The sequence below is a fragment of the Enterobacteriaceae bacterium Kacie_13 genome (assembly GCA_013457415.1).
GTDB lineage: Bacteria > Pseudomonadota > Gammaproteobacteria > Enterobacterales > Enterobacteriaceae > Rahnella.
This window is the reverse complement of record CP045665.1, coordinates 288,358-519,043: the sequence shown is the minus strand read 5'-3', so window position 1 is coordinate 519,043 and position 230,686 is coordinate 288,358. Positions and strand designations below refer to the sequence as shown.

At 53.3% G+C, this 230,686-nt stretch carries 201 protein-coding genes, 1 tRNA gene, 3 rRNA genes and 1 pseudogene (1 of these 206 cut by a window edge); 81 read left to right on the top strand and 125 right to left on the bottom strand.

Features of this window, described 5'->3' with window-relative positions; translation table 11 throughout:
• Positions 1-602: 602 nt before the first annotated feature.
• Entirely contained in the window at positions 603-2,942 is a 2,340-nt protein-coding gene (gene arcB, locus GE278_02360; protein ID QLK59696.1) for an aerobic respiration two-component sensor histidine kinase ArcB, read from the bottom strand.
• 869 nt (positions 2,943-3,811) lie between these two features.
• On the opposite strand from arcB, the gene gltB reads away from it, so the two are divergent.
• Together gltB and GE278_02350 are read left to right on the top strand one after the other, a co-directional pair.
• A complete protein-coding gene (gene gltB, locus GE278_02355; GenBank protein QLK59695.1) occupies positions 3,812-8,269 on the top strand; it encodes a glutamate synthase large subunit in 4,458 nt (1,485 codons plus the stop codon).
• A 9-nt stretch (positions 8,270-8,278) separates the two neighbouring features.
• Positions 8,279-9,697 (top strand): NAD(P)-binding protein, encoded by a 1,419-nt coding sequence (locus tag GE278_02350; GenBank protein ID QLK59694.1) that lies wholly within the window; start codon positions 8,279-8,281, stop codon positions 9,695-9,697.
• 64 nt (positions 9,698-9,761) lie between these two features.
• Here GE278_02350 and GE278_02345 read toward each other — a convergent pair whose 3' ends face one another.
• The 10 genes from GE278_02345 to zapE form a co-directional block, all read right to left on the bottom strand.
• Positions 9,762-10,637, bottom strand: a complete 876-nt coding sequence (locus GE278_02345; GenBank protein ID QLK59693.1) for an ROK family protein — start codon at positions 10,635-10,637, stop codon at positions 9,762-9,764.
• A gap of 18 nt (positions 10,638-10,655) precedes the next feature.
• The gene (locus GE278_02340) at positions 10,656-12,146 is read right to left on the bottom strand and encodes an MFS transporter (GenBank protein ID QLK59692.1); all 1,491 of its coding nucleotides are present in this window, start codon (positions 12,144-12,146) and stop codon (positions 10,656-10,658) included.
• 103 nt (positions 12,147-12,249) lie between these two features.
• Complete coding sequence (nanA, locus tag GE278_02335) at positions 12,250-13,149, bottom strand: N-acetylneuraminate lyase (protein QLK59691.1); 900 nt, start codon at positions 13,147-13,149, stop codon at positions 12,250-12,252.
• Between the two features lie 170 nt (positions 13,150-13,319).
• Complete coding sequence (gene nanR, locus GE278_02330) at positions 13,320-14,111, bottom strand: transcriptional regulator NanR (protein QLK59690.1); 792 nt, start codon at positions 14,109-14,111, stop codon at positions 13,320-13,322.
• Positions 14,112-14,289: 178 nt separating this feature from the next.
• Positions 14,290-14,784 (bottom strand): ClpXP protease specificity-enhancing factor, encoded by a 495-nt coding sequence (sspB, locus tag GE278_02325; protein ID QLK59689.1) that lies wholly within the window; start codon positions 14,782-14,784, stop codon positions 14,290-14,292.
• A 3-nt stretch (positions 14,785-14,787) separates the two neighbouring features.
• Complete coding sequence (gene sspA, locus GE278_02320; protein QLK59688.1) at positions 14,788-15,429, bottom strand: stringent starvation protein A; 642 nt, start codon at positions 15,427-15,429, stop codon at positions 14,788-14,790.
• Between the two features lie 379 nt (positions 15,430-15,808).
• Entirely contained in the window at positions 15,809-16,201 is a 393-nt protein-coding gene (gene rpsI, locus GE278_02315; protein QLK59687.1) for a 30S ribosomal protein S9, read from the bottom strand.
• A 16-nt stretch (positions 16,202-16,217) separates the two neighbouring features.
• Positions 16,218-16,646, bottom strand: coding sequence for a 50S ribosomal protein L13 (rplM, locus tag GE278_02310; protein QLK59686.1), 429 nt, complete (start codon positions 16,644-16,646; stop codon positions 16,218-16,220).
• A gap of 21 nt (positions 16,647-16,667) precedes the next feature.
• The gene (locus GE278_02305; GenBank protein QLK59685.1) at positions 16,668-16,874 is read right to left on the bottom strand and encodes a hypothetical protein; all 207 of its coding nucleotides are present in this window, start codon (positions 16,872-16,874) and stop codon (positions 16,668-16,670) included.
• A gap of 89 nt (positions 16,875-16,963) precedes the next feature.
• Positions 16,964-18,100: a cell division protein ZapE gene (zapE, locus tag GE278_02300; protein ID QLK59684.1), complete on the bottom strand. Its 1,137-nt coding sequence runs from the start codon at positions 18,098-18,100 to the stop codon at positions 16,964-16,966.
• A gap of 285 nt (positions 18,101-18,385) precedes the next feature.
• Here zapE and GE278_02295 point away from each other — a divergent pair, with 285 nt between their 5' ends.
• The 3 genes from GE278_02295 to degS all read left to right on the top strand — a co-directional run bounded on the left by GE278_02295 (position 18,386) and on the right by degS (position 21,472).
• Positions 18,386-18,787: a DUF1043 family protein gene (locus GE278_02295; GenBank protein ID QLK59683.1), complete on the top strand. Its 402-nt coding sequence runs from the start codon at positions 18,386-18,388 to the stop codon at positions 18,785-18,787.
• Positions 18,788-18,949: 162 nt separating this feature from the next.
• On the top strand, positions 18,950-20,317 hold the full coding sequence (locus GE278_02290) for a Do family serine endopeptidase (protein QLK59682.1): 1,368 nt from the start codon (positions 18,950-18,952) through the stop codon (positions 20,315-20,317).
• 87 nt (positions 20,318-20,404) lie between these two features.
• Entirely contained in the window at positions 20,405-21,472 is a 1,068-nt protein-coding gene (degS, locus tag GE278_02285) for an outer membrane-stress sensor serine endopeptidase DegS (GenBank protein QLK59681.1), read from the top strand.
• A 72-nt stretch (positions 21,473-21,544) separates the two neighbouring features.
• Here degS and murA read toward each other — a convergent pair whose 3' ends face one another.
• From murA to mlaF, 7 genes are all read right to left on the bottom strand, one after another.
• The gene (murA, locus tag GE278_02280; protein ID QLK59680.1) at positions 21,545-22,804 is read right to left on the bottom strand and encodes a UDP-N-acetylglucosamine 1-carboxyvinyltransferase; all 1,260 of its coding nucleotides are present in this window, start codon (positions 22,802-22,804) and stop codon (positions 21,545-21,547) included.
• A 70-nt stretch (positions 22,805-22,874) separates the two neighbouring features.
• Positions 22,875-23,129 (bottom strand): BolA family iron metabolism protein IbaG, encoded by a 255-nt coding sequence (gene ibaG / locus GE278_02275; GenBank protein QLK59679.1) that lies wholly within the window; start codon positions 23,127-23,129, stop codon positions 22,875-22,877.
• Positions 23,130-23,303: 174 nt separating this feature from the next.
• Positions 23,304-23,621 carry a lipid asymmetry maintenance protein MlaB gene (mlaB, locus tag GE278_02270; GenBank protein ID QLK59678.1) on the bottom strand — a complete coding sequence of 106 codons (318 nt, stop codon included), beginning with the start codon at positions 23,619-23,621 and terminating at the stop codon, positions 23,304-23,306.
• The gene (gene mlaC / locus GE278_02265; GenBank protein QLK59677.1) at positions 23,618-24,250 is read right to left on the bottom strand and encodes a phospholipid-binding protein MlaC; all 633 of its coding nucleotides are present in this window, start codon (positions 24,248-24,250) and stop codon (positions 23,618-23,620) included. The genes mlaB and mlaC overlap by 4 nt, the downstream gene beginning before the upstream one ends.
• 41 nt (positions 24,251-24,291) lie before the next feature.
• Positions 24,292-24,849, bottom strand: a complete 558-nt coding sequence (gene mlaD / locus GE278_02260) for an outer membrane lipid asymmetry maintenance protein MlaD (GenBank protein ID QLK59676.1) — start codon at positions 24,847-24,849, stop codon at positions 24,292-24,294.
• A 4-nt stretch (positions 24,850-24,853) separates the two neighbouring features.
• Positions 24,854-25,636 (bottom strand): lipid asymmetry maintenance ABC transporter permease subunit MlaE, encoded by a 783-nt coding sequence (gene mlaE, locus GE278_02255; GenBank protein ID QLK59675.1) that lies wholly within the window; start codon positions 25,634-25,636, stop codon positions 24,854-24,856.
• A gap of 15 nt (positions 25,637-25,651) precedes the next feature.
• Positions 25,652-26,455: a phospholipid ABC transporter ATP-binding protein MlaF gene (mlaF, locus tag GE278_02250; protein ID QLK59674.1), complete on the bottom strand. Its 804-nt coding sequence runs from the start codon at positions 26,453-26,455 to the stop codon at positions 25,652-25,654.
• Positions 26,456-26,792: 337 nt separating this feature from the next.
• Between mlaF and GE278_02245 the strand changes: the two genes are divergently transcribed.
• The 11 genes from GE278_02245 to npr all read left to right on the top strand — a co-directional run bounded on the left by GE278_02245 (position 26,793) and on the right by npr (position 34,811).
• Positions 26,793-27,770, top strand: coding sequence for a calcium/sodium antiporter (locus GE278_02245; protein QLK59673.1), 978 nt, complete (start codon positions 26,793-26,795; stop codon positions 27,768-27,770).
• Positions 27,771-27,789: 19 nt separating this feature from the next.
• Positions 27,790-28,776 (top strand): arabinose-5-phosphate isomerase KdsD, encoded by a 987-nt coding sequence (gene kdsD / locus GE278_02240; GenBank protein QLK59672.1) that lies wholly within the window; start codon positions 27,790-27,792, stop codon positions 28,774-28,776.
• A 16-nt stretch (positions 28,777-28,792) separates the two neighbouring features.
• Entirely contained in the window at positions 28,793-29,359 is a 567-nt protein-coding gene (gene kdsC, locus GE278_02235) for a 3-deoxy-manno-octulosonate-8-phosphatase KdsC (GenBank protein ID QLK59671.1), read from the top strand.
• Positions 29,356-29,925 carry an LPS export ABC transporter periplasmic protein LptC gene (gene lptC, locus GE278_02230; protein ID QLK59670.1) on the top strand — a complete coding sequence of 190 codons (570 nt, stop codon included), beginning with the start codon at positions 29,356-29,358 and terminating at the stop codon, positions 29,923-29,925. Before kdsC ends, lptC begins: the two co-directional genes overlap by 4 nt.
• A complete protein-coding gene (gene lptA, locus GE278_02225) occupies positions 29,903-30,460 on the top strand; it encodes a lipopolysaccharide ABC transporter substrate-binding protein LptA (GenBank protein ID QLK59669.1) in 558 nt (185 codons plus the stop codon). Before lptC ends, lptA begins: the two co-directional genes overlap by 23 nt.
• Before the next feature lie 6 nt (positions 30,461-30,466).
• Positions 30,467-31,192 (top strand): LPS export ABC transporter ATP-binding protein, encoded by a 726-nt coding sequence (gene lptB / locus GE278_02220; GenBank protein QLK59668.1) that lies wholly within the window; start codon positions 30,467-30,469, stop codon positions 31,190-31,192.
• A gap of 103 nt (positions 31,193-31,295) precedes the next feature.
• Positions 31,296-32,729, top strand: a complete 1,434-nt coding sequence (rpoN, locus tag GE278_02215; GenBank protein ID QLK59667.1) for an RNA polymerase factor sigma-54 — start codon at positions 31,296-31,298, stop codon at positions 32,727-32,729.
• A 23-nt stretch (positions 32,730-32,752) separates the two neighbouring features.
• The gene (locus GE278_02210; protein ID QLK59666.1) at positions 32,753-33,040 is read left to right on the top strand and encodes a ribosome hibernation promoting factor; all 288 of its coding nucleotides are present in this window, start codon (positions 32,753-32,755) and stop codon (positions 33,038-33,040) included.
• A 109-nt stretch (positions 33,041-33,149) separates the two neighbouring features.
• Positions 33,150-33,620, top strand: coding sequence for a PTS IIA-like nitrogen regulatory protein PtsN (gene ptsN, locus GE278_02205; protein QLK59665.1), 471 nt, complete (start codon positions 33,150-33,152; stop codon positions 33,618-33,620).
• A 67-nt stretch (positions 33,621-33,687) separates the two neighbouring features.
• On the top strand, positions 33,688-34,542 hold the full coding sequence (rapZ, locus tag GE278_02200; protein ID QLK59664.1) for an RNase adapter RapZ: 855 nt from the start codon (positions 33,688-33,690) through the stop codon (positions 34,540-34,542).
• The gene (npr, locus tag GE278_02195; GenBank protein ID QLK59663.1) at positions 34,539-34,811 is read left to right on the top strand and encodes a PTS phosphocarrier protein NPr; all 273 of its coding nucleotides are present in this window, start codon (positions 34,539-34,541) and stop codon (positions 34,809-34,811) included. The genes rapZ and npr overlap by 4 nt, the downstream gene beginning before the upstream one ends.
• 25 nt (positions 34,812-34,836) lie before the next feature.
• Here the strand turns inward: npr and GE278_02190 are convergent, their stop codons facing one another.
• From GE278_02190 to GE278_02145, 10 genes are all read right to left on the bottom strand, one after another.
• Positions 34,837-36,756 carry a PRD domain-containing protein gene (locus GE278_02190; protein QLK59662.1) on the bottom strand — a complete coding sequence of 640 codons (1,920 nt, stop codon included), beginning with the start codon at positions 36,754-36,756 and terminating at the stop codon, positions 34,837-34,839.
• 72 nt (positions 36,757-36,828) lie between these two features.
• On the bottom strand, positions 36,829-38,019 hold the full coding sequence (locus tag GE278_02185) for a beta-propeller fold lactonase family protein (GenBank protein ID QLK59661.1): 1,191 nt from the start codon (positions 38,017-38,019) through the stop codon (positions 36,829-36,831).
• A 117-nt stretch (positions 38,020-38,136) separates the two neighbouring features.
• Positions 38,137-38,877 carry an oxo-acid lyase gene (locus GE278_02180; GenBank protein QLK59660.1) on the bottom strand — a complete coding sequence of 247 codons (741 nt, stop codon included), beginning with the start codon at positions 38,875-38,877 and terminating at the stop codon, positions 38,137-38,139.
• Complete coding sequence (locus tag GE278_02175) at positions 38,874-40,001, bottom strand: DgaE family pyridoxal phosphate-dependent ammonia lyase (protein QLK59659.1); 1,128 nt, start codon at positions 39,999-40,001, stop codon at positions 38,874-38,876. The genes GE278_02180 and GE278_02175 overlap by 4 nt, the downstream gene beginning before the upstream one ends.
• Positions 39,991-41,121, bottom strand: a complete 1,131-nt coding sequence (locus GE278_02170) for an amidohydrolase/deacetylase family metallohydrolase (protein ID QLK59658.1) — start codon at positions 41,119-41,121, stop codon at positions 39,991-39,993. The genes GE278_02175 and GE278_02170 overlap by 11 nt, the downstream gene beginning before the upstream one ends.
• 84 nt (positions 41,122-41,205) lie before the next feature.
• Entirely contained in the window at positions 41,206-41,853 is a 648-nt protein-coding gene (locus GE278_02165; protein QLK59657.1) for a DUF4310 family protein, read from the bottom strand.
• Between the two features lie 12 nt (positions 41,854-41,865).
• Positions 41,866-42,642, bottom strand: coding sequence for a DUF4311 domain-containing protein (locus GE278_02160; protein QLK59656.1), 777 nt, complete (start codon positions 42,640-42,642; stop codon positions 41,866-41,868).
• Positions 42,643-42,674: 32 nt separating this feature from the next.
• Positions 42,675-42,974 carry a DUF4312 family protein gene (locus GE278_02155; GenBank protein ID QLK59655.1) on the bottom strand — a complete coding sequence of 100 codons (300 nt, stop codon included), beginning with the start codon at positions 42,972-42,974 and terminating at the stop codon, positions 42,675-42,677.
• Positions 42,974-43,339, bottom strand: coding sequence for a hypothetical protein (locus GE278_02150; protein QLK59654.1), 366 nt, complete (start codon positions 43,337-43,339; stop codon positions 42,974-42,976). Before GE278_02150 ends, GE278_02155 begins: the two co-directional genes overlap by 1 nt.
• Positions 43,340-43,384: 45 nt before the next feature.
• Entirely contained in the window at positions 43,385-43,735 is a 351-nt protein-coding gene (locus tag GE278_02145) for a PRD domain-containing protein (GenBank protein ID QLK59653.1), read from the bottom strand.
• Positions 43,736-44,134: 399 nt separating this feature from the next.
• On the opposite strand from GE278_02145, the gene GE278_02140 reads away from it, so the two are divergent.
• From GE278_02140 to GE278_02130, 3 genes and pseudogenes are all read left to right on the top strand, one after another.
• The gene (locus tag GE278_02140; protein ID QLK59652.1) at positions 44,135-44,545 is read left to right on the top strand and encodes a nucleoside diphosphate kinase regulator; all 411 of its coding nucleotides are present in this window, start codon (positions 44,135-44,137) and stop codon (positions 44,543-44,545) included.
• Between the two features lie 600 nt (positions 44,546-45,145).
• Positions 45,146-45,232 (top strand): annotated as a pseudogene (locus GE278_02135) (hypothetical protein).
• Between the two features lie 48 nt (positions 45,233-45,280).
• Positions 45,281-45,661 (top strand): hypothetical protein, encoded by a 381-nt coding sequence (locus GE278_02130; GenBank protein ID QLK63161.1) that lies wholly within the window; start codon positions 45,281-45,283, stop codon positions 45,659-45,661.
• A gap of 350 nt (positions 45,662-46,011) precedes the next feature.
• On the opposite strand, the gene cybC is transcribed toward GE278_02130, so the two are convergent.
• A complete protein-coding gene (gene cybC, locus GE278_02125; protein QLK59651.1) occupies positions 46,012-46,398 on the bottom strand; it encodes a cytochrome b562 in 387 nt (128 codons plus the stop codon).
• 171 nt (positions 46,399-46,569) lie between these two features.
• Positions 46,570-47,910, bottom strand: a complete 1,341-nt coding sequence (gene pmbA / locus GE278_02120) for a metalloprotease PmbA (GenBank protein ID QLK59650.1) — start codon at positions 47,908-47,910, stop codon at positions 46,570-46,572.
• Positions 47,911-48,127: 217 nt separating this feature from the next.
• On the opposite strand from pmbA, the gene GE278_02115 reads away from it, so the two are divergent.
• Complete coding sequence (locus tag GE278_02115) at positions 48,128-48,679, top strand: ribosome-associated protein (protein ID QLK59649.1); 552 nt, start codon at positions 48,128-48,130, stop codon at positions 48,677-48,679.
• A 49-nt stretch (positions 48,680-48,728) separates the two neighbouring features.
• Here GE278_02115 and GE278_02110 read toward each other — a convergent pair whose 3' ends face one another.
• The 3 genes from GE278_02110 to GE278_02100 all read right to left on the bottom strand — a co-directional run bounded on the left by GE278_02110 (position 48,729) and on the right by GE278_02100 (position 51,015).
• Positions 48,729-49,022, bottom strand: a complete 294-nt coding sequence (locus GE278_02110) for a hypothetical protein (protein ID QLK59648.1) — start codon at positions 49,020-49,022, stop codon at positions 48,729-48,731.
• A 5-nt stretch (positions 49,023-49,027) separates the two neighbouring features.
• Complete coding sequence (locus GE278_02105; GenBank protein ID QLK59647.1) at positions 49,028-49,477, bottom strand: ribonuclease; 450 nt, start codon at positions 49,475-49,477, stop codon at positions 49,028-49,030.
• 77 nt (positions 49,478-49,554) lie between these two features.
• Positions 49,555-51,015: a succinate-semialdehyde dehydrogenase gene (locus GE278_02100; protein QLK59646.1), complete on the bottom strand. Its 1,461-nt coding sequence runs from the start codon at positions 51,013-51,015 to the stop codon at positions 49,555-49,557.
• Between the two features lie 182 nt (positions 51,016-51,197).
• On the opposite strand from GE278_02100, the gene lacA reads away from it, so the two are divergent.
• Positions 51,198-51,779 (top strand): galactoside O-acetyltransferase, encoded by a 582-nt coding sequence (gene lacA, locus GE278_02095; GenBank protein ID QLK59645.1) that lies wholly within the window; start codon positions 51,198-51,200, stop codon positions 51,777-51,779.
• Between the two features lie 51 nt (positions 51,780-51,830).
• Here lacA and aaeB read toward each other — a convergent pair whose 3' ends face one another.
• The 3 genes from aaeB to GE278_02080 are packed head-to-tail and all read right to left on the bottom strand — an operon-like array spanning position 51,831 to position 54,945.
• Complete coding sequence (gene aaeB / locus GE278_02090) at positions 51,831-53,789, bottom strand: p-hydroxybenzoic acid efflux pump subunit AaeB (GenBank protein QLK59644.1); 1,959 nt, start codon at positions 53,787-53,789, stop codon at positions 51,831-51,833.
• Positions 53,790-53,798: 9 nt separating this feature from the next.
• Entirely contained in the window at positions 53,799-54,734 is a 936-nt protein-coding gene (aaeA, locus tag GE278_02085; protein ID QLK59643.1) for a p-hydroxybenzoic acid efflux pump subunit AaeA, read from the bottom strand.
• Positions 54,735-54,741: 7 nt separating this feature from the next.
• Entirely contained in the window at positions 54,742-54,945 is a 204-nt protein-coding gene (locus GE278_02080; protein QLK59642.1) for a DUF1656 domain-containing protein, read from the bottom strand.
• Positions 54,946-55,225: 280 nt separating this feature from the next.
• Here GE278_02080 and aaeR point away from each other — a divergent pair, with 280 nt between their 5' ends.
• Positions 55,226-56,164, top strand: coding sequence for an HTH-type transcriptional activator AaeR (gene aaeR, locus GE278_02075; GenBank protein QLK59641.1), 939 nt, complete (start codon positions 55,226-55,228; stop codon positions 56,162-56,164).
• 53 nt (positions 56,165-56,217) lie between these two features.
• On the opposite strand, the gene tldD is transcribed toward aaeR, so the two are convergent.
• The 8 genes from tldD to csrD form a co-directional block, all read right to left on the bottom strand.
• Complete coding sequence (tldD, locus tag GE278_02070; GenBank protein ID QLK59640.1) at positions 56,218-57,663, bottom strand: metalloprotease TldD; 1,446 nt, start codon at positions 57,661-57,663, stop codon at positions 56,218-56,220.
• A 141-nt stretch (positions 57,664-57,804) separates the two neighbouring features.
• Positions 57,805-61,644, bottom strand: coding sequence for an AsmA2 domain-containing protein (locus tag GE278_02065; GenBank protein ID QLK59639.1), 3,840 nt, complete (start codon positions 61,642-61,644; stop codon positions 57,805-57,807).
• 98 nt (positions 61,645-61,742) lie between these two features.
• The gene (locus GE278_02060) at positions 61,743-63,212 is read right to left on the bottom strand and encodes a ribonuclease G (GenBank protein ID QLK59638.1); all 1,470 of its coding nucleotides are present in this window, start codon (positions 63,210-63,212) and stop codon (positions 61,743-61,745) included.
• Positions 63,202-63,795, bottom strand: coding sequence for a septum formation inhibitor Maf (locus GE278_02055; protein ID QLK59637.1), 594 nt, complete (start codon positions 63,793-63,795; stop codon positions 63,202-63,204). Before GE278_02055 ends, GE278_02060 begins: the two co-directional genes overlap by 11 nt.
• Before the next feature lie 7 nt (positions 63,796-63,802).
• Positions 63,803-64,291, bottom strand: a complete 489-nt coding sequence (gene mreD, locus GE278_02050) for a rod shape-determining protein MreD (GenBank protein ID QLK59636.1) — start codon at positions 64,289-64,291, stop codon at positions 63,803-63,805.
• Entirely contained in the window at positions 64,288-65,295 is a 1,008-nt protein-coding gene (mreC, locus tag GE278_02045; GenBank protein ID QLK59635.1) for a rod shape-determining protein MreC, read from the bottom strand. The genes mreD and mreC overlap by 4 nt, the downstream gene beginning before the upstream one ends.
• A 270-nt stretch (positions 65,296-65,565) precedes the next feature.
• Entirely contained in the window at positions 65,566-66,609 is a 1,044-nt protein-coding gene (locus tag GE278_02040) for an MreB/Mrl family cell shape determining protein (GenBank protein ID QLK59634.1), read from the bottom strand.
• A 354-nt stretch (positions 66,610-66,963) separates the two neighbouring features.
• Entirely contained in the window at positions 66,964-68,898 is a 1,935-nt protein-coding gene (gene csrD / locus GE278_02035) for an RNase E specificity factor CsrD (protein ID QLK59633.1), read from the bottom strand.
• A 279-nt stretch (positions 68,899-69,177) separates the two neighbouring features.
• On the opposite strand from csrD, the gene msrP reads away from it, so the two are divergent.
• The 18 genes from msrP to GE278_01945 all read left to right on the top strand — a co-directional run bounded on the left by msrP (position 69,178) and on the right by GE278_01945 (position 85,487).
• Positions 69,178-70,179 carry a protein-methionine-sulfoxide reductase catalytic subunit MsrP gene (gene msrP, locus GE278_02030; GenBank protein QLK59632.1) on the top strand — a complete coding sequence of 334 codons (1,002 nt, stop codon included), beginning with the start codon at positions 69,178-69,180 and terminating at the stop codon, positions 70,177-70,179.
• An 18-nt stretch (positions 70,180-70,197) separates the two neighbouring features.
• Positions 70,198-70,800: a protein-methionine-sulfoxide reductase heme-binding subunit MsrQ gene (gene msrQ / locus GE278_02025; GenBank protein QLK59631.1), complete on the top strand. Its 603-nt coding sequence runs from the start codon at positions 70,198-70,200 to the stop codon at positions 70,798-70,800.
• A gap of 241 nt (positions 70,801-71,041) precedes the next feature.
• Complete coding sequence (aroQ, locus tag GE278_02020) at positions 71,042-71,494, top strand: type II 3-dehydroquinate dehydratase (GenBank protein QLK59630.1); 453 nt, start codon at positions 71,042-71,044, stop codon at positions 71,492-71,494.
• Positions 71,495-71,526: 32 nt separating this feature from the next.
• Complete coding sequence (gene accB / locus GE278_02015; GenBank protein QLK59629.1) at positions 71,527-71,991, top strand: acetyl-CoA carboxylase biotin carboxyl carrier protein; 465 nt, start codon at positions 71,527-71,529, stop codon at positions 71,989-71,991.
• Positions 71,992-72,003: 12 nt separating this feature from the next.
• Positions 72,004-73,353 carry an acetyl-CoA carboxylase biotin carboxylase subunit gene (gene accC, locus GE278_02010; protein ID QLK59628.1) on the top strand — a complete coding sequence of 450 codons (1,350 nt, stop codon included), beginning with the start codon at positions 72,004-72,006 and terminating at the stop codon, positions 73,351-73,353.
• Positions 73,354-73,428: 75 nt separating this feature from the next.
• Complete coding sequence (locus tag GE278_02005) at positions 73,429-73,677, top strand: DUF997 family protein (GenBank protein ID QLK59627.1); 249 nt, start codon at positions 73,429-73,431, stop codon at positions 73,675-73,677.
• Entirely contained in the window at positions 73,667-75,112 is a 1,446-nt protein-coding gene (gene panF, locus GE278_02000; GenBank protein ID QLK59626.1) for a sodium/pantothenate symporter, read from the top strand. Before GE278_02005 ends, panF begins: the two co-directional genes overlap by 11 nt.
• Positions 75,113-75,155: 43 nt before the next feature.
• Positions 75,156-76,040 (top strand): 50S ribosomal protein L11 methyltransferase, encoded by an 885-nt coding sequence (gene prmA, locus GE278_01995; GenBank protein QLK59625.1) that lies wholly within the window; start codon positions 75,156-75,158, stop codon positions 76,038-76,040.
• A gap of 178 nt (positions 76,041-76,218) precedes the next feature.
• Positions 76,219-76,956 carry a carbonic anhydrase gene (locus GE278_01990; GenBank protein ID QLK59624.1) on the top strand — a complete coding sequence of 246 codons (738 nt, stop codon included), beginning with the start codon at positions 76,219-76,221 and terminating at the stop codon, positions 76,954-76,956.
• Between the two features lie 398 nt (positions 76,957-77,354).
• Positions 77,355-78,320 carry a tRNA dihydrouridine synthase DusB gene (dusB, locus tag GE278_01985; protein QLK59623.1) on the top strand — a complete coding sequence of 322 codons (966 nt, stop codon included), beginning with the start codon at positions 77,355-77,357 and terminating at the stop codon, positions 78,318-78,320.
• 21 nt (positions 78,321-78,341) lie between these two features.
• Positions 78,342-78,638 (top strand): DNA-binding transcriptional regulator Fis, encoded by a 297-nt coding sequence (gene fis / locus GE278_01980; GenBank protein QLK59622.1) that lies wholly within the window; start codon positions 78,342-78,344, stop codon positions 78,636-78,638.
• A gap of 200 nt (positions 78,639-78,838) precedes the next feature.
• Positions 78,839-79,267: a DoxX family membrane protein gene (locus GE278_01975; GenBank protein ID QLK59621.1), complete on the top strand. Its 429-nt coding sequence runs from the start codon at positions 78,839-78,841 to the stop codon at positions 79,265-79,267.
• 420 nt (positions 79,268-79,687) lie between these two features.
• Positions 79,688-80,608 (top strand): kdo(2)-lipid IV(A) palmitoleoyltransferase, encoded by a 921-nt coding sequence (gene lpxP, locus GE278_01970; GenBank protein QLK59620.1) that lies wholly within the window; start codon positions 79,688-79,690, stop codon positions 80,606-80,608.
• Positions 80,609-80,689: 81 nt separating this feature from the next.
• Complete coding sequence (locus GE278_01965; protein ID QLK59619.1) at positions 80,690-80,875, top strand: hypothetical protein; 186 nt, start codon at positions 80,690-80,692, stop codon at positions 80,873-80,875.
• A 415-nt stretch (positions 80,876-81,290) separates the two neighbouring features.
• Positions 81,291-82,316 (top strand): transporter substrate-binding domain-containing protein, encoded by a 1,026-nt coding sequence (locus GE278_01960; GenBank protein QLK59618.1) that lies wholly within the window; start codon positions 81,291-81,293, stop codon positions 82,314-82,316.
• A 103-nt stretch (positions 82,317-82,419) separates the two neighbouring features.
• A complete protein-coding gene (locus GE278_01955; GenBank protein ID QLK59617.1) occupies positions 82,420-83,598 on the top strand; it encodes an ABC transporter permease subunit in 1,179 nt (392 codons plus the stop codon).
• A gap of 9 nt (positions 83,599-83,607) precedes the next feature.
• Complete coding sequence (locus GE278_01950; GenBank protein ID QLK59616.1) at positions 83,608-84,717, top strand: ABC transporter permease subunit; 1,110 nt, start codon at positions 83,608-83,610, stop codon at positions 84,715-84,717.
• Between the two features lie 8 nt (positions 84,718-84,725).
• Positions 84,726-85,487, top strand: a complete 762-nt coding sequence (locus GE278_01945; GenBank protein QLK59615.1) for an ATP-binding cassette domain-containing protein — start codon at positions 84,726-84,728, stop codon at positions 85,485-85,487.
• Positions 85,488-86,093: 606 nt separating this feature from the next.
• Here GE278_01945 and GE278_01940 read toward each other — a convergent pair.
• Positions 86,094-86,783: an LrgB family protein gene (locus GE278_01940; GenBank protein ID QLK59614.1), complete on the bottom strand. Its 690-nt coding sequence runs from the start codon at positions 86,781-86,783 to the stop codon at positions 86,094-86,096.
• Positions 86,776-87,198, bottom strand: coding sequence for a CidA/LrgA family protein (locus tag GE278_01935; GenBank protein ID QLK59613.1), 423 nt, complete (start codon positions 87,196-87,198; stop codon positions 86,776-86,778). The genes GE278_01940 and GE278_01935 overlap by 8 nt, the downstream gene beginning before the upstream one ends.
• A 113-nt stretch (positions 87,199-87,311) precedes the next feature.
• Between GE278_01935 and GE278_01930 the strand changes: the two genes are divergently transcribed.
• Positions 87,312-88,202: a LysR family transcriptional regulator gene (locus tag GE278_01930; GenBank protein QLK59612.1), complete on the top strand. Its 891-nt coding sequence runs from the start codon at positions 87,312-87,314 to the stop codon at positions 88,200-88,202.
• Between the two features lie 62 nt (positions 88,203-88,264).
• Here GE278_01930 and GE278_01925 read toward each other — a convergent pair whose 3' ends face one another.
• Complete coding sequence (locus GE278_01925) at positions 88,265-89,914, bottom strand: Na+/H+ antiporter (protein ID QLK59611.1); 1,650 nt, start codon at positions 89,912-89,914, stop codon at positions 88,265-88,267.
• 99 nt (positions 89,915-90,013) lie between these two features.
• On the opposite strand from GE278_01925, the gene GE278_01920 reads away from it, so the two are divergent.
• Positions 90,014-90,523 carry a hypothetical protein gene (locus tag GE278_01920; GenBank protein ID QLK59610.1) on the top strand — a complete coding sequence of 170 codons (510 nt, stop codon included), beginning with the start codon at positions 90,014-90,016 and terminating at the stop codon, positions 90,521-90,523.
• Positions 90,524-90,609: 86 nt separating this feature from the next.
• Here the strand turns inward: GE278_01920 and GE278_01915 are convergent, their stop codons facing one another.
• Together GE278_01915 and GE278_01910 are read right to left on the bottom strand one after the other, a co-directional pair.
• A complete protein-coding gene (locus tag GE278_01915) occupies positions 90,610-91,977 on the bottom strand; it encodes a permease (GenBank protein QLK59609.1) in 1,368 nt (455 codons plus the stop codon).
• A gap of 543 nt (positions 91,978-92,520) precedes the next feature.
• On the bottom strand, positions 92,521-93,189 hold the full coding sequence (locus GE278_01910) for a glutathione S-transferase (protein QLK59608.1): 669 nt from the start codon (positions 93,187-93,189) through the stop codon (positions 92,521-92,523).
• 268 nt (positions 93,190-93,457) lie between these two features.
• Between GE278_01910 and GE278_01905 the strand changes: the two genes are divergently transcribed.
• On the top strand, positions 93,458-95,545 hold the full coding sequence (locus GE278_01905) for an EAL domain-containing protein (GenBank protein QLK59607.1): 2,088 nt from the start codon (positions 93,458-93,460) through the stop codon (positions 95,543-95,545).
• 340 nt (positions 95,546-95,885) lie between these two features.
• Here GE278_01905 and GE278_01900 read toward each other — a convergent pair whose 3' ends face one another.
• Positions 95,886-96,686 (bottom strand): myo-inositol-1-monophosphatase, encoded by an 801-nt coding sequence (locus GE278_01900; protein QLK63160.1) that lies wholly within the window; start codon positions 96,684-96,686, stop codon positions 95,886-95,888.
• Between the two features lie 182 nt (positions 96,687-96,868).
• Between GE278_01900 and GE278_01895 the strand changes: the two genes are divergently transcribed.
• From GE278_01895 to modA, 3 genes are all read left to right on the top strand, one after another.
• Positions 96,869-97,501, top strand: coding sequence for a LysE family translocator (locus tag GE278_01895; protein ID QLK59606.1), 633 nt, complete (start codon positions 96,869-96,871; stop codon positions 97,499-97,501).
• Positions 97,502-97,613: 112 nt separating this feature from the next.
• Positions 97,614-98,687: an ABC transporter substrate-binding protein gene (locus GE278_01890; protein ID QLK59605.1), complete on the top strand. Its 1,074-nt coding sequence runs from the start codon at positions 97,614-97,616 to the stop codon at positions 98,685-98,687.
• Between the two features lie 52 nt (positions 98,688-98,739).
• Entirely contained in the window at positions 98,740-99,480 is a 741-nt protein-coding gene (modA, locus tag GE278_01885) for a molybdate ABC transporter substrate-binding protein (protein ID QLK59604.1), read from the top strand.
• Positions 99,481-99,485: 5 nt separating this feature from the next.
• On the opposite strand, the gene GE278_01880 is transcribed toward modA, so the two are convergent.
• Positions 99,486-100,340 (bottom strand): serine protein kinase RIO, encoded by an 855-nt coding sequence (locus tag GE278_01880; protein QLK59603.1) that lies wholly within the window; start codon positions 100,338-100,340, stop codon positions 99,486-99,488.
• Between the two features lie 473 nt (positions 100,341-100,813).
• Between GE278_01880 and GE278_01875 the strand changes: the two genes are divergently transcribed.
• Complete coding sequence (locus GE278_01875; protein QLK59602.1) at positions 100,814-101,929, top strand: NAD-dependent epimerase/dehydratase family protein; 1,116 nt, start codon at positions 100,814-100,816, stop codon at positions 101,927-101,929.
• Positions 101,930-102,029: 100 nt separating this feature from the next.
• On the opposite strand, the gene GE278_01870 is transcribed toward GE278_01875, so the two are convergent.
• From GE278_01870 to GE278_01860, 3 genes are all read right to left on the bottom strand, one after another.
• Positions 102,030-102,653: a glutathione S-transferase gene (locus tag GE278_01870; GenBank protein ID QLK59601.1), complete on the bottom strand. Its 624-nt coding sequence runs from the start codon at positions 102,651-102,653 to the stop codon at positions 102,030-102,032.
• 42 nt (positions 102,654-102,695) lie between these two features.
• Positions 102,696-103,229, bottom strand: a complete 534-nt coding sequence (locus GE278_01865) for a GNAT family N-acetyltransferase (protein ID QLK59600.1) — start codon at positions 103,227-103,229, stop codon at positions 102,696-102,698.
• 97 nt (positions 103,230-103,326) lie between these two features.
• Entirely contained in the window at positions 103,327-104,205 is an 879-nt protein-coding gene (locus tag GE278_01860) for a helix-turn-helix domain-containing protein (GenBank protein ID QLK59599.1), read from the bottom strand.
• A 187-nt stretch (positions 104,206-104,392) separates the two neighbouring features.
• Between GE278_01860 and GE278_01855 the strand changes: the two genes are divergently transcribed.
• Complete coding sequence (locus GE278_01855; protein QLK59598.1) at positions 104,393-105,298, top strand: EamA family transporter; 906 nt, start codon at positions 104,393-104,395, stop codon at positions 105,296-105,298.
• Positions 105,299-105,414: 116 nt separating this feature from the next.
• Complete coding sequence (locus tag GE278_01850; GenBank protein ID QLK59597.1) at positions 105,415-105,795, top strand: tautomerase family protein; 381 nt, start codon at positions 105,415-105,417, stop codon at positions 105,793-105,795.
• 15 nt (positions 105,796-105,810) lie between these two features.
• On the opposite strand, the gene GE278_01845 is transcribed toward GE278_01850, so the two are convergent.
• A complete protein-coding gene (locus GE278_01845; GenBank protein ID QLK59596.1) occupies positions 105,811-106,554 on the bottom strand; it encodes an SDR family oxidoreductase in 744 nt (247 codons plus the stop codon).
• A gap of 113 nt (positions 106,555-106,667) precedes the next feature.
• On the opposite strand from GE278_01845, the gene GE278_01840 reads away from it, so the two are divergent.
• Both GE278_01840 and GE278_01835 read left to right on the top strand, forming a co-directional pair.
• Positions 106,668-107,573 (top strand): LysR family transcriptional regulator, encoded by a 906-nt coding sequence (locus GE278_01840; protein ID QLK59595.1) that lies wholly within the window; start codon positions 106,668-106,670, stop codon positions 107,571-107,573.
• A gap of 55 nt (positions 107,574-107,628) precedes the next feature.
• Complete coding sequence (locus GE278_01835; GenBank protein ID QLK59594.1) at positions 107,629-108,117, top strand: hypothetical protein; 489 nt, start codon at positions 107,629-107,631, stop codon at positions 108,115-108,117.
• Between the two features lie 41 nt (positions 108,118-108,158).
• On the opposite strand, the gene GE278_01830 is transcribed toward GE278_01835, so the two are convergent.
• Both GE278_01830 and hpxO read right to left on the bottom strand, forming a co-directional pair.
• Positions 108,159-109,754, bottom strand: coding sequence for a hypothetical protein (locus GE278_01830; GenBank protein ID QLK59593.1), 1,596 nt, complete (start codon positions 109,752-109,754; stop codon positions 108,159-108,161).
• Positions 109,755-109,902: 148 nt separating this feature from the next.
• Complete coding sequence (hpxO, locus tag GE278_01825; GenBank protein ID QLK59592.1) at positions 109,903-111,060, bottom strand: FAD-dependent urate hydroxylase HpxO; 1,158 nt, start codon at positions 111,058-111,060, stop codon at positions 109,903-109,905.
• 245 nt (positions 111,061-111,305) lie between these two features.
• Here hpxO and GE278_01820 point away from each other — a divergent pair, with 245 nt between their 5' ends.
• The 6 genes from GE278_01820 to GE278_01795 all read left to right on the top strand — a co-directional run bounded on the left by GE278_01820 (position 111,306) and on the right by GE278_01795 (position 119,684).
• Positions 111,306-112,160, top strand: coding sequence for a LysR family transcriptional regulator (locus tag GE278_01820; protein QLK59591.1), 855 nt, complete (start codon positions 111,306-111,308; stop codon positions 112,158-112,160).
• 96 nt (positions 112,161-112,256) lie between these two features.
• A complete protein-coding gene (locus GE278_01815; protein ID QLK59590.1) occupies positions 112,257-113,675 on the top strand; it encodes a deaminase in 1,419 nt (472 codons plus the stop codon).
• Between the two features lie 436 nt (positions 113,676-114,111).
• Positions 114,112-117,255, top strand: a complete 3,144-nt coding sequence (locus tag GE278_01810; protein ID QLK59589.1) for a hypothetical protein — start codon at positions 114,112-114,114, stop codon at positions 117,253-117,255.
• Positions 117,256-117,261: 6 nt separating this feature from the next.
• Entirely contained in the window at positions 117,262-118,047 is a 786-nt protein-coding gene (locus GE278_01805) for a hypothetical protein (protein ID QLK59588.1), read from the top strand.
• 28 nt (positions 118,048-118,075) lie between these two features.
• Positions 118,076-118,870 carry a hypothetical protein gene (locus GE278_01800; protein QLK59587.1) on the top strand — a complete coding sequence of 265 codons (795 nt, stop codon included), beginning with the start codon at positions 118,076-118,078 and terminating at the stop codon, positions 118,868-118,870.
• Between the two features lie 19 nt (positions 118,871-118,889).
• The gene (locus GE278_01795) at positions 118,890-119,684 is read left to right on the top strand and encodes a hypothetical protein (GenBank protein ID QLK59586.1); all 795 of its coding nucleotides are present in this window, start codon (positions 118,890-118,892) and stop codon (positions 119,682-119,684) included.
• Here GE278_01795 and GE278_01790 read toward each other — a convergent pair.
• Both GE278_01790 and ssb read right to left on the bottom strand, forming a co-directional pair.
• Positions 119,617-120,435, bottom strand: a complete 819-nt coding sequence (locus GE278_01790) for a hypothetical protein (protein ID QLK59585.1) — start codon at positions 120,433-120,435, stop codon at positions 119,617-119,619. The two genes, GE278_01795 and GE278_01790, sit on opposite strands and share 68 nt — an antisense overlap.
• Before the next feature lie 159 nt (positions 120,436-120,594).
• Complete coding sequence (gene ssb / locus GE278_01785) at positions 120,595-121,140, bottom strand: single-stranded DNA-binding protein (protein ID QLK59584.1); 546 nt, start codon at positions 121,138-121,140, stop codon at positions 120,595-120,597.
• Positions 121,141-121,466: 326 nt separating this feature from the next.
• On the opposite strand from ssb, the gene uvrA reads away from it, so the two are divergent.
• Positions 121,467-124,322, top strand: a complete 2,856-nt coding sequence (gene uvrA / locus GE278_01780) for an excinuclease ABC subunit UvrA (GenBank protein ID QLK59583.1) — start codon at positions 121,467-121,469, stop codon at positions 124,320-124,322.
• Between the two features lie 79 nt (positions 124,323-124,401).
• Here uvrA and GE278_01775 read toward each other — a convergent pair whose 3' ends face one another.
• The 4 genes from GE278_01775 to GE278_01760 all read right to left on the bottom strand — a co-directional run bounded on the left by GE278_01775 (position 124,402) and on the right by GE278_01760 (position 128,519).
• Positions 124,402-125,157 carry a hypothetical protein gene (locus tag GE278_01775; GenBank protein ID QLK59582.1) on the bottom strand — a complete coding sequence of 252 codons (756 nt, stop codon included), beginning with the start codon at positions 125,155-125,157 and terminating at the stop codon, positions 124,402-124,404.
• Entirely contained in the window at positions 125,136-126,164 is a 1,029-nt protein-coding gene (locus tag GE278_01770) for a hypothetical protein (protein ID QLK59581.1), read from the bottom strand. Before GE278_01770 ends, GE278_01775 begins: the two co-directional genes overlap by 22 nt.
• 140 nt (positions 126,165-126,304) lie before the next feature.
• Positions 126,305-127,486, bottom strand: coding sequence for an esterase family protein (locus GE278_01765; protein QLK63159.1), 1,182 nt, complete (start codon positions 127,484-127,486; stop codon positions 126,305-126,307).
• Positions 127,487-127,601: 115 nt separating this feature from the next.
• On the bottom strand, positions 127,602-128,519 hold the full coding sequence (locus GE278_01760) for a LysR family transcriptional regulator (GenBank protein QLK59580.1): 918 nt from the start codon (positions 128,517-128,519) through the stop codon (positions 127,602-127,604).
• A 100-nt stretch (positions 128,520-128,619) separates the two neighbouring features.
• Between GE278_01760 and GE278_01755 the strand changes: the two genes are divergently transcribed.
• Positions 128,620-129,240 (top strand): glutathione S-transferase, encoded by a 621-nt coding sequence (locus tag GE278_01755; protein ID QLK59579.1) that lies wholly within the window; start codon positions 128,620-128,622, stop codon positions 129,238-129,240.
• Between the two features lie 5 nt (positions 129,241-129,245).
• Positions 129,246-130,160, top strand: coding sequence for a pyridoxamine 5'-phosphate oxidase (locus GE278_01750; GenBank protein QLK59578.1), 915 nt, complete (start codon positions 129,246-129,248; stop codon positions 130,158-130,160).
• On the opposite strand, the gene GE278_01745 is transcribed toward GE278_01750, so the two are convergent.
• From GE278_01745 to GE278_01725, 5 genes are all read right to left on the bottom strand, one after another.
• Complete coding sequence (locus GE278_01745) at positions 130,149-130,502, bottom strand: MmcQ/YjbR family DNA-binding protein (GenBank protein ID QLK59577.1); 354 nt, start codon at positions 130,500-130,502, stop codon at positions 130,149-130,151. The genes GE278_01750 and GE278_01745 overlap by 12 nt on opposite strands.
• Complete coding sequence (locus tag GE278_01740; protein ID QLK59576.1) at positions 130,499-130,924, bottom strand: YjbQ family protein; 426 nt, start codon at positions 130,922-130,924, stop codon at positions 130,499-130,501. Before GE278_01740 ends, GE278_01745 begins: the two co-directional genes overlap by 4 nt.
• A gap of 151 nt (positions 130,925-131,075) precedes the next feature.
• A complete protein-coding gene (locus GE278_01735; protein QLK59575.1) occupies positions 131,076-132,269 on the bottom strand; it encodes an aminotransferase class I/II-fold pyridoxal phosphate-dependent enzyme in 1,194 nt (397 codons plus the stop codon).
• 144 nt (positions 132,270-132,413) lie between these two features.
• On the bottom strand, positions 132,414-133,046 hold the full coding sequence (locus tag GE278_01730) for a YitT family protein (protein QLK59574.1): 633 nt from the start codon (positions 133,044-133,046) through the stop codon (positions 132,414-132,416).
• A gap of 244 nt (positions 133,047-133,290) precedes the next feature.
• On the bottom strand, positions 133,291-133,755 hold the full coding sequence (locus GE278_01725) for an AsnC family transcriptional regulator (protein QLK59573.1): 465 nt from the start codon (positions 133,753-133,755) through the stop codon (positions 133,291-133,293).
• 153 nt (positions 133,756-133,908) lie between these two features.
• Between GE278_01725 and GE278_01720 the strand changes: the two genes are divergently transcribed.
• Positions 133,909-134,688 (top strand): transporter substrate-binding domain-containing protein, encoded by a 780-nt coding sequence (locus GE278_01720; GenBank protein ID QLK59572.1) that lies wholly within the window; start codon positions 133,909-133,911, stop codon positions 134,686-134,688.
• A gap of 5 nt (positions 134,689-134,693) precedes the next feature.
• On the opposite strand, the gene alr is transcribed toward GE278_01720, so the two are convergent.
• On the bottom strand, positions 134,694-135,773 hold the full coding sequence (alr, locus tag GE278_01715; protein QLK59571.1) for an alanine racemase: 1,080 nt from the start codon (positions 135,771-135,773) through the stop codon (positions 134,694-134,696).
• A 106-nt stretch (positions 135,774-135,879) separates the two neighbouring features.
• Entirely contained in the window at positions 135,880-137,286 is a 1,407-nt protein-coding gene (gene dnaB, locus GE278_01710) for a replicative DNA helicase (GenBank protein QLK59570.1), read from the bottom strand.
• A 193-nt stretch (positions 137,287-137,479) separates the two neighbouring features.
• On the opposite strand from dnaB, the gene GE278_01705 reads away from it, so the two are divergent.
• Entirely contained in the window at positions 137,480-138,469 is a 990-nt protein-coding gene (locus GE278_01705) for an NADPH:quinone reductase (protein ID QLK59569.1), read from the top strand.
• A 395-nt stretch (positions 138,470-138,864) separates the two neighbouring features.
• Here GE278_01705 and pspG read toward each other — a convergent pair whose 3' ends face one another.
• The 5 genes from pspG to GE278_01680 form a co-directional block, all read right to left on the bottom strand.
• A complete protein-coding gene (gene pspG / locus GE278_01700; protein QLK59568.1) occupies positions 138,865-139,101 on the bottom strand; it encodes an envelope stress response protein PspG in 237 nt (78 codons plus the stop codon).
• Positions 139,102-139,289: 188 nt separating this feature from the next.
• A complete protein-coding gene (gene dusA, locus GE278_01695) occupies positions 139,290-140,297 on the bottom strand; it encodes a tRNA dihydrouridine(20/20a) synthase DusA (GenBank protein ID QLK59567.1) in 1,008 nt (335 codons plus the stop codon).
• A 131-nt stretch (positions 140,298-140,428) separates the two neighbouring features.
• Positions 140,429-141,868 carry a sugar porter family MFS transporter gene (locus tag GE278_01690; protein QLK59566.1) on the bottom strand — a complete coding sequence of 480 codons (1,440 nt, stop codon included), beginning with the start codon at positions 141,866-141,868 and terminating at the stop codon, positions 140,429-140,431.
• A gap of 3 nt (positions 141,869-141,871) precedes the next feature.
• Positions 141,872-142,771, bottom strand: coding sequence for an aldose 1-epimerase (locus GE278_01685; protein QLK59565.1), 900 nt, complete (start codon positions 142,769-142,771; stop codon positions 141,872-141,874).
• 18 nt (positions 142,772-142,789) lie between these two features.
• Entirely contained in the window at positions 142,790-146,044 is a 3,255-nt protein-coding gene (locus tag GE278_01680) for a DUF5107 domain-containing protein (protein QLK59564.1), read from the bottom strand.
• A gap of 109 nt (positions 146,045-146,153) precedes the next feature.
• Between GE278_01680 and GE278_01675 the strand changes: the two genes are divergently transcribed.
• Positions 146,154-147,350 (top strand): ROK family protein, encoded by a 1,197-nt coding sequence (locus GE278_01675; GenBank protein QLK59563.1) that lies wholly within the window; start codon positions 146,154-146,156, stop codon positions 147,348-147,350.
• 99 nt (positions 147,351-147,449) lie between these two features.
• Positions 147,450-147,959 (top strand): zinc uptake transcriptional repressor Zur, encoded by a 510-nt coding sequence (gene zur / locus GE278_01670; GenBank protein ID QLK59562.1) that lies wholly within the window; start codon positions 147,450-147,452, stop codon positions 147,957-147,959.
• A 182-nt stretch (positions 147,960-148,141) separates the two neighbouring features.
• Here the strand turns inward: zur and GE278_01665 are convergent, their stop codons facing one another.
• The 4 genes from GE278_01665 to GE278_01650 form a co-directional block, all read right to left on the bottom strand.
• Positions 148,142-148,351: a CsbD family protein gene (locus GE278_01665; protein QLK59561.1), complete on the bottom strand. Its 210-nt coding sequence runs from the start codon at positions 148,349-148,351 to the stop codon at positions 148,142-148,144.
• A 192-nt stretch (positions 148,352-148,543) separates the two neighbouring features.
• Entirely contained in the window at positions 148,544-149,908 is a 1,365-nt protein-coding gene (gene dinF, locus GE278_01660; GenBank protein ID QLK59560.1) for an MATE family efflux transporter DinF, read from the bottom strand.
• A 262-nt stretch (positions 149,909-150,170) separates the two neighbouring features.
• Positions 150,171-150,779, bottom strand: a complete 609-nt coding sequence (gene lexA / locus GE278_01655) for a repressor LexA (GenBank protein QLK59559.1) — start codon at positions 150,777-150,779, stop codon at positions 150,171-150,173.
• 119 nt (positions 150,780-150,898) lie between these two features.
• On the bottom strand, positions 150,899-151,267 hold the full coding sequence (locus GE278_01650) for a diacylglycerol kinase (GenBank protein ID QLK59558.1): 369 nt from the start codon (positions 151,265-151,267) through the stop codon (positions 150,899-150,901).
• Positions 151,268-151,407: 140 nt separating this feature from the next.
• Between GE278_01650 and plsB the strand changes: the two genes are divergently transcribed.
• Positions 151,408-153,888, top strand: coding sequence for a glycerol-3-phosphate 1-O-acyltransferase PlsB (plsB, locus tag GE278_01645; GenBank protein ID QLK59557.1), 2,481 nt, complete (start codon positions 151,408-151,410; stop codon positions 153,886-153,888).
• A 100-nt stretch (positions 153,889-153,988) separates the two neighbouring features.
• Here plsB and GE278_01640 read toward each other — a convergent pair whose 3' ends face one another.
• The 4 genes from GE278_01640 to GE278_01625 all read right to left on the bottom strand — a co-directional run bounded on the left by GE278_01640 (position 153,989) and on the right by GE278_01625 (position 157,722).
• The gene (locus GE278_01640) at positions 153,989-154,900 is read right to left on the bottom strand and encodes a 4-hydroxybenzoate octaprenyltransferase (GenBank protein ID QLK59556.1); all 912 of its coding nucleotides are present in this window, start codon (positions 154,898-154,900) and stop codon (positions 153,989-153,991) included.
• The gene (gene ubiC / locus GE278_01635; protein QLK59555.1) at positions 154,897-155,436 is read right to left on the bottom strand and encodes a chorismate lyase; all 540 of its coding nucleotides are present in this window, start codon (positions 155,434-155,436) and stop codon (positions 154,897-154,899) included. The genes GE278_01640 and ubiC overlap by 4 nt, the downstream gene beginning before the upstream one ends.
• A gap of 90 nt (positions 155,437-155,526) precedes the next feature.
• On the bottom strand, positions 155,527-155,934 hold the full coding sequence (gene psiE / locus GE278_01630) for a phosphate-starvation-inducible protein PsiE (protein QLK59554.1): 408 nt from the start codon (positions 155,932-155,934) through the stop codon (positions 155,527-155,529).
• A 138-nt stretch (positions 155,935-156,072) separates the two neighbouring features.
• Positions 156,073-157,722, bottom strand: coding sequence for a glucose-6-phosphate isomerase (locus tag GE278_01625; GenBank protein QLK59553.1), 1,650 nt, complete (start codon positions 157,720-157,722; stop codon positions 156,073-156,075).
• Between the two features lie 539 nt (positions 157,723-158,261).
• On the opposite strand from GE278_01625, the gene lysC reads away from it, so the two are divergent.
• Positions 158,262-159,653: a lysine-sensitive aspartokinase 3 gene (lysC, locus tag GE278_01620; protein QLK59552.1), complete on the top strand. Its 1,392-nt coding sequence runs from the start codon at positions 158,262-158,264 to the stop codon at positions 159,651-159,653.
• A gap of 90 nt (positions 159,654-159,743) precedes the next feature.
• On the top strand, positions 159,744-160,661 hold the full coding sequence (gene panS / locus GE278_01615; GenBank protein ID QLK59551.1) for a ketopantoate/pantoate/pantothenate transporter PanS: 918 nt from the start codon (positions 159,744-159,746) through the stop codon (positions 160,659-160,661).
• A gap of 64 nt (positions 160,662-160,725) precedes the next feature.
• On the opposite strand, the gene GE278_01610 is transcribed toward panS, so the two are convergent.
• Positions 160,726-162,378, bottom strand: a complete 1,653-nt coding sequence (locus tag GE278_01610; GenBank protein QLK59550.1) for a Na/Pi cotransporter family protein — start codon at positions 162,376-162,378, stop codon at positions 160,726-160,728.
• Between the two features lie 496 nt (positions 162,379-162,874).
• On the opposite strand from GE278_01610, the gene GE278_01605 reads away from it, so the two are divergent.
• Positions 162,875-166,717 carry an autotransporter outer membrane beta-barrel domain-containing protein gene (locus tag GE278_01605; protein ID QLK59549.1) on the top strand — a complete coding sequence of 1,281 codons (3,843 nt, stop codon included), beginning with the start codon at positions 162,875-162,877 and terminating at the stop codon, positions 166,715-166,717.
• 61 nt (positions 166,718-166,778) lie between these two features.
• On the opposite strand, the gene GE278_01600 is transcribed toward GE278_01605, so the two are convergent.
• The 6 genes from GE278_01600 to GE278_01575 form a co-directional block, all read right to left on the bottom strand.
• Positions 166,779-167,435 carry an HAD-IB family hydrolase gene (locus GE278_01600; protein QLK59548.1) on the bottom strand — a complete coding sequence of 219 codons (657 nt, stop codon included), beginning with the start codon at positions 167,433-167,435 and terminating at the stop codon, positions 166,779-166,781.
• Positions 167,432-168,424 (bottom strand): ATP-binding cassette domain-containing protein, encoded by a 993-nt coding sequence (locus GE278_01595; protein QLK59547.1) that lies wholly within the window; start codon positions 168,422-168,424, stop codon positions 167,432-167,434. The genes GE278_01600 and GE278_01595 overlap by 4 nt, the downstream gene beginning before the upstream one ends.
• A 1-nt stretch (position 168,425) precedes the next feature.
• Complete coding sequence (locus tag GE278_01590) at positions 168,426-169,211, bottom strand: ABC transporter permease subunit (protein QLK59546.1); 786 nt, start codon at positions 169,209-169,211, stop codon at positions 168,426-168,428.
• A 23-nt stretch (positions 169,212-169,234) separates the two neighbouring features.
• A complete protein-coding gene (locus GE278_01585; protein QLK59545.1) occupies positions 169,235-170,077 on the bottom strand; it encodes an ABC transporter permease subunit in 843 nt (280 codons plus the stop codon).
• Between the two features lie 26 nt (positions 170,078-170,103).
• Positions 170,104-170,901, bottom strand: a complete 798-nt coding sequence (locus GE278_01580; protein ID QLK59544.1) for an alkaline phosphatase family protein — start codon at positions 170,899-170,901, stop codon at positions 170,104-170,106.
• Between the two features lie 94 nt (positions 170,902-170,995).
• On the bottom strand, positions 170,996-172,054 hold the full coding sequence (locus tag GE278_01575; GenBank protein ID QLK59543.1) for an extracellular solute-binding protein: 1,059 nt from the start codon (positions 172,052-172,054) through the stop codon (positions 170,996-170,998).
• Between the two features lie 202 nt (positions 172,055-172,256).
• On the opposite strand from GE278_01575, the gene GE278_01570 reads away from it, so the two are divergent.
• Complete coding sequence (locus GE278_01570) at positions 172,257-172,967, top strand: UTRA domain-containing protein (GenBank protein ID QLK59542.1); 711 nt, start codon at positions 172,257-172,259, stop codon at positions 172,965-172,967.
• A gap of 104 nt (positions 172,968-173,071) precedes the next feature.
• Here GE278_01570 and metH read toward each other — a convergent pair whose 3' ends face one another.
• Positions 173,072-176,773: a methionine synthase gene (metH, locus tag GE278_01565; GenBank protein ID QLK63158.1), complete on the bottom strand. Its 3,702-nt coding sequence runs from the start codon at positions 176,771-176,773 to the stop codon at positions 173,072-173,074.
• A 248-nt stretch (positions 176,774-177,021) separates the two neighbouring features.
• Between metH and iclR the strand changes: the two genes are divergently transcribed.
• On the top strand, positions 177,022-177,864 hold the full coding sequence (iclR, locus tag GE278_01560) for a glyoxylate bypass operon transcriptional repressor IclR (GenBank protein ID QLK59541.1): 843 nt from the start codon (positions 177,022-177,024) through the stop codon (positions 177,862-177,864).
• A gap of 32 nt (positions 177,865-177,896) precedes the next feature.
• Here the strand turns inward: iclR and aceK are convergent, their stop codons facing one another.
• From aceK to pepQ, 12 genes are all read right to left on the bottom strand, one after another.
• Positions 177,897-179,609 (bottom strand): bifunctional isocitrate dehydrogenase kinase/phosphatase, encoded by a 1,713-nt coding sequence (gene aceK, locus GE278_01555; protein ID QLK59540.1) that lies wholly within the window; start codon positions 179,607-179,609, stop codon positions 177,897-177,899.
• 51 nt (positions 179,610-179,660) lie between these two features.
• Positions 179,661-180,983 carry an isocitrate lyase gene (gene aceA / locus GE278_01550; GenBank protein QLK59539.1) on the bottom strand — a complete coding sequence of 441 codons (1,323 nt, stop codon included), beginning with the start codon at positions 180,981-180,983 and terminating at the stop codon, positions 179,661-179,663.
• Between the two features lie 40 nt (positions 180,984-181,023).
• Positions 181,024-182,622 carry a malate synthase A gene (aceB, locus tag GE278_01545; protein ID QLK59538.1) on the bottom strand — a complete coding sequence of 533 codons (1,599 nt, stop codon included), beginning with the start codon at positions 182,620-182,622 and terminating at the stop codon, positions 181,024-181,026.
• Between the two features lie 380 nt (positions 182,623-183,002).
• Complete coding sequence (gene metA, locus GE278_01540) at positions 183,003-183,932, bottom strand: homoserine O-succinyltransferase (GenBank protein ID QLK59537.1); 930 nt, start codon at positions 183,930-183,932, stop codon at positions 183,003-183,005.
• Between the two features lie 316 nt (positions 183,933-184,248).
• A 5S ribosomal RNA gene (rrf, locus tag GE278_01535) occupies positions 184,249-184,364 on the bottom strand.
• Positions 184,365-184,481: 117 nt separating this feature from the next.
• Positions 184,482-187,417, bottom strand: a 23S ribosomal RNA gene (locus GE278_01530).
• 215 nt (positions 187,418-187,632) lie between these two features.
• A tRNA-Glu gene (locus tag GE278_01525) sits at positions 187,633-187,708 on the bottom strand.
• Between the two features lie 135 nt (positions 187,709-187,843).
• A 16S ribosomal RNA gene (locus tag GE278_01520) occupies positions 187,844-189,395 on the bottom strand.
• Together the 16S, 23S and 5S rRNA genes with 1 tRNA gene alongside form the textbook arrangement of a ribosomal RNA operon.
• 413 nt (positions 189,396-189,808) lie before the next feature.
• Positions 189,809-190,348 (bottom strand): menaquinone-dependent protoporphyrinogen IX dehydrogenase, encoded by a 540-nt coding sequence (gene hemG, locus GE278_01515; GenBank protein QLK59536.1) that lies wholly within the window; start codon positions 190,346-190,348, stop codon positions 189,809-189,811.
• Positions 190,349-190,369: 21 nt separating this feature from the next.
• Complete coding sequence (gene trkH, locus GE278_01510) at positions 190,370-191,821, bottom strand: Trk system potassium transporter TrkH (protein QLK59535.1); 1,452 nt, start codon at positions 191,819-191,821, stop codon at positions 190,370-190,372.
• A gap of 38 nt (positions 191,822-191,859) precedes the next feature.
• Positions 191,860-192,471, bottom strand: a complete 612-nt coding sequence (locus GE278_01505; protein QLK59534.1) for an IMPACT family protein — start codon at positions 192,469-192,471, stop codon at positions 191,860-191,862.
• Positions 192,471-193,802 carry a Xaa-Pro dipeptidase gene (gene pepQ / locus GE278_01500; GenBank protein ID QLK59533.1) on the bottom strand — a complete coding sequence of 444 codons (1,332 nt, stop codon included), beginning with the start codon at positions 193,800-193,802 and terminating at the stop codon, positions 192,471-192,473. The genes GE278_01505 and pepQ overlap by 1 nt, the downstream gene beginning before the upstream one ends.
• Positions 193,803-193,991: 189 nt before the next feature.
• Between pepQ and fadB the strand changes: the two genes are divergently transcribed.
• Both fadB and fadA read left to right on the top strand, forming a co-directional pair.
• Entirely contained in the window at positions 193,992-196,184 is a 2,193-nt protein-coding gene (gene fadB, locus GE278_01495; GenBank protein ID QLK59532.1) for a fatty acid oxidation complex subunit alpha FadB, read from the top strand.
• An 11-nt stretch (positions 196,185-196,195) separates the two neighbouring features.
• Positions 196,196-197,359, top strand: coding sequence for an acetyl-CoA C-acyltransferase FadA (gene fadA, locus GE278_01490; GenBank protein ID QLK59531.1), 1,164 nt, complete (start codon positions 196,196-196,198; stop codon positions 197,357-197,359).
• Positions 197,360-197,492: 133 nt separating this feature from the next.
• On the opposite strand, the gene GE278_01485 is transcribed toward fadA, so the two are convergent.
• From GE278_01485 to pepE, 3 genes are all read right to left on the bottom strand, one after another.
• Positions 197,493-198,194, bottom strand: coding sequence for an NAD(P)H-flavin reductase (locus GE278_01485; protein ID QLK59530.1), 702 nt, complete (start codon positions 198,192-198,194; stop codon positions 197,493-197,495).
• A 48-nt stretch (positions 198,195-198,242) separates the two neighbouring features.
• Complete coding sequence (ubiD, locus tag GE278_01480) at positions 198,243-199,733, bottom strand: 4-hydroxy-3-polyprenylbenzoate decarboxylase (GenBank protein ID QLK59529.1); 1,491 nt, start codon at positions 199,731-199,733, stop codon at positions 198,243-198,245.
• Positions 199,734-199,901: 168 nt separating this feature from the next.
• Positions 199,902-200,627, bottom strand: a complete 726-nt coding sequence (gene pepE / locus GE278_01475; protein ID QLK59528.1) for a dipeptidase PepE — start codon at positions 200,625-200,627, stop codon at positions 199,902-199,904.
• Between the two features lie 174 nt (positions 200,628-200,801).
• On the opposite strand from pepE, the gene rfaH reads away from it, so the two are divergent.
• Positions 200,802-201,290, top strand: coding sequence for a transcription/translation regulatory transformer protein RfaH (gene rfaH, locus GE278_01470; GenBank protein ID QLK59527.1), 489 nt, complete (start codon positions 200,802-200,804; stop codon positions 201,288-201,290).
• A gap of 85 nt (positions 201,291-201,375) precedes the next feature.
• On the opposite strand, the gene tatD is transcribed toward rfaH, so the two are convergent.
• The 11 genes from tatD to katE form a co-directional block, all read right to left on the bottom strand.
• Complete coding sequence (gene tatD, locus GE278_01465) at positions 201,376-202,164, bottom strand: 3'-5' ssDNA/RNA exonuclease TatD (protein ID QLK59526.1); 789 nt, start codon at positions 202,162-202,164, stop codon at positions 201,376-201,378.
• A 73-nt stretch (positions 202,165-202,237) separates the two neighbouring features.
• The gene (gene tatC, locus GE278_01460; GenBank protein QLK59525.1) at positions 202,238-203,005 is read right to left on the bottom strand and encodes a Sec-independent protein translocase subunit TatC; all 768 of its coding nucleotides are present in this window, start codon (positions 203,003-203,005) and stop codon (positions 202,238-202,240) included.
• Between the two features lie 2 nt (positions 203,006-203,007).
• A complete protein-coding gene (tatB, locus tag GE278_01455; GenBank protein ID QLK59524.1) occupies positions 203,008-203,670 on the bottom strand; it encodes a Sec-independent protein translocase subunit TatB in 663 nt (220 codons plus the stop codon).
• 3 nt (positions 203,671-203,673) lie between these two features.
• Positions 203,674-203,943 (bottom strand): twin-arginine translocase subunit TatE, encoded by a 270-nt coding sequence (gene tatE, locus GE278_01450; protein ID QLK59523.1) that lies wholly within the window; start codon positions 203,941-203,943, stop codon positions 203,674-203,676.
• Positions 203,944-204,030: 87 nt separating this feature from the next.
• A complete protein-coding gene (gene ubiB / locus GE278_01445; GenBank protein ID QLK59522.1) occupies positions 204,031-205,662 on the bottom strand; it encodes a ubiquinone biosynthesis regulatory protein kinase UbiB in 1,632 nt (543 codons plus the stop codon).
• On the bottom strand, positions 205,659-206,267 hold the full coding sequence (locus tag GE278_01440) for a hypothetical protein (protein ID QLK63157.1): 609 nt from the start codon (positions 206,265-206,267) through the stop codon (positions 205,659-205,661). Before GE278_01440 ends, ubiB begins: the two co-directional genes overlap by 4 nt.
• A gap of 13 nt (positions 206,268-206,280) precedes the next feature.
• Positions 206,281-207,036 (bottom strand): bifunctional demethylmenaquinone methyltransferase/2-methoxy-6-polyprenyl-1,4-benzoquinol methylase UbiE, encoded by a 756-nt coding sequence (gene ubiE, locus GE278_01435; protein ID QLK59521.1) that lies wholly within the window; start codon positions 207,034-207,036, stop codon positions 206,281-206,283.
• A 150-nt stretch (positions 207,037-207,186) separates the two neighbouring features.
• Positions 207,187-208,710 carry a DNA recombination protein RmuC gene (gene rmuC, locus GE278_01430; protein QLK59520.1) on the bottom strand — a complete coding sequence of 508 codons (1,524 nt, stop codon included), beginning with the start codon at positions 208,708-208,710 and terminating at the stop codon, positions 207,187-207,189.
• A gap of 157 nt (positions 208,711-208,867) precedes the next feature.
• Positions 208,868-209,395 carry a DedA family protein gene (locus GE278_01425; protein ID QLK59519.1) on the bottom strand — a complete coding sequence of 176 codons (528 nt, stop codon included), beginning with the start codon at positions 209,393-209,395 and terminating at the stop codon, positions 208,868-208,870.
• 156 nt (positions 209,396-209,551) lie between these two features.
• Positions 209,552-210,313 (bottom strand): uridine phosphorylase, encoded by a 762-nt coding sequence (locus GE278_01420; protein ID QLK59518.1) that lies wholly within the window; start codon positions 210,311-210,313, stop codon positions 209,552-209,554.
• 256 nt (positions 210,314-210,569) lie between these two features.
• Entirely contained in the window at positions 210,570-212,852 is a 2,283-nt protein-coding gene (gene katE / locus GE278_01415; GenBank protein QLK59517.1) for a catalase HPII, read from the bottom strand.
• A 158-nt stretch (positions 212,853-213,010) separates the two neighbouring features.
• Between katE and GE278_01410 the strand changes: the two genes are divergently transcribed.
• Positions 213,011-213,838 carry a carboxymethylenebutenolidase gene (locus tag GE278_01410; protein ID QLK59516.1) on the top strand — a complete coding sequence of 276 codons (828 nt, stop codon included), beginning with the start codon at positions 213,011-213,013 and terminating at the stop codon, positions 213,836-213,838.
• A gap of 152 nt (positions 213,839-213,990) precedes the next feature.
• Here GE278_01410 and fsa read toward each other — a convergent pair whose 3' ends face one another.
• Together fsa and ptsP are read right to left on the bottom strand one after the other, a co-directional pair.
• Entirely contained in the window at positions 213,991-214,653 is a 663-nt protein-coding gene (fsa, locus tag GE278_01405) for a fructose-6-phosphate aldolase (protein QLK59515.1), read from the bottom strand.
• An 11-nt stretch (positions 214,654-214,664) separates the two neighbouring features.
• Entirely contained in the window at positions 214,665-217,169 is a 2,505-nt protein-coding gene (gene ptsP, locus GE278_01400; GenBank protein ID QLK59514.1) for a phosphoenolpyruvate--protein phosphotransferase, read from the bottom strand.
• 370 nt (positions 217,170-217,539) lie between these two features.
• Here ptsP and GE278_01395 point away from each other — a divergent pair, with 370 nt between their 5' ends.
• The 5 genes from GE278_01395 to GE278_01375 are packed head-to-tail and all read left to right on the top strand — an operon-like array spanning position 217,540 to position 222,537.
• Positions 217,540-218,619: a PTS fructose transporter subunit EIIC gene (locus GE278_01395; protein QLK59513.1), complete on the top strand. Its 1,080-nt coding sequence runs from the start codon at positions 217,540-217,542 to the stop codon at positions 218,617-218,619.
• A gap of 16 nt (positions 218,620-218,635) precedes the next feature.
• Positions 218,636-218,965 carry a PTS fructose-like transporter subunit IIB gene (locus GE278_01390; protein QLK59512.1) on the top strand — a complete coding sequence of 110 codons (330 nt, stop codon included), beginning with the start codon at positions 218,636-218,638 and terminating at the stop codon, positions 218,963-218,965.
• 16 nt (positions 218,966-218,981) lie between these two features.
• Entirely contained in the window at positions 218,982-221,279 is a 2,298-nt protein-coding gene (locus GE278_01385; protein QLK59511.1) for a formate C-acetyltransferase, read from the top strand.
• Positions 221,245-222,147 carry a [formate-C-acetyltransferase]-activating enzyme gene (locus GE278_01380; protein QLK59510.1) on the top strand — a complete coding sequence of 301 codons (903 nt, stop codon included), beginning with the start codon at positions 221,245-221,247 and terminating at the stop codon, positions 222,145-222,147. Before GE278_01385 ends, GE278_01380 begins: the two co-directional genes overlap by 35 nt.
• Before the next feature lie 45 nt (positions 222,148-222,192).
• The gene (locus GE278_01375; protein ID QLK59509.1) at positions 222,193-222,537 is read left to right on the top strand and encodes a PTS fructose-like transporter subunit IIB; all 345 of its coding nucleotides are present in this window, start codon (positions 222,193-222,195) and stop codon (positions 222,535-222,537) included.
• A gap of 8 nt (positions 222,538-222,545) precedes the next feature.
• On the opposite strand, the gene GE278_01370 is transcribed toward GE278_01375, so the two are convergent.
• From GE278_01370 to metE, 3 genes are all read right to left on the bottom strand, one after another.
• Entirely contained in the window at positions 222,546-223,406 is an 861-nt protein-coding gene (locus tag GE278_01370) for a helix-turn-helix domain-containing protein (GenBank protein ID QLK59508.1), read from the bottom strand.
• A gap of 145 nt (positions 223,407-223,551) precedes the next feature.
• A complete protein-coding gene (locus tag GE278_01365) occupies positions 223,552-224,316 on the bottom strand; it encodes an SDR family oxidoreductase (protein ID QLK59507.1) in 765 nt (254 codons plus the stop codon).
• A 246-nt stretch (positions 224,317-224,562) separates the two neighbouring features.
• Positions 224,563-226,842 carry a 5-methyltetrahydropteroyltriglutamate--homocysteine S-methyltransferase gene (metE, locus tag GE278_01360; GenBank protein ID QLK59506.1) on the bottom strand — a complete coding sequence of 760 codons (2,280 nt, stop codon included), beginning with the start codon at positions 226,840-226,842 and terminating at the stop codon, positions 224,563-224,565.
• A 104-nt stretch (positions 226,843-226,946) separates the two neighbouring features.
• Between metE and metR the strand changes: the two genes are divergently transcribed.
• Complete coding sequence (gene metR / locus GE278_01355) at positions 226,947-227,882, top strand: HTH-type transcriptional regulator MetR (protein ID QLK59505.1); 936 nt, start codon at positions 226,947-226,949, stop codon at positions 227,880-227,882.
• On the opposite strand, the gene GE278_01350 is transcribed toward metR, so the two are convergent.
• A complete protein-coding gene (locus tag GE278_01350) occupies positions 227,788-228,687 on the bottom strand; it encodes an EamA family transporter (GenBank protein QLK59504.1) in 900 nt (299 codons plus the stop codon). The two genes, metR and GE278_01350, sit on opposite strands and share 95 nt — an antisense overlap.
• Positions 228,688-228,889: 202 nt before the next feature.
• On the opposite strand from GE278_01350, the gene GE278_01345 reads away from it, so the two are divergent.
• Positions 228,890-229,192, top strand: a complete 303-nt coding sequence (locus GE278_01345) for a DUF2756 domain-containing protein (protein ID QLK59503.1) — start codon at positions 228,890-228,892, stop codon at positions 229,190-229,192.
• Positions 229,193-229,246: 54 nt separating this feature from the next.
• Here the strand turns inward: GE278_01345 and ugpQ are convergent, their stop codons facing one another.
• Complete coding sequence (gene ugpQ, locus GE278_01340) at positions 229,247-229,987, bottom strand: glycerophosphodiester phosphodiesterase (protein ID QLK59502.1); 741 nt, start codon at positions 229,985-229,987, stop codon at positions 229,247-229,249.
• A gap of 2 nt (positions 229,988-229,989) precedes the next feature.
• A protein-coding gene (gene ugpC, locus GE278_01335) for a sn-glycerol-3-phosphate ABC transporter ATP-binding protein UgpC (GenBank protein QLK59501.1) crosses the window boundary here: on the bottom strand, positions 229,990-230,686 show its 3' portion. Its footprint extends 377 nt past the window's final position; only the last 697 of its 1,074 coding nucleotides appear in the window; the start codon falls outside the window, past its right edge — the gene reads right to left on this strand; the stop codon is at positions 229,990-229,992.

The window sequence follows — 230,686 nt, the reverse complement described above, 5'->3', positions numbered from 1 at the left end:
CTGAACGAACCCTCATCAATTCATCTCTGAAATTTCTTGCCACTAAGTCAAATCTGTAACGCGAATAACCTAAAATTCAGGGGCAAATTTATGCTTTTACCCGGCATTATACTTTCCAACCTAAGTGAAATTTTTTCATTACACTTACGATAGAGAAAACCGCTGGCCATTTTGATCAATATATGATCACTTAATAACTATAAACCATCAATTACAGAGAGTTATCACTATGCCGTACAATTTCACGGTGATTAAAGACACTAAAATTCTGTTGGAAAAATCAGCAAATCAGTGTCTTTATTTTCATGAACATAAGTAAAACTGCATGCCTTTGTGAAGACATCAGCAACCTTCATTTGTAATCTCTCAAAAATCCTGCGATAAAGACTTGATGTTTTGTATAGACAAAGACTAATCTACATCACAGTTTTTAATGAATGTTGTAACAGTTCGGCTTATATTTGTTATGTTGATTGCTACAGGATGTATTAGACTTAACGCTGAATTCCAAGACCTGCGAAATCCAAACCCTAACAACTATCGTGGGTTACCTCTTTCCCTGGTGTTGGCGCAGTATTCGCGCACCCCGGCCTCGGCTGGGGTTATTTTTTTTCAGCGTTTGCCGTCCATTCGCGCAGTACCTGTATATCATTTCGCCACTCGGCCTTCAGTTCATCAATCCATTCCTGCACGTTATCCCACCATGCCGGTAACGTCGGCGTCTGAATCTGCTGTGCCAGTTGTTGCAAATGCTTGAGACCGACCGAACCTGCCGCGCCTTTAATTTTGTGCCCTTCTTCTGCAATCCCTTTCTGGTCACGCGCTGTCATATTGGAATCCAATACCGCGAGATAACCCGGCATCATTTTTTCAAACATGTCTGCGCTCTGATAAATCAACTGCGGGCCAACCAGATCGATGTACTGCTCCAGCATGGCGGTATCGAGTAAAGTTTCGCTGTCTTTCATCACTACGGGCTCCTTCTGCACAAGGGAAACATCGGGCTGATGATCCCAGAACTGCTGGATCATCGCGGTCAGCGCAGGAACGGACAGCGGCTTGCTCAGCACATCGTCCATTCCGGCGTCGAGATACTCTTTTTTGTCTTTCAGTACGTTGGCCGTCAGCGCGATCAGCGGCGGTAAATGCTGACCGGCGTAATCAGTGCGCAATTTGCGGGCGATATCCAGCCCGGTCATGTCCGGCAGCTGAATATCCAGAAGCACCAGATCAAACTCCTGGGGATCGAACATCTCCAGCGCATCATGGCCGTTCATCGCCACTTCCACGCTGTTACCGAGTTTCTCCAGCACCGAGCGCGCTACAATGACGTTCAGCTCGATATCTTCCACCAGCAGCACGTGCAATGCCGGTAGCGGCATATCTTCTTCTTCATCAGTCTGTGCGACCGGTGCATCCAGCGTCGGCGCGCGTACGGTTAAGGTGAAGCTTGATCCCTGCCCCGGCACGCTGCTGACGGTGATATCGCCCCCCATCGCCTGCGCCAGACGCTTCGACACGGCAAGACCGATCCCGGTGCCGGTCGCCGGTTTGCCGCCGTTGCGATCTTTCACCTGATAATACATGGCGAAGATTTTGTCCTGCTCGTCCTGCGGGATCCCCATTCCCGAATCACGCACCACGAAACGCAGCATGTCGTTAGCTTCGTAATGCACGCTCAGCACAATTTCCCCTTCACGGGTGAATTTCACGGCGTTACCAATCAGGTTCCACAGGATCTGGCGTAAACGCGTGCCGTCAGTGGTGATGCTGCGCGGCAAAGGTAAATCCGGATCCATGATGAACTTCAGCCCTTTCGGCTGCACCAGCAGGCCGGAGAGGTTTTCGAGATCGGACAGGAACTCAGTGAAATCCACCGGTTGGTTATCGAGCTGCACTTTGCGGCGCTCAATTTTGTCCATTTCGATAATGTCGTTGAAAATGTTGCCAAGAGTGATGGCGCTGACGTGAATAGTTTTCAGGTAGCTGTGCTGTTCTTTGTCGAGTTCGGTATCGAGCAGAATGCGGCTAAGCCCGACAATGCCGTTGAGCGGTGTACGCAGCTCATGGCTGATGGTGGAGATAAAGGTGGTCTTTTCGCGGCTGGCGTTCTCCAGTGCGTCCTGATAGCGCTTACGCTCGGTAATATCGCGTCCGAAGCCCATCAGGCCATGGCGTTTGCCGATTCGGTCGTAGAACGGTACTTTGCGCAGCTCGAAGCAGGCTTTGCGGCCATCCGGATACACCAGCCATTGTTCATAAGTCAGGGAAACGTTGTGACGGAACACTTTCTCATCGGTTTCCACCACTTTCTCGGCGATATCCGGGGTATACACATCGTCCGGCGTCAGGCCTATCAGCTGTTTTTCGCTTTTGCCTGTCAGCAATTCCATCGCGCGGTTACAGCCGGAGAATTCTTTGTCTTCGTTGCGGTAATACACCAAATCCGGGGATGCATCGAGGAATGAGCGTAATAACGCCGATTGCTGGCTCAGTTCTATTTGCGCCTGCTCGCGATGATGCATTTCGAGCTTTAGCTTATCAACAACTGCCAGACGCGCTTCTTCCGCTTTCACGCGGTCAGCAATTTCCTGATTCAGTTGGGTGATATTGTCTTTCAGTTGCTGGTTCAGCTCGAGATCGCGATGGCGCATCTCTTCAAGCTTATCAACCAGACGCGTTAACCGCTGGCGCGATTCTTCAAGCTGCTCGACCACCACGGAGAGGAAATACACGGCCCAGGGCGTGATCAGCAAACCAAAGAAGATGGACCGAACAACATCGATACTTTCCACCTGGCCACGCAGAAGCATGGTCACCGCCATCTGGACAATCATCGCCAGTACCACCAGCGCAGAGGCCAACAGCAGTGAGAATCTCACCAGCCCCAGTTTGACCATCAGATCGACATAATACTGCGCTAAAACCCGGATTTGCTTCATAACGGTTCCCTTAAAACGAAGTCGCGTGAATCATACCGCAAAACCTCACCGGGGTGAGTCTGAGGGCGGATATTGAGCAGAAGTTTGTGAGCTGCACCTTGCAGGGGCTTGCTGTGGTGCAATGCGGGAAATAAGTGCAGAGTTATTGACTAATTTTTGCCGCGATATTATTAATATTGGCCGGCCACATTCTGCCCGTTGCCCGGCCAAATGCCCTCCGGCTAACGTTTTTCTCGTTTATCCCTCTAAACCTTTCTCTGAAGGCGCTGCCCGCGCAGGCATAACTATTCATTATTACTGCAAATAAAGTCATTCATGGTAGTATGAATAATTTTTATTACTACCGTCGCATTAGTACATTATTACGACCCGGTTAAAAACAGTGACAAACCGCATCACCACAGTGTTTTGCAGTATAAAATACTGGTAATTACGTCCGTGCCAGCATGGTGCGGAGATCTGAAGCTTTCCCCATAGTGAGTCAGCTCACACTTTGCAGGCATGACCCCACCGAAAATACGTCATTCAAAATGCCATAATTTATATATATTTCAATCAATTAAATCTCTTTATATCACTTTTAATATAACTTAATTCGCCATTTGACCTGTCAGTGCTTTCTCGCTAAGTTGGGAGTCCGCTGGAAGCAATCTCGACGGGTGAGCAACTCGTCATATTTATGCAGTAATTGAAGACTCCCTCATTAAAACAAGTCAACCACCACTTGTGAGCACCATCACGAGAGGCCTTTGACGGAGATGCCCGGGCATTCAACGCACCGCAAGAGTGCGCGAAAATGCGAGCAATCTCTGTCTATAGTGCCCTCGCGGTTGGTGTGAGAGTCTCGCAGAGCCTGGGGGGTTCACGATATGTTGTACGATAAATCCCAAGAGAGGGACAACTGTGGTTTCGGCCTGATCGCCCATATTGAAGGCGAACCTAGCCATAAGGTCGTGCGTACGGCAATTCACGCACTGGCCCGTATGCAGCACCGTGGCGCGATCCTTGCTGACGGCAAGACCGGCGACGGCTGTGGCCTGCATTTACAGAAGCCTGATCGTTTCTTCAGGATGATCGCCGAAGAGCGCAGCTGGCGTCTGGCGAAGAATTATGCCGTCGGTATGCTATTCCTCAGCAAAGACGAAACAGAAGCGGCTGAAAGCCGTCGCATTGTTGAAGAAGAGCTGCAAAATGAGACGCTGTCCGTGGTGGGCTGGCGTGACGTTCCGACCAATCCGGACGTTCTCGGTGAAATCGCGCTTTCCTCCCTGCCCCGCATCGAACAAATTTTTGTCAACGCGCCTGCCGGCTGGCGTCCGCGTGATATGGAGCGTCGCCTGTATATGGCGCGTCGCCGCATCGAGAAACGCGTTCAGGATAAAGACTTCTACGTGTGCAGTTTCTCCAACGTGGTCACAATCTATAAAGGCCTGTGCATGCCTGCGGATCTGCCACGCTTTTATTTAGATCTGGCCGACCTGCGTCTTGAATCGGCTATCTGCCTGTTTCACCAGCGCTTCTCGACCAACACCGTGCCACGCTGGCAGCTGGCTCAGCCTTTCCGCTATCTGGCGCACAACGGCGAAATCAACACCATCACCGGTAACCGCCAGTGGGCACGCGCCCGTGCGTACAAATTCAAAACGCCGCTGATCCCTGATCTGCAAGATGCTGCACCTTTTGTTAATGAAACCGGTTCGGACTCCAGCTCGCTGGATAACATGCTGGAATTGTTCCTCGCGGGCGGTATGGACCTGTTACGCGCCATGCGTTTACTGGTACCGCCAGCCTGGCAGCAGAACCCGGATATGGACGACGATTTGCGCGCGTTCTTCGACTTTAACTCCATGCACATGGAGCCGTGGGACGGCCCGGCCGGTATCGTGATGTCAGATGGCCGCTACGCCGCCTGTAACCTTGACCGAAACGGCCTGCGCCCCGCGCGCTACGTCATCACTAAAGACAAGCTAATCACTTGTGCGTCTGAAGTGGGAATCTGGGATTACCAGCCGGATGAAGTGGTCGAAAAAGGCCGCGTCGGTCCGGGTGAGCTGATGGTGATCGACACCCGCAGCGGGAAGATCCACCACTCAGCTGAAACCGATAACGATCTGAAAGGTCGCCATCCGTATAAAGAGTGGATGGAGAAAAACGTTCAGCGTCTGGTGCCGTTTGAAGACCTTCCGGAAGATCAGGTCGGCAGCCGCGAGCTTGACGACACAACGCTGGAGACGTTCCAGAAGCAATTCGGCTACAGCAGCGAAGAATTAGATCAAATCATCCGCGTGCTCGGTGAGAACGGTCAGGAAGCCGTCGGCTCGATGGGCGATGACACGCCGTTTGCCGTGCTCTCCAGCCGTCCGCGTATTATTTATGATTACTTCCGCCAGCAGTTTGCGCAGGTGACTAACCCGCCAATCGATCCGCTGCGTGAAGCGCACGTCATGTCTCTGGCGACCAGTATTGGCCGTGAGATGAACGTGTTCTGCGAAGCCGAAGGTCAGGCACATCGCCTGAGTTTCAAATCGCCAATCCTGTTGTGGTCTGACTTTAAACAGCTCACCACGCTCGACAGCAAGCACTACCGCGCAGAGACGCTGGATCTGACCTACGATCCGAGCGAGCAAAATATGGAGCAGTTCGTCCAGAAACTCTGTGACGAAGGCGAAGAGAAAGTGCGTAACGGCGCGGTGCTGCTGGTGCTGTCGGATCGTAACATCTCCGCAAATCGCCTGCCGCTGCCTGCGCCAATGGCCGTCGGTGCGCTGCAGCTGCGTCTGGTTGAGAAAAGCCTGCGCTGCGACGCTAACATTATTGTTGAAACCGCCAGCGCCCGTGACCCGCATCATTTCGCCGTGCTGATAGGCTTCGGTGCGACCGCCGTTTATCCATACCTCGCCTATGAAACGCTGGCCAGACTGGTGGATTCGCAGGTTATCGAGAAGAAATACCGTGAAGTGATGCTGAACTACCGTAACGGCATCAACAAAGGTCTGTACAAGATCATGTCCAAAATGGGCATCTCTACCGTCGCCTCTTACCGTTGTTCCAAACTGTTTGAAGCGGTCGGTCTGGCGAAAGATCTGTGTAACACCTGCTTCAACGGTGTGGTCAGCCGTATCGGCGGTGCCGGTTACACTGACTTTGAACAGGATCTGCTGAACCTGTCCAAACGCGCGTGGCTGAAACGTAAAACGCTGGATCAGGGCGGATTACTGAAATTCGTCCACGGCGGTGAATATCATTCTTACAACCCGGATGTGGTCACCACGCTGCAAGCCGCAGTAAACAGCGGTGATTACGACGACTATAAAAAATACGCCAAACTGGTTAACGAGCGTCCGGTCGCCACATTGCGCGACTTGCTGAAAGTGACACCAAAAGGCCAGCCGATCCCGGTGGATCAGGTGGAACCGGCGGAAGGTCTGTTCACCCGTTTCGATACCGCAGCGATGTCTATCGGTGCGTTAAGCCCGGAAGCACATGAGTCTCTGGCCGAAGCGATGAACAGCATTGGCGGACGTTCTAACTCCGGCGAAGGCGGCGAAGATCCGGCGCGCTACGGCACCAATAAAGTGTCCCGTATCAAGCAGGTGGCTTCCGGCCGCTTCGGCGTAACACCAGCATATCTGGTGAACGCAGACGTTATACAGATCAAAGTGGCGCAGGGTGCAAAACCGGGCGAAGGCGGTCAGCTGCCGGGTGACAAAGTGACGCCGTACATCGCGAAACTGCGTTATTCCGTGCCAGGCGTTACCCTGATTTCTCCACCGCCGCACCACGACATCTATTCCATCGAAGATCTGGCACAGCTGATTTTCGACCTGAAACAGGTCAACCCGAAAGCCATGATTTCGGTGAAACTGGTTTCTGAACCGGGCGTCGGCACCATCGCAGTCGGTGTGGCAAAAGCCTATGCCGATTTGATCACCATCGCAGGCTACGACGGCGGCACCGGCGCAAGCCCGCTGTCTTCGGTGAAATACGCAGGCTGTCCGTGGGAACTGGGTCTGGTGGAAACACAGCAGGCTCTGGTCGCCAACGGCCTGCGTCACAAAATTCGTCTGCAAGTGGATGGCGGCCTGAAAACCGGCCTAGATATCATCAAAGCGGCCATTCTTGGCGCGGAAAGCTTCGGTTTCGGTACCGGCCCGATGGTCGCGCTGGGTTGTAAATACCTGCGTATCTGTCACCTGAACAACTGTGCCACCGGCGTGGCAACGCAGGATGACAAACTGCGTCGCAACCATTACCACGGCCTTCCAGAGCGTGTAGTGAACTACTTCAAGTTCATCACGCAGGAAACCCGTGAAATTATGGCCGAGCTTGGCGTGAGCCAGCTGGTGGATCTGATCGGGCGTACCGATCTGCTGACCGAGCTGGACGGCTTCACCGCTAAGCAAAACAGTCTGGATCTTTCTGCAATGCTGGCGACTGCCACGCCGCACGAAGGCAAAGCGGTCTACTGTACCGAAGGCAACCCGGCCTTCGACAAAGGTCAGTTGAACAAAGATATTCTGGAGCAGGCGTCGCCGCATATCGATTCCAAACAGAGCAAAGCGTTCTACTTCGATATCCGTAACACTGACCGCTCCGTCGGCGCGATGTTGTCAGGTGCGATTGCCGAGAAACATGGCGATCAGGGCATGGCGGCCGACCCGGTGCGCATTAACTTCAACGGTACCGCAGGCCAGAGCTTCGGCGTCTGGAACGCAGGCGGCGTCGATTTGATGCTGACCGGCGACGCGAACGACTACGTGGGCAAGGGCATGGCCGGTGGCCGCATTGCCATCCGTCCACCAATCGGTTCAGCGTTCCGCAGCCACGAAGCCAGCATCATCGGTAACACCTGTCTGTATGGCGCTACCGGCGGCAAAATGTTTGCAGCGGGCCGTGCGGGTGAACGTTTCGCCGTGCGTAACTCCGGGGCAATTACCGTGGTAGAAGGCATCGGCGACAACGGCTGTGAATACATGACCGGCGGTATTGTCTGTGTGCTTGGCCGTACCGGGGTCAACTTCGGCGCAGGCATGACCGGCGGCTTCGCTTATGTGCTTGATGAAGATGGCGAATTCCGTAAACGCGTCAACCCTGAACTGGTGGAAGTGCTGGAAGTGGCCGATCTGGCCATCCATGAAGAGCATCTGCGCGGTTTGATTATCGAACACGTCCAGTTGACCGCATCAGCCCGTGGTGAAGAGATTTTAGCGAACTGGCCTGAATGGGCATCGAAATTTGCCCTGGTTAAACCTAAGTCCAGTGATGTCAAAGCATTGTTGGGTCACCGTAGCCGTTCCGCAGCTGAGCTGCGGGTACAAGCGCAGTAAGAGGTTAAGATGAGTCAAAACGTTTATCAATTTGTCGACTTACAGCGTGTTGATCCGCCTAAGAAAGCGCTGAAGATCCGTAAAATTGAGTTTGTGGAAATTTACGAGCCTTTCTCAGCAACTCAGGCTGCATCGCAGGCAGACCGCTGTCTGTCCTGTGGTAACCCTTATTGCGAATGGAAATGTCCGGTACACAACTACATTCCGAACTGGCTGAAGCTGGCAAACGAAGGTCGCATCATGGAAGCCGCCGACCTCGCACACCAGACCAACAGCCTGCCGGAAGTCTGCGGGCGCGTCTGCCCGCAGGATCGTCTTTGCGAAGGTTCCTGCACATTGAACGATGAGTTCGGCGCGGTGACCATTGGTAACATCGAACGCTACATCAGCGACAAAGCCATCGAGATGGGCTGGCGTCCGGATATGTCTCACGTTCATCCGACAGGCAAACGTGTGGCGATTATCGGCGCGGGTCCTGCCGGGCTGGCGTGTGCCGACGTACTGACCCGTAACGGCGTCAAAGCAGTGGTATATGACCGTCATCCGGAAATCGGCGGCCTGCTGACCTTCGGTATTCCGGCCTTTAAGCTGGAAAAATCGGTGATGACCAAGCGTCGTGAAATCTTCACGGAGATGGGGATCGAATTTCAGCTCAATACTGAAGTCGGCAAAGACATCACCATCGACGCCCTGCTGGCAGAATACGATTCTGTGTTCCTCGGCGTCGGGACTTATCAGTCCATGCGCGGTGGTCTGGCGAACGAGGATGCACCGGGCGTGTACGATGCCCTGCCGTTCCTCATCGCCAACACCAAGCAGCTGATGGGCTACGATGACAGTCAGGAAGAACCTTACGTCACCATGGACAAGAAACGCGTGGTGGTGCTGGGCGGCGGTGACACCGCGATGGACTGCGTACGTACCTCGATCCGTCAGGGAGCGACTCACGTGACCTGTGCGTACCGTCGTGACGAAGAGAACATGCCGGGCTCACGCCGCGAAGTGAAGAACGCGCGTGAAGAAGGCGTAGAGTTCAAGTTCAACCTGCAACCTCTTAGCATTGAACTCAATGACTCTGGTCGTGTCTGCGGCGTGCGTATGGCGCGTACCGAACTGGGTGCACCGGATGCGCATGGCCGCCGCCGCGCTGAGATTGTTGCCGGTTCCGAGCATGTGATGGAAGCAGACGCCGTGGTGATGGCCTTCGGTTTCCGCCCTCACAAAATGGAATGGCTGGCTGCACACGATGTCGAACTGGATACTCAGGGTCGCATCGTGGCACCGGAAGGCAGTGATAACGCTTTCCAGACCAGCAACCCGAAAATCTTCGCCGGTGGCGATGCGGTTCGCGGTTCCGATTTGGTGGTCACGGCAATTGCCGAAGGGCGTAAAGCCGCTGAAGGCATTATGAATTTCCTCGAAGTCTGATCCATCAGGTCATTAAAAAGGGGCTGCCAGCGATGACAGCCCCTTTTTTTTCAAGCGGAATCAATCAACACGTCATTTCCCGCGCCAGTAAAGCGGCCCCCCGCAAACCGGCGTCATGCTGATGTTTCGCTCGGGATAGTGGCACGCGACACACCTCAGGCTCTTCATCAAGACAGGTTTTCACCTGCCCTAAATAGCCTTCGGCCAGACCAATACTTCCGCCAATAATGACACACTGGCAATCCGTCACCACTTTGATATCTGCAATCAGACGTGCCAGCACTCGGGCCGAACGCAAGATCAGTGCTTGCGCGTGCAAATTTCCCGCAGCTGCATGGGCAAAAATCTGTTTTGCCGTACTGCCGGCTAAATCGCCTCGTGCAGCGTTGGCCATTCCACGCCCTGAGGCCATTACCTCCACGCACCCTATCCGGCCGCAACCACAGCGTGGCCCCAGAGGATCCGCCAGCGTATGGCCAAAATGTCCCGCCAGTCCTTCGGCGCCTGTGAGTAACTTTCCATTACTGATAATTCCGCCGCCTACGCCGGTCGAGACAGTGAGAAACACCATATCCCGGATATCCGTTGTAAGTGAATGATACTCGGCCCAGGTGGCAGCCTGAGCGTCATTTATCGCTATACAGGGAAGTTGGGTTAGCCGGGAAATCGCCTCCACCAGCGGAAAATGGCTGAGACCGCCGAGATTATCCGGATTCAGCGCCGTCAGAACACCCTGCTTAATGATGCCGGTAGAAGCGATCGCGACCCGCTGTGCCTGTGAAACCAGCGGTGCAATCAGTTCAGCCAGTGCAGTATGCAAAGCATCTGCTGTCCTGCTGGCGGGTGTCGGGATTTCCCGGCGCCGGGTGAGATGCAAGCCGCTGTCTGCTAACGCAGCCGCAAGTTTAGTGCCACCGATATCAATCACCAGTGTCGTCATTTGGAAACCCTCAAAAATTCAGTTTCTGATCAACCCGGTTTTTGTACTTTCCGGCTTCACTTTCACTGCGCCGCTGAAAGGTTTGCCATCAATCGCATCATGCGTACGTAATGCTTCAGGATGGATCCAGCGCTGAATGCGTGAGGGCATATCCAGCCCGATCAGCAGGATCACCACAAAAGTCAGCCCGAAGGACAACGATGCGAGTGCAGTACCAAGATCCAAACGCTGTGCAATTGTCACCCCAATCACCGGTGCCAGAGCGCCACCCAGCGCGCCGACGTTATAGGTAAAGCCCAGGCCTGCTGCGCGCTGTTCGGTATCGAAATACCCCCCGATCAGTTTAGGCAGAATGCCCGAGATGCCCTGCCCCAGCATTTGTTGCAGGAACAACAGTAATCCCAATACCCATATATTTCCGCCGCCAATGGCAAATACCGGAATGATCAATAACTGAGAGGCCAGCAGGCTGTACACATAGGCTTTACGCGTTCCCAGCCAGTCGCCAAGGAAGCCGCCCACGCAGCAACCTACCGCGGCACCAAAGCCACTGAAGAACAGCACATGAGCCACCAGCGTGGGTGAATAAGCCAGTTCGGTTTTTAAGTATGTCGGTAATAGCGCCTGAATCGGCCATGAGTACAGAAAGGCAAAGAAGACGACGACCATCAGCGATACACCCGTCGGCCAGCGTTTGCCGCTGCCTTGTACCATAAAGCTAACGAAAATCGCCGCACACAGGAGTCCCAGTATCGTAATCACTACCGCACTGCCCACGTTTCCCGCGAAACAAAAATACAACGCGATAGCGGCGACGACCGTCATACCCACGTTGGTGACCCGATACTTGCCGCGATAGAGAATATCCACCATGGTTTTGGCCGGTTTCTTATGAGCGAATCTCACCTTCCAGTCTTCTGCTTCCGGTATATTCTTACGCAGCCAGAGGGCGAAAATAATCGGTAAGATGCCGATGAAAAATAACGCGCGCCACCCACAGACCGGGACCACCACGCTGTAAACCTGCGCGGCAACCACCGCGCCCACCGAGAACCCGGATATCAGAAACCCGCTCGCTTTGTTGCGCAAATGTCTCGGCCAGCTTTCAATGACATATGTGGCACTCGAACCGTATTCGCCTGCCATGCCTATACCGATAATCAGACGGGCGAAAAACATCATCGTGAAACCAGAAGCGAAGCCGCAGGCCAATGTCCCGATAGAAAACAGCACGATACTGGTGATCATCGCCAGCTTTCTACCGTAACGATCGCCCATTGCACCGAGCAGTAATCCACCAAACCAGCGGGATATAAACGCCGCAGAAATCAGACTCGCCGCCTGCACGCCCGTCAGGTCGAACTCGCTTTTAATTTCTGTCAGCACTAATGCGATAAGGACAAAATCAAAACCATCCAAAAGGTAGCCAATCCATGCGGCCGAAAATGCTTTCCATTGCGGTTTAGTCAAAAGGCGAAACCATGAGATCTGTCGGGCATTGTTACGCATAAATCACCCCCGGGACGGATTAGTATTAACCCGCCCTTTGGTTAGGACTGATAGAGTATTGTTGATTCCGGACAAACCGGCATCAGGGAGCAGGGAGCAGGGATCAGAACGAGGTACGTTCTGCCTGAAGCTGCGCAGCCAGTGCCTTAAGCGCGGGCAGATAATGTTCATCCACCGGCCCAAAAGGTTTGCGACACAGCGGCTCGGCAACGATATCCATATAATGCAAAATCGTTTTCAGCCCGCGGAAGACACCCGCTTTAATCAGCAGATCGATGACCTTGTTGCACTCACTTTGCAGATGCATTGCGCGTCGCACATCCCCTTCCTGCACGGCTTGTTTGATAGCCATGTATCGCCAGCCCATCACGTTGTATGTGCTGCCAATTCCGCCATCCGCCCCCGCCAGCAGGCCGGAGGCAAAGATTTCGTCATAACCGTTATAGAGGACCAGATCTGGATGCGCACGGCGGATTTTCTCCATTTCGTACAGGTCACCGGAAGTTTGTTTGAGCGCACCAACGCCGGGCAGTGTGATCAGCGTATTAATTTGCTCCAGTGTCAGTTTCACGCCGCTGAGTGCGGGAATGTTATAGACCACCATAGGCAGGCCTTCGGCAGAATCCGTCACGGCACGGTAGTGATCACAATGTTCATTGAAGCTAAAAGGGTAGTAAAAAGGCGTGACTGCGGAGACAGCATCAAAGCCGTAACGGCAGGCGGCGGCAGCCAGAGTCTGACTTTCACGGGTGCTGATTGCACCGACATGCGCGATTAATGTCACCTTCCCTTTTGCTTCTTCCGCTACGATTTCCAGCACCTGTTCGCGCTCTTGTGAGCTTTGAAGGAAAGCTTCGCCCGTGGAGCCGCCGACATACAGGCCATCGATCCCCTGTTCGATATTGAAACGCACCAGACGGCGCAGGCTGTCGGTATCTACTTGCTGTTGCTGATTAAAAGGAGTGAGTAATGCCGGCATCACGCCCCGCAGATTCTGTTTCATAAACGCCTCATGGTTGTTGGTTTACAGGCACATCGATATACCTTTATACCTGTTATACCAGACCAAAAAACAAACACAATACAACTGAAGGCTCAGAATGTGATCTCTGCCATATGAAATAATTATGGTTGATCAGCGGTGATCAAGAAGAATGCGGGGAAGATCTCAGTTCAGACCAGTTTTGTCTTCAAGCCGTGCTTACGCGGTGCTGCGTAATAGGCCGCAAATACGCTTTTAAGATGCGCTTTAAGCGCAGCATCCGCAGCATCAGGATCACGCGAACGGATAGCGTTGAAGATTTCGATGTGCTGCTGATAGCTGACATTATTATGCGCATGCAATTCTTCCTGCGCTACAGCAGGACGCGCTGCAATCAGCCAGTCCAGCAAGGCTACATGCACGACCATGAAGATCGGGTTCGCCGGGATTTCAGCCAGTTCACGGTGGAATTCAATATCTGAGCGAATGAAAAGCTCGTTGTCATCAAGCGACTGGCTATTCATTTCCAGCGCTTTGCCCAGACGTTCAATCTGCTCGTCGGTAGCGCATTCAGCGGCGTACCGCACAAGGCTGGATTCGAAAAACATCCGCAGCTGTTCGAAATGGGCAATCCCTTCAGGACGCGCCAGAAAGTCTGTCGCCACACCTGAGAGCTCGCTGATGATGGTTTCAGCCGAAGGACGTGAAACGCGGGCGCGTTCACCGTTACTAATCTGCACCAACCCTTTGCGTTTAAGTGCAGCCAGTGCTTCACGCACGGAGGGACGTCCAACATTGAAAAAGGTCATCAGCTCACGTTCTGACGGCAGTTGTTCACCTTCAGCAAATTCGCGCCTGCGGATCATTTGCTCCAGTTCTTCTTCCACCATCTCTGAAAGCTTCTTGCGCGCGAGCGGACGGCGGCGCATTGCATGCCCGAAGGTGTCACTGGTTTCTGGCGGTTGTTCGTCGAATGTGCTCATAGCGTCGGGATCAGACCATTATTAATGGAACGTTTGCGAATGACTTTTTGAATGATAACACAGCAAATCTGCACTGGCGAAAGGAGAGCCCCGTGGGGTCTGGGCAATAAAAAACCCCGCGAACAACGCAGGGTTTCAGTCAGGCAGTAGTGCAAACCAGAATCAATCTGACGAACGATTACTTCACGACGCGTAATGCCGGGCGGCCACCGCGTGGCGGCGTTGGCGGCTCGTCATCCGGGCCTTCTTCACTCACATCAGGCAAATCACCGTCAATGACTGACATGGTCGGCTCAGAAGTCTCATCGTTGCTCAGGTTACCCGCAAAGGCACCTTCAGCTTCGTAAGCAGGCTCAGGCTCGAACATGGTACCGGCACCGTTCTCACGGGCGTAAATCGCCAGTACGGCAGCGATCGGCACGAATACGTTACGCGGCACACCGCCAAAACGGGCGTTGAAACGTACATCGTCATTACCCAGTTCAAGATTACCGACGGCGCGAGGTGCCACGTTCAGGACAATTTGTCCATCACGTGCAAACTCCATCGGAACCATGACGCCGGGCATCGTCACATCAACCACCAGGTGCGGGGTGAGCTGGTTATCGAGTAACCACTCATAAAAAGCCCGCAACAGGTAAGGCCGGCGCGGAGACATGTCGTTCATCTCCATACCTTAACCCCGTGTGTGCAAACGCATTTCGCGCTCGGGTTCGGTCAGGGAAGCCAGGAATGCATCACGTTCAAAGACGCGTGTCATATAGCCTTTCAGCTCTTTAGAGCCGGTGCCAGACAGCTCAATGCCCATCTCTGGCAAACGCCATAACAGCGGAGCTAGATAACAATCGACCAGGCTGAATTCTTCACTCTTGAAGTAAGGCATGTAAGAGAAGATCGGTGCGATGGCCAGCAACTCTTCGCGCAATTGCTTACGCGCTGCGTCGGCTTCGGCGGCGGTACCGTTCTCAATCTGACGCATCAGAGAATACCAGTCGTTTTCGATGCGGTGCATCATCAGACGGCTCTCGCCACGCGCTACCGGATAGACCGGCATCAATGGTGGATGCGGGAAACGCTCATCAAGATATTCCATGATGATACGGGATTCGAACAGCGTCAGCTCACGATCGACCAGCGTTGGGACGGTGCGATAAGGGTTGAGGTCAATAAGATCCTGGGGCAGGTGATCCATCTCAACCTGCTCAATCTCGACACTGACACCTTTTTCGGCCAGTACGATACGTACCTGATGGCTAAAAATGTCGGTCGGGCCGGAAAACAGCGTCATTACCGAACGTTTGTTGGCAGCGACAGCCATGAAAACCTCCAAGTTATCTAGAATTATACAGCGAATAGCCAACTGTCAGGCTGCTATCCTGAACAATCATTTTATCGCCAGCCTGCAGTTTTTGTTCCGTAGTTTCATAGACAACCGTTGGCAAGGCGAACCTAGCCAGGAAGCGCGGCAACGTCAACTGCTCGGCGAATAGGCACAAAAGTGTGTGATAGTTTACCAGATTTTACGCGTGCTGTGGGAACGGCGAGATGAATTCGTGGTGAATTGTGTATCTGAAAATCATTTAAGCCTGTTTTTGCAAGCCATAGCGGAATGACAGGCATAAAAAAACCCGGTATAGCACCGGGTTTTTGACGTTGATTTTCGTGCCGTAGCACTGTGCTGCATAAGCAGCAGAAAATTAACGCTTGGAGAACTGAGGACGACGACGTGCTTTACGCAGACCGACTTTCTTACGTTCAACCTGACGAGCATCGCGAGTAACGAAGCCTGCTTTACGCAGTTCGCCACGCAGATTTTCGTCATATTCCATCAGTGCACGGGTGATACCGTGACGGATAGCGCCAGCCTGACCAGAGATACCACCACCTTTAACAGTGATGTACAGGTCAAATTTAGTAACCATGTCGACCAGTTCCAGAGGTTGACGAACTACCATGCGGGCAGTTTCACGACCAAAGTACTGTTCCAGGCTACGCTGGTTGATTACGATGTTACCACTACCCGGTTTGATGAAAACACGAGCGGCGGAGCTTTTGCGGCGACCAGTGCCGTAGTATTGATTTTCAGCCATTGCCTATAATCCCGAATTAAATGTCAAGAACTTGCGGTTGTTGCGCCGCATGAGTGTGCTCGTTACCCGCGTAAACTTTCATTTTACGGTACATTGCACGACCCAACGGGCCCTTTGGCAACATGCCTTTAACCGCGAGCTCGATCACGCGTTCAGGACGGCGAGCGATCATCTCTTCAAAGGTCGCTTGCTTGATACCACCGATGTGGCCGGTGTGATGGTAATAGATCTTGTCGTTACGCTTGTTGCCGGTAACAGCAACTTTTTCTGCGTTCAGAACGATGATGTAATCACCAGTATCAACGTGCGGAGTGTATTCCGCTTTATGTTTGCCACGCAGACGGCGGGCCAGTTCAGTGGCCAGGCGACCTAAGGTCTTGCCGGTAGCGTCAACTACGAACCAGTCACGTTGTACGGTTTCCGGTTTAGCTGTAAAAGTTTTCATTAAAAGCTTACCCAATTAAAGTTACACGTTGGCGAACACCCGAACGCTTACTTGTTTATAAAATAAGTATTTGAGGTTCACACGACCATCGTCCAGCAAACCTACCCCTTCGAATAGCCAATGCTGGCACTTATAAAGTTTCGGGAAAAAAACTTTGTAGTAACGTGGGGTCGCAAGATTATAGAGAAGTCTCCCGCAAAGAGCGAACCCTTTTTGACGAAAAATCATAATTCCCTGAAGTCAGTCTGCCAGCCACCTTAACAGGATGCACCGTTTCTTTTTTATGCGATTTATCGCCTGTCTTTTAATCAACAGGATCAAGGAAGATGCGGTCGTTTCAGATATTCCTCGCTCTGCATCTCCTGCAGGCGCGAGAGGCAGCGCTGATATTCGAATTTCAGCCGCTCGCCCTGATATATTTCAAACATGGGCACCGCGGCAGAGATCACCAGCTTCACGTGACGTTCATAGAACTCATCCACCAGCGCCAGAAAACGCCGTGCTGCATTCTCGCTGTCCGCGCCCATTACCGGCACATTATGCAGCAACACACTGTGATAGATTTTCGACAGCGCGATGTAGTCGAGCTGGCTGCGCGCTTCTTCGCAAAGGGTATGAAATTCTACCGCCAGCACGCCGTCAACAGCGGCAATTGCCTGCATCGGGCGATGATTAACTTCCAGCACCGGTTTTGTATCGGCTGAGCCGCTGTGATTGCCGGTCAACTTGCCTAGCATTGAATACATGGCATCGGTCGTTTCCGCACCCGACGGTGAAAGCCACAGATTGGCCTGTGTGAGTGTGCGCAGTCGATAGTCAATACCCGCATCAACATTCAGCACGTCGCAGTATTCTTTAATCAGATCGATTGCCGGCAGGAAGCGCGCGCGTTGCAGCCCGTTGCGGTACAGCAGATCCGGCGGAATGTTAGACGTAGCGATAAGCGTGATACCACGGGCAAACAGCGCCTGTAACAATGTCGCCAGCAGCATGGCATCAGTGATATCAGAAACAAAGAACTCGTCGAAACACAGGACGTCGGTTTCGGCCTTGAAGCGATCGGCGATCACCTCCAGCGGATCTTCCTGCCCCTGTAACTGCGTCAGCTCTTCATGCACACGCAGCATAAAACGGTGAAAATGCAGGCGCAGCTTACGTTCACCCGGCAGACTGTGGAAAAACAAATCCATCAGCCAGGTCTTGCCTCGCCCTACTCCGCCCCACATATATAATCCCTGAACCGGACGCTGCGAGGTTTTTACCGGTGCTTTACTGAACAGGCGTCCGAACAGGCCGCCGCGGCTGGCGGGTTGAACAGGGGGTGCTGTGCTGGCACTCAGCGCCTGATAAATGGCATCAAGCTGGGCCACAGCCTGCTTCTGAACGGCGTCCGGCTGGAACTCTCCGGCATCAACAGCGTTCTGATAAAGGATAAGGGGTGATTTGGGTTGCATGTTAGTTAACGTCCCTGAGAAAAAATTTTAATGTTTTTCACGTCGTTTAGCCGCTTTTTTGCCGTCGGTTCGCTGCTTTTACCCTCAGTCTGCACGCGAAAAAAGCGCTGGACTGCGGTGATTGTGACGGCAGGATTCCACTCAGACAAGGTTAACGGTTATAGTGGAGCTATTGCATGACGAATGCGTGTGACAATAACGTTAAAACCATTGTGTAAAAAAGTTAAGTCATAAAAGTTACGTGAAAAAGCCCTGCGGGACAACGAAGTCAAAATAGGAGTCATTATGACCTGGGAGTATGCACTCATTGGATTAGTGGTCGGTATCGCAATTGGTGCGGTGGCGATGCGCTTTGGCAATCGTCAATTACGCGATCAGCAAGTGATGAAAAATGAGCTGGAGAAAAGCAAAGCAGAACTCGACGAATACCGTCAAGAACTGACCGGCCACTTTGCGCGCAGCGCCGAACTGCTCGATAACATGGCGACGGATTACCGCCAGCTTTATCAGCACATGGCGAAGAGCTCCAACAACCTGTTGCCGGACATGCCTGCACAGGATAATCCGTTTAACTACCGTCTGACCGGTTCTGAAGCCGACAATGATCAGGCACCGGTTCAGATGCCACGCGATTACTCTGATGGTGCATCGGGTCTGCTGCGCGGCGAACGTCCTGTCCGTAAATAACAGACGCGACATTGCCCGGCATCGGTGTTCATTGGCGCCGGGACAACTACGGGGCATGCCCTGCGCATGCACCGTCTCCAGGCCTGCCCCTTCCCGTGCTGTGAATCATCGTTCGATTGTCGATAAAAGACACCCATTACAGAAAGCGAGAGAGTTATCCTGATGAAGAAAAAGTCTTTTTTGCTCAGTGTCTTAGCTGTTAGTCTTGGATTAACCTTCGCTTCTACGCCAATGGCAAGTGCTGCTTTGCCGATGGCCGTTCAAGGGCAACCTCTGCCTAGTCTGGCGCCAATGCTTGAAAAAGTATTGCCCGCCGTGGTTAGCGTTCAGGTTTCAGGCACACAGCCGCCAAGTACGGACGTACCTCCCGAATTCAAATTTTTCTTTGGTCAGCAAGACCCGGAACCTAATCAGGGTGCGCAGCCGTTCGAAGGGCTGGGCTCAGGCGTCATCATTGATGCCGCCAAAGGCTATGTCCTCACCAACAACCATGTGGTGAACAATGCCGACAAAATTACCGTCCAGCTCAACGATGGTCGTGAATATAAAGCCAAACTGATTGGCAAAGACGACCAGTCAGACATTGCTGTGATCCAGCTGATTGACGCGAAAAACCTGACGCAAATCGCGATGGCTGATTCAGATGCCTTGCAGGTGGGTGATTTCGCCGTCGCGGTCGGAAATCCCTTCGGACTGGGGCAGACCGTCACGTCGGGGATTATTTCCGCACTCGGACGCAGCGGGCTGAATCTCGAAGGGCTGGAAAACTTTATTCAGACGGATGCTTCCATCAACCGTGGCAACTCCGGTGGCGCACTGCTGAATCTGAGAGGCGAGCTCATCGGGATCAACACCGCGATCCTCTCGTCTCAGGGTGGCAGCATCGGGATTGGTTTTGCTATCCCCGTAAACATGGCGAAAAACCTGAGCCACCAGTTGATTGAGTTCGGCGAAGTTAAACGTGGCCTGCTCGGGATCCGCGGAAGCGAAATGACCCCCGAACTGGCACAGGCGTTTAAACTGGACAGTCAGCGCGGCGCATTCGTCAATGAAGTGCTGCCCGACTCAGCGGCGGCCAAAGCGGGAATAAAATCCGGCGACGTATTAATTACGTTGCAGGGCAAAACTCTCAGCAGCTTCGCAGAGCTGCGCGCCAAAGTCGGTACTGCCGGACCTGGCGTGGTAATGCAAATTGGTTTACTGCGCGAAGGAAAGCCGATAACCATCAATGTCACGCTGGCCCAAAGCCCGGCGGTGGAAGTCAGCCTTGAGAAGATCAATCCGGCACTGCAAGGCGTGACGCTCAGCGATGTGGATGCAAAAACCGGTAAAGGTGTGAAGGTGGAAGACGTCAAAAAAGGCACACCGGCTGAACAGGTGGGTCTGGAGAAAGACGATGTGATCATCGGCATAAACCGTGAATCCACCGACAATCTGGCGGCGTTCCGCAAAATCCTTGAAACCAAACCGGACCTGATCGCTCTGAGCATTATGCGCAAAGGGCAAAATATGTACCTGCTGATGCCGTAAAGCGTTGAAAATCGGACGCAGGTGCTGCTGCGTCCGATTAACTCGTGCTATTCTTCAATCACTTTTCCTCTCGTACCCCATACACTCATGTTTGTTAAGCTATTGAGATCCGCTGTTATTGGTCTGATTGTTGCCGGTATTTTGCTGGCGGCGGTGCCTATGCTGCGTAAAAACATCACAGAACCGCTGTTTACACGTGATTTTACCCAAACCAGCGAAGAACCGGTCAGCTATAACTCAGGCGTACGCCACGCCGCGCCGGCGGTAGTTAACGTATATAACCGCAACATGGGTAACAGCTCGCAAAACGAATTACAGATCCGCACGCTGGGTTCCGGCGTGATCATGAATGACAACGGCTATATCCTCACCAACAAGCACGTGATCAACAATGCTGACCAGATTATTGTCGCGTTGCAGGATGGCCGGGTATTCGAAGCGCTGCTGGTCGGCTCCGATAGCCTGACCGATCTGGCCGTGCTGAAAATCAACGCCGGGAATTTGCCAGTCATCCCGATTAACCCGAACCGCAATCCGCACGTCGGCGACATCGTGATGGCGATCGGCAACCCGTACAATCTCGGGCAGACGGTGACACAAGGTATTATCAGCGCCACAGGCCGTATCGGCCTCAGCCCGTCCGGTCGTCAGAACTTCCTGCAAACCGATGCCTCGATCAACCAGGGTAACTCCGGCGGCGCGCTGGTCAATTCGCTCGGCGAGTTGGTAGGCATCAATACGTTGTCCTTTGACCAGAGCAACGACGGCGCGACGCCGGAGGGGATCGGCTTTGCCATCCCTACCGCACTGGCGACAAAAGTGATGGGTAAACTGATCCGCGACGGGCGCGTTATTCGTGGTTATATCGGGATCAGCGGCCGCGAAGTGTCACCACTGCACGGGCCGAACAGCGGGTTGGATCGCATTCAGGGTATCGTCGTGAACGAAGTGACAGCCAACGGTCCGGCCGCCAATGCCGGTATGCGGGTCAGCGACGTCATTGTTAACGTGAATAACAAACCAGCAGTTTCCGCTATCGAAACAATGGATCAGGTCGCTGAAGTGCGCCCCGGCACCGTCATCCCGGTGGAAATCATGCGCAACGGTGACAAACTGACATTGCAGGTCACCGTGCAGGAATATCCCGACCACTGATTCTAAACCGCACAAACGAAAAAGCCGGAAAGGTTTCCCCTTCCGGCTTTTTTATTGCGTCAGGCTTAAGAATTACTCGCCTTTGAAACGCTCAATTTTCGCACCCAGCTGACGCAGTTTATCTTCGATACGCTCATAGCCACGATCGATATGATAAATACGGTCAACCACGGTGACGCCTTCTGCGATACAACCCGCCAGAACCAGGCTGGCTGATGCGCGTAAATCGGTCGCCATCACCTGCGCGCCAGACAGCTTTTCAACGCCATGACAAATCAGCGTGCTGCCTTCGATTTCCGCGTGAGCACCCATACGAATAAGCTCAGGAATATGCATGAAGCGGTTTTCGAAGATAGTTTCGGTGATAACACCGGTGCCTTCTGCCACCAGATTCAGCAGGCTGAACTGCGCCTGCATATCGGTCGGGAAACCCGGATGAGGCGCAGTGCGGAAGGTGACCGCTTTAGCCCGTTTGCCGTGCATATCCAGGCTGACCCAGTCCTCGCCGACTTCCACGTCGCCGCCGGCTTCACGCAGTTTAGCCAACACGGCATCCAGCGTGTCAGGGCGCGCTTCGCGGCAGGTCACTTTGCCACCGGAAATCGCCGCCGCCACCAGGAAAGTCCCTGTTTCGATGCGGTCAGGGACCACGCGGTACACACCGCCACCCAGACGTGCAACGCCTTCGATGGTGATTTTATCCGTACCCGCGCCGGTAATTTTTGCGCCCAGCGTGTTGAGGAAATTGGCGGTATCAACAATTTCCGGCTCACGTGCGGCGTTTTCAATGATGGTAGTACCTTCAGCCAGTGTGGCAGCACTCATGATGGTAACGGTCGCGCCCACGCTGACTTTATCCATCACGATGTGCGCGCCTTTCAGGCGGCCATCGACAGAGGCTTTCACGTAGCCTTCTTCCAACACGATCGTCGCGCCCAACTGCTCCAGCCCGGTAATGTGCAGGTCCACAGGACGCGCGCCAATCGCACAGCCGCCCGGCAGGGAAACCTGACCACGCCCAAAACGCGCGACCAGAGGACCGAGTGCCCAGATCGAGGCACGCATGGTTTTCACCAGATCGTATGGCGCGCAAAATTCGTTCACACCGCTGGCATCCACGAACACAGAACCGTTGCGTTCAATTTTGGTGCCAAGCTGACCGAGCAGCTTGATGGTGGTATCAATATCTTTCAGGTGAGGAACGTTCTGAAGTTCAACCGGCTCCTCTGCGAGCAGTGCGGCAAACAAAATAGGAAGTGCGGCATTTTTTGCACCAGAGATGATGACTTCGCCGTTTAAGCGCGTCCCACCCTGTACACGGAATTTATCCATTATGACTGCTCTCTTGTATGAGGTTCAAATACGAGTCAAAGACGAGGAAGCTGCCGGAAGCCCGACAGTCTTATAACCCACTCAGTTTACGGTCACGCGCCCATTCTTCTGGGGTATACGCCTTGATAGACAGTGCGTGAATTCGATTGTCGGCGATGTATTCCATCAGCGGGGCGTAAACGGTCTGCTGTTTTTTCACGCGGCTCATGCCATCAAACATCGCACCAACGACAATGGCCTGAAAATGACTGCCATCGCCAGTAATGTGGGCTTCATCCAGTGCCAAAGCGTTCATCAGCACTTCTTTAATTTCATTCGTTTCCATAGGGATCTATTCTTCTGAAGGATCATAACAGCCCGGTATCTTATAGGGATCGGGGCAAATCTTAAACCACGAAAAAGCCCCTGAGGAAGAGTTTCGCACAGGGGCTTTGAGGTCTTTACGTTCGCAGTTCACGGCAAATTGGCTAACTTACCGTAACCACTCACTATTCTTTATTCACTGACCGGCCGCGTGAGCGAAGGAACCAGCAGGAATAATGTCCTGAAGGTTATACAGCGCAATCAGCGTACTCAACCGGTCGGTAACACCTTCAAGGGTCAGGGACCCTCCTTGCTGACTGGCTTCCTGACGCAAATGAACCAGCAACGCCAGACCGGAAGAATCCACACGAACCAGCCCGGAGACATCCAGACGCGTGACGCCGGCCAGCAGCGATTTACGCGCATCCCAGACCGGCAACAGCGTTTCGCGATCCAGGCAGCCCTGCAACGTCAGCAGCGGCGGCTGGCATTCCCAGCGCAGGGCATCACTCATTTTTGATCCAGAGTAATCGGTTGTGCAGCAGCCTGTTTCAAACGTGCAGTCAGACCATCAATCCCTTTCTGACGCAGGATATCCGCCCATTCATTTTGCTTGGTGGAAATCATGCTGACGCCTTCGGCAATCATGTCATATGCCTGCCACTCACCGGTACGGCTGTTTTTACGCCACTGGAAGTCCAGACGAACCGGAGGACGGCCGTTTGGATCGGTGATGGTCACGCGGATAGCTATGATGTCTTTGTCGGCGTAAGACTGTTCAGGCTGAACCTGATAGCTCTGACCGTTGTACAGCGCCAGCGCCTGGCCATAAGCCTGCTGCAGGTAATCGCTGAACGCCGCGAAGTAGGCTTCACGCTGCGCAGGAGTAGCCTGCTGGTAATAACGACCTAACACCAGCGCACCGGCATATTTGATTTGCACATACGGCAGAAGCTCGTCGCGCACGACCTGACGCAGATAGTTGGGATCCTGCTTAATTTTCGGCTGCTCGTTTTTAAGACGGGTGAAAGTCCTGTTCGCTGCTTCATTCATCACGCTGTAGGGATTGGTTTTATCCACAGCGGCATTGGCTATCGGAGCCATCACCACCAGCAGCGCAGCAATTACTAAACGTTTAAACATTCTAACTTCCTCTTTATTGGAGAATCCACGATGCCAAATGCTTACTGCGCAGCCGGTTGTGGCGCGGTATTAGCATCAGGTGCAGGTGTGGCATTTGCAGCAGGTGCCTCGCCCACATCAGGGTCGGCCTTTCCATCACCGCTCTTGTAAAGGAACTGACCTATCAGGTCTTCAAGAACCAGCGCTGATTTGGTGTCCTGAATGACGCCTCCCTCTTTAAGGATAGTCGTTCCCATCTCAGGATCTTCAAAACCAATGTTCAGTGCCAGGAATTGTTCGCCCAGTAAACCGGAGGTACGGATCGCCAGCGTACTGGTGCTTGGGATCTGGTTGTACTTCTGGTCAATATTCATTTCGACACGCGGAGAATAATTTTTATCCAACGTGATGCTACTGACACGACCGATCACTACGCCGCCCACTTTCACCGGTGAACCGCTTTTAAGGCCACCGATATTGTCGAAGTCCGCAGAAATACGGTAAGTGGGTTCCGAACCGATGGAGCGGATATCAGCGACTTTCAGACACAGGAAGACCACCGCAATCAATGCGATAATCATAAATGCGCCAACCCAGATTTCACTCTTTTTCGTTTGCATGGTTTTAATTTCCAAACATCAGTGCTGTCAGCACAAAATCTAATCCCAGCACCGCCAGTGACGAATGCACCACAGTACGTGTCGTTGCCCGGCTGATCCCTTCGGACGTCGGGATCGCATCATAGCCATTGAACAGCGCAATCCAGGTCACAGTGATCGCGAAAACAAGGCTTTTAATCAGGCAGTTAAGCAAGTCAGTCCGCCAGTCTACCGCGGTTTGCATCGCTGACCAGAAGAAACCGCTGTCGATACCTTTCCAGTCCACGCCGACCAGCGATCCGCCCCAGATCCCAACAGCGACAAATATTGCCGTCAGCAAAGGCATGGAAATCAGACCGGCCCAGAAACGCGGTGCCACAACGCGGCGCAGCGGATCGATCGCCATCATTTCCAGACTGGAGATTTGCTCCGTCGCTTTCATCAGGCCCAGCTCTGCGGTTAAGGCAGAACCGGCACGACCGGCAAACAGTAAGGCGGTCACCACAGGGCCAAGCTCGCGCAGCAAAGAAAGCGCGACCATCATGCCCAGGCTGGCTTCAGCACTGTAGGTGGTTAAAATCAGATAGCCCTGTAGCCCTAGCACCATGCCAATAAACAGGCCGGACACCAGGATGATCAACAGGGAAAGTACGCCAACGCTGTAGAGTTGCTTGATGAGCAACGGCCACTGCTTGGCGAATTGTGGCTTACCGACCAGTGCCCGAAAGAGCATCAGACCCGCACGGCCAAAAGAGACGCAGGTTTGTATCCCGCGACGCCCAACTGAGGCTAGCGCCTTAGTAAACATAAATAGGAAACTCCATTATCCGAGCAACTCGGCTTTGTAATCACCGGCCGGGAAACGGAAAGGCACCGGTCCATCGGCAATGCCGTCAAGGAACTGACGAACGCGCGGATCAGGATTGTTTTGTAGCTCCTCAGGCGTTCCTTCAGCAATGACATGTTGTGCAGCCACGATATAGGCGTAATCCGCAATGCTCAGTACTTCGGGCACGTCGTGAGACACCACGATACAGGTGACGCCAAGCGCATGGTTCAGCTCATCAATCAGTTTAACCAGCACGCCCATAGTGATGGGATCTTGCCCGACGAACGGCTCATCGAACATGATAAGTTCCGGGTCAAGCGCAATAGCACGCGCCAGTGCGACGCGTCTGGCCATTCCGCCGGATAATTCAGCAGGCATCAGTTCACCAGCACCGCGCAAACCCACCGCTTCCAGCTTCATGGTCACCGTGCTGCGCAGTAAGGCTTCGGGCAATTTACTGTGTTCGCGCAGCGGAAACGCCACATTCTCGAACACATTGAGGTCAGTAAACAATGCACCGGACTGAAACAACATGCTCATTTTCTTACGGGACTCATACAGCTTGCGGCGCGAAAGAGTCGGAATGTTGTCCCCGTCGAACCAGATTTCACCGCTGTCCGGCGTCAGCTGACCGCCAATCAGGCGCAGCAACGTCGTTTTACCGATCCCTGAAGGCCCCATAATGGCGGTGATTTTGCCTCGCGGCACCGTCATGTTTATCTCTTCGAAAATGGGACGATCGCCGCGCACGAAGCTCATGCCCTTGATCTCAACCAGATTCGACTCGCTTTGACTCATTCGTTTATCCCTTCGGAATGCCTTTGCTAAAGACGACTTCCGCTTAAATTACTTTCGCTAAGAATACGTCTGGCCCGCAAGCCGTGTTGTATAACGTTGGTATTTTTACAAAAACTTACCCCAGTTTCGTTACCAAAGTTGCCATCGATTTACTTTTCCGCCACAGACGGTCAAAATCAACCAATTACCAGTTTAAGATAAAAGCCTTCATCGTCTAACATACCGGGAACTGCTGGCGCACTTTTCAGACAAAATATTGCACCTGCTTATGTTGACGAAGGAATCGCCTGCCCGTTTGGGCAACGAACCTCGCATTATACCCAAGAAAGGATGTTTCATGCTTCTCGCTATCGTACTGATGATTGTCGGCCTCTTACTTCTTGTGTATGCCGCCGATCGTCTGGTGTACGGAGCCGCAGTATTAGCACGTTCGATGGGTATGCCACCGCTTATCATCGGGATGACCGTCGTCGGCGTCGGGATTTCCCTTCCTGAACTGGTCGTTTCCACTACTGCCGCCATGAATGATCAAATGGATTTGGCGGTCGGAAACGCAATTGGTTCCAATATCATTAATATTCTTCTGATTTTGGGCGGTGCGGCCCTGATTCATCCACTTTCCGTGCGTTCTGATATATTACGCCGCGAACTCCCTCTATTGTTACTGGTCACAGGGCTCTGCGGTTTTCTGCTCAGTGACGGAGAACTCAGCCGCGTTGATGGTGTTTTGCTGCTGGCCAGCGCCGCAGCCTTTATGATGCTGGTGATTAAAATCGCCCGCGCGGCCGAAAAAGAAGGGCTCGATACGCTGACCTATGAGCAGATGTCCGAACTGCCCTCCGACAGCAGTAACACCGTGGCGTTTTTGTGGCTGGCACTGGGCTTTATCATTATGCCGCTGGCATCAGGAATGATTGTCGATAACAGTACCGTAATTGCCCGTTATTTTGGCGTCAGCGAGCTGGTGATTGGCCTGACGGTGATTGCCATCGGAACCAGCCTGCCGGAACTGGCGACGTTTATTGCCGGTGCTCTCAAAGGTGAAGACGACATTGCGCTGGGTAACATTATCGGCGCGAATATCTTTAATACCTGTCTGGTGCTGGGATTACCCGCGCTGGTGGCACCAGGCTCGTTCAACCCGGATGCGTTTCATCGCGATTACTGGGTCATGCTGGCGGTCAGTATAGTACTTACCGGGCTGTGCCTGATGCGAAAACACCGTATCGGTCATTTAGCCGGTGCACTGTTACTCTGTGGATTTATCGCCTATATGGCAGTGCTGTTCCTTCAACCGGACGGCATTGGCCTCTGAACTCTGTCAGGAATTGACTATGGCTAACGATATCCTCGCCTCCGACTTTGATTTCCAGGCTGTCGGACGTGAAGTGCTGAAAACAGAACGTGAAGGACTTGAGCAGTTAGATCAATACATCAACGGGGATTTCACCCGTGCCTGTGAGAAGATTTTCGCCTGCACCGGTAAAGTCGTGGTGATGGGAATGGGTAAATCAGGCCATATCGGACGTAAGATGGCTGCCACCTTCGCCAGTACGGGTACCCCGGCATTCTTTGTCCATCCGGGGGAAGCCAGCCACGGCGATCTCGGTATGGTGTCCAAACAGGACGTCGTGATCCTGATTTCCAACTCCGGCGAAGCGAATGAAATTCTCTCGCTAATCCCGGTATTAAAGCGTTTAGCTATTACGCTTATCTGCATGACCGCGAACCCCGAAAGTACCATGGGGAAAGCAGCCGACGTGCATCTTTGCGTGCGGGTGCCTAAAGAGGCCTGCCCGCTCGGCTTAGCGCCAACCAGCAGCACCACGGCAGTATTGGTGATGGGCGATGCCCTTGCCGTTGCGCTGCTTGAAGCACGCGGTTTTACGCCGGAAGATTTCGCCCTGTCGCATCCCGGCGGAGCACTGGGTCGCAAACTCCTGCTGCGCGTCAGCGATATCATGCACTCAGGTGATGAAATTCCGCACGTCAGCCGCGATGCGTCTTTACGTGATGCCCTGCTGGAAATCACCCGTAAGAATCTGGGAATGACTGTCATCTGTGACGACCTGATGAAAATTCAGGGTATCTTCACCGACGGTGATTTACGCCGGATTTTCGACATGGGCGTCAATATCAACACGGCGTCCATTGCGGATGTGATGACCACCGGCGGCGTTCGCGTGCGTCCTTCCCTGCTGGCTGTCGATGCGCTGAATTTAATGCAGGAAAAACACATTACCTGTGTGATGGTTGCTGATGGTGACCAGTTGTTGGGTGTGTTACATATGCACGACATGCTACGCGCTGGCGTAGTTTAATTGAGGAATGCCCTGAATGAGTAATCACGCAGCCCTGGTGGATACCTGCTACGGTCCGGTCAGCACCGACGTGCTTGAACGGGCGAAAGCGGTTCGCCTGCTGATTTGCGATGTGGACGGCGTCATGTCTGATGGCCTGATCTACATGGGAAATCAGGGAGAAGAGCTGAAAAGTTTCAACGTTCGCGACGGCTATGGTATCCGTTGCCTGCTAACTTCTGACATTGAGGTCGCCATTATTACAGGCCGCAATGCAAAATTATTGGAAGATCGCGCTAAAACCCTCGGGATCCGTCACTTGTATCAGGGGCAGTCAGATAAGCTTTTGGCCTTCCGCGAACTGTTAGATACACTGTCGCTTCGGGCAGAGGAAGTCGCCTACATCGGTGATGACCTGATTGACTGGCCGGTGATGGCCGAAGTGGGTCTGTCCGTCGCGGTTCAGGACGCACATCCTATCCTGTTGCCAAAGGCACATTACGTGACCCGCATTGCCGGGGGTCGTGGCGCAGTTCGCGAATTATGTGATTTGATTCTGCTGGCGCAGGGCAAGCTGGAGGACGCCAAAGGGCTGTCGATATGAATAAAACAAGACTTTGGATCATTCTGGTTCTGACAGCCATTGTTCTGGTGCTGATTGGCTGGTCACTGTCGGACAACTCCGATGACGCACCGCAGGCGGTTAACGATCAGGATCCGACCTATCAAAGCTCCCACACGGTTACAATGGTGTATGACCCGCTGGGTAGTCTGACGTACAAACTGGTCTCCGATCAGGTCAAATACTACACCACCGATCAGGTAACCTGGTTTACCAACCCGGTGGCGACCATGTATGACAAAAATAAAGTTCCAACCTGGGTGCTGCGTTCTGATAAAGCCAAGATGACTCAGGATAAAATGCTCTATCTTTATGGGCATGTTCAGGCAGATAGCCTGACGCCGGAAACATCACAGCTGCAAAGAATCAAAACGGACAATGCACAGGTTAACCTGACGACACAAGACGTTGCCTCAGACGATGAAGTGACGCTTTACGGTACAGGTTTTACATCTAACGGCATGAAAATGCGTGGTAATCTGCGTGATAAAACAGCAGAGCTGATCGAAAAGGTAACGACCTCTTATGAAATTCAAAGTAAAAAATAAAATCCGTAATCTTCTGATCACAGGCTCCTTGCTGGCCGTCAGCATTCCGGCGTTCGCGCTCAAAGATGACACGACGAAACCGATCACCATTGATTCCGCCAATCAGGCACTGGATGTGAACACCAACACGGCGACCTTTACCGGTAACGTAGTGGTGAATCAGGGGTCGATTCAGGTCAAAGCCGATAAAGTGGTCGTGATCCGTCCGCAAGGCGTGTCCGGCAAAGAAGTGGTCGAAGGCTACGGCAATCCGGTGACTTTCTACCAGTTGCAGGACAACGGCAAGCCGATCAAAGGCCACGCGCAGAAAGTCCGTTATGAAGTGGAAACCGATCTGGTGACCCTCACCGGCAACGCGTACCTGGAACAGCTCGACAGTAACGTGAAAGGCGATCGCATTACTTATCTGGTGCAGAAGCAGCAGATGGAAGCTTTCAGTGATAAAGGCAAACGTGTCACGACCGTCCTGGTCCCGACGCAGTTGCAGGAAAAGACCCCGGCAGCAGCCGGTGGCCAGACCAAAAAGAGTAACTGATAATTTATGGCAAAATTAATCGCAGAAAATCTGGCGAAGGCATACAAAGGCCGCAAGGTCGTTGAAGATGTCAGCCTGAACGTTAATTCGGGCGAAATCGTCGGATTACTCGGCCCGAATGGTGCCGGTAAAACCACTACGTTCTACATGGTTGTCGGTATCGTGCAGCGTGATGCGGGACGTATTATCGTCGACGACGAAGATATCAGTCTTCTGCCATTGCACACCCGCGCACGTCGCGGCATTGGTTACCTGCCTCAGGAAGCGTCCATTTTCCGTCGCCTCAGCGTGTTTGATAATCTGATGGCAGTTTTGCAGATTCGTGACGACCTGAACAAAGATCAGCGAAACGATCGCGCCAACGAGCTGATGGAAGAGTTCCATATTTCCCATTTGCGCGATAACCTCGGCCAGTCACTGTCCGGTGGTGAACGCCGTCGTGTGGAAATTGCCCGTGCGCTGGCGGCGAATCCTAAGTTTATCTTGCTGGATGAACCTTTCGCTGGTGTTGACCCGATTTCCGTTATCGACATCAAAAAAATCATTGAGCATTTACGTGACAGCGGCCTCGGCGTGCTGATTACCGACCATAACGTTCGTGAAACACTCGACGTGTGTGAACGCGCCTATATCGTCAGTCAGGGCAAACTGATCGCCCACGGCACGCCAGCCGACATTCTTGCTGATGAACAAGTAAAACGTGTTTATCTGGGTGAAGAATTCCGTCTGTGATCTGCGCCGCCTGAACCGGGCCTGTTTCGCTTTACAATGAAACGGGCCCGGTTCTGATCGACGTGTTGCCGTTTGAACTCATCTACGGATATAAAGCCAAGATATGAAGCAAGGTTTGCAACTCAGATTCAGCCAACAACTGGCCATGACTCCTCAATTACAACAGGCGATCCGTCTGTTGCAATTGTCCACGCTTGAGCTCCAACAGGAGATCCAACTCGCGCTGGAGAGCAACCCTCTGCTGGAACAAACTGATCTGCACGATGAAATCGATGCAGTCGAAACCCCTGACAGTGAAGGTCTGGATACCCGCGAAGCCCTCGAGCAGAAAGACATGCCCGAAGAGTTGCCGCTCGACGCCACCTGGGATGAGATTTACACCGCAGGCACACCGTCCGGGACAGGCAATGATTACAGCGACGATGAACTGCCGGTGTATCAGGGGGAAACCACCCAGACCCTTCAGGATTACCTGATGTGGCAGGTTGAGCTGACGCCGTTTTCTGATACCGACGCCGCCATAGCGACCTCCATTGTCGATGCCGTGGATGACACCGGTTATCTGACGATTTCCCTCGAGGACATTCTCGAAAGTATCGGCGATGAAAATGTATCGATGGATGAAGTTGAAGCCGTCTTAAAGCGCGTTCAGCGTTTTGACCCGGTGGGTGTGGCGGCGCGCGATCTGCGCGACTGTCTGCTGATTCAGCTTTCCCAGTTCGTCCCGGAAACGCCTTTCATTGCAGAAGCCAGACTTATCATCAGCGAACATCTGGATCTGCTGGCGAACCATGATTTCCGCGCACTTATGCGATCAACCCGTCTAAAAGAAGATACACTGAAAGGAGCGATGCTCCTGATCCAGTCTCTTGATCCGCGTCCGGGCCAGTCGATCAATACCGGCGAATCCGAATACGTAATTCCGGACGTTTTGGTACGCAAAGTGTCCGGTGTCTGGACCGTCGAACTGAACTCAGACAGCATTCCGCGATTGAAGATAAACCAGCAGTACGCCGCGATGGGCAATTCCACCCGCAGCGACAGCGACGGGCAGTTTATCCGCAGCAATCTGCAGGAAGCCAAGTGGCTGATCAAAAGTCTGGAAAGCCGTAACGATACACTTCTGAAGGTGACGCGCTGTATTGTCGAACAGCAGCAGGCGTTCTTTGAGATGGGTGACGAATACATGAAACCGATGGTGCTGGCCGATATCGCCAGCGCCGTTGAAATGCACGAATCGACGATTTCGCGCGTGACGACGCAAAAGTTCCTGCACAGCCCGCGCGGCATTTTCGAACTGAAGTATTTCTTCTCCAGCCATGTCAGTACTGACAGCGGCGGCGAGGCATCGTCCACTGCGATCCGGGCGCTGGTGAAGAAATTAATTGCAGCGGAGAATCCTGTAAAACCGCTGAGCGACAGTAAGTTAGCAACCCTGCTTTCCGATCAGGGCATCATGGTTGCACGACGTACCGTTGCAAAATACCGAGAGTCTTTGTCCATCCCGCCCTCAAACCAGCGTAAACAGTTAGTTTGACCTCAACAGAGAAGGAAGACATTATGCAGCTCAACATTACCGGACATCACATTGAGATCACCGATCCCCTGAGAGAATTCATCTCGTTGAAACTGGCGAAATTAGAACAGTATTTCGACAGAATTAATCAGGTGTATGTGGTATTAAGCGTTGAAAAAGTGCAAAAAGTCGCGGAAGCGACGCTGCATGTGAACGGAGGCGAGTTGCATGCCACCTCGGAACATCAGGATATGTACGCAGCGATTGACGGCCTGGTTGATAAACTGGCCCGTCAGTTGAACAAACATAAAGACAAACTGAAACAGCACTGACATTCATGTAGCCAACCCTGTGCTACAAACCTTCGGGCATCGGCTTGTGACCTTCGGGGAACGAGCCGATATAGCTTTAAGGGTGAATCAGCGCAAAAGTGAAGATGACATGATCAACGATATAGCAATGCAATTAACGTCGGTGCTCAATGCCGAATGCACCAAAAGCGGCGTTCATTGCGCCAGTAAAAAACGCGCCCTGGAAATCATCAGTGAGCTGGCGGCCAAACAACTGAATTTGTCGCCACAGGTGATTTTTGACGCCATTTTGACCCGTGAGCGGATGGGCAGCACCGGGATCGGTGCCGGGATCGCCATCCCGCACGGCAAGCTGGAAGAAGACACGTTACGCGCCGTGGGCGTGTTCATTCAGCTTGAACAACCGATCGCGTTTGACGCTATCGACAATCAGCCGGTGGATCTGCTTTTTGCCTTGCTGGTTCCTGCAGATCAATGTAAAACCCACTTACATACCTTGTCTTTAGTGGCCAAGAAATTGGCAGATAAAACAGTGTGTCGCCGTCTGCGCGGAGCGCAAAGCGACGAAGAACTGTTCAAGATAATGACAGAAAACGAATAATTTTAAGATTCCCGGCAGTACGCCGGGAAAGTGAATTCTGAACACTGAATGCCAGGGGAGTGACACCATGGTGCTGATGATAGTCAGCGGCCGTTCCGGTTCCGGGAAGTCGGTTGCCCTAAGGGCATTAGAAGACATGGGATTTTACTGTGTGGACAATCTGCCGGTGGTGTTACTACCGCAGCTCGCCCAGACGCTTGTCGAACGCAATACATCTGCCGCCGTCAGCATTGACGTGCGCAACATGCCAGAAACACCGGAAGTTTATGAGCATGCGATGGCACAACTGCCCGAGAGTTTCTCGCCGCAGCTGCTGTTCCTCGACGCCGACCGCAATACCCTGATCCGCCGTTACAGCGATACCCGTCGTCTTCACCCGCTTTCCAGCAAAAATCTGTCCCTCGAAAGTGCCATCGATGAAGAAGCCGATCTGCTCGAACCGCTGCGTTCCGCCGCTGATCTGATCATCGATACTTCCGAGATGTCGGTTCATGAGCTGGCAGAAATGCTGCGTACCCGCCTTTTAGGCAAACGTGAACGCGAACTGACGATGGTCTTCGAATCCTTTGGTTTCAAACACGGCCTGCCGATTGATGCCGATTACGTCTTTGACGTGCGTTTCCTGCCGAACCCGCACTGGGATCCAAAACTGCGCCCGATGACCGGCCTCGATAAACCTGTGGCTGCGTTCCTCGATCGTCATACCGAAGTACACAACTTTATCTACCAGACCCGCAGCTATCTCGAACAATGGTTGCCCGCGCTGGAGACCAACAACCGCAGCTATCTGACCGTCGCCATTGGCTGTACTGGCGGTAAACACCGTTCGGTGTATATCGCGGAACAACTGGCCGACTATTTCCGTTCCCGTGGGAAGAATGTTCAGTCCCGCCATCGCACGCTGGAAAAACGCAAATCATGACGGTGAAACAAACGGTAGAAATCAAAAACCGGTTAGGGATGCACGCCCGTCCGGCGATGAAGTTGTTTGAACTGGTGCAAAGCTTTGAATCAGAAGTCATGCTGCGTAACGGCACTGGCATTGAAGCGGAAGCCAGCAGCGTGATAGCCCTGCTGATGCTCGATTCCCCAAAAGGTCAGCAAATAGAAATCGAAGCCACTGGCCCCGATGAAGCCGAAGCGCTGAGCGCCGTGGTGAATCTGATTAATTCGGGTTTTGACGAAGACTGAGAATTAACGGACTGTTTAAGCCGTATTAAATGCGGCTTAAACAGTCGATAGCAATGGCCTTAAAGCTTTCAAAATTCTCACTGCTCAGTAAACGGCTCATCGAGCGCTCCCGCACGAATGTCACGAACAAATCGTAAATCGCCATCGCCTCTTCGTAATCCGCCTTGCTGATCGCCAGCAGGAAGATCACATGCGCCGTCTCCCCTTCGCCCCACGCAATGCCCTGCGGCGACAGTAAGGTGATCACCACGGTTTTCTTCGCCAGCAAGCCTAACGAATGCGGTAGTGCAATGCCTTCGCCCAGCATGGTCGAAACAATCTCCTCGCGCTCCACCACCGACGGGTAAAATGCCTGATCGACGTACCCTTCTTCTTCCAGTTGCGAACACACATGATGGAACAGCTCCGCCTGCGTCATCGGTTCATTGATGATCATGAAGTGTTTTTCGTCGAAGAATTTCTCCAGCATATAAGGCCGGGTGCGGTCCACCAGCACCAGTTTGCCGAGCTGCTCCATCTGGTATTCCGTCGGGAACGGTGACAGCACCACCACCGGCTTATTCTTCTCGCTAATACGAGCATTCGAAATAATAAAATCTTCGTCGATATGCTCCAGCTTCTCGTAATCACGCAGCGACACGATCTGCTTCATCACCAGTTGGGGATACTTACGACTAATTTGCGCCTGAATCATACGGATGGTGGAGTTACCGGTATCACACACCATCATCACCTGCGGATGGCGCTGATAACCGATGTCGTAATGCCGCTCCAGCCCGACGCCGATGTGCAGCACCAGAAAGCCTATCTCATTTTCGCTCAGCGTGTACGGCGTGTACTTGCCCCAGCTGGAGACCGCCGCCAGCGTGACGTCATACGCCATCGGATAATGCTGTTTAATGTTGCTCAGCAGCGGGTTTGGAATATTGATCTGATATTTCACCCGCGTAATCATGGTCTTGATATGCGTTAGCAGGTCAGCACGCAGCTGCTTATCACCCTGCAAATCATAGTTATAGTGTGCGTTGATGTACGAAAGAATGTAATCAACCAGCGATTCATCGTCGTCGGCATTAATGTCGGTCGGCAGAATGCTCTGCACGCGCCGCGCCGCGATATTCACCCGCAGATACGCTTCTTCTGACGCGGGGATTTCCTTACCTACCAGACGTTTCAGTTCTTCCGCCAGCCGCAGAGAGACCTGCTTCACTGCCGGATCGCCCTCTTCCGCATCGAAATCCGTCAGCGGATAACCGCCGGTAATGCGCTTAATCGCCACCGCGCAGTAAAGAATCAGATACTGCTCACCCGCATCGGTCAGCTGAATAGACGACTGCGTCAGCAACTGATGCATAAACCGCGTCAGCGGCACCAGCGCTTCGGGCTCCAGACTCTCAGCCTTCAGCAGCGGATTGGCCTGCTCTTCGGCATCGAGCTGGAACAGCAGGTCGGTCAGGCAGGCGCGGATCGCCAGCTCTGCACCAAAAAGCTTCATGCCATAACGCGGTTTGGTTTCGATATTCAGGTGGTAGCGCGTCAGATGCTCCCTCACCTCAGCCATATCATTTTGCAGGGTTCCCCGGCTGACAAACCATTCATCAGCCAGATCTTCCAGCTTCAGTGAAAAAGCTGAGGTCAAAAAGCGGATCAGCAACGTCTTCACCCGCTCGGCGGCGGTGCGCGGCGTTGGATTCGGCTTACGTTGTGTCGAGTGCTGCAACGACGAAAACAGTGCCTGATCGTCGATACGTAGCTGATAACCGCTGCCACGGCTGTGAACAAAGGTCGCGCCGTAGCCGGCAATAATTTCATTCAGCGATGTGATGTCCGCACGCACGGTGCGCGTTGACACCTCCAGACGCCTGGCCAGCTCATCCTGAGGCAAAGTTTCGGTCTGCAACGCATCAAACAGTTGCGCCAGCCGTTGATTCGGAAATCTCACCATTGTTGTTCCATATTGTTGCCGCTATACCCCATCCGCTTACACGAATGGGGTTTGGTTCTCAGGTTGTGTCAGTCAGGGTGCGATGACCATTTGCGACGGACTACCCACCGCCACGTAGCTGTCGACGAAAGTCAGTTTGCCGCTGTCGGGCGATACCTTGAATGTAGTGATGTTATCGCTTCGTTGATTCATTGCGTAAATATATTTTCCGTCCGGTGACAAGGTCAGCGTGCGCGGGTAATCACCACGCGTCCAGGTTTCCTCGCGCCACTGCATTGCGCCGTCGCCAGTCACCGCGAGCTGCGCGATGCTGTTGTGCAGACGGTTCGCAACGTACAGACTTTTGCCGTCCTTGCTCAGCACAATACCTGCTGCAAAGTTGGTGCCTTTGAAACCGGCAGGCAGCGACGACAGGCTGTGCAGTTCAGTCAGCGTGCCTTTAGTGGCGTCAAAGCGGTAGCTGGTCAGCGTCGAGGCTTCTTCGTTGATCAGGAAAACCACTTTCCCGTTGGGATGGAATACAAAATGGCGCGGCCCGGCACCTTCGGAAGAGGCCTTGATGAACGGCGGCTCGTTAGCTTCCAGTACGCCGGTGTCGGCGTTAAGCTTCCACTGATAAATCCGGTCCAGCCCGAGATCGGTGGAGAACGCAAATTTGCCGGAAGGATCGGTGGCGATCATATGCGCGTGCGGCCCGTTGTGGTCGCTTATCGCGAAGCTGCCCTCGGCCGCTGCCGCCGGTTTGCCTGCGCCCGCCGGTCCGGTATCCTGCTGGCTGTTACTGGCGTCGCTGAGTTTACCGTCAGCCGCCACCGGGAATACAGCCACGATACCGCTGATGTAATTGGCAACCAGCAGATGATCGCCTTTTGGCGTGAGCGACAGATACACCGGCCCCGCGCCTGCGGAATCCACCTGATTAATCAGCGTCAGGCTGCCGTCTTCCGGCGCGATGCGGTACGCGGCAATGGCGCCGTGTTTCCCGCCGTTGTAATTATCCGTTTCGCTGCCGACGAACAGCGTTTTGCCGTCGTGACTGAGCACCATCTGCGCCTGATTAGGCAGCTGGCTGGCGAGGGTCTTCTCGCTGAGCGCACCGGTTTTAGGATCGAATTTAAAGCGATAGACACCTTCCCCGTTCGGGTTATAGGTGCCGACATAAGCAAAGTGTGGCGTCATGGTTTTTTCGGCTGCGTAAAGCGGCATAGCGGATACGGCCAGCATCGCGGAGGTTAAACCTGAAATCAGAAACCAGTTTCTCATACATTTCCTCGAACGGGGTTGTCAGACAAACGAGAGACTCTGCGCCCGCCCGTAACCGGGAGAACGCAGAGTGTTTAACCGCGCAGACGGCTTACCGCGCAGGAAAGGTCAGAATCTTTAACCCACCAGCTTTTTGACGCTGGCCAGCAGGGTTTTCACATCTTCAGGACGGGTATTACCGGTCGCGCTGTCGATGATTGAGCTGTAAATGTGCGGAATGATTTTTGTGACACCCGCCGCCAGCGCGATTTCCATAATCGCCTCGAAGTTCTCCAGATCGATACCGCCCGTCGGCTCAAGCCAGAAATCCTGTTCCGCACAGGCACGCGCGACGGCTGCGAATTCGTCACGGGTTTTCAGGCCGCCCATCGGGAAATATTTCACCGAACTGCCGCCCATGTCTTTGAGCAGCGCAATCGCTGTTTCCACCGGCACAATCGCGTCGCTGGCGGCTGAGCTTAATGGCCCGGTGCTGATCTTCACAAAGCCTGCTTTGCCGGTCGGTGAAATCAGACCGTTAACTACGCTATCGTTCTGGCCGAGCAGCGCGCGGCTGGTGCCGACGCCGGTAAAGACCTGATTGACATGCTGCGGCTGCACCTGCGCTGAAATCTCGCTTACCATCAGCGACTGACGCGGATCACCCGCGCCGAGTCCGACAGACAATGCGTTTTCAATCAGCGCCGCGTATTCCTTCATGTCCGCCACGGCACTCGTCACATCCGGATAATTTTTGGAAAGCACACCAACCAGCACATGACCTTCCGCCGCCTCATAGATATCGCGGGCATTGTCTTTCGAGCCTGCCAGCACGTTCAGGCAGACGCGGTCACGGTAGAAATTAGGGGTCAGCTTCATGCTTTCTCTCCACTGAAAAGGTGTTTAAAACGGTCGGCGACGATGGCAAGCTGCGGCGGCGTCACGCTGCGCACGTCCACCTCAATCTTGCCTTCGTTGGCGCGGTAGCCACGGAAATAAATGGCGATATCACCGTTTTTCATCGCCTCCACAATGGCTTTGGTTTTCCAGCCCAGCACCGCTTCATCGAAGGTAATTTCGGTGCGGGCGATGTCGCGCCCTGCGCTGTCCCAGACCACACGGCCTGTGACGCCGTTGATTTCATTCAGGCTGGCAATAAATGGCGTCATTTTATCAACCATTTCCTGCCCGGTGGTTTTCGGCAAGGTGATGTAGCTTTCAATCGCCTGCGTCAGGCCGAGAATGCCCTCTTTACCGACTTTCATCGCACGCCCAATGCCGCCGGATTGCAGTTTCACCCATTCGACATACTGTTTTTTGCCCAGTACCAGACCGCTGGTTGGCCCCTCGATGGCTTTCGCCCCGCTGTAAATCACCAGATCTGCGCCCATTTCGTAGTAACAGGTCAGGTCTTCTTCTGCGGCCGCATCGACGATCAGTGGCAGGTTATGTTCCTGCGCTACTTCAGCCGCCTCTTCCACGGAGAGAATACTTTTCTGAACGGAGTGATGCGATTTGATGTACATGATGGCCGCCGTACGCGGCGTGATGCAGGCCGCCAGCTGTGCCGCCGAGCATTCGTTGGCGTAACCGGCTTCAACAACTTTCCCGCCGCCCATTGTCACCATGGTGGCAACCGGCGCACCGAAATTGACGTTGTGGCCTTTGGGCAACACGATATCGTGCGGAACGTCCAGCGGCGCGGCGTGCAGGTTTTCCAGCAGCCACGCGTTATCTTTGACGATCACCGCCGCGACCGACTGCGCGATCCCGGCAGACGCACAGGACACCACGACCGCGCTTTCGACATTCAGCAGTCTGGCGATATACGCACCGGTTTTATTGACCAGATCTTTCATCTCGAAGAAATGGTTCAGGCCGGTATTCACCACGGCCGCCACTTCTTCACGCGGCGTCGACACGCCGAGAATGGTCATGCGGCCAGAGGCGTTAATGACCTGTTTTAACTGATACTTTTCATATAATGATTGTTCAGAAGACATGAGCAGATTTCCCTTCTTCGGTTAACAGAGTGACGCCCGCGACCACGGCGGCCAGAGGCACCAGCAAACTTTCGCCCTTCACGGACTGACCTTCGGAATCGACGAATACCTGCGGTGCGTGGCGCAGCTCAAACAGAGTCAGATCGGCGTCTGCCCCTGCTTCCAGACGCCCTTTGGCAGGCAGACGAAGCGCATCGGCGGCGTGCAAGGTGACGCAATCAATCACCTGCGGCAACGTCATGCCGACGCTAAAGAATTTGGACATCACCGTCGCCAGGCTGTGAACCGGCCCGCTGATGCGGTTGCGGCAGTAAATATCGGAGCTGATGGTGTGCGGCAAAATGCCCTGTTGAATGGCCAGTTCCGCCACCTCAAAGCTGAAACTCGCGCTACCGTGGCCGACATCCAGTCGCACGCCTCGGCTCAGCGCGCGTTTCACCGAGTCGCGCAACACACCTTCCGGCGACAAAATACGGTTTGGCTTGCCGTTATAGCAGTGAGTGATGATGTCGCCGGAAGTCAGCAAATCAGCAATCTCATCGAGGTTCGGCGGGTTATTGCCGATATGAACCATCAGCGGCAAATCATCATTTTCTTGCTGAATTTCTTTGGCGCGCACCAGTGGCTGAATGCCATTCTGGCCGACCACGCTGCTGCTCATGCGGGCTTTAATACCGATGATAAAACCGGGATTTTTTTCGATAGCCGTACGTACAGCGGCTTTATCAATCTGCGCCATATCGGCCAGTTCGTTCTGCGTAACAATGCCGGTACGGGCGATATTCACAAACGCGTAGACGTTGGTTTTCGCCGCACGGGTGATTTGATAGAAATCATCGACATCATTCGCGCCGGTACTTCCGGCATCGGCCACGGTGGTGACGCCGCTGGCGACGCCAATCAGATCAGCTTCATCATGATAAATCGGTGATTTGGGGTAACAGTGAACATGGGAGTCGATCCAGCCCGCGCTGGCGTAAACCTTGCCGTGCAGATCGAGAACGTGGCGGGCGGATGCATCCGCCGGGACGCCAAGGGCGGCGATTTTTCCGTCGCGGATGGCGATGTCCATCAGGCTGCCGTCGGTGCTCTTTGCCTGCCGGATAATCAGATCATACATACTTTCTTCTCCGTCTATTTCTCCGTAAAACCGGGTGTCAGAAATGCGTCCTGACGCCCGGTTACGGCTTTCTTACTGCCGCTCCTACAGGGATACCGGGAAAATCGCGCCCAGTACCATCGCACCAAGAATAGCGCCGCCGGTAATAGGCTTCTGCCACAGGTAAAAACCTAACGCACCCAGCAGTGAGCCCAGACCGATAGGAATCGAGGCAGCCATCGCAGACAGGATGATCAACGGCCCGAGGAAGCGGCCCGAGGCATTACCCGCGCCCATCATCACATCCGCCCCGTAGGTCGAATTGCTCTGATTGATGGTGAATTTACGCGCCAGAATGATGATGTAACCCACGGCTAAGCCGAGGATCAGGCCGGTCACCAGCGAGGCGGCGAAGTTCGCCACCGGGAAGATGATCCCGGCACCCAACAGCATCGCCGGAACGCCAAGGCCGATACCGGTCTGGATAGCACCGCCGATATCTAAAATCCCGACCAGGGAGCCTTCAATAATGCGGGCGAACAAGAAGCTGGCGCCGAAGGCTGCCACTGCGCCATATACGCCGGTATCCATGCCTGAACGCAGCATTGACACAAATGCCACTTCGTTAAACGCCCCGATGCCATACAAGTAATACATGTGCGTCCCGGCGAATACGCCGGAGGACAGCAATCCAACAAAGATCGGGAACGACCATTCGGCGTACCAGAAACCACGTTTGGCTTGTTCTTCCATTGTCATTTCCTCTTACTTGCCGCTGATGGAGTTGTGAATGCCGTTCAGCCATGTCGGAACGTCCAGCATGAATGACTGCAACAGTTTGACGTCGAAACCACGGAAGAAGCCGCTGAGGACAAACAGCGCGATAATCGCCGCCATCATCACTTTGGTGACGTGGTTCCAGCCGCTTTCTTCGACGCCTTTACCGATCAGGATACCCAGCACCAGACCCGGTACGGCGTTACCCATGATCATCTGCGCCAGACCGCCAAAAATGGTGGCCCAGAAGCCTGAACGACGTCCGGCATCAATTGCGGCCAGCCAGAAAATCACAGGCATGACGGTATTCACCAGCAAGTTTGCCGCAGGCACCAGCACCTTGATCGCCGTGACCTGCAATGCAGCCGGTACCGCCGAGGCCGTGGTGTTGAGGAAAGCCACGACAATCATGCCGATGATGCCGCCCGCAATCGCCATCTTGCGCGGGTCATGCATGGTTTCAGCGACGTTGCGGTTTTTGAACATCAATGCCGCTGTCGCCCAGTGAGGGATGATGCGGTGGTCGACGTCCTGTGTGAAAGACCCCGCCGCAACGGAAGATGCCCAGGCGTTAAAGAAGAAGCCCAGGCCGAATGAGAAATGCGAAGCCGGATCGCCTTCACAGGAATTTAATTCCCCAAGAGTACGAAAAGCCCCCATTCCTTGCACGGTAGGCGCGTGAAACATACGTGCGGCACCCGCACCTACGCCTACCCCGACCAATCCGCCGATAATAAGTGACTTAAATAAAATAATTAAAAACATCAGTATATCCTTGTCATTTATAGCTAACGTTTTTATTTCGTGACAAAAACTACCTGTTCCGTATCAATAACAGTCAGGTTGACGGTAATGTCTAACGCCACGTAATAACTCTTTTTTTCCCTGGCCAGAAAAAAGAACAGAAACTTTTCTCTTTTAATGGACTCTTCGGCTTTTATTACCTTGACGTCCTGCGGTTCAATGCGCAGCAAGACATTATTCGCCGAAGCTTTGAGAACGGTTCGCTGAACCTGACTCAGTGCGGAAGAAAAGGCGGCAGCCTTATTTTCGCCTTTTCCCTCAACCCGAACTGTCGTGGTTGATTGTTGTTTCATTACGCCTGACCATACTTTTTGTTATAAGCTTCCACCAGACGCTGACCCAGTTCTTCTTTATCCATAAATCCAAACCCTAATACCAAACAGCCTTCGTTAATTGCGGTAACACCTTCATCCACTGAGCGCATCCCGTATTTGGCTTTATATCCGTATTTGTTTTGTGCGGTAATCGCACCCGCGCCGCCACTGCCGCAGAAAGAAATCCCAAAGGTCGCGCCTTCTGCTTTCATCACGTCGCCGAGTTTCATATCTGCTGCCATACCTGGGACAACAATGGCTTTTCCGCCAGCCGCTTCAACGCCTGCCGCAACTTTCTGACCTTTACCTAAACGGTCGCCGATCACTACTAATACTTGTCCCATGATTTATCTCTCCCATTAATGAATTCACTGTACTGCTGATAAAATTTATTTTGGCTCGTTGTCGCGTGCGACTTCGAAATGCACCGAGAGCAAATACGCTTCTTCGATCGGTAAATTTCCGAACCAGCCGATCACTTCTTTCGCCATATTCATAGAGTCGTCAGAGATTTCATCAAATAATTCTTTCTCGACTTCAGGCAACGGCTCACCGGTAATAGATCGCAATACCATGGCTTTAACGTGTGACGTTAACATCTGCAACTGAACATCTGTGGTGTAGATATTTTTGGTGCTTTGCATGGCCTGAATATCTTTTAAAACTTGCTCTGTGGTCGATGCGGCGTCTTTCAATTCAATTTGCCCGGCCCCATTCACAGATGCGCTTGCGTTATTCACTCGCGGTTACCTCTCTCCTTGCCTGACTCACTAATTTCAGCCGTTTATTTCGTCTGTCTTTACCCTAACCCTAAGGAGATTTCCTGTGTAGACGGTCTTTTTCCAGTTCGAAGTGGAAATACGATGAGCTGAGCAGATCCAATTCGCAAAACGAAAAGTTAAGCCGTCATATCACTGAGTATTACCGTCTGTAGCAGCGTATTTCACTGGTTATCGGAATTTTAGCAATGCGGAATAATTGCATCACATCCCTTTCATTTCCGCGTAAGAGTGCCTAGTATCAAAGAACACCCGCAAATTACTGACACCCCTGCGCTTATCCGCGGGGGTGTTATTTTTTGCCTACTGGCAACCCATCCGCACGAAGCGGGTGATGCAAAAGGAACCCTGGAGAATGTTATGAGCAAACCGACACTGACCATCAGCGAACTTGACGCAGAACGCCTGGATACCCTGCTGGCGCAGCCGGCCTATGCCAACAGCCCGGTCGCCGATGCCCTGAATGAAGAGTTGGATCGCGCAGAGATTTTGCCGCCGGAAGAGATGCCTGCCGACGTGGTCACGATGAACAGCAAGGTTCGCTTTACAGAAGGTAAAGAGGGCGAAGAACATATCCGCACGCTGGTGTATCCGGCGGCGCTCAAAGACAGCAACGAGCAGTTATCAGTGATGGCGCCGCTTGGGGCCGCATTGCTGGGTTTACGTGTGGGTGGAAGCATCACATGGAAAATGCCAAACGGAGAAGACAGCCGGATCGAGGTGCTGGAGTTGTTGTTTCAGCCAGAGGCAGCGGGAGACCTGCGGCGCTAAACGTTTGTGATGCAGATGGCCGCTGCATAGGCGGCTATCTAATTCGTAATGGTGCAAGTTTCGGTTTCTTACGTGGCGTAGTCACTCAGCCGCTGGCGTCTAAACCGAGCAGAGGGGAAAAGCTTTTCCCTCTGCTCGCCAGTCGATTTTTTACTACGCGCTGCCGCTGGCGGCTATGTTTCAGGTAACGCGGAGACAGGCTGGAAATCTTGCCGCTTTGCGGTGCCTTCTCTCGGTCTTCGAGCCATAGGTCTCGAAGCCGCTCCGTTCAGCAAGATTTCTGAATCGCCCGCAACTTCTAAAATTCAAATGCGTTTCTGAATCGCCCGTGGCATTTTAAATTCAAAATTTATCTGTTTTTTCTGATTCGGCTCAGGGAAATGCAACGCTTTGCAAATCTCGAAACTCTCTGGAAGCAGTATCTCAACAATGGCATTTGCCCATTTAAATGACCGGGATATTTCCACTATCATTTTGTTGTTGCGGCAAAATCCGCAACCGGGTTTCGCACCCCGTAATCTTCAAGTCGGTACTCGTTATTCGTGCCGCAGTCTTTGCACATCTGCTGTAAATGTGGCTAATATGCCTCGCTTATAGTCAATGGTGGCTCAGGCAGGGCAACCTTTTGGTTGGCCGGTAATCTTGAAGACCGGTAGTGCGAACCCAGCCTGGGCTGCCACCAATGAGTTCGCACCTCTTGTGGTAGCAAAACCTTACTTCAAGAAGGCTTGCATAATGACTACCTGCCACAATGCCAACGTTATCCCTGATTCATATTTGCTGACAGACAGTTGCCGTCTGATGGCGAATGCATTGGTGAATCCGAAGAATAAAGATTCTCAGTATCGGCTTTCCCTGATTATGAAAAATCAGCTCGCAAGTCTGGAGCGCACTTTATTGCAGCCTGTTCCAGAAAATTGGAAGGATTTGAACAAACCCGCCAACGACGATTTATTTGATTTCGCCGAACTGGAGTCAGATGAACTTTGTGATCAGTGCATCGCGCTGAACTTCGCCTTACTGACGCTGCATGATGAGAAGATCAAAGATATCCTCGCGTTTATCTTATGGGAACGAATTGAAAAGTTGCGCTGGTCTCTGAACGCCCCTTGGTGAAAGCAGAAGTGATCTGGCCAAGCCGGTATCTGACATAACAAACCGGTTTTGAATTTAAGATCCCACGGGCGATTCAGAAATCTTGCTGAGTGAGAGGTTGCAGACCTTAGGCTGCAATCCCGAAAGGAAGGCACCGCGCAGCGGCAAGATTTCCAGCCTGTCGCGGTGGTATCTGAAACATAGCCAGCAAGCGGAGCGCGCAGTTTAAGACGTGGAGATTCCAAAGAGGGCTCGTCTTAGCCCTCTTTGGTCGGTTTAGGCGCGAGAGGCCGTGTGATCACCGCGATTGAGAAACCGAAATTTTCAACGCCCTCAGCATTGAGAATGCCGCTCAAACACCGGCCCTCTGCTTACTTAAACTTCTTATGGTTCTCATTCCTTGTTGCCTTAAACCCTTCAGCTTCTTTCTTCGCTTCATCCACTTTGCCTGCTTTAGCTAAAGCGGCAGCAGAATCAATCTGTCCGATTAGCGTATCCAGCCCTTTGTGGTAGTCCTTCATCTCGGGGCTGTCCGGCGCTTTGCCTTTCAGCTTCGGTGGGGTCGCTTTCTTAGCATCTTCCGCTGCGGCTTTCATGTTCGCCAGACCGGTAGTCAGTTCCGCCTGATCGTTGGTTTTCAATACTTTGCCGTAGTTATCGGCAATCGTGTCCATGTCTGTTTCTAAATCCGCCGCCAGTGCGACCGTACTGCTTCCTAATAAGGCTACGACCGCTAACGCCATCAGATGTTTACGCATGAGGGATTCTCTCTATTGTTATAGGTTTGTTATTTAAAACGACATTGCTTGTAAGGCTTTATAAAAATAGGCCGAGAGAGGGCAAAGTGGAACGACTTTTTTTGTAAAGAATAGTGGAGTGGGAGTTGAGGAATAAGAAAGCAGCGATCGGAAGATCGCTGCCTGAGGGGATTACTCTCCGGCGATTTTCATCGAAGGCAACAGTACCGAGCCGCACTGGATGTTACTGCGGGTTTCAATATCACTGCCGATGGCGACCATATCGCGCCACATATCCTTCAGGTTGCCAGCGATGGTGATTTCACTCACCGGATACTGAATTTCACCGTTCTCGACCCAGAAACCGGCCGCACCGCGGGAGTAGTCGCCGGTAACGCCGCTGACGCCCTGCCCCATCAGTTCCGTCACCACCAGACCTTTGTCCAGCTTACGCAGCATACCGGCGAAGTCGTCACCCTGACCGGCGATGCGCCAGTTGTGGATGCCGCCTGCGTGCCCGGTGGTTTGCAGACCGAGCTTACGCGCGGAATAGCAGGTCATCAGCCAGGTTTGCAGCACACCCGCTTTGACGATGTCACGACGTTGAGTACGTACACCTTCACTGTCGAACGGCGTGGATGCCAAGCCCTGCAACAGATGCGGATGCTCTTCAATCGTCAGCCACTCAGGCAGGATCTGCTCACCTAAGCTGTCGAGCAGGAAGGACGATTTACGGTAGATGCTGCCGCCGCTAATAGCCCCGACCAGATGCCCGAACAGGCCGGTCGCCACTTCAGCAGCGAACAGCACGGGTGCGTGCATGGTTGGCAATTTACGCGGTGCCAGACGCGACAATGTGCGGCGTGCGCACTCCGCACCGACCCATTCCGGGTCTTTCAGATCGCTCATTTTACGGGCGATAGAATAGGCGTAATCACGTTCCATATCGCCTTCGTGCTCGGCGATAACTGACGCGGAAATCGAGTGGCGCGTCGAGCAGTAGCTTTGCAGCATGCCGTGGCTGTTGCCGAAGACCCGGATGCCGTAATGGCTGTTGAAGCTTCCGCCTTCAGTGTTGGTAATGCGTTTATCGGCTTTCAGCGCGGCCTGTTCAGCACGTGCCGCCAGCTCAATACTGCGATCCGGATCCAGCTCTTCCGGATGGAATAAATCCAGATCCGGCGCGTCGAATGCCAGCATCTCTTTATCCGCTACACCTGCAAACGGATCCGGCGAGGTGTAACGGGCGATGTCCAGCGCGGCCTGTACGGTGCGGGAGATCGCGTCCGGGCTTAAATCGGTGGAAGACGCGCTGCCTTTGCGGTTTTGATAGTAAACGGTGATGCCCAGTGCGCCGTCGCTGTTGAATTCAACGTTCTCGACTTCACCAAAACGTGTACTGACGCCGATACCGGTGGTTTTGCTGACCGCCACTTCCGCGGCGTCTGAACCGACTTTCGCCAGTTCTAATGCCTGAGATACGGCCTGTTCGAGGGTTTTACGCTGCTGCGCAACTTGATTCACTACGTTCATCGGCATGCCATCGCTTATGAGATAAAAGGGATTGTTCTACACTGAAACACAGATACTTATCCTTTTGAGTCTAACAGAGACTCGCCATAATTTCGCATCGCGTGCGGCGTTGTTAAGACCGAAGTTGCAACAGAATAGCCATCTCTGTGGCATAATGCCGCCGAAGCAATAAAGCACAATCAAACTGACAGGATTACCTCGATAAGAGGAAGCGCCCATGACAAAGAAAATTGACGACTGGCTCGATGACGTTCCCGAGAATAATGAGAACGAAGAAGATGATGAGATCATCTGGGTCAGTAAAAGTGAAATCAAACGTGACGCCGAGGCGCTGAAAGATCTCGGTGCAGAAATGGTGGATCTGGGTAAGAACTCACTCGATAAACTGCCGCTGGATGAAGATCTGCGTGCGGCCATCGATTTGGCTCAGAAAATCAAAAAAGAAGGCCGTCGCCGCCAATTACAGCTGATCGGTAAAATGCTGCGTTCACGTGACGTAGAGCCGATTGAAACCGCGCTCGACAAGCTGAAAAACCGCCACAACCAGCAGGTTTCGCTTTTCCATAAACTGGAAATGCTGCGCGACCGTCTGGTCGAAGAAGGCGATGAAGCGGTGCCAACGGTGCTGGAACTGTATCCGGAAGCCGACCGCCAGCAGCTGCGTGCATTAATCCGCAACGCACAGAAAGAGAAAGCGACCAACAAGCCGCCGAAATCTTACCGCCAGATCTTCCAGTATCTGCGTGAACTGGCGCAGGCCCAGGAATAAAAAACAAAACCCGCCCTTTTGCTTAATAGAAAATAGCGGGTTTTTTATTTCAGCCTTTCACTTTCGCGACAGGTTTCTCCAGCAGGTTTAGGCGCAACTCACCTTCCAGCTCTTCCTCTGCCTCTTCAAACAGCAAAATCAGCGCGCCGAAACGCCGCTTACGGCTGGCATTCAGATTGATAAAATCTATCTCCACCGGCAGTGCAATCCCGCCAGTGACTTCATCCCACAATGCATCCAGATTTGCGCCGAAGCTTTCGGTCAGTGAAAACTGACGGGCGAACTCAGCGTAGAATGCAGGTAAATCCGGGATGTGATTAAAATCGAAGCTCACTTTATTCATCGACATTACTCCACCCGAACAAAATTCTGATAATGGTCACGGCTGATATAAATCAGCCCGTCACTGGCGAACAGCACGCGATCGGCGCCGCGACGTCCGCAGCGGTAGTTAATATCCGCCTCGCGCCAGACCCTTTTGTACGCCGTCGGTAAACGCCCTTCCCGGTTTGAGAAACGGTCGCCGCCAATGGCTTTTCCCGGCAGCACGTCGCAGAGATTGCCGGAACGTGCATCCCAGCCCGCTTCACGCGCTTTTTTCTTGGTGATGTAGTTATCAGGCAACCGGTGATTCTGGCGCAAATAGCTGACTACCGTTTTCTCATCCGAGCCCGATACGATGGTGCCAGAGTTGTATGTCGTTTTCGCGACAACCTGCCCGGCGACGCCGGACAGCCCCAGGACCACGGCGGTGACCATCATTAGCGTGCGCGAACGCAGCCCGTTAAATACCTTCATTGACGTCCTTTGTGCATAGCCGGAAATGATGTGTTCCTCTTTATTGTTTCCTAAAATCCGCTTTCTGAAAAGGCGGCTTATAGATTTCCTAAATGTAACGTTTTTACCTGCAAATACTCTTCCAGCCCCAGCACCGACCCTTCACGTCCCAGACCGGACTCTTTCACCCCGCCAAACGGCGCAGCTTCGTTAGAAATCGCACATTCGTTCACGCCGATCATGCCGCTTTCAATCGCATCCGCGACGCGGAAAACGCGTTGCAGATTCTGGCTGTAGAAATAGGCCGCCAGCCCGAACGGAGTATTATTGGCGCGCTGAATAACTTCCTCTTCCGTTTTGAAACGGAAGCAGGCCGCCAGCGGGCCGAAGGTTTCTTCGTGGGCGACTTTCATATCGTCGGTGGCATCGGCAATCACCGTCGGCTGGAAGAAGTTGCCGCCGAGCTTGTGACGCTCGCCGCCCTCCATCAGTCGTCCGCCTTTCTCCAGCGCGTCTTTGACGTGATCTTCTACTTTCTCCAGCCCTTTAATGTCGATCAGCGGCCCGACAATCACGCCGTCGTCCATGCCATTACCGACTTTCAGCTTGCGCACTTCCTCCACCAGACGGGAAACGAACGCATCGTAAACACCGTCCTGCACGTAGATACGGTTGATGCACACGCAGACCTGTCCGGTGTTACGGAATTTACAGGTGATCGCACCTTTGACGGCGGCGTCAAGATCGGCATCGTCAAACACGATATACGGCGCGTTGCCGCCCAGCTCCATTGACACTTTTTTCATGGTATCGGCACTGTTACGCACCAGCGTTTTGCCGACCTCCGTCGAACCCGTGAAGGAAACTTTGCGCACGTTGTCGCTTGCCATGATCGCGTCGCTGATGGCATGGGTATCCCCCGCCACGCCGTTGATCACACCATCCGGCACACCCGCATCCTTCGCCAGTTGCAACAGCGCGAAAGCTGAAAGCGGCGTGTTATTGGCGGGTTTGATGAGGCCGGTGCAGCCGGCAGCCAGTGCCGGGCCGAGTTTGCGGGTCAGCATCGCCAGCGGGAAATTCCACGGTGTGATTGCCGCGACCACGCCGACGGGTTCACGGGTGGCGAAAATACGGGAACCCGCTTTCGCAGGGGGAATAATTTCGCCATTCGCACGCTTGGCTTCTTCACTGAACCATTGCAGATAGCTGGCGGCGTAATCGACTTCACCCAGCGCTTCTTTCAGCGGCTTGCCCTGCTCCGCCACCATCAGCTCGCCGAGAAACTGTTTGTTCTCCAGCATCAGCTCATACCAGCGGTGCAAAATTTCCGAACGCGCTTTAGCGGTGGTTTTGCGCCATGCAGGAAAGGCGTCGCTGGCCGCTTTGATCGCCGCCTCGGTTTCAGCTTTCCCCGCTTTAGCGACTTTCGCCACCACATCGCCGGTGGCCGGATCCAGCACATCAAAGGTGGTTTTGGCTTCATGCCATTTTCCGCCGGTGAAATAGCCGGTTTTAAATAAAGGATGTTCGGACAGTTTTTTGAATTGGGCAGACATGTAAATCCTCCTGACGTATGCCGTTTAACGCAGTGATTAAGAATAAGTATAGCGGCTTGAGGGGAAGCGTCTCTCAGACAGCACTGAGAGACACAGCTCGCAAAGTGGAATGTCACACGTTCACAATCGCATAACCGGTGAGTAGACTGAGCCATCACTGGCTTAATAATTAAGGAAGAGGGATGTCGGCACGCGTAAAAATGAATATCGGCGAACTGTATACGGACATGGGCGAAGGGCTGCCGGAAGAGCGTCGGGCAGGGAAAGAGCGGGTGTACGATTACAACCTGACCCGCCCTTCGGAAGAAGAAAAGCGCCAGCGGATGCTGAAAGACATGATGGGCAGCATCGGCGAGAACGGCTGGATTGAACCGCCGCTGCGTGTCGCTTATGGCACGCATACCCACATCGGCAAGAACTTCTACGCCAACTTCAATCTCACTCTGGTGGATGACGCCACGGTAACCATCGGCGATAACGTGATGATTGCGCCGAACGTGACCCTCGCCACCGCCGGACACCCGATCGATGCGGGGATCCGCATCACCGGACAGCAGTTCTCCCTGCCAATCGTGATTGAAGATAACGTCTGGCTGGGCGCGGGCGTGATTGTGAATCCGGGCGTGACCATTGGCCGCAACAGCGTCATTGGTGCAGGCAGCGTGGTCACAAAATCTATACCGGCGAACGTGGTCGCGGCGGGCGTACCGTGCCGCGTCATGCGGGCAATAGGGCCGGAAGACCGCGCAGCTTTCCCGACGTAAAAGAGAAAGAAAAAGGCCGGTGCTTTTCAGCATCGGCCCTGTTTTCTTCCCTTACGCCACAAAGGAATGCTGATAACGGTGCAGCATATCAGTCAGACGGCGCACCGGTTCGGTGACTTTCAGCGGCGCGTCGTATTCCACCAGTTTTTTCTGGTACTCCTCAAGCTCGCTCAACAGACGCTGATAGTAATACGTCCGTTTTCCTTCGCCCGAGGCTGACACCACGTGGTCAGCCGTATTACGGATTTTCTTATGAAACGCCGACAGTTCGTCGTTCACCGGTACTTCCGCCAGCTTCATCCGCTGGTGCGCGATAATCAGCATCAGCGCCAGACGGTATTTACCGATGTCATTCGGAAACATCACCAGCAACTGATTCAGTTGATGGTATAACGCAGGCAGATGGTTCTCGCGGCGGCGATAGGCTTTGGTGGTCAGCGCGGAAACGGCGCTACTCATAAAGCGGTTAAGCAGCGTGCGGCCGGTTTTCTCTCGCGATTTATCACGCACCACCAGCAGCACTACCATCGCAATCACCGTACCGATCGCCTGACCGGTGACGTTATCCAGAAAAGACGTCACGTTGAATTTCATCGGGTTACTGAGAACCAGAATATTGATGGTCCCCGCCAGCAGTCCAAGCATACCGAGACGGCGCTTGGTCACTTCAATTCCAATGAAGAAGGTGAAAATCCCCAGTGACAGACAGAGCAGGAACAAACTTTGCTGCGTCGCGGGCATGATCAGCATAAACATCATCGAACCCACTGGGATCGCCAGCAACATACCGACGATAAAGTCCATCGCCATGCCTTTTGGGTTCGGTGTGCGCATCGCCAGCGAGGTCACGACGGCGATAATGACCACGCAGCCACTGCCTGACGTCCAGCCAGTCCACAGCCACATCAGGCACCCGATGGTGGTGGCGGTAAAGGTACGCAGGCCATTGATCAGCGCATGATGGCGTTCCGCCGAGGCCGGACGTACCACCACTTCACTGTCCAGTACACCGCTTTCAATACTGCTGATGCTGCTGTTGGTGTGTACGCCTTTGATCAGCAACAGCGCGCGGGTACCCGCCCCGGCCCAGGCGCTGATCGTCATCAGGACGTTATCACTGTGCGAACCGGTAATGGTCTGCCGCAGCAACTTCAGGCGACGATGAACGTCCGCGACAGTTCCCGCGGGTTCATCGAACATGGCTTTAAGTTCAGGAGACAATCTTTCCGGTGTGGTTTGCAGGATCAGATAGGTTTCGCAGGCCTGCGTTATCATGCTCAGTGAGGTGCTGTGCAGCGCTTTCAAACGCCGGTTGCAGCGCTGCCAGCGTGACGATTCCATCATCAGGCTGCTGCGCATGCCGTTCAGCGCCGTGGTACTTTTCACCAGATTATTCCACGATTTATCAATGTCTTCCTTCGATGCGTTATTCACACAAATTCGCATCAGCGCGAACTGATCGAGCATCAGCTGACTGACGGCGCGGTCGATATCTTTTTTGATAGAACGGGGAGAAAACAACAGGTCAGCGACGATCGCACAACAAATCCCGAGGACGATTTCACTGCAACGCTCTACCGCAAACTGCGGCGTTTGCAGCGGCGTGGCGGCGGAGGTCACGACGATAATCAGCGCCGTGTAACCCGCCAGACCGAGCGCATAGGAGTTCTCGATGCGAACCAGTGAAGACCACCAGGTGCAGACGCCCGCCCAGATACAGCACAGGAGCAGCATCACCACCGGCGCACGCGCCGTGGCGATCACAATCACCAGCGCGGCCAGACAGCCGATAAATGTGCCGATAACGCGCAGAAAACCACGGTGGCGGATGGCACCGGCAAACGGCTCGCCACCGGCCGCCAGCGCAGGGCCGGAGGTGACAATGGCGGCGGTCATAGCCGACCAGCGCGGGGTTTCGAGTTGCAAATAGAACCCGAGCACCAGCGCGCCGAGGATCGCGAACGTCAGCTTAAATGCAAAACGGACGCGGGGGATAAGTACGTTATTCATCTTCCGGCCTTAGCCAAATTCTCTCAGGCGGTGTAACAGACGACGGAACGGAGAACCGTCGGTCTGCTGACGATCGTGACTGCCGGTAATAACGACGGTCGCCGTGGTGCCTGCCGGATACGGATGCTGCTGATCGGCATCATCAAGGACAATTTTGACCGGTACACGCTGAGCCAGACGTACCCATTCGAGGTTACTGTCGATGGTCGCCAGACCGTTGGTTGCCGCAGAAGAAGAACTATTGGTCACCGCTGCCGCGACGCTGTCGACCGTGCCGTGCATGATGCGATTGCTGCCGAGCGGCGTGATTTCCACGCGGTCGCCTTTGCTCAGGCCGGACAGTTTAGTTTCTTCAAGATAGGCAAGAATATAGAAGGAGTTTTTCTTCACCAGCGCAACGGCGGTCGAGCCGCGGTTGATATAGTTACCCGGATGCACGGTGAGGTTAGTTACCCAGCCATCGGCAGGGGCGACAACTACGGTGCGCTGGAGGTCAAGCACCGCCAGGTCACGCGCGGCCTGTGCTTTCGCCAGCTGATGTTGCGCGGTTTGCAGCACGTTATTGGCCTGGTCGATCTCTTCCTGCGACATCGCCTGCACGCCCAGCTTCACGCGACGTCCGGCTTCGCGTCTTTTCTCGGCGGCCAGCGCCTGATAGTACGCGACGTCTGCATTTGCCTCGTCCAGCGCCTGCTGATAACGCGGCTGGTCGATTTTGAACAGAACCTGCCCCTTCGACACCAGCTGGTTGTCGATCACTGGCACGTCGGTGATAAGACCGGTCACGTCGGGTGCGATAGACACTACGTCAGCGGTAAATTTAGCATCACGGGTCCACGGTGATTCGGTGTAGAACGCCCAGGCTTTGAAGATTGCGATGACGGCCAGAACGACAAGAATCAGCGTAATTAGATAACGTATTATTTTTATGGAGAAATTTTTCACAACGCCCTCAGACGAACATGCAGGAGATCAGGTAGAAAAGACAGCAATACAAAGCTGTGTTGAACAACGCCGGGTGCCAGACAAAGTCGTAAATTCCCGTAGGCTGCAAGACGCGCCGCAGCAGGAAAAACACCACCAGCGCCAGCAGTATTTCAAAGAACACCGGGGGAAACGACAATCCGAAAATCACCATTACCGGAAGCAAACTCATCAAAAATTCCTTACATTATGACGACGGGCAGTATGACGGCAGAAACGCTGGTTAATCCCGCGCGCACATTATTCTTTATTTTAGGCAACAGCTCATAAACCCGGTGAAATAATTCACGAGAGGTGAAGATGGACACTGTGGGGTTGCCAGGGAAGTGTGCGAAGGTAAACAGTCGGGAAAACTGAACCTGAGGTTTATCGCCCGGAGGGGTATATTAGCCTGCTTATTATCAAGTGATCAACGTTATGTGATCTAAATCACTTTTAAGCCAGAGTTAACAATGGACCGATTAAAACGCATGTCGATTTTCGCTCAGGTTGTGGAGAGCGGCTCATTTACCGCCGCGGCGCGGCGCCTCGACATGAGCGTTTCTGCCATCAGCCAGACGATTTCAAAGCTTGAAAATGATCTACAAATCAAATTATTAAACCGAAGCACCCGCAGTATCGGCCTGACAGAAGCCGGAAAGATTTACTATCAGGGTTGCCGGAAAATGCTGCATGACGTGCGTGAAGTGCATGAGCAATTATACGCCTTTAACAACACACCTACCGGGACGTTACGCATCGGCAGCTCATCAACAATGGCACAAAATGTTCTTGCTGCAATGACCGCCGAAATGCTTAGCGAATATCCCGGCCTGACCGTCAATCTGGTCACCGGCATCCCGGCGCCGGATCTTATCGCCGACGGCTTAGACGTGGTCATCCGCGTCGGAGCGTTGCAGGATTCCAGCCTGTTCTCCACGCGGCTCGGATCGATGCCGATGGTGGTCTGCGCCGCCCGCAGTTATCTGGCGCAGCACGGCACGCCGGAAAAACCAGCGGATATGGTGAATTTCTCATGGCTGGAGTACAGCGTCCGTCCGGACAGTGAATTCGAACTGATCGCCCCCGAAGGCATCACTACCCGCATCAATCCGCAGGGGCGCTTTGTCACCAACGATTCCCAGACGATGATCCGCTGGCTGAAAGCGGGTGTCGGTATCGCCTACGTGCCGCTGATGTGGATCATTGAAGAGATAAACGCCGGAGAAGTGGAGATTCTGTTTCGCAGCTACCAGTCGGATCCGCGTCCGGTGTACGCGCTGTACACTGAAAAAGACAAACTGCCGCTGAAAGTGCAGGTCTGCATTAACTATCTGACGGAATACTTCAAACGAGTCGGCAAGGTGTATCAGGGCTACCGTCAGGGAAAGAAAGGGATGCCGTGGGAGTGATTCAATAAAAAAGCCCTTTCACAGAAAGGGCTTTCGAGACTCAGGGCGATGAGTTAAGCCGTGCCGCCCACCGTCAGATTATCCAGCTTCAGGGTCGGCTGGCCGACGCCGACCGGCAGGCTCTGGCCTTCTTTACCGCATACGCCAACGCCTTTATCGAGCGCCAGATCGTTACCGACCATGGAAATCTGCTGCATTGCTTCGATGCCGGAGCCAATCAGCGTCGCGCCTTTCACCGGTTTGGTGATGCGACCTTTTTCGATCAGATAGGCCTCGGACGTGGAGAACACGAATTTGCCGGAGGTGATATCCACCTGACCGCCGCCGAAGTTAGGGGCGTACAGACCGTATTCGACGCTGCTGATAATGTCTTCCGGGGTGGATTTCCCTCCCAGCAGGTAGGTGTTAGTCATGCGCGGCATAGGCAGATGCGCATAAGACTCGCGACGGCCATTACCGGTCGGTGCAACACCCATCAGGCGCGCATTCAGTTTGTCCTGCATGTAGCCTTTCAGCACACCGTTTTCGATCAGCACGTTGTACTGGCCCGGCACGCCTTCATCATCAATCGCCAGCGAGCCACGCAGGCCGTGCATCGTGCCGTCATCGACTACGGTACACAGTTCAGATGCCACCAGTTTACCCATCTGACCGCTAAATACCGACGTGCCGCGACGGTTGAAATCGCCTTCCAGCCCGTGACCGACCGCTTCGTGCAGCAAAACGCCAGGCCAGCCCGCGCCGAGCACAACCGGCATACCGCCAGCCGGAGCCGCAACCGCCGTCAGGTTCAGCAGCGCCATACGTACGGCGTCGCGCGCGAACGCTTCGGCGCGCACTTCACCGTTCACAGTTTCGAGGAAGTAATCGTACCCGACGCGCGCACCACCGCCGCTGGAGCCGCGCTCACGACGACCATCCTGCTCGACCAGTACGCTGACGGACAGACGTACCAGCGGACGGATATCCGCCGCCAGCGTGCCATCTGTCGCTGCGACCAGCACGGTTTCATACACGCCTGTAATACTGGCGCTGACTTCTTGCACGCGCTTATCGGCCGCGCGGGCAATTTTATCGACGCGATGCAGGAGGTCAATTTTCGCTTCGCGCGACAAGCTTTGCAGCGGATCCAGCGCAGAGTACATGGATTTGTAGGCTACTTCGCCCAGCGTGCGCGTTTTGCCGTTGCCCTGCTCGCGGACAATACTGCGCGCCGCCGTGGCACTTTGGTTCAGCGCATTAAGCGTTATCTGATCTGCATAAGCAAAACCGGTTTTCTCACCGCTGATGGCACGCACACCGACGCCCTGATCGATATTGTAGGACCCATCTTTAATGATGCTGTCTTCGATCACCCAGGCTTCATGGAAGCTTGACTGGAAAAAGAGATCGGCGTAATCGAGGCGACGTTCTGACAACTGGCCCAAAACGGAAAACAGATCCTGATGACTCAGATTATTGGCAGTTAGTAACTGCTCACTGACTAAGGCCAGACTCATAGATGTTCACTCTCTTTTAGACGAAAATCCGGCGTGCTGAGATTTCGTGATCACCTCAACCCACCGGACAATCCATTGTTACAAGGTTATTAACAGCCTAACACAGCCCGAACGAGGTTGCCTGCCGCCATCCGCATGGCATTACTGCGCGGCGGCCTTAGGCGCGACGACAGGTTTACGCAGAATTTCATTAATGTGCGGCTCCGCGATAGTTCCGGTGATCTGATACCGGATCAGCGAAATTTTATTCCACAGCGGGGCGAGCACTTTACTGGCGGCAAACACCGCTACGCCGACTACCGGATTGATCACAAAGGCGGTGGCCACACCAACGGTAGCGGAAATTTCCGGTGCGATGACGGCCTGGAGATCTAACTGCTGATTCACGAAGTTCACTTTGCCGGTGATGGCGATGTCCGCAGCCAGCCCGTCGACCAGCAGGTCGTCGGTGTGCAGCGTACCGTCTTTAATCCACGCGGTCGATTTGATCGAGTCGAAGTAGAAGCCCTCGCCAAAGGTGTCACTGAAATCGAGACGCAGCTTACGCAGCAAGGCGTCGAAGCTCACCAGGCGCAATAACTGACCCGCGCGGCCCCCGCCGACGTCGGCGATTTCACCTTTGCCCAGCTGGTTTTTCAGCGTGCCGTTGAGCGTACTGACGTCCGGTTTCCATGGCACGGATTTCCAGTGCAGGTCGAAATTGATATCAAACGGCGCGCCTTTCAGTGGTGTAGTGACGCCAAAGAAAGACATCGCCTGATCGATATTTTTTCCGCTCAGCTTGCCCTTCAGGCCGGTATTTTCGCCCTGACCATTCTGTTTCCAGTCACCCTGCACGTCCAGACGCGCGACGCCGGTGTCGATCAGGCCGTTACGCAGCATCAGCTGATCGCCCTGCGGTGTCACATCGGCGTTCACCTTACGGAAATTCTGACCGAGGAACCAACAGGCTTCGCAACGCAGTTGCACCGCAGGCCAGCTGGCGAAAGAGACTTTTTCACTGGCAAACGGATTTGACGCCGGTTTACCGCTGCCAGCGACATCAGCCACCGTCCACTGCGGGTTGAAATAGAGATAGCTGAGGTTCGCCAGCCACGGACCGTTGTCGTTCATGTTCAGCGTGCCGTCAATCTCTTTGCCTTTCGCCTTGATCTCCATGCCCTGACGACCCTGTGTGGAGCTTATCGTCAGGTCATTCCATACCTGCCCGCCAAGCGTCAGCGCCGGTGTCGTCAGGATGATTTCATGCGGGAAGCTGAATCCGGCTATTTTCCCGTTACCGCTTTTACTATTACTGCTGCTCTGCGCGGCTTTATCCGGCGACAGCAGACCGAGCCAGCTTTCACCATCGAGCGGCGGCAGGTTCAGCGTCAGGCTGCTGTCGGCAGGCAGCGGCGGTGTTTTCCTGGTATTGGCCTGCCAGGAAGCGCGGTCAAGTTTCAGCTGTTTACCCAGCAACCAGCGGCTGTTGAAATGGTCTTTACCCGCCAGCACGCCTTCGAGATTGAAGCTGTGCAGATCGCCTTTCACCTTCACCTGCAACGGCATAGCATGCCCGGCTTTCTTACCCAGTGGATCAGGTAAGTGGCTGCTTACATCTTTTAGATCTGCGTTAACATCGACGGTGTAGTTTGGTGTGCCTTTATGCGGAAGGGAGATATTAACGTCGCCCTTCCACGGCGTTCCGCCGGAAATTTTGCTTGCTGCAGCCGCGGGCAGACCTGGCAGTTTAGACAGTTGCCAGTTCGCATCCAGCCCGACCTGAATTTTGAAGTCATCCGCCAGTTCCTGCGTGCTGAACATCACGTTGATCGGCTGTCCGAACCAGCTACCGGTTAACTGATTGCTTTGCAGGTTGCCGTTGTCATAGCTGAACTGTCCGCTGAGATGGCTGATGGTACTTTCCAGCGGTTTGATAAGCAGGCTGTTGTCTTTGAGTGTCACCCCCCCGGTCGCGCGAACTTCCTTGCCGTCCAGCGGGATATCCAGATGTAAGCGGCCATTCACTTCACCGCTAATTTGCAACTCCTGTAACGCGCCGCCCAGCGTGTCGTGCAGCGGCGTATCCATGAAGTAATCGCCGATATCTTTGCCAGAACCGCGCAGGTCGGCATCGACAAACAGCTTTTCTTTCAGATAGTCAGGAATATTGGCGACAACATTATTGCCATCAACGTTGCCCAGTTTGGTATGCGCGGCCTTCATGAACAGGCCGTCATTAAGGAAATCGAGATCGATATCCAGATCGGTCAGCGCAGGCCATTTCGGCTGGAATTCGAAAGTGGAATGACGTAACGGCACCCAGACCTGGAACTGCCCTTCGTTCTTTTTGAACGGGAAGTGATGTGGATTGCCGTTGAAGGTCAGCGTAGCGTTATCCACCTGACCGCCTTTAATGGCGCCGGTAAGATAATCCACCAGATGTTTACCCATCAGATGTTCAGGGAAGTAACGCCACGCCTGCCCGGCGTCGTACAGACGGATACCGGCCAGAATATTCAGCCACGGCTCACCTTTTGTCGGCTGGGCGTAGTGGAAATCGCCCTTCGCCCACAGCGCATCGGCTTTGACATCAACGTCTTTACCGGACAACGTCCAGCCATCTCGATCGTTCGTCCAGCTGAATGACCCGGTTGCCGCACTCACATCCAGCGGCGCGCGGAACATGTCTGCGTAAGGCAGCAGGCTGTCTTGCAGTTTGACGTCCAGCTGACCGCTGGCCACGCTGCCTTTCATACTGCCGTTAAAATGATTAATGCCCGGCAGCAATTCCCAGCGTTGCCAGCTGACGTCGTGCCAGTCGGCGATAAAACGGGTGTGCTCAGGTTGTTTAAGCGGAATGTCCAGCGCGAGGTGACCGATATTGCCCGCCGGTTTCAGATCCTGCCAGCGTTCTAACAGCGCTGGCGTGAGGAATGAAATTGTCGGGATGACCGGCCCAAGACGTTCCAGTTGTAAATTAGTGCCACGAATGCGCAGTTCTTCACCCTGCGAGGGGCCAAGAAAGTCGTTATTTTCCGGCAGGTACAGCGCCTGAAGCGTGCCTTTCGGCCAGGCGACGCCGTCAGTTTTGATATTCAGCTGTTGAGTACCGAGCTGCCAGCCATTGCCCTGACGGTTTCCATGTAGCGTCAGGTTATCGACATCCAGACGGTGGACATCATCGCCGGTTTTCCACGTCGCGGAACCGGCCTTCAACAGTGCATCACCGGCATACACATCGCCATTGCGTACGGTCAGCCATGCCGCCAGACTGAAGTTAGCCGTTTCGAGACCGGTGTTGCTGCGCAGCCAGCGGCTAAACCACGGCTTCATGTCGATATCGTCGGCCTGAAGATAAATCTTGCCGTTATTCAGCAGGCCGTTGGAATCGTTAAGATCCATACGCAGCTGCACCACGCCATGCTGGCCGGTGAAACTCGACAGGCTCAGTTGCCCCTCGGCGCGGTGGCGGTTGTGCGTGTTCAGCCAGGTCAGCTGCGGGATATCGAACTCGGCGCGCGGGCCGGATGGGGTCATGAAGGAAATACGACTGTTGCGCAGGTCGAAGTGGTCCACCTGCCGCAGGAAAATATCGCTGATGCGGTTGGGCTTGAGACCGTTGCCTTTATCATCTCCGCCCAACGTGCTGTTCAGATCCAACTGCATGTTGTAAAAGGTGAGATCGCGAAACTGCCAGCGAAAATGCAGCATCGACTGCCAGACATCCAGCGCCATGGTGATGCGCTGAACCTTCAGGTTAGCATCCGGTAACGTGACCTGCAGGCCGCGGATCTCCATGATCGGGCCAAAGGTTTTCCAGCTGGCACTGATCTGTGACAGTTCGATCGGCACGCCCGTGACGGATTCGACTTTTTCGATCAGCTGATTCTGGAAACGGCTCAACTGAGGCAACGCCAGACGTAAGCCACTGATCACCAAAGCCACTATCACGACAAGGGTTGCGCTGGTGGTTAATAATATACCGGGCAGTCGCCTCAAACTTCTCTCCTTGTTTCCCATTCCATACCGGTCTTCACCCGTACAGACGGCAATGGAAACCTGTTACTTCCTGATGCATCTGGCACATTGCCTTCAGATCACATCATCACGACGTCAAACTGCTCCTGACTGTAGAGCGGCTCCACTTGCACTTTAACCTGCTTGCCGACGAAGATTTCGACTTCAGCCAGTGCATGGGATTCTTCGCCCTTCAGCGCTTCGCCTACGGCCGCAGAGGCGTAAACCAGGAAGCGGTCAGAATCATACGCATGGTGCACGCGCACGATTTCACGCAGAATTTCGTAGCATACCGTTTCGACAGTTTTTACCGTGCCACGCGCATGACAGGTCGGGCAATCACTGCACAAGACATGTTCGACGCTTTCGCGGGTACGTTTACGGGTCATTTCCACCAGACCGAGCGCAGAGAAACCGTGAATGCCGGTTTTCACGCGGTCTTTCGACAGCGCCTGCTCAAGACTGTGCAATACGCGACGGCGATGATCTTCATTCGACATATCAATGAAGTCGATGATGATGATGCCGCCGAGATTACGTAATCGCAGCTGGCGGGCAATGGCCTGCGTCGCTTCGGTGTTGGTATTGAAAATGGTGTCTTCCAAATTACGATGGCCGACGAACGCACCGGTATTGATATCCACGGTGGTCATGGCTTCAGTCTGATCGATGATCAGATAGCCGCCGGACTTGAGCTCAACCTTGCGCTCAAGTGCACGCTGGATTTCATTTTCCACATCGTACAAATCGAAAATTGGCTGCTTGCCGTTGTAATGCTCCAGCTTGCTGGTCATTTCCGGCATGTACTCGCTGGTAAATTCCACCAGCAGTTCATAGGTCAGACGGGAATCAACTCGAATGCGATCCAGCGCTTCCCCGGCGAAATCACGCAGCACGCGATGCGCCAGTGCCAGCTCGCCGTATAATTTGTACTTGGTTTTGTTGCGACGCTTACGCTCCATCACCTTAGTCCACAGGCGCTTCAGATAGGCTGCATCCTGCTTAAGTTCTTCTTCGCCCACGCCTTCGGCGGCGGTACGAATAATGTAGCCACCGTGCTCGTCACAATATTCAGAAACGATACGTTTCAGGCGATCGCGCTCGGCTTCACTTTCAATACGCTGTGAAACGCCCACGTGCGACGCACCCGGCATAAACACCAGATAACGTGAAGGCAACGTGATGTCGGTGGTCAGACGCGCGCCTTTGGTACCGAGCGGGTCTTTCACCACCTGCACCATCAGATCCTGGCCCTGATGCACCAGCTCTGCGATGTCGCGCACGTTGAAATTTTTCTGCTCATCACGCGCGACACATTCTGTATGCGGCATAATGTCAGACGCGTGTAAAAACGCGGCTTTCTCAAGTCCGATATCAACAAAAGCGGCCTGCATTCCAGGTAACACGCGGCTGATACGTCCTTTATAAATGTTGCCGGCAATCCCGCGCTTGGTTTCGCGCTCAATATGGATTTCCTGCAGAATGCCACCGTCAATGTAGGCCACGCGGGTTTCAGACGGCGTGACATTGACCAGTAATTCAGCTGTCATGTTTTCTCCTAAGCTCGCGTAAGGCAGCAAATTCATTGAGCAGCTCCTGGGTCTCCACCAGCGGAAGCCCCACGACTGCATAGTAACTGCCGCGAATTTCACGGACGAAACAACCGCCCTTTCCCTGAATACCATAAGCGCCCGCTTTATCCATGGGCTCACCGCTCAGAATATAGTGTGCAATATCATCGGCGGATAGCGAACGAAAGGTGACATCGGTCACAACCAGCGTACTGAGACAATCGCGCCTGTCAGCGAAGGCGACTGCGGTCATCACCTGATGCTGCCTGCCAGACAATGCATTAAGCATAACAGCGGCTTGCGATTCATCACGCGGCTTTTCCAACACTTTACCGTCGAGGACTACAATGGTGTCCGCGCCCAGCACGGGCAGATCCTCCGTCGCGACCGCAACACCGGCCCGCGCTTTATCTTTCGCCAGACGCAAAACGTATGCGTCCGGTGCTTCATCCTGCTGGCGTTCTTCCGCCACGTCAGTTACCAGACGCTCAAAAGACAGATCCAGTAACGCCAGCAATTCACGACGGCGAGGGGATCCTGAAGCGAGATAAAGTTCGGTCATAACATCCTCATTGAACAGCAAACTGACGGCGAATTTTGCGCATCAGTAAGAACAGCCACGGCCACAGAATGCCGTCAACCACGCTGCTCCAGAAAACCTCAGGGCGAAACGACACGTTCACCACCATGAACTGGCCCCAGAACACCATCACGTCTACCGCCAGCGACAGCACCATAACAATAAGTGCCTGCTGCCAGAGTGCCAGATTGCGGAATAACTGGAATTTGAACGCGACAAGATAAGCGGTGATAGCAAAAGCCAGCGCACGGATACCCAGCGTTGAACCGAGGATCAAATCCATGATGAAACCGACAATAAAACCGGTGCCAACGTTGACGCGGTGCGGTAATGCCATCACCCAGTAAATCAAGATCAGCAACAACCAGGAGGGCCGGAACATGTAGATCTGTTCAGGCCACGGCATGACCTGCAACAACATGGCTATGATAAAGGATAGCCAAATAATCCAGCGTCCGTGGCTCCGGTAGCTGTTCATCGTGTCGCCCTCGGTGTCACGGATGTGCTAACCGGTGCGGTTACAGTGCCGGTTGCCGGTGCCGGAAGTGGTGCCGGAGGCCCCATATCACCCGGCGGCGGCAGCACCTGAGGCATCATTTGCATCAGGCGTTCATTGGCAACACGATGGACTTCATCAGGTGGCAACGGATGATCACCGTTTCGATCCGAGCCCCACAGCAGCAGCAGATAACGCAGACGTTGCAGACCTGCAGTCGGACGCGCCTGAATCACCGTATAAGCGCGCTGGTTGTCGACTTTGACAGAAGACACCACACCCACCGGATAACCTTCAGGGAAACGACCACCGAGGCCAGAGGTGACAAGTACGTCACCAACGCGAATATCGGTATTGCTTGGCAAATGTTCGAGTTGCAGATCGTCCGCACAGCCACTGCCGGCGGCGATGACACGAATATCGTTACGCAGCACCTGGATTGGCAGGGCATGGGACGCATCGCAAATCAACAGCACACGGCTGGTGAGTGCACCGACAGCAACAATCTGACCGACAACACCCTTATCGCTAATCACCGGCTGGCCGACGTAAACGCCGCTATTGCTGCCTTTATCAATGACGACCTGATCACTGTACGGATCGTCGCTGGTTGACAGAACCTGCGCCACCATTTTGTGCTCGTCCTGACGCAACGGCGACCCAAGCAGTTCTCGCAAACGGGCGTTCTCTTGTTTGTATTGACCAAGCAACATCAGGTCGCTGTTTTTCAGCAAGAGTTCCTGGCGCAAAGCACGGTTTTCCAGCTCGAGCTGACCGCGCGTGGCGAACGTCGAGGAAACCTGATCTAAGAATTCACGCGGGGCGTTTGAAAGAAAATAGAAGGGACTGACGGCAGTATCCATATAGGTGCGGATTTTAACAAACGTACCTATTTTACTGTCGGCAACAATCAGGACAATGGCCGTAAGAATAGCCAAAAAAAGTCGCAGTTGCAGGGAAGGCCCCCTGCTAAAAATTGGCTTCATAAAATATGCGAGTTCCTCAGCAACAGAAGGTTCCAGTCAGACGAAGTCAATGCTTCCCCCTGACAGAAAAGGCGGCAATCTCATGGGATAGCCGAAAACACCGCCTAAACATTCTCAGTTTAGACAGTGTTTGCGCGGATCCACACTGAACACTGCACACTTCACGTTGCAGGTTTTACCTGACGGACAACCACCTTCCCGGGCAGACAATTTTTTGAGAGGAATAAAGGAAAAACCTTTATTCCATCATCAATCAAATCGTTGCTGAGATCACTCTTCGCTGAATAAGTCGCCGCCGTGCATGTCGATCATTTCTAATGCTTTACCGCCGCCGCGAGCAACGCAGGTCAGCGGATCTTCTGCGACAACCACCGGAATACCGGTTTCTTCCATCAGCAGACGATCGAGGTTACGCAGTAACGCGCCACCGCCGGTCAGCACCATGCCGCGCTCAGAAATATCGGAAGCCAGTTCTGGCGGGCACTGTTCCAGTGCAACCATCACAGCGCTAACAATACCGGTCAGCGGCTCTTGCAGCGCTTCCAGGATTTCGTTGGAGTTCAGCGTGAAACCACGCGGAACGCCTTCAGCCAGGTTACGGCCGCGCACTTCAATTTCGTGCACTTCATCGCCCGGATACGCCGAACCGATGCTGTGTTTGATACGTTCTGCCGTGGCTTCACCAATCAGGGAACCGTAATTACGACGCACGTAGTTAATGATGGCTTCATCGAAGCGGTCACCACCGATACGTACAGAAGAGGAATACACGACGCCGTTCAGGGAAATCACAGCAACTTCAGTAGTACCACCGCCGATATCCACCACCATTGAACCGGTAGCTTCTGAGACTGGCAGACCTGCACCGATCGCCGCAGCCATCGGTTCTTCAATCAGGAACACTTCACGCGCACCAGCACCTTGTGCGGATTCACGGATAGCACGGCGTTCAACTTGCGTTGCGCCGACCGGCACACAAACCAGCACGCGCGGACTTGGGCGCATGAAGCTGTTGCTGTGAACTTGCTTAATGAAGTGTTGCAGCATTTTCTCAGTCACGAAGAAGTCAGCGATGACGCCGTCTTTCATTGGACGAATAGCTGCGATATTGCCGGGGGTACGACCCAGCATCTGTTTTGCGTCGTGACCAACAGCAGCAACGCTTTTAGGTGAACCAGCACGATCCTGACGAATTGCCACAACTGATGGCTCATTCAGCACGATGCCTTGTCCTTTTACATAGATAAGGGTATTGGCGGTACCCAGGTCGATGGACAAGTCGTTGGAAAACATGCCACGAAATTTCTTAAACATAACGAAAGGATAATCCTGCTAGCTGGGGGCGGAAAATAAAATCCGCCTACTTTACCAACCACGCGAAGCAGCGACAAGGCGCAAAAACGTCCTGCTTACGTGAAAATTGTCCGCGATGTCGCCATTTACAAGAGGTGACTTTTGAGGCTGATGGCACTGCGATAAAATTCTGTATCGCAGGCTCGATTTACCTCGGGCAGGCACCCAGGCGAAGTAGCAACACCGCACATAAATTCTTACACTTTCACCAGGATTCTCCGTCAACCTGCGGCCAGATGATAAGCACCGGATGCCAGGCAAGGGAGTCGGTCGAAAGCTGGGTCATTCTACGTTAAATAATCGGTTTACGGTCACTTAAACATCGCTGTTATGTGAATATTTTTTACCAACCGGTTCAACTGGCTCCGGTCCGGCAAAAAAATCACCCTGGCCGCCGTGGATCCCCTTACTCAGCAGGATCGCCCACTCCTCTTTTGTTCGCACGCCGGAGGCAAAGACCAGAGCCTGAGTACCTTCACACGCGCTCAGCAGACTTTGTACAAACAGCTGATTCTCTATCCTTTTATCTATATCACGCACCAGTCCCGGATGAAGTTTGACTCTTTCCACCGGGAAAGTTTTGAGATATGAAGTGCTGACCACTGTCAGACCGGCCTGAGAAACGGCCAGACGACAGCCTAAACCCTGTAATAATCGAATCGCAGGACGCAGGCGGTCGGTATGTTGACAGAGATCTGCCTCTGCAAGTTCAATCAAAATCCGATTTCGTTGTTTTCTCTCACACTGAAGTAAGGTATCGCGCAGCCAGCGAACAAATGAGCGCTGCAATAATGAATCAACCGTCAGGTGAAATGCCAACGTTTCGTCCGGCCAGTGGTTAAGTAAAGGAATAATCTGACTTATCATGATGCGGTCGTAGCTTTGTGACAGACCGAACTGCACCACCAGCGGTACAAACTCGGCGGCCAGCAATTCGTGTTCGCCATCAAAGACCCGCCGCTGTAGTTCGCGGTGATCAAGTTTGCCGTTTCTGGAGAACGCCGGTTTCTGATACAAACGCGGCCCGCCACGCGCCAGTGTATTCTCCAGCAAGGTTCGCCAGCGCACGCTACCGCGTCCTTTCTCCGGCACATTATTGTCGAAGATAAACCAGCTGTTGCTGCCCTGAAACGCCGCATGCCGCGTGGCCTGCTGCACCATATCCATTACCTGATCCGGCGTCTGACCAAAGCGATAGGCGCTGATACCGATGTACATCAGGGCATCACGATCAATAAGCGACGACGTCGGTAATACACCGAGCGCATTTACCAGCTGTGCCGCCATTACTTCAGCTTCTTTGAGCGTCCGGTGCGGCAGGAGCACCGCAAAATCACTGTGGAAATAACGCGCCAGGAGTGCATCAACGTGGCGCATCACAAAGGTTGAGAGCAGATTAACCATCGCGGAGCGTAACTCATCGACCATCGCCTGCCCGTGAGTTTCGCGCATCAGGTCGAAATCAGGCAGGCGCAGCAGCATGATCACACCGTGTGTGCCCTCTTCTTCCAGCTGCGTCGCCAGCTGATTATCAAAGAACAGCCTGTTGCTGAGGCCGGTCTGTGAATCCTGCTGGGCGTAGGCGCGGATCAGTGTATCGACACGGCTGCGCTGTTCGCGGGCTTCATTGAGGTCGGTCAGCAGGAGATCGATGGCGCTGCTGGCGGAATGCGGCCATTCGCCCAGATTTCCGGTCAGTCCATCGCGCTCACCGCGTAAAATACGTACCGCGCGATCTTCCAGTTTCTCAACGCCATCGGTTTCCTGTCGCAGCCAACGGAAACTGAGCAACAGCATCCCCAGCATAATCAGGATCGCCACGCTGATGAACAGCGTCGAGCGCATGGATCGGATGTAACTGCTGACGGGGTCAATATAAGAGACGTGCAGCGACATATCCGGGTGCTGCATAAGCGGGTAAACGGCGGTGTTGTATTCTGGCATCGCGCTATCCCATGAGCGGTGTAAATCCGGACGCTCGTGGTATTCGTATACGGTAGAGCTATTAAGTTTCACCACGATATCAGTGACGTCCAGCATTCGCATGGCCTGCGGCAGCCAGCGCTGAGCCTCTTCGGGGGATTGTCTCAGTAATGCCTGATCGTAGGTGGTGGTCAGCGCCTGAAGGTGCTGCTCTGTATTTTGCTTATTAAGATAGATAAAACTAAAGGTCACGCCCAGCAACATCAGCAACATTGCCAGCGCAACTAACATCGAAATCAGTGCGGATAGTCGGGTGGTAAATCGCATCCCTGTGCCTTACTCGCTACGGTGAAGTGAAAACAGGACCGTTCTGTACGCCTGCCATAAAAAACGCGGTTATATTACCTTAGTAAGACGAACTGGATTTGACATACATTCATAGCATAGCAATTGAAAATTCCAATAATTCAGAATTCTTATATTCCCGCTCATTTTTGAAATTCGTTTTTACTTTTCATACCTCGCAAAAGCCTGAATTTCACGCCATGCTGTCTGAATAATTATAAAAATCATGAATGCGATTGATGTCCGAAACTGGAGACTGCTATGTACAAACCCCGCAAACTCACCGAGGCGGATGTCACGCCCGAAAGCATTTTTTACGATCGCCGTAAAGTATTGCAGGCACTGGGGATTAGCGCAGCTGCGCTGGCGCTGCCGCAGACTGCCCAGGCGGATATTCTCTCCTGGTTTAAAGGCCACGACCGCCCACCGGCACCTTCCGGTAAACCACTGGACTTTAGCAAACCGGCTGCCTATCAGAATGACCTGCCGCTGACGCCGGAAGATAAAGTCACTGGTTACAATAATTTCTATGAATTTGGTCTGGATAAGGCCGATCCGGCCGCCAACGCAGGACAACTGATCACGTCGCCGTGGAAAATCACCATTGATGGCGAAGTCGGTAAACCGATGACGCTGGATATGGATGACATTATGAAGCGCTTTCCGCTCGAGCAACGCATCTACCGTATGCGCTGCGTCGAGGCGTGGTCGATGGTGGTACCGTGGGTCGGTTTCCAGCTGAGTAATATTCTCAAACTCGCCGAACCCACCAGTAATGCACGTTATGTGGCTTTCACCACGCTGTATGACCCGGAGCACATGCCCGGCCAAAAAGACCGGTTTATTGGCGGCGGGCTGGATTACCCCTACGTGGAAGGATTGCGTATAGATGAAGCGATGAATCCGCTGACCATGCTAACCGTCGGCGTTTACGGCAAAGCATTACCGCCACAAAACGGTGCACCAATCCGCCTGACGGTACCGTGGAAATACGGCTTCAAAGGTATCAAGTCGATCGTTAACATCAAATTCACCAAAGATGAACCGCCAACCACGTGGAACCAGATAGCCACCAACGAATACGGCTTTTATGCCAACGTGAACCCGCATGTGGATCATCCGCGCTGGTCGCAGGCAACAGAACGCTTTATCGGTGCAGGCGGTTTACTCGACGTGAAACGCCAGCCAACGCTGTTGTTCAACGGTTATGCCGAACAGGTGGCGTCGATGTATCACGGCATGGATCTTCGTAAGTTCTATTAAGGAAAGGAAGTCAAACTTATGCGCCGTCTGAGTCCTGCAAACATGACCTGGCTGAAAGTAATCATCTGGCTTGCCGCAATCCTGCCCTTTTTGTGGCTGCTGCTTTCTGTCGATCAGGGCTGGTTCAGCGCCGATCCGGCGAAAGATATTCAGCATTTTACTGGTCGGATGACTCTGAAATTTTTACTGGTGACGCTGCTGGTCACCCCGGTAGCGCGCTATGGTAAGCAACCACTGCTGATCCGTACCCGCCGCCTGCTGGGACTGTGGTGTTTTGCGTGGGGGACGCTGCATCTTCTTAGTTATTCCTTCCTCGAACTGGGAGTCAGTAACCTGCGACTGTTAGGCAGTGAACTCATTTCGCGCCCCTATCTCACGCTGGGGATTATCAGCTGGGTACTGCTACTGGCACTGGCCTGCACTTCGACGCTGTGGGCGCAGCGTAAAATGGGTGCTGCGTGGCAGAAGTTGCATAATTTTATCTATCTGATCGCCATTCTTGCGCCGATCCACTATCTTTGGTCGGTGAAAGTGTTATCGCCGCAACCGGTGATCTATGCCGCGATCGCCGCCATTTTGTTGGCACTTCGTTATAAGAAATTCCGCCAGTGGCTGCGATAAGCTAAGGAACTTTTCTGTGTTCTGCCCCTCATAATTCCTGTAAATCAACCCTCTTGTACCGGACGAGGGTTGATTATCTTCGCTGATAAGACCAGTATTTAGCTGCTAATTGCCACGATATCATTATAATGCCCGACCTCATGTTGAGGAGACAGGACGATTTGCCCCGAAACAGGTGACAAATCGGTGACATCAGGGTATTTTCTACAATCTTTGTCTAATTGCCGGAGATAGGCTCACAATGGCGCATAAGTTTGACATTTTGCTACTGAACGGTCCTAACCTGAATTTGTTAGGTACCCGTGAGCCTGAAACGTACGGACACACCACGCTCAACGATATTGTTAAAGGTTTGGAAACGCAGGCTGCTGCCGCTGATGTGGCACTGAGCCATCTGCAATCGAACGCAGAACATGTCCTGATTGAACGCATTCATCAGGCACGCGGAAACGTCGATTTTATTCTGATCAATCCCGCGGCCTTTACCCATACCAGCGTGGCGCTACGCGATGCATTACTGGGGGTTTCGATTCCGTTTATCGAAATCCATCTGTCAAATGTACATGCCCGCGAAGCGTTCCGGCATCATTCCTATCTTTCCGACATCGCAGTGGGCGTCATTTGCGGACTTGGCGCAGATGGCTACCACTTTGCTTTACAGGCAGCAGTTAATCGCTTGTCTAAAACCCACTAATTTCTACGCAAAAAGAGTACGGAATCACACCCATGGATATTCGTAAAATTAAAAAACTGATCGAACTGGTTGAAGAATCAGGTATTTCTGAACTGGAAATTTCTGAAGGTGAAGAGTCAGTTCGTATCAGCCGTGCTGCACCTGCGCAGGCTTATCCTATGATGCAACAGGCGTACGCCATGCCTGTTCAACAGCAGCCGGGTCTGGCTGCTGCGGTTGCTCCAGCAGCACCTGCTGAAGCCGCTGCTCCGGCTGCAATCAGTGGTCACATCGTTCGCTCCCCGATGGTAGGTACTTTCTACCGCACGCCAAGCCCGGACGCGAAAGCCTTTATCGAAGTGGGCCAGAAAGTGAATGCTGGCGATACTCTTTGCATCGTTGAAGCGATGAAAATGATGAACCAAATCGAAGCGGACAAATCCGGTGTTGTTAAAGCAATTCTGGTAGAAAGCGGCCAACCGGTTGAATTCGACGAGCCGCTGGTCGTCATCGAATAAACGAGGCGTACCATGGTAGATAAAATTGTTATCGCGAACCGCGGCGAAATTGCCCTGCGTATTTTGCGTGCCTGTAAAGAAATGGGCATCAAAACCGTTGCTGTGCACTCCACCGCTGACCGTGACCTGAAACACGTGCTGCTGGCAGACGAAACCGTCTGTATCGGCCCTGCACCTTCAGTCAAAAGCTATCTGAACATCCCTGCAATTATCGCTGCAGCAGAAATCACCGGCGCGGTGGCTATTCACCCTGGCTATGGTTTCCTGTCTGAGAATGCGGATTTCGCAGAGCAGGTTGAGCGTTCTGGCTTCATCTTCATCGGCCCGAAAGCGGAAACTATCCGCCTGATGGGTGATAAAGTGTCTGCAATCCACGCGATGAAAGCCGCTGGCGTTCCATGCGTACCGGGTTCTGACGGCCCGCTGGGCGACGACATGGATCTTAACCGTGGCTTCGCAAAACGCATCGGCTATCCGGTCATCATCAAAGCCTCTGGCGGCGGCGGTGGTCGTGGTATGCGCGTTGTACGCAGCGACAAAGATCTCGAGCAGTCCATCAACATGACCCGTGCTGAAGCCAAAGCGGCTTTCAACAACGACATGGTGTACATGGAGAAATACCTCGAAAATCCACGTCACGTGGAAATTCAGGTACTGGCCGATGGTCAGGGCAATGCGGTGTATCTGGCTGAACGTGACTGCTCCATGCAGCGTCGTCACCAGAAAGTCGTAGAAGAAGCGCCAGCACCAGGCATTACGGAAGAACTGCGTCGTTTCATCGGCGAACGTTGTTCCAAAGCCTGTGTGGATATTGGCTACCGCGGTGCGGGTACTTTCGAGTTCCTGTACGAGAACGGTGAGTTCTTCTTCATCGAAATGAACACCCGTATTCAGGTTGAACATCCGGTTACCGAGATGATCACCGGTGTGGACTTGATCAAAGAGCAGCTGCGGATCGCATCCGGCCAGCCTCTGTCGATCAAACAAGACGAAGTGCGTGTCAAAGGCCATGCGGTGGAATGCCGTATTAACGCGGAAGACCCAAATACCTTCCTGCCAAGCCCGGGCAAAATCACTCGTTTCCACGCGCCTGGCGGTTTCGGTGTTCGTTGGGAATCGCACATTTACGCAGGCTACACCGTGCCTCCGTACTACGATTCCATGATTGGTAAACTGATCACTTACGGCGAAACCCGTGAAGTGGCCATCGCCCGCATGAAAAATGCACTGGCGGAACTGATCATCGACGGCATCAAGACCAACATTGAACTGCAACAACGCATCATGAATGACGAGAACTTCCAGGTCGGTGGGACTAACATCCACTATCTGGAGAAAAAACTCGGTTTGCAGGAAAAATAAAAAGACCGTACCGTTGCGTACTCTCTTATCAAGGCCGGATATTCCGGCCTTTTTTACGTTTAGGGGGAGAAGAAAATGACATTGGATAAACGTTTTCTGCAAGCTAACCGGGAAGCCCGGTGGGCATTCGGGCTTACCATTGCTTATCTGCTGGCGTGGTGTTGTGCTGCCTATATTCCTGATGATAAACAGGGGATTACCGGTCTTCCGCACTGGTTTGAGATGGCCTGCCTTCTGGTTCCACTGATTTTTATTCTTTTGAGCTGGCTGATGGTTCGCGTCATCTATCGCGACATTCCGCTGGAGGACAGTCATGCAGACTGAAGTCTTATTGCCGCTGATCGCCTATTTGCTGCTGGTTTTCGGATTGTCGGTGTACGCCTATACGCGCCGTCAGCAAGGCAGCTTCCTCACCGAGTACTTCCTCGGTAATCGTTCGATGGGCGGCTTCGTACTGGCGATGACCCTCACTGCGACGTACATCAGCGCCAGCTCCTTTATCGGCGGCCCCGGTGCGGCGTATAAATTCGGCCTTGGTTGGGTACTGTTGGCGATGATCCAGTTGCCGGCCGTCTGGCTGTCGCTCGGCGTGCTGGGCAAAAAATTCGCTATTCTGGCGCGGCGCTACAATGCTGTTACCCTCAACGATATGTTGTTCGCACGCTATAAGAGCCGTCTTTTGGTCTGGCTGGCGAGCCTGAGTCTGCTGGTGGCGTTCCTCGGCGCGATGACCGTGCAGTTCATCGGCGGCGCGCGTTTGCTGGAAACGGCGGCCGGGATCCCTTATGACACCGGTCTGCTAATTTTTGGTGTGAGTATCGCACTGTACACTGCTTTTGGCGGTTTCCGTGCCAGCGTGCTTAACGATGCGATGCAGGGACTGGTGATGCTGCTGGGCACGATTTTGCTGCTGGTGGCGGTGATCCATGCAGCGGGTGGCCTGCACAGTGCGGTCGATAAGCTGCAACAGATTGACCCAAAACTGGTATCCGTCCACGGTGGTGGTGACGTCCTTTCGCTGCCGTTTATGGCATCCTTCTGGATTTTAGTGTGCTTTGGAGTGATCGGCCTGCCGCACACCGCTGTGCGCTGTATCTCGTACAAAGACAGTAAAGCAGTACATCGCGGTATTGTGCTCGGCACCGTGGTGGTCGCTATCCTTATGTTTGGGATGCATCTGGCCGGGGCGCTCGGTCGCGCTATTCTGCCAGACCTGAAAATTCCCGATCAGGTAATCCCTACATTGATGATTACCGTGCTGCCGCCTTATGCCGCCGGGATTTTCCTCGCAGCGCCGATGGCGGCGATTATGTCGACTATCAACGCGCAGCTTTTACAGTCGTCCGCCACAATTGTTAAAGACCTGTACCTTGGCGTAAAACCTGAGCAAATCACTAACGAGCGCCGTTTAAAACGCTTCTCCAGCTGGGCGACATTTATCCTCGGTTTGCTGGTGGTACTGGCTGCATGGCGGCCGCCTGAAATGATCATCTGGCTTAATCTTTTGGCCTTTGGCGGGCTGGAAGCGGTGTTCCTTTGGCCGCTGGTGCTCGGTCTTTACTGGGAGCGAGCGAACGCCACTGGTGCGCTGAGCTCAATGATTGTTGGCGCAGTTTGTTATACCCTGCTCGCCAGTATCGACCTGCACATTGCCGGTCTGCATCCGATTGTGCCGTCGCTGTCGCTGGGGTTGCTGGCGTTTTACATCGGCAATAAATTTGGCGTACAGCCGCGCGAAACCGTATTCAAGCCGTCCTGACCGGGCGGCACTGATTTAACAGATTGCTAAGAAGAGAATCGCTATGCCTTGGATCCAACTGAAAATTAACACTACCGGTAATGACGCGGAAACGCTGAGCGACGCGCTTATCGAAAGTGGTGCAGTGTCCGTCACTTTCCAGGACACCCATGATAATCCGGTATTTGAACCGCTGCCGGGCGAAACCCTGCTGTGGGGCGATACCGACGCTATCGGCCTGTATGACGCTGAAACCGACATGAACGAAGTCGTTGCCATGCTGGAGAACGAACCGCTGCTGGGCAAAGGTTTCGTGCACAAAATTGAGCAACTGGAAGACAAAGACTGGGAACGTGAGTGGATGGACAACTTCCACCCGATGCGGTTTGGCAAGCGTCTGTGGATTTGCCCGAGCTGGCGCGACGTACCGGACCCAACCGCCGTCAACGTGATGCTGGATCCGGGTCTGGCATTCGGTACCGGGACTCACCCGACCACGGCAATGTGTCTGCAATGGCTCGACAGCCTGGATCTGACCGACAAAACCGTGATCGACTTCGGCTGTGGCTCCGGCATTTTGGCGATCGCCGCGCTGAAGTTGGGCGCGAAACACGTTGTCGGGATCGACATCGATCCGCAGGCGATCCAGGCCAGTCGCGATAATGCCGAACGCAACGGCGTATCCGAGCGTCTGTCGCTGTATCTGCCAAAAGATCAGCCAGAAAATCTGTCAGCAGACGTGGTGGTGGCCAATATTCTGGCTGGCCCGCTGCGTGAACTGGCGCCGCTGATTGGCGTGTTACCGGTGGCGGGCGGTAGTCTGGGGCTTTCCGGTATTCTGGCGAGTCAGGCGCAAAGCGTGGCCGATGCGTATAAAGATAAGTTCGAGCTGGATGCGATAGCCGAGAAAGAAGAATGGTGCCGGATAACCGGCGTTAAAAAAGCCTGATCCCGGCAATTTCATGCCCGTTCCCCTCAGGAACGGGCTATTTTCTGCGCATTAAGCGCGATTTTATCTGAAAAGTCATTCCTGCCACTTTCTGCTCTGTTTACCTTTCCATAAAGTCCTTACAATTCACATGGTTTTTATCCATATGTTTTAACCGACTTTAGCAAAGGGATGTTTCATGAAATTCAAATTACTGGCCATTGTGCTGGCTGCTTGCAGTATTTCTGCCTTTGCCAGCGAACAAACACACTGGTCTTATGAAGGCGACGGCGCTCCGCAAAACTGGTCCAAAATCAGTCCGGAATTCAGCGAATGTACCAACGGCAAGAACCAGTCCCCCGTGGATATTCATAACTCTTTCACGGTTCACGCCACGCCATTGTCTGTCAGCTATCCGACTGCGCCTGAAAGCGTTGTGAACAACGGCCACAGTGTGCAGGTCAACGTTCCTAAGGGCGATACCCTGTTTGTGGATGGTGAAACCTTCACGCTGCAACAGTTCCATTTCCATTCGCCAAGCGAAAATACCATCGATGGAAAATCCTTCCCGATGGAAGCTCACTTTGTGCATACCAATGCAGCCGGTGAAATCGCCGTGGTCGCGGTGATGTTTAACGTGGGTGATGAGAATAAAGAACTGGCGAAAATCTGGGACAAGATGCCGTCCGAACAAGCCAAACCGGCAAATATCACCGAAAAGGTGAATCTGGCAAAATTGCTGCCTGCCGAACAAAGTCACTACCGCTTTAGTGGTTCGCTGACCACGCCACCGTGCACCGAGGGCGTTCGCTGGCTGGTGATGAAACAGCCTCAGACGCTGTCAAAAGCGCAGCTGGAGAAATTCCAGCATGCGATGCATCATGCTAATAATCGCCCTGTGCAGGAGCTGCACGGCCGCGTCATCGTTGCTGAATAATAACGTCCGCCAAATGAGGCACAGAGCTCACCTCTGCTGCCTCTCTTTTCACGGATATACCCTTTCTACATTTCCTTAAAAGAAGTTACTTTCTGACCAGATAGCGATCTACATCACGGAATTTTGTGGTTGTTGATGCTTAAAACGGCGATCAAGCCCTTAGAATCACCTGTTATAACAGGGTGATTTAGAGAGATATTAGGAATTTCTTCAAGCGCACAATTTGACCAATAGCACTTAACTCGATGTTAATGTTAGATAAAAAATAAAATGGCGCTCAACATTCGCCGCTGCCAGACATTTTCTTATCAAATTGCTCAAAGTTTGGCCTTTCATCTCACATCAAAAATGCGTAATATACGCGCCCTTGCGGACATCAGTATGGTCATTCTAAGTCTATGCGCATCGGACACCACCAGCTTACAAATTGCCTGATTGCGGCCCCAATGGCCGGTATAACAGACCGACCGTTTCGTGCCTTATGTCATGCGATGGGTGCTGGGATGGCTGTATCCGAAATGCTCTCTTCCAATCCGGAAGTGTGGCGGACGGACAAGTCCCGATTGCGTATGGTGCATAACGATGAACCGGGAATCCGCGCCGTGCAAATTGCCGGTTGCGATCCCGAAGATATGGCGGCTGCCGCCCGAATTAATGTGGCGAGCGGTGCGCAGATCATTGACATCAATATGGGCTGCCCGGCCAAGAAAGTGAACCGCAAACTGGCAGGATCTGCGCTGTTGCAGTATCCGGATTTGGTCAAACAAATCCTCACTGCCGTGGTTAACGCGGTAGATGTGCCAGTCACGTTGAAAATTCGTACTGGTTGGGCACCGGAACACCGTAACTGTGTACAAATTGCCCAATTGGCTGAAGACTGTGGAATTCAGGCCCTGACAATTCATGGCCGAACCCGTGCCTGCCTTTTCAATGGAAATGCAGAGTACGACAGTATTCGGACAGTTAAGCAGAGTGTTTCCATTCCGATTATCGCGAATGGCGACATAACTGACCCGCATAAAGCCAGAGCGGTGCTCGACTACACCGGAGCTGATGCTCTGATGATAGGACGTGCCGCTCAGGGGAGACCCTGGATCTTCCGGGAAATCCAGCACTATCTGGACACTGGGGAACTGTTACCGCCACCGCCTTTGGGTGAGGTACAGCGCTTGTTAATAGGGCACGTACGGGAATTGCACGACTTTTATGGTCAAGGCAAGGGATTCCGTATCGCCCGTAAGCATGTTTCATGGTATCTCCAGGAACATGCCCCGAGTGATCAGTTTCGGCGCTCCTTCAACGCCATAGAGGATGCCAGCGAACAGCTGGAGGCGTTGGAAGCATATTTCGAAAATCTTGCGTAACAAAAAAGAGCTGACAGAACTATGTTCGAACAACGCGTGAATTCTGACGTACTGACCGTTTCAACCGTAAACTCACAAGACCAGGTGACTCAAAAACCTCTGCGTGACTCGGTAAAACAAGCACTTAAGGGCTATTTTGCTCAACTGAACGGTCAGGACGTGAATGACCTGTATGAGTTGGTTTTGGCTGAAGTTGAACAGCCACTGTTGGACATGGTGATGCAGTATACCCGTGGCAACCAGACTCGTGCGGCCCTGATGATGGGTATCAACCGCGGTACGCTGCGTAAGAAACTGAAAAAATACGGCATGAACTGATACTAATCAGTCGTTGTCTTGAAAAGGCGCTTTTCCGCAAGGGGAGCGCCTTTTTTGTTTCTATCCGCGCAAGACCTTTGCTTGTCATTTCCGCTCAAAACTTAACCCAGATCAACCGCAATGAGAATAATTCTCTCCTGCATTTAAGGATTAGGAATTACTTTAGAAGAACAAAAAATATCTCTGGGGAGTGGCAATCAATGAAGCAACTTTATACACGGTTTACTGCCGCGCTGAATAAGCCGGATCTGGCAATTCTGCTGTTACGTATTACCTACGGGCTGCTGATTTTTCACGGGTGGCATAAGCTGCATGACGGGCTGGGCGGGATCCAGGGGATGCTGGCGGGTTATGGCATTCCTGCGTTCGTGGCATATGGCGTGATCATCGGCGAAGTGATTGCCCCGATCATGATGATACTGGGGATTTTCACCCGTCTGGCGGCGCTTTCGGCTGCTGCCACGATGGTCGTCGCCTGGCTGATGGTTGGGATCCATCATACCTTCGCGTTGTCCCCGGTCGGTGCATGGGCGATTGAGGATATTGTGTACTACTTTATGGCAGCCATTGTTATTGCGCTATACGGCAGTGGCCGTTATTCGGTGATGAGCAATCCGCTATATCGATAAGCCGGTTTGCGACATACTTTTTCACTGAAGTATGTCGCTCTTCCACCCTGGTTCGAGCGCTTTATCAAAGTTAAAGCCCTGCTTTCCGAGGTGTTTTAAAATGGCCATTCAAATCATCCTAAATTGGATACAAATTCGCGTAATTATCAGAAAATTACCCTCTCCGGAACGGTGATAGAACATGTTATACTTTCCGTAAGAGTCGTATTCGCCCGCTCAACGCCTACGGACAGCCCTTCAGCTTCGCGATCCCGTCTTCTCAATGTACCGTCTGTTAATGTAAAAATTGCGTCAATTGGCGTCTTTAATAAAACATTGTCAGACACGTGTTGTCCCACTCTTTGCAGGATAATCCGTACCGCGCCGCACTATTTGTCCCCCGCGTTACACCGGTTTCTTTATGCAGATGATTAGGCATTTATGACATCTCCACGATTTCGCGCTTCGTTTTTACATCCACGCTACTGGCTGACCTGGTTCGGTCTCGGCGTCTTGTTCCTTCTGGTTCAGCTTCCTTATCCGGTTTTATACCGTCTGGGTGTCTGGCTGGGTCGCACATCCATGCGTTTTCTGAAACGCCGCGTGTCGATTACCCGCCGCAATCTGCAATTATGTTTCCCTGACCTCACTCCGGACCAGGTTGAAGCCAGAATTGTCAGCAATTTTGAATCTCTCGGCATGGGCTTACTGGAAACCGGCATGGCCTGGTTCTGGTCAGACGCCCGTGTTAAACGCTGGTTTGACGTCAGCGGCCTGCACAACCTGAAAAAGGCGCAGGAAAATAATCAGGGCGTATTGGTTATTGGCGTACATTTCATGTCACTGGAACTGGGTGGCCGTGCGATGGGGTTATGTCAGCCAATGATGGCGATGTACCGTCCGCACAATAATAAAGCGATGGAATTCGTACAGACCTGGGGTCGGATGCGTTCTAACAAAGCGATGCTGGATCGCAAAGATTTACGCGGCATGGTTCATGCGCTGAAAAAAGGCGAAGCCGTCTGGTTTGCACCAGATCAGGACTACGGTCCGCGCGGAAGCGTATTTGCCCCACTGTTTGCCGTCGATGAAGCGGCGACTACCAGCGGTACCTACATGCTGGCACGTCTGGCAAAACCCGCGTTGATCACCGTGGTACTGGTGCGTAAACCGGCCGGTAAAGGTTATGACCTGGTGATTCAGCCGGCGTTGCAGGATTACCCAATAGATGACGAACTGGCCGCAGCGGCCTACATGAACCGCGTCATTGAAACCGAAATTATGCGCGCGCCAGACCAGTATCTCTGGCTCCATCGCCGCTTTAAAACCCGCCCGGCGGGCACGCCTTCTCTCTACCTGTAGACGTGATAAACACATCAAGCCCGATGCTAACGCGTCGGGCTTTTTATTTGAACAACATCTGATAAGAGACCGGTAACCCTTATGCCTAAAAAATCCGACGCTGCGCCTTCCATTTTTGATCACCTTAAAGATGACGACAGCTTTGACCTCTGGGGACGTTCGAGCCTCAGTACCGCGCTCAACAAAGCTAAACCTAAAGCGCCGGATAATGACCAGATTGCCGCCGCCCGTAAACTGATCCAGGGCAGCAAAGGTCAGGCGGAATAATATCCGGAACGACTTATGAAAGCCCACATCACGTGGGTTTTTTATTGCCTGTTTAACCGTAACGCGCAGCACTGATCAACGCACTGCTATAAATAAACTCCTCCTCCCGCTCCTTAATCATACGAAATACTTCTGTTTTCGAATGATTAGGGGGCAACGAGATCTGCACTCCAAATAATAAATTCTCCGCACCGTTTTACGGCAGCCGCATTGACCGCGCACCTAATCAGGGCAATACATTTCATAACGTACATCAATGTTACTGAGCAATTCCTCACTGTAACTAGATTGATGGCCGTTTTTCGATGTTGGCACTCCCCTTGCAATGACAGGAGCAGAGGGCGACGCCCCAAACAGACAGGGTGCCCCGGCACTCACACAATAATAATTCTCAGTTTGTCTCACAGGACGCTTTATGAAAAAAATATTGCTCTCAACGCTGATTGCCGCAGCAAGCTTCGTGACACTGGCTGGCCAGGCGCATGCCGGTGCTACTCTGGATGCAGTCAAAAAGAAAGGTTTCGTACAGTGTGGTATCAGCGATGGTCTGCCGGGCTTCTCCTACGCTGACTCCAAAGGCAAATTCACCGGTATTGATGTGGATCTTTGCCGCGCAGTCGCCGCTGCCGTATTCGGTGACGCTGAGAAAGTGAAATACACTCCGCTGACCGCCAAAGAACGTTTCACCGCGCTGCAGTCTGGCGAAGTAGACATCCTGTCCCGTAACACCACCTGGACTTCCTCACGCGACGCGGGCATGGGCATGATCTTCGCGGGCGTCAACTACTACGACGGCATCGGCTTCCTGACGCACCAGAAAGCGGGCCTGAAAAGCGCCAAAGAGCTCGACGGCGCGACAGTCTGTCTGCAAGCCGGTACAGATACCGAGCTGAACGTCGCTGACTACTTCAAAGCCAACAAAATGACCTACACCCCGGTGACCTTCGACCGTTCTGATGAAAGTGCTAAAGCGCTGGATTCAGGCCGCTGCGACACCCTCGCTTCAGACCAGTCTCAGCTGTACGCGCTGCGTATCAAACTGGGCAAACCGGATGATTTCATCGTTCTGCCGGAAGTCATTTCGAAAGAACCTCTGGGCCCGGTCGTTCGTCGTGGCGATGAAGACTGGCTGGCGGTTGTACGCTGGTCTCTGTACGCCATGCTGAATGCCGAAGAAATGGGCGTGACCTCTGCCAACGTGGATCAGCTGGCCGCTAACCCGACGACGCCGGACATGAGCAACCTGCTTGGCAAAACAGGGACTTACGGTTCTGATCTGAAAGTGCCTAACGACTGGGTGGTAAAAATCGTCAAACAAGTGGGTAACTACGGCGAAAGCTTTGAGCGCAATGTCGGTCAGGGCAGTGAGCTGAAAATCAAACGTGGTCAGAACGCGCTATGGAATAAAGGCGGAATTCAGTACGCACCACCGGTTCGCTAAATATCCTTCGTTCTTGAAGTTGCAAAGTGTTTAAGGATGTTGATGCACCGGTCGTTCCCCGGTGCATCACTTCCACGGTTTTACCCGCAGGTCGAGGTTAATAATGTCGCAACGCCCAACCGTAAAGGCTTCGTTCTCGCTGACCAACCCGGCAGTCCGCGCCTGGATTTACCAAATTTTCGCGGTGGTGTTGCTGGTAGCCTGTCTCGGTTACCTTCTTCACAACACCATTACCAATCTGACTACACGAGGGATCACCTCGGGATTTGCGTTTCTTGAGAAAGGTGCCGGTTTCGGCATTGTTCAGCATCTGATTGATTACCAGGAAGGCGACACCTACGCCCGCGTCTTTGTTATCGGCCTGCTTAATACCCTGTTGGTTTCTGCACTGTGCATCGTGTTCGCATCGATTCTGGGTTTCATTATCGGGTTAGGACGCCTTTCCGATAACTGGCTGATTCGTAAAGTCTCGACGGTCTATATCGAGACGTTCCGTAACATTCCTCCGCTGTTGCAAATCTTCTTCTGGTACTTCGCGGTACTGCGTAACTTGCCAGGCCCGCGTCAAAGCCTCAAAGCGTTTGATCTGGCCTTCGTCAGCAACCGGGGTTTATACCTGCCCTCACCGGAGTTATCGCCGGGCAGTCTGGCCGGTTTCATCGCCCTGCTGCTGGCCGTGTTCGGGATTTTCGCCCTCAGGCGTTACAACTATTTTCGTCAGATCCACACCGGTCGCGTCTGGCGTATCTGGCCGTGGGCAATTCTGATGCTGGTAGTGTTCCCGGCGCTCGCACACGTATTCTTCGGGCCAGCGGTTCATTGGGACGTTCCTGCCCTGCGAGGATTTAACTTCCGTGGCGGCATGGTGCTGATACCGGAACTGGCGGCATTAACGCTGGCGCTGTCGGTCTACACCTCAACGTTTATCGCCGAAGTGATCCGCTCCGGTATTCAGTCGGTCTCGCACGGTCAGCATGAAGCCGCGCGATCGCTCGGCTTGCCGAATCCGGTCACGCTGCGTCAGGTGATTTTACCGCAGGCGATGCGGGTCATCATTCCGCCGTTGACCAGCCAATACCTGAACATCGTCAAAAACTCTTCGCTGGCCGCAGCGATTGGTTATCCGGATATGGTGTCGCTGTTTGCCGGTACGGTGCTGAATCAGACCGGTCAGGCGATTGAAACCATCGCCATCACCATGTCGGTTTACCTGATCATCAGCCTGCTGATCTCGTTCCTGATGAACATTTATAACCGGCGCATTGCGCTGGTCGAGCGTTAAGGGAAACCCATGACGATGACAACACTTCCTCCAGGAGTCAGAGCCGTGAAGCCCGGCACACCGCTAGGGACTGCCGTACTGTGGGCGCGCAAGAACCTGTTCTCAAGCTGGTTCAACAGTCTGCTGACGGTGTTTTGTTTGTGGCTGATGTGGCTGGTGATCCCTCCGATGCTCAACTGGATTGTCTTTCAGGCGAACTGGGTGGGTACCACGCGCGCAGACTGCACCAAAGCCGGTGCCTGCTGGGTGTTTATCCACGCGCGCTTCGGGCAGTTTATGTATGGCTTATATCCGTTTGATCAACGCTGGCGCATCAACGTCACGCTGATTGTCGGGCTGCTGACTCTTGCACCCATCTTCTTTAAAGCGATGCCGCGCCGCGGACGTTATATCGCGGTGTGGATCGTTCTTTTCCCGATCTTCACCTGGTTCATGCTGTACGGCGGATTCTTTGGTCTGAGCCGCGTGGAAACCCGCCAGTGGGGTGGCCTGACGCTGACGCTTATCATCGCCGCCGTCGGTATTGCAGGGGCGTTACCTCTGGGGATTTTACTGGCGTTGGCGCGACGTTCGCGTCTGCCTATCGTGCGCATACTGTCGGTAATTTTCATTGAGTTCTGGCGAGGCGTTCCGCTCATCACCGTGCTGTTCATGTCCTCTGTGATGCTGCCGCTGTTCATGACCGAAGGAACCAACATCGACAAACTGGTGCGTGCGCTGGTTGGGGTGGTGCTGTTCCAGTCTGCCTATGTCGCAGAAGTGGTGCGTGGTGGCTTACAGGCGTTGCCGAAAGGTCAGACCGAAGCAGCCGAATCGCTGGCGCTGGGCTACTGGAGAACGCAGGGATTAGTTATTCTGCCGCAGGCGTTGAAAATGGTGATACCGGGCCTGGTCAACACCATTATCGCGCTGTTTAAAGACACCAGTCTGGTGATCATCATCGGCCTGTTTGATTTGTTCAGCAGCGTACAGCAAGCCACCGTTGACCCGGAATGGCTCGGTATGTCGACCGAAGGCTATGTCTTCGCCGCCGCCGTTTACTGGATTTTCTGTTTTAGCATGTCGCGTTATAGCCAGCATTTGGAAAGACGCTTTCACACCGGACGTTCCGCACACTGAGGTAAACCATGAGCGACCATCAAGTCACTGAAAACCAAAATATGATGATCACGCTGGAAAACGTGAATAAGTGGTACGGACAGTTCCACGTATTGAAAGACATTAATCTGAGCGTCAAACCGCGCGAGCGCATCGTGTTGTGTGGTCCGTCTGGCTCCGGTAAATCAACGACCATTCGTTGCATCAACCATCTCGAAGAGCATCAGCAAGGCCGCATTATCGTTGATGGCACCGAACTGAACGACGACCTGCGTAATATCGAACGCGTCCGCACGGAAGTTGGCATGGTGTTCCAGCACTTCAATCTGTTCCCGCACCTGACCGTGTTGCAGAACTGTACGCTGGCGCCGTGCTGGGTGCGTAAGATGCCGAAAAAAGAGGCGGAAGAGCTGGCAATGCACTATCTAAAACGCGTGCGCATCGCCGAACACGCCCACAAATTCCCCGGCCAGCTTTCCGGCGGCCAGCAACAGCGCGTTGCCATCGCTCGTTCGCTGTGCATGAAGCCGAAGATCATGTTGTTCGACGAACCGACGTCCGCACTGGATCCGGAAATGGTGAAAGAAGTCTTAGACACCATGATCGGTTTAGCAGAAGAAGGCATGACGATGTTATGCGTGACGCATGAGATGGGATTTGCGCGGACGGTGGCCGACCGGGTGATCTTTATGGATCGCGGTGAGATCGTGGAAGAAGCGCCGCCGCTGGAATTCTTTGCAAATCCTAAATCGGCGAGGACAAGAGAGTTTCTGTCACAGGTGATTCATTAAGCTGAGGCCGCAGCTTGACCGGCATCTAAACGGCATAGTGAACGTTTCGGTTTCTCAATAGCGGTGAGCACTTATCGCGCTGCGCCGAAACCGCCCAAAAGGGGAAAGTGCTTTTCCCCTTTTGGATTTCCCCTCGCTTTTTCAACACGCGCTATTGCTCGCTGGCCATGTTTCAGCCACCACAGTGACAGGCTGGAAATCTTGCCGCTGCGCGGTTCCTTCTCTCGGTCCTGGAGCCTTTGGTCTCCAGGCCGCTCCGTTCAGCAAGATGTCTGAATCGCCCTCAGAAAAGAAGGTTGTGAGGTTGCGAAGTATAGGCCTGAAGCCGCGTTCAAAAATCACGCCGGAGGAGAGGTGGAAAACCGCGCGTCTTTTTGCGCGGGTTGTAACCCGAACGGAGGGCACCGCGCAGCGGCGGGATTTTGCGGCTGTAGTTGCGGTACCTGAAACATAGCTTGCGAGCGGAGCGCGCAGTTAAAAAAGCGCGGAGTCCAGAGGCCCGCGCGTTACCGGGTCTCTGGTCGGTGTGGGCCGACGCCCACGACCTTGAATTTGAATTTGAATTTGAATTTGAACTTAAAGTTTCAGATCTTTTTCAAAAGATCATCACCACATCACTACCCCGATCATCGGCGCAATCACCACCGTCACAACCCCCGCCAACATCATCACGAGACTCGAGACTACGCCTTCTTCCGCGCCCAGTTCATAGGCTCTGGCCGTGCCTGCACCATGCGATGCGGCCCCGAATCCGGCGCCTTTAGCGAGACCGCTTTTCACCGCCAGACGAAGAAATAACATATCGCCGACGGCCATGCCGAATACACCGGTAATCACCACAAACAGCGCCACCAGATCCGGCTGTCCGCCCATTTGTTTTGCCGCGGCCAGTGCGAACGGCGTGGTAATCGAACGCACCGCCAGACTGCGCTGGATTTCTTCCGGCAGCGTCAACATTCTCGCCAGCCAGACGGAGCTGCTAACCGCTACAACGATAGCCGTCAACACGCCCGCGCTGAGAGACATCCAGTGGCGGCGGATCACCGCCATGTTTTCATACACCGGCACCGCGAAGGCAATAGTTGACGGCCCAAGCAGCCACAGCAGCCAGTGGGTTTCGCCGATATAATCCTGATAGGACGTGCGTGTCGCCACCAGCAACACCACCAGCACAATTGGCGTGAATACCAACGGCATCAGAAGTAATGTGCGGCGGTGGCGGTAAAGTTTTTTGTTGGCGTAATACAGGCCAAGCGTGATGACAAAACACAAAATACTGATGAGCAAATCAGTCACGGGATGCCTTCCTCGCCGCCAGACGCTGTTCCAACCGGTAAACCCGTTCCACGACTAACGCCGTTGCGCCAAGCGTCAGCACAGTGCTGATACCAATCACCAGAAAAATCTTCCAGCCTTCGATCATCAGCAACTGCGCGTAATTCACTACCGCGACTACGGCGGGGACGAAGAACAGCAGCATTTCAGCCAGCAACCACCGTGACCCGGCCTTCACCCATTTCAGTGGTAACACGCGAAACATAATCAGCAGCAAAAGCATCAGCATCCCGACAATGTTAGCGGGTAGCGGCAGATGCAGCGCGGTAACCAGGCGATCGGCAATCACGAATAACACCGCATATAAAACCACCTGAACGGGGATTTGGCAGCGGATCAACAGGGACGGCGCTTTAGTGCGCAACGCCAACAACATGGGGACGACCTCGGAAGGCGAAAAAAGAGAAGAAATGAAGTATACGCTGGCAGGAAACCGGTAAAGAAATGAATTAAAATCATAAAAATGATTCCCAAACGGAATACTTAAAAATGGACGTCCGTACGCTACGTTATTTCGTCGAAGTAGTCCGCCAGCAGAGCTTCACCCGCGCGGCGGAAAAGCTGTTCGTCACCCAGCCGACCATCAGCAAAATGCTACGGCATCTGGAAGAGGAGCTCGAATGCACACTGATTGTCCGCGAAGGACGGCGCTTACGGCTGACTGACAGCGGCCAGGCGCTCTATCAGCGCGGGCTGAATATCCTCGAAGAGTTTCGCCAGCTGGAAGCCGAACTCGAAGACATCAATTCTTTGAAATCAGGCCACCTGCGGCTGGGCATTCCGCCGATGGTCGGTACGCAGATTGCGCCGCTGATCGGCAGTTTCCGTCAACAATATCCGGGTATCGAACTGGTCATCTCTGAATTTGGCGGGCTAACCGTGCAACAGGCGGTCATCTCCGGCGAACTGGATCTGGCGCTCACCGCACTGCCCGCCGACGCCGTGCCTTCTATCGCGTCGCTTCTCCTCTTCAGTCATCCGCTGTGCGTGGTGGTACCGCGCACACCACACTGGCAGAACCGTACCCGCATCGCCCTCAGCGAGCTGGCGGATGAAAGCATCCTGATTTACAACGAAGATTTCGCACTGTACCGGCAACTGATGGACGCGTTTACTGCGCAAGGTTTCATCCCAAAAATCGCCGCCCGCAGCGGACAATGGGACTTTTTAGCCGCGATGGTGCAAACCGGTATGGGCGTGGCGATACTGCCCGAACCTATCTGTCAGCGACTGGATAAAAACGCGCTGATGTGGCTGCCGCTGGAGCCACTGATGCCTTGGCAGCTCGGCCTTATCTGGCACGACGGCAGTTACCTTTCTAACAGCGCGCAGGCGTGGATTACGCTTTGTCGGGATTACTGGAAACCGGCGCCACGCTGATATAAAAAAACCGCCTACACCTTGCAGCGCACGCGGTTTTTTCAACCCATCGGATGGATGGGTTACACTTCTTTTTCCACCAGCAACGCTTCCAGCAAATCGAGATCATGCAGCAGTTTTTGCAGCGTCTCGTTGCTGATTTTCTGGGTGGCGCGCAGGTGATACAGCTCGCCACGTTCAGCGCGCAGCGCGGTCAGGCGGAAACGACGCTCGAGGTTTTCCAGCTTCAGTGCGGTTTCCATGTCATCACGGTTTGCCGTCCTTCGCCTCAGCGTCCCGATCACCCGCGAACTGATTTCCTTCAACGTCTGTTCATCGATGTTCTCTTCGGTATCGGCCGCCAGACGTTCTTCCATCTTGTGCAGGCTTTCGATCGCCACTTCCGCCGCGATAGATTTCGCCATACGCTCTTCTTCTCGATACGCCGAGCCATCGGCGACAACCACGCCTTTGAGCAGGAATGGCAAGGCAATCACACCGGCAATTAACGAGAACAGAATGACGCCGGTCGCCAGAAAGACCAGCTGATAACGCGACGGGAAGGCAGAACCATCGGCCAGGAATAGCGGAATCGAGAGCACACCGGCGAGGGTAATTGCCCCGCGCACACCAGCAAACGACGCCACCCACAGCTCACGCGTGCTGTAGCTGCCGAACAGCAGCGGTTTCTTTTTCAGGAAGCGGTTGCTGAAGTTCTTCATCACCCACAGCCAGACGAAACGCAGGATCAGCAGCGCAAAGTAGATAATCCCGACATCGGCAAACAGGTGCCAGGTCACGATTGACGGATCATGCGTTGCCTGATCGATCGAGTTTTCCAAAATGCCCGGCAGTTGCAGGCCCAGCATGATGAACACCATGCCGTTGAACACAAACTCGAGCATCGCCCAGACGCTGTTCGCACGCAGACGCATCGCCAGCGGCGCGTTGCGGATAATGCCTGACTGGCTGATGGTCATACCGGCAGCTACGGCGGCCAGAATGCCCGATACGCCGATGTGTTCAGCGATCAGATAAGACGCGAACGGTAGCAGCAACAGGAACACGATTTGCGTCGCCGGATCATCACCACTCCAGCGGCTCATGATGCGCAGCGATTTACTGTACAGCCACGTCACCGCGACACCCGCCATCAGGCCGCCGATGGCGACTTTCAGGAACTCGACGCTCGCGCCGCCGACGGTGAAAATCATCGTGCCCATCGCGACGGCGATGGCGAATTTCAGCGACACCAGACCGGACGCATCATTCATCAGCGCTTCACCTTCCAGCACGCTCATGATCGACTTCGGAATGCGGCCTTTACCGACAATTCCGCCCAACGCCACGGCATCGGTCGGTGACAGCACAGCAGCCAGCGCAAACGCTGCGACCAGCGGAATATCCGGCACCATCATATAAATCAGATAGCCGATACCGACGACGGTGAGCAGCACCAGCACCAGCGCCAGCCCAAGTATTTCGCGACCGTGGTGGAGGAATTCACGGGTCGGGGTTTTCCAGCCATCCGCGAACAGCAGAGGCGGAATGAAGAGGACTAAAAACAGTTCCGGGTCGAAATCCACGTGCAGACCAAAATTCGGCCAGGCCAGCAAGGCACCGACGGCGATCTGCATTAATGGAAGAGGAATTTGAAACGGCAACATTCTGGTTACGACACCGGAGAGCGACACCACCAGAATCAAAATCAGAATGGTAAAGAATATTTCCATGCTTTCCTTAGACTCTTGTTTTTATGATTTTAATCAGACAGGGTCTGACACATACAGGGGGAATAGTAGATCAAAAAAAGCGTACTTTTAAATCAGAGCGTGCTTAAAGCCGCTTTTAAACCCAAGTTCAAGGTCAACACCGTGGGCTCGCCGCCCACACGGGCCCAAAGGGTTTTAAACGAAACCCTTTGGAATCCTGCGTTTTTAAACGGCGCGCTATCGCAGGTACGATGGACATGTCTCGGTACATTAGTGTGTGGCGCAAAATATTGCCGCTGCGCGGTTCCTTCTCTCGGTCTTCGAGCCACAGGTCTCGAAGCCGCTCCGTTCAGCAAAATTTTTAATCACGCCATTTCACTCTCTGAAAAGCAGATCGGTTTTGAATTTAAGATTGTGCGGGCGATTCAGAAATCTTGCCGAACGGAGCGGCCTGAAGACCCAGGGCTTCAGGACCGAGAGAGGGAACCGCGCAGCGGCAAGATTTCCAGCCTGTCGCAGCGGTTGCTGAAACATAGCCAGCGAGCGACAGCGCGAAGTAAAAAAGCGAGGAGGAATCCAAAGGAGGAAAAGCACTTTCCTCCTTTGGGCGGTTTGGGCGCAGCGCGTTAAGCGATCACCGCATGTAAGAAACCGAAATTTTCTCAGTCAGCCCGCCGGTGCAACCGGCCAAAGCCGCCAAATGCCCGGCCAGGCATTTATATCGCCCACCCACCTGCATAAAACACCACCAACGCTACCGCGATGATCACCGTCCCAACGTTAAGCTTGCGCCATTCGCCCGAGAAGATACGGCCAATCACCAGCGCGCTGAAGCCCAGCATGATGCCGGTGACGATGTTACAGGTCAGCACGATAAATACCGCGCATAACAAACCCGCCATGGCATCGACAAAATCAGTGAAATCCAGTTTGTTGACGTTGCTCAGCATCAGCAGGCCGACGTACATCAGCGCTGGGGCGGTGGCGTAAGCTGGCACCAGATAGGAGAGCGGAGAGAGGAACAACATCAGCAGGAATAACACGCCGACGACGGTGGCGGTCAGGCCGGTTTTACCGCCCGCCGCCGTGCCTGCGGCTGACTCGATGTAAACCGCAGCCGGAGACGCGCCAACCAGGGAGGCAAAAATGCTGCTGACGGAGTCGGCTGTCAGGGCTTTACCGCCGCTGATGATCTGACCCTTTTCGTCCAGCAGATTAGCCTGCCCGGCCACCGCACGGATGGTGCCGGTGGCGTCAAAGACCGCCGTCATCACCAGCGCCAGAACGCTTGGCAAGACTGCCGCTTTCATCGCGCCCATGATGTCGAGATCGAAAATCACTGATTTACCATCCGCGCCCGCCAGAGAAGGCATCGCGAATAAGCCCTGATATTTCACTGCCGGATCGAAAATCAGGCCGATAATCGAAATCGCGATGATCACCAGAAGAATGCCGCCCGGCACGCGCAGTTTTTCAAGGCCGAAAATCACCGCCAGACCCAGCAACGTCATGACCACAGGGAAAGAGGTGAAAGCACCCAGCGCGACAGGCAAACCGTCTAACGGGTTTTTGACCACCAGCCCGACACCGTTGGCGGCGATCAGCAGCAGGAACAAACCGATACCGATGCCGGTACCGTGCGCAACACCCATCGGCAGATTGCGCAATATCCACGAACGGATCCCGGTGACCGAGATAATTGTGAACAACACGCCCATCAGGAAGACCGCGCCCAGCGCAACCGGCACGCTGATGTGCTGACCGAGTACCAGACTAAATGCAGTAAACGCCGTCAGGGAGATGGCACAGCCAATCGCCAGTGGCAGATTTGCCCATAGCCCCATCAGCAGGGAACCGAAACCGGCGACCAGACAGGTCGCGACAAACACCGCGGTCGGCGAGAAGCCCGCTTTACCGAGCATAGACGGCACCACAATCACCGAATACACCATGGCCAGGAACGTCGTTAACCCGGCGATCACTTCCTGACGCACGTTACTGCCACGCGCACTGATTTTGAAATAAGCATCAAGCGGGCCCTTTGGCGCAATCGCGCGGCCCGTTTGAGGTTGTTGACTCGACATGGAAAATCCTCTGGATGTCTTTACGAAATAGCCTGCGTGGTCATTATGAAACCGTTTCTTCACGTTCGCTTCCCTACCGGCTGCGATGAACACCGGCGAAACCGGCATTAACACCTCAGGGCAAACGTTTAACTCACATCGCGTATGGCGGGACTAAAATTTGGCGCAAACGATTATCCGGTCTCTTATACCCTCTTTTCAACTCCGTTTGACGACAATTTACCTTTGTCCGGTCAATAAAAATGCGAATTTGCTGCAAATTCACTCCTGTGGCGATTTACTGAACGGTATCGGTTGCGCACACGATGACGGCCACGTGGAAATCGTGGATGTATAAAAAGAAAAGGAAAGTGACGTCAGAATTAAAAAAGACCCTGAAAAAGAAGAGAGAAAACCAAAACAGTGATCGAAGAAATGAAAAGCAAAATAGCATGACTGTTTTTAAGGGTTATTTTTAAAAGCGTTCATTAAGTAAAATATTTCACTGATGAACGCCCGAAATAAAATAACACCGGCGTCAGAACTCAGCGGTGTTTAAAAAAGCTAGCGCATTATCGTAAATGGCCCTCCTGTTTCCAGGGCCTTTTGATAAGCCGGGCGCGCCGTGACATTTGATAGCCACGCATTCAGATGAGGGTATTTTCCCAACCCGGCACGCGCATTAATGGCTTCAACCGGGAAGCTCATCTGAATGTCAGCCGCGCTGAACTGATAACCAGCGAAATAAGGATGCGTGGCGAGATGCTGTTCGAGGTAATCCATATGGGTGACCAGCTGCTTGTCGATGTATTTTTTCTGCACTCCCTGGCCGATCGCTCCGGCAATCGGACGGATTAACCACGGCATCGGCGGTTTACCTAAACGCCCAAATATCAGTTTCATCACCAGCAGCGGCATCAGCGAACCTTCAGCATAATGCATCCAATAACGGTATTGCTGGCGCTCGGCAAAAGCGGCCGGTTTGAGCAGCCCTTCGGTATCATAAACTTCCTGCAAGTATTCAATGATAGCGCCGGATTCAGCGAGGATTAGCCCGTTATCCTCCAGCACCGGTGATTTTCCCAGAGGATGCACCTTTTTGAGGGAGGCAGGCGCCAGCATAGTGGATTTATCCCGCTGATAACGCTCAATTTCATAAGGGACGTTCACTTCTTCCAGCATCCACAGAATTCGCTGTGAACGTGAATTATCCAGATGATGTACTTTAATCATAATTCTGTTCCATCCCGTGACGTTTAATTATTTGTTAACTATAGACAACAGTTTCATTCTCTGTTTATCACGCCTTTAAAAACCTTGTTTTTCGCAAGTGTAATTGTATGGCTCTATTTTTTTATTTGATTAAATTCACTTACAGATTAATCTTAATAACACGAAAAACTCTCTCGTGACTTCATTCGCGTTTAATAACTCTACTGCGATTATTGCCGAATATAAAAATAGCCCGTCGTTTTTGACCCCTGCTTGTGTGGAGCCTTACATGTTTTCCAGTAATTACAACAATGTGCTGGTGATGTTTTCATTCATTGTTGCAATGCTTGCCTCTTATACCGCGCTGGATATGGCCGGTCGGGTCGCGACCACTCAGGGAAAGGCTTCCCGTCTCTGGTTAACCGGTGGCGCTATTGCCATGGGGATCGGTGTCTGGTCGATGCACTTCATCGGAATGCTGGCATTCAATTCAACAGTATCAATGGGTTACGACCCTCTGATCACTTTACTCTCTATGCTCATCGCTATTATTTCTTCCGCCTTTGCGCTGTGGCTGGTATGTCTGCCGCAGTTGCCGGTGATGCGCTTACTGGCCGGTTCATTGCTGATGGGCGGTGGCATTGCCGCGATGCATTACACCGGCATGGCGGCGATGCGCATGATGCCTGCGATCGTCTATAACATGCCGTGGGTGATGGTTTCTGTGCTGGTGGCCGTGGTGGCCTCGGGCGCGGCGCTGTGGATGGCATTCCATTTGCGCCAGCAGTCGCCGAATGTGCGTTTGTTGCGCATCAGCGCGGCGGTGATCATGGGCACTGCGATTGTCGGTATGCACTACATCGGCATGGCCGCGGCTAATTTCCCGCCAATGAGTCACAGCATGGCGGCGTACAGCGGCGTGGATAATAACTGGCTGGCATTGCTGGTGATTGTGGTGACGCTGGCAATTCTGGCGATTACGCTGATTATCTCGGTGCTCGACGGCCGTATGCAGGCGCGCACCTCGGTGCTGGCCTCTTCGCTGGCACAGGCTAACCGGGAACTGACGCAGCTTGCGCTGCACGACAATCTGACCAAACTGCCAAACCGTTTGCTGCTCGAAGATCGCCTTGGTCAGGCGGTGCAGAAAGCCACGCGCGGGGAATCCGAATTTGCCGTGCTGTTTATCGATCTTGATGGTTTTAAAGCAGTGAACGATGCCTTCGGCCATCATATCGGCGATCAGTTGCTGGTCTCAGTAACAGAACGCCTGCTGTCGCATGTCCGCGCGTCGGATACGCTGGCGCGTCTGGGCGGTGATGAATTTGTCCTGCTGACCGAAATCACCGAACCCCACGATGCCTCGCAACTGGCAGATAAACTGGTGCATCTGATTGCGCGTCCGTTCTACGTTTCCCGCTATGAACTGCTGGTCTCAGCCAGTATTGGTATCGCGGTCTATCCGGGCGACGGCGAGAACGAACGCGAGCTGATGCTCAATGCCGATGCGGCGATGTACCACACCAAAAACTCGGGGCGCAACGGCCACAGCTTCTTCCAGCCGTCGATGAACGCCAATGCTCAGAATCAGCTACAGATGCTTAACGATCTGCGTCTGGCAATCGAGCATCATGAACTGCGTCTGCATTATCAGCCGAAATTTATCGCACCTTACGGCCCGGTAAGCGGTTTCGAAGCCCTGCTGCGCTGGGAGCGCGAGGGTAAAACCCTCAGCCCGGACGTGTTCCTGCCGCTGGCGGAAAAAACCGGTCTCATTATTCCCATCGGCGAATGGGTCCTGAACGAAGCCTGCCGCCAGCTACGTGAATGGCACCTCGACGGGCACACTACCTGGACGGTGGCGGTGAATCTTTCCGCCCTGCAATTTGAGCAGGCCAATCTGGTGGAGATGGTGATCGATACCGTGGAGCGTCACCATATTCCGCCTGAGATGCTGACGCTGGAAGTCACTGAAACTACCGCGATGCGCAACCCGGACGTCAGCGTGGCGATCCTCGAGCGCCTCACGCAGTACGGCGTGAAGGCGTCGATTGATGATTTCGGCACCGGCTATTCCAGCCTGCTGTACCTGAAACGTTTACCGGCCAGCGAGCTGAAAATAGACGGCGCCTTTATTAACGATCTGATTGCCGGAAGCGAAGACGCCAGCATTGTCTCGGCGATTATCGCTCTCGGCCAGACGCTGAATCTGAAAGTGGTGGCAGAAGGTGTGGAAACCACCCAGCAACAGGATTTTCTCACCCAACTGGGCTGTGACACGCTACAGGGCTACCTGCTCGGACGTCCGATGACACCTGAGCAAATCGCCCGACACCCGGAGTCTGCATGGGAGCCGCAGAATTCCATCACGCAGTAACCCTGAAGTGTCTCTGAATTAACTCGCCGCTGTGCGGAAAAACGCACAGCGTTGCGCAATTCGAGACTCTGCTCCGTCAGTGATTACTCCGCCGCCTGTTCCACCAGCGCGGTAGTCTTCAATCTGCTGATTACTATTCTTTAGCTGCCAGGCGAAGGGGAACTTCATGGTGAAGTGAAACAACATTTCATTTTGTTCAATGGGATTATTTATCCTGTAATCAGTCGGTTGCCGGACAAATTCAGGATGTTACTTAACGGGGGAAATTATGAGGAGAACGGCATTTTTCCGCTGTACCCCCGGCAATGTCCGGGAGCACGGTCTGGCATAGAACGAGGTCTTAGTGTGGCTCGAAACCCGGCCATAAGGACTCTGCTGTGGCCATCAGTGAAGGCGTTCCGGTGGCGACCGCCATATGGCGATAATTCTCGTTTCCGGCTGTGCCGGTAAAGCGGACGACAGTTTGCAACCCGGCTTCCTGACACAAAACCGCCCCCCCGGCGATATCCCACAGCGTGGTGCGGCGTTGCAGGTGACCGTCAATAATCCCTTTAGCGGCGAAAACCATGCCGATGGTAGTACAGCGATAGCAATGCACCGACCACTCAGCCGCCCGCAGGCCGCGATAAAACGCCGAGGCTTCATCCAGCTTGTCGTCAGAACTGTCGCCCAGCGAGACAATCTGCACATCGCCAAAACGGTCATCACGGCGGAAAGGTTTGCCGTTATGGAAGATGCCTTTACCGGATTCTGCGGCGAACACCTCATTTAACACCGGCAGCGCAACCACGCCGATCACCGGCTTCTTGTTCTCCACCAGCCCGAGCGATATGCCCCACAGCGGCGAACCGCGCAGAAAATTCGACGTGCCGTCAATCGGGTCGATCACCCAACAGGCCGCGTCCGTCAGCACGCCGCCCATCTCCTCGCCAATGATGGCATCCTGCGGAAAATGCTCAGCCAGCTGCGCGCGGATAAACTGCTCCACGGCCACATCGGCCTCTGACACGAAATCCTGCGGACGTTTACTGCTGACTTCTATGCTGTCACGGCGGTTAAAAAATCCCAGCGCCAGTTCAGCGGCCTGTGCCGTAATCTGGCTGGCTTTCGCCAGACGCACGGACATCGTGGTATTGGTCATCATCAATCCTGATTTATAGTCTGAAGGGAAAATCCCTCTCATAGAATGTACATGATTTTATCTGGTGACGATGAAGGCAGGATGACAACCGGCGTGATAATCATTTTCTAAAGGCTTGCCAAAACAGCCTGAAAACCACTATATCTTTATGCTCGACGTTTTTGATTTCACCGGAGAATGCCATGCCCGATGCCGCCCATTTGCTGCCCTTTTTATTGATTTGCGTCGGACTGGTGCTCACACCCGGCCCGAACATGATTTATCTGATCTCGCGTTCACTGTGTCAGGGCCCGAAAGCGGGGCTTATCTCGCTCGGCGGCGTAGTGGTCGGTTTTCTGTTTTATATGGTGTTTTCAGCGCTGGGCATCACCGCATTGCTGATGGCAGTGCCGTTTGCCTATGATGCGCTGCGCATTTGTGGCGCGGCCTACCTGCTGTATATGGCGTGGAATGCGGTGAAACCCGGCGGGCGCTCACCGTTTCAGGTGAAGGATTTACCGCAAGACAGCAACAAAAAGCTGTTCACCATGGGACTGGTGACCAATTTGCTGAATCCGAAAGCGGCCGTGCTCTACCTTTCTTTGCTGCCACAATTTATTGTACCGTCGCAGGGGCATGTGCTGATGCAGTCACTGGTGCTGGGCGGTTCGCAAATCATGATAAGCTTTACGTTTAATGCGCTGATCGCGGTTTCGGCAGGCTATATCGCGGCATTTCTGGCAGGTCGTCCTTTGTGGATGGTCATTCAGCGCTGGCTGATGGGCGCAGTGCTCGGCGGGCTGGCGGTGAAAATGCTCACCGAAGGCCGTAAGTAACGCTTCTCTTTGGCGACAGTGCTGTTTCTAGAAGCGGCATTGTCGCCAGTCATATTCATCACGTTATTAACGCTATATAATTCTCTGCATAACGAAACCAGAGGATTTCTCCGTGCGCACTTTTTCATCCACCGTTTTACTCGGACTCGTTCTGAGCTTTGCTTCGCATTCCGCTCTCGCTTCCCGCCAGATTACCGACCAGCTGGGCCGTCAGGTCACGATCCCTGATGAAGTTGATCGCGTGGTCGTGCTGCAACATCAAACCCTGAATCTGCTGGTACAGCTGGACGCCACTAAAGACATCGTCGGCGTACTCAATAACTGGCAGCAGCAGCTCGGCAGCGGCTACGTGCGTCTCGCGCCGTCGCTGGTGAAAACGCCGGTGGTGGGCGATCTGACCAGCGTGAATCTGGAAAGCGTGGTGGCACTGCATCCACAGGTGGTGTTCGTCACCAACTATGCACCACAGGAAATGATCGACCAGATTAGTCAGACCGGCATCGCCGTGGTGGCAGTTTCCCTGCGTGACGACCCGAAGGGCGAAGAACACAAGATGAACCCGGCGCTGCCGGATGAGGACAAAGCCTATACCGAAGGATTGAAAAAAGGCATTCAGTTGATTGGTGAGGTGGTGAACCGCCAGAAACAGGCGCAGGCATTGATCGACTATACTTTTTCACAGCGCCAGTTAACGGGCGACCGGCTGAAAACCATTCCAGCTGACCAGCGTATCCGCACGTATATGGCCAATCCTGACCTGACCACCTACGGTTCCGGTAAATATACCGGTCTGATGATGGCCCGCGCGGGGGCAATGAACGTGGCCGCTGCGACGGTGAAAGGTTACAAGCAGGTATCGCTTGAACAGGTGATCGCCTGGAACCCGCAGGTGATCTTCGTGCAGGACAGGTATCCGGAAGTGGTCGGACAGATCACCCAGGATCCGAACTGGCAGAGTATCGACGCAGTGAAAAATCACCGTGTCTACCTGATGCCGGAATACGCCAAAGCCTGGGGCTACCCGATGCCTGAAGCGATGGCGATCGGTGAATTATGGATGGCGAAAAAATTGTATCCGCAAAAATTCACCGACATCGATATGCAAAAACAGGCCGATGCCTACTATCAACGCTTCTACCGGACGGATTTCAAACCCGCCGCAAAAGCCCCGCACGCCGGGAAATAATTTTCTTCTCCGGCGTCGCGCATATTTTGAAGCAATGTGACAAGGAGATCTGATGACCAAAGCGATCAAAGTGCTCGCCGCAGGCAGCCTGCGACGAGCGTGGGCGCCTCTGTGTGAGGCGTTTCTGGCACAAACTGGCACCAAAGTGGTGACGGAATTCGGCCCCGCCGGGCTGCTGCGTGAGCGCATCGAAAAAGGGGAGAAAACGGATTTGTTTGCCTCGGCGAACACTACGCATCCGCTGGCACTGCAACAGCACGGCAAGGCGCTAAGCGTGGAAACGTTCTGCGGCAACAGCCTGTGCGTGACGGCGCGCAAAGGGCCGGATCTGGAGAAGCTGAACTGGCTGAGTGTTCTGCTCGATCCGCGTTTTCGCCTGGCGACCTCAACGCCGCTGAGCGATCCGTCCGGAGATTACACCTGGAAGATGTTCGAGCAGATCGAGCGTCGCCATCCGGATGCCGGTGCGATACTGCGCAATAAAGCGCTGCGACTGGTGGGCGGTGAGAACTCGGCGAAGGTGCCGGAGGGGAAACTGGCGGCAGAATGGCTGATTTGTACCGGGCAGGCCGACGTGTTTATCGGCTACACCAGTTACGCCACCCTGCTGCGGGAAAACGATGAGCTGGAGGTCTTTAATATTCCTGCTGATTACAACGTGCGCGCCAGCTATGCGCTCGCCACCTGTACCGAAAAAGCGAAACCGCTGGCGGACTTCATCCTTTCAGAAACCGGCCAGCATATTTTGCAGAACGCCGGTTTTTGCGGGAAACATGCGGTGATGCCTGACTGAGCAACTCAGTCGAAATCTCGTTCCTTCATTGCCCGCTGACGATCGTAAAACTCATCTTCGGCGGCAATGATTTCATCGAGCAGTGAATCTACATCGGCTTTATGCGTATCTTCTGCGAACTCACCGGTCAGAATGGTTTCCGGCGTCAGTTTGCCATCTTCATACAATGCCCAGATTTCTTTCGCATAACGCGTGGTTTCCAGTTGCGGTGCAAAGCGGCTGTAGTATTCGGTCATGTTATTCACATCGCGCTCAAACATGGATTCGGCATGATTATTAGCTGCCGCATCCACTGCCTGAGGCAGATCGATAATCACCGGTCCTTCGGCATCCATCAGCACGTTAAATTCTGACAAATCACCGTGAACGATACCGGCGCAAAGCATCCGCACGATATTGCGGATCATCGTCTCGAAATCGGCGACGGCTTCTTCTTCCGTGAGGATCACATCGCTCAGACGCGGCGCAACCACGCCATCACCGTCGGTGATGAGTTCCATCAGCAGTACACCGTCGAGGCAAATATAGGGCTGCGGTACGCGCACACCGGCATTTGCCAGACGAAACAGCGCATCGACTTCCGCCGTCTGCCAGGATTCTTCCTGCTGTTTACGGCCAAACTTCGAGCCTTTTTGCATCGCACGTGCGTTGCGGCTGTTACGGACTTTTCGGCCTTCCTGATACTGCACGGCCTGCTTGAAGCTACGCTGCGTCGCTTCCTTGTAAACCTTGGCGCAACGGATCTCTTCACCGCATAAAACAGTGTAAACGTCGGCTTCTTTGCCACTTTTCAGTCGACGGACCACATCGTCTATCAGGCCGTCATCCACCAGAGGTTGGATTCTATTTGGGATTTTCATGCAGCCTTGTACCTTATTTCAGCGCGTGAGGGAATGACCTGCGCGATATTCCCTGCATTACACACCAGACACGCCGTTCGCGTCATCCTCGTTATCGCTATAGACCGGTCAAAAGACAGACCCCCTAAACATCACTAGTTTAACGTAGTGACAGCATGGTGGATACTTTCTGCACGTATCTTCTCGCTTTTACCTGCAAAAAATGTCACCTGCACGTCGGCGTTCCTCCCCGGCAGATTACGGCATAATTTGACTTAAATGATGCTTTATTACTTCCCACGGGTTTTATAAAGTTGTTTCCCGGTGTAAGTAATAAATGCCAGTTATTTAATTTTGGATAAGAATGAACTTTTCAAAATTTTTAAGCTTTTCGTGCTGTTGAGCTACCGTTTAATAAGCGCAAAAAACGGTATACGTTTCGTTTATCATGCCGGTGGTACTGTCGCATCACTTTCCCGTTGCAGGTCTTAATGATGAACAGTATTTTAATTACCGGAGCCACCGGTTTTGTCGGCGGCGCAGTTGTTGAATATTTCTTACGCCAGAAATTAACGGAAAAAAACCAAATATTATTATTAGTCAGGGCCGACGATAATGCGACGGGACTCGCCAGAATCATCGATAATTTAAAAAAATTTGAATTAAGCGACAAATTACTTTCCACGCTAACGGAACAATCTATTTTGACCGGCGACCTTGCCGAGCCAGAAAGTTTTATTCACGATGCGCGTTTAGATGACGTCACCCACGTGATCAATTGCGCTGCGATTGCCTCGTTCGGTAACAATCCGGCGATGTGGCGGGTGAACGTCGAGGGTTCTCTGGTATTCGCCAAACGTATGGCGCAGGTGAAAGGACTGCAGCGTTTTGTCCACGTCGGTACGGCAATGGCCTCGATGCCGGACAAAGACAGCGTGTTCTACGAAGGAATGCCGGACAACGAACACAACGAAGATCTGGTTCAGTACACCATTTCCAAACGCGCTATCGAGAATCTGGTGCGTTCAGAATGCCCGACGCTGCCGTTTGTGGTGGCGCGTCCATCGATTATCGTTGGTCACACTCAGTATGGCTGCCAGCCTTCCAGCAGCATTTTCTGGGTGTTCATGATGGCGATTAAACTGAAAAAATTCACCTGTAATCTCGATGATGAAGTGGATGTTATTCCGGTAGATTACTGCGCCATGGTACTGGTGAAACTCTGCCTGGCCGATGAACTGAGCCACAGTTTCTACCATATTTCCTCCGGCGCAGAGATGTGTACGCCTTTCCATGAAATTGATACGTCAGTAGCAAAAGCCAATAATACGTCGCGCATTATTAGCGAGTATGAGCAGATCAGTTATCAGGAATTTACCGGCATCCGTAAACAGTTTAAAGATGTGCTCGGCCCTTGTAATGACAAGATTATTTTACGCGCCATTAAACTGTACGGCGGTTTCGCACAATTAAACGTGAAATTTGATAATTCCCGGCTGATGGATATGGGCATTCCCAAACCTGCGGCGTTTAAAAGTTATATTGATAAATGCGTTTACTCGACGCATGGCCAGACCATCCCCGAGCTCATGAGAGTCGATTTTAAATAAACCGATACGTTTATTAGACAAAAAGAAAAATATAATGACGCAGCGCCGGACAGTGCTGCGTCATTTTTTATTACATCGCTTGTAAATCAGCAAGGACGACTCATACCATGCCGTTTCGGCCAAACAGCCGGTAACCTTCGCGCTGATTCAACCGGTCATAATAGGCCGAGACCGCAGGCAGTGTCGGGCGTGGCATTGGCGTCATCGACCAGCGGTTTACAGAAAGTCCGAGAGGAATATCAGCCAGCGAAAAATTATCGCCCAGCACGTAATCGCCGCTGCGCCGGAGTTGTTCTTCCAGCATCTGCATATGGCGGTTCCATTCGCTGACACCGGCATCAATCAATGCAGGATCGGTATGCTGCGGACTGTTACGCGCCAGCGCCGGAAACGCATAGCGCCAGGAATTGTTCAGTTCGCCCGCCTGCCAGTCCATCCATTGTTCGGCCAGCGCACGGCGTTTCGGCTCCGTCGACAGCAAATCCTCCCGCCCTTCCCTCGCCGCCAGATAGCGGCAAATTACATTGGACTCCCACAGCACAAACTCATCGTCGAGCAGCACAGGGACCATCGCATTCGGGTTCAGCGCCTTAAATTCCGGCGTCTGTGTGGACTGAAAACCCGAACCATATTGCTCCTGTTCAACCTCAAGCCCCAGCTCATGACAGGTCCACAACACCTTACGTACATTGATCGACGTCGATTTACCCAGAATTTTCAGCATGATTTCCCCTGCAAAATGGAACAACCGCCATGACGGGTGAGATTACCGGCGGCGGAGAAAAATCCGCGTCGCCGAGCCGTGATAAGTGGTGTCGGTTTCCGCGACAAATCCGCACTTTTCCGCCAGCCGGATTGACGCCTGATGCTCCGGGTCAATAATGCAGCATAGCTGACGATCGAGATGTGTATCGGCCCATTTCAGCACCGCCTGCGCAGCTTCGAAGGCGTAACCTTTTCCGTGAAATGCAGGCGCAATCACCCAACCCATTTCCGCCATGCCGTCGAGCGAGGGCGCGATTTCACGCTGGTAATCCGCCAGCCCTATCTCTCCGGCAAATGCCCCTTCTGCACCATTATGCTTTTCGTACACAATCCAGTAGCCAAAGCCCAGCATCTGCCAGTGGCCGGGATAACGCAGCAAGCGGCTCCAGCTGGCTTCGTGGCTCGACGGGGTTCCGCCAATGAATTTCACCACGGCGGGATCGGCCCACTGCGCGGCAATCGCTTCAAAATCATCAACGCGATGACCGCGTAAAATCAGGCGTTCGGTTTCAATAACGGGGACCTGGGTGTGCATAGTTTTCCCTGAGATTTTCTCTGATAGTTTGGACAGCCGTTAAATTAGCACCAGAACTGAGGGGACAGGAAGAGAGCAGAACAGAAGGGAAAAAATTTCAAACGATAATGCCGCTGCGCAGCGCCGTCGGCGTCATGCCGCGCACGGATTTAAAGCGGTTGCTGAAATGGCTGGTGGAACTGAACCCGCATTCCAGCGCAATAGTAGTGATCTCCATGCCGGTGGATTTCAGTAGTTGTTCCGCGCGGATCAGTCGTGCATTCATCACGTACTGATGCGGTGCCATGCCCATACTTTGTTTGAACATACGCGCAAAATGGAACTCGCTGAGCTCCGCCAGCAATGCAAGTTCAGGCAGCATCAGGGGCTGTGCAAGATTGGCATGAATATAGTCTTTCACGCGGTTGAGAATATGCGGAGCCAGTCCGCCGCGCACCGTCGGCAACGCCCATTGCAGATGGGTGTAATTCTTCACCAGATGCGCCATCAGCAGGTTTGCTGCGCTGCTGAGCATCAGCTGATTGCTGTTTTCCTGCCATTGGCTGCTGAGCAAAAAGTGTCGATACAGCAGAGTGATCTGTGGATCTTCCTCGAACGTGCGCTCTTCCATCTGAATCGAGGCGGGGCTGCGGTCCCATGTTTGCTCCACCAGATGCCGCAGATGCCCGTCGGTGCAATACAGATGTACGAACGACAAATCATCACGCACATCCCAGCTGGACATGCTGTTTTTCGGCATGATGCAAAACCGGTCTGGCCCGCCGCCGTTGCGCCAGCCGCCACGTGTTTTGTGATAGCACTCATAACCGTCAGCGACGTAAAGGCTCAGCGTATGGTGATCGGAGCTTTCCTGCGTCACGGTGTCATTTTTATTCGACCAGGCTGCCAGCTGAATGCCGGAACCCAGTTCCACACTGTCGTGCAGAACCGCTTTGTGCTTACGCAGCGTGTCGAAAGCCTGATAAACCTTAGTCATGGCATGCACCGGTGGAAGGAAGAATACGTCCAGTTTACGGGTTTTGGCAGCATCAGAGCCAGATTTAGCTGCTTTGGCGCAGAAAAAAATGCGCAAGAATCTGCAACTCACCGCAATCCGCTGCAAGCCAACGCCACCGACTTTCCGCACACTTCTCTCAGACCATTATTTTCGATGAGAGAAGTACATGAATGCACTGCTTTATATCTCCGTGATTATTATCTGGGGCACGACCTGGTTTGCAATTTATCTGCAACAGGGCGATGTGCCTGTGACGGTATCGATTTTTTACCGCTTCCTGCTGGCGGCGGTGATCATGCTGGTGGCGCTGCTGGCCGCCCGTCGTCTGCGTCGTCTGGCTCTGAAAGACCACCTGTTCTGCATGGTGCAGGGCTGCTGTGTCTTCGCCTTCAACTTTTACTGTTTCTATCACGCCGCGTCTTACATCACCAGCGGGCTGGAATCAGTGATTTTTTCGATGGCGGTGCTGTTTAACGCCTTTAACGGCATGCTTTTTTTCCGTCAAAAACTGGCACCGGCGGTGATCCCGGCATCCCTTCTCGGGCTGGCGGGGATCGTCACGCTGTTCTGGCATGATTTGAGTGCCGCACACATCGCGCCTGAATTGCTGAAAGGCATCGGCCTTAGCCTGCTTGGCACTTACGGTTTCTCGCTGGGCAATATGATCAGCGCCCGCCATCAGCGCCGCGGTCTGGACGTGCTCTCGACCAACACCTACGCAATGTTCTACGGCACCGCAGTGATGGGTGCACTGAGCCTGTTTCAGGGCGCATCATTTGCCATCGATCTGACTCCGCAGTATCTCGGCTCGCTGGTCTATCTTTCGGTATTCGGCTCGGTACTCGCTTTCGGGATTTACTTCACGCTGGTAGGCCGCATCGGTGCCAGTCAGGCCGCCTACAGCACCCTGCTGTTCCCACTGGTCGCCCTGACGGTTTCCACCTTCTACGAAGGCTATCAATGGCACACCAACGCCGTCATCGGGCTGGCGCTGATCCTGCTCGGTAATCTGGTGATGTTCTGCCGCCCGGGTTGGCTGGAAATGTTCAGGCGGAAGGTAGCGGTAGTTTGAGACGAATAACCTCCTTACATAAAAATTAGCTCGACAGAATCACTCCTCATCATGCATACCTGAAAGGCCGCATCCAGCGAGATGCGTGCCCTGCAAATAAAAATGAGGATATAAAGATGCCATTTGTTCGTATTGATATGGTCGAAGGAAAACCCGAAACCTACCGCAAAACCGTGGGCGATACCGTTTACGAGGCATTGCGTGCCCAGATGAACGTACCGGAAAACGACCGGTTTATTGTCATCGCCGAACACTCTCCGGAAGAAATGATGATTTCTCCGGACTATCTGGATATCCAGCGTAGCCCAAACTGTATCGTCATTCAGATCACGCTAAATACTGGCCGTACAGTGGAAATGAAAAAAGCCTTCTATCACGCCGTTGCTTATGGCCTGCATGAAAGAGTGGGTTTGCGTCTGGAAGATGTGTTTATCAGTCTGGTGGAAGTGCCGAAAGAGAACTGGTCCTTCGGCAATGGTGAAGCACAGTACGCGTGATTTACAGTTATGCCCTCAAATAATCCCCCCGTTCGCCTTCAGCGTTTGCCCGTTAATCCACGCACCGTCGGGACCCGCGAGGAAGGCGACGACGGAGGCGATGTCTTCGGGCTGTCCGAGGCGTTGGAGCGGCGCGATTTTAGCGATATTTTCAATCAACTGCTCAGATTTGCCGTTTAGGAATAAATCCGTTGCCGTCGGACCGGGCGCTACCGTGTTCACGGTAATATTGCGGCCACGCATTTCTTTAGTCAGGACACGGCTCAGCGCTTCCACTGCGGCTTTCGTCGCGGCGTAGACGCCATACGTCGGCTGATATAAACCCACCACGCTGGATGAGAAATTGATAATGCGGCCCCCGTCGTGCAGGTTTTTTGCCGCTTCGCGCAGAGTGTTAAAAGTGCCTTTCAAATTGATGTCGATGAGGCGGTCAAACGCTGCGTCGTCGGTGTCTGCAATCGCGGAGAGCGTCATGATCCCGGCGTTATTGACCAGCACATCCACGCCGCCAAACGCCTGTTCTGCGCGGGCAAACATCATGCGGACAGCGACTGCATCGCTGACATCAGCCGGTATGCTGACCGCTTTTCCGCCCGCTTTTTCGATCTTACTCACCACCGCATCCGCCTCTGCCGCGCCGCGGGCATAGTTCACGATGACCGTGAAGCCGTCCTGCGCGAGCCGCTCTGCGATTGCTGCACCAATGCCGCGCGATGCGCCGGTCACCAGCGCCACCTTGTTTTGAGTCGAAGAGGTCATGGGGTGTTTCCTTAAGGATAATTATCGTTCAGTGAACCAAGCATAGCGGATTGACGCTGCCGGATAATTACCCGATATTCGATATCACTATCCGGTAAAGGCGAACAATCATTATGGATAAACTCGAGAGCATGCGGCTGTTTACCCGCGTGGTGGAACTGCGCAGTTTTACGCAGGCCGCAGAGGATCTGAGTCTCAAACGCTCAACGGTGACTGATGCCATCAAGCAGCTGGAGGCCAGGCTTAACGTACGTTTGCTACAACGAACGACGCGCCACGTCAGTCCGACGCTGGATGGTGAAGCTTATTATCAGCGCTGCCTGCGCATTCTGGCCGACGTGGAAGATGCAGAGATGGCTTTCGCCGGTGCGCAACCGAAAGGGCTGCTGCGGGTGGATGCGCACGGGACGCTGGCGCGACATTTTTTGTTGCCCGGCCTGCCGGATTTTCTGGCGCAGTATCCTGATATCGAGTTTTATCTGAGCGAAGGTGACCGGCTGGTGGATTTAGTCCGCGAAGGTATCGACTGCGTGATCCGCGCCGGTGAGCTGAAAGACAGCGATATGGTGGCCCGCCCGCTGGGAACGCTCGCTGAAATCACCTGCGCCAGCCCGAACTATCTGCAACGTTTCGGTATCCCCAACTCGCCTGATGATCTCAGCACTCACCGGATGATTGGTTACCGCTCAAGCGCGACCGGTGGCCTGTTGCCGCTGGTGTTTCAGATGCAGGGAAAATCGCGTGACGTGATGCTGCCGGCCAGCCTGTCGGTCAGCGGCGCAGAAAGCATGAAAGAAGCGGCACGGCGAGGGATGGGGATCATTCAGGTACCTAAGTACGGCCTGGAGGAGGATCTGGCTCAGGGAAAACTGGTGCACATTCTGGCGAATTTCCCGGTGGGTTCAATGCCAGTTTCCCTGCTTTATCCGCGCAACCGGCAGCTTTCGCCCCGCGTGCGGGTGTTTATCGACTGGATGGTCAAAGAGTTTGCCAGGCGTAATGCACTGCTGGCGGGATAGACCGTTCGGGTGTATTCAGAGTAAGTTAGAAAATACACGTTTGGGAGAATCGCTGATGACTACACCTGCTGTACTGCTGCATATCGGCAGCGAAGAAACGCTGATTACCATCAGAAATACTGACGGCAAAGACAAAACCCTGCCAATGACGCTCGGCTCGCAGCTGACTTCCGTCGGTTATTTTCGTCACTCACCGCCAACCCCGGATGAAATGGAAACTGCGATCATGGTGGTCGAAGATGAGATCAGTCGCATCCGTCATGACATCCCGCACGGCGCACAGTTATTTAGCAGTGACAACGATATCCGCGCACTGGCCCGGATTGCCGGTGTGGCAGAAAATGAAGTGATGACGCTCTCCGTCGAGGCCGTCGAACGCACATTCGACCGGCTGGCTTTGGTGATTAATGGCCGACCTGCACACTTTGAAGGTTTACCCGACGGCAATGATTTCGCTGCCACTTTGCTGATTCTGCGAGAGTTTATGCATCATCTGCAATTTTCAGACATTGTGCTGAAAGGCACGAAGTTTGAGATGGTATGAGGAGGGTTTACAGCCTCTCGCGAGGCTGTTTTGAAACGCTATCAGAACGTCGTTGAACTTTTTTGTAGCTGATCAGGATCAGCTTCCAGCAACACGAGACTGCTCAGATCCGGCAACGAGTGCTTTGTCAGGTAATCCTGAAATGACATCCGGGATTTATCATTTTCCCAGGCTGATTGCAGCTTACCGAGCAAATCGGTGGTTTTCGACGTTTCCACCGGCGTGGTGGTGTCTGACTCGAGCCATCCCTTCACATACTTTTGGATATGCGTGGACGTACTGGCGGTCTGATCCACCGATGCACTCACCAAGGCTCCCTTCTGATACTGGATATTCGTGGCGCTCTCTGCTTTATCATTAATCTGATAATACAGGTAATTCTGCGAATTACGGTCAGTCGTCAGGTTGAGCTTTAAGCCTGGTGTCAGCGATTTGTGGTAGCTGGCAACCAGATGAGACTGCTGTTTCTGCGAGATGTTGCGATCCTGCGTGCCGGTTCCTGTAATGCTGCTCGACTGCGAAACCTGATAGGAGAAGGTGTCCACTTCGTCAGGACGCATCGGGTTGGTTTTATCCCCCGGCGTCTGTGAGATTGACGCTGTGAAATCTGCCAGCCCGGAGACCATGTTTTTATCAGTCTTCGTCAGTGAGAAATATACCGGCTCTTTACCGCTGCTTTTGTGCGTCGTCGACGTCTCACCATAATTGCTGTTCAGCGCCGTGAAGGCATCTTTGAACATCGACATCAGCGAATCATTGGCGTTGCCGCGCACACCCGCACTGTCGAACTGCTTCAGATACTGATTCAGCGCCTGCGTCTGCTGGCTGTCGGTGCCCAGAAGTGCGCGCTTACTCATGTCCACGCTGATATCTACAGTGCCGTCAATCCCGGAAGATTTCGCCGAACGGGTACTGGCATCAGCGTGGAAATCCAGCGTCTGCGTATTGTCCGTGCCCAAGCTGGCGTGCAGATCAACAAACGTCAGCACCGAGGTATCAAACTTCGTCAGGCCGCTCAGATCGAGCTTCGGCGGCTGCGCCGTCAGCCCATCAATAGCTTTCTGAAAACCGTCGGCCATCTTCGCCAGCGCTTGCCTGTCGGTATCACTCAGCGTGCCTTTGCTGACGTTGACCTGCACACCAAGGCCGTCATCATCACTCCCGAGTGTGATCTCCACCAGCGCGCCGCTGGCGGTTTTGATGCTCAGGCTGATCTGATTGTCAGCTTTAGTGTGCAGTTGCGATTGCTTAGAAACGGTCGCCAGCGACGAGGCAGAATCCGCCTGCGATGCAGATGTCTGTCTGATGACGGACTGCGAATAATTTCCGCCATTTTGTGCAAAGCGCTCCATCAGCGCCGAACCGAGACCGGCAAAACGCGCCGCATTCCCGGAGGCACTGAAGTTACCTGCGAGTTTTGAAGAAAGAAGATCACCTGAAGCACTTTCCCAGACCAAAGCCGGCCGGGTGATGGTGTAAACCGGCGTACTGGTTGTCGTCTGACCGAGGGTAACAGCGGTCGACTGCGGAGTAGCAGCCGGCTGTTGAACCACAGCGGAGGACACCGTCGCCGTTGTTTTTATTGCGGTTACCAGTGGCATAACCGACTGATTTCCTGCCAGAGAATTGATTGTCATGCCGATAAGTCCCTATGTTTTCTGCGCATAGCGCCAGTGGATATCATGATCCTACTGATGCTATTTTCGGCAAAAACGCAGAGAACTTTACGGTTGATGAAAGGGGAATACGGGGGACACGCCTCTTCAGATCACAAATTAAGAGAGATTATTCCAGCGGCCCGCCCAAAATAGTTTCGCACATGCCGGAGAGAATACGTTCGCCCGTTTCCTGTTTCAGGTCTTCGTACCATTGTTCGGTCACCGCCATTTCTTTGCCGTGGGTAACGTCGCAACGCTTGCGCGCCTTCAGCACCAGGTCCTTCACGCGATACGCGCGTTTTTCCTGATAGCGTAGTAGTGCATCTTCAATCCCCAACGAATTAGTTTGCAGCATGTTCGCCAGCACGACGGCATCTTCCATCGCCGCGCAGCCGCCCTGCCCGATGTCCGGCGTGGTGCTATGGCCGGAATCCCCCAGCAGTGCAATGCGCCCCTTCACCAGTTGCATAAACGGGTCGATGTCGTGGATTTCCACGCGGTTGGTGGTTTGCGGATTGATCATCCCGATGAGTTTCTGCACCGGCGCAGCCCATCCGGCAAAATAACGCTGTAAATCGTCGCGCAATGTGTCGCGGTCTTCCGGCAAACCTTTGGGCAGCGGCACGTCGAAGAAGAAGTAGAAACGGTTGCCGCTCACCGGCATCAGGGAAACGCGTTTCCCTTCACCAACAAACGTCGTCCACTGATCGGCGGGCGCGATGCTTTCGTCGATTTCCACCAGCCCGTTCCAGTTAACGTAACCGGCATAGCGGCGCTCAGTGGCGTAGCCAAGCACGCGCTGACGGATCACAGAATGAGTGCCGTCGGCGGCGATCAGTAAATCGCCGGTGGCGGAAGTACCGTCGTCAAACCAGGCGGTGACGCTGTCGGCTGACTCTTCAATGTGCGTCACGCGCTTGCCGAACTGCACCTTGTCGCGCCCATAAGTATCGAGCAACATCGACTGTAGCTCGGCACGCGACACCGGATAAGGCTGTTCGCCGACGCTCTGGATTAGCGGATCCATACTGAATCGCGTCATGGTCTGGCCTTGCTGATATTCTTTGTACGCCATGAAGCGCATTTGCCCGCCGAGCGCCCGCAGCGCGTCTTTCATGCCAAGATAATTCAGGCATTTCACACCGTTTGGCCAGATTGAAATGGCCGCGCCGACCGGTTTGATCTCTTTCACCGCCTCGTATACAGCGGTCTCGATACCAAAACGCTTCAGCGCAATCGCCGCACACGTACCGCCAATACCGCCACCAATCACGATCGCTTTCATGTTTTTCTCCTTGAAGTCTCACAAGGAAAAAGCAATTTCTGTACCACAACGGCGATTGGCCACAAATGGCTTGTATACAATCTTAAGTCCAATCGCCGGACGTGTAAGGAGTACAGCTTGCGCTACAACGAGGCGCAATGGTGGCGCAAAATCGTTGCAATGAACCAGTCTGGTGCGCGAGGGCGAAGGTTGATACTCTCCAATCTATTCATATTTTAAATACCGTAACCAGAAGTAGTGATGAAATGAATCGCTATCCGATGTTCAGCCCTCAGCAGTTACTCAGTTTTGTCGCCGTCTGCGAGACAGGCAGCTTTACCCGTGCCGCCGATCGCGTCTATTTATCGCAATCGACGGTCAGCCAGCAAATCCGCCGCCTGGAAGAGGCGCTCGGTAAACCGTTATTAGAGCGCACGTCGCATCAGGTACAACTCACCGAAGAAGGTGAACGGCTGCTTGGCTACGCGCGCCGTATTATCGCGCTCAACGGCGAGGCACATGATGCCCTGAGCGATCAGTGGCGTGACGGCGTAGTCCGCCTCGGCGTGCCAGAAGATTTTGCCGCTGCTACCACTTCACTGCTGGCGCAATTTTGCCGCGAGCATCCGCATATCCGGCTCGACGTCACCAGCGGGCTGAGCCACGAGCTGAGGCGCGCGTGGCAGCAGGACATGCTGGATATCATTCTGGTGAAGCAACTGACCGGCGAGAAAGCCAACGCGTCGCGCCCCGAGCCGATGCTGTGGCTCGACAGCGCAGAGTTTCCGGCGTTTGAGCGCGATCCGGTGCCGTTGGTGCTGTTTCCGCTCAATGCGCTGTATCGCGACGAACTGTGTCAGGCGCTGGACGCCATCGGGCGCAGCTGGCGAATAAGCTACAGCAGCGCCAGCCTTGCTGCGCTGGTCGCCGCAAGCGCCGCCGGACTGGGTGTTACGCTATTGCCCGCCAGCTGCCGCCTGCCGGAGCATCGAATTTTGGGTGCTGAGAACGGATTGCCGCCAATCGATAACGTCGAACTGGCGCTGTTTTATCGCCCCGACGCCACCCCTGCACAGATAGCGCTTGCCGAAAAATTACGGATATTTTGCCAGCTCAGCTAGCCATTGCGTTTTCCACTGGCTGGCAGTGGCAAATATCGCAGCCGGAACCGGCGGGATATTTTAGGGTGATGGGAAAAGCAGCATCCTCTGAGCATCATGATTAAGGAATTCGACGTGCAAAATCCTCAGCAACAAAGTCGCAGAAACTTTCTCTCTCACAGCGCCAAAATCACCGCCACCAGCGCGCTGCTGGCCACCGGTATGGCCTCGGCGTCTACTCTCGGCGCGGGTGAAAAACAAGAAAAATGCGAAAACACCGGCCAGATAACCACAATATCCACGCCTCACTACCTGCTGCGTAATGTCAGGCTGGAAGAAGGGTTTGAGCGCGAAGGCGATATGATCATCGGCACGCGGACCGGGCTGTACAATTTGGAGATCAATAACGGCAAGATCGTTGCTATTCAGCCCACCAACGGCGCATCGCCCGGCATGTTGCCAGCCTTTGATGCCAAAGGATTACTTCTGCTTCCCGCCACGCGCGACATGCATATTCACCTCGATAAAACGTTTTACGGCGGCAAATGGGAAGCGCCGCGCCCGCGCAAGGGCAAAACGATCATGGATATGATTGCCCGCGAGCAAGTGCTGATCCCAAAACTGTTGCCGACGTCGGTCGAACACGCCGAGGCGATCATCGGCCTGTTGCATTCCAAAGGCACCACTGTGGCGCGCAGCCACTGCAATATCGATCCGGTTAGCGGTCTGAAAAGCCTCGAACATCTGAAAATAGCGCTGGAAAAACATCAGCAAGATTTCAGCTGTGAAATCGTGGCATTTCCACAGCACGGTTTACTGCATTCCAAAGTCGATGGCCTGATGCGCGAAGCAATGCAGATGGGCGTGCAGTACGTTGGCGGTCTGGATCCGACCAACGTCGACGGTGCGATGGAAAAATCGCTGGACGCGATGTTCCAGATTGCGCTCGATACCCAGAAAGGTGTGGATATTCATCTGCATGAAACCACACCAGCTGGGATCGCTGCGGTCAAATACATGATTCAGACCGTGGAGAAAAACCCGCAACTGAAAGGCAAAGTGACGCTCAGCCACGGTTTCGCGCTGGCGATGATGCAGGGCAAAGAACTTGAAGAAGTGATCGCGGGGCTTTCCGAACAGCAGTTCACCGTCGCCTCCACCATCCCGCTTGGAAAACTGAACATGCCGCTGCCACAGCTGAGCCAAAAAGGTGTCTTCGTTATGACTGGCACCGACAGCGTGATCGACCACTGGTCACCGTTCGGCACCGGCAGCATGTTGGAAAAAGCCAGCCTGTACGCCCAGCTCTACGGCAACTCCGACGAATTTGGCCTTACGCGCTCTCTCGCCATCGCCACCGGCAACGTTCTGCCACTCGACGACGCCGGTCAGCGCCAGTGGCCTGCCATCAACGATAGCGCCGAAATGATCCTGGTCGACGCCAGCTGCTCAGCGGAAGCCGTTGCGCGGGTGTCAGAGGTTAAAGCAACGTTCCATCAGGGCAGGCTGGTCTTTGGGGCTGTTGGGAAAGTTTGATATTCAGAAAGAAGTAAACCCAGAAACTAAAAAGCCCCTCGCGGGTGGACTGACCCCATAAAGTTGGACAGTTCATGTTAAGCCCCTTTAAGAGCTTATAATTGTGTTGCCGGATTGCGGCAACAAAAACCAGATACGTCACCTCTGAGGGGAGCGGGTATCTGGTGAAATCGGTTATCGCAACTTATTCTGGCACTGACGTGCCTCTTATGCACAGTGCTTTCAGGTAGGCAATAAATATCCATTTTTTAACTTTCTGCATTCCACCATGCGTTAATTGCGTATTCCGATGTTTTCGGCCAGTGATCCCGGTATTCACCGGCGGCCACGGCCCGGCCGTGCGGTAACCTATTGCGGCAATTGAGGAAATTTTAGTTAAGTCCCGGACGGTGTATGATGTGGCAATAAACAGCATAAAGAGTAAGGGATATTCTGAATGGACACAGAAGCACAGGCCATGAAAGCGCTGGCCATGGAAATTGCGGCGGCGGCTCAGCAGGCGGCGGCCGGACCATCGGGCTGCAAAGCGTGCGAGCGAAAGGGCGTGCCCATTCTGCCACTGCGAGTGGCTGTGATGCTGAATCATACGGTGAGAACCGACTGGCATCCCGCTGTTCCGAAGCAGGATGTTGAACTGACCGGCGGTGCATTCAAATACGGCCTGCGCACCCTGCGCATGGGCTATCTGTACGTCCTGCTCGATAACAGCGTCTGGGAAGGTTATGAAGTGACGGCGGATGGCTGTCTGCGTTATTTCAATGCGAATGAAATGCCTGAAGGCGGTACGGTAATTCCGTTGTCAGCGCGCTGCCGGCAGGCTCATCATGATATCAAATGCAGCTTCCTGCATATCGACAACTACAAGGACAGAACGGTCTGGCTGGCGTTCAGCAGTGATGCCTGGAGTCCTGAGGTGCTGAAGGGATACCAGAGCGGCGACCGTCCGGCCAGTCGCTTTACCAGACTCACCGTCAGTAAAGAGGGCAAGGTAACGGCGGAAGGCGCTCTGGTGGTGGACACCTCCCTGTCGGCGCTGACCCAAAATGTGGCGGAGTATGCGACGGAATTTTTCCCCAATACGGCGACGGTCGGGGGTAACGTCAAAGGCGGCGCGCACGGTTTTTATTCCCGCAAGCACCCCATCAAACTCCACGCCCTGAGCAACTACGTCAACCAGCTCACTGACCAGTACAAATGTCCGGTGACGGCCGTGCCGGTGGATGATGTGGTGGGGGTGGTGCAGGAGCTGAATGTCGGGCGACTGATGTTGCTGGAAGAAGCGAACGAATATATCGAAGAACCCTGCGTATTCCATAAGCACGCGATATCGAAGGCCATCACCTGGTATCTCGGGGTGATAAAAAAAGGCATTGAGGAAAGCAGCCAGCCGCGGAATGAATCTGCCGGGCCGGCAATAGGAGGCTATGGTCCGGTCACCATTCCTAAAACGCAGGTGGCAGAGGAGACCTTTGCCCGCCAGTATGCCCGGCTCCTGGAGAGCTATGATGAACCGGCCAGAGCGGCATTTGCGCAGGATTTCGACAGCCATTTCACCACACCGATGAAACTCTTTACGGCAATAGATAAAGACCTGGCGGCCTGGTATCAGCATGAATTATGGCGAAGGGTGATAGAGCAGGATTATGCCCCGGAGAGCTGTGCTTCTGGCTGGGCCTGGCAGATGCTGACCGTGGCGGCCTGTGTGCAGGGGGGAGCGATGAGTGAGGCGACCGATAAGGTCTGGCGTGAGCAGTGGCTGAATACCGCCACGTCGCCGGCGTACCTCGGTTTTACCGGGATGCAGACCTCGCTGATGGGAACTCTGTTCAGTGGTGCCAACGTTTACGGCGACTTAAAAACGGGCACCACCGCGGATGAGTTCGGCAGTATCCTGAAAAACTCCGCTATTCAGCGAGGGTTTGCCACCCGCCTGGTGGCGCTGAGCGGCTCGCTCAGCCGGCCGGGAATGACAGTGTCAGCTGCCACCCGCAAAGGTTATATGGCCATGACACAGGGCGCGATGCTGACGGCCGGGGAGTCCACAGTGGTGGTGACGTGGCATACCACGCTGCGGAAGCTGAAGCGCCGGCTGAAATATGATGCGGTCCTGCGTCAGATGGTGTCGAAAAATAACGCCACCTTTGAGGTAATCAGCGAGCAGCTCGACCTGAAGGCGCCTGCACGGGGCGGTAGCGGCCTGTTGGTGGATGAGCTGATGGGAATACACGGAAAAATGCAGGATACCCCGGTCCGGGTGGAGTTCAGCATCCCGGGAACAACGGATGAAATCCAGAGGGTCTTCCCGCAGCTGAACCACGCCGGCACCACGTCCGGGAACCTGCCGGTGCTGAATGAACTCGATGACGTCTTTATTTCGGATATGTCGCTGCAGGGCAAGGAGCTGAAAGATCCGATATTCCGTGCCAGCTATGCGCAGATAGCAAAGCTGAATGAACGGACCATGCGCATGCTCAGCGGGGACGGTTTTGGTCTGATTATGGGGGCGGGGCTGATGGCGCTGCAGGTGGGAAATATGCAGCATCTGGGGGAGGAGTTACGGCAGTCTGTCGGGACCAGCGTAGACGCAGCGGCGGATACCGCCATTACTACGCTGTTGTTCATTGAGGGGATGTCTGAAGTGTCCGGGTTTGCCTCAAAGCTGGCGGTGAAACTGAACTGGGTGGTGCTAAGTGAAGCACAGCAGGTGCCGCCGCTGGTGAGATTTGGCGGAGTGCTGGGAGGGATAGCGGCGGTCATTGATGGTGTTAGAAATATTTATCATGGGGTGAATTCCTGGGGACAAGGGGATAAAGCAGCAGCTATTGCCTACGACCTGGCTGGGGGGGCAATGGGCGTTGGTGGCGTTATTTCCGTTGTTTATGGTATTCGAGGGATTTTTGCCTTACTGGGAACGGAAAGTTTCAGTTTTATGGGGCTGGGTCCGGTGGGCCTAGCGACCCTGCTGCTGCTGTCGGGCATGGCGCTGGCGTATGAGGCCAGCGAGTTGCGGAGTACAGCGTTTGAAATCTGGCTGCGGCGGACCTGTTTTGGTATCCCTAACGGGGCAGTCGATGCCCTGCCGGTGTGGCATACCGACAGCCTGGAAGATATGGGCGAGGCTTTGATGGAAATTCGGGCGATAGCCGGCGGGATGGTGGCCGATGTGGCCTTTGCGTCAGACGTGGATATCCTGACCGGGAACCCGACAGTGAAGGGGATGGATTACCGGCGGGTGGACTTCCGGGTGAGTATGCCGGGCTGGGTGGACGGAAGCGGCGGCTGGTCGGTACAGCTTACCGGGAATGGAAAGACACTGTTCTCTGAATCAGATAATGCGCCGGGGACCGGGGATCATTATCAGCACAGTGGCCCGGAAGGATATTACAGACACGAATGGCGGCGTGACGGTGTGATGGGCGATGATGGTGAGGAAAAAGGCCCCTGGTGCCTGAGTCTGATGGTCAGCGTCTGGGTTCCAGCCGGCAGTACCCCTGAGGTCACACTGAGTACGGCATACTGGCCGGACAGCCAGGACCCGGACAACAAACTGGGCATGACGATCAGCGCGACACAGGGATGACAGATTATGGGCAAGATTAAACGGCGGCTCGAGAAACAGACAGAACGCGAAGCGCGGTATCGTCCGCGCTTAACCCCCCCGGTGAAGAACTGGAGTGGCGATTTACCTGAGCGTGCGGAAGACTGCGGTTTTCCGCCGAAACTGATTTGGCGGAATGAGCTCAACGATGTATGGATGGAGATCCCGCGTTATGTGAATTTTGGTTGGGGAGGGATGTGGCCAGCGTCATTTTTACCATTCATCGTTCCGATTTCTTTAATTATCTGCATATTACAGCCTGGTATGATTACCTACCCTCCCGGATTATTAGCGTTAAGCATTGGCATATTGATTTCATCGTCCTTTGCCATATACCAATTAAAATCTCTTCTTTTTGAACCTCGTGGCGCACCTGTCCGTTTCAATCGTAAGCGGCAGAAAGTCTATGTTTACGAATTCAAGAAAAGCTTCTTACCCTGGAAGCGCTGGCATCCTGTGATTAAGGTGTTTGACTGGGCCGACATTCACGGCGAGTGGGTGATGATGCGGGGGCATGCTGACTGGGGACACCGTATCTACTGCGCGGTCTGCAAACCCGGCACACTGGAGGTGGTGGATCGCTTTATTCTGACCTGGACCGTTGGCGGAACGGATACCGCGGGGGGCTTATGGAGTTTCTGCCGTCACTACATGGAGAAAAAACCGGTACCGACTGCGCCGGTGTATCCTGACAAGCCCCGCGACTGGACGCCGTTTAAAACGGTTCAGTGGCCTGCGGATGTGGATAGCGAATCCAGTACAGCACCGGAATGATCTTGTTGATAACGAGGGATGACAGATTATGGGCAAGATTAAACGGCGGCTCGAGAAACAGACAGAACGCGAAGCGCGGTATCGTCCGCGCTTAACCCCCCCGGTGAAGAACTGGAGTGGCGATTTACCTGAGCGTGCAGAAGACTGCGGTTTTCCGCCGAAACTGATTTGGCGGAATGAGCTTAACGATGTATGGATGGAGATCCCGCGTTATGTGAATTTTGGTTGGGGAGGGATGTGGCCATTATCGCTTTTACCCGCCATCGTCCCGATCTTTTTTCTTTTTTTTGTATTCCAACCTGGAGTTGCTTCTTATACAGCAGCATTATTTTTATTTGGCATTGGTATTGCTGTCTCATTATCATTTTTCATCTATACCCTCAAATCAGTTCTGTTTGAACCTCGTGGCGCACCTGTCCGTTTCAATCGTAAGCGGCAGAAAGTCTATGTTTACGAATTCAAGAAAAGCTTCTTACCCTGGAAGCGCTGGCATCCTGTGATTAAGGTGTTTGACTGGGCCGACATTCACGGCGAGTGGGTGATGATGCGGGGGCATGCTGACTGGGGACACCGTATCTACTGCGCGGTCTGCAAACCCGGCACACTGGAGGTGGTGGATCGCTTTATTCTGACCTGGACCGTTGGCGGAACGGATACCGCGGGGGGCTTATGGAGTTTCTGCCGTCACTACATGGAGAAAAAACCGGTACCGACTGCGCCGGTGTATCCTGACAAGCCCCGCGACTGGACGCCGTTTAAAACGGTTCAGTGGCCTGCGGATGTGGATCGCGAATCCAGTACAGCACCGGAAGGATCTTGTTGATAACGAGGGATGACAGATTATGGGCAAGATTAAACGGCGGCTGGAGAAACAGACAGAACGCGAAGCGCGGTATCGTCCGCGCTTAACCCCCCCGGTGAAGAACTGGAGTGGCGATTTACCTGATCGTGCGGAAGACTGCGGTTTTCCGCCGAAACTGATTTGGCGGAATGAGCTTAACGATGTCTGGATGGAGATCCCGCGTTATGTGAATTTTGGCTGGGGAGGGATGTGGCCAATGATAATTTTATCCGCCCTACCGCTATTTATTAGTGTTTATTTTCTTACTTTGCCGGGTGTTATATCAGACATGCGAGGATGGCTTGTTTTTGGTACTAGTACATTCTTTTCATTGTCGTTTTTTACATACTTCCTAAAAATGATTTTATTTGAACCTCGTGGCGCACCTGTCCGTTTCAATCGTAAGCGGCAGAAAGTCTATGTTTACGAATTCAAGAAAAGCTTCTTACCCTGGAAGCGCTGGCATCCTGTGATTAAGGTGTTTGACTGGGCCGACATTCACGGCGAGTGGGTGATGATGCGGGGGCATGCTGACTGGGGACACCGTATCTACTGCGCGGTCTGCAAACCCGGCACACTGGAGGTGGTGGATCGCTTTATTCTGACCTGGACCGTTGGCGGAACGGATACCGCGGGGGGCTTATGGAGTTTCTGCCGTCACTACATGGAGAAAAAACCGGTACCGACTGCGCCGGTGTATCCTGACAAGCCCCGCGACTGGACGCCGTTTAAAACGGTTCAGTGGCCTGCGGATGTGGATCGCGAATCCAGTACAGCACCGGAAGGATCTTCCTGAGATCCTTTTTGCTCTGCGAGTAATTTCTTGCTCTGTAAACGAAAAAACCGCCAGAAGGCGGGTTGGTTCGGTAATCCCCCCGAAAAACCTGAGCTAAATAGTTTTCGGATAATGATCGATAGTCGTCATTATATTCGTTATTTTCAAGAGGAATTTTTGTACTGTGCTTATCCAAAAGATCGACCACTTTCACTGCATGGTTATCAATAAGGTTTATTCTTTCCTTGCGTTTCGGCCTCAGCACCATAAAAATATGTTTTGTATCAGCCTGCTTTGAATGGAATAGCATGTTTGCAAGCCATCCAATATAATTAGAAAATGTAGTCAACCGGTTATAAGATGTTTTGGATGATACTAAATTCTCTTTATTAATGACGGGAGAAAATCTTGCTCCTTCTGTTTTACCTGACGATGGCATTTTCTTTCTCAGAGAATTAAGAAGAAATGTAAAATTCACTTCTTTTAATATTGCACTACGATACTTAGCCAGTCCAGTTATTCCCTCCACCTCATTCCTCTCGAGAAATGCTCCCCGCTTACATCTATCCTCGATGTTGATATCAAGAATATCCATAATTTCATAAAAGAGTTTAATATGTTCAAATTCTTTATAACAGGTGTTAGCAGTATCAGAGCGATTACAATGATAAAGGGTTACAAACAGATTGGGATAATACATGGGCAATAAATCATCACCAAAAAAAATGGAGTAGTTTTCACCTGAATTAAACGGGAATCGTTTAATATTCATCTGAACCCCCTTAACAATCTTACAAGGTAGTTCATAACCGGATTTAAAGACAAAAAAAACTTACGAATATTTATAATATCTATTCGTAAGTTTCAATTAATGTTCTAATTTTAAATGAGTATTTTGTAATTTTTTACAAAATCTACTCTCTGGTAAACGCTAGAACGGGATATCGTCGTCGAAATCCATTGGTGGTTCGTTGTTCTGTGCTGGCGCGTTGTTTTGCGCAGCCGGACGAGCCTGCTGGCCGCCGCTGAACTGGTTACCGCCTTGTGGCTGCTGAGGCTGACCCCAACCGCCCTGCTGGCCGCCGCCTGCTGCCTGACCGCCACCTGCTGGCGCGCCGCCGCCGCTTGCACGACCGCCGAGCATCTGCATGGTGCCGCCTACGTTAACGACGACTTCGGTGGTGTATTTTTCAACGCCAGCCTGATCGGTCCATTTGCGGGTTTGCAGTGCACCTTCGATGTAAACCTGAGAACCTTTCTTCAGATATTCACCGGCAACTTCGGCCAATTTGCCGAACAACACTACGCGGTGCCATTCCGTTTTTTCTTTCTGCTCGCCGGTGGCTTTGTCACGCCAGCTTTCGGAAGTCGCCAGTGTCATGTTAGCCACTGCGCCGCCGTTTGGCATGTAGCGGATTTCTGGATCTTGTCCGAGATTACCGACGAGAATAACTTTGTTTACGCCTCTGCTGGCCATGTGGATTCTCCTGATGATGTATGTCGTGGTTGAAACCACAATCCGAGGTGTGGAAGGTCACACTTTGCAGCATTATAACCATAAAACGATACCTTCGTACCATGGATGTCTAAGGTTGCGGCATTCTTTCCAGATTGTTCAGCAAACGTTCCGCTGTTACATCGAGTACTGGATATACATTCAGGTTTCGGGGTGGCATAGACTGTGATTTGTGTCATAATTGCGCGTTACGTTCTTCTCTGTGCCCGATTCGCTGACCGGCGCGATGCAACATTTTCCGACGGTCACCGGCACGGTGAGCTATCAAGTTAATCCGGGAATGATGAATGGATAAGATCGAAGTTCGGGGCGCACGCACCCATAATCTCAAGAATATCAACCTGATTATCCCGCGCGACAAACTGATTGTTGTCACCGGCTTATCGGGATCTGGCAAGTCCTCTCTGGCGTTCGATACACTGTATGCCGAAGGCCAGCGCCGCTACGTTGAGTCGCTGTCTGCCTATGCACGCCAGTTTTTATCCTTAATGGAAAAACCGGACGTCGACCACATTGAAGGTCTGTCTCCGGCGATTTCGATTGAGCAAAAATCCACATCGCACAACCCGCGTTCAACCGTCGGGACCATCACGGAAATCCACGACTACCTGCGTCTGCTGTTTGCCCGAGTGGGAGAACCGCGCTGCCCGGATCATAATGTTCCGCTGTCAGCTCAGACCGTAAGCCAGATGGTGGACAACGTGCTGGCGCAGCCGGAAGGCCAGCGTCTGATGCTGCTTGCCACGATCATCAAAGACCGTAAAGGTGAGCACACCAAAACGCTGGAAAATCTGGCCTCGCAGGGCTATATCCGTGCGCGTATCGACGGCGAGGTCTGCGATCTGTCTGATCCGCCGAAGCTGGAACTGCAGAAAAAACACACCATCGAAGTCGTGGTTGACCGCTTTAAAGTACGCGAGGATTTACAACAGCGCCTGGCGGAGTCCTTCGAAACCGCACTGGAGCTCTCCGGCGGTACCGCCGTGGTCGCCGATATGGATGACCCGAAAGCACCGGAAATGTTGTTCTCGGCGAACTTCGCCTGCCCGATTTGTGGCTACAGTATGAGCGAGCTCGAACCACGCATGTTCTCGTTCAACAACCCGGCCGGTGCCTGCCAGACCTGTGACGGTCTGGGCGTGCAGCAGTTCTTCGATCCGGAACGCGTAGTACAGAACCCGGAGCTTTCACTGGCCGGTGGCGCAATCCGGGGCTGGGATCGCCGTAACTTCTATTATTTCCAGATGTTGCGCTCTCTCGGCGAGCATTATGATTTTGATGTGGAAGCGCCTTACAACGAACTGAGCAGTGACGTGAAAAACGCCATCCTGCACGGTTCCGGCAAAACCACCATAGAATTCAAATACATTAACGATCGTGGTGATACGTCGATTCGACGTCATCCGTTCGAAGGCGTGCTGCACAATATGGAGCGCCGTTATAAAGAGACGGAATCCAGCGCGGTGCGTGAAGAGCTGTCGAAATACATCAGCAACCGTTCGTGCGCATCTTGTAAAGGCACACGTCTGCGGGAAGAAGCGCGTAACGTATTTGTTGAAGAAACCACGCTGCCGGAAATCTCTGATTTCAGCATCGGCCATGCGATGGATTTCTTCCGCAATATGAAACTCAGCGGTCAGCGCGCGCAAATCGCCGAGAAAGTGCTAAAGGAGATCGGCGATCGTCTGAAATTCCTGGTGAACGTCGGCCTGAATTATCTTTCGCTTTCCCGTTCAGCAGAAACGCTTTCCGGCGGCGAAGCACAGCGTATCCGTCTGGCGAGCCAGATCGGCGCCGGGCTGGTGGGCGTCATGTACGTACTGGATGAGCCATCTATCGGCCTGCATCAGCGCGACAACGAACGTCTGCTTGAAACGCTCATCCACCTGCGTGATCTCGGGAATACCGTGATCGTGGTGGAACATGATGAAGACGCGATCCGCGCCGCTGACCATATCATTGATATCGGTCCGGGCGCGGGGGTTCACGGTGGCCGTGTGGTTGCCGAAGGTACAGCCGACGATATCATGGCGCAGGAAGATTCCCTGACCGGCCAGTTCCTCAGCGGCAAACGTGAGATCTCAGTGCCCGCCCAGCGCGTGCCTGCCGATGCCACCAAAGTGCTGAAACTCTCCGGTGCCAAGGGCAACAACCTGAAAGACGTGACGCTGACGCTGCCGGTAGGGCTGTTCACCTGCATCACCGGTGTGTCCGGTTCAGGCAAATCAACGCTTATCAACGACACGCTGTTCCCGCTGGCTCAGCGCGAACTGAACGGCGCAACGCTGGCCGAAGCGGCGCCATACCGTGAAATTGAAGGTCTGGGGCATTTCGATAAAGTTATCGATATCGACCAGAGCCCGATTGGCCGTACGCCGCGATCTAACCCGGCGACCTACACCGGCATTTTCACGCCGGTTCGTGAACTGTTTGCCGGCGTGCCGGAATCTCGTTCACGCGGCTATACGCCTGGGCGTTTCAGCTTCAACGTCAAAGGTGGCCGCTGCGAAGCCTGTCAGGGCGACGGCGTGATCAAAGTGGAAATGCACTTCCTGCCGGACATTTATGTGCCATGCGACCAGTGCCGTGGTAAACGCTATAACCGCGAAACGCTGGAAGTAAAATATAAAGGCAAGAGCATTCACGAAGTGCTGGAAATGACCATCGAAGAAGCCCGTGAATTCTTCGATGCGGTGCCTGCACTGGCGCGTAAACTGCAGACGCTGATCGACGTTGGCCTGACCTATATCTGCCTCGGCCAGTCAGCGACCACGCTGTCCGGCGGTGAAGCCCAGCGTGTGAAACTGGCGCGAGAGCTTTCCAAACGCGGCACCGGTCAGACACTGTATATTCTTGACGAACCGACCACCGGCCTGCACTTTGCTGATATTCAGCAATTGCTGGAAGTGCTGCATCAGCTGCGCGATCAGGGCAACACCATTGTGGTGATTGAACACAATCTGGACGTGATTAAAACCGCGGACTGGATTGTCGATCTCGGGCCGGAAGGCGGCGCGGGCGGCGGGCAAATTCTGGTCGCCGGTACGCCGGAAACCGTGGCGGAGTGCAAAGAATCGTACACCGCCCGCTTCCTGAAACCGCTGCTGAAACGCCATCGTCAGCAGGCGAAGAAAACCGCTTAATCACTACGCAAAAGGCCTTCCCGATTGGGAGGGCCTTTTAGTTTTCAGTGGAATATCTGCCGCATTTTATTTTCCGGTCTTACAGCCCAAAACCGGTTCTGATTCGGGTGATCACATTCTCCAAAGAACCGCGCATATTCAGCGATTTCAAGTCGATGTTCTCATCAGGCAATCGCTTGAGAAAACGCTCCATGTCTGCACGAATACTTTCGGGAATGGCGACCGTGCGTCCTGTCAACTGACCTGATAAGCGGATAACATCATTGCGATGCTTACTCACCACCCTTGAATCAATTTGTTCTCCTGCTTCCTTACGGCCTGAAAGATCCAGCCACGCATTCATTTTAAAAGGAATTAAACGATCTGCACCGATATACGAGAGTAACTCCGTACGCTGAAGCCCTGCCCTGAGGAATGCATAATAGTCTTCATCGAGCAGAATCGCGGAGAGGCTGGAGACACCTTCATCGTTTGGTATCCGGGTAATCTGCGCGTCTTCCGGATGTTGAATTCCTTCAGGAGAGCGTGAGAAGAGTTCAATCTGGACGGGGAAACTGGCGTTTGCCGGCTTCTGAAATCGATAGAAAATAGGTTTTCCTTCACCCGTCTGACGGATCTCGTAGTTGCCAGACTTGATAAATTCCCAAAACAGACCCACAAAAGCTGGGGTAAGGGTCTCGATGATAAGAACGATATCAAGATCTTTTGTCACCCGGAAATCTTCACCTGCCTCATCCATGGTGATCCAGGACGCGACGCCACCTATGAGAACATATTGATCCTGATGGTCTTTAAAATGCTCGCCAAATAATTTTAATCCCCTAATGTCATCCATGAGTATTTTTCCTTAAATTCACTCAGAGCCAGTTGGACGCGTTCGTCCTGATTATCTTTCAAAGTCAGATAAAGCGATATTTCATCAACGATATGCGAAGACGCTTTAGGGCTCTGATAGGTCCAGATCTCAACCATCGCCATGGCTTCATCCACATGAGTCACTTCCTCAATTTTTCCATTTTTTAGCAGCGCGGAAAATACTTTTTGAGTCATCGCAAACACCGGCCTGGCAACACCTGCCAGCATTGTATATTCAGCCAAAGCGCTATCTCCGGCGAGGCAAATCCCCTCCTCCAGTGGCGGTATTTTATTAATCCAAACGGTCTTTTTGACCGGGCTACGCATCTTCGCCAATGCTCTTTGAAAGATTTCCGTTCGAGACATATTCAGCGAATAGAAACGGGTCGAAAAATCTCGCTTTTCTGTTAAGGTCAGAAGCCCAGATCCGGTAAGTTCAGAAATAGCTTTGGAAAGCGTCACTCGGCTGTACTTGTATTTACCCATCAACTTTTCTGCCGTGTAAATGGCATCAGGTTCATCAAGAGATTTATCAAATAAAAACTGGATTAGCATGGCCTGGGTGGCCGGTGAGAAATCGTTGTCTTCACCGATACTTTTTTTCCTGCTACGAAACGCTTCACGCAAATCCATTGCCAGTTCAGGAACAAAGAACTGTTTCCTGATAGCAATAAAATTGATGTGATGAGCAATCAGGCTGCGGCGTTCAGCCAGACTCAGACTTTCACTAACGTAGACGACGACCTGACCGGTGGTTTTTTCAATGACAGAAAGGCGTTTTCGAAGCGCGACAATCCCCGGATACTCGTCATCACGCTGCACAGCTGCCAGCAAGGTTAGAGGCTCTTCACCGGGGACTTGGATTCCCAATTCGTAGAAACGAAATGCTTCCTGCAAGTTAAAGGAAACATTAAGTTTAATTTCTATAAATGTGGTGCTAAAACCGAAGATAGATTCAAGGTATGCGACGAGCTGGGTGGTTTTCACTTTCTTTACCGCCAATCGTGTAAAGCAACTTACATCAGTGTAAATCTGATAAGTTATCATGTCAAAAAATGACTTTACACTATAACCTTTCTTCGATGAATACTGTCAACAACACCACCCCCGTGGCGTTGTTGATCACCTTACTTAAAAATCTTCTGCACAAATTCAATATAAGCCGGGCGCCAGACGTCCATTTCGTGGCCAAGATTCGGGTATTCGTGGTAATAGAATTTAATCTTTTTCTCTTCAAGCTCAGATTTCAGCCCCGCAATATCTTTGCCCGTCACTACATCTTTTTCCCCAACGACGACGGTGAAGTTTTTCAGCTGCGCGTTGATTTTCTCCGGTTCAGCGAAGCGTTTTGCCACGTCCGCATTCGGGACCGTCGTCGTGCTGACACCGCTGAACGTCGCCAGCCAGCCAAACTTGTCAAGGTGTGTCATCCCGCTGACCAGCGTCTGATATCCTCCCTGCGAAAGCCCGGCAAGCGCGCGTCCGGGGGCATCATCACGCACGCGGAAGGTGTTGGAAATCAGCGGAATAATATCACCGGTCAGTTCTTGGTCCGCTGCAGCGGCATTGCGCGGATAGAACTCTTTACGGCGATCTTTGGTAACGTACTCCTCGGGGACAATGCCTTTGGCATCGGTTTCGGTGTCAGGGATGACCACTAACATTGGCGCGATTTTTTTCTCCGCCAGCAGGTTATCCATGATTTGCGCAATGCGCCCCTGATCCAGTGCCGAGCGGCCGGTATCGCCAAAGCCGTGATAGAAATAGAGCACCGGCAGCGGTTGCGACGCATCGGTATAGCCCGGCGGTGTCCAGACGGCGACCTGACGTTCTGAGTTCAGCGCCGCCGAATGGTAGGTCAGCGTGCGCACTTCGCCGTGCGGGACGTTTTTCACATCCAGAATGCTGCCCGGCACCAGAATCAGGCTGGTGTTCACCTGACGCTGCGGTTTGGGCATCGCGCTGCCCGGATCAGCGATACGCAGGCCATCCACGTTAAAGAAATATTCATAAAGATCAGGTTTTTGAGCCTCCGATGTCCAGCTCCAGACGCCTTTATCGTCCTTGACCATCTGATGCGGAATGTAGGTCACCGGCGTCGAACCGGTCACCACGTCCACATGCTCCGCCGTCGGGGCGTAAAGGCGGTATGTGATGGTGAGATCAGGATTCACGGCGGTGATGTAAGTCTTCGCAGGAGACGATGCGTCAGGATCCTGCGGCAGGCTTTGCGCGAACGCGGTCAGGGGGAGCGGCGCGCTGAGCGCCAGAATCAAAAGCGTGGCAAGATTCAGCCGGTTACGGGTCATCATCCTTTCCTTCTGGGTTGGCGTGAGCAGGCGGACAACCTGTCCTGAAGTAACTCACTGTTTTTGCACAACTCTCAGAGTAGGTTATTTTTACCGCAGGTGAGCGTGATCGACGTCACTGTTTAGAGGATACCGCTAAGGAATGCAGCTGTGGAAGCGCGCTGAGCCGCTCAAAAGCAAAATCCCAGAAGGTGCGGACTTTACGCGGCATCTGTTGCACCTGCTGCGCCACCAGCTGAACGGGCAGTGGCAGCGGTTCGAACTCCGTTAACAGCCGTACCATGTTGCCGGCCTGCAAATCGTCCATCACCTGATACGACAGCAGCCGCGCAATACCCTGACCGCTGCGTACAGCCAGCAACTGAGACTCCACATCATTGGATAACAGACGGGGCGTAAGGCGCACGCGCAGGTCGTCCTCGTGCGGCCCGAACCGCCATTCGCTGATCTGCGTTCGCAGCGTGCCCATAATGGTCTGATGCCTGGCCAGTTCCGACGGGTGCTGTGGCAGACCGTACTCAGCCAGATAATCCGGGCTGGCGACCAGCACGCGGGTCACTTCCGCCACCTTGCGCGCTACTTTGCCCGAATCCTCCTGATGCCCGATGCGCACCGCCAGATCCAGCCCTTCGTCGATCAAATCCAGATTGCGGTCGTTGAGCATCATCTCAACCTGTATGTCCGGGTTCTGCGCCAGAAACGCCATCACCAGCGGCGCAACGTGTTTACGGCCGAACTGCACTGGCGCGGTTAACCGCAACAGGCCGCTGAGCTGGGTTTCAGCGGTATCTTCGACGGCGTCCTGATACTGGCTGAGCAGCGCCCGCGCTTTTTCAGCCAGACGTGCGCCCGCTTCGGTCGGCGCGAGGCTGCGCGTAGTACGCTCGATCAGCCTCGCGCCAAAGCGATGTTCCAGCGAGGAGATGGCACGGGTGATCGCCGGAGGGGAACGGTGAAGTTTACGGGCGGCTTCTGCCAGGCTGCCATACTGAAGTACAGCGACAAAAATCGCCATTTCGTCCAAACGATCCATAGATTCTTCCACAAAGTGAAACACTCAATTTCAATCTTCGTGGATCACAATCATTTAACGCAAGAGTAATCTGCAATGACTGCCACAGAGGAGAAAATTTATGTCCGCCATTCAGCTCTACAGCACGCCGTTTTCAGGCCACTGCCATCGCGTTACCCTGCTGCTCGACATGCTCAGTTTGCCATTTGAGGTAAAAGAAGCGCAGGCCGATGTGCGGAAATCCGCCGAATTTTTGCACCTCAACCCGCTGGGGCAAATTCCGGTGCTGATCGACGATGAACATGTGATCACCGACAGCAATGCGATTCTGGTGTACCTGGTCAAGCGTTACGCACCGGACAGCCACTGGCTGCCGGAAGATCCGCTGAAAGCGGCGGAAGTACAGAAATGGTTGTCCCGCGCCGCCGGTGAAGTGCGCTTTGGTCCAGCCTCTGCGCGCATGGTGAAACAGTTCTCTGCACCGGAATCGCTGGAGAGTGCGCTGGCAGTCACCGCAAAATTCCTGCCGCAGCTGGAAAAACACGTTGAGACGCATGAGTTTCTGGCCACCGAGCGCGCTACCATCGCCGATCTGGCCTGCTACGCGTATGTGGCCACTGCGCCGGAAGGCGGTATTTCGCTGGCACAGTATCCTGCGATTCAACGCTGGCTGACGCGCATTGAGAGCCTGCCAGGCTTCACGCCGCTGCCCGCTCTGCCGCTGCCAGAAAACGAGAAGTAAGCGCCATGAAAAATCCGTTCCATGCCGGCGAACGTCAGGCGCAGGCGCTGGCCGGTTTCGACGTTGTCGCGCATGGGATACGCGAGGCAATGCCGGAGCAGCATCAGCTGTTTTTCGCCGCGCTGCCATACCTGTTTATCTCAACGCTGGATGAAAACGGCTGGCCGACGGCTACATTGCTGAGCGGCCCCGCCGGTTTTATCCGTGTGCCAGACGACGGTCATTTGCGGGTGAACGCACCACGACGGGAAGACGATCCCACGCTGGCTGTATTGCAGCCGGGAAAACAGATCGGTGCGCTGGGGATCGATTTTTCCAACCGGCGGCGCAATCGCGTCAACGGCAGGATCGGACGAATGGACAAAAACCGGATCGAGATCATCGTCGATCAGAGTTTTGGTAACTGTCCGCAGTATATTCAGATCCGCAAACTGACCGACGTACCGGTCAGCAAACCGCTGGCACTGCGGGAAGATATGACCGGGCCCGATGATGACGCCCGTGCGCTGATTGCGCGTGCCGACACGTTTTTCATCGCCAGCCACGCGCCCGATGGCGCAGATGTGTCGCATCGCGGCGGTCAGCCGGGCTTTGCTCATCTGGTGGGCAACCGGCTATGGGTTCCGGATTATCGTGGCAATAAGTACATGAACACGCTGGGGAATCTGCTGGCGGAACCCCGCGCCGCGCTGCTGTTTATCGATTTCGACAACGGCGACATTTTGCATATTCAGGGTACGACGCAGATCCACTGGCAGCCAGATGAGATACCCGTTCCGGCAGGCACTGAACGCTACTGGATGCTGGATATCACCCGCCTGTGGCGTTTTCGCTCCGCGCTGCCGTGGCGCGCAGGCACTGTGGAGTACTCATCCGCTACGCTGAACACCGGTCACTGGCCGCGTGAATCAAAGTCCTAACTCGTGACGCACCGTCTCCGGCAGGCCGGAGACCACCAGCTGATAGGAACCGTCAATCAGATAATAAAACTGGGAGTCCGCAAGCGCCCCGTCCAGATACACGGTATTCCAGTGCGCTTTATTGAGATGGTCGCCAGGTACAATTTCAGGGTGTTTGGCGCGCAACTGCTCCGCCAGCTCCGGGCTGGTTTTCAGTGAAATCGCTTCTCGCCCGTCGACGTCACACACCATGGCGAACATTGCGTCGCCCACTTTGACCTGATTTGCACCGCGCTGATTTTCAACACTTTGCTCCGCACCGGGTTTTCCCATGCAGTAAGTCAGCAGTTCCGAAATAGTCATGTTTGGGTTTCTCCTTGTAACGTGATAACGATTCGGCGCTGTCCACCGTCGATCCGGTGTTCGCCGAGCCAGATCCCTTGCCAGGTGCCGAGCAGCAACCTTCCTCTGGAAACGGGCAGAACTAATGATGCACCGAGTAAGGATGATTTAATGTGACCCGGCATGTCATCGCAGCCTTCGTAATCATGCTCGTAGGGCGCATTCTCCGGCACGCTTCGCATGAAGTGTTGCTCCATGTCGAACCGCACCGTCGGATCACAGTTTTCATTGAGCGTCAGCGAGGCCGACGTATGCTGAATGAACAGATGCAGCAGGCCGGTTTGCACCTCGCCGAGCCGCGAAATTTTGCCGACCACTTCGTCAGTGATCAGGTGAAAGCCCCGCGATTTCGCGCCGAGCGTAATAATTTGCTGATGCCACATAGGATTTCCCAACACTTTGCCTGCGTAAAATTCAACTGTAGTAAGTGTGCAGCAACATGACGAAAAATAAAGGCGGAAGGCGTAAAGAGCGGTAAAGACAAAAAAAGGGCTGACATTATTGTCAGCCCTTTGAAGGAATTTCTGCCGGGAATCATTGAACGGCGGCGAAGGCTTCAGCCACCTGTTTCACGTTGTGGTGATTGAGGCCAGCCATGCAGACGCGGCCGCTGGCTATCAGATAAACGCCGAACTCTTCACGCAGACGAATCACCTGTGCTTCGCTGAAACCGGTGTAGCTGAACATCCCGCGTTGTTGCAACAGGTAGTCAAAGTTACGGCCCGGCAAGGCGGTTTTCAGGGTATCGACCAGCGTGTGGCGCATTTCCAGAATACGGGTGCGCATCTTCTCGACTTCGGCTTTCCACTGGGCATTCAGCGCGCTGTCGCTCAGGACTTTGGCGACCACTTTCGCCCCAAAATTCGGCGGGCTGGAGTAGTTGCGCCGCACGGTCGCTTTCAGCTGACCCAGCACGCGGCCTGCTGCTTCGCTGTCTTCACAGACCACGGATAACCCGCCGACGCGCTCGCCGTACAGGGAGAAAATTTTCGAGAACGAGTTGCTGACGAAGCAGTTCACGCCAGCCGACGCCATCGCGCGGATGGCGTAAGCATCTTCATCAATGCCTGCACCAAAGCCCTGATAGGCAATGTCGAGGAACGGGATCAGCTCGCGCTGTTTGGTCACGTCTATCACCTGATCCCACTGCGCTGGCGTCAGGTCAGAACCGGTCGGGTTGTGACAGCACGGATGCAACAGCACGATGCTTTGGGCTGGCAGAGTTTTCAGGCGGTCAATCATCGCCGCGAAATTCACGCCCAGTGTTTCCGGGTCATAGTAAGGATATGTGTGAACTTTAAAGCCCGCGCCACCAAAGATAGCTACGTGGTTTTCCCATGTTGGGTCACTCACGTAAACCTCTGAATTCGGGAAGTAAAACTTCAGGAAGTCTGCACCCACTTTCAGTGCGCCGGAACCGCCGACGGTCTGAATGGTCGCGATACGCTGTTGCGTCAGTGCCGGATGCTCAGCGCCAAACAACAGTTCCTGAATGCCAGCGCGGTAAGCGGTGAGCCCTTCCATTGGCAGATACACTGACGCGGCCTGCGGCCCGGCGTTCAGCTGATTCTCTGCGCTTTCGACCGCCGCCAGCTGTGGAATAATACCCTGCTCGTCGTAATACAGACCGATGCTCAGGTTCACTTTGTCTTGTCTTGGATCGGTTTTAAAGCTTTCCATCAGCGACAAAATCGGGTCACCGGCATAGGCATCGACATGTTGGAACACGGTATACATCTCCTTGGTTTGATTAAGTAGCGCGGCGATCGCCCCCTTTCGGCAGCGGATCGACACTGTTTCACAGACTATCAAAGTTCGTTAAAAAAGATGAGAACTATGTTGTCATTTTTCGGGCACCGCATGGCAGCGGCGTCAGACGCTGTAACGCCCCGGACGGTGGTTCATCGCGATAATCAGGTTCACAATCACCGCACCCAGAATAGAGGCGATCAGCATTTCATAGCTGACCACAAACAGCGACGCCAGCACGATGCAGCAGTCCACGCCCATCTGCAATTTGCCCGCGCGGATGCCGTATTTATCCTGCAGAAACAGCGCCAGAATATTCACACCGCCGAGGCTGGCTTTGTGTCGAAACAACACGATGAAGCCGATGCCCATAATGACGTTACCGAACAACGTGGCGTAAAACGGCTGGAGATGATCAAAGTGAACGAACAGCGGATGCAGATCGGAAAACACTGACACCAGTGCCACGGCGCTGAAGGTTTTCAGCGTGAACTGCCAGCCCATGCGACGGATAGAAAGATAGTAGAATGGTAAGTTGATGATAAAGAAGGCCGTACCGAAAGAGACCTGCGTCAGATAGTGCGCCAGAAACGCCATGCCAGCCGTGCCGCCGGTCAGCGCGCCAACCTGACGCAGCATCACTACTCCAAAAGAGACCATCAGCGTACCGATCACTATCGCCAGCACGTCTTCGAGAGCCGAATGCGCGGTACGCGGCTGTGCCACCGGTTTTTCAAAATTATCAACACTTGCCATAAATTCACATTTCCCCGAAAAATAACCACCAAAACAGTTTTAGTGATAATTCATGAGATATGAATTCAAGGCAATAATGACGCACGGAATTTGCATTAAAAATCGAAAATAAGATTTTTAGTGGCGTTAATTATTCTTTACATGCACAAAATGCGCATTTTAATTAATATTTATGCACCCTAAGAGTGAGTTTGCACCAAAATAAATCACCATAATAGTGCGTAAAAATAACAGTCATAAAAATTCAGGAAACCGTTAATAAGCCGTTTTCTTTTAACCGGTTAAGCACAACCGATGTTTTTACATGAGCCACACTTTTATGCACTGAAAGGATTTGGCTTATCAACGTACTTAAACCGGCTAAATCTTTCACCGCAACTTTTAATAAATAATCGGCGTCGCCCGTGGTTTTGTAGGCATCAATGATGGCATCGACTTCTCCAAGCATACTGTGGAAGGAATCCACCTGCGCAGGCAAATGATTGATTAATCGAACTTCAATCAGTCCAATCATTCCCAGGCCGACGGCTTCAGGGGCCAGACGGGCGTGATAACCGAGGATCAACTGCGCCTGTTCCAGCCCGATACGGCGGCGGGAGCATTGGGAGGCGGATAAGCCGACCAACTCGCTAAGTTCCTGATTGGTAAGTCTTCCGTTCGCTTGTAATAACGTCAAAATCTTCAGGTCGTAATCATCAATGCTATACATGGTACTTTTCCTGTCGTTTTATTTTTTGTTTATCGTTATTAACACTGCAAGAACTATTCCTGTTGCAGAGGCTAAATACTTATCGGCTGTTTTTTCTTATACTTGCGCAGATCAATAGCAAAAACAAAATGATTTCACCGCAAGGAAAGAATAATGAAAAAGATCTTCACCTCTCTCGCCGTGCTTACCCTGTTCCCCACTCTGGCTCTGGCAGACTCAACGTCTTCACGTCTGGAACGGGTTATTCAGAAAGGCTCTCTGAATGTCTGCACCACCGGCGACTACAAACCTTACACATTTTTGAAAGAACCGGGCCAATACGAGGGCATTGATATTGCGATGGCCGAGTCGCTGGCGGCAAGTCTGGACGTGAAAGTCAATTGGGTGCCGGTGACGTGGAAATCGCTGATGGATGAGATGTCCGCCGGGCATTGCGATATCGCGATGGGCGGGATTTCGGTCACGTTGAAGCGCCAGCAAAAAGCCTGGTTCGCCAACGTATTGGATCAGGACGGGAAAATCCCTCTGGTGCGCTGCGAAGACGTGCGTAAATACCAGACTGTTGAACAGCTGAACAAACCCAACGTGCGTCTGATCGAACCGGCGGGCGGCACCAATGAAGCCTTTGTTCACAGCCATCTGCCAAAAGGCGCGCTGACGCTGAGCGATAACGTGACCATCTTCCAGAAACTGGCGGATAAGGAAGCGGACGTGATGATTACCGATGCGTCCGAAGCGCTGTATCAGCAGAAACGCTATCCGAAACTGTGTGCAGTAAATCCGAAAAAGCCGCTGCAATATGGTGAGAAAGCCTACATGCTGCCGCGTGATGATCTGAGCTGGAAGATGTACGTCGACCAGTGGCTTCATCTGAGTAAAGCCACCGGTGAGTATCAGCAGGTGGTCAGTAAATGGCTGGCGGTGAAGAAGTAAGGCGGTCAGTCGCCAATATAATCACGGCTGACTCGCTCGCTTAACTGCGTGATCAGCTCGTAAGCACTGATGCCGGTAACCGCCGCAACGCGTTCTGCCGGTAAATCCTTGCCCCAGAAAATGACTTCATCGCCGACGTTGTCCGTCGCGTCCGGCCCTAAATCTACGGTAATCATGTCCATCGATACCCGCCCGGCAATCGGCACAATGCGGCCATTCACCAGCACCGGCGTACCGTTTGGTGCGCTGCGCGGATAACCGTCCCCATAGCCCATGGCCACCACGCCGAGGCGCGTATCGCGATCGCTGGTCCAGGTGCTGCCGTAACCGACCGGCTCACCGGCGGCATGTTCGCGCACGGCAATCAGGCTGGAAGTAAGCGTCATCACCGGTTGCAGCCCAAAATCACTGGCGTCACCGGTTTCCATCGGCGAGACGCCGTAGAGAATGATGCCCGGGCGCACGAGATCAAAATGTGATTCCGGCCATAGCAGGATGCCACCGGAGGCCGCTATGGATTTCAGTCCTGCTTTGCCTTCGGATACCTCATGGAAACAATGCATCTGTTTTGGCGTGGCGTCGCTTTGTGGCTCATCTGCACGGCAGAAATGGCTCATCATATTGACCGGCTGAACCACGTTCGGACAGGCACTCAGGCGCTGATAAAACGCGTCGGCCTGCGCAGGCTGAACACCCAGACGGTGCATGCCGGTATCGATTTTCAGCCACACGTTCAGCGGCTGCGCCAGCTGCACATTTTCCAGCGCCTCTAGCTGTTCGACACTGTGGACGGCGGTATGCAGCTGATGTTCCACCAGCAGCGGTAATTCGCTGGCGGAGAAGAAGCCTTCAAGCAGGAGAACCGGTTTAACTATCCCGGCTTGGCGCAGCGACAGCGCTTCGCTAAGGCGGGAGACGCCGTAAAAATCAGCGTCTTGTAAGCTGTGCACCGTCTCTAAGAAGCCATGCCCATAAGCGTTTGCTTTCACTACTGCAACCAGACGACTTTGTGGTGCCAGTTGACGTACCCGTTGCAGATTGTGTCGCAGAGCGCGGCGATCAATGACAGCCGTAGCCGCTTTCATTTTTAGTCCTTTGAATGAAATTAAGAGTTTCTGATAGCGGGGTTGAGAACCCAACCCCGCCAGGCCTCCCCTTCTGAAAGGGGGGATAACGTCAAAAACAGGGAGGTTAATCCTCGTCGTATTGCGGGCCGCCGTAGTTATCGAAACGCGAGAACTGGCCGTTGAATGTCAGTCTTACCGTCCCGATTGGGCCGTTACGCTGCTTACCGAGGATGATTTGCGCGATGCCTTTCTCTTCACTGTTATCGTGATAAACCTCGTCACGATAAATGAACATGATTAAGTCGGCATCCTGCTCGATGGAGCCGGATTCACGCAAGTCGGAGTTGACCGGGCGCTTATCTGCACGTTGCTCCAGGCTTCGGTTCAACTGCGACAGCGCCACCACTGGTACCTGCAATTCTTTCGCCAGCGCTTTCAGCGAGCGGGAGATTTCGGCAATTTCAAGCGTACGGTTATCGGACAGGGCCGGAACGCGCATCAGCTGGAGGTAGTCGATCATGATAAGGCTCAGGCCGCCGTGCTCACGGAAAATTCGGCGCGCGCGCGAACGAACCTCCGTCGGCGTCAGGCCTGAGGAGTCATCGATATACATGTTCCGTTTTTCAAGCAGAATCCCCATGGTGCTGGAAATACGCGCCCAGTCCTCGTCATCAAGCTGACCGGTACGGATTTTGGTCTGATCGACGCGGGAAAGCGACGCCAGCATACGCATCATGATCTGGTCACCGGGCATTTCAAGACTGAAAATTAAGACCGGTTTATCCTGCATCATCGCGGCGTTTTCGGCGAGGTTCATCGCAAATGTGGTTTTACCCATCGACGGCCGCGCCGCCACGATGATTAAGTCAGATTTCTGCAAACCAGCAGTTTTCTTATCAAGATCAGCATAACCGGTTGAGACGCCCGTCACGCCATCGTGCGGACGCTGGAACAGTTCTTCGATACGGGAAACGGTGCTTTCCAGAATGCGGTCAATACTTTTCGGGCCTTCATCTTTGCTGGCGCGGCTTTCGGCAATCTGGAATACGCGGGATTCGGCTAAATCCAGCAGATCTTCGCTGCTGCGGCCCTGCGGATCATAACCGGCATCGGCAATTTCATTGGCGACGGAGATCATTTCACGCACTACAGCGCGTTCGCGTACGATGTCAGCATAGGCGCCGATGTTAGCCGCACTTGGTGTATTTTTTGAGAGTTCTGCCAGATAGGCAAAACCGCCGACCGAATCCAGATCCCCTTTCTGTTCCAGAGATTCAGACAGCGTAATCAGGTCGATCGGTTTGCTCATTTCCAGCAAACGCTGCATTTCGGTGAAAATCAGGCGATGTGGCCGGCTGAAGAAGTCATTGCTGACCACGCGCTCGGCGACGTTATCCCAGCGTTCGTTGTCCAGCATCAGCCCGCCCAGAACGGATTGCTCGGCTTCCAGCGAGTGCGGCGGCAGCTTGAGGCCTTCCATCTGGCGATCGCGGGTTTCGTTCTGTTGAAAGGTCGGTTTTTTTGCTGCCATCTGTGGATTACTTCCTGCTCTAAGCGCCTGTTTTGTGAGCGTCGGGCTTCTTAAAAACCAAAGCCAGACTAGCGCGTTAGTATAGGTTGTCATGTCTCATTTCAAAAGGGTATTAACCGGCTGTGCCTAAAATCTGGATTGTCGCGGGCATTTAGCCTAGGGTTGAAAACAGACTCCATCACGAGGGAAAAGCATGGCCAAGCGCATCCAGTTTTCTGAAACAGGTACACCTGACGTTCTGCAATACGTTGATTATCAGCCACAAGATCCACAGGCCGGTGAAGTTCAGGTCGAAAACAAAGCTGTCGGCATTAATTATATTGATACCTACGTCCGCAGCGGCCTGTATCCGCCTGCCAGCTTCCCCGCGGGTTTAGGCACCGAAGCGGCTGGCGTGGTCACCAAAGTCGGCAGTGCCGTCACCGGCATCAAACCGGGGGACCGCGTGGTGTACGCCCAGTCAGCCCTTGGCGCTTACAGCGAAATTCATAACGTGCCTCAGGAAAAAATCGCCATTCTGCCGGACGCCATTAGTTTCGAGCAGGCGGCGGCGTCCTTTCTGAAAGGGCTGACGGTGTATTATCTGCTGCGTCTGACCCACAAAGTACAGCCGGGCGAAACGATTTTGTTCCATGCCGCAGCTGGCGGAGTAGGTTTGATTGCCTGTCAGTGGGCAAAAGCGCTGGGCGTGAAACTGATCGGGACCGTGGGTTCTGACGAAAAGGCGGAACGCGCGAAACAGGCCGGTGCCTGGGCAACTATCAATTATCATAAAGAGGATATCGCTACCCGCGTGGCAGAGTTGACGAATGGCGAGAAGGTCGGCGTGGTCTACGACTCCGTCGGCAAAGACACGTTTGAGAAGTCGCTGAACAGCCTTAAACGTCGCGGCTTGCTGGTAAGTTTCGGTAATGCGTCCGGGCCGGTAAAGGGCGTGGATTTGGCAATTCTCAATCAGAAAGGCTCACTGTTCGTGACGCGCCCCTCCCTCAATGGGTATGTGACTAACCGCGAGGAGCTGGAGGAAGCAAGTAGCGAATTGTTCTCACTGATCGCCAGCGGCGCAATTGAGGTAGAAGTCAGCGATGCACAGAAATTCCCGCTCTCCGAAGCCAAACGCGCGCACGAAACGCTGGAAAGCCGCGTGACGCAAGGTTCGAGCTTACTGATTCCGGGTAAATAATCAGTCCACTGAATGGTAGACGCAAAAAAGGCTTCCACTGGGAAGCCTTTCTTACTGTCTGATCCAGACGACCTCTGATTTCAGACGGGTACTGCCGTAGGGTACTGCAAGGTAAATCCGAAGGGCGGTGTCACTTATGCGACTATTGTATGCCTCATCGGACTTGATGAATTCAGTTCGTGGTCTGCTGACCATGTATGAATCTTATCCTAACAGTCACCCATGTTAAAAAATATGATTTATAACCGTTGACCGCACATTCTGATCCAGCTTGTGATCGCTAGCACATAAGTAAAAGTTATCTTTGTAACGATTACATTTTTATGTGCACAGCATTGCGTTATTAATCGTCGTAATTTCATGATGTTATAGAGGCCACTTATTGACTTCAAAAATCATGGTAAACGGCGGTGACGGTATTTAGTGGCGTCCGGCCTGATATAAGCGCGATAAATCCAGACGGCGATCACGGCCAAAACCAACCATGGCAACATTTTGATAACAATCGCCAGGAATCCCCCCAGCATCATCAGAGCAAACGCCACGATCAGTGCAACCGCCATGCCCAGCAGAGAGACGCCGGTCAGCATCAGCATAAAGAAAAAGCCAAGCACAAAAAGAATTTCCAGCATCGGGTGCTCCTTAATAAGCGAATTGCATTAGGACTTGATGTCATAACACCTGTTCACTATTACAAGAAACGTGCCAATAAGAGGCATGAGTTATTACATTGAATATTAAGAAGAAAATAATTCGCAGGCACGAACGGCCTGCGAAGACATAGTGGATTTGACTAACAGATAGCCAATTTACTCACGACTTAAGCCTGCGCAGTGGCTTCCTGGGATTGATTCACCATTGAAAGTGCCTGCTCGACCACATCAATGCCCGCGCCCGCTTTATGCGCATTTTCACTAAGATGACGACGGAACTGACGCGCCCCCGGCACGCCCTGGAACAAACCAAGAATGTGGCGGGAAATATGGCCGAGATAGGTACCTTTGCTCAGCTCCGCTTCAATGTAGGGATACAGCGCGCGGATAATGTCCGGGCCGGTTTTCAACGGCACTTCTGAGCCAAACAGTTCGCGATCCACGTTCAGTAACATGCCCGGATTCTGATAGGCTTCGCGACCCACCATGACGCCATCCATAAATTGCAGATGCGTTTTAGCCTCTTCCAGCGTCTTGATGCCGCCGTTAATCGCCATCGTGAGATGGGGGAAATCACGCTTAAGCTGATACACCCTCGGGTAATCCAGCGGCGGGATTTCACGGTTTTCTTTCGGGCTCAGACCGGAAAGCCACGCTTTGCGAGCATGAATGATAAACGTATCGCATCCGCCGTTTTCAGAGACCTGACGGATGAAATCACACAGGAATTCATAGCTGTCCTGATCGTCGATGCCGATGCGGGTTTTGACGGTGACCGGGATCGACACCACGTCGCGCATCGCTTTGATGCAGTCAGCTACCAGCGACGCCTGCCCCATCAGACAGGCACCGAACATGCCATTCTGCACACGATCCGACGGGCAGCCGACATTGAGGTTTATTTCGTCATACCCGCGCGCTTCGGCGAGTTTCGCGCAATGCGCCAGATCGGCCGGGTTGCTGCCACCGAGTTGTAGCGACACCGGATGTTCTTCCTCGCCAAAGCCGAGATAATCGCCTTTACCATGAATGATCGCGCCGGTGGTCACCATTTCGGTGTACAGCAGCGTCTGGCCGGTCATCAGACGATGGAAATGGCGACAGTGACGATCGGTCCAGTCAAGCATTGGCGCAACGGAAAAACGCTGAGCGGAATACGGCATGGTTTGAGGCATTGCGTGTTGAGTTTCTGACATCGACCTGACATTCGCTGAAGGAGTTCGTGGCGCTCCCTCCGGCGCAGAGGCCAGAGGGAATGTAATCGCTGATTATACCACAGAACAAAGATTCGGCATCCGATGCGGTTTTAGCGGGGTTGGGCCGCCGCTTCTGCCTTGCGCTCCGCATCCGTTCTGCTGAGCTGTTGTTCGAGCACTTCCAGTGTGACGCCGCGCGTTTCCGGAACGTTGCACTGAATGAAAATCCAGCCTGCCAGACAAATCACCGCGTAGATAAAGAAACTGCCAGCGGCGCCCAACGCGGCGTTCATCAGCGGGAAGGTATAAGTCAGGAAAAAACAGGCAATCCACAGCGCCAGTGTGCCGACCGCCATCGCATTGCCGCGCACGCGGTTGGGGAAGATTTCAGACAATAGCACCCAGGTCACTGGCGCGAGCGTCATGGCATATATCGCAATAGCGACCAGCACCAGCAGCAACACAGGTAAGCCCATCACGCCGAAGGTATAAGCCAGCCCGATCAGAACATAAATTACCGTCAGGCCCGCCGAACCTAACTGCATCAGCCGACGTCGGCCAATTTTGTCCACCAGCGGCAGCGCCAGTAAGGTGAAAATCAGGTTGATAAGACCGGTGGCGACAATGAATTTCAGCGTGTCGTTGATATCAAACCCGGCAGACGCAAAAATCTCCTGCGCATAATTGAAAATCACGTTAATTCCGCACCATTGCTGGAAAACCGCCAGCACGATCCCCATCAGCACTATCGGCCTGATGCGCGGTTCCCACAGCGCCGAGAACGGTACTTTCTGGTTTTCAGAACCCAGCGAGCGGCGGATATCCGCCAGTGTCGCACGGGCATAACCGGCAGAACCGATACGGCTCAGCACCTTTTCCGCCTGCACGTATCGGTTGGCTTTCGCCAGCCAGCGCGGGGATTCTGGCACCACAAACATCAGCGCCAGAAAGGCTGCGGCGGGGATCGCTTCCGCGCCAAACATATAGCGCCAGCCGGTCTGCCCGTTCCAGCTTTGCAGAATGTCAGCCTGGGCGGCAGCGGATGCCACGGGTTCGGCAATCATCAGGTTGATCAATTGCGCCGCCAGAACACCGAGGACGATGGTCAGTTGGTTGACGGCAACAAAGCGTCCGCGTTTTTCAGCCGGGCTGATTTCAGCGATGTAAACCGGTGCCAGCGCGGAGGCCAGACCTATCCCAACACCGCCCGCAATGCGCCAGAACACAAACGCATTGAAGCTGAAAGCCAGCGCCGTACCGATCCCTGACGCGGTAAATAACACAGCGGCGATTATCAGCGGCAGGCGGCGGCCAAACCGGTCAGACAGCGAGCCTGAAATGGCCGCACCGAGCACGCAGCCCAGCAGCGCGGAGCTCATCGCCCAGCCTGACATTGCGGCATCGGTGATACCAAAATAGGCCTCGTAAAAGGGTTTCGCTCCGCCGATCACCACCCAGTCATAACCAAATAGCAGTCCGCCACAGGCTGCGACCAGACAAATCATCCATACGTAGGGCATATTCAAAGCATGAGAGTCAGACATCATCATTCCTCATTCAGGCATGTTGATCGCCGCGCTGTGCAGCGACATTTGCTGTGTCAGGTGATCGCCGGAGGATAAAACCGTCAGCGAACCACCGCCCGGCAAATGATGGTCATTTGCCGCATGGGTCATGGGTTCAATGCAGAAAAAATCGTGCTGATAATCAGGATCGAAACGGCTATCGGAGAGAAAAAGGAAAAATACTGGGCATGCAGGATCGGTGGTCAGGTGCAACCGCCGACCGGCGTCCGGCCAGACGATATCCGCTTTACCGTCCCAGCCGGAAAATCCGTTATTTACCCAGTGGTGAGGAAGTGGCTGAGGCGTACAAAAATCCAGACCGACGGGCAAAGCCGGATGATATTGCCCCGCCACGAACTGCGCCTCTTCCTGCCAGTGGCCCGAGGCCGTGGCGCGCAAAAGCACAGAGTCCGTCAGTGGGAAAAACGGATGCCAGCCCAGCCCGAACGGCAGTGCGTAAGAAGCGAGATTGGTGACCCGCAGCGTGACGTCCAGCCGGTGGCCGACGAGCGCGAAGTGCTGTCTGGCGCGATAGCAGTAGCTGTCGCTATGGTGTTCAAACTGCAGCGTCAGCGCATTGTCGCTATGGAGAAGACATTCCCACTCCGCCAGCCAGCCGTCGCCATGCAGGTAATGCGCATCGCCGCTGTTGGGCGGCAGCGAATAACTGCGCCCTTCAAAGCAGAAGACGTTACCCTTCAGACGATTACCAAACGGCACCAGAGGGAAACACCCGGCCAGTGCAGCCGGAGTCTCTTCACTCAACACCGCCGGACGCAGCAGAGGGAAATCACCATCAGGGCATTTAGCCACCAGTCGTAAAATCGTGCCGCCCGAAGGCGACACGGTCAGTGCCAGATGACGATTTTCCAGAGACAAGAGCGGCATGTTCTTCTCCAAATCCGGTTAACAGGCGGGAAGCTGTGAGATGAGATATGCTTTGGAACAGGACGGATCCAGCGCAAAAATCTGTTGCAATACATCGTCAAAACCGTCGTCATTCAGCCCGCGCAGTGCCAGCGCTTTTACCAGCAAACAGTGGACAAGATGGTCTTTCTGGCGATCGCCGGTCAGTACCACCAGATCCGGCAGTGAAACGGCAAAGAAATCAGCGGTGACGGGCTGCGTTTCGGCTTCATCTGCCCATTCAAGCATCTGCGCGAAGAGCTGAAGGCTCTGCGCTACATCATTTAGCTGGCGCAACGCCATGCCCTGATAGAACAGGTAATCCACCGGCTGATCGTTGTAATAACGCCGCTCACCCATGCTTTTATCACCGGCTGCGGCGCGCTCAAACCACGCCTGCGCCTGTTTATGCTGTTGCAGTTTTTGCGCGCAAACGCCGAGCCAGAAACAAATATCATTGTCTGTCTGTCCGACCAGCCGCCCTTCACTGAGGTTGTGCGGATATTCCAGCGCAGAAAGTAACTGCGTCTGTGCGGCGACGGCGTTACCGGCATTCAGCGCTTCAAATGCCAGCAGCTGTTTGTTCATCAGATATTGCCCGGTAATACGCCCTTCGCCGCCCTCCCAGGGATGGAACTGCCGGTCAGCCAGCAGCGCTTTCGCCGCCTGAAGATTGCCGGAAAGGTTGTACAGGCCAAGCAGTTCGGCAGTCAGGTCGTCGCGCTGCGTGGCGACCGGTAAAAATTTTTCCAGCCGCGCCAGACGGATTTGCGGCGGCACGCCGGTAAGGCGGTTAAGCAGGTCGGATTCAAACAGCAGACGAGCGTCCTGTGGCTGCAAACGACAGGCTTCTTCCAGACAATGGCGCGCTTCGGTAGCATCATGCTGATGATTCCACGCGTAGATTCCGAGTCCACGCCAGGCATCGACAAAGTCCGGCTCCCGGGCCAGGCAGCGCTGCCAGCAGGTGACGGCCGCGTCGGTATTGCCTTTGCTGTAGTGGAATGAGGCCAGAAGATGCAGGGCAAAGGCATCGTCGGGGAAGGCTTCCAGCAGGTGCACTTCCGCCAGCCATTGCGGAAAACGCACGTGTTGCGGGAAAACATCGCGCGCTTTCTGACATAAGGCTTCGCGCCCCTCATCCTCAAGATACGCCCGCAAATACAGTGGCAGCGTTTCCTGACTATCGAGCAAGCGCAGCGCTTCCCGCGCCAGTAAATTCTGCCCACACTCCATCAGCTGCATGGCGATATTCATGGCATTTTCGCCCCGGCAGCCGGTGATTCGGCGCACTTCAGTCGCCGCTGCTGCATCGGGCGCGAGGTGATAATGCAGGAAATGAAGAAGGTAATGCAGCGGATATTTCTGCAGATGCGTATCAATAAACGGCTGCGCTTCTTGTTTCGTCAGGCATAAAAGCAGCGCTTTCAGGCCGATCAGCCCGTAGTGATTAGCCTGAGACGCCAGTCCCTGTTCACAGAAATTTATCGCAGGTTCATACTGCCCGCGACGTGTCGCAATCTGCGCCAGTCCGAAATAACCGGCCGGTTTGGTATTGCCGCTCCATACGGCGCGATAATAGCCATCAAACGCAGCATCGTAATCGCCGTTCTGCGCCAGCGCACTGGCACGGACCAGGCTCGCAAGACCGCATTGCGGATTTTTATTCAGCCGGTGGGCGCGGGTCAGCGCCACATCGGCAAACGAGACAGACTGCGCAAAATTCGCCCGGTTGTATTCGAGCGTCGCCAGCGCCAGATTGCAGCGATAGTCCAGCGCATCGAGTGCCACACCGCGTTGGTAGTAACTCGCCGCCCCCTGACTCGCATGGTTGTATTGTTCGAGGTGCTGGCCGATAAACCAGGCTTCGTCCACAGAGTTAATATCCTCCGCAGGCAATGGTGCGGTTGCAGGGATCGGCAGTGGCGTTTCTTCGGCCTGATGCTCCAGATAGGTCAGAAGCTCGTTGCCCTGCGCATCCAGCAAGCGCAACCGCAAACGCGTTTTGCATTGCCCCGTCCACTCCCCCTGAACCACCTCGCCCGGTTGCAGGTTTATCACTTCTTCCAGCAGGAGTTCTGCACCCTGTGCGCCGGCGATTTCCAGCCTTGCTGACAGCAAAGGACTGACCGCGTAAACACCCCAGATCAATGTTTGTCCCTGACGTTCAAGCTTAATCACCGCGTGCTCCGATGCATTTTGCACCGTGCCCAACCCGCTGTAAGGTAAGAAGTTTTGTACAAACGATTTCTCCTCCCAGGCATCCAGCCAGGTAAAATCGGGCTGATTATCGGTGAACACGCCGGTCATTAACTCAATGTAGGGCCCATTGTTGTCGGTGAGATTGCGGTCCCACGCGCGGCCAAAATCGCAGTTTCCCCACGTCCATTGTTTTTTGCCCGGCGACACATGGTGGTCAGCAAGATGCAGCAATCCACCCTGCTGATCGTGGTCATACGCGCCGACAAAGTCGTAGTCAGATTTGTCGGCCATGTAAGAGGTCGGCACAGGAATATTTTTGTAGCGCGAGATATCGACGCCTGCTGAGTAGTCCACTTTGTAATAGGTGCCGGTGGCGATGGGGAATGACGAAACGTCGCGCTTACCGTGATCAAAAACGGCTGTGACATCCGGCGGGAAGACGCTCTGATGCGCGTCGCCACCGGTCACCGCCGGATTGGCCCACCACAGGAAATGGCGCGGCGTCGGATTGCCGTTGTAAATTTTCGCGCGAATTTCCAGCAGTGCTTTGTCCGGATACAATGTGAAACCGGTCATTACCTGTAAACCGCGCATCGGTTCGACTTCCCCCATCCACACGGTTTTTGCGCCGTTCTCCTGCTCAGTGATGGTGAAATCTACCGGCATAAAGGTGGTTGGGCGATGGTGCTGTGGCCAGTTAAATTCGATGCCGCCGGAAATCCACGGCCCCAGCAAACCGACCAGTGCTGGCTTTACTACTTCGTTGTAATAGACAAAATCGCGCTGTTTTATTTTGTCCCAGGCGCGGTGAACACGTCCGCCTAGCTCTGGTAACAGCATGATTTTGATATAATCATTTTCCAGATACAGCGCCTGATACGTTTTCATCACTTTTTCGCCGGTCAGTGTATCGGTTACACCGTAGGGATATACCGCGCCGGACGAGCCCTGGTAGACCCGGTGTGCCAGAAACATCGGGTGCGTGTCCTGTTTTCCGGTCAGCCAGGTCGGTAAATCTATCGCTTCCTGCCAGACTTTTACTGTTCCGCTCATAACTTGCCCTCAGTACGTCAACTCTAATTATCAATTTCGAGAGTCTACGCAACGTACCAAAGGCGCGGATCCGTTACGGTCACGCAATACAGTAAACGGGGTTTAGTAAATGCCGATGGATGGATTGAACAATCTTCGGGTACGCCAGTTCAATAAACAGGTGCTGATGACGCTGCTGTATCGCGAGAAAAACACTAGTAAATCGACGTTATCGCGGCTGTCACATTTGTCGATCCCGGCGATTAGCAAGATACTTGATGATCTGCAAAGTGACGGGCTGATCACTCACCATGCGGTCAATTTGCATACGCGCGGGCTGGGTGGCGGCAGCTATCAGGTCGCCACGGATAACAGCGCGATCCTTTGCATGAACATCACGCCTTATCGCATTGAAAGCATTCTGGTAAACCGGGTGATTTTGCCGCTGAGCGATTACCAGCTGACGGATATTGCGGTCAAAACGCCACAGGCACTGCTGGCTCAGATTGAAGCCTGTTTTCATCACTACAGGAAAACACTTCCCAGCCTAAAAATCCGACTGGCACTGGCGATCCACGGGCAGGTGAACCCGACGACAGGTGTCTCGCAGCGGATGCCGCAGGCACCGTGGACCGGTGAAATCGAGGTGAAATATCTGCTTGAGGAGAGACTGCAGACTGAGATCCTGATGGATAATGACTGCATCATGCTGGCGCTGGCCGAGAAGTGGCAGCATAACAATCATCAGCATGATTTTTGCGTGATCAATGTCGATTACGGCATCGGCTCTTCGTTCGTCATCAATCAGCAGATTTATCGAGGCAGCCTGTTTGGCAGCGGCCAGTTGGGTCATACGATTGTGGATCCTCAGGGCAGCCGCTGCGCCTGTGGCCGTTACGGTTGTCTGGAAACGCTGGCTTCGCTGTCGGCGCTGAAGAAGAAAGCCCGGCAGTTTCTGGCCGCAGATAATCCCTTACAGCCTCCGCGCACACCCGGCACGCAGGAATTGATCGCACGCTTTCATCAGGGCGACGTAGCTGTCTGTAAAGAGGTGATGGAAGGTGCGCGAGCTCTGGGACTGAGTCTGTATAACTTCCTCAATATCCTAAATATTAACCGCATCTATCTCTATGGCCGCAGTTGTGGATTTGGCGATGTCTGGTTGAAAGCCGTCTGTGCGCAGAGCGGACTGAATCCGTTTGACCGGACCGATCACGTCAGGACCCAGGCGACGCACATCGCGCCCGGTACGCTTACCCGTGAGCAACAGATTATGGGGATTGGTTATCTTTACGTAGAGAAAGCGCTGGAGGGGATGGCAGGCTGAGCGGCGCATAATTCGTCGATTTGACCGAAGCGTGATAAAATCAACAATGGCCGCATGATGTGGCTTATCGATCCCAATCTGCGCTCAGAGAACGTTGCTATGACCCTGAATAATCCGGAAAAAGTCCTTTCACAAGCTGAAGAGCTTTGCCAGCAGCGTAATGTTCGCCTTACGCCGCAGCGGCTGGAAGTACTGCGCCTGATGACGCAACAGCCCGGTGCAATCAGCGCCTATGACTTACTGGATTTGCTGCGCGTCAGCGAACCACAGGCCAAGCCACCCACAGTCTATCGCGCGCTGGATTTCCTGCTGGAACAGGGGTTTATTCACCGGGTGGAATCCGCTAATAGTTACGTGTTGTGCCATCATTTCGAAGAGCCAAGCCACACGTCCGCACTGTTTATCTGTGACCGCTGCGGTCTGGTAACGGAAAAAACCACTGATGGCATTGAAGAACGTCTGGCGAAACTGGCACTGGATTCTGGCTTCGAGTTACGTCATTCCGTGGTAGAAGCGCATGGTCTGTGCGGCGAATGCAAAGTCGTGGAGACATGCGAAAGCCACGATCACTGCGATCATGACCACACAATTGTGGTGAAGAAACGCTAAATTTTTTGTAGTTGGACTGAATTAATAGCGAGAGATGCGGTTCTGTCCGATAAGGACTAACGGCGGGACGTGCTGAAGATAAAACAGTGGGTACATCCTTGTACCCGTATCCTGAAAGCGTTCCGGGTAGGAGCTGCTACTACTCAGGATACGTCACTGAAACACGAGGGGGAGTCGCGTTTTTACCAGTGATATTTGTTGCTTGATTCCCAATCCTTGAGTTCTTTCTCGGCCTGATCTTTCTGATAGCCGTAACGCTCCTGAATCTTACCGACCAGCTGATCGCGTTTACCTTCCACTACGGTCAGATCGTCGTCAGTCAGCTTGCCCCATTTTTCTTTTACTTTGCCTTTAAACTGCTTCCAGTTACCGTCGGCTTGGTCCTTATTCATAAAATATCTCCTGTTACCTTAGGGTTTATGGAGCTGCGGATTACCGCTGCAGCTCGGGCTTAACACTTCTAAGGTTAGTAGAGAATTTGGTTTTAACCTGTAAATGAAGGGATAAAACCCGTTATTAGGATTATTCCAAAGCAGGATATAACGGCTAACCGCTATATCCTGCCCTGTGAAAAAGTCGTCAATTCAGTGTGATGACGAGGAAAACCAGGCATCTCGCTGCCAGTACCGGTGCCATATCCAGCCGAGGGAAATACCCCGCAGCCCGAGGAAAACGGTCAGCGCCAGCCACAGTGCATGGTTGCCTAAAAGCGGTAATGACAGCAGCGTCAGGCCATACCCAAGTGCGGCAATCGCCATGCTGTTGCGCATATCCCGCCCGCGGGTCGCGCCGATAAACATGCCATCCAGCAGGTAACACCAGACGGCCACCAGCGGCAGGACAATCTGCCAGCCCAGATAACTGTCAGCCAGCTGTCGCAGCTCAGGCAGGGACGTCAGCGCATTAATGATTTGCTCACCAGTCAGGGCGTAGATCAGCGCAAACGCCAGCGCCACCAGACCAGCCTGCCGGCAAGCTGCGCGCCACACCTTCAGCAATTTTTCACGGTTACGGGCACCAAACGCCTCTCCTGAATGGGCTTCAATCGCGTAAGCAAAACCGTCGAGCGCAAAAGCTGTGAAGGTCAGAAGGTTCATCAGCACCGCATTCACCGCAACGATATGGCTGCCGAGCCGCGCCCCGAGAATAGTCAGCGAGGCGAAACAGAGCTGGAGTAGTAACGAACGCAGCATGATGTCCCGGTTGAGGCTTAGCAACCGGTGCAGATCACCGCGCCATGATGAGGTCAGCAGCGTGAAAGTGATCCCCCAGCGCTTCATCACACGCCAGACAAAATACAGCCCGATGAACAGCGTGAAATACTCCGAACAGGCAGTTGCCGTCGCTGCGCCCTGCACGTTCCAGCCGAGCCCGATCACCAGCCACAAATCCAACGCGATATTGAGCAGGTTACCGGCAATTAGCAAAATCACCGGCCCGCGCACGTACTGAATTCCCAGCAGCCAGCCCAGGATCACCAGGTTTGCCAGCGAAGCGGGCGCGCTAATCCAGCGGATTTCAATAAACAGCCGCGCCTGTTCCAGCACCGACTGGCTGCCGCCAACAATGTGAAAAGCCCCTTCCATCAGCGGATGCCGGAACAATAAAATCACCACGCCCGCCAGCACAGCCAAAAGAAAAGGCTGCACAAAAGCGCGCGCCAGCAGGACTTTATCTTTCGCGCCGAGCGCCTGTGCGGTCATACCGGTGGTACTCATGCGCAGGAACAACAGCATCATGAACAGGAAGGTGGTGATCATCGAACCAACCGCGACGCCGCCGAGATAATCGGGGCTATCGAGATGACCGATCACTGCCGTATCCACCAGTCCCAGCAGAGGCACGGTGATATTAGAAAAGATCATCGGCAGCGCGAGCATCCAGAGGGCTTTATCGGTCGGGCTCAGAAAAGTATGTTGAAGTTTTTGCAGAAGGGATTGATGTTGCATAGAGAATCTCATGCCGGAGGTTCAGGATATGCCTAAAATGACATCGCCCCGTGAGGGGCGATGATGCGAAATTCTTGTGCCTGATTTATTGAAACGCACCCTATATCAGAGGGGGAAGATACAAAGTGCGAATTCGCATTGACCTGAATAATTCGAGTTGAATCAAGGCGGCAACTGAGACAATTCCACGAGCATATACAAGTATGTGACCGGGGTTCGCAAACGCAGCTAACGAAGAGACAGCTCGAAGTTTGACGGTCAATTAAATCCAGTCGCCGTTGCGGATAACACCGACGGCTAAGCCTTCAATGCTGAAGTTCTGTTCACGCAGGTCGACAACAATAGGTTGAAACTCACTGTTTTCCGGCAGTAAATGGATAACGGTACCCTGTTTTTTCAGGCGTTTTACCGTCACTTCATCATCGATACGCGCGACGACAACCTGACCATTACGCACGTCCTGCGTTTTATGAACGGCCAGCAGATCGCCGTCCAAAATACCGATATCACGCATCGACATACCGCTGACACGCAGAAGGAAATCGGCACTCGGTTTAAACATCGCCGGATCCACCTGATAGTGTCCTTCGATATGCTGCTGAGCCAGCAAAGGTTCACCCGCGGCCACACGGCCAATCAGCGGTAAACCTTCTTCTTCTTCCATCAGCAGACGGATACCGCGCGAAGCCCCGGAAACAATCTCAATGACGCCTTTGCGCGCCAGAGCTTTCAGGTGTTCTTCCGCAGCATTCGGGGAACGGAACCCAAGACGAGCGGCAATCTCCGCGCGGGTTGGTGGCATACCCGTAGTGGAGATATGATCGCGAATCAGGTCATAGACCTCTTGTTGTCTGGTCGTTAAAGCTTTCATTCCGCCCCCTGGTTGTTTATACAGTCTAGCTGTGAGTATATACAGCTAAACGGGCAATGAAAACCTAAGATTGAATAAAAACAGTGCATAAGCGCGATTCCTGGAATACAGATTCCAAATCAGAACCATCGCGGCCAAAAGATGCTGACCCAGACAAAAATCGCCAATATGATGGTCAACAGCACGGCAGCAGACCCGATATCTTTGGCACGCCCGGAAAGCACGTGGAACTCAGGACCTATGCGGTCGATAGCGCATTCCACGGCGCTGTTGAGCAGTTCCACCACGCAAACCAGGACCACGGAACCAATTAACAGGATGCGTTCGATGCTGCTCACATCGACCCAGAAAGAGAGCAAAATTAAGGGGATAGCCGCACTGGCTTCCTGACGAAAGGCCGCTTCATTTTGCCATGCCGCTTTCAGCCCTTTCCATGAGTATCCGGCTGCTTTATAAATTCGGGTAAATCCAGTGACTTGGTTCGCCATTCTGTTACTGATCCTTGAGGGGTAGTCCTTCGGGTGTTTGATGCATTTTAGCGGTTTAATGGTCTCTCATCACCACAGATCTCATTTGAGCTTTCTGGTATCCTTGCGGCGAAATGGCTAACAAGAGGCTTCACGTTTTTATGTCAGGTTGGCGTAGACTTTATTACACATTATTGAATTTACCGCTTTCATTGCTGGTAAAGAGCAAAGTCATACCTACAGATCCGGTGACCGAGTTGCACTTAGACCCGACGCGCCCGATCCTGTACGTATTGCCTTATAACTCCAAAGCAGATTTGCTGACCCTGCGTGCGCAGTGCCTTGCCCAGAATCTGCCCGACCCTCTGATCCCGCTGGATATCGACGGCACGCTGCTGCCCAGCCATGTGTTTATCGCTGAAGGCCCGCGCGTGTTCTCGTATTACACGCCGAAGCAGGAATCCGTAAAACTGTTCCACGACTATCTGGATTTGCACCGCAATAACCCGGATTTAGACATTCAGATGTTGCCGGTTTCGGTGATGTTCGGACGTGCGCCGGGCCGTGAAGGTCAGGATACGCCACATCTGCGCGTGCTGAACGGCATTCAGAAATTCTTCGCCGTGCTGTGGCTCGGCCGTGACAGTTTTGTGCGCTTCTCCAATACCGTTTCGCTGCGCTACATGGCGACAGAGCACGGTACGGATAAAACTATCGCGCAAAAGCTTGCCCGCGTGGCGCGAATGCATTTCTCCCGCCTGCGTCTGGCAGCAGTTGGCCCGCGCCTTCCAGCCCGTCAGGACTTATTCAATAAGCTGCTGGCTTCAAAAGCCATCGAAAAAGCCATTGAAGATGAAGCGCGCAGCAAAAAGATTTCCCACGAAAAAGCCCAGCAAAACGCTATCGCGCTGATGGAAGAGATTGCAGCGAACTTCTCTTATGAAGCTGTGCGCCTGTCCGACCGCGTATTGAGCTGGACGTGGAACCGCCTGTATAAAGGCATCAACGTCAATAACGCCGAGCGTGTGCGCCAGCTGGCACAGGACGGTCAGGAAATTGTTTATGTGCCCTGCCACCGCAGCCACATGGACTATCTGCTGCTTTCTTACGTGCTCTATCATCAGGGGCTCGTGCCACCGCACATTGCCGCCGGTATCAATTTGAATTTCTGGCCAGCCGGCCCGATTTTCCGCCGTCTGGGTGCGTTCTTTATCCGTCGTACCTTTAAAGGCAACAAACTTTATTCGACCGTTTTCCGCGAGTATCTGGGCGAACTGTTCAGCCGCGGTTATTCGGTAGAATACTTTGTCGAAGGTGGTCGCTCGCGAACCGGGCGTTTGCTGGAGCCGAAAACCGGCACGCTGGCGATGACTATTCAGGCCATGCTGCGCGGAGGTTCCCGCCCTATTACGCTGGTGCCGATTTATATCGGCTACGAACACGTGATGGAAGTGGGCACTTACGCGAAAGAGTTACGCGGCGCGACCAAAGAGAAAGAGAGCCTGACTCAGATGCTCAACGGCCTGCGTAAACTGCGCAACCTCGGCCAGGGCTATGTGAATTTCGGTGAACCTCTGCATCTGACCACTTATCTGAACCAAAACGTGCCGACGTGGCGTGAGGCGATCGACCCTATCGAAGCCCAGCGTCCGAGCTGGCTGACGCCGACGGTGCAGGATCTGGCTGAGCAGATTATGGTGCGCATCAACAATTCAGCGGCGGCCAACGCCATGAACCTGTGCTGTACCGCGCTGCTGGCCTCCCGTCAGCGCTCACTGACCCGAGAACAGTTGACTGAACAAATTGATTGCTACCTGCAATTGCTGCGCAATGTGCCGTACAACGCCGACTCCACCGTGCCCGATCTGACCGCCGATCAGCTACTTGATCACGCGCTGAACATGAACAAGTTCCAGGTCGAAAAAGATAATATCGGTGACATTATCGTTCTGCCGCGCGAACAAGCTGTGCTGATGACGTACTACCGTAATAACATTCATCATATGCTGGTGTTGCCGTCGCTGATTTCAAGCATCGTTATGCACCACCATCTGGTCACCCGCGAGGAATTGCTGCGTCAGGTTGAGCTGATTTATCCGATGCTGAAAGCCGAACTGTTCATGCATTTCGATAAAGCCGATCTGCCACAGGTGCTGGATGTTCTGACGCTGGAACTGGCGCGTCAGCAGATTATTCATCTGGAAGATGATGAGTTATCGCTGAACCCCGCACGTATTCGCACGCTGCAACTGCTGGCGGCCGGCGTACGTGAAACACTGCAACGCTACGCGATCACCTTCTCCTTGCTCACGACAAATCCAAGCATCAACCGTGGTGCGCTGGAAAAAGAGAGCCGGATTATGGCGCAGCGTCTGTCGGTGCTGCACGGTATCAATGCCCCTGAGTTCTTCGATAAAGCGGTGTTCTCAACGCTGGTCGGCACGCTGCGCGCAGAGGGTTATATCAACGATATCGGTGATGCGATTCAGGAACAAACGCGTGAGATTTACAACATGCTCAGCGACCTGATGACGCCAGACATCAAACTCACTATCGAAAGCGCCGGTATGCCTTCTGAACTGCCGCAGCCGACTGAACCGCCGGCTGAGCCTAAGATGGATGTGCGCGATACCGATCATTAATCGCCGGTTGTAACGCGGTAAATGGCAGAAAAAAAACGCCCGGGCTTTGCAAAAAGTCCGGGCGTCTTGTTTTATTATGTGAAGGAATTGCCTGAAGAGATTAGAAACTAAATGCTGTCAGGCTCATCAGAATGCCAAGGAACAACACCAGCCCGACATAGTTATTCTGACGAAAAGCCAGGAAACAGGCGTCACGTTCGCGCTTTGCGATCAATTTTTGCTGGTGCACAAACAGCGCGGCGGCCAGCAACAGCGACCAGTAGAATGGTGCACCCAGCTGTGAAAGATGCCCGACAATCGCCATCAGTGCCAGCGTTGCCAGTTGCAACAGGCCAATGATCAGCGTGTCGAAACGGCCAAACAAAATGGCCGTCGATTTTACGCCAATCTTTAAATCGTCATCGCGATCAACCATCGCATATTGCGTATCGTAAGCCACCGTCCAGCAGATATTCGCCACAAATAATAACCAGCAGCTCAGCGGAACAGCTTCACTGACGGCGGCGTAAGCCATCGGGATCGCCCAGCCAAACGCGGCGCCCAGTACGAACTGCGGCAGATGGCTGACGCGTTTCATAAAAGGGTAAATCCACGCCAGCGCCAGCGCAGCAAGCGAGAGTAAAATCGTCATGCGGTTGAGCGTCAGCACCAGCAGGAACGACACCAGCACCAGCCCGGCAAACAGCATTTTAGCCTGCTTACCGCTGACCGCTCCGCTCGGCAGCGGGCGGTTGGCGGTGCGTTTAACGTGCCCGTCTATTTTGCGGTCGGCGTAATCATTTACCACGCAACCGGCAGCGCGCATAAAGAATACGCCCAGCACAAACACCACTAAAATTTTGACAGAAGGCATGCCCCCACCGGCCAGCCAAAGCGCCCATAGCGTCGGCCACAGTAACAACAACGAGCCGATAGGTTTATCAATGCGCATCAGGCGGCAATAATCACGCCAGGTGCCCTGAGTCATACTTCCCGACACTCTCTGTTCTCCTTGTGGATTGGTCTGACTCATGTCCCGCTCACTTTGCCCTCTGGGCGGTGAACCGGTGAATCTGGCAGGAAAATTTCCGTCAGCAGCAGTGGTTTATCAGAAAGGCGCAGACGCGAACGACGCGCCCATAAGTCCCCCTGCTCACTTTGCAGCTGCCCGAGATGAATGTAATCGCGAGTCAGATTATTACCGCTAAACAGGTAGCGACCAAGCGGTAAGGTACCCAGATCCACCAGCGCCATGTCAGGCCCGGTCAGGGTCTCTTCGGGAATGACAGTACGCCCAAGCAACCATGGCTCGGCATCACCAAACAGCACGATTTCACGCACCCAATAGCGGGCGCTTTCTGGCAACTGCTGCGCTTCACTCTCACCCAGCTCGGCGCGGCTGACAAAGTATTCGTTTTGAGGTTTAACGGTGACAGTAACACCCTGTTTTTCAAAGCGACGGGTCATGGATCCCATTTCCATCAGCCAGTCAGCTACGTCCGCAGGAACGTTTGTTGGATCGTTAAACCAGTGAATCGGGGGTTGTGCAGGGGAACGGGAATCAGACATCAACGGCTCCGTAATGGGGGTATTCATACCTCCAATGAATTATCTGCTTCGTATTCTAACGCATGAATGCGAGGCAGTAATCGCATCATTTTACTCGCGGCGCAGACGTTCGCTGTTAGCCAGGAAGAGCGTTACGACCAGAACGAGGATCGCACAGGCGTATACCAGTGTGTCATAAGGGCTTTTATGATCGACGATAATCAGTCGAATAATCGCTGTGATGCCGATATAAATAAAATAGCGCAGCGGGAAGTGATATCCCGACGAAAAATACTTGATGATCAGCGCGATAAATTCGAAATAGAGGAAGTAAATCACAATTCCCTCTATCAGAAGATACGATGAAGACTGATCGTTGTTAACGAAAAGAACCATTGCTAAATGATAGGTCTCGCGCCCGATAAAAATCATCAGAATCGCGGCCAGCCCCAATAGAAAAACATTCAAAATTCGCTGCATGATGACCGAAATCATCGTTGCACGTTTTGATCCTGCCATGTGATCTACATCCCACTTTTGTTATTAATACCCGCAGAATACCACAGAGTCCGCACAGGAAAAGCGTCATTAAAAAAGGGCCAGCCTGTGAAGGCTAACCCTTTTATTTCCAGCGTTCTTTTACGTATTTCTACGCAATTATGCTCGCCAGTTTTTAAAGCGATTAATCAGACCATTTGTTGAGCTGTCGTGACCTTTCACATCTTCGCTGCCTTCGAGCTCTGGCAGGATACGGTTTGCCAGCTGTTTGCCGAGTTCTACGCCCCATTGATCGAAGGTATAGATATTCAGGATAACGCCCTGGGTAAAGATTTTGTGCTCGTACATCGCGATCAGCGCACCCAGGCTGTAAGGCGTGATTTCACGCAGCAGGATGGAGTTGGTCGGACGGTTACCTTCGAACACTTTGAACGGTGCAACGTGTTTTACGTCTTCCGGTTTTTTACCCTGTTCAGCGAATTCTTTCTCGACCACGTCCAGAGATTTACCGAACGCCAGTGCTTCCGTCTGGGCGAAGAAGTTAGACAGCAGTTTCGCGTGATGATCGCTCAGCGGGTTATGGCTGATAGCCGGCGCAATGAAGTCACAAGGGATGATTTTGGTTCCCTGATGAATCAGCTGGTAGAACGCATGCTGACCGTTGGTACCCGGCTCGCCCCAGATGATCGGGCCAGTCTGGTAATCCACTGGATTGCCGTTACGGTCAACGAATTTACCGTTGGATTCCATGTTGCCTTGCTGGAAGTAGGCAGCAAAACGGTGCATATACTGATCGTATGGCAAGATCGCTTCGGTTTCAGTGCCGTAGAAATCGTTGTACCAGATACCGATCAGCGCCAGCAGAACCGGCAGGTTTTTCTCAGCCGGGGTCTTCGCGAAATGGTTATCCATCGCGTGTGCGCCGCTCAGCAGTTGCTCGAAGTTCTCAAAACCAACTGACAGGGCGATTGACAGGCCGATCGCGGACCACAGAGAGTAACGGCCACCGACCCAGTCCCAGAACTCGAACATGTTGTCCGTGTCGATACCAAACTCACCGACCGCTTTACCGTTGGTAGACAGCGCAGCGAAGTGTTTTGCCACGTGTTTTTCATCGCCTGCAGTTTTCAGGAACCAGTCGCGCGCGCTGTGGGCGTTGGTCATGGTTTCTTGCGTAGTGAATGTTTTTGATGCAACCAGGAACAGCGTGGTTTCCGGCGACAGGTCTTTCAGCGCTTCAGCGATATGCGTGCCATCAACGTTGGAGACGAAATGCATATTCAGATGGTTTTTGTACGGACGTAACGCTTCGGTCACCATGAACGGGCCGAGGTCTGAACCGCCGATACCGATGTTGACGATGTCAGTGATCGCTTTGCCGGTATAACCCTTCCAGTCACCACCGATAACGCGCTCGGTGAAGCCTTTAATCTTCGCCAGAACCGCGTTGACTTCCGGCATCACATCTTTGCCATCGACCACAATCGGCGTGTTGCTGCGGTTACGCAGGGCAACGTGCAGAACGGCGCGGTCTTCGGTACGGTTGATCTTCTCACCAGAGAACATCGATTTGATTGCACCCTGAAGATCGGTCTCTTTTGCCAGAGCCTGCAGCTTGTCCAGAGTTTCTGATGTGATGCGGTTTTTGGAGAAATCGACCAGCATCTGGTCTTCAAACGTGGCAGAGAACTTGGAGAAACGATCACCATCTTCAGCAAACAGATGGCTAATCTGCACATCTTTCATCGTGTCGAAATGCTGCTGCAGCGCTTGCCAGGCAGCGGTCTGAGTTGGATTGATATTTTTCATAGCAATGCTCTTAGGCTGAGAATAAATATGAGGTAACTGTCCCGATTGTATCCTGAACTTCCCGAGATGAGATGCCTTTTCTTGCGATAGGCCAGATCTGTGGATCCACAATGACAAAGAACAATATTAGATGACAATCGCTCAAAATGTGGCTCGACCGGCCGTGAGACCGTTGACAGACGCGCCATAACCCGTTATTCCTAAGCACCTAACTCGCACACGTGCTCACGCACGCTGTTGTGAGCCAGAAGAGGCGCGTCGCCCAGGCAGTGTACCGGAGGAGCCGAAATCCTACGAAGGTGCATCAGGGGGAGCGGCGCCGAGGTCAAATGCTGACGGCAGGCAGATGATCGACCACAGGGGCTGAATCCTCTGGGTTGTCACCGACATACCCGAAAAAGGGTATTGGCATGGTGGGGCGCTTCTGGGTGTATCGTAGCATCTCTACGCCTGCTCCCGTTTCCCGCTCTCCCCCTTGTGCCAATTCTTATGGATTAGGTGGCCGTCATTGAAATGACGTCCCGGACATGAGGTTTTACATGAATCACGCAGCATCCCGCAACGCCACTGTGCAGCCTTTGGGCAACGTTATCGTCGCCAAATTCGGCGGCACCAGCGTGGCAGATTTCGACGCGATGAACCGCAGCGCAGACATCGTTCTTGCGCGCCCGGAAGTTCGTCTGGTCGTTCTCTCCGCCTCTGCGGGCGTCACAAATTTATTAGTCGAGCTGGCCACGGGGAAAGAAACCGAACGCCGCGTATTCCTGCTTGATGAAATCCGCCGCATCCAGAATGCCATTATTGACCGCCTCGATAATCCGACGGTGATCCGCGAAGAAGTGGGTCGCATGCTGGAAAATATCGCCATGCTGTCGGAAGCCGCCAGCCTCGCGACATCCACTGCGCTGACCGACGAACTGGTCAGTCACGGCGAACTGATGTCCACCCTGCTGTTTGTTGAAGTCATCCGCCAGCGCAACCTGCCTGTGGAATGGTTCGACGTGCGTAAAGTCATGCGCACCAACGACCACTTTGGTCGCGCAGAGCCTGACACACAGGCGCTGACCGACCTGACACTTTCACAACTGCAACCGCGTTTGCAGGATGCGCTGGTGATCACTCAGGGCTTTATCGGCTCAGAAGGTAAAGGCCGTACCACCACGCTTGGTCGTGGCGGCAGTGACTACACGGCGGCGTTGCTGGGTGAAGCGCTGGGCGCGGTGCGAGTGGATATCTGGACGGACGTACCGGGCATTTACACCACCGATCCGCGTCTGGTACCGGCGGCGAAACGTATTGACCGTATCGCGTTTGAGGAAGCGGCTGAAATGGCAACATTCGGTGCCAAAGTTCTGCATCCGGCTACGCTGCTGCCTGCGGTACGTCGCGGCATTCCGGTATTTGTTGGCTCCAGCAAAGACCCGTCGGGCGGCGGCACGTTAGTGTGCGATACCAGCGATAACCCGCCGCTGTTCCGCGCGATTGCCCTGCGCCGCAGACAAACGCTGGTCACGCTGCACAGCCTGAGCATGCTGCATTCACGCGGTTTCCTCGCCGACGTGTTTGGTATTCTGGCCCGCCACAATATTTCTGTCGATTTGATCACCACGTCCGAAGTCAGCGTGGCGCTGACGCTGGACACCACCGGTTCCACCTCGTCAGACGCCAGCCTGCTGACCACGTCACTGCTGACCGAACTGTCGTCACTGTGCCGCGTGGAAGTAGAAGAGAATCTGGCGCTGATCGCCATCATAGGCAACAAGCTGTCGCAGGCCTGCGGCGTTGGTAAAGAAGTTTTCGGCGTGCTGGATCCGTTCAACATCCGCATGATTTGCTACGGCGCAAGCAGCTACAACCTGTGCTTCCTGGTGCCGGGCAGCGATGCCGATCAGGTCGTTAAAACACTACACCGCAACCTATTCGAACAATAACGGGCGCGGTATCTGAGAAGACCGGGCCTTGTGCCCGGTCTTTTTTTTGCCTGTACTTTTGTAAAACAACAAAGACAAGGATCATCCTCAATGTTAGCCATCATCACCCGCCTGTTCCCGCTGTGGGCCGTGCTGTTATCGGTCGCGGCGTACTATTCACCCACCACGTTTACCCCCATCGGCCCCCACGTTTCTACCCTGCTGATGCTGATTATGTTCGCGATGGGCGTCACCCTTGAATTCGGGGATTTCAAACGTGTGCTCTCGCGCCCCGGCCCGGTCGCAGCCGCGACGTTTCTGCATTATCTGATCATGCCGCTGGCGGCGTGGGTGCTGGCAAAACTCTTCCACATGCCCGCAGATTTGTCTGCCGGGATGATTCTGGTAGGCAGCGTCGCCAGCGGAACGGCGTCCAACGTAATGATTTATCTGGCGAAAGGTGACGTGGCGCTTTCAGTCACGATTTCAGCCGTGTCAACGTTGGTGGGCGTGGTTGCTACCCCGCTGCTGACGCGGTTGTATGTCGATACACATATTAAAGTCGATGTGGAAGGCATGCTGCTGAGCATTTTACAGATCGTAGTAATCCCGATTTTAGCCGGTCTGATTATTCATCATCTGTTTACTAAAACGGTGAAACGGATCGAACCGCTGCTGCCGCTGTTTTCCATGGTGTGCATTGTCGCCATCATCAGCGCCGTGGTGGCAGGCAGTCAGGGCTTTATCGGTTCCGTCGGTTTAGTTGTGATCATGGCGGTAATCCTGCACAACGCCATCGGTCTGCTGAGTGGTTACTGGGGCGGGAAACTGTTTGGTTTTGACGAAACGACCTGCCGTACTCTGGCGATGGAAGTCGGAATGCAGAACTCTGGCTTAGCCGCGACGCTAGGGAAGATTTACTTCTCTCCACTGGCAGCCTTGCCGGGCGCGCTGTTCTCGGTCTGGCACAATCTGTCGGGTTCTCTGCTGGCCGGTTATTGGTCAGGCAAACCGGTTAAGAAAGACTAAATTTCCTGCCATAAAAAGCGGGCGCTTTTGACTGCGCCCGCTTCATTTCTTTCAGTGTGACACGTCAAACCAGTTTCACTTCATCATTCGGTTCACGCATTTCATCTTCCTGCTCGTCCTGATCCAGCACGTTATACGCCACCGCACAGAACAACGAATTCAGACGCTTCATGTCGCCCAGCAGGCCAAGGTGCAACGAACTGGTTTCGATACTTTGCACGTTGTGCTGATGAAGACGATCGACGTGGGCGTGCGCATAGCGGCGGTCGAGAATACGGAAACGATGTTTGGAACGGCGCAGACGACGCGCGCTGGTCAGGTCATTCGACAGGAACACGCCGAGGCTCAGACGGAGGTTATCCAGCAGTTTTTCATGCAAAGCGTCCAGTTCCACCAGCCCTTCCGGCGAAAACGCACGGCGTGTAGCATGGGATTTGGCGGTGATATCCCCGGTCATACGCTCAATGATGTCGCCCGCCTGTTCGAGGTTTAACGCCATTTCGATAATTTCCGCCCACCGACGTGAATCCTCTTCGCCCAGCCCCTCTTTGTTGATTTGCGCCAGGTAGAGTTTGATCGCGGTATACAGTACGTCCACGTCATCATCCAGGCGGCGCACCTCGCGATCCTGTGCCAGTTTACCGTGCATGACTTCGCGGTTGAGGATCAGCATGTGTTCCACCACGTCGCCCATACGCAGAGTTTCGCGAGCCGCATTAGCCAACGCCAGCGTTGGTGTATCAATGGCGCTGACGTCAAGATGGCGCGGACGCAGGCGCGGGTCATCTTCCGGTACATCGGCAATCATCATCTCGCACACTCTTGCCATCGGCGCGGTCAGCGGCACCATCGCCAGACAGCGGATCAGGTTGTAGAACATGTGAAAATAGATCACCAGCTCTTCGTCCGGGATACCTAGCCGCGCCAGCTGCGTCGAAAGCGGGCCGACAAACGGCAGTACGATGACCAGACCAATCAGCTTAAACAGCGTGCTGCCAAGCGCCACACGCCGACCTGCGGCATTCATTTTACTGGCGTTGATCATCGCCAGCAGGCCGCTGCCCAGGTTGGCACCGATCACCAGACACAGCGAGACTTTCAGTGAAATCACACCGGTTGCCGTCAGCGTCGCCGTCAGCAGAACGGCGGCCAGACTGGAATAACTGATGATGGCAAAAACCGCGCCGGTCAGGGCATCGAGCAACACATCCCCGGTGAGTGAGGAGAACAACACTTTCACACCGGATGCCTGCATGATCGGCGTTGCAGCCGAGACAATCAGTTCAAGCGCCAGCAGGATAAGCCCAAGGCCGATCCCGACGCGTCCCATCTGGCCCGCGCGGGTTTGCTTGCGGCTGAGGAAAAACGCAACACCAACGAAGATAAACAGCGGGGAAAGCCACGACAGGTCGAACGTCAGAATACGCGCCATAACGGCCGTACCGACGTCGGCACCGAGGATGATCACCAGCGCGGGCGCCAGCGCCACCAGCCCCTGAGAAACGAAGGACGTCACCAGCAGAGCGGTCGCATTACTGCTTTGCACCAGCGCAGTCACACCAATGCCAGCCACGAAGGCCAGCGGTTTTTTTTCTACGCTACTGCTCAGCACTCGGCGCAAATTGGCGCCGAAAACACGCATGATGCCAGTACGTACAATATGCGTCCCCCACACCAGCAGAGAAACGGCAGATAACAGATGAAGAAGGGTTAACACGAACAAGTAACTCCTGTTTTACAGGGCATAGGCCATGTGCGTTGGGTGAAAATTGATCAGGAGGAATGATACAACCACGTCATATACAACTCTCAATCTAGCAGATCTGACCGCGGACTACTCGTTTGAGCAAAAAATTGTGGAGAGAACACCCTTTTTCCTTTCCTACCTGCTGCAAAGACCTGTTTATTTATGGATTAACGTCCCCTAAAGTTATTATTCATAAAAACACTATTTCTTAGCGTCACTCTAAAGTTTACAATCGTTATTTTCCGGGCTGGATGACGTAATAACCATACAGAAGAATAACCCCTTTATGTGTAGCTACTGCGACATGTCGACTTGAATCTGACAATGAATACATAATCTCAACACTATCGGTTATGTTGATTTTAAAAAGAATTATTAGAAAGTGTTATCTGCTTAGTAAATATAACACTAAAAATAAACTCCTTTGCAAGCAGAGGGGATGCTTGCTGCATTTTAAAAGGATTTAATAATAGTGAAAATTAAAATATTAAGTGGATTGATTTCACTGTCCATTTTTGGCGCGAGCGCCGGCGTAATGAATGAAAACATACCCATTCAGGATTATCGTGATTTTGCGGAGAACTTAGGCAAATACACACCAGGTGCCACAAATGTGGAAGTATTTCACGAGGACGGTACATCGGCCGGCATTCTTCCTTACATTATACCTGATTTTGGAAGTGCCACCGTTGCTGGGGATTCGACCCTCATCAGCAGCAGCTATGTGGCGAGCGTTACTCACTTAGGATGGTATGAGGATGCTATTTTTGGCACGGACGCAAAATACAGCACAGATTATTTGGTCATTAATTATAATAATGATCCCGGTGTTGATTTCAATGCATCCAGACTGAATAAAGTCGTTACTGAAGCCGCTCCCGTTGATATGGTGAGCCCTGCCGATGTTTATGCCAATAAAAATACTGGCCGGTATACTTATTTCACGCGCGTAGGTGCAGGTTTTCAATATCAGATAGATGCTGAAGGTCAAAAACTTATTACGGTGGCTAAAAACCCTTACATGTGGAAAAGCGCAGGATCACTAACACCCTCTGAAATCAATCCCGGTAGTATATATTGGATTAACAATGATGCAGATTCTCCACTGGATATTGCGTCAAATAAAGGGGATAGCGGTAGCCAAATATTAGTTTATGACAACATCGATAAAAAATGGAAAATGTATGGTGTCACTGATTCTGGTACAGGGGTTGTAAATCTCCCGCCTCACTCTCTCGGCACCACAGGGTTGGGCATTCAGAATGATTTCATCGCAAGCACCATCGAAAAAAACACCGATCCCGACGTCACTGATAGTATCGCCGACGGCGATATTCATTGGACCGGAACGGGCGCCGTCGGAAACATCATTCAGGGAGATTCACGTTGGCAATGGCATGGCATCGACACCAGCCTGCCCGGAAGATCTTTCCTTACCCCTGCTGATATCGATGCGGGGAATGTCGGGACTGACAACCGTGATCCTCAACTTGATGCGTCAAAAGATCTGCGTTTCAACGGTGAGGGGGGACTGATCGTTCTGGACGCAGCCATTAACCAGGGTGCGGGAAAATTACAATTTTCGAATGATTATCGTGTGGTCTCTGCTGAGGACGCTGATAACACCTGGATGGGCGGTGGCATTGAGGTTGATGCAGATAAAACCGTTGACTGGGAAGTAAACGGGGTCGCCAATGACAGTCTGCACAAAATCGGCGCTGGTACGCTTTATGTCAATGCTATGGGCAATAACCCTGGTGAATTAAATATTGGCGATGGCACCGTGGTGTTAGCTCAGCAAGATGACGGGCAAGGTCATCATCAGGCGTTCTCTTCCATCACCATTGTAAGCGGTCGACCGACTGTTCAGCTCGGTGGAGAAGATCAGATTTCTTCAGATAAAATCAACTTTGGTTATCGTGGCGGCACGTTAGATCTCAATGGCTATGACATGACTTTCGGCGCCATTAATCACAGCGATTCCGGTGCAAGAATCATTAATGCCAATTCTGAAAACAGCTCAACGTTGACGCTGGCGAACACTAAATCAGAAACTTTTATCGGCCAGCTGGGGTCTGCAGAGACTCAAAAGGGTTTGAATGTCGTTCTGGATTCAGCAAAAAGTATCGACAACTATTCCCTGACCGGCGGCGCTTATCTTAATGATTTAACGGTTGAAAATGGTACTCTCACATTGGGAGGCAGACCGACGCCGCATGCTGGCGGCACTGTTTTCAGTAATGACTGGATCAATGAAAATTACCAGATCACCACGCTGAATCTAAATGATGGCGGCACGCTGCAGCTCACCGAACACGGTTCACTCGACTCAGATATAACGCTGGGCAACCGTTCTATGCTTGAGATGCATAGCCGCACTCAACTTGATGGTCATGTTGTGCTGGGCGACGACGCAACACTTTCAGTCATCGCGGGTGACAGCAGTGATAAAAGTACCGCCGGTTCGGCAGACACCATTATTACCGCAACACTGGAAGGAACCGGCAGCCTGATCAAAGAGGGCTGGGCAAATCTTCTTATGTATGGAGACAATACTTTCACCGGCGGCACGACAGTGAAAGGCGGCACATTGGTACTTGAAGGCTCGCTGGCGTCAACGTTGACAGTGGAAAACGGCGCTTCATTTGCCGGTAATGCAACGGTCAATGATCTGATCTTAAAAGATAATGTGGCTCTCTCGCCCTATTACGATGCTGACAACCTCCTCCAGCAATCTCAGAAAACCGATTCCTCAATGCTCATAAAAGGTGATCTGACTACCGGTAGCAACGACACTGTCAGTTTGCGCTCGGTACTTACACCGGGCGCTTTGCAATCCGACCGTCTGCTCATCAGCGGTGATGTCATCACAAACGATAAACCGGTGATGGTTTCCGTGACACCAACCGGTAACGGCTTTTTCACCGATGGTGATAACGACGGTATCGCGGATAATGAAGAAGGCATTTCGCTGATTCAGGTAGGAGGAAGCGCCAGTAAAAACGCCTTTGCACTGGCGGGAGGATACGTCGCACGCGGCGCTTATGCGTACACACTTTATGCTTTTGCACCGGGAAAAGCCGCTGCCGACCAGCGGGAAGTTGAAGGTTCCGGCAGTCAGTATTGGGATTACCGTCTTCAAAATAGAATGTTAAACGAAGGGGATAATATCGAACCAACGCCTGACCCAATTCCAGACCCGACGCCCGGTCCAACCCCTGATCCCATTCCAGATGAAGGTGGCACCACACCGACTCCTCAACCGGACGACGGCGGAACCACTCCAGTCCCTGATGCGGATGAAGGAATTATTGTACCGACGCCTGATGATCACCATACAGATGAAAACAGCCGTGCGGCCGTTACTCCTCAAGTGGCGTCTTATCTTTCTTTACCATCGGCTTTACTCAGCTATAACAGCCGCCTGAACACAACATTCCATGATCAGGTAACATTGTTGGAAGAGAAGAAAATCAATATTTTCTTCCAATATCTAAACGGCGAAGACACCTATCATTCGTCACTGGGCTTTAAAGACTATGGCTTAGACTATAAACAAAAACAGGAAGGCTGGTTATTTGGCGGAAAAGTTCTGCAGCTCGACGACAACACACAGTCTCTCGAAGTTAACCTCGGTTTATCACGCACCGATTTGGATATCACCCCGGATGCTGCGGATGGCAACAGTAAAACGAACTACACCGCCTGGGGACTTTCCTCGCTAACAATCTATAAGCAGGAAACCGGTTTGCTGGCAGAGTTGGCTCTGGATGCTGCGAAATATGATGGCAACATATCGACAGATTTACGCGGTGGGGATGTCGCAGATATCAATGCAAAATCTTTCGGCACGACTTTAGATGTCGGTTATCAGTTCACTTTTGGAAACCACCAGCTCACGCCTCTTATTGGCGCAGGCGTGCAATACCTGACAGTGGACGATTTTACCGATGTTGATGGCGCACGCGTCAATTACAACGATATCGCCCGACCAATTGGTCGCGTTGGGGTGCGCTATCGTTACAACTGGGACAGCGTCAGTGCAGGGAAATGGGCGATACTTTCCAGTACCCGCCTGGTTAAAGACTTCAGCCATCATGAAACGGTGGCAATCGGCGATTCGCACAGTTCCGAAACAAGTGACTTCTCGACTGATATCACGGGCAGCGCGGCGCTGTTTGATGTCGGTGTTGTCAATACTCTTATTCCAAACGTATCTCTCAGCGTCGGCGGCCAATACCAGAAACGTCTGGAAGAAGAAGGGATTGATTACTGGCAGCTCACGACTGGGGTAAACATCAGTTTCTGATACACCTGTTGCGCTAAATAAAATGCCCGATGTATCTGATCGGGCATTTTATCTCATTGCTTTAGCGCCACACTGACACCGGCCAACCATTTTTCTGAGCATATTCCAGCAAAATGGCATCTGGATTCACTGCGCATGGCTGACCTACTTTGGTCAGTAAAGGCAGATCGTTATGGGAATCCGAATAAAAACTGGCTTGTTGCAGCAGAGTTTCGTCGTGATGGATGAGATCCAGCAACCTCGATACTTTGCCTTCGCGATAGGTCATCGTCCCCTGCGTGGCCCCGGTAAAGCGGCCATCCTGAATCTCTACCCCGATCGCCAGCGTTTCATCAACACCGAGGAAACGTGCGATCGGCTGCACCAGATGCTCGCCGGAGGCAGAAATAATCACCGTCCGGTCGCCTTGTTCGCGATGAATGGCCAGACACTCACGCGCCTGCACATAAATGCGCGGTGCAATCACATCTTCTATGTAGCGCGCGACCATCGCGGCGACGTCACGTTCATTACGACCGGTCAGCGGCGCCAGTGTACATCGCATGTACTCGCGCATATCCATCTGACCGACGGCATATTGCTGCATCAGCGCAGCGTCCTGTTGGAGAAAAGCCTGTTCATCGGCCACCCAACCCTGCGCCACCATATAGGCGGACCACAAGCTGGAACAGTCACCGCTAATCAGGGTTTCATCGAGATCAAACAGCGCCAGTTTCATGCAACTTCCCGTAAAGTAACAAGATCTAACTGTAGACCAATATCGCTGCCATCGGCGCGAAGAGAAGCCACAGAACGGTTCAGGACATCCACAGACAGCTCCACGCCGTGCGCTAACACGCGATAACGCACCACGTTGCCGAGCAGGCTATGGCTGAGAATTTTGGCCGGAATGCCTTCAATCACATCGCACACAGTGACCGACTCCGGCCGGATGGCGACGCGGCCAGTGTAGGTGATGCCGGTCAGCGCCATCGCCTGTTCGGCACTCAGCAGGTTGTAACTGCCGATAAATCCGGCGGCAAAAGCATCCACAGGTTCAGTATATAAAGTTTCAGCATCAGCATTTTGCACGATTTGCCCTTTGTTCATAAGCACGATGCGATCGGACATCGTCAGTGCCTCTTCCTGATCGTGCGTGACAAAAATAGCGGTCAGGTTCATTTCGCGCTGAATACGGCGGATTTGTTCGCGCAGATGTTTGCGGATACGGGCATCGAGCGCAGACAGGGGTTCATCGAGCAACAACAGGCGCGGCTGCGTCACCAGCGAACGGGCGAGCGCCACGCGCTGACACTGTCCGCCGGACAGCTGATGCGGATAACGTTTGGCATAATCGTTCATTTCCACCAGTTCCAGCACTTCACCGACGCGGCGAAGCACGTCGCCGGCGGGCAATTTCTGCATTTTCAGGCCGAACGATACATTGGCTTCCACCGTCATATTGGGAAACAGCGCGTAGCTCTGAAAGACCATGCCAATCCCGCGTTGTTGCGGAGGCAGCGGAACGATATCCTGCCCCTGCAGAATGATTTTTCCGCTGTTGACGGACGTCAGCCCAGCCAGACAGCGCAGCAGCGTGGACTTGCCGCAGCCGCTCGGACCCAGCAGCGTGACGAATTCGCCCTCTTTAGCAGAGAAATCAATATTGTTGAAAATCTGCGTCGGGCCATACGATTTGTTGAGTTGAGTGACCTGCAAATAAGACATATCAGCTCTTTCCTTTGTTCAGCATGTTAGCCACCCAGGTGAAAATCAGGACGACCATAAAATAGGAGATGACCAGCGCGCTGGTGAAATGGCCACTGCCGTTGCGCATGTTGTAGAGATAGACCTGAACCGTTTCATAGCGGCTGCCCGCCAGCAGATTGGCGAACACAAACTCTCCGATCAGGAAGGAGAAAGAGAGTAAAACGGCGATCATTCCGCCTTTGCGCAGATTAGGCAGTACCACCAGCAGCGCGGCTTTCCAGGTGCTGGCACCCAGCAGATGTGCAGCATCCATCAGGTCACGCAGGTTAATGGCCTGCATGTTGTTGGAGATCGCGCGGTAAATAAACGGCAGCGCGATGGTGAAGTAACAACCAATCAGGATCCACGGCGTGCCGGTCAGCGAGAATGGTTCGCCGGAATACAGCTGCATAAGACCGACCGATGACACCACCGGCGGTACCGCAAACGGCAACAGGATGAGAATATTCATGAGCGCATCGAGCTTCGGGAAATAGTAAGCAATCACAAACATAAGTGGCAGTATCAACACCAGCGACAAAAAAAGTGTGCCGAAACAGACCACCAGCGAATGCCATAGCGCGATAAGAAATCTCGGATCGCTCCATAACGCCACCAGCCATTTGAGTGTAAAACCACTCGGTAAAATCGTTGCTCCCCATTCCAGCACCAGCGCATAAACCAGCGTCGCCAGCAGCGGCAACATCAATATAATCAGTAAAATCCAGATCACTATACGATGGTAAATTGCTTCAGATCGCGACATCTCACATTCCTCTTTTGCTGCAATCACTGACGTTGGCTGAGATAGCTTTTACGCAATAACCACTGATGTATCAGCGTGATAAAGGCCATCAGCACCACCAGTAACATCGCCAGTGCGCTGCCCATATTTGGATCAAGGGAAATATCACCTGAGACCAGCGCGGCAATCCGTACCGGCACCACGTTGAAGTTGCCGGTGGTCAGGGCATACACCGTGGCATACGCACCCAGCGCATTGGCGAGCAAAATCACGAACGTCCCCATCAGCGCGGGGAACAGCACCGGCATACCGATATAGCGCCAGTAGCTCCAGCGCCCGGCGCCGAGCAACGCGGCAGACTCGCGCCAGTCTTCGCGCAGCGCGTCGAAAGCCGGATACATCAGCAAGACACCGAGGGGGATCTGGAAGTAGGTATAAAGCACGATCAGCCCGCTTTTGGAATACAGGTTGAAGTTTTCCATCAGCCCGTATTTTTGCAGCAGTAAAGTCAGACAACCGTTGAGACCGAGCAAAATGACAAACGCGAAGGCCAGCGGCACGCCGGCAAAGTTGCTGGTCATGTTGGTAAACGACATCACAAAATCATGAAGCTTTGTCGGGCCTAGCTGGCGAAGTGAGTAACTGCCCACTAATGCGATCAGCAAGCCATAGAAACTTGACCAGATTGAGATATCCAGCGAGAAACGCATTGCTTGCAAATAGAACGGCGAGGTTAGGATATCGGTGTAATTTCCCAGCCCCCAGGCTTCATAGGTTTCGCTGTAGAAGCTGCTGACCGCAATCCATGCCAGCGGCGCGAGCTGGAAGGCAATGAAAAACACCAGAAACGGCAGCATAAATAGCGCTGCAATCCACTTAGCTTTCATCGGGTATCCTCTAAAAGTGACGGGATTCAGGCCAGTAATGCCGCGCAGTGTGGCTTATCGTGGGCGATATTGAGGATCTGGCAGACGGTGCCACACAGCTCGGTTTGCAGCGGCGCAGCGTCTCCTAAGGTGAACGCGCTGCCGAAAACAAATAATGGCACCTGACGCTCTTCCGGCAAAATGCCCCCGTGACTGCGATCGTCGTTCATACCATGATCGGCGGTGACAATTACCTGATAGCCAGCTTCCAGCCAGTCACCTAAGAAGCGTGACAGAATGCCGTCCGCCGTCCGCGCTTTGTTGCGGTACTGCGGCGTTGAGAGGCCAAACTTGTGGCCCGCATCGTCAATATTCATCGGATGAATCAGCAGGAAATCAGGGTCATGCCGTCGGCGCAGGCTTTCTGCATCGTCAAAAAGATGCGAATCAGGGTAAGTGTCATCGTAATAAAAATGGCCGTGCTGGATAGCCAGCATTTCATCGCTGGTATGGCGGTCACGGGGCGGGTCGAACGGCGTACGGTTATACAATTCGCTGACCCAGTGATAGGCCGCAGCCGCTGTCGTCAGACCGGCGTCACGGGCATAGTGAAAAATACTGCGCTGCGTAGACAACCGGTCAACCTGATTATTCACAATGCCGCTCATCACCGGCGTGATACCGGTAAGGATGCACTCATACAGTGGCCGTGACAGCGAAGGTAATGCACATTCCAGTTGATACAAGCGGCCACGTCCTTCGGCACACTGAGCTTGTAAATATCCCATTGCGTCGCGGGCGACCTGATAATTCAGGCCGTCCAGTACTACCAGAATGCTTTTCATGACACTTTTGCCTTTCTTACAGGTGTTGAAATCCCCGCCCTCTTCCGCGCACGTTGAATGAGTTTGGGGATAGTTTTACTTTTGATTCAGGTAATTACTGCTGCATATTGATCATGACGTTTTCCTGCCACAGACGAGGCAACGTTTTGGCGCTCTTGTCCCAGGCAGCCGGATCAGCAATCGGATGGGCATTTTTGTATTCGCTGGATGGCAGCAGTTTGGCTTTCACGTCGTCAGGCAAGGTGATGTGATCGGCACGGATTGGACGGGCATAGCCCTGCGCCAGATTGATCTGACCTGCATCGGAGAAGATATATTCGCGCGCCAGTTTGGCGGCGTTCGGGTGTTTGGCGAATTTGTTGATGATGGTGGTGTAACCGGAGGTAATTGAACCATCGGACGGGATCACGACGTCAAAACGGGTTTTATCAATTTTGTCGCGATAGCTAAGGCCGTTGAAGTCCCACACCACACCCACCTGCACCTCACCTTTTTCCAGAGATGCGATCACCGGGTTACTCAGGCTCAGACGCCCTGCTTTCGCCAGCTTGCCGAAGTATTCCAGACCCGGTTTCAGGTTAGTTTCGTTACCGCCCATGGCGTATGTAGCTGCGAGCACGCCGTTGGCGGCCTGCGCTGCGGTACTCACATCACCAATGGTGACTTTGTATTTGCCCTTCAGCAGTTCAGCCCAGCTGTGTGGTTCGTCCTTCACCTGAGACTTGTCGATAATGAACGCAATAGTTCCGGTGTAAGCGAGTGCCCACATACCATCTTTATCTTTCGCCCAGTCAGGCACCTGATCCCACGTCGTTGGCTTATAAGGCTGAGTGACGCCCTTCTGTACGGCGACCGGCCCGAACGCGGCACCCACGTCACCGATATCGGCACTGGCGTTATCTTTTTCAGCGAGGAACTTGGCAATTTCCTGCGCCGAACTCATATCAGTATCGCTGTGTTTGAGACCGTATTTGGTGCTCAGATCACTCCAGGTTCCTTTCCAGTTGGCCCAGTCATCAGGCATACCGACACTATTTACCGTTCCTTCAGCTTGCGCCGCTTTCAGAAGTTCTGCGGGAGGCTCAGCGGCAAAAGCCGTTGAGGTGGACAATACGAGCGCGCTGGTTAACACAGAAGCGAACAACTGTTTCATAACGGAAGCTCCAGATGGTAGGGTGTGAGGTGCTGGTCTAGTCCAGCAATAACCAAGCCAATCTAACGATCAATTGTGATAATTATATGTCAGCCTGAAAAAGCAGCAGTTTTAAGCTTCCAGCTGTTAACGTGCGCACATTATTTACACAAAAAAAGGTCGGATTGGTGCATAACCGCACTGAAATGAGGCTTGCTGACCGATGAGAGATCCGCAGACTACCCTGACCCTGATCTGTAAGGCGTTGAGTGAAAGTATCGCGACGGGGACATTTTCGGCCGAAGGAAGGCTGCCATCTGAGCGCGCACTGAGCGAACATTTCTCCACCACCCGCATCACGTTGCGTGAAGCATTAAGCCAGCTGGAAGCACAGGGGCTGATTTACCGCGAGGTCCGGCGTGGCTGGTTTATCTCACCTCCACGCATTATTTATAACCCGCTGCAACGTAGCCATTTTCATGCGATGGCGAGAGACCAGGGGCGTCGTGCGCAAACTGAAGTGATCGATGCCAGACAATGCATCGCCAGCACGGCCGTGTGCCATAAGCTGCAGTTGCCGCCGGACAGCGAAGTGATATGTATCCGGCGGTTGCGTTATATTGATGGACGCCCGGTTTTGTACGTCGAACATTATCTCAATGCGCTGTATTTTCAGGGCATTCTCGACGCAGATCTCACCTCTTCGCTGACCGACCTGTATGCCTCACGTTATGACATTCACTACGGGCGGGTTCGTTTCGATATGGTGCCAACGCTGTTGACCGACGAGGCCTCGCGCGCGCTGAGGGTCGCCTCCGGCAGCCCGGCGTTATTTATTACTCGCACCAACCGCGATCAGCATGACCGGGTTATCGACTGCGATCTCGAATACTGGCGCTATGACGCGTTGCATATAGATGTGGAAGTGAACTGAGTGGGAAAAGTTGGGCTAAGAACTTCGTGCCGGCACCGGTGAATAGGATTTTTTAGGTTTATCAGTCATCTGAAATGCCCGTGGATTCACGGGCATTTTTACTATTAGTCGGCGTCGTAGCCCAAATTTGGCGCCAGCCAGCGCTCGACTTCAGCGATCGGCATATTTTTACGGGTCGCATAATCTTCCACCTGATCACGCTGAATCTGTGCCACCGCGAAGTATTTGCTATCAGGATGACTGAAGTACCAGCCCGATACCGCCGCGCCCGGCCACATCGCGAAAGATTCGGTCAGTTGCATACCGGTGTTGGTTTCCACATCCAGTAATTTCCAGATCTGGCCCTTTTCCGTATGTTCAGGACAAGCCGGATAGCCCGGTGCAGGGCGGATCCCCTGATAGTTTTCGCGGATCAACTCTTCGTTACTCAGATTCTCATTGGCCGCAAAGCCCCAGTACACTTTCCGCACTTTCTCGTGCAGGTATTCCGCAAAGGCTTCGGCCAGACGGTCTGCCAGCGCCTTGATCATGATTTTGTTGTAGTCGTCATGCTGTTTGTCATACGCCTCGGCCAGCGCGTCTTCCTCCAGCCCGCCGGTGACCGCAAACGCGCCCATATAATCTTTCTTGCCACTGGATTTCGGGGCAACAAAGTCGGCCAAACAGTAATTGGCGAAATCAGTTTTTTCCGTCTGCTGACGCAGATGATGGCTGACTACCAGCACGTCCTGTCGGCGTTCATCGCTATAAATCTCAATATCGTCGCCTTTGCGGTTTGCCGGGAATAAACCGACGACGCCGCGTGGATTCAGGAGTTTCTCAACCGAGAGTTTATCCAGTAAATCGTTGGCATCTTTAAACAGGCGGGTGGCCTCTTCACCGACCACTTCATCTTCAAGAATGCGGGGATATTTACCGGCCAGAGACCAGGTCATGAAGAACGGCGTCCAGTCGATGTAATTACGCAGCGTTTCAATACTGGCTTCCACTTTCTGCACACCCAGACGGTGCGCAGCCGGCGGCGTATAGCTATCCCAGTCGATAGTCGTGCCATTATCACGCGCCACTTCCAGACTGACCGGTGGGGTACGCGGCTTTTTACGGCCATGCTGAATACGCACGGTGTCGTACTCCTTGCGCGTGCGCTCAACAAAAGGACCGCGCTGCTCATCCGACAACAGCGCAGACACCACACCAACCGAGCGTGAGGCGTTTTGCACGTACACCGTCGGGCCGCTGTAGTTTTGCTCGATTTTCACCGCGGTGTGCGCTTTAGAGGTCGTCGCTCCGCCAATCAACAGAGGCATGGTAAAACCGCGGCGCTCCATCTCTTTTGCTACGTTCACCATTTCATCAAGAGAAGGTGTAATCAGCCCGGAAAGACCAATAATATCGACCTTTTCTTCGATCGCAGTTTTCAGAATTTTATCGGTGGCGACCATCACGCCGAGATCGATTATCTCGTAGTTGTTACACTGGAGCACCACGCCAACGATGTTTTTGCCGATGTCATGCACATCACCTTTCACCGTGGCCAGCAAGATTTTGCCGTTGGTTTTGCCTTTCTCTTTGCTGGCTTCAATGTATGGCTCGAGGTAAGCCACCGCCTGCTTCATCACACGCGCAGATTTCACCACCTGAGGCAGGAACATCTTACCGGCACCAAACAGGTCACCGACCACGTTCATGCCGTCCATCAGCGGCCCTTCGATCACTTCAATTGGCCGAGCGGCCTGCTGACGACACTCTTCGGTATCCAGTTCGATAAACTCAGTAATGCCTTTAATCAGGGAATATTCGAGACGCTTTTTGACGTCCCAGCCGCGCCATTCGGCCTGTTGCTTGTTGGCTTCGCCATCGTCTTTATTGCCGCGATATTTTTCCGCCAGATCAAGCAACCGCTCAGTGCCGTCATCGCGACGATTTAAAATCACGTCTTCCACGGCATCACGCAGTTCAGCCGGTAAATCATCATAAATTGCTAACTGACCGGCGTTGACGATCCCCATGTCCATACCGTTCTGGATAGCGTGGTAGAGGAATACAGCGTGAATAGCTTCGCGGACGTGGTCATTGCCACGAAACGAGAAAGAAACGTTGGAAACACCACCGGAAATTAAAGCGTGCGGCAGCTGCGCTTTGATGTCAGCACAGGCTTCGATGAAGTCCACTGCGTAATTGTTGTGTTCTTCAATACCAGTTGCGACGGCAAAAATATTCGGGTCGAAAATAATGTCTTCCGGCGGGAAGCCCACTTTTTCGGTCAGTAATTTATACGCGCGGCGACAAATTTCAATTTTACGAGAGCGGGTATCCGCCTGGCCGGTTTCATCAAATGCCATGACCACCACGGCAGCACCGTAGCGGCGAACGATACGTGCATGATGCAGGAAAGCTTCCTCGCCTTCTTTCATTGAAATCGAGTTAACAATGCCTTTGCCCTGAATGCACTTTAGCCCCTGCTCGATAACGTTCCACTTGGAGGAGTCAATCATGATAGGTACACGGGCGATATCCGGTTCACCCGCAATCAGGTTGAGGAAACGCACCATCGCAGCTTCGGCGTCCAGCATTCCCTCATCCATATTGATATCAATGATTTGCGCTCCGCTTTCTACCTGCTGGCGGGCTACGGCCAGCGCTTCGGCGTATTTCTCCTCTTTTATCAGGCGTTTAAAACGCGCCGAACCGGTGACGTTGGTGCGCTCACCGACATTCACGAACAGCGTTTTTGGATCGATAGTCAGCGGTTCAAGCCCGGCCAGACGACAGGCCACCGGAATGTTCGGTATGACGCGTGGCGGCACACCCTCAACGGCTTTGACCATCGCCGCAATGTGCGCGGGCGTTGTACCGCAGCAGCCGCCGACGATGTTCAGGAAGCCCGAGCGTGCCCATTCACCAATGTGTTCTGCCATTTCTTTGGCTTCAAGATCGTACTCGCCGAAAGCATTCGGCAGCCCGGCGTTTGGGTGCGCCGTGACATAGCATTCCGCGATACGGGACAATTCGGCCACGTATTCACGTAATTCGTCCGGCCCCAGTGCGCAATTAAGGCCGAAGGTGAGCGGTTTGACGTGACGCAGGGAGTTGTAAAAGGCTTCGGTCGTCTGGCCTGACAAGGTTCGGCCAGAGGCATCGGTGATCGTTCCGGAGACCATAACTGGTAGCACAATGCCCAATGCTTCAAATTCAGTTTCTACCGCAAACGTGGCGGCTTTGGCATTGAGCGTATCAAACACGGTTTCGATCATGATTAGATCAGCGCCACCGTTGATCAGCGCGCGGGTGGATTCGCGATAAGCTTCCACCAGTTGATCGAAAGAGACGTTACGGAATGCCGGATCATTCACATCCGGGGAGATCGAGGCGGTACGGTTCGTCGGTCCTAATACCCCGGCGACGTAACGTGGTTTCTCCGGTGTGCGGGCGGTCCATTCATCAGCGCAGATACGCGCCAGTCGGGCGGCTTCATAGTTAATTTCAGCCGACAGCGACTCCATGTGGTAGTCAGCCATCGCGATAGTGGTCGAGTTGAACGTGTTGGTTTCAAGGATATCTGCGCCAGCGGCCAGGTAGCCGTTGTGAATTTCAACGATCACTTCCGGTTTGCTGAGCACCAGAAGATCATTATTACCTTTAAGATCGCTTTCCCAGTCGGCAAAACGCTCGCCGCGGTAATCCTCTTCTTCCAAACGGTAGCTTTGGATCATAGTGCCCATGCCGCCGTCCAGAACCATTATGCGCTGTGCCAGCTGTTTATGTAGCGCTTCTACTCGATTAGTCACTTTCACCTCATCACCCATCACGCACGCCCCGGCAAATTATTCATTCATGCGCCGGAAATTATGGTCAATATCCTAGCATACCTTCCCGAATCAAAAGGCCGTGCCGACGTGAGACTTTTTCAATTCGGGAAGACATCCCGCAAATGCAATGCAACACATCGGATGAGCGTAAAGGCAGGTTGCGATCCATACTGTAAAAACGAAAACTAATTCCAAAAATGATTTTTCTTCGCCAATTTTTGGCGCATCTTACAAGGAACAGGCTTATGGCAACGTCCGCATCGACCCCGGCCAAACGCGCTAAAAAACCCAAAGCCGCAGCCGCAACAGGCAGCGCCGCCACCGGACAGGTTCAGTCCCTCACCCGTGGCCTTAAATTGCTGGAATACATTGCCCAGGCACAGGGCAGCGTAGCGCTCACCGATCTGGCTCAGCAGGCCGGTTTACCCAATTCCACCACGCATCGTTTGCTGACCACCATGCAGCAGCAGGGATTTGTGCGTCAGGTTGGTGATTTAGGTCTGTGGACCATTGGCTCGCATGCGTTTGTGGTGGGCAGCAGCTTCCTGCAAAGCCGTAACTTGCTGGCGATGGTGCACCCGATGCTCCGCCGCCTGATGGAAGAATCCGGCGAGACCGTGAATCTGGCGGTTCTGGATCACAGTGACTATCAGGCGATCATCATTGATCAGGTTCAATGTAATGCGCTGATGCGAATGTCTGCGCCAATCGGCGGGAAGCTGCCCATGCACGCCTCGGGCGCAGGGAAAGCGTTTTTATCCACGCTGCCGGAAGAACGATTGGTGAAACTGCTGCATAAAATCGGGTTGCATAGCTATACGCCGCTGACCAAAACCTCGCCGGTGAATCTGAAGCAGGAACTGACGGAAACGCGCAAGCGCGGGTATGCCTTTGATGACGAAGAGCACGCACTGGGACTGCGCTGTGTGGCAACCTGCATTTACGATGAGCATAACGATGCGTATGCGGCGATTTCGATCTCAGGGCCCGTCTCACGTATCACCGATGACCGCGTTACGGAACTGGGTGCACTGGTGATCCACGCGGCAAAAGAAATTACGCAGGCATATGGTGGCGGGAAACATTAGACAAATGAGATATCCGCCTGACAGGGCGAAATTTAACGGCGGCTGAAACGCTGGTATCGCCGGTAGGCAAACACATCTTCGACATGCCCGTCACGAATACGCTGCTGTAAGCCGCGCCAGTAATCAGCCCGAAACAATTCATCGTGGACGGCTTCAAAGATCCGCCGGATACGTTTATCGCTGCACAAAAAATGTCGAAATTCTTCAGGGAAGACATCGTTCTGCGCGATGCTGTACCACGGCTCACTGGCCAGTTCATCTTCCGGGTAACGCGGTGCGGGAATGTCACGGAAATTCACTTCGGTCATGTAGCAGATTTCATCATAGTCATAAAAAACCACACGCCCGTGGCGGGTTACACCAAAGTTCTTGAACAGCATATCGCCGGGAAAAATATTGGCGGCTGCCAGTTGTTTTATCGCGTTGCCGTATTCTTCAATCACGTCATGCAGTTGCTCATCGCTGGCCTGTTCCAGATAAAGATTCAGCGGCGTCATGCGTCGTTCGATGTATAAGTGCCGAAGCGCAATGCGGTCTCCCAGATCCTCCATTTTTGCCGGAACTTCACGCTGTAATTCCGCCATCAATCCCGGGCTGATGTTTTTCTTTGGCAAAATAAAGTGCTCAAATTCCTGTGTATCTGCCATGCGTCCTACGCGGTCGTGCTCTTTGACCAGTTGGTAGCACGCCATAACCTGTGTTTCAGTCACTTCCTTTTGTGGCGCGAAACGATCTTTTATCACCTTAAAAACCCGGTCGCTGCCCGGCAGGGTAAATACCAGCATCACCATGCCTTTTACGCCCGGCGCAACAATGAAAGATTCGTCGGTCTGCACCATAAAACGTAAATGCTCACGATAACACTCCGTTTTTGCGTGCTTCTGGCAGCCGATAGCGCTATAAAGCTCGGCGGTAGTTTTGGCCGGTAAAACCTCACGCAGCCATTCCACCAGCGCACCAGGCTGAGGGGCATACACCATGAAATAAGAACGGGCAAAGCCGAAGACAATACTGGCGTCGTTGCCGTCAGTCAGGCAGGTATCGACGAATAACGCTTTTCGCTGGTTGAGATGTACGGGCAGTAATAGCGGAAAAACCTGCTGACCGACTCTGATTTTACCGATGATCCACGCCGCTTTATTGCGGTAAAAAATCTCCGTTGCCGTCTCTATTATCGCGTCAGACAGTTCCGCTGCAGAAAAACGTTGTTGCAACGCGGTGGTTATGTAATCGACATCACGTGGCGTGTTTTCCCAGGGTAAGCGCATTGGGAGATCGCCAAGCACCCTTTCAAGCGTGGTCGTCAGATTTCCCTGAACTGGGTAATTGCGCGCTAACGGACGCGGGCAATGTCGCGGCGAATGAGCGGGCTGCTCACTGAAAATATAGAGTTTATCTGCGGTCAGATCGCGGTGTTTGAAAATCCGGCAATAGACTGAATTAAAGAAGCTTTCAGCAATTTCTGCCCGAGGATAGTCTGGGAGCAGTTCTGAATAACAATTTTTGACCCGAATCAGAAAAGCCGCATCATAAAAATGAGGACCAGTGATGCATTTAAGCTGGGCGACCACCAGCCCGACGTGGTGATCGTAAAGATGGATCCGCTGCTTCATCGCCGCCTGTACCGCAGGCCAGTCTGCCTGTTCAAAACGCTGCTGAGCACCGGCGGTGACCTCCAGAAAACGGCCATACTGCGCATCAAACCCTTGTAAAATCGTCTGAGCAATCAACAGCTCTATGCGCATCGTCTGGCTCCTGAAGGAGAAATGCCCGACTCTTGCCGGGCAGAGGAAAGATCAGTGAGACGTCGGCGAGAATTGCTGTTCTTCCGTCGAACCGGTTAAAGCAGTAACAGAGGAGCGTCCGCCCTGAATGATGTTAGTAACCTTATCGAAATAGCCGGTGCCTACTTCCTGCTGATGAGAAGCAAAGGTATAACCGCGACCGATGGCTGCAAATTCAGGTTCCTGCACTTTTTCAACATAATGTTTCATACCCTCGCCCTGCGCGTAAGCATGGGCCAGATCGAACATGTTGAACCACATACTGTGGATACCCGCCAGCGTGATGAACTGATACTGATAGCCCATCGCGGCGAGCTGATCCTGGAAGCTGGCGATGGTCTTATCATCCAGATTTTTCTTCCAGTTAAACGATGGGGAGCAGTTGTACGCCAGCAGTTTGCCGGGGTATTTGGCGTGGATGGCGTCAGCAAATCGCTGGGCGAGTGCCAGATCCGGCGTCGAGGTTTCGCACCAGACAATATCAGCATAAGGGGCATAAGCCAGCCCGCGGCTGATGGCCTGTTCGATTCCGGCATTCGTGCGGTAAAAACCTTCGTGCGTCCTTTCGCCAGTAATAAACTGGCTGTCATACGGGTCACAATCGGATGTCAGTAAGTCCGCCGCATCGGCATCGGTTCGTGCGACCAGTAACGTCGGAACGCCGAGCACATCTGCTGCAAGACGCGCGGAAATCAGTTTTTGCACCGCCTCCTGAGTTGGCACCAGCACCTTGCCGCCCATGTGTCCGCATTTTTTCACCGCTGCGAGCTGGTCTTCGAAATGCACCGCCGCGGCGCCCGCCTCAATCATGGATTTCATCAACTCAAATGCATTCAATACACCGCCAAACCCGGCTTCGGCATCCGCGACAATTGGCAGGAAGTAATCTGTGTAACCCGGCTGCCCCGGTTCAATGTTATTCGACCACTGAATTTGATCGGCGCGGCGGAAGGTATTGTTAATGCGTGCTACGACTTCCGGGACGGAATTCACCGGATACAATGACTGATCGGGGTACATGCTGGATGCAGTATTGGCATCCGCAGCGACCTGCCAGCCGGAGAGATAAATGGCTTCGATACCGGCTTTCGCCTGCTGCAATGCCTGACCGCCTGTCAGCGCGCCGAGACAGTTCACGTACCCTTTGCGTGATGAGCCGTGCAATAACCGCCACAAACGGGCCGCTCCATGCTGTGCCAGTGTGCACTCCGGGTTAACGGAGCCGCGCAGACTGATCACTTCAGCGGCGGTATACGGACGGGTAATGCCTTTCCAGCGTGGCTGGCTCCAGGTTTCTTCAATCTGCTGAATTTGCTGAGTACGTGTTGTTTTCATGGCAAATGCTCCGGTTTTTTTATAAGTAGGGTAAGAAGGATCAGGCCAGCAGCTGATAGCCCGGCAGTGTCAGGAAGTCGATAAGCTCATCCTGTGTAGTGATTTTTTCCATCAAAGCAGCAGCCTGCGTGAAGCGGCCAGCGCTGAAACGTTGTTCGCCCAGCTCCTGTTGAATTACCAGCATTTCTTCATTCAGCAGGCGGCGGAACATCGGCTTGGTCACCGGCTGGCCATCGCTGAGCGTTTTACCGTGATGGATCCACTGCCAGATAGAGGTACGGGAAATTTCTGCAGTGGCGGCATCTTCCATCAGCCCGTAAATCGGCACACAACCGTTGCCCGAGATCCAGGCTTCGATGTACTGGATCGCCACACGAATATTGGCACGCATGCCCTCTTCCGTGCGTTCGCCGGAGCAGGGTTCCAGCAGCTGCTGAGTGGTGATTTCTGCATCTTCTTCGCGCGTCACATGCAGCTGGTTGGTGCGCGAGCCGAGTGCTTTGTCAAAGACGGCTAGCACCGTATCGGCCAACCCGGGATGCGCGATCCAGGTACCGTCATGTCCGTTTTTTGCCTCAAGTTCTTTATCGGTTCTCACTTTGTTCAGCACCCATTCATTGCGCTGGACATCTTTGCTGGGAATAAATGCCGCCATGCCGCCCATCGCAAAAGCTCCACGACGATGACAGGTCTTGATCAGCAGCCTCGAGTAAGCGCTGAGGAAAGGCTGGGTCATGGTGACCGACTGGCGATCGGGTAAAACACGATCGCTGTGATTTTTTAGCGTTTTGATATAGCTGAAAATGTAATCCCACCGGCCACAGTTGAGGCCAACAATGTGGTCACGCAGGTGGTAGAGGATTTCGTCCATCTGGAAAACGGCGGGCAACGTCTCAATTAATACGGTGGCTTTGATTGTGCCTCGCGGTAACTCTGCGTAGTTCTCGGCAAAGCTGAAGACCTGACTCCACCAGTCAGCCTCATGATAAGACTGCATTTTTGGCAAATAAAAATAGGGGCCGCTATCTTTGGCGAGCAAGGCGCGATAGTTGTGGAAAAAGTACAAAGCGAAGTCGAACAATGAGCCAGGGATCGCTTCGCCCTGCCATGTCACATGCTTCTCTGGCAGATGCAGACCGCGAACGCGGCAAATCAGCACCGCTGGATCGGGTTTGAGCTGATAAATTTTACCGGATTCATTGGTGTAGCTGATGGTTCCATTTACCGCATCCCGCAAATTGATCTGCCCTTCAATGACCTTCTGCCAGTCAGGAGCCAGTGAATCTTCGAAGTCAGCCATAAAAACTTTTACATTGGCATTGAGCGCGTTAATCACCATTTTTCGCTCAACGGGCCCGGTAATTTCAACGCGACGATCCAATAAATCAGTTGGGATATTACGAATCTTCCAGTCTGAATTTTTAATGGAATCAGTTTCCGAAATGAAATCAGGCAGTTTACCCTGATCAATTTTCTGCTGTACGGCGATACGATCTGCCAACAGTCGATTACGCGATGGGGTGAAACGTACCACCAGTTCTGACAAAAAATCGACGGCTTCTTCCGTCAGTATAAGGGCTTCATGCTCGCCAAAAAGGCGTGTAAAACCAAGCTGACTGCGGGTAATTTGCTCTGACATCGCTAATCTCCTGATTTATCTGTTTAATCTGTTTAATCTGCCAGACTACCTCACTGAGCAGAGACTATTACGGTAGGAAACAAACCAGTCTCGTCGGCCAATCTCTATGACGATTTTTTCTGGTTATTTATCACCCGATAGACTTAAGCGTAATCAGGAATCATATAAAATCAAAAACGATTTCCATTTTATTTTTAATTTATAAATCTCTTCTTTTTAATCAAATAGATGGGTTGGAAAATAATTTATCTAAAATGATAATGAATTTCGAAATTTGGAGAAGACAGTGGAAGGGATGTACCGAAAGTGCGGGTGATAGCGGGGAAGGAGGAAATCCGGCAGACGATCAGCCGAGATCGTCTGCCGGATCTATAAGTCTGTTATTCCAGGGTTGGATTCATCTGGCGAAGATCAAATGGTGTGATCTGATAGACGTAGTAGTTTAGCCAGTTCGTAAAAAGCAGATGGCCGTGGCTACGCCAGGTCGCTTTTGGCGAAAGTTCGGCATTATCTTGCGGAAAATAGTTGTAAGGCATGTCTGGAGTTAGCCCTGCTGCGATATCTCGGAGATATTCACCGGCCAGAGTACCTGCATCATACTCAGGATGCCCGGTGACGAAGGCCATTCGCTTATCTCTAGTCGCAAACAGATAAGCCCCCGCTTCTTCCGATTCAGCAAAAATATCGAGATCCGTGTACTGACGCAGCACATCTGCCGGGAAATCTGCGTAGCGAGAGTGCGGGGCCAGGAAAGTTTCATCAAATCCGCGGGTTAGCAATGCAACGGATTGCAGCGTCTGATGTGGATAAACACCTGACAGCTTGGCTTCGCGCGTCATTTTTGGAATATCGTACAACACGTTTAAAGCCGCCTGAACTGCCCAGCATACGAATAGAGTAGAAGTAACGTGCTCCTTTGCCCAGTGGATAACACGCTCTATCTCAGGCCAGTAGGCGACATCACAGAAATCGACGAGCCCGAGGGGTGCTCCGGTGACAATCAGACCGTCATAGTTGTCATGCTGGATATCTTCGAAGTCACAGTAGAAGTTATCAAGATGCTCAGCTGGCGTATTTTTTGACTCACGGTTATCGATGCGCAGAAGTTGTACGTCAATTTGCAAAGGAGAGTTGGAAAGTAGCCGTAAAAACTGATTCTCGGTCTCAATTTTCTTTGGCATCAGGTTGAGTACCAGCACTTTCAAAGGTCTGATTTCCTGTGTTTTTGCACGTGACGAGGTCATCACAAAGACATTCTCATTGCGCAAGAAATTCACGGCTGGTAACTCATCTGGAACCCGGATCGGCATAGCAACTTCCTCACTGCATCCATTTATACGTTTAGACTTCTAGACAGCCGAAGATAGCGAACTTTAGGAGCAATGTCGAGCCTGCAGGCGATAAGTGAAAATGTTTCAGCTTCGGTTATTTATTTAGACGTTCGGGATATATAGAGACGTACATCAAGGGAATTAAGAGATAAAAATATGGATCATTGGCAGGGAATTTGAGCAGAAAAGGTTCTGGAATGTAAACGAAAACACCCATTCTCCCTTCTTACCCCACCCAAATCCCAGACAGACAAAAGCCCCGTACTTTCGTACGGGGCTTTTGTCTTTATTTGATGCCTGGCAGTTCCCTACTCTCGCATGGGGAGACCCCACACTACCATCGGCGCTACGGCGTTTCACTTCTGAGTTCGGCATGGGGTCAGGTGGGACCACCGCGCTACTGCCGCCAGGCAAATTCTGTTTCATCCATACCGCATTGTGCTATACACACCCCGCCGTACGAACCAATCTCGGAACATTCGCTGAAAATCTACTTCTCCACGCTCGCGCGCAGCTGAGTCTCTCTAAAAACACCTTTGGTGTTGTAAGGTTAAGCCTCTCGGGTCATTAGTACTGGTTAGCTCAATGCATCGCTGCACTTACACACCCAGCCTATCAACGTCTTAGTCTTAAACGTCCCTTCAGGTGGCTTAAAGCCACAGGGAAGACTCATCTCGAGGCAAGTTTCGCGCTTAGATGCTTTCAGCGCTTATCTTTTCCGCATTTAGCTACCGGGCAATGCCATTGGCATGACAACCCGAACACCAGTGATGCGTCCACTCCGGTCCTCTCGTACTAGGAGCAGCCCCTCTCAATCTTCCAACGCCCACGGCAGATAGGGACCGAACTGTCTCACGACGTTCTAAACCCAGCTCGCGTACCACTTTAAACGGCGAACAGCCGTACCCTTGGGACCTACTTCAGCCCCAGGATGTGATGAGCCGACATCGAGGTGCCAAACACCGCCGTCGATATGAACTCTTGGGCGGTATCAGCCTGTTATCCCCGGAGTACCTTTTATCCGTTGAGCGATGGCCCTTCCATTCAGAACCACCGGATCACTATGACCTACTTTCGTACCTGCTCGAGCCGTCACTCTCGCAGTCAAGCTAGCTTATGCCATTGCACTAACCTCACGATGTCCGACCGTGATTAGCTAACCTTCGTGCTCCTCCGTTACTCTTTAGGAGGAGACCGCCCCAGTCAAACTACCCACCAGACACTGTCCTCACCCCGGATTACGGGGCCGAGTTAGAACATCAAACATTAAAGGGTGGTATTTCAAGGTTGGCTCCACGCAGACTGGCGTCCACGCTTCAAAGCCTCCCACCTATCCTACACATCAAGGCTCAATGTTCAGTGTCAAGCTATAGTAAAGGTTCACGGGGTCTTTCCGTCTTGCCGCGGGTACACTGCATCTTCACAGCGAGTTCAATTTCACTGAGTCTCGGGTGGAGACAGCCTGGCCATCATTACGCCATTCGTGCAGGTCGGAACTTACCCGACAAGGAATTTCGCTACCTTAGGACCGTTATAGTTACGGCCGCCGTTTACCGGGGCTTCGATCAAGAGCTTCGCATTGCTGCTAACCCCATCAATTAACCTTCCGGCACCGGGCAGGCGTCACACCGTATACGTCCACTTTCGTGTTTGCACAGTGCTGTGTTTTTATTAAACAGTTGCAGCCAGCTGGTATCTGCGACTGGCTTCGGCTCCGAGAGCAAGTCTCTTCACCTACGTGCCAGCGTGCCTTCTCCCGAAGTTACGGCACCATTTTGCCTAGTTCCTTCACCCGAGTTCTCTCAAGCGCCTGAGTATTCTCTACCTGACCACCTGTGTCGGTTTGGGGTACGATTTCGTGTTACCTGGAGCTTAGAGGCTTTTCCTGGAAGCATGGCATCAACTACTTCACCACCGTAGTGGCTCGTTATCACGCCTCAGGGTTAATATGCAACCGGATTTACCAAGTCACACCCCCTACACGCTTGAACCGGGACAACCGTCGCCCGGCTAGCCTAGCCTTCTCCGTCCCCCCTTCGCAGTAACACCAAGTGCTGGAATATTAACCAGCTTCCCATCGACTACGCTTTTCAGCCTCGCCTTAGGGGTCGACTCACCCTGCCCCGATTAACGTTGGACAGGAACCCTTGGTCTTCCGGCGTGCGGGTTTTTCACCCGCATTATCGTTACTTATGTCAGCATTCGCACTTCTGATACCTCCAGCAACCCTCACAGGTCACCTTCGACGGCTTACAGAACGCTCCCCTACCCAACAACGCCTAAGCGTCGCTGCCGCAGCTTCGGTGCATGGTTTAGCCCCGTTACATCTTCCGCGCAGGCCGACTCGACCAGTGAGCTATTACGCTTTCTTTAAATGATGGCTGCTTCTAAGCCAACATCCTGGCTGTCTATGCCTTCCCACATCGTTTCCCACTTAACCATGACTTTGGGACCTTAGCTGGCGGTCTGGGTTGTTTCCCTCTTCACGACGGACGTTAGCACCCGCCGTGTGTCTCCCGTGATAACATTCTTCGGTATTCGGAGTTTGCATCGAGTTGGTAAGCCGGGATGGCCCCCTAGTCGAAACAGTGCTCTACCCCCGAAGATGAGTTCACGAGGCGCTACCTAAATAGCTTTCGGGGAGAACCAGCTATCTCCCGGTTTGATTGGCCTTTCACCCCCAGCCACAAGTCATCCGCTAATTTTTCAACATTAGTCGGTTCGGTCCTCCAGTTAGTGTTACCCAACCTTCAACCTGCCCATGGCTAGATCACCGGGTTTCGGGTCTATACCTTGCAACTTGACGCCCAGTTAAGACTCGGTTTCCCTACGGCTCCCCTATTCGGTTAACCTTGCTACAAAATATAAGTCGCTGACCCATTATACAAAAGGTACGCAGTCACCCAACAAAGTAGGCTCCCACTGCTTGTACGTACACGGTTTCAGGTTCTATTTCACTCCCCTCGCCGGGGTTCTTTTCGCCTTTCCCTCACGGTACTGGTTCACTATCGGTCAGTCAGGAGTATTTAGCCTTGGAGGATGGTCCCCCCATATTCAGACAGGATGTCACGTGTCCCGCCCTACTCATCGAACTCACAACAAGTGCATTTTTGTGTACGGGACTATCACCCTATACTGTGCGACTTTCCAGACGCTTCCACTAATGCACAAACTGATTCAGGTTCTGGGCTCTTCCCCGTTCGCTCGCCGCTACTGGGGGAATCTCGGTTGATTTCTTTTCCTCGGGGTACTTAGATGTTTCAGTTCCCCCGGTTCGCCTTGCATGGCTATGTATTCACCATGCAATAGTGTGTCGAAACACACTGGGTTTCCCCATTCGGGTATCGTCGGTTATAACGGTTCATATCACCTTACCGACGCTTTTCGCAGATTAGCACGCCCTTCATCGCCTCTGACTGCCTAGGCATCCACCGTGTACGCTTAGTCGCTTAACCTCACAACCCGAAGGTGTCTTAAAGACATCATCGCGCTGCGATTATTTGAGAGACTCTATTACAGACAAAAGCACCACTCAGTACTTCTACGGAGAGTGATGTTCAGCTGTAATCTTTCAATTTTCAGCTTGTTCCAGATTGTTAAAGAGCAATATCTTAAACACGACTCGTTAAAGTCATCTTTAAGATATTCAGGTGATAATGTCTTTCACACATTATCGGAGTGGCGTCCCCAAGGGGATTCGAACCCCTGTTACAGCCGTGAAAGGGCAGTGTCCTAGGCCTCTAGACGATGGGGACACGAAAAATCCGCACCAGACCCCGTAAAGGGCTTGGCACTTTTCGCATCAGCGTAAGGTCTCCCTTACCGCATCAACAGGTGCTCTTGCTCATTAATTTCATCAGACAATCTGTGTGGACACTGCACAATGCGTATCTTTAGGTAAGGAGGTGATCCAACCGCAGGTTCCCCTACGGTTACCTTGTTACGACTTCACCCCAGTCATGAATCACAAAGTGGTAAGCGCCCTCCCGAAGGTTAAGCTACCTACTTCTTTTGCAACCCACTCCCATGGTGTGACGGGCGGTGTGTACAAGGCCCGGGAACGTATTCACCGTAGCATTCTGATCTACGATTACTAGCGATTCCGACTTCATGGAGTCGAGTTGCAGACTCCAATCCGGACTACGACATACTTTATGAGGTCCGCTTGCTCTCGCGAGTTTGCTTCTCTTTGTATATGCCATTGTAGCACGTGTGTAGCCCTACTCGTAAGGGCCATGATGACTTGACGTCATCCCCACCTTCCTCCGGTTTATCACCGGCAGTCTCCTTTGAGTTCCCGACATGACTCGCTGGCAACAAAGGATAAGGGTTGCGCTCGTTGCGGGACTTAACCCAACATTTCACAACACGAGCTGACGACAGCCATGCAGCACCTGTCTCACGGTTCCCGAAGGCACTAAGCTATCTCTAGCGAATTCCGTGGATGTCAAGAGTAGGTAAGGTTCTTCGCGTTGCATCGAATTAAACCACATGCTCCACCGCTTGTGCGGGCCCCCGTCAATTCATTTGAGTTTTAACCTTGCGGCCGTACTCCCCAGGCGGTCGACTTAACGCGTTAGCTCCGGAAGCCACGCCTCAAGGGCACAACCTCCAAGTCGACATCGTTTACAGCGTGGACTACCAGGGTATCTAATCCTGTTTGCTCCCCACGCTTTCGCACCTGAGCGTCAGTCTTTGTCCAGGGGGCCGCCTTCGCCACCGGTATTCCTCCAGATCTCTACGCATTTCACCGCTACACCTGGAATTCTACCCCCCTCTACAAGACTCTAGCTTGCCAGTTTCAAATGCAGTTCCCAAGTTAAGCTCGGGGATTTCACATCTGACTTAACAAACCGCCTGCGTGCGCTTTACGCCCAGTAATTCCGATTAACGCTTGCACCCTCCGTATTACCGCGGCTGCTGGCACGGAGTTAGCCGGTGCTTCTTCTGCGAGTAACGTCAATCGCTGCAGCTATTAACTACAGCGCCTTCCTCCTCGCTGAAAGTGCTTTACAACCCTAAGGCCTTCTTCACACACGCGGCATGGCTGCATCAGGCTTGCGCCCATTGTGCAATATTCCCCACTGCTGCCTCCCGTAGGAGTCTGGACCGTGTCTCAGTTCCAGTGTGGCTGGTCATCCTCTCAGACCAGCTAGGGATCGTCGCCTAGGTGAGCCATTACCCCACCTACTAGCTAATCCCATCTGGGCACATCCGATGGCGTGAGGCCCGAAGGTCCCCCACTTTGCTCTTGCGAGGTCATGCGGTATTAGCTACCGTTTCCAGTAGTTATCCCCCTCCATCAGGCAGTTTCCCAGACATTACTCACCCGTCCGCCGCTCGTCACCCAGAGAGCAAGCTCTCCCGTGCTACCGCTCGACTTGCATGTGTTAGGCCTGCCGCCAGCGTTCAATCTGAGCCATGATCAAACTCTTCAATTAAAAGTTCGATTTGCTTAAACACGTTAAGCGGTGCTCAAAGATTACTTCGTAATAATTCAACTAAATGAATTACTGCTTGGTCACTCTAAGACTTGATATTTTTTGCCACCGAGGTGGCTGATATCGTCTTGTGAGTGCCCACACAGATTGTCTGATAAATTGTTAAAGAGCATGCCGCGGTTCGCAAGGAATCTTATGCGGCGCGGGAGGCGTATATTACGTTTTCCCGCTGAAGAGTCAAGAGATTATTCATTCGAACTTTCATCTTTTTCTCTTCCTGTCCGAGCGACTTCTCAGTCGTTGTTCCCGGTCAGTGGAGGCGCATTATAGGGAGTTCTCAGAAGGCCGCAACCCTTAATTTAAAAAAACTTTCTGAATGCTTTCTTTTTGGTCTAAACGTTTATAAAGCCCGCATTAGTGTGATTTTTTATACGATATCTGCCCAAAATCCTCAGCGAATTTAGCCACCTGCTGCCAGTCTGTGTATTCAACTTCTTTACTAGTATCCGTTTCGCCCCCGGTCATACGCATAATAAGTTGGATCATGACCTTATCCAGCCAGCGATAACGGGGATAACGCAGCGCACCGGCAAAGACGCCACAGATTGCAGGTTCCCATGGCGAGCTAAGTAGGAATTTTCGCACATAAGCATTAGTCTGCGGGCTGCGTTTCTCGGGCTTACGGGCGGTGAGGTTGACACCAAAGAAGGCTGATGGCATCTGATTAAGCGTATCAGCGTGCTTCTTCACGAACTTATCCAGTACCACATTAAAGTGACCATAACGAATAGATGCGCCGATCATCACCTGGTCGTAGATTTTCAAATCCACATGCTCAGCGTGAGCCAGATCGATGACATCGCAGTTGCACTTCTCTTTCAGCTCGCTGGCAATATAAGAAGATATGGCATGAGTCTGCCCGTCACGGCTTGAGTAGAGTATCAACGCTTTCATTCTTATTTCCCTTTCCAAAACTTATTCGCGCCAGAACGTCGGCGTAAACAGGACTAATAGTGTGAAGACCTCAAGACGACCAAACAGCATGGTGACGATCAGGATCCATTTCGCCACAGAATTCATGGACGCAAAGTTATCGGCGACAACGCCCAGTCCCGGCCCCAGGTTGTTAAGCGTGGCCGTGACAGCGGCGAATGCCGAGAAGTTATCCACGCCAGTCGCAACAATTGCCAGCATGCTGACAATAAACACCAGCGCATAAGCCGAGAAAAATCCCCATACGGCTTCGATGATACGTTCCGGCAGCGCGCGGTTACCCAGCTTAATGGTGTAAACCGCATTCGGATGAACCAGCCTTTTCAGTTCGCGCGAGCCTTGTAAATACAACAGGAGGATACGAATAACCTTCAGGCCACCGCCGGTCGAACCGGCACAGCCGCCGATAAACGCTGAACACAATAATAGAAGAGGAAGGAATAGCGGCCACTTCGAAATACTGTCTGTGGTGTAACCCGCCGTGGTGGCCATTGATACCACCTGGAAGAACGCCTGATTAATGGTCTCCAGCCCCGACCCGTAGACATTATGGATCCACAGAACAATCGTGCAGATGACCACCAGCGTAAACTGTACGCCAATGAACATGCGGAATTCCGGATCACGCCAGTACACCTTCAGGTTACGGCCACTCAACATCGCGAAGTGCAGACCATAGTTACAACCGGAGATCAGCAGGAACACAGCGATAATGCTGTTGATGGTGCCGCTATGGAAATAACCGATGCTGGCGTCATGTGTCGAGAAGCCGCCGATGGCAATGGTGGAGAAGCTATGCCCGATGGCATCGAAAACCGACATCCCTGCGCCCCATAGCGATAATGCACAGGCGATAGTCAGCAACACATAGATCAGCCACAGGGTTTTCGCCGTTTCAGCAATGCGCGGGCGCATCTTATTATCTTTCAACGGCCCCGGCATTTCAGCGCGATACAGCTGCATCCCACCAACGCCCAATATCGGCAGGATGGCTACGGCGAGCACGATGATCCCCATACCGCCAAACCATTGCAGCATTTGCCGGTAGAACAGAATCGCTTTCGGTAAGGAATCCAGCCCGACCAGAGTAGTCGCACCGGTCGTCGTCAGGCCGGAGAAAGATTCAAAGAACGCATCGGTGAGTGAGAGGTTTGGCCGTTCGGAGAACAGAAAGGGTAATGCCCCGACGCTGCCCAGCACCGTCCAGAACAGAACCACGATGAGAAAACCCTCGCGCGGCTTCAGTTCACTCTTCTGCTTTCGATTGGGGAGCCAGAGGAAGAGTCCAATCGTCAGGGCGACGAAGAACGTCTGACTGAACGCACGTCCCGCACCGTCTCGATAAATCAGGGCGACCAGACCGGGAATGATCATCGTTCCGGAAAACAGGATGACAAGCACCCCGACGATGCGTGTTATGGCACGAAAATGCATGCTGGTGCGTTCCTCAGCGAATTAACCATAGAAAAAAATTAAGAAACCGGACGCAGAAGGAGCGTGCCACGGCTGATATCGAACAGATGACTGACCGTTGCCGTTGCATCAGCAGCGGGCAGCGCCAGAACGAGATCGACCGCAGCGCCAAACTCACTGCGTAAAATATGCCCGCCGACTTGCGAAAGCAGCGTTTCCACCAGCTGTAACTGGCTGTAATCACACTGCACCGCGAATTCTGCCAGCGGAACTTTTTGCTGCACGGTAAGTTGTTTTAATGCCTGCTGAACCCCGCCGCCATAGGCTTTTACCAGCCCGCCGGTGCCCAGCATAATGCCACCGTAATAACGCACGACGACGGCAGCGATTTCTCCGACGCCACTCCCCATCAGCTGACTGAGGATGGGTTTGCCCGCGGTACCTGCCGGTTCGCCATCATCAGAAAAACCCAGCTGTTGCGAATCATCCGGCGCACCCGCCACAAACGCCCAGCAGTGATGACGCGCTGCCGGATGCTGATGTCGTATGTCCTGAATAAACGTTTTCGCCGCTTCAACGCCTTCTGTTCTTGCCAGTAAGGTAATGAAGCGGCTCTTCTTTATCTCCTCGCTGAAAGTAACCGGCTCAGCGGGAACAGGATACGGCTGCATCAGGCCAGCTTAAGATCACGGGTCATGTTTTCGATACGGTTATCGTGGATAACAATGTTGTCCTCGATACGGATCCCGCCAAACGGCTTCATTGCCTCGATACGATCCCAGGCAAAGTGCTTACTGAATTGCCCTTCGCGCAACGGCCCCAGCAGCGAATCGATAAAATACAAACCCGGTTCGATGGTCAGCACCATGCCCGGCTCAATCACGCGGGTGCAACGCAGATACGGATACTGCGAAGGCGCAGCCTGATGGGTACCTTTATCGTCCTGCATAAAGCCAGCGACGTCATGCACCTGCAATCCCAGCGGATGCCCAAGACCATGCGGCAGGAATGGCCCGGTCAGGTTCTGTTCCACCATCGCGTCTTCACTGATATCCACCACCAGCTTGTGCGCTTTCAATAGTTTGGCAATACGGTGATGCATCTGAACATGATAGTCGGTATAGCGTACGCCGGACTTAATTGAGTCAACTAAAGCCAGTTGCTCGGTATTGAGATCTTTTACCAGCGCACCGAAATCACTGTCCGGTTTCCCGGCATAGGTGCGGGTAAGATCAGCGGCATAACCGTTGTATTCCGCACCAGCGTCCAGCAGGAAGCTACGCATCTCGGACGGCGGCTGGTTATCGAGCGTGGTGTAATGCAGTACGGACGCGTGTTCGTTCAGCGCAACAATATTGTCATACGGCACATCGGTATCGCGGTGGCCGGTGGCGGTGAGATACGCCAGATTGATATCAAACTCGCTCATCCCTGACAGGAACGCTTCTTTCGCCGCGCGATGTCCGCTGACTGCCACTTTCTGCGCTTCACGCATACAGGCCAGCTCATAGCCTGTTTTATACGAACGATGATAATGCAGGAAATCCAGCACCGCTTTGGGATTCACATTAGCAGCGGGCACGCCCATGCTGATGGCGCGATCCTGGCTTGAACCGATATAACCGACGCGCTTCAGGTCTACCGGCAACTGACCTTTGATATCATCGGCGTTAGCCAGCGGCGTAATAGCGACTTCTTTGGTCCAGAACGAGTCCGGTAGCGGCTCGTGGCTGTGCCAGTAGTCGACCGGCGAATAGAACCACAGCTTCGGCGCATTCACACCATCGACCCACAACCAACAGTTCGGCACTTTGGTGACCGGCACCCAGGCTTTGAATTGCGGATTCACTTTAAAGGGATAACTGTGGTCATCAAGGAAGGTCGTTATCAGTTCACCGGAGTGAATAAGTAACGCATCAAGCTGAGAACGTTGCAGAATTTCGCGGGTACGCGACTGCAACGTGGCGATATGTTCTTTATAAAGCGTAGTAAGCGATTCCATCCAACTGTCCTTTTTTCACCTGAAAGACGATGCAGCATCTTATCACAGCCTTACGCCAGCCATAGTCCCGGAAGGTTTGTGATCTTGCCTGCAAATAAAACACATCTCATTTGCATATTATTAACATAATAACCACACTCGAAAGCATCTGGTCATACCAGATCATCCCAGATGATTCAGGAGAGACACATGCTTTACCAAGGCGAAACATTACACCTGCACTGGCTCGACGAGGGTATCGCGGAGCTGGTGTTCGACGCTCCGGGCTCGGTGAATAAGCTTGATACCCAAACAGTCGCCAGCTTAGGCGAGGCGATTGCGGTACTCGAAAAACAGTCCGATCTGAAAGGTTTGCTGCTCAGCTCAGCCAAACCTGCTTTTATCGTCGGCGCAGATATCACTGAGTTTTTGTCCCTGTTCAACGCGCCAGCGGAGAAATTGCATGAGTGGCTGAATTTCGCCAACAGCATTTTCAACCGGCTTGAAGATTTACCGGTACCGACACTTTCTGCCATCAGCGGTTATGCGCTGGGCGGCGGCTGCGAGTGTGTGCTGGCGACTGATTTTCGTATCAGCACCGCTGACGCGCGCATTGGTTTACCGGAAACCAGCTTAGGCATTATGCCGGGCTTCGGTGGTTCCGTTCGCCTCCCGCGCCTGATCGGTACCGACAGCGCCCTGGAAATTATCGCCGCAGGTAAAAACATCAGCGGGAAAGAAGCCCTGAAAGTCGGGCTGGTCGATGCGGTGATTGATGCCGATAAGCTGCGAGACGCCGGGATTTCTATGCTCAGACAGGCGGTTGACGGCAAACTGGAATGGCGAAGCCGCCGTGACCCGAAACGCCTGCCGCTCAAACTTAGCCATATTGAAGCTGCGATGAGTTTCAGCGTGGCGAAAAGCATGGTCATGCAAAACGCTGGCAAACACTATCCGGCTCCGATAACCGCAGTCAAAACCATTGAAGCCGCCGCGCGTCTTGGCCGCGACGAAGCACTCAAATTAGAAACCGCCAGCTTTGTGCCTCTCGCACAATCCAAAGAAGCGCGGGCGCTGGTCAGCATTTTCCTTAACGATCAGTTCGTCAAAGCCAAAGCTAAAAAACTGGCGCATGACAGCGAAAAACCGTTGCAGGCCGCCGTCCTGGGCGCAGGCATTATGGGCGGCGGGATCGCTTACCAGTCCGCGCTGAAAGGTGTGCCGGTCATGATGAAAGATATCAATGATCAGTCCCTGACACTCGGCATGAACGAAGCCGCCAAGTTGCTCAACAAGCAGCTTGAGCGTGGAAAGCTCGATGGACTGAAGATGGCGAAAGTGCTTTCGACCATTCATCCGACGCTGGATTACAGCGGCATCAAACGCGCCAACGTGGTGGTCGAAGCTGTAGTGGAAAATCCAAAAGTGAAAGCCGCAGTGCTGGCCGAAGCTGAATCGTTACTCGACGCCGATACCGTTCTGGCCTCCAATACCTCAACCATTCCTATCGATCAACTGGCTGCCTCGCTGAAACGCCCGGAAAACTTCTGCGGCATGCACTTCTTCAACCCGGTGCACCGTATGCCGCTGGTGGAAATTGTTCGTGGCGCGAAAACTTCAGATAAAACGCTGTCGCGCATCGTCTCTTATGCGCTGACCATGGGCAAAACACCGATCGTAGTCAACGACTGTCCGGGGTTCTTCGTTAACCGCGTCCTGTTTCCATACTTCTCCGGCTTTAGTTTGCTGCTGCGTGACGGCGCTGACTTCCGTCAGATCGACAAAGTGATGGAAAAACAGTTCGGCTGGCCGATGGGCCCGGCGTATCTGCTGGACGTGGTCGGCATCGACACCGCACATCATGCACAGGCAGTGATGGCGGCTGGATTCCCGCAGCGTATGGCACGGGACTATCGCGACGCAGTGGACGTGTTATTCGATAACCGCCGTTTTGGTCAGAAAAATCAGTTGGGCTTCTACCGTTACAGCGAAGACAGCAAAGGCAAACCACGTAAAGAAGTGGATGAACAGGCGCTCAGCCTGCTGGCTGAAAACCTCAAACCGTCTCACGCTGACTTCTCACCGCAGGACATCATTGCCCGCATGATGATCCCGATGATTAACGAAGTCGTCCGCTGTTTTGAGGAAGGCATCATCGCCAGCCCGGCAGAAGCGGATATGGCGCTGGTGTACGGCATCGGTTTCCCTCCGTTCCACGGCGGTCCGTTCCGTTATCTCGATACGATCGGCACGGCTGAATATCTGAAAATGACCGAACATTACGCGCACCTGGGGCCGATGTATCAGGCACCGGACGGGCTTCGCGCCAAAGCGCAAACCAATGAAAGTTACTACCCGGTTGCGGCTCCGCTGGAAAACATCAGCACCGGTAATCAGGCATAAGGACCGAAATCATGGAAAACGTAGTCATAGTTGACGCAGTCCGCACGCCGATGGGTCGTTCGAAGGGCGGTGCATTCCGCCACGTCAGGGCTGAAGATTTATCCGCACATCTGATGCGTGCCGTACTTGCACGCAACCCGGCGCTGGATGCCAAAAACATTGATGATATCTACTGGGGTTGCGTACAGCAGACGCTGGAACAGGGCTTTAACATTGCCCGCAACGCTGCTTTGCTGGCCGAGATCCCACATAGCGTACCGGCTACTACCGTCAACCGTCTGTGCGGCTCGTCGATGCAGGCACTGCATGACGCGGCACGCGCCATTATGGTCGGTGACGCACAGGTCAGTCTGATTGGAGGCGTGGAACATATGGGCCACGTCCCGATGAATCACGGCGTAGATTTCCATCCCGGCCTGAGTAAAACTGTCGCAAAAGCTGCCGGTATGATGGGGCTGACTGCAGAAATGCTGGCGAAAATGCACCAAATCAGTCGTGAAATGCAGGATGAATTCGCTGCGCGTTCGCATCAGCGTGCGCATGCCGCAACGCTTGCCGGACACTTTGCTCACGAAATCGTACCGACCGAAGGCCATAACGCAGAAGGCGTGCTGACCCGATATGATTTTGACGAGGTAATCCGCCCGGAAACCACGGTCGCGACGCTGGCCGCGCTGCGTCCGGCATTCGACCCGGTCAACGGCACCGTCACCGCAGGCACCTCATCGGCACTCTCCGATGGCGCTTCGGCAATGCTGCTGATGAGCGAATCCCACGCAAAATCATTAGGCCTGAAAGCACGCGCTAGAATTCGCGCAATGGCGGTGGTCGGCTGCGATCCTTCAATTATGGGTTACGGCCCGGTTCCCGCCACGCGTCTTGCGCTTAAACGCGCCGGGCTGAGCGTTCAGGATATCGGCCTTTTCGAGCTCAATGAAGCGTTCGCCGCACAGGCTCTGCCGTGCGTGAAAGATCTGGGGCTGCTGGAAACCATGGAAGAACGCGTCAACCTCAACGGCGGCGCGATTGCTCTGGGACATCCGCTGGGATGTTCGGGGTCGCGTATTTCTACTACCCTGCTGAACCTGATGGAACGCCGCGATGTCCAGTTTGGTGTCGCGACTATGTGTATTGGTTTAGGTCAGGGCATCGCGACCGTTTTCGAACGCGTCTGATTTTCCGTTATCTGAATAAAGAAAAAGCGGGCATCTCAGCCCGCTTTTTATAAATCTCGTCTTCCCGTTTTAGTTGCCGTCTTCCCGCCTGTCAGGGGCGGGCTTTTTCATGATTCGCGATGCACTGCTCAAATCAGATGAAAGAGAACGCATCACCAAATAAACGGTCTTCCAGCGCGCCGCGCTCTGCCACAAAACGCTCACGGGCAATTTTTGCCATCTCAAAACGTCCGGCGATATAAATATCATGTTCGGCCAGGGAGGAGAAATCCTGCAATACCGCACTCAGCACGGTGCCGCTTCTCCCCTGCCAGCCGTCTTCAGGCTGCTCCACAACCGGGATCACTTTCAGATTCGGGTGATGAATGCTCAGCGCTTCCAGTTCACCCAGATCATACAGGTGCTTCAGTTCGCGTCCGCCCCAGTAGATCGAAATATCGCGATGAGGCTGCTGTTCCAGCGCGGTGATCAGAATCGAACGCACGTAGGAGAAACCGGTACCGCCGGCGATAAGCACCAACGGACGTTGGCCTTCTTCGCGTAACCACGCATCGCCGTGAGGAATATCCACGGTAATAGACTGCTCCTTCAGAATGCGATCCATTACCGCCATCGCGTACAGATTCAGTTCGGACGCGCCAATATGCAACTCGATCACGTTATGTTCAGCAGGCGTCGAGGCCAGTGAGAACGGACGCTTATCGCGCTCGTCCATCACGACCATCAGATACTGACCCGCGCGGAACGAGAAAGGCGCTTCCGGCAACAGTCGGACCCGATACACTGTATCGGTAATCGCCTCTACCGAGGTCACTTTACAGCTCAATGTTGTCATGCGTTCCCTCTGTGGGTCATCAAAGCAAAGCGTAGGATCCAGCGTCGATTAGTTCTTCGCATCGTCTTTATCATTAAGAATAGAGAGCTCATCCCAGATGGCATCGATACGGGCGGTGACGGCAGGATCCTTCACAATTGGACGCCCCCACTCACGCTGTGTCTCACCCGGCCATTTGTTGGTCGCGTCCATCCCCATTTTCGAACCGAGGCCCGAGACCGGAGAGGCAAAATCGAGATAATCAATTGGCGTGTTTTCTACCAGCACCGTATCACGCGCAGGATCCATGCGGGTGGTAATCGCCCAAATCACGTCGTTCCAGTCACGGGCATTCACATCGTCATCACACACAATCACAAACTTGGTGTACATGAATTGACGCAGAAATGACCAGACCCCCATCATCACGCGCTTCGCATGACCGGGATATTGTTTCTTCATGGTAACGACAGCCATACGGTAGGAGCAACCCTCCGGTGGCAGATAAAAATCAACAATTTCCGGGAATTGTTTTTTCAGGATCGGCACAAAGACTTCATTAAGCGCCACGCCAAGTATCGCCGGCTCATCCGGCGGACGGCCGGTATAAGTCGAATGATAAATAGGATCTTTGCGCTGCGTCATGTGCGTGATCGTGAAGACCGGGAAGCTGTCCACTTCATTATAGTAGCCTGTATGGTCGCCATACGGCCCTTCCGGCGCCATTTCACCCGGTTCGATATACCCTTCAAGCACAATTTCCGCGCTGGCGGGTACTTCGAGATCGTTGGAAATACACTTCACTACTTCAGTTTTATTGCCGCGCAACAAACCGGCAAAAGCGTATTCAGACAGCGAATCAGGCACCGGCGTGACCGCGCCCAAAATCGTAGCCGGATCAGCCCCCAGCGCCACGGCCACAGGGAAACGTTGCCCAGGATGCTTCTGGCACCATTCCTGGAAATCAAGCGCGCCACCGCGATGGGACAACCAGCGCATGATGACTTTGTTTTTCCCCAATACCTGCTGCCGATAAATGCCCAGATTCTGACGTGGCTTATCGGGACCACGGGTGACGGTCAGCCCCCAGGTGATCAGCGGCGCGGCATCTTCCGGCCAGCACTGCATCACTGGAATACGGGTGATATCCACCTCATCGCCTTCCCAAATCTCCTGCTGACAAGGTGCAGAATGCAACACTTTGGTCGGCATATTCAGCACCTGCCGGAACTTAGGTGCTTTGTCGTACAAATCGCGCAAACCGCGCGGCGGCTCAGGTTCTTTGAGGAACGCCAGCAATTCACCGACTTCACGTAACGCACTGACGTCCTCTTTGCCCATGCCCATCGCCACACGCTCAGGTGTGCCGAATAAATTACACAGCACTGGCATGTCATAACCCTTTGGATTTTCGAACAACAACGCCGGGCCGCCCGCACGCAAAGTACGGTCAGCGATTTCGGTCATTTCCAAATAGGGATCGACAGACTGAGTAATGCGTTTCAGTTGGCCTCTCTTTTCGAGTAACGAGAGGAAGTCACGTAAATCACGGTATTTCATGCTGATTCTAAGTCGCCGGGTTGAAGGAAAGCATTATAGAGCCTCTCCTGGGTTGTTGCTGCCTTTTTGTTATCAACAGGTAAATGCTAATAGTTAAAAAACAGTGTAACCGCCAGCAGCCGGGGCTGTTGGTCTGACGGTGCGCAAATCACGGTTTTTAGCCGATCATCATAAACAGTTGAAAGGAACCAGCCCGCTCAGCGCCTGCGTGTCCTGATATTCCTGAATATCCTGACCATGTCGGAACACCTTGAAGCCTTGCTCTTTGGCGCTGAAGTAACTCAGATCATTTCCCGACACCTGCAACAGACTGCCTTCGCGCAACGCAATCACCGACTCAGACGGGTTAACTGCACAGAATTCAGCAATACGCTCGTCACGGGTTTCACCCATGTGGCCACTTAAGTGTGCGTCGATGTAATGCGGGTTGATCTGCACCGGGAACAGGCCAAGCGACGGCAGCACCACCGAGTTGCGCACTGGCATATCATTGGTAGTACGAATACTTGGTGTTGCAACATTACAGCCTGCGCTCCAGCCGATATAAGGCACATTGCGTTCACGCACGGCGCGCTGAATCGGAACAATGAGGCTATTTTCGTGCAATAGCTGATTGAGCATCCAGGTATTGCCGCCGCTAATCAAAATACATTGCGCGCTGGCAATAGCCTCTGCCGGGTTATCTGCGTGATGAATACTGGTGACGTCGATACCCAGTGCGTTCGAAAGCGTACTGGCGCGTTCGTCATAATCACTGCGGATCAACGCATAAGGGACAAGGACGGCGGATGTGATCGCGCGGGATTTCAGCACCGCCTGAATTCGCTCTTTCGCGTAACCCAGTAATTCTGATTCACCGGAAAGCTTACCGTTACTCAGTAAGAACAGCTCCATGACGCTTCTCCTGACTGTAATAAGATGAAGATAAGGGGATAAGTGTGCACTTTTCTTCGATAATAAAAGATAACCGGTCGACAATCAGCAAACGTCTGCACTGATTCTCACTGCCTGTATATCAGGGGCGGCTTTTGCTATGCTGCCAGAATCAACGTTTTAATGTGGGAAACTATGGAATCCTGGTACTTACTCTATTGCAAACGCGGTCAGCTGCTTCGCGCCAAAGAACACCTTGAGCGCCAGCAGGTTAATTGCCTGACGCCAATGATCACCCTGGAAAAGGTGGTGCGCGGACGCCGTACTTCCGTCAGCGAACCCATGTTCCCGAATTACATGTTCATCGAGTTTGACCCTGAACGGATACATACCACGACGATCAGCGCCACGCGTGGCGTCAGCCATTTCATCCGCTTCGGTCCCAAACTGGCGACGGTTCAACCCGACGTAATCAAACAGCTTATGGAACCGCCTGCAATAGAAATTCGCGACCCTCAAACACCGTATGAAGGTGACGTGGTGATGATCACCGAAGGGGTTTTCGAAGGCCTCGAGGCTATCTACACTGAACCTGACGGCGAAGCTCGTTCACTGCTGATGCTTAAACTGATCAATCAGCCTGTGCGGCAGAGCATCGATAACACGCACTTCCAGAAAATCTGAGTGGTTTTTCCTGCCTCCGCGCTGTGAATGAAAAAGCACCGTTATTCGGTGCTTTTTCAATTCAGGCAATTATAATTTCAGGCACTTAACGCGTGGACAAAGCGAACATCTTACGCGCGTTATCGTCAGTGATATCAGCCAGCCACTGCGGATCTTCACCACGCCACAGCGCGACCTGATTCACAATATGCGGCAAAAATGCCGGTTCATTGCGCCGGTTCTTTGGTTTGTTTTCCATATCGCGCGGCAATAAATACGGTGCATCAGTTTCCAGCATTAACCTCTCTGCCGGGATCAGCGGCAACATTTCACGCAGTTCCAGCCCGCGACGTTCATCGCAAACCCATCCCGTAATCCCGATTGACAGGCCAAGAGAAAGATACAGCTCAAGCTCATGCTGCGTGCCAGTAAAACAGTGAACGACGCCGCCCGGTAATTTCGACAACCAGGGTTGCAGCAACGCGGCAAAACGTTCACCAGCATCACGACAGTGTAAAAAAACCGGCAACTGCAACTCTGCGGCCAGCCCGAGCTGTGCGGTAAAAGCCGTTTCCTGCTGATCAGCAGGGGAAAAATTGCGGTTGAAATCCAGACCACATTCACCGATAGCGACAACCTGCGGCATGGCAGCCAACCGGCGGATCGTCAGCTCAACGTCTGCATTCCAGCCACTTGCCTGATGCGGATGCACTCCCGCCGTGGACCAGCAAAAGTCAGGATGCTCTGCCGCCATTTTCTGTGCTTCCACGCTTTCCTGTGCGGAGGTGCCGGTGATCAACATGCCGCTCAGGCCTGCTGTGCGGGCTCGTTCCACCACCTGGGGCCGGTCTTTGTCAAACTGATTACTGGTGAGGTTAATACCAATTTCAAACATACGAAGTCCTGAAACAGAAACCGCCCTTGCGGGCGGTTTGTTTGCTATTTATCACGAATAAGCGATAACGATTTTACTCAGGCTCACCCGGATCGTTCTCTTTATCAACATCCGCGCGACGCCTTCCACCCACGTAGAAACGGGCAAAGAACACGCCGATTTCAAACAGCAGATACATAGGGATCGCCAGCAATGTCTGGGAGAACACATCAGGTGGCGTTAACAACATCCCTACCACAAACGCTCCGACCAGCACATATGGGCGTTTTTTCTTAAGGTCTTCTGGCGTGGTAACACCACTCCAGCACAGCAGAACAATCGCAATCGGCACTTCAAAAGAAACACCAAACGCCATGAACAACGCCATCACAAAATCGAGGTAGTTGTTAATGTCAGTGGCGATCTGCACGCCTGCTGGAGCGGTTTTCGCAAAGAATGCAAACGCTAGCGGGAACACAACGAAGTAGGCAAATGCTACGCCGAGGTAAAACAGTGCGGAACTTGAGAACAGCAGCGGCATCATCAGACGGCGTTCATGTTTGTAAAGTGCAGGCGCGACGAACGCCCAGACCTGATACAAAATAAACGGTGCAGAAACAAATACCGAGACAATCATGGTCAGCTTGATTGGCGTAAAGAACGGTGACGCTACATCAGTAGCAATCATGCTCGCGCCTAAAGGCATTTGTTCTATTAGTGGTGAAGCCACCAGCTGATAGATGTCATTTGCAAAATAAACCAGTGCCAGGAACACCACTAAGATACAGAGAATGGCGTTCAATAGTCGCTTACGCAGCTCAATCAGATGGCTGATAAGCGGTTGGGTATCTTCAACAGCCATGTTTAGCGCTCGCCCGTCGGTTTAGTGAGTGAAACCGGTTTTTCCGGTGCATTAGGTACAGCAACGGGTTCTTCAACGGCAACAGGTTTAGTTACAGGCGCGGAAGCCACAGAAGGCTCAGTGACGACAGGTTCCGTGGTTGCGATCAGAGTCTCAGCCTGCGCGGCAGCAGCATGAGCCGTCTTGTTCGACGCCAGTGCAGCATCAACCGCACTTTGCGGTGCCGCAACCGGCGCAGAGGCCACATTATTAGCCGTGGCCGGAGAAATGCCCGCATCGTGATGCGCTTCTGCATCATCTATAACAGGGTTGTGGATGGTGTTACCTTCCGCTTTCGCTTCTTCCATTGCTTTGTCAGCAGGATTCAGCCCTGAATTGATAGATTGCTTCATGGATTCCGCCGCTTCTTTCAACTCGTCCATAGACGCTTTGATTTCCGGCGTTAAATTCTTCAGACCCGCTTCTTCGGCTTTCTTCAGGCTGTCTTGCAGCTCCTGAAGTTTCAGCTCCTGCGACAGCTCGCTTTGCACTGAAGCAGCCATAGCGCGAAGCGTACGGATCCAGCCTGCTACTGTTCTGACTGCTACAGGTAAACGCTCCGGCCCGAGGACAACCAGGCCAATCACCAATACCAGCAGCAGTTCACTAAATCCAATATCGAACACGGCTTATACCTGCTCTTTGTTTTGGCTCTTGGTATCTTCTGCTTTAGCGTCTGGCTTGCCTTCAATAGACCTGGCAGCGAAATCAGCATCAGTTGGCGTTATGTCAGCATCTTTGTTTGTTTTTGACTGGCTATCATCATCACTCATGGCCTTTTTGAAGCCTTTGATGGAAGCACCCAGATCAGCACCCAGACCACGCAGTTTCTTCGTACCAAACAGCAATACGACAAGTACAACGAGAATCAGGATCTTAGTAATACTAATACCACCCATTATTTTCACCTCAAATAGGAAGGAACGACATTCATTGCCGTTGGCTAACGGCATTCAATTTAAAACGATTCGATTTCAAACAGTCAGTTAACTGGCGCGTTTCCAGCCAATCAGCCAGGAAACAACACCCGCCGTTATCAGACACGCCGGATAAACCTCGACGTTGCCCAACAATAATAGGGTTCCACTCAATAACAGTGTCGCCCCTATACCCAAAAGATAACGAGACTGACCCTGACGGGAACTCTGGTTGTGCATCTGGGAGGAAAGCTTTTCGATGTTGTACTGCAACAGCTTGTGTTGTTGCAGACTCTGGTAAACCAGATCGGGTAACTCAGGTAGTTTCTCAACCCAGAATGGCGCACGCTCTTTTAACGCGCGGATCATTGCAGGCAGTCCCACCTGATCGCGAACCCAGCTTTCCAGGAAAGGTTTTGCCGTGGTCCACAAATCCAGTTGCGGATAAAGCTGACGGCCCAGACCTTCGACATACAACAGCGTTTTTTGCAGTAACACCAGCTGAGGCTGGACTTCCATATTAAAGCGACGCGCAGTATTAAACAGATTTAACAATACGTTACCGAAGGAAATCTCAGCCAGCGGTTTTTCAAAAATCGGTTCGCACACGGTCCGGATTGCAAATTCAAAATCTTCAACATTAGTATCGCGTGGAACCCAACCGGAATCGACGTGCAGTTCAGCCACTTTACGATAATCACGATTGAAGAAAGCGATGAAGTTTTCAGCCAGATAGCGCTTATCTTCTTTGTTCAGTGAACCAACTATGCCGCAATCGATGCCTATGTAGCAAGGATCTTCAGGCGTTTCGTAGCTGACGAAAATATTACCAGGGTGCATATCGGCATGAAAGAAACTGTCGCGGAAAACCTGCGTAAAGAAGACCTGAACACCACGCTCGGCCAGCAACTTCATGTTGGTGCCCTGTTTTTTCAGCGCTTCAACATCGGAAACTGGGATACCATAAATCCGTTCCATCACCATCAGGCGTTCGCTGCAGTAGTCCGGATATACTTCCGGCACATACAGCATCGGGCTGCCTTCAAAATTACGACGCAGCTGGATAGCATTTGCCGCTTCTCGCAGCAAATTGAGCTCATCAAGCAGCGTTTTTTCATATTCGCGAACCACTTCACGCGGACGCAGACGGCGACCATCTGGCAGTAATATCGGCACCCAACCGGCAAGGCGCGACATCAGACGAATGTCGGCTTTAATAGTCGGTAAGATATCAGGGCGGATCACTTTGAGTACTACTGGCTTACCGTTCTCTTTCAGCACCGCCGTATGCACCTGCGCGATCGAAGCGGAAGCCAACGGCGTCTGATCGAATTCATCAAACCAGTTTTCCAGCGGGCCACCCAGAGCGGTGTCAATTTGTTGACGTGCCAGTGCACCATCAAAAGGCGGGACGTGATCCTGAAGCAGGGCTAGCTGATCGGCAATGTGCGGCGGGAAAAGATCGCGACGCGTGGACATCATCTGACCGAACTTGATCCATACCGGACCCAGCTCTTCCAGCGCTAGGCGCATGCGCTCACCCAACGGCTTTTCTTTATGACGATGTGGTAACCAGAAAAACAGATAACGGCCCATGCGCAGTGGCAGCGTTAAACGGATTTTAGGGATAAGCTCGTCAAGGCCATAGATAAGAAACATGCGGATAATCAGGTATAAACGTCGCATTTCCCTTGGCGTCACGGTTTGCCCTCCATTTTTTCCAGGCGTTTATCAAGAGCATCCAGTTCACGCACAAGTGCGGAGACTTCATCGCTAAACCACATCAGTTCCAACGGGCCGGGAGCCATCTTCCACTCTTCGGTCAGCGTCTGCGCCACGTAATTTTGCTGATGTTTCAGCCCTTTTTGCAGGAAACGGAAACCGCCCTGTACTGCCTGGCTTAACCCCTGGGCTGCTATATCGCCGACATACGGTGCCAGGAATTCCGCTGGCTCCCACTCGGCCATATCCAGCAGCGCAACCAGTTGCTGAACCACAGAAATATCGCCGTCGACTACCAACTCACCGCTGCGCATCAGCGGTGATAACTGCTGGCGATCACGCAGCTTATGCAGCACAGAGAGTTTTGAGGTGACGATGCAATCCGCCACGCCATCCCATTGTCCGAGAACATCAATTTTCTGCTCGCTGAATACAAACGTCAGCGGAGCGCTCAGTTCTTGCAATTCGACGCGCAGAATTTTACCTGCCAGACGCGTACGCGCCGCCTTCATGCTGCGATCTCTGAAAAGCAGGTAATTAAGCGGCGTCTCGATGGCGGCAGTCAAAAGCGGCGTTAACAACATCGGCATACTCATATCAGAATTTGAAACCCCGATGCAGCGCAACGATGCCACCGGTCAGATTGTGATAAATCACATTCTCAAAACCAGCATCACCCATCATGCCTTTCAACGTTTCCTGATCCGGATGCATACGAATAGATTCTGCCAGATAGCGATAGCTTTCAGCATCTTGCGCAACAAGTTCACCAATGCGCGGCAAAATATGGAAGGAATAGGTGTCGTACGCTTTGCTCAGCGGTTTCAGCTGCGGCTTGGAGAACTCCAATACCAGCAAGCGACCACCCGGCTTGAGCACGCGGTACATAGAACGCAGCGCTTTTTCTTTTTCGGTAACGTTACGCAGGCCGAAAGAAATAGTGATGCAGTCGAAGTAATTATCAGGGAAAGGCAGCGCTTCGGCGTTAGCCTGCACGTAGCTGACATTACCCACGATGCCAAGGTTACGCAATTTTTCGCGCCCCATTTTCAGCATGGAATCGTTAATATCCGCCAGAACGACTTCGCCAGTCTCGCCGACCAGTCGGGAGAACTTAGCGGTCAAATCACCGGTACCACCCGCCAGATCCAGCACACGCTGACCACGGCGCACACCGCTGCAATCAATAGTGAAACGTTTCCAGATACGATGAATGCCGAAAGACATCAGGTCATTCATCAGGTCATATTTTGCCGCCACGGAATGGAAGACATCTGCCACCATCCCCTGTTTGTCATCTTTAGCTACCGTGCGAAAACCAAAATGCGTAGTTTCCTGCGTCTGCTTTTCCATTTTATATGCCTGCTTTTTCAGTCGAACTCTTGGGGAGAAGTGTATCAGAACCCGTTAGAAAGCCCCATCACCGATGCTGATTCAACATGTCGCAAAGATTCATCGGTTGAATCATAAAATCAGTCAAAACCTGGTGCTGCCAGCTAACCGTCATGAGTCGTTCGGGTTCAACGTCGGTTCTTCTTCCGCATCAGAGGTGTCGGGCAGAGATGCGGTATCTTCAGGTTCATTTTCCGCTTTAGCCATCTCGGCCAGAGAGGGGCTGATCGGCCGTTTAACTTCAACGCCCAACGCCCGGAAACTTTCCACCTGCCCAATGAGATTACCACGCCCTTGCGAGAGTTTATTCATTGCGGAACGATAACTTCCCTGCGCTTTATCCAAACTTAGCCCCATCGACTCCATATCATCGACGAAAAGACGCAGTTTGTCATACAGGCGAGCAGCACGCTCGGCAATACGTTTGGCATTCTGACTCTGGTGTTCATAGCGCCACAAATTGCTGATGGTACGTAATGCCACCAGCAGAGTCGTCGGGCTGACCAGCATAATATTGTGTCGTAGCGCTTCGCTGATCAATTCGGGCTCCCGGTCGATCGCCAGTAGAAAAGCAGGCTCGACGGGAATAAACATCAGCACATAATCAAGGCTGCGCAGACCGGGAAGCTGCTGATAATCTTTGCGCCCCAGTAAACGGATATGCCCACGTACCGACGCAATATGTTCGCTGAGCGCCAGTTCACGCTCGCTGTCGTCTTCACTGTTAAAATAACGCTCGTAGGCCACCAGCGTCATTTTAGCGTCAATCACCACGTCTTTATTCTGCGGCAGACGTACCACTACGTCCGGCTGCATTCGGCTGTTGCTGTCCACCTGCACGCTGACCTGAGTCTGATATTCGTAACCCTCGCGCAAACCGGAGGCTTCCAGCACGCGGCTCAGCACGACCTCGCCCCAGTTGCCCTGAGTTTTGTTATCACCTTTCAGCGCTTTAGTGAGGTTGACGGCTTCACGCGCCATTTCAACATTAAGCTGCTGCAGATTTCGAATCTCGTGCGCCAGCGTATGTCGCTCACGTGCCTCCTGCCCGAAGCTGTCCTGTACCTGACGGCGAAAACCATCCAGTTGTTCGCGCAGCGGCAGGAGCAGTTTATCGAGGCTTTGCTTGTTCTGTTCGTCGGCGCGACGGCCGTTTTGTTCGAAGATCCGGTTCGCTAGATTTTCAAACTGGCTACTCAGACGCTGTTCGCTGTTGATCAGCAACCGCTGCTTATCTTCGGCGGCCATGCGTGTTTCATCGAGACGGGTCGACACTTCACGTAACTCGGCTTCCTGCGCGCTGTTGATTTCGCGCTGCGCACGCAGTTCCTGATTAAGCTGTTCGCATTCGTTTTGCCAGTGCGTCAGCAGTTGCAGTTTTTCCTGGCTGGCCGCCTGCATGCTGTGAAGTTTTCGCAACTCCAACTCAGCCTCACGGATTTGCTGCAAAGAGGACTGCCGCTCGCCTTTGATCGCGTCATTTTCGGCTCTCACCTGATCAAGCGAATGTTCAAGCAAACGGCGTTGAGTCTCAAACTCAGTCCGCTGTTGCTGCTGACGCAGACTGGCCACCAGCCAGCCCACTAATAAACCGATTAACCCCGCGCCCAGGGCAGTCAGAATGCTGATATCCACGCGTTTTCCTTCTTAAATTTATCTGCGGTCACGGTAATAGCAGGCTGTATGGATGTCCAGTCTATTTTCTGTTGCATTAAGGCTTTGCGGGATGTCTTCCAAAATGAAATTTCTCTGTGTTTCCCCCCTTGCGGCGGTCATTCGCAGAGAGCAGGATTCAAAACCACCGGCTGAGCCATTGAATGCCAAATGCGCCGGGCGCCAGAATACAGAAAGCCCAGATCAGCGCGGAAGTAATGTTGGCCATCTGGAAGTATTTTTGTGGCATTCCGCAAATACCGGCGACCAGCGGAACGACGGCACGAAGCGGGCCAAAGAATCGACCAATGAATGCCCCCGGCATGCCCCATTTATCAAAAAAGGCATGGCCGCGAACTAGCATTTGCGGATGACGGGAGAACGGCCAGAAGTTGCCGACACGATCCTGATAATGGGAACCGACCCAATATGACAGCCAGTCGCCTAAGAATGCACCGACCGCCGCTGCCGCCCAGATGGGCCAGAAAGGGATACCGGTTTCACCAATTAGCGCGCCGAGTCCGAGTAAAATAAAGGTCGCGGGAAGCAGCAGTGAAAGAAAGGCCAATGATTCACCGAAAGCCAGAAAAAAAACGATGGGTGCAGCCCACACCTGATGCGCACGAATAAACGTGGTGGTGTAATCAAGAATGTCGTTAACAGTCAAAAATGCAGTTCCTTTTTTCATGGATTCGCAGGTGGAATGAATGGGATTATTCCAGACACACTACAAACCTGACCTTAACAGATCCCTAGAAATGGGCAAAAAAAAGGGCCGCCGGAGGCAGCCCATAAATGTGATGTGTTTTATATTTTTGAAAAATCAAATCAGACGGCGGGCGGCTTCAACGACAATCTTCACCGCATGGCTCTCGGTCTTTTTCATGGTTTCAGCATTAGGAATTTCTTGCTGTGTGCGGTTCACGATGACACCGGCAACCATACCTGCACGCAGACCCTGGCTTGCGCACATGGTCAGCAGAGTGGCGGATTCCATTTCGTAGTTCATCACGCCCATTTCCTGCCACTCTTTCATCGACTCTTTGAAGCGACGAACGACGCGGCCGGAGTAAGTGTCATAACGCTCCTGACCCGGATAGAAGGTGTCTGAAGAAGCAGTTACGCCGATATGCGTTTGTGCGCCCACAGCCTCTGCCGCAGCGACCAGCGCTGTCGTACAGGCAAAATCGGCAACTGCCGGGAACTCCATCGGTGCAAAGTGCAGGCTGGCACCGTCAAGACGCACAGCCGCGGTCGTCACCAGAACGTCACCGACGTTGATATGTGGCTGAATGGCACCGGTGGTACCGACACGCAGGAAAGTGCGGATGCCGAGCTGTGCCAGCTCTTCGACCGCGATAGACGTTGACGGGCCACCAATACCGGTTGAGCACACGATCACAGATTTGCCGTCAAGCTCAGCGCGCCATGATGTAAACTCGCGGTGGGAAGCCAGGCGAACCGGGTTTTCCATCAGTTTGGCAATCTTCTCCACGCGCTCAGGGTCGCCGGGAACAATCGCCAGCGTCGCGCCGTTTAAATCTTTTTTGGTCAGGCCAAGGTGGAAAACTTCAGGCTGAGACATAACAAACTCCTCTGTGTGTAAGGTCATTTATTGGCAGGAGGAACACCCGGCAACTGTACTGAACATTGTGACGTCATTTCGTGACGGTCGTCACTATGATGTAACAACAAGAGTAACGCATACATTTAATTTGTGATTCAAATCACAAATTATACTGCCATAGATGAAATTTCATACGGTAGGACCTTCTTCTGCGGACATAAAAAACAGGCATTACCCCGTGACGGGCTCTGCCTGCATGTTTAATTGCAGAAAATCAGGCAGGAACGGCGTCAGCAGCAGCGCTGCGCGACCAGATCCGATGTTTCGCTAAGTCTTTCAGGAATGCCTTCAACAGGGCACCTTCGGCTTTTTCGCCTTCAATAATCCCCTCTTCTTTCACCTCATCCTTCAGTCCCAATAGGGATTTAAAACGGCGCGCGTCTCCGCTCAGACCGATAACTTTCAGATGCTTATAAGATTCAAGAATGAAATGCCGTGCGTCCCCGCTCATCAGTAACGCATCAATATGCCCGTGTGGCACAATCACGGCGTCAACAGTGATTGACGGCGAACCTGCAAACGTGGCGTCAATCGGTAACGTCGAGCCGTCATCCGCGGTCACTGTCCCCAAATGGCTGGCCAGCAGTTTAGGGTGAACACCTGCAGCCTGCAGCGCCTGTAAGGTTTCCAGAACATCCGCGGCGTGAACACCATCGCCCAACAGCAATGCAACCTGACGCCCTTTAATCACCCCTTTGCCGCTGGCATACAGACTGAGCGATGGATCGCTGTCCAGACCATTTACCGGTTTTGGCGGTTTGATTTTTAGCGTATCCGGTGAAAGCGTCACGCCGACGTTTTTAGCCACCTTCTGCGCCAGCGACTGATCGACACGAGCCAGCAGATCCACCACACGCTCGCGAATATAAGGCCGGGCGACTTTGGATAATTCAAAGGAGAATGCCCCGGCGATGTGATCCTGCTCGGTTGGCGTCTGGCTTAACCAGAACAGGCGCGGCTGTGCGTAAAACTCAGCAAACGACTCACTGCGCTGGCGAACTTTTGCCGCATCAATCCGTTCCGGATAACTTTCGAAACCGCCACCCGATGCGGCCGGAGGCGTTTCTCGCGGCCAGTTATTATTGATGGAATTCGGCTCGTAGTTAGCCGGATTAGTATCGACATCCTGACGGTGCATGCCGTCGCGCTGGAAATTATGGTACGGACAGGTTGGACGGTTGATCGGAATTTCATGGAAATTTGGCCCGCCCAGACGGCTAATCTGCGTATCGGTGTAGGAGAAAAGTCGCCCCTGTAACAGTGGATCATTGGTGAAATCAATGCCCGGCACCACATGCCCAGGATGAAACGCCACCTGCTCAGTTTCAGCAAAGTAGTTATCCGGGTTACGGTTAAGCACCATTTTGCCGATGAGCTGAACCGGCACCAGTTTCTCTGGAATCAGCTTGGTCGGGTCGAGTAAATCGAAATCAAATTTGAATTCTTCCTCTTCGGGGATCAGCTGAACACCCAGTTCATACTCCGGATAATCGCCAGCTTCGATGGATTCCCACAGGTCACGACGATGGAAATCGGCATCTTTCCCGGCCAGTTTCTGCGCTTCATCCCACAGCAGTGAGGCTTTGCCCGCCAGTGGTTTCCAGTGAAAACGGACGAAGGTGGATTTTCCTTTGGCATTCACGAAACGGAATGTGTGAATGCCGAAACCTTCCATCGTGCGATAACTGCGCGGAATACCTCGGTCGGACATCGCCCAGAATACGTTATGCAAGGTTTCCGGTTGCAGGGACACGTAATCCCAGAAGGAATCGTGTGCGCTCGCGCCCTGCGGAATTTCATTGTGCGGTTCAGGTTTTACCGCATGCACAAAGTCCGGGAACTTGTGAGCGTCCTGAATAAAGAAGACCGGCGTGTTGTTACCGACCAGATCGTAAATACCTTCATCGGTATAAAACTTAGTGGCCCAGCCACGAATGTCGCGGACGGAATCCGCAGAACCTCGCGAACCCTGCACGGTAGAAAAGCGCACAAACACTGGCGTTTGCTTTTTCGGGTCAGAGAGGAAACTGGCTTTGGTGACAGATTTCATACTGCGGTAAGGCTGAAAATAGCCGTGAGCAGCGGCACCTCGCGCGTGAACAATACGTTCGGGAATACGCTCGTGGTCAAAATGAGTGATTTTCTCGCGGAGAATGAAATCTTCCAGCAGGGTCGGACCACGGCTGCCGGCTTTCAGCGAGTTTTGATCATCAGAGATTTTCGTCCCCTGATTGGTGGTCAGCGGCTGCTTTTCACCATTTTTACGATGTCTTTCCAACGCATCAAGTTTAGCGTTGGTATTTTGCGGACTTTTGGCACTGCCGGAAGCGGTAGGCTCTTTTCCAGGCGGTGTCGGTTGTGGCGAAGGCTGATAAGCGCGATCCGTGGGTGCCAAATCTCCCAGACCGGGTTGTGTGGATTTAATGCCCGTGGCGGGGGCGCGGCTTACCGGTAATGACTCACTTTTCTTGGTTTTTTTTGAAGGTAATTTCGACATTGCACAAGACTCCTACTTAAGTTTCGGGCGTTCCATGAGTCTTCCGTGACAGTTTTCCTGACTAACTTTTAACTATAGAACATCTCTTGCGCCTTGCTGTTGCCGCTTTCAGACTATAGTTTTAATCCAAAGCGCAAATTTTCTGTATGGAGACTCCAATGAAAAATGATGAAATCCTCCCCCTGAAACAGGCTCCGACCAGCTTTGCTCCGGCCGTGACGCCGGTCGCTGAAACCACAATCCACACGGATACCGACGGCCTGCACGCCGGCCAGACCACTATCCCTTCGCAGGGAGAAGATCTGCCCGCCTATCTTGCCCGTCCGGAGCAGTTCACCGGAAAATTACCTATCATTCTGGTGGTGCAGGAGATTTTTGGCGTACACGAACATATACAGGATGTCTGCCGTCGTCTGGCGAAGCAGGGCTATCTGGCGATCGCCCCCGAGCTGTATTTCCGTCAAGGCGATCCACGCGATTACAATGAAATCAGCGAGTTATTTGCCAAGCTGGTCAGTAAAGTGCCGGATCAACAGGTACTTTCCGATCTTGATCATACGGCTCATTGGGCATCTCAGCACGGAGGCGATATTTCAAAATTAGGCATTACTGGTTTTTGCTGGGGCGGGCGGATCACCTGGCTGTATGCGGCGCACAATCCGCAGTTGAAAGCCGGTGTGGCGTGGTACGGCAAACTGGTGGGCGATAAAACGCTGACCAGCCCGTCGAATCCCGTAGACCGTGCCGCAGCTCTTGATGCGCCGGTGCTTGGCTTGTATGGCGGGCAGGACAGTAGCATTCCGCAGGAAACTATCGAAACCATGCGTCAGGCCATCCGGGCTGCCAATGCCGATGCGGAAATCGTGGTGTATCCGCAAGCCGGGCACGCATTTAACGCCGATTATCGCCCGAGCTATAACGCAGAAGCCGCAGCCGATGGCTGGCAACGGATGCTGGATTTCTTCGGACACTACGGTGTGAAATAATCGCGTTAGCAGGTATCACTGGCAGAAACAGAAAAGGCCCGGCAGATTTCTGGACTGCACCTTACTCAGTTGGGTGTCCAACTTTTGGGGTGCAGTCCATTTCCTGCCGGGCCTTTTTACCTGAAATGCTTTCATAAAAATAAAATGAAGGATTACAGCGACAGCTGTCCGAACGCGCCCTGCCAGTCTTCTTCAAACTTTTCGACCGCAGCCTGAACCGCAGGCGCACTGACAAACTGCTCCGCCACATCCACCGGCAACGTGATCGACTGACACCCGGCCAGCAGGCAAGCCAGCGCCTGACGCGGCGTTTTAAAACTGGCGGCCAGCACTTTTGCGTGCGGGGCATGCAGCGTCAGTAATTGCTGCAACTCAGTGACCATCGCAATACCGTCACCACCCTGAGCATCCAGCCGGTTCACATAGGGCGCGACGTATTCCGCCCCCGCCAGGGCCGAAAGCAGCCCCTGCCCTGCGCCATACACCGCAGTGCCCAGCATCGGAATTTTACGAGTGCGCAGAATTTTCATCGCCGCCAGCCCTTCGGCGGTGACCGGCACTTTGACGACCAATCCCGGTACGCGGGAATGCAGTAATTCCGCCTCTTCTACCATCTGTTCAGCCTGAGTGGCCAGAACCTGTGCAAACAATTTCCCTTCGCCGCCCAGCGCATCGCGCAGTGCCGGTAATACTTCCCATAATGAGGTACGTGCTTTCGCCACAATGCTCGGATTAGTGGTTACGCCCTGCAACGGTAAAATCCGCGATAAGCGTTTAACCGCGCTGATATCAGCGGTATCCAGATAGAGTTCCATGCCATCTCCTGTCAGAGTTCAAGCTCTTGTTTCAGTAGCGCTTCAATCTGCGCCGCTGTCGTTGAATGCATCAGCGCATCACGGAAACTGTCATGCATGATCCGGCGCGCCAGCTTAGAGAAAATCCGCATATGTTGGTCACCGGCGGCATGTTTGTTGAGTGTCAGCATGATGACAAACTGCGCCTCCTCATCGCCCCACTGCACCGGCTCCTGTAACTTCGCCACGCTGATGGTGGATTGTTCGATATGTTCAGATTTGGTATGCGGAATGGCGAAACCGAAGCCGAGACCGGTGGAAAACACCGCTTCGCGCGCCCAGACGTCGGCGGCGAGTTTACGCGGATACCGGCAGCGCCCGGCGAGCATCAGATTATCGACCATGCCTTTGATGACTTCTTCTTTGCTGCGCCAGTCCGTATTCAGCGCCACACATTCCGCAGTGATCAGCGGGGCGTCGTTCACCGCCATGCGGAACTGCGCCAGCAGGTGTTCAACTTCCAGCGACGTACGGCACTGCATCGCGCGGTTGAGCAGCAGGCGGCATTCGCGACTGTCGAGTTTTGAAAGCCGCGCTTTGGTGACCGGAATCGACGGTGCGCTCATACTGATTTCATCCAATCCTAGCCCGACGAGCAGCGGCAGCACTGAGCCTTTCGCACCCAGTTCTCCGCACAGCCCAATCCATTTTCCGTGGCGATGTACTTCGCGCACCACGTGGTCGAGCCCGCGCAGGAACGCCGGATTCAGACTGTTGTAATGGCGGGTCACTTTGGCGTTGTCGCGGTCGACCGCCAAGAGATATTGTGTGAGATCGTTACTGCCGATGCTAAAGAAATCAATCTCTTCGCAGCACTGATCGATGATGAACATCACCGAAGGCACTTCCAGCATGATCCCCAACTGAATTTTTTCATCGAACGGGATCTGCTCGCTGCGCAGTGATTCTTTGGCTTCAGCCAGACGATCTTTGATCCATAAAATCTCTTCCATCGAGGAGATCATCGGGATCATAATTTTCAGCGTTCCGTGTGCCGACGCGCGCAGGATCGAACGCAGCTGGGTGAGGAACAGCGGCAGAAACTCCTGATAAATACGAACTGCGCGATACCCGAGGAACGGATTATTCTCAGCAGGAATATTCAGATAATGAACCGGCTTATCACCACCGATATCCATCGTCCGCACGATAATGGTTTTACCTTTCGCCGATTCTGTCGCCTGACAGTAAATGTTGTACAACTCATCTTCCGAAGGCGCGCTGACGCGATCCATATACAGCATTTCTGTACGGAACAGGCCCACCGCTTCCGCACCGTTGCCGAACGCGGCGCTGGCTTCGACTGAATGTGCAATGTTCGCGGCCACTTCAAGTCGCACGCCGTCGGCGGTATAGCCTGGCTTATCAAGATATTCACTTTGCTGCTGGCGCAATGCCTGATGGACGGCCTGCTCCTGACGGTAATAACGGCGCACCGGCTCCGTCAGCGCACAGGCAACCAGCCCAAGATCACCATCGATCTGCACGTCCTGCCGCAGATATGCCTCCAAGGGCAAAGGATCGACTCCCACCAGTGTAGGAATATTGAACGATCGCGCTAAAATGACGGTGTGGGACGTGCTGCCGCCGCTGCCGAGCAGTAAACCTTTGAGATGCTTTTTATCGAGCTCGAGAAACTGGCTGGGCGTTAATTCATCCGCCAGGCAAATACTGGCTTCACTGAGGGTTTGTTGGGATGCAAATCTCGCGTCACCATAAATATGCTGCAACAACTGAAAACTGACATCACGAATATCCAGTTCACGTTCGCGCAGATAGGCACTGGAGGATTGTGCGAGTTGCGCGCTGAAATATGCGGCGGTTTCCACAATGCTCTGCGCGCAGCTTTTTCCTTCCATTACATGGCTTAGCAACGCGTCACGCAGGCTGTTATCGCGCAGCAAAGAACGATGTGCTTCGAGCACAGCGGTAATGGTGCCGCTGCCCTCCATTAGTTGTAATTCAATAGATTTTTCGAGCTGTGCCAGCCCGCCTGAAAGCAGGCTTTGCTCTTTATCCTTGCCCTGCGAAGCAGGCAGATCAGTCAGCGCCGCCAGATTCACGTTGGAGAGAGTAATGAGTTTGCCCAGCGCACAGCCTTCGCTAACGGAGCGGGCGCGGTAAATAACCGGGGCAAGGTGAGCTAAGGATTCAGGGAGAGGTTCGCGTTCCGCGGTTTCATCGTGTTCAGGAAGTGCCTCATCGCACAGCGGAAACTGATGTTCGATGAAGTGGGTCAGCGCTGCCAGCGCCGCATTTTCATCGGCACCGTCCACCGTCACATGGCATTCATCGCCGAGCAGAATATCTGCTCCAATCAACGACAGGACGCTTTTGCCGTCCGCAACGCGGTCTGTACGCGCGTTATGCCACTGAAACGTCGCGTTAAATCCGTTACATAACGTTTCGATATGGCTCGCCGGACGGGCATGAACCCCATTTACCAATACGCAGGTGAAGCTCAACTTCTTGGTCATTTCTGAATCCTCATCCCAGATGCCGGTGAAAATTACCGGCTCTTGCAGAATAAGAGCCAGAGGCTCGCGCTGGCTACCAGACAAAAATGACAAACACTGGATAAATGTAATGTCTGCTGTTTTTTGCGAGACAGCTCACACTGTACAGTGGTCGAGAAACCGCCCGTTATATCGGGTTATTTGAAGCTGCTCGCATTTTCGAACGAACATTACAAAAGTCCAGTAAAACACAAATTTGTCCACTATTAGCGCCTTGCCCCTCAGCCTATTGTTGTCATCGATACCCTTTCAGTATCTGCGCTTTTTCCCGTTACGAAGCCCGGATATTTGCGATCGTTATGCCCGACACCGGAAGCTCCTGGAGCCAATCATGAAAGACTTGCTCAATATTCTAAAAAATACCCGCCAGCACCTGATGACTGGCGTCTCTCACATGATCCCTTTTGTGGTCGCGGGCGGCATTTTGCTGGCCATCTCTGTCATGCTTTACGGTAAAGGTGCGGTGCCGGATGCCTTAACCGATCCCAATCTGAAAAAGCTGTTTGATATCGGCGTCGCCGGTCTGACCCTGATGGTGCCTTTTCTGGCGGCCTACATCGGTTACTCCATCGCTGACCGCTCCGCACTGGCCCCTGCGGCCATAGGTGCCTGGGTGGGTGCTTCCTTTGGTGCGGGATTTTTCGGCGCGATCATCGCCGGTTTGCTGGGGGGCATTATCGTTTTCTATCTCAAAAAGATCCCGGTTCCGAAGATCCTGCGCTCTGTAATGCCGATCTTCGTGATCCCGATTGTCGGCACCTTGCTGACGGCAGGGATCATGATGTGGGGGCTCGGCGAACCCGTCGGGCTGCTGACTTCCTCGCTCACCCACTGGCTGCAAGGGATGCAACAGGGCAGCATCGTCGTACTCGCCATCATTATGGGTCTGATGCTGGCGTTCGACATGGGTGGGCCAGTCAATAAGGTTGCTTACGCCTTTATGCTGATCTGCGTCGCGCAGGGCGTGTATACCGTCGTCGCCATAGCCGCAGTTGCCATCGCCACGCCACCGCTCGGCGTCGGTTTCGCCACCCTGATTGGTCGCAAGTTTTACTCCATAGAAGAACGTGAAGCGGGCAAAGCGGCCATGTTAATGGGTTGCGTTGGCATCACTGAGGGCGCGATCCCGTTCGCCGCTGCTGATCCACTGCGCGTTATTCCTTCCATCATGATCGGTTCTGCCTGTGCGGCGGTCACCGCCGCGTTACTCGGCGCAGAATGTTATGCGGGCTGGGGCGGACTTATCGTGCTGCCGGTCGTTCAGGGCAAATTTGCTTATATCGGCGCGCTGCTGGTGGGCATGATCGTCACCGCGCTATGTCTCAACCTGCTGAAATATCTGGCCGCCAAAAAACAATCCACAAAAAACCATCAGGAATCTGATCTGGATTTGGACTTTGAAATTAACTGACACCAGGGAAAACATTATGACCAAGATTATTGCTGTCACCGCCTGCCCGTCCGGCGTTGCCCATACCTACATGGCTGCTGAAGCCATTGAACATGCAGCGAAAGCCAAAGGCTGGGAATGCAAAGTGGAGACACAGGGCTCCATCGGTCTGGAAAATGAACTGACGGCAGAAGACGTGGCCGCCGCAGATATTGTGATTCTGACTAAGGACATCGGCATCAAATTTGAAGAACGCTTTAAAGGCAAAGTGACGGTTCGTGTCGGTATCAGCGATGCAGTAAAACGCGCCGACGCCATCATGGAAAAGATCGCCGCACACCTCAGCAAAGCTGCTGTCACGGATTGAGTTTAAGGAGAACAGGATGACTTCTCGCATCGAACGTCTGAAAACCGCGCTTTTCGCCAGCCCGCGTGAAATCTCGCTGGAACGCGCCCTGCTGTATACCGCAAGCCATCGAAAGACGGAGGGCGAACCGACGCTTCTGCGCCGCGCAAAGGCCACGGCGTACATTCTGGATCACGTTGAGATTACCCTGCGTAAGGACGAATTGATTGCCGGTAATCGTACGGTTAAACCGCGTGCGGGGATTGTCTCTCCTGAAATGGATCCCTACTGGCTACTGAAAGAACTGGATACTTTCTCAACCCGTCCGCAGGACCGTTTCACGATTTCCGATGAGGACAAACAATTTTACCGCGAGCAGCTTTTCCCTTACTGGGAATCGCGTTCGATGAAAGATTTCATTAACTGCCAGATGCCGGAAGAAGTCACCGACGCCACCAAAACGCAGATTTTCAGCATCAACCAGACCGATAAAGGTCAGGGGCACATCATTATTGATTATCCGCGCCTGCTGAACACCGGTCTGGATAACTTAGTGGCCGAGTTGCAACAGCACGTTTTACAAGATCCGGATAATGCTTTTTATCAGGCGGCGCTGATCCTGTTGCAGGCAGCGCAGCGACATATTCTTCGCTACGCCGCGCTGGCGACGCTGATGGCGGACGAATGCGAAGATCCACAAAGACAGCAGGAACTCGAGAGAATCGCCAGTATTTCACTGCATATCTCAGCCAGTAAGCCACAGGATTTCTATCAGGCCTGCCAGTTGTTCTGGTATATGAATATCATTTTGCAGTACGAATCCAACGCCAGTTCGCTCTCGCTTGGGCGCTTTGATCAGTACATGCTGCCGTTCTATCAGCATTCCCTGTCACATGGGGAATCACCGGCGTTCCTCAAAGAACTGCTGGAGAGTCTGTGGGTGAAGTGCAACGACATCGTTCTGCTGCGCTCCACTTCCAGCGCCCGCTATTTTGCCGGATTCCCCACCGGTTATACCATTTTGCTCGGCGGTCTGACTGAAACCGGGCGCAGCGCCGTCAACGTGCTTTCATTCCTGTGCCTGGATGCCTACCAGAGCATCTGCCTGCCACAGCCCAATCTCGGCGTGCGGGTAAATGAACTCATCGACCGCTCGTTCCTGCTGAAAACCGCCGAAACCATCCGTCTCGGCACCGGTATTCCTCAAATCTTTAATGATGAAGTGGTGGTGCCCGCGTTCCTAAACCGTGGCGTACGGCTTGAAGATGCGCGAGATTACGCCGTCGTCGGCTGCGTGGAACTGTCGATTCCAGGGAAAACCTACGGGCTGCACGATATCGCGATGTTTAACCTGCTGAAAGTCATGGAGTTAACACTGCATGAAAATGAAGGTAATCCGGCGATCACCTATGCGGTGCTGGTAGAGAAAATCCGTCAAAAAATCAGTCACTACGTCAAACTGATGGCGCAGGGCAGCAATATCTGCGATATCGGCCACCGCGACTGGGCGCCGGTTCCGCTGCTCTCTTCGTTTATCGAAGGCTGTCTGGAGAGCGGCAAAGACATCACCGCAGGCGGTGCGCGCTATAACTTCTCCGGCGTTCAGGGGATTGGCATCGCGAATCTTTCCGACTCCCTTCATGCGCTGAAAGGAATAGTGTTTGATCAACAGCGAATGACGTTTGATGAGTTACTGGCATCGCTGAAAGAAAATTTTGCAAGCGAACAAGGCCGCGCCATCCGCGCTCGTCTGATTAATCACTTCGAAAAATACGGCAACGATGTCGACGAAGTTGATCTCATCAGCGCCGATTTGCTGCGTTATTACTGTAAAGAAGTCGAGCAATACCGCAATCCGCGCGGCGGGCAGTTCACACCGGGCTCGTATACGGTTTCAGCTCACGTGCCGTTAGGCTCGGTGGTCGGCGCAACGCCGGATGGCCGCTTTGCGGGTGAACAGCTGGCCGACGGCGGGCTTTCCCCGATGCTGGGGCAAGATCATGAAGGGCCGACAGCTGTACTGAAATCAGTCAGCAAACTCGATAACACGCTGCTTTCCAACGGTACGTTGTTGAATGTGAAATTCACGCCGTCGACGCTGGAAGGCCAGCAGGGGCTTAACAAGCTGGCAGATTTCCTCGGCGCTTTTACACGTCTGAAATTGCAACATGTGCAATTCAACGTGGTCAATGCTGAGCAACTGCGCGAAGCGCAAAAGCGTCCGCAGGATTTCGCAGGTCTGGTCGTCAGGGTGGCGGGCTACAGCGCGTTCTTTGTCGAACTGTCAAAGGAGATTCAGGATGACATTATCGGCCGTACCGCGCACCAGCTCTGACCTGCGCATCTCCGTCGTCATGAAACCGACCGTCGCAGAGAGCGCCCTGCGCGGGCGAATTTTCAACATTCAGCGGTTTTCGCTCAATGATGGCCAGGGTATTCGTACCCTGGTTTTCTTCAAAGGATGCCCGCACCGCTGCCCGTGGTGTGCCAATCCGGAATCCATGTCACCGCGCATTCAGACCATCAAACGGCTGACGAAATGCCTGAACTGCCGGACATGCTTGCAAGATCCGGACGAATGCCCGAGCGGTGCGATGGAATACCTTGGCGAAGACATTACGCTGCCAGAACTGATGAAACGTCTGTTGAAGGACGAAGTGTTTTTCCGCTCATCGGGCGGTGGCGTCACGCTTTCCGGCGGTGAAGTGCTGATGCAACATAATTTTGCAGGCGCGTTATTGCAGGAGCTACAGGCGCTTGGCATTCATACTGCGATCGAAACGGCAGGTGATGCACCGCTGGATCACCTATTTGCGCTGACCGATCGCTGCGATCAGGTTTTATATGATTTAAAAATAATGGATCCGTCGCTGGCACGTTCTGTCCTCAACATGAATCAGCCACGGGTGCTTGAAAATTTCAGCGCGCTTTCCCAACGCGGCGTTAGGCTGCTTCCTCGTTTACCACTGATCCCCGGTTACACACTGATGCCCGAAAACATGCAGCAGATCCTGGATTTTCTTAAACCCTTCCACTTAAATGAAATCCATCTGTTACCCTTCCACAAGTACGGTGAAGCCAAGTATCCGCTGCTCGGAAAAACCTACTCCATGCACAAAACACCAGTGCCGGATGCAGAAACCATTGCGCCTTATCGTACACTGGCGGAAAGCTACGGATATCGGGTCGTGGTGGGCGGTTAGCGGATTAAAAATCGGATCAACGATTTCCGACAAAGGGGAACAACAATGTCATTGAAATTGGTTGCCGTCACCGCGTGCATCAGCGGTGTGGCACATACGTACATGGCAGCAGAGCGTCTGGAAAAGCTCAGTGCGCAGGAAAAATGGCAAGTGAAAGTGGAAACACAGGGTGCACTGGGCATCGAAAACTCGCTTTCAGAAAGCGAAATTGCGCAGGCCGATATTGTCCTTTTAGTCACCGAGATCCAGCTGGAAAACCGCGAGCGCTTTGCCCACAGCCGCTGCGTTCAGACGGGTATGCATACGTTTTTGCGCACACCGGAAAAAGTCATGGCCGCCGTGAAGAAAATCGCGACCTCACCGCAGGGCACACAGATCATTTTGCCGTAGCGTAGTGACTACTCTACCTGTTCAAACTGGCTGCGGTATTGCCGACGGTATTCTGAAGGGGAGCGCTCAGTGCTCTTCTTAAACTGGCGACAAAAATAGTTGCTGTCGATAAAACCGCAGGCATGAGCGACTTCCTTCACCTTCATGTCGTAGCCTTTAAGCAGGCTTTTCGCCTGTTCCAGCCGCACATAATTCAGATATTCATTTAGCCCGACCCCGCCGCTTTTCTGGAACAAGTGCGACAGATAATTCGGTGAAATATAAAATATCTGGGCGACAGAATCGCGAGTCAGCGGTTCACGATAATGTTCATCAATATGCTGACGGATTGCCGTGAACAACGCCTGACTGCGCGATGCGGTTTGAACCGAAGAGCTGAACAGATCCAGCGCATGACTCAGCAGTCCTTTCACTAAAAACCGTGCCGTTTGCTGATCGCTACTGTGCCACGCCAGTTCATTCAGTGCCTGTAACATAAATGCACCGACACGCGGTCCACGCCTGCCGATATTGCCCTTTTCACTCGCATCAAACCCTGCACCATCCCAGTGAAGCAGGCTGAATCCAAGCTGCTGCTTGCCAAATAAAATACTCAGCGTGCGCACCGGATTTTTCCACTGCGGATTGTTCCAGCCTTTCGCCGGAACAAACAATACATCGCCCGCCTGCATTCGCGTCGCCTGATTTTTGCCCCGCTCATCTTCCCATTCCATTATCTGCTCACCGTCCAGGATCAGCTCCAGACGAGGAAAATCCACCTGATATGCCAGCGCAGGCACCGGATGCTGAGCACCGGCGAAATACACATGGCGGATGCCTGCGGAGTCATCAAGTACAGGAGATAAAACAGAAAAAAGTGGATGTGTCATGGTCCGGCTACCTGTCAGCACAATCTGTCTATGATAACTAACCTTGGCCGAAGGCAGAAAGGGAACGCGCAGATTTGCGAGAAATGATGGGGGAAACGGCCCACTGGCCAGCGCGGGTGCCGGGCACAGTGAGCCGGAAAGACGTTTATGCCTGCGGCGGCTGGCCGTTAGATGCGCTCAGGCCACCGTCCACTGGCAGATTCACACCGGTGACGAATCGCGCGTCGTGGCTGGCAAGGAACGCGATGACATCCGCAATTTCTTCCGGCTCTGCGCCGCGACCGAGCGGGATGCGTTCGGCGAATTTATCCAACAGCGGCTGGTTGTCTTTGATCCCCGCAGCCATCTCAGTGAAAGTCAGAGACGGGCAAACTGCGTTAACGCGCACACCGTCCTTTCCGTGATCCATCGCAATTGAGCGGGTAAAGTTGGTCACGCCGCCTTTGGCTGCGTTGTAAAAGCTCATTCCCCAGTCGCCTCCCATACCGGATACGGAAGAAATATTGACGATATTACCTTTGCTCTTAATCAACGCTGGCATAAAGAAGCGCGTGCAATAGAAAACGCCGCTCAGGTCGATCGCCATGATTTTTTGCCAGTCGTCGAGGCTGGCTTCAGTGACTTTACCCTGCACCACCACGCCTGCACCGTTCACCAGCACATCTACCCGGCCGAATTTATCTTCGATCACTGCCGCCATACGCTCAACGTCCTGCGCCGAAGACACATCCGCCAGATGAATATAATATTGCGTGCTGCTCAGCGTACTGGCGACTTTCTCGAGCTTTTCTTTGGTTCGCCCGACCAGCACGACAACCGCGCCCTCTTTGGCAAAACGTCGGGCGCAAGCAGCGCCCATACCTGAACCTGCGCCGGTAACGACAACCACTTTGTCTGTAAATCGGTTCATGTTCTCTCCTTGTCTTAATGAATTGAACCCTGCATTAAGCCTAGTGGAGAAAGCCGGGCTTTGTAGAAAGCGGCACGTCAAAAACCCTTAAATCACGCGCCAGCCTCCGTATGCCACGGGCTGAAAGAGTCGTAACAAAATACGAATGATCGATAAAAAAAGGGCTCCGGGTATACAGCCCCGGAGCCCAACGTGTCGGTTATTCACCGACACACTTCCACCAACGTACTCTTTACTCACATCCGGTCAGATTTTCTCTGCACGCAGACGCTTAGCTGCTTTCACCATGTTTTCCAACGACTCGCGGGTTTCCGGCCAGCCACGGGTTTTCAGCCCACAGTCCGGATTCACCCACAGGCGCTCTGCCGGAATGCTGTCAGCGGCTTTACGCAACAGGTTTTCGATCCACTCCACGCTCGGCACGTTCGGCGAGTGAATGTCGTAAACACCCGGTCCGATTTCGTTCGGGTAATCGAATTCTTTAAAGGTTTCTATCAACTCCATATCAGAACGCGAGGTTTCGATAGTGATCACATCTGCGTCCAGCGCAGCAATCGAATCCATGATGTCGTTGAATTCGCAATAACACATGTGGGTGTGGATCTGCGTGTCATCTTTGGCAATCGCCGCGTTCAGTTTGAACGCATCTACCGCCCAACGCAGGTACGCGTTCCATTCAGACCTGCGCAGCGGCAAGCCTTCGCGCAGTGCAGGTTCATCGATCTGAATGATACCGATACCGGCTTTTTCCAGATCTTCGACTTCGTCACGCAGCGCCAGACCAATTTGCTTAGCAATGGTTTCGCGGCTGACGTCTTCACGTGGAAAGGACCAGCAAAGGATGGTGATCGGGCCGGTGAGCATGCCTTTGACCGGTTTTTCGGTCAGCGACTGTGCGTACTTCGCCCATTCAACGGTGATCGCTTCCGGACGACTGACGTCGCCAATGATGACCGGCGGTTTCACACAGCGGGAACCGTAGCTCTGTACCCAGCCGTTTTGCGTAAACACAAAACCGTCCAGATGCTCGCCGAAGTACTCGACCATGTCGTTACGTTCCGCTTCGCCGTGAACAAGTACGTCAATGCCCAGACGTTCCTGTTCTTTGATGGCTTGTTTGATGTGTTCGCTGATACCAGTACGGTATTTGGCGTTATCCAGACGGCCCTGTTTGAAGTCCAGACGCAGACCGCGAATTTCCGTAGTTTGCGGGAATGAGCCGATGGTCGTGGTCGGCCATGCAGGCAAGTTGAAACGGGCACGCTGCGCTTTGGCGCGCTGGGTGTATACGTTTGGACGCTCGATATCGGCGGTCGTGATAGCCGCCACGCGTTTATCGACGGCGTCATTGTTCACGCGGGTCGATTCACGGCGGGCGCGGATTGGCGCGCTGTATTCCGCCAGTTTCTGTTGTGCTTCTGCGGTCGGATTGTTCAGCGCAGATGTCAGCAGTGACAACTCGGCACATTTTTGCAGTGCAAACGCGAACCAGCTTTTCACTTCATCATCCAGACGGCTTTCAACACTTAAATCAATCGGGCTGTGCAGCAATGAACAGGAGCTGCCGATCCACACATTACGGCCTTCAACCAGCGGCTTCAGGCGGTCGAACCAGGTGCTCAGATCTGCACGCCAGACGTTACGCCCGTTGATCACGCCCAGAGAAATCAGCCACTCTTCTGGCAGTTTACTGATGACGGCTTGCAAATCATCGCGACCGGCGACTGCATCAATGTGCAGCCCCTGAACCGGCAGCTGACGGATGGTGTCGAGATTGTGCCCGACGCTGTCGAAATAGGTGGTCAGCAGCAGTTTGGTTTTGCTCTGTTCCAGCGAGGTATAAGCCGGTTTGTACGCATCCAGCCATTCCTGCGGCAGTTCCAGCACCAGCGCAGGTTCATCAATCTGTACCCACTCGATACCGCGTTTCGCCAGTTCGGCCAGAACTTGCTGGTAAACCGGCAGAATGTCATTAATCAGTGTCAGACGGTCGAACTGTTCGCCTTTCACTTTGCCGAGCCACAGATATGTCAGCGGGCCGAGCAGAACCGGTTTCACTTTGTGGCCAAGCGCCAGGGCTTCGTCCACTTCTTCCAGCAGCTGTGTCCAGGTCAGTTTGAACTGCTGACCTTTCACAAACTCCGGCACCATATAGTGATAGTTGGTGTTAAACCATTTCGTCATTTCCGCAGCGGCAGCCGGTTTACCGGTCGGTGCACGGCCACGGCCAAGGCGGAATAAGGTATCGAGATCGACAGACCCGTCAGTATTCAGGTGACGTGCAGGCACGTTACCCAGCAGCAGGCTGGTGGTCAGTACGTGATCGTACCAGGCAAAATCACCGACAGGCAGCAGATCCACGCCCGCTTCGGCCTGTTGTTTCCAGTGACGGGCGCGCAGTTCGCGGCCGGTTGCCAGCAGTTCTTCCTGAGTGGAATTACCTGCCCAGTAGCTTTCTTGCGCTTTTTTAAGTTCACGACGCAGACCAACGCGTGGAAAACCCAGTGTGTGATTCAGTATCGTCATCTTTTTAATTCCTGTTTAGCCGTCCAGATGTTTACACATCCATAATCCGCAGGTACTGTATATTCCACAAGCGCAAATTATTCATGTCACAGTGAAGGACTCTCATGATCGAACTGAAACACCTGCGAACGTTGCAAGCACTGCGCAACACCGGGTCACTGGCCGCTGCCGCCTCGCAGCTTCATCAGACACAATCGGCCCTGTCTCACCAGTTCAGTGACCTGGAGCAACGGCTGGGTTTCAGATTATTTGTGCGAAAAAGCCAGCCGCTGCGGTTTACACCGCAGGGCGAAATCATGCTTAATCTGGCTGAACAGGTATTGCCGCAAATCCAGCAGGCGTTACAGGCGTGTAATGAGCCGCATCAGACCTCACTGCGCATCGCTATCGAATGCCACAGCTGTATTCAGTGGCTGACGCCCGCGCTGGACAACTTCCATCAGAACTGGCCGCAGGTACTGATGGATTTCAAATCCGGTGTGACGTTTGACCCGCAACCGGCGCTGCAGCAAGGCGAGCTGGACATTGTGTTAACGTCCGATATCCTGCCGCGCAGCGGTTTGCACTATTCGCCAATGTTTGATTTTGAAGTCCGTCTGGTGCTGGCACCGGATCATCCGCTGGCGGCCAAAGCCATCATCACGCCGGAAGATCTGAGCAGCGAAACGCTGATGATTTATCCGGTGCAACGTCAGCGTCTGGATATCTGGCGGCATTTCCTGCAACCGGCAGGCATCAGCCCGTCACTGAAAAGCGTCGATAACACGTTGTTATTGATACAGATGGTGTCGGCGAGAATGGGCATTGCGGCGCTGCCACACTGGGTAGTGGAGAGTTTTGAGCGCCAGGGTCTGGTGGTGACTAAAACCCTGGGCGATGGCTTATGGAGCCGACTGTACGCCGCCGTGCGTGATGGCGAGCAGCGTCAGCCGGTCACGGAAGCGTTTATTCGTTCAGCGCGCCAGCACGCGTGCGATCATCTGCCGTTTGTCCGCGACGCGGCACGACCCAACGTCGGTGTACCCACAGTGAGGACATAATCACCGCCGCGCCCAGAATAAAGCTCGGCCAGTGTGGCTGCTGTTGCCAGATAGCCAGATTAACCAACAGCCCGGCCGGGACGTGAAAGTTGTTCATAATCCCAAGCGTTCCGGCATCCACCTGCGTCGCGCCATAGTTCCACATGAAGTATCCCAGCCCCGACGCCCCCACGCCTAACCACACCAGAATTCCCCATTGCAACTCTGTGGTCGGTAATTTTTGCGGATTACCCCACAGGAACCACGCGACCACGGCGCACATCAGCGCCCCGATGTAGAACCAGGAAAAGGCCGTATGCTGCGGCACCGGACGGGTTTCCATCAGACGTTTGTATCCCACCTGCCCGATGGCAAAACAGATATTGGCCGCCTGCACCAGCAACAGCCCGATAATGAAATGCTCGCTGATGTGGTCGTAACGAATAATCGCCGCACCCGCCACCGCCAGCAGTGCGCTGAGTGCATAGCCAATACGGATTTTGCGTCCGCTGATCAGGTCATAAATCAGCGTCACGTAAAGTGGCGTCATCACGGTAAACAGCAGGAATTCCGGCACCGACAGGTACAGATACGCTTCGAAGCTGATGAGATACATGATCCCAAGCTGCATCGCGCCCACCGCCATGTACAGCAAGATGGTGGTAAGCGCATAGCCTTTCCAGCGCAGGAACGGCAGGAATACCAGCGCCGCCAACCCTAAACGGACTAACACGGCGAAAACGCTGTCGACCTGACCGGCGAGATAAACGCCGATCAGGCTGAAGGAAAAGGCCCACAAAATGGTGGTGATAATAAGTAAAGGCACGGCAGTTGAGCCCTAAAATGGAAGAGATGCACGATTGTAGCGGAATGAGAAACGCCGCGACGCGCGAAGGTGGTTTACATCTGGTTAATTATGGGACAAACGAGAGCCGCGCCACGCTTTGAGGGAAACGTGCCTTCAAATGCCGCGCTCGTGGGTGTGATGGCATACACTTAACAGATGACTGAAAATGGAGGATGAACCGATGAAACGCTTATATGCAATGATCGCCGCACTGCCGTTGCTGCTGGCCGTTCACGCTGCCGGTGCCGCTGAGAAGGTGCCCAATCCAAACGATCCGCTGCTGACCAATCCGTCGCAACAGCGCATGCAACAACAACAGCAGAACAACCAGCAAATGCAGAAACGTCAGCAGGAGCAGGATCTGCGTAGTAACCAGCAACAACAGCAACTCAAGCTGCGTTCGCAAATCCAGAGCAATCAGCAACGGTTGCAGATCCAGCAGAATAATCAGACGCTGAATCAGAAATTGAATCAGACGCCGTAATTTTTATCAGGCGTGGTGTCTTCCATGCCTGATTACATATGTTGCCGCCACGTTTTATTCGAAATCTGGCCCGATCACATCAATCTTATCGGTACAGATACAATCCACACCCCAGCGCAGAAGTTCGCGGGCGCGTTCGGGGTTGTTTACCGTGTACACCAAAATATGCAGGCCGGTGGCTTTGATCGCGTGTACGCGCTCTTCATTCAGGAGTTTGTGATTGAGGTGCAAAGACACGCATTCCAGTTCGTCGGTCAGCGCTTTCCAGTTTTCGTGCCATTCATCGATAAGTAATCCGCGCGGCAGCTCAGGGGCGGCTTTTTTCGCGGCGACCAGCGCGTCGAATTCAAAAGAGGAGAGCAGCGGCGGGACGCCCTGGTCCTTCCAAAGTTCACGCGCAGCAAGCGCGATGTCAGTACCCGTTTTTTCATTCAGACCGGTGGTCGGTTTAATTTCGATGTTCACCATCATGTGATGGCGCGCACAGCGTTCAGCCACCTGCGCCAGCAGCGGCAATTTTTCACCTTTAAACGCGGCGCTGTACCAGTCTCCGGCGTCGAGCTGCTGAAGCTTTTCCCACGGCTGCTCGCCCGCCACGCCCCAGCCATTACTGGTGCGGTTGAGGGTATCATCGTGCAGCAGGAATATTTCCCCACCCTGTGCCAGTTTGGCATCAAATTCGATCATTGTATGACCGTGCTTCGCACCCACATCGATGGCGGCCAGCGTGTTTTCCGGTGCCAGTGCGCCGCCGCCGCGGTGCGCCACAATGCGAGGATAAGGCCAGGCTTTCATGTTCATTCCATCCGTAATCCGCTGTGTGTATCGAAAAAGTGTAACGCTTTCACCGGGAAAACCAAGCGTAATAGCGAACCCGCCGTCGGGAACACTTCATGCGATAAGCGCACCACGACGCCGCTGCCCGCCAGTTTACCGTGCGCCAGATTGTCCGCGCCCAGCAGCTCCAGCGTGTTGAGGACCATCGGAATGCCGGTTAGCGGATCCTCTGTCAGTTGAATATGTTCCGGGCGAATGCCCACGGTAAGCTCGCGGCCGCCCCATTCCGGGCGAGGTACCGGCAGCGGTAACTCGAATCCATCTTCCATCACCAGAGACGTACCGTCCGAGGTGAGCTGGCCGGGCAGTAAATTCATCGCCGGTGAACCGATAAAACTGGCGACGAACAGGCTTGCCGGGCGGCGATAGACTTCCGACGGCGTGCCGATTTGCTCGGCGATGCCTTTGTTCATTACGATCACCCGCTCGGCCAACGTCATGGCTTCGACCTGATCGTGCGTCACATACAAACTGGTCGTACGCAGGCGACGGTGCAATTGTTGCAGTTCAAGACGCATCTGTACGCGCAGTTTGGCATCAAGGTTAGACAGCGGCTCGTCGAACAAGAACACCGCCGGTTCGCGCACAATAGCGCGCCCCATGGCCACGCGCTGACGCTGGCCGCCTGAAAGTTCGCGTGGTTTGCGTTTCAGTAAC

Bases quoted from the DNA above. Each gene is read 5' to 3' on its own strand.
- GE278_02080 (QLK59642.1), bottom strand. From the start codon at position 54,945: ATGAGTTTGCTTCCGGTAATGGTGATTTTCGGATTGTCGTTTCCCCCG.
- fadB (QLK59532.1), top strand. From the start codon at position 193,992: ATGCTTTACCAAGGCGAAACATTACACCTGCACTGGCTCGACGAGGGT.
- ibaG (QLK59679.1), bottom strand. From the start codon at position 23,129: ATGGAAACGAATGAAATTAAAGAAGTGCTGATGAACGCTTTGGCACTG.
- zur (QLK59562.1), top strand. From the start codon at position 147,450: ATGACCCTGAATAATCCGGAAAAAGTCCTTTCACAAGCTGAAGAGCTT.
- GE278_01975 (QLK59621.1), top strand. From the start codon at position 78,839: ATGAAGCAACTTTATACACGGTTTACTGCCGCGCTGAATAAGCCGGAT.
- GE278_01375 (QLK59509.1), top strand. From the start codon at position 222,193: ATGTCATTGAAATTGGTTGCCGTCACCGCGTGCATCAGCGGTGTGGCA.
- metH (QLK63158.1), bottom strand. From the start codon at position 176,773: ATGGGTGATGAGGTGAAAGTGACTAATCGAGTAGAAGCGCTACATAAA.
- GE278_01390 (QLK59512.1), top strand. From the start codon at position 218,636: ATGACCAAGATTATTGCTGTCACCGCCTGCCCGTCCGGCGTTGCCCAT.
- pspG (QLK59568.1), bottom strand. From the start codon at position 139,101: ATGCTGGAAATTCTTTTTGTGCTTGGCTTTTTCTTTATGCTGATGCTG.
- GE278_02140 (QLK59652.1), top strand. From the start codon at position 44,135: ATGAGCAAACCGACACTGACCATCAGCGAACTTGACGCAGAACGCCTG.
- tatD (QLK59526.1), bottom strand. From the start codon at position 202,164: ATGTTTGAAATTGGTATTAACCTCACCAGTAATCAGTTTGACAAAGAC.
- GE278_01950 (QLK59616.1), top strand. From the start codon at position 83,608: ATGACGATGACAACACTTCCTCCAGGAGTCAGAGCCGTGAAGCCCGGC.
- lexA (QLK59559.1), bottom strand. From the start codon at position 150,779: ATGAAAGCTTTAACGACCAGACAACAAGAGGTCTATGACCTGATTCGC.
- nanA (QLK59691.1), bottom strand. From the start codon at position 13,149: ATGAAACAGAATCTGCGGGGCGTGATGCCGGCATTACTCACTCCTTTT.
- GE278_02105 (QLK59647.1), bottom strand. From the start codon at position 49,477: ATGAAGGTATTTAACGGGCTGCGTTCGCGCACGCTAATGATGGTCACC.
- gltB (QLK59695.1), top strand. From the start codon at position 3,812: ATGTTGTACGATAAATCCCAAGAGAGGGACAACTGTGGTTTCGGCCTG.
- npr (QLK59663.1), top strand. From the start codon at position 34,539: ATGACGGTGAAACAAACGGTAGAAATCAAAAACCGGTTAGGGATGCAC.
- rapZ (QLK59664.1), top strand. From the start codon at position 33,688: ATGGTGCTGATGATAGTCAGCGGCCGTTCCGGTTCCGGGAAGTCGGTT.
- GE278_01895 (QLK59606.1), top strand. From the start codon at position 96,869: ATGCCCGATGCCGCCCATTTGCTGCCCTTTTTATTGATTTGCGTCGGA.
- degS (QLK59681.1), top strand. From the start codon at position 20,405: ATGTTTGTTAAGCTATTGAGATCCGCTGTTATTGGTCTGATTGTTGCC.
- hpxO (QLK59592.1), bottom strand. From the start codon at position 111,060: ATGAAAGCGATCGTGATTGGTGGCGGTATTGGCGGTACGTGTGCGGCG.
- GE278_02290 (QLK59682.1), top strand. From the start codon at position 18,950: ATGAAGAAAAAGTCTTTTTTGCTCAGTGTCTTAGCTGTTAGTCTTGGA.
- GE278_01575 (QLK59543.1), bottom strand. From the start codon at position 172,054: ATGAAACAGTTGTTCGCTTCTGTGTTAACCAGCGCGCTCGTATTGTCC.
- uvrA (QLK59583.1), top strand. From the start codon at position 121,467: ATGGATAAGATCGAAGTTCGGGGCGCACGCACCCATAATCTCAAGAAT.
- GE278_01815 (QLK59590.1), top strand. From the start codon at position 112,257: ATGATTAAGGAATTCGACGTGCAAAATCCTCAGCAACAAAGTCGCAGA.
- accC (QLK59628.1), top strand. From the start codon at position 72,004: ATGGTAGATAAAATTGTTATCGCGAACCGCGGCGAAATTGCCCTGCGT.
- ugpQ (QLK59502.1), bottom strand. From the start codon at position 229,987: ATGAAAGCCTGGCCTTATCCTCGCATTGTGGCGCACCGCGGCGGCGGC.
- rpsI (QLK59687.1), bottom strand. From the start codon at position 16,201: ATGGCTGAAAATCAATACTACGGCACTGGTCGCCGCAAAAGCTCCGCC.
- GE278_01440 (QLK63157.1), bottom strand. From the start codon at position 206,267: ATGTTGTTAACGCCGCTTTTGACTGCCGCCATCGAGACGCCGCTTAAT.
- aceA (QLK59539.1), bottom strand. From the start codon at position 180,983: ATGAAAACAACACGTACTCAGCAAATTCAGCAGATTGAAGAAACCTGG.
- trkH (QLK59535.1), bottom strand. From the start codon at position 191,821: ATGCATTTTCGTGCCATAACACGCATCGTCGGGGTGCTTGTCATCCTG.
- GE278_01790 (QLK59585.1), bottom strand. From the start codon at position 120,435: ATGAATATTAAACGATTCCCGTTTAATTCAGGTGAAAACTACTCCATT.
- GE278_02185 (QLK59661.1), bottom strand. From the start codon at position 38,019: ATGAGAAACTGGTTTCTGATTTCAGGTTTAACCTCCGCGATGCTGGCC.
- GE278_01870 (QLK59601.1), bottom strand. From the start codon at position 102,653: ATGCTGAAAATTCTGGGTAAATCGACGTCGATCAATGTACGTAAGGTG.
- GE278_02060 (QLK59638.1), bottom strand. From the start codon at position 63,212: ATGACAGCTGAATTACTGGTCAATGTCACGCCGTCTGAAACCCGCGTG.
- rfaH (QLK59527.1), top strand. From the start codon at position 200,802: ATGGAATCCTGGTACTTACTCTATTGCAAACGCGGTCAGCTGCTTCGC.
- lacA (QLK59645.1), top strand. From the start codon at position 51,198: ATGTCGGCACGCGTAAAAATGAATATCGGCGAACTGTATACGGACATG.
- GE278_01925 (QLK59611.1), bottom strand. From the start codon at position 89,914: ATGGAAATATTCTTTACCATTCTGATTTTGATTCTGGTGGTGTCGCTC.
- GE278_01800 (QLK59587.1), top strand. From the start codon at position 118,076: ATGGGCAAGATTAAACGGCGGCTCGAGAAACAGACAGAACGCGAAGCG.
- ubiD (QLK59529.1), bottom strand. From the start codon at position 199,733: ATGAAATACCGTGATTTACGTGACTTCCTCTCGTTACTCGAAAAGAGA.
- GE278_01345 (QLK59503.1), top strand. From the start codon at position 228,890: ATGAAACGCTTATATGCAATGATCGCCGCACTGCCGTTGCTGCTGGCC.
- aroQ (QLK59630.1), top strand. From the start codon at position 71,042: ATGGCGCATAAGTTTGACATTTTGCTACTGAACGGTCCTAACCTGAAT.
- panS (QLK59551.1), top strand. From the start codon at position 159,744: ATGTTAGCCATCATCACCCGCCTGTTCCCGCTGTGGGCCGTGCTGTTA.
- metE (QLK59506.1), bottom strand. From the start codon at position 226,842: ATGACGATACTGAATCACACACTGGGTTTTCCACGCGTTGGTCTGCGT.
- GE278_01705 (QLK59569.1), top strand. From the start codon at position 137,480: ATGGCCAAGCGCATCCAGTTTTCTGAAACAGGTACACCTGACGTTCTG.
- GE278_01730 (QLK59574.1), bottom strand. From the start codon at position 133,046: ATGGCAAGTGTTGATAATTTTGAAAAACCGGTGGCACAGCCGCGTACC.
- metA (QLK59537.1), bottom strand. From the start codon at position 183,932: ATGCCGATCCGGGTTCCAGATGAGTTACCAGCCGTGAATTTCTTGCGC.
- GE278_01915 (QLK59609.1), bottom strand. From the start codon at position 91,977: ATGTCGAGTCAACAACCTCAAACGGGCCGCGCGATTGCGCCAAAGGGC.
- GE278_02150 (QLK59654.1), bottom strand. From the start codon at position 43,339: ATGGGACAAGTATTAGTAGTGATCGGCGACCGTTTAGGTAAAGGTCAG.
- GE278_01945 (QLK59615.1), top strand. From the start codon at position 84,726: ATGAGCGACCATCAAGTCACTGAAAACCAAAATATGATGATCACGCTG.
- rplM (QLK59686.1), bottom strand. From the start codon at position 16,646: ATGAAAACTTTTACAGCTAAACCGGAAACCGTACAACGTGACTGGTTC.
- nanR (QLK59690.1), bottom strand. From the start codon at position 14,111: ATGAGCACATTCGACGAACAACCGCCAGAAACCAGTGACACCTTCGGG.
- GE278_01485 (QLK59530.1), bottom strand. From the start codon at position 198,194: ATGACAACATTGAGCTGTAAAGTGACCTCGGTAGAGGCGATTACCGAT.
- GE278_01595 (QLK59547.1), bottom strand. From the start codon at position 168,424: ATGTCTTATTTGCAGGTCACTCAACTCAACAAATCGTATGGCCCGACG.
- lptC (QLK59670.1), top strand. From the start codon at position 29,356: ATGAATAAAACAAGACTTTGGATCATTCTGGTTCTGACAGCCATTGTT.
- mlaE (QLK59675.1), bottom strand. From the start codon at position 25,636: ATGTTTACTAAGGCGCTAGCCTCAGTTGGGCGTCGCGGGATACAAACC.
- panF (QLK59626.1), top strand. From the start codon at position 73,667: ATGCAGACTGAAGTCTTATTGCCGCTGATCGCCTATTTGCTGCTGGTT.
- GE278_01960 (QLK59618.1), top strand. From the start codon at position 81,291: ATGAAAAAAATATTGCTCTCAACGCTGATTGCCGCAGCAAGCTTCGTG.
- lptA (QLK59669.1), top strand. From the start codon at position 29,903: ATGAAATTCAAAGTAAAAAATAAAATCCGTAATCTTCTGATCACAGGC.
- psiE (QLK59554.1), bottom strand. From the start codon at position 155,934: ATGGCAGGATCAAAACGTGCAACGATGATTTCGGTCATCATGCAGCGA.
- GE278_01685 (QLK59565.1), bottom strand. From the start codon at position 142,771: ATGCCGCTCTTGTCTCTGGAAAATCGTCATCTGGCACTGACCGTGTCG.
- GE278_01650 (QLK59558.1), bottom strand. From the start codon at position 151,267: ATGGCGAACCAAGTCACTGGATTTACCCGAATTTATAAAGCAGCCGGA.
- mreD (QLK59636.1), bottom strand. From the start codon at position 64,291: ATGAACAGCTACCGGAGCCACGGACGCTGGATTATTTGGCTATCCTTT.
- GE278_02350 (QLK59694.1), top strand. From the start codon at position 8,279: ATGAGTCAAAACGTTTATCAATTTGTCGACTTACAGCGTGTTGATCCG.
- mlaD (QLK59676.1), bottom strand. From the start codon at position 24,849: ATGCAAACGAAAAAGAGTGAAATCTGGGTTGGCGCATTTATGATTATC.
- GE278_01860 (QLK59599.1), bottom strand. From the start codon at position 104,205: ATGACTAAGGTTTATCAGGCTTTCGACACGCTGCGTAAGCACAAAGCG.
- GE278_01775 (QLK59582.1), bottom strand. From the start codon at position 125,157: ATGGATGACATTAGGGGATTAAAATTATTTGGCGAGCATTTTAAAGAC.
- fsa (QLK59515.1), bottom strand. From the start codon at position 214,653: ATGGAACTCTATCTGGATACCGCTGATATCAGCGCGGTTAAACGCTTA.
- GE278_01900 (QLK63160.1), bottom strand. From the start codon at position 96,686: ATGACCAATACCACGATGTCCGTGCGTCTGGCGAAAGCCAGCCAGATT.
- GE278_02165 (QLK59657.1), bottom strand. From the start codon at position 41,853: ATGGAAGAACAAGCCAAACGTGGTTTCTGGTACGCCGAATGGTCGTTC.
- csrD (QLK59633.1), bottom strand. From the start codon at position 68,898: ATGCGATTTACCACCCGACTATCCGCACTGATTTCGATGTTAGTTGCG.
- GE278_01625 (QLK59553.1), bottom strand. From the start codon at position 157,722: ATGAAAAATATCAATCCAACTCAGACCGCTGCCTGGCAAGCGCTGCAG.
- GE278_01745 (QLK59577.1), bottom strand. From the start codon at position 130,502: ATGACTATTTCGGAACTGCTGACTTACTGCATGGGAAAACCCGGTGCG.
- GE278_02130 (QLK63161.1), top strand. From the start codon at position 45,281: ATGACTACCTGCCACAATGCCAACGTTATCCCTGATTCATATTTGCTG.
- GE278_01570 (QLK59542.1), top strand. From the start codon at position 172,257: ATGAGAGATCCGCAGACTACCCTGACCCTGATCTGTAAGGCGTTGAGT.
- modA (QLK59604.1), top strand. From the start codon at position 98,740: ATGACCAAAGCGATCAAAGTGCTCGCCGCAGGCAGCCTGCGACGAGCG.
- GE278_02175 (QLK59659.1), bottom strand. From the start codon at position 40,001: ATGTCTTCTGAACAATCATTATATGAAAAGTATCAGTTAAAACAGGTC.
- ptsN (QLK59665.1), top strand. From the start codon at position 33,150: ATGATCAACGATATAGCAATGCAATTAACGTCGGTGCTCAATGCCGAA.
- GE278_01760 (QLK59580.1), bottom strand. From the start codon at position 128,519: ATGGATCGTTTGGACGAAATGGCGATTTTTGTCGCTGTACTTCAGTAT.
- GE278_01840 (QLK59595.1), top strand. From the start codon at position 106,668: ATGGATAAACTCGAGAGCATGCGGCTGTTTACCCGCGTGGTGGAACTG.
- GE278_02040 (QLK59634.1), bottom strand. From the start codon at position 66,609: ATGTTTAAGAAATTTCGTGGCATGTTTTCCAACGACTTGTCCATCGAC.
- pmbA (QLK59650.1), bottom strand. From the start codon at position 47,910: ATGAACGTAGTGAATCAAGTTGCGCAGCAGCGTAAAACCCTCGAACAG.
- GE278_01380 (QLK59510.1), top strand. From the start codon at position 221,245: ATGACATTATCGGCCGTACCGCGCACCAGCTCTGACCTGCGCATCTCC.
- lpxP (QLK59620.1), top strand. From the start codon at position 79,688: ATGACATCTCCACGATTTCGCGCTTCGTTTTTACATCCACGCTACTGG.
- GE278_01600 (QLK59548.1), bottom strand. From the start codon at position 167,435: ATGAAACTGGCGCTGTTTGATCTCGATGAAACCCTGATTAGCGGTGAC.
- GE278_02210 (QLK59666.1), top strand. From the start codon at position 32,753: ATGCAGCTCAACATTACCGGACATCACATTGAGATCACCGATCCCCTG.
- pepQ (QLK59533.1), bottom strand. From the start codon at position 193,802: ATGGAATCGCTTACTACGCTTTATAAAGAACATATCGCCACGTTGCAG.
- sspA (QLK59688.1), bottom strand. From the start codon at position 15,429: ATGGCTGTCGCTGCCAACAAACGTTCGGTAATGACGCTGTTTTCCGGC.
- GE278_01880 (QLK59603.1), bottom strand. From the start codon at position 100,340: ATGAAAATCCCAAATAGAATCCAACCTCTGGTGGATGACGGCCTGATA.
- GE278_01395 (QLK59513.1), top strand. From the start codon at position 217,540: ATGAAAGACTTGCTCAATATTCTAAAAAATACCCGCCAGCACCTGATG.
- aceK (QLK59540.1), bottom strand. From the start codon at position 179,609: ATGCGCATAGAGCTGTTGATTGCTCAGACGATTTTACAAGGGTTTGAT.
- GE278_02110 (QLK59648.1), bottom strand. From the start codon at position 49,022: ATGAATAAAGTGAGCTTCGATTTTAATCACATCCCGGATTTACCTGCA.
- mlaC (QLK59677.1), bottom strand. From the start codon at position 24,250: ATGTTTAAACGTTTAGTAATTGCTGCGCTGCTGGTGGTGATGGCTCCG.
- GE278_02170 (QLK59658.1), bottom strand. From the start codon at position 41,121: ATGTATGATCTGATTATCCGGCAGGCAAAGAGCACCGACGGCAGCCTG.
- GE278_01805 (QLK59588.1), top strand. From the start codon at position 117,262: ATGGGCAAGATTAAACGGCGGCTCGAGAAACAGACAGAACGCGAAGCG.
- msrP (QLK59632.1), top strand. From the start codon at position 69,178: ATGTACAAACCCCGCAAACTCACCGAGGCGGATGTCACGCCCGAAAGC.
- hemG (QLK59536.1), bottom strand. From the start codon at position 190,348: ATGAAAGCGTTGATACTCTACTCAAGCCGTGACGGGCAGACTCATGCC.
- dinF (QLK59560.1), bottom strand. From the start codon at position 149,908: ATGCAACATCAATCCCTTCTGCAAAAACTTCAACATACTTTTCTGAGC.
- GE278_01505 (QLK59534.1), bottom strand. From the start codon at position 192,471: ATGCAGCCGTATCCTGTTCCCGCTGAGCCGGTTACTTTCAGCGAGGAG.
- msrQ (QLK59631.1), top strand. From the start codon at position 70,198: ATGCGCCGTCTGAGTCCTGCAAACATGACCTGGCTGAAAGTAATCATC.
- tatC (QLK59525.1), bottom strand. From the start codon at position 203,005: ATGGCTGTTGAAGATACCCAACCGCTTATCAGCCATCTGATTGAGCTG.
- mlaF (QLK59674.1), bottom strand. From the start codon at position 26,455: ATGAGTCAAAGCGAGTCGAATCTGGTTGAGATCAAGGGCATGAGCTTC.
- tldD (QLK59640.1), bottom strand. From the start codon at position 57,663: ATGAGTCTGGCCTTAGTCAGTGAGCAGTTACTAACTGCCAATAATCTG.
- kdsC (QLK59671.1), top strand. From the start codon at position 28,793: ATGAGTAATCACGCAGCCCTGGTGGATACCTGCTACGGTCCGGTCAGC.
- fadA (QLK59531.1), top strand. From the start codon at position 196,196: ATGGAAAACGTAGTCATAGTTGACGCAGTCCGCACGCCGATGGGTCGT.
- GE278_02055 (QLK59637.1), bottom strand. From the start codon at position 63,795: ATGACCGAACTTTATCTCGCTTCAGGATCCCCTCGCCGTCGTGAATTG.
- aaeB (QLK59644.1), bottom strand. From the start codon at position 53,789: ATGAATAACGTACTTATCCCCCGCGTCCGTTTTGCATTTAAGCTGACG.
- lptB (QLK59668.1), top strand. From the start codon at position 30,467: ATGGCAAAATTAATCGCAGAAAATCTGGCGAAGGCATACAAAGGCCGC.
- GE278_01640 (QLK59556.1), bottom strand. From the start codon at position 154,900: ATGAGTCAGACCAATCCACAAGGAGAACAGAGAGTGTCGGGAAGTATG.
- pepE (QLK59528.1), bottom strand. From the start codon at position 200,627: ATGGAGCTGTTCTTACTGAGTAACGGTAAGCTTTCCGGTGAATCAGAA.
- metR (QLK59505.1), top strand. From the start codon at position 226,947: ATGATCGAACTGAAACACCTGCGAACGTTGCAAGCACTGCGCAACACC.
- tatE (QLK59523.1), bottom strand. From the start codon at position 203,943: ATGGGTGGTATTAGTATTACTAAGATCCTGATTCTCGTTGTACTTGTC.
- GE278_01675 (QLK59563.1), top strand. From the start codon at position 146,154: ATGCCGATGGATGGATTGAACAATCTTCGGGTACGCCAGTTCAATAAA.
- GE278_01835 (QLK59594.1), top strand. From the start codon at position 107,629: ATGACTACACCTGCTGTACTGCTGCATATCGGCAGCGAAGAAACGCTG.
- dnaB (QLK59570.1), bottom strand. From the start codon at position 137,286: ATGGCAGCAAAAAAACCGACCTTTCAACAGAACGAAACCCGCGATCGC.
- ssb (QLK59584.1), bottom strand. From the start codon at position 121,140: ATGGCCAGCAGAGGCGTAAACAAAGTTATTCTCGTCGGTAATCTCGGA.
- murA (QLK59680.1), bottom strand. From the start codon at position 22,804: ATGGATAAATTCCGTGTACAGGGTGGGACGCGCTTAAACGGCGAAGTC.
- GE278_01830 (QLK59593.1), bottom strand. From the start codon at position 109,754: ATGACAATCAATTCTCTGGCAGGAAATCAGTCGGTTATGCCACTGGTA.
- GE278_01955 (QLK59617.1), top strand. From the start codon at position 82,420: ATGTCGCAACGCCCAACCGTAAAGGCTTCGTTCTCGCTGACCAACCCG.
- GE278_02295 (QLK59683.1), top strand. From the start codon at position 18,386: ATGACCTGGGAGTATGCACTCATTGGATTAGTGGTCGGTATCGCAATT.
- rpoN (QLK59667.1), top strand. From the start codon at position 31,296: ATGAAGCAAGGTTTGCAACTCAGATTCAGCCAACAACTGGCCATGACT.
- GE278_01420 (QLK59518.1), bottom strand. From the start codon at position 210,313: ATGTCTCAGCCTGAAGTTTTCCACCTTGGCCTGACCAAAAAAGATTTA.
- GE278_01820 (QLK59591.1), top strand. From the start codon at position 111,306: ATGAATCGCTATCCGATGTTCAGCCCTCAGCAGTTACTCAGTTTTGTC.
- GE278_01795 (QLK59586.1), top strand. From the start codon at position 118,890: ATGGGCAAGATTAAACGGCGGCTGGAGAAACAGACAGAACGCGAAGCG.
- GE278_02305 (QLK59685.1), bottom strand. From the start codon at position 16,874: ATGATTTTTCGTCAAAAAGGGTTCGCTCTTTGCGGGAGACTTCTCTAT.
- aceB (QLK59538.1), bottom strand. From the start codon at position 182,622: ATGTCAGAGCAAATTACCCGCAGTCAGCTTGGTTTTACACGCCTTTTT.
- GE278_02340 (QLK59692.1), bottom strand. From the start codon at position 12,146: ATGCGTAACAATGCCCGACAGATCTCATGGTTTCGCCTTTTGACTAAA.
- iclR (QLK59541.1), top strand. From the start codon at position 177,022: ATGGCAACGTCCGCATCGACCCCGGCCAAACGCGCTAAAAAACCCAAA.
- GE278_02190 (QLK59662.1), bottom strand. From the start codon at position 36,756: ATGGTGAGATTTCCGAATCAACGGCTGGCGCAACTGTTTGATGCGTTG.
- mlaB (QLK59678.1), bottom strand. From the start codon at position 23,621: ATGAGTGATGCCCTGCGCTGGGAATGCCAGCCGCCGCTGCTGACGTTG.
- GE278_01690 (QLK59566.1), bottom strand. From the start codon at position 141,868: ATGATGATGTCTGACTCTCATGCTTTGAATATGCCCTACGTATGGATG.
- GE278_02100 (QLK59646.1), bottom strand. From the start codon at position 51,015: ATGTCTGCCCAATTCAAAAAACTGTCCGAACATCCTTTATTTAAAACC.
- dusA (QLK59567.1), bottom strand. From the start codon at position 140,297: ATGCCTCAAACCATGCCGTATTCCGCTCAGCGTTTTTCCGTTGCGCCA.
- zapE (QLK59684.1), bottom strand. From the start codon at position 18,100: ATGCAACCCAAATCACCCCTTATCCTTTATCAGAACGCTGTTGATGCC.
- GE278_01740 (QLK59576.1), bottom strand. From the start codon at position 130,924: ATGTGGCATCAGCAAATTATTACGCTCGGCGCGAAATCGCGGGGCTTT.
- mreC (QLK59635.1), bottom strand. From the start codon at position 65,295: ATGAAGCCAATTTTTAGCAGGGGGCCTTCCCTGCAACTGCGACTTTTT.
- alr (QLK59571.1), bottom strand. From the start codon at position 135,773: ATGAAAGCGGCTACGGCTGTCATTGATCGCCGCGCTCTGCGACACAAT.
- GE278_01930 (QLK59612.1), top strand. From the start codon at position 87,312: ATGGACGTCCGTACGCTACGTTATTTCGTCGAAGTAGTCCGCCAGCAG.
- arcB (QLK59696.1), bottom strand. From the start codon at position 2,942: ATGAAGCAAATCCGGGTTTTAGCGCAGTATTATGTCGATCTGATGGTC.
- GE278_01905 (QLK59607.1), top strand. From the start codon at position 93,458: ATGTTTTCCAGTAATTACAACAATGTGCTGGTGATGTTTTCATTCATT.
- GE278_02180 (QLK59660.1), bottom strand. From the start codon at position 38,877: ATGAAGCTGACCCCTAATTTCTACCGTGACCGCGTCTGCCTGAACGTG.
- GE278_02245 (QLK59673.1), top strand. From the start codon at position 26,793: ATGCTTCTCGCTATCGTACTGATGATTGTCGGCCTCTTACTTCTTGTG.
- GE278_01590 (QLK59546.1), bottom strand. From the start codon at position 169,211: ATGTCGCGATCTGAAGCAATTTACCATCGTATAGTGATCTGGATTTTA.
- lysC (QLK59552.1), top strand. From the start codon at position 158,262: ATGAATCACGCAGCATCCCGCAACGCCACTGTGCAGCCTTTGGGCAAC.
- accB (QLK59629.1), top strand. From the start codon at position 71,527: ATGGATATTCGTAAAATTAAAAAACTGATCGAACTGGTTGAAGAATCA.
- GE278_01765 (QLK63159.1), bottom strand. From the start codon at position 127,486: ATGACCCGTAACCGGCTGAATCTTGCCACGCTTTTGATTCTGGCGCTC.
- GE278_02115 (QLK59649.1), top strand. From the start codon at position 48,128: ATGACAAAGAAAATTGACGACTGGCTCGATGACGTTCCCGAGAATAAT.
- GE278_02155 (QLK59655.1), bottom strand. From the start codon at position 42,974: ATGAAACAACAATCAACCACGACAGTTCGGGTTGAGGGAAAAGGCGAA.
- prmA (QLK59625.1), top strand. From the start codon at position 75,156: ATGCCTTGGATCCAACTGAAAATTAACACTACCGGTAATGACGCGGAA.
- kdsD (QLK59672.1), top strand. From the start codon at position 27,790: ATGGCTAACGATATCCTCGCCTCCGACTTTGATTTCCAGGCTGTCGGA.
- GE278_02005 (QLK59627.1), top strand. From the start codon at position 73,429: ATGACATTGGATAAACGTTTTCTGCAAGCTAACCGGGAAGCCCGGTGG.
- GE278_01370 (QLK59508.1), bottom strand. From the start codon at position 223,406: ATGACACATCCACTTTTTTCTGTTTTATCTCCTGTACTTGATGACTCC.
- GE278_01580 (QLK59544.1), bottom strand. From the start codon at position 170,901: ATGAAAAGCATTCTGGTAGTACTGGACGGCCTGAATTATCAGGTCGCC.
- ubiC (QLK59555.1), bottom strand. From the start codon at position 155,436: ATGTCTGATTCCCGTTCCCCTGCACAACCCCCGATTCACTGGTTTAAC.
- GE278_02345 (QLK59693.1), bottom strand. From the start codon at position 10,637: ATGACGACACTGGTGATTGATATCGGTGGCACTAAACTTGCGGCTGCG.
- GE278_01680 (QLK59564.1), bottom strand. From the start codon at position 146,044: ATGAGCGGAACAGTAAAAGTCTGGCAGGAAGCGATAGATTTACCGACC.
- GE278_01910 (QLK59608.1), bottom strand. From the start codon at position 93,189: ATGATTAAAGTACATCATCTGGATAATTCACGTTCACAGCGAATTCTG.
- GE278_01845 (QLK59596.1), bottom strand. From the start codon at position 106,554: ATGACCTCTTCGACTCAAAACAAGGTGGCGCTGGTGACCGGCGCATCG.
- GE278_01965 (QLK59619.1), top strand. From the start codon at position 80,690: ATGCCTAAAAAATCCGACGCTGCGCCTTCCATTTTTGATCACCTTAAA.
- GE278_01585 (QLK59545.1), bottom strand. From the start codon at position 170,077: ATGAAAGCTAAGTGGATTGCAGCGCTATTTATGCTGCCGTTTCTGGTG.
- GE278_01865 (QLK59600.1), bottom strand. From the start codon at position 103,229: ATGCACACCCAGGTCCCCGTTATTGAAACCGAACGCCTGATTTTACGC.
- GE278_01935 (QLK59613.1), bottom strand. From the start codon at position 87,198: ATGTTGTTGGCGTTGCGCACTAAAGCGCCGTCCCTGTTGATCCGCTGC.
- fis (QLK59622.1), top strand. From the start codon at position 78,342: ATGTTCGAACAACGCGTGAATTCTGACGTACTGACCGTTTCAACCGTA.
- GE278_01410 (QLK59516.1), top strand. From the start codon at position 213,011: ATGAAAAATGATGAAATCCTCCCCCTGAAACAGGCTCCGACCAGCTTT.
- GE278_01750 (QLK59578.1), top strand. From the start codon at position 129,246: ATGAAAAATCCGTTCCATGCCGGCGAACGTCAGGCGCAGGCGCTGGCC.
- GE278_01855 (QLK59598.1), top strand. From the start codon at position 104,393: ATGAATGCACTGCTTTATATCTCCGTGATTATTATCTGGGGCACGACC.
- GE278_01720 (QLK59572.1), top strand. From the start codon at position 133,909: ATGAAAAAGATCTTCACCTCTCTCGCCGTGCTTACCCTGTTCCCCACT.
- GE278_01755 (QLK59579.1), top strand. From the start codon at position 128,620: ATGTCCGCCATTCAGCTCTACAGCACGCCGTTTTCAGGCCACTGCCAT.
- sspB (QLK59689.1), bottom strand. From the start codon at position 14,784: ATGGAGATGAACGACATGTCTCCGCGCCGGCCTTACCTGTTGCGGGCT.
- cybC (QLK59651.1), bottom strand. From the start codon at position 46,398: ATGCGTAAACATCTGATGGCGTTAGCGGTCGTAGCCTTATTAGGAAGC.
- GE278_02160 (QLK59656.1), bottom strand. From the start codon at position 42,642: ATGTTTTTAATTATTTTATTTAAGTCACTTATTATCGGCGGATTGGTC.
- ptsP (QLK59514.1), bottom strand. From the start codon at position 217,169: ATGACCAAGAAGTTGAGCTTCACCTGCGTATTGGTAAATGGGGTTCAT.
- GE278_01850 (QLK59597.1), top strand. From the start codon at position 105,415: ATGCCATTTGTTCGTATTGATATGGTCGAAGGAAAACCCGAAACCTAC.
- GE278_01365 (QLK59507.1), bottom strand. From the start codon at position 224,316: ATGAACCGATTTACAGACAAAGTGGTTGTCGTTACCGGCGCAGGTTCA.
- GE278_01810 (QLK59589.1), top strand. From the start codon at position 114,112: ATGGACACAGAAGCACAGGCCATGAAAGCGCTGGCCATGGAAATTGCG.
- plsB (QLK59557.1), top strand. From the start codon at position 151,408: ATGTCAGGTTGGCGTAGACTTTATTACACATTATTGAATTTACCGCTT.
- katE (QLK59517.1), bottom strand. From the start codon at position 212,852: ATGTCGAAATTACCTTCAAAAAAAACCAAGAAAAGTGAGTCATTACCG.
- GE278_01725 (QLK59573.1), bottom strand. From the start codon at position 133,755: ATGTATAGCATTGATGATTACGACCTGAAGATTTTGACGTTATTACAA.
- GE278_01385 (QLK59511.1), top strand. From the start codon at position 218,982: ATGACTTCTCGCATCGAACGTCTGAAAACCGCGCTTTTCGCCAGCCCG.
- GE278_01990 (QLK59624.1), top strand. From the start codon at position 76,219: ATGAAATTCAAATTACTGGCCATTGTGCTGGCTGCTTGCAGTATTTCT.
- GE278_01665 (QLK59561.1), bottom strand. From the start codon at position 148,351: ATGAATAAGGACCAAGCCGACGGTAACTGGAAGCAGTTTAAAGGCAAA.
- dusB (QLK59623.1), top strand. From the start codon at position 77,355: ATGCGCATCGGACACCACCAGCTTACAAATTGCCTGATTGCGGCCCCA.
- GE278_01875 (QLK59602.1), top strand. From the start codon at position 100,814: ATGAACAGTATTTTAATTACCGGAGCCACCGGTTTTGTCGGCGGCGCA.
- ubiE (QLK59521.1), bottom strand. From the start codon at position 207,036: ATGGAAAAGCAGACGCAGGAAACTACGCATTTTGGTTTTCGCACGGTA.
- aaeR (QLK59641.1), top strand. From the start codon at position 55,226: ATGGACCGATTAAAACGCATGTCGATTTTCGCTCAGGTTGTGGAGAGC.